A 225332-nucleotide genomic window follows, 5' to 3' on the forward strand; every position below is an offset into this window, starting at 1 on the left:
GATTTTCAAAACTGCGATGGAGGTGACATAGACGAGGCTTGACCATGAAAAAAGACTATGCATTTCTATTTCAGAGATGACAAAAAGGAATGATCGAGATGGCAAGCCTTGATGTCGACGCTGTGCGGACCTTTGTCATGGTGGCCGATTTGCAGAGCTTCACCCGTGCGGCTGCCGCGCTCGGCAGCACCCAGGCGACGATCAGCGTCAAACTGCGCCGGCTCGAAGAAAAGCTCGGCGCGCGTCTGATCGAACGAACCCCGCGCCGCGTGCGGCTGTCGGCAAGGGGAGCGGTTTTCCTCCCGGCAGCCCGCGAATTCCTTGCCGCCCATGAACGCGCCATGGCGGAGTTTTCCGAGGCGCCGTGTCGCCTTGCTCTCGGCTTTGTCGACCACGTCGCGGGGCCCGAGCTCTCGATACTGATAGCCCAGCTTCATGCCCACGATCCGTCGCTTGCCCTCAACATCAGGATCGATACCAGCTCTTTGCTGCAGGAGGCTTTCGATAGGGGCGAACTCGATGCGGTGATCGTGCACCAGGAAGACGACAGTCGCCGGGGCGAAGCCTTGTCGCGCACCCATTATGGCTGGTTCGCGGCCCCTGCCTTCGAATGGCGGCCCGGAACGCCCTTGCGCCTCGCTCTTCTAAGCACCGTCTGCAACTGCCCGGACCGTCTGAGAGCGGTCGAGGCGCTGGATAGAGTAGGCATCGCCTGGAGCGAGGCTTTCGTCGGCGGCGGCGGCGCGGCTGTCAACATCGCGGTATCGGCCGGCTTCGTCGTTTGCGCCCTCGCCCAACGTGTCGCTCCCCCTGGCTTGATCGAGGTGGGTCGCAAGCTCGGCCTGCCGCCCATTCCCTCTTCCGATATCGTCTTGCATTCGCGCGCCTTGGCGCCGCGGGCGCGAGAAGCGCTGCACATGCTCGCCACCGCTTTTCGCGAGTATGATTTGCCAGCGGGATAGGCAAGGATGTTCCCGATCCCGATTCTGTTGATATGGATCGGGTTCCAGATTTCACGGGGATCGAAATGACCGAGATCACTATCCGCCCGCTTGCGCAGTCCGACCATGCCGACTGGCGGCGCCTGTGGACCGACTATCTGACCTTCTACGAAACCAAGCTGCCGGAAGAGGTCTACGCCGTCACCTGGAAGCGGTTGTTCACGGCAGGCGAGTTCGAGCCGAAGGGTTTCATCGCCACGCTCGACAGCAAGGCTGTCGGCCTCACCCACTATCTCTACCACCGCTCCTGCTGGGCGGAACAAAGCAACTGCTATCTGCAGGACCTGTTCGCCGATCCGGACGTGCGCGGCAAGGGCATTGGTGCTGAGCTGATCAAGGCGGTGAAGCTGGAAGCTGCAAAAATCGGTGTCAAGAATGTCTACTGGATGACGCACGAGACCAACGCCACCGCGCGCAAGCTCTACGACTATGTGGCGCGCCGGACCGGCTTCATCGAGTATGATCTGCTGTAGATAGACGATGTTCATCCCTTTCTTCCTCGAACTGAAGGCAGCGCGTGTTCCCGTCTCGCTAAGGGAGTATCTGTCGCTGCTGGAGGGGCTGGAAGCCGGGTTGGTCGACTACGACGTCGAGGGTTTCTACTATCTGGCCCGCACCGCGCTGGTGAAGGACGAACGCCACATCGACCGCTTCGACCAGGTGTTTGCCCATGTCTTCAAGGGCGTTGAGGCGCTGGGTGGGCCGGACGCTGTCGATGTCGCCAATATTCCCGAGGAATGGCTGCGCCGTCTCGCCGAAAAGCACCTGACCGACGAAGAGAAAAAACTGGTCGAGGCGCTCGGCGGTTTCGAAAAGCTGATGGAGACCTTGAAGCAGCGGCTGGAGGAGCAGAAAGGCCGCCACCAGGGCGGCTCGAAATGGATCGGCACCGGCGGCACCTCACCCTTCGGCGCCTATGGCTACAATCCCGAAGGCGTGCGCATCGGCCAGCACGAAAGCCGCAACCGCCGCGCCGTCAAAGTCTGGGACAAACGCGAGTTCAGGAACTTCGATGATGCCGTCGAACTCGGCACCCGCAACATCAAGATCGCGCTGAAGCGCCTGCGCCGCTGGGTGCGCGAGGGCGCCGAGGAGGAGTTCGACCTGCCGGGCACCATCCACGCCACCGCCGAGCATGGCTATCTCGACGTGCAGACGCGGCCCGAACGGCGCAACGCGGTGAAGCTCTTGATGTTCTTCGATGTCGGCGGCTCGATGGACGACCACGTCAAGAGCGTCGAAGAGCTGTTTTCGGCCGCCCGCGCCGAATTCCGCCAGCTCGAATATTTCTATTTTCACAACTGCCTCTATGAGAGTGTGTGGAAGGACAATCGCCGCAGGCATGCCGAGACGATCCCGACCTTCGACCTGATCCATAAATATGGGCCGGACTACAAGGTGATCGTCGTTGGCGACGCCTCGATGAGCCCTTACGAGATCGCCCTACCCGGCGGCTCGGTCGAACACTGGAACCCGGAGGCCGGGACCGTCTGGCTCGGCCGCCTGCTGCAGCAATGGCCAAACGCGGTATGGCTGAACCCCGAGAACGAGAAGAACTGGGGCTATACCCATTCGATTGCCATGATCCGCGACATCTTCGGCGGCCGCATGTTCCCGCTGACGCTGGCCGGGCTCGAAGGCGCGACCAGGCAGCTTTCAAGGAAGCATTGAACAGACAGGAAAAACGATGACCTGCTTTCTCTGCCTGCAATGCGGCGTCCAGTTCGCGGCAACGGAGGCACCGCCGAACCGCTGCCCGATCTGCGAGGACGAGCGGCAATATGTTCGCTGGGAAGGCCAGGCCTGGATCACACCGGAAGAGCTCGCTGACGGACACCGGGTCGTGGTCAAGGACGACGCCGGCGTTCTCGCCTTCGGCATCGAGCCGCGCTTCGCCATCGGCCAGCGCGCGTTGCTGGCGCAGACGCCGCACGGCAATGTGCTGTGGGACTGCATCTCGATGGTCAGCGACGAGGCGGTGGCCGAGATCAACCGCCGCGGCGGCCTGACAGCGATAGCCATCTCGCACTGCCACTATTATTCGGTGATGGTCGAGTGGAGCGAGGCTTTTGGCGGTGTGCCGATCTTTCTCCACGCCGATGACCGCCAATGGATCATGCGGCCGCACAAGGCGATCGTCAGTTGGGAGGGCGAGACGTTGCCTATCAACCCTTCGCTGACACTTGTCCGCTGCGGTGGCCACTTTGCCGGCGGCCAGTTGCTCCATTGGGAACGCGATGGCGGCAACGCCCTGCTGTCCGGCGACATATTGCAGGTAACGCCGACGCGCCGCCATGTCAGCTTCATGTACAGCTATCCCAACTATATCCCGCTCAACGCAGCCGCCGTGCGCCGCATCGCGAAGGCATTGGAGCCGTTCCAGTTCAACCACATCTACGGCGCATGGTGGAACCAGAATGTGATTGGGGACGCAAAAGCGGCATTCGATATATCGGTCGCACGCTATCTTGCAGCCATCGCGTGAAGGCACGATCGAAAATGCGGGCAAATCTCGTAACAAATGCCTATCTTGGTGCGAATATGAGGTTGCAATCAACAACGAGCCGGCAAGGCTGAGGAGATCAAATGGACACCCACACCTACCCCGTCACCCGCACCGACGCCGAATGGCGCGCCCGGCTGACGCCGGAGCAATATGCCGTCATGCGCGGCCACGGTACCGAGCGGCCGGGAAGCTGCGCCTTGCTCTACGAGAAGCGCGCCGGCACGTTTTCCTGCGTCGGCTGCGACCAGCCGCTGTTCGAATCAAAGCTGAAGTTCGAGAGCGGCACCGGCTGGCCGAGCTTCAACGACCCGGTGCCGGGCTCGGTCGAGAACACCGTCGACCGCAGCTACGGCATGGTCCGCACCGAATGCCATTGCGCCCGCTGCGGCAGCCATCTCGGCCATGTCTTCGAGGACGGCCCGCCGCCGACCGGCCTGCGCTATTGCATCAACGGCGTGGCGCTGAAATTCGAGCCGACGGCCTAACCCGATCGTCGGATGAATCGAAAGGGCGGCTGCGGCCGCCCTTTTTCATTGCGCGACAGGTGCCCCGTATCCGCACTGTCAGACCACGACCGACAGGATCAGCCACAATATGGCGCCGAGCGTCATCAGCGAGGCCTTGGCGCCGGTGGCCTTTTCCGTGGTTCGCCATACGGCAAAGGTCAGGAAGATGTTGTAGGGCACCGGCGCGAAATGAACCGCCAGAACCAGCGCGAGCGGCAGCTTCAGTCCGAGCAGGATGAGCGCGGCCACCGAAGATACGACATTGATCGCCGTGCCGACAAGGACGAGGTCGCGCCAGAACAGCCGATCGAGCGGCACCAGGCCTTGCCAGCGTGCGCGGAAGAAGCCCCGGCTGGCCTTGTCGTTCTCGTCTTCGGGGAGCTTTGAAACATTCATCGGCGCAACCCTCGCTTCGGCGTCGGCAGGAACGTCAAACGCAACAAACAGTCAACACCAGGCGACGATGGACATCGTGACCTGACCGGATGTCATCACACGGTCGCGAAACCTTTCTACGCCGCTTCTTTTCGATATACTTTTGCCAAGCGGCGACGTCCCGACGGAATTTGCCGCTCAATCATCCAGTCGCCTGCCAGGGAGGTCTTGAGATGAGCGACAATTTCTACAATGTGCTGTTTCTCTGCAACGCCAATTCGGCACGATCCATCATGGGGGGAAGCCATCCTCAACCGGATCGGCGCCGGCAGGTTCAGAGCCTTTTCCGCCGGCTCTCAACCGAAGGGCACGGTCAATCCCTACGCACTTCAACTGCTCGAAACCCTCAGCTTCGACACCGGCTTCGCCCGCTCGAAAAGCTGGGACGAATTCGCCGCGCCCGACGCACCGGAAATGAACTTCGTCTTCACCGTCTGCGACAGCACCGCGAACGAAGCCTGTCCCATATGGCCCGGCCATCCGATGACGGCACTTTGGGCGATACCGGACCCGGCCAAGGCCCACGGCACCGACGCCGAGATGCACCTCGCCTTCGCCGATGCCTTTCGCATGCTCAGCAATCGCATCTCGCTGTTCGTCAATCTGCCGGTGGGCACGCTCGACCATATGACCCTGCAGCACCATCTGGACGAGATCGGCCGCGATACGGCGAAGGCGAGCTGATCGCAAAAGCCCCGTCTCGCTCATCGGTCGGCGGACGCGAGCTCACGCTCCGACTTCGTCCGCCAGAACCTCGGTGACCGCGCGCTCGATGCGCGAGGCCTCCGTCACCAACCAGTCGGCCATCGCAGGCCAGTTGTCCTCGGCAAAGCAATTCACCCGCCACATCGAATTGATGCCGAGCCCCTGGCAACTCTGTTCGGGCCTGAGCTTCAACTTGCCTTCGATCGCCGGCTGGAACGGCTTCAACCGCGCCCACGCTCCCGTGGCACCGAACTTCTCGTTGCGCCCAAAGAAGACGCCGACATGGTTCTGCGCCGGCGCGACATACATGGAAAGGACCAATGCGAAGTCGGGCAGCCCGCGCTGCCAGAACCAGGGTCCGCGCCTCGCCAACAGAGCCTTTTCCTCCGGATGCCGTTCCTCGAACAGCGTCCAGAAACCGCGCTGGCGGAATTCAGAGGCGCGGCGGGCGCCGAAGTCGAATTCGCTCATGTTTCGAACCGTATCTCCGGCAACCGCATGGGGCGCCGGGCCGGTTAGTCTTACACCATGCCGAGCGCGGCCTTGTACAGGTCGAGGATGGTTTCCTCCTCCTGCCGCTCTGCCTGGTCCTTCTTGCGCAGCCGGATGATCGTACGCATCGCCTTGGTGTCGAAGCCGGTGCCCTTGGCTTCGGCGAACACTTCCTTGATGTCGTCGGAGATGGTCTTCTTCTCTTCCTCGAGCCGCTCGATGCGCTCGATGAAGGCACGCAGTTGGCCGGCGGCAACAGTCTGGCTGGTCTCGGTGATATCGTCGGCCATGTTTTCTCCACATCGTTTCTGCGCCGCGACTCGGGGAACTACGGCGGCAAATTTGAGCCGGTTCGATGCCTGACCGGCGGCGGCGGGTCAAGCTGTTATCGAACAAGCCACAGGGGCATGATCCCGAAAAGTGGGTACCGGTTTTCCCTGGAGTTCATGCCCCAACACAGAGATGGAGCCCCAACCCGATTCCATCGGGATGGAACACGCTCCAGGCTGCCGACAGAAGCCGACAGCCTGCCCGTTCTTTGCCAGCTCTCAATTGAAGGCGATCAGCAGATCCTTGGCATCGATCTGGTCTCCGGCCTTGACCAGCACCTCGGCGACCGTGCCGTCGCGCTCGGCGTGCAACGCCGTCTCCATCTTCATCGCCTCGATGGAAAGCAGCACGTCACCGGCCTTCACGGCCTGGCCAGCGGCAACCGAAAGCGCCGAGACGACGCCAGGCATCGGCGCGCCGACATGCGCCTCGTTGCCCGGCTCGGCCTTGCGGCGGGCTTTGGCGGCGGACGCACCATGCGCCCTGTCGGGCACCTTGACGCGGCGCGGCTGGCCGTTGAGCTCAAAGAACACAGTGACCATGCCCTTGTCGTCGACATCGCCGATGGCCAGACAGCGCACCACCAGCGTCTTGCCCTTCTCGATGTCGACGAAGATCTCGTCCTCTGGCTTCATGCCGTAGAAATAGGTCGGCGTCGGCAGGACGCTGACCGGGCCGTAGGTCTCCTGCGCGCCGGCGAAGTCGGAAAACACTTTCGGATACATCAGCCAAGAGGCGAATTCGAACTCCGAGAGCTTGCGCTCGAGCTTCTCCTCGATCTCCTTGCGGCTGGCCTTGAGATCGGCCGGCTTGAGCAGCGAGCCCGGCCGCACCGTGATCGGCTTGTCGCCCTTCAGCGCCTTCTTCTGCAGCGCTGCCGGCCAACCGCCGGGCGACTGGCCGAGATCGCCGCGCAGCATCGAGACGACCGAATCCGGAAAGGCGATATCCCTGGCCGGATTTTCGACATCGGCGACGGTCAGATCTTGGCTGACCATCATCAATGCCATGTCGCCGACGACCTTGGACGACGGTGTCACCTTGACGATGTCGCCGAACATCAGGTTGACGTCGTGGTAGGTCTGCGCCACCTCGTGCCAGCGTGTCTCGAGCCCGAGCGAGCGCGCCTGTTCCTTGAGATTGGTGAACTGGCCGCCCGGCATTTCATGCAGGTAGACTTCCGAGGCCGGTCCCTTGAGGTCGCTTTCGAAGGCGGCGTACTGGTTGCGCACAGCTTCCCAGTAGAACGAGATCTTGCGAATCCATTGCGGGTCGAGGCCGGGGTCGCGCTCGGTGCCCTTCAGCGCCTCGACGATCGAGCCAAGGCAAGGCTGCGATGTGTTCCCGGAGAAGGCATCCATCGCCGCGTCGATGGCGTCGACGCCGCTCTCCACCGCAGCCAGCACCGTCGCCGCCGACAGACCCGACGTGTCGTGGGTGTGGAAATGGATCGGCAGGTCGGTCGCGTCGCGTAGCGCCTTGAACAGCACGCGTGCGGCGGAAGGCTTCAACAGGCCGGCCATGTCCTTGACGGCGATGATGTGGGCGCCGGCAGCCTGCAATTCGCCGGCCAGGCCGACATAGTATTTGAGATCGTATTTGGCTCGCGCCGGGTCGAGTATGTCGCCGGTGTAACACATCGCCGCTTCAATCAGCTTGCCTTCGGCGCCGACCGCGTCCATGGCGACGCGCATGTTCTCGACCCAGTTCAGGCAGTCGAACACGCGGAACAAGTCGATGCCGCCGCTGGCCGCCTGCTTGACGAAATGCTGCACGACATTGTCGGGATAATTGGTGTAGCCGACGCCATTGGCGCCGCGCAGCAACATCTGCAGCAACAGATTGGGCGCTGCCTCGCGCACTAGCGACAGCCGCTCCCATGGATCTTCGGTGAGGAAGCGCATGGCGACGTCGAAGGTGGCGCCGCCCCAGCATTCGAGCGAAAGAAGCTGCGGCAGGGCGCGCGCATAGGTGCCGGCGATGCCGGCGATGTCATGCGTGCGCACACGGGTGGCCAGCAGCGACTGATGGCCGTCGCGCATCGTCGTGTCGGTAACCAGCACCTCCTTTTGCGCGCGCATCCAGGCGGCGAATTTCTCCGGGCCGAGCACGTCCAGCTTCTGCTTGCTGCCGCCCGGCACATTGCCGTTGAGGTAAGGCACGATGGGTGCGGCCGCGTCGGCCTTCGGCTGTGGCCGGCCCCGCGCCTCGGGATGACCGTTGACTGACACGTCGGCCAGATAGTTGATGAGCTTGGTGGCGCGGTCCTGGCGCTTCACCTGCTGGAACAGTTCCGGCGTCGTGTCGATGAACTTGGTCGTGTAGGAATTGTCGGCGAAGCTCGGGTGGTTGATGATCGCTTCGAGGAAGGTGAGGTTGGTAGCGACGCCGCGGATGCGGAACTCGCGCAGCGCCCGGTTCATGCGGGCGATGGTCTCGGCCGGCGTCGGCGCCCAGGCCGTCACCTTCTCCAGCAGCGGATCGTAGAAGCGGGTGATGACCGCGCCGGAATAGGCGGTGCCGCCGTCGAGGCGGATGCCGAAGCCGGTTGCTCCACGATAGGCGGTGATGCGACCGTAGTCGGGAATGAAATTGTGCTCGGGGTCTTCGGTGGTGATGCGGCACTGCAAGGCATGGCCGTTCAGCCGGATGTCCGTCTGCGCCGGCACGCCCGATTCCGGCGTGCCGATGGCGAAGCCGTCGAGGATGTGGATCTGCGCCTTGACGATGTCGATGCCGGTCACCTGCTCGGTGACGGTGTGCTCGACCTGGATGCGCGGATTGACCTCGATGAAATAGAACTTGGCGGTATCGGCATCCTGCAGGAACTCGACCGTGCCGGCACCTATATAGCTGGTCTCGCGCGCAATCTTCAGCGCGTAGCCGCAAAGCTCCTCGCGTTGCGACATTTCGAGATAGGGGGCCGGCGCCCGCTCGACGACCTTCTGGTTGCGGCGCTGGATCGAGCAGTCGCGCTCGAACAGGTGTACAGCATTGCCATGCGTGTCGCCCAGCACCTGCACCTCGACATGGCGGGCGCGCTCGATCAGCTTTTCGAGATAGACCTCGTCCTTGCCGAAGGCGGCTTTCGCCTCGCGCTTGCCTTCCATGACCTCGCGGGCAAGATCGGCCTCGGAGCGGATGGCGCGCATGCCGCGCCCGCCGCCGCCCCACGATGCCTTCAGCATCACCGGATAGCCAATCTCCTTGGCCAGTTTCTTGACCGCCTCAATGTCGTCCGGCAACGGATCGGTGGCGGGGATCACCGGCACGCCGACCTCGATCGCCAGATTGCGCGCGGCAACCTTGTTGCCAAGCCGGCGCATCGTGTCCGGCTTCGGGCCGATGAAGGTGATGCCGGCGACCGCGCAGGCTTCGGCGAATTCGGGACTTTCCGACAAAAGCCCGTAGCCGGGATGGATGGCATCGGCGCCTGAAAGCCTGGCGACGCGGATCACCTCCTCGATCGACAGGTAGCTTTCGATCGGTCCCATGTCGCGGGTCAGGTGCGGTCCGCGCCCGACCTGGTAGCTCTCGTCGGCCTTGAAGCGATGCAGCGAGTACTTGTCCTCCTCGGCCCAGATCGCCACGGTTTTGAGGCCAAGTTCGTTGGCCGCGCGAAAGACGCGAATGGCGATTTCGGATCGGTTGGCGACGAGGATCTTCGTAATGGCCAAGGACGAACTCCGGACAGTGTCGGGGACGAAACTGGCGTCATGATTAGCGCGAAAATGCTGCAGTGCAAACAAAATTGACGCTGAATTAAATCGATTGAAACGGAATCTTTGCGCCAAAGTCGGTCGCATTCGGTCGAACGCGCAAGAAAGCCCCGGCGCGGCCATTCAAGGCCTGATCTTTTTCCGGCTAAACGCCGGCTTTATCGGCTTGCCGGATCGCCCGGAAGGAGCGGGGCTCAAACGAAAAATGCCCGGCGCAAAGCGCCGGGCATTCCGTAGAGATCAAGGCCGACAGGCTTACATCTTCTGGATGTAGGTGTACTTGCCGTCGTCGCCCTTCTTCCATTCGTACATGACGTAGCCGGGCAACGTCGGGTCGCCCTTGGCGTCATAGGACAGGTCGCCCAGCACGGTCTTGAACGGGCCATTCGCATGCAGCGCCTTAGCAACTTCCTGCGGGTCGTTCGACTTGGCGGCTGCCGCCGCTTCCGAAAGCGCCTGCACTGCAGCGTATGCGTAGAGCGTGTAGGCTTCCGGCTCGAAGCCCTGCGCACGGAACTTCTCGACGAGTTCCTTGTTCGCGGGGATCAGGCGCGGATCCGGGCCGAACGTGTTGAGCGTGCCCGCAACCGCGTCGCCCGCGATCGAAGCCAGTTCGTTCGACACGATGCCGTCACCGGAGACCAGCGTCGCCTTGAGGCCCTGGTCGGCCGCCTGGCGGATGATCAGGCCGGCTTCAGTGTGCAGGCCGCCCCAATAGATGATGGAGACGCCGGCTTCCTTCATCTTGGCGATCAGCGCCGAGAAGTCCTTGTCGCCGACATTGATGCCTTCATACATGACTTCCGTCACGCCCTTGGCGTTCATCGCCTTCTTGGTTTCGTCGGCAAGGCCCTGACCGTAGGTGGTCTTGTCGTGCACGACGGCGATCTTGGCGTCCTTGAAGTTCGCGGCGAGATAAGCGCCGGCAATGCTACCCTGCTGGTCATCGCGTCCGCAGGTGCGGAACACGTTCCACAGGCCGCGCTCGGTGAACTGCGGGTTGGTTGCAGCCGGGGTGATCTCGACGATGTTGTTTTCCGCATAGACTTCGGATGCCGGGATCGAGACGCCCGAGTTGAAGTGGCCGACCACGAACTTGACGCCGTCGCCGACGAACTTGTTGGCGACCGAGATGCCCTGCTTCGGATCGGAGACGTCGTCGCCAACCTCGAGCTTGATCTGCTCGCCATTGATGCCGCCCTTGGCATTGATGTCGGCGACAGCCGCTTCCGCACCCTTCTGAAGCTGTGCGCCGAAGGCTGCGTTCGGACCGGTGATCGGACCGGCAACGCCGATCAGTACATCAGCCCACGCGCTGCCGCCGAACGCGACGAGCGCGGTCAGGGCGACGGCGGACAAAAGTGATTTTTTCATTTAAACGCTCCCATTTACGGAGTGGGCGTGGATGAAGCTTTCATGCGATGCCCACCCTTATCGCAGAAAGCATAGTTTGCCGATTTTCAGGCACTTGTCACGCCGATTCATCCCCGAAGCGGCGTTAATGATGAACCTCAGCCTTTCGGCTTCCAGCTCAAGATTGAAGCTCTTTCGTAGAGCCAATTATACTGCGTCACCATCTGGTTTGTTCGTGTGTATTGATAGCCGACGAAGCCAAGGATCATCAGCACGATGGTGTCGACGATATAGTAGTGCAGCGAGAACATCGTGCCGCCGAACAGCGCGTGATGGATAAAGCGGATGCCGATGCCGAGGCCCAGCATATAGACGAACAGATGGATGAAGCTGCGCCATGTCTGGGCACTGGCCTTGCCCGTCATCCAGGCCGCCCAGCCGCCGAGCAGGCAGGTGACGAAGAAGAACTGCCAGATCGACGGCTCCTCGTAAAGAATGCCCTGCATGGTGAAGTCTCCCTAGCATGACCCCGAAAAGTTGCAGACTTTTCGGACAAGGATCATGCGACAAACAAACAACTTGGAGCGGAATATTGGATGCACACGTTCCGCTCCAAACTCAGTGGTGTCCGCCTTCGAGATAGGCAGCGCGCACTTCCGGATTGGCGAGCAGTTCCTTGCCGGTGCCGCTCATCGTCACATTGCCGTTGACCATGACGTAGCCGCGCGTGGCGAGCTTGAGCGCGCCGAAGGCATTCTGCTCGACAAGGAACACGGTCAGCCCCTGGGTGCGGTTCAATTCACGGATGGCGTCGAAGATCTGCTTGACGATCAGCGGCGCCAGACCCAGCGACGGTTCGTCGAGCAACAACAGCTTCGGCCGCGCCATCAGCGCACGTCCGATCGACAGCATCTGCTGCTCGCCGCCCGACAGCGTGCCGCCGCGCTGGGCGATGCGCTCCTTGAGCCGTGGGAACAGCGTGAACACCTTCTCGACGTCCTCGTCATAGTGCTTGAGGTTGTCGAGGCTGGCGCCCATTTGCAGGTTTTCCATCACCGTCATGCGCGGGAAGATGCGCCGGCCTTCGGGCGATTGGGCGATGCGCATGCGCGCGATTTCGTGCGTCGGCATCTGGGTGATGTCGGTGCCGGCAAAGGTGATGGTGCCGGCCCGCGCACGAGGCGCGCCGAAGATGGTCATCATCAGCGTCGACTTGCCGGCGCCGTTGGCGCCGATCAGCGCCACGATCTCACCCTGGTTGACGGTGACATCGACACCGTTCAGCGCCCGGATGTTACCGTAGTAGGTCTGCACGCCCTTGATATCGAGCAGCGTTGTCCCGGCCATCACTTGCCCCCTCCGCGCTTGCCCGCCACAGGCTTGGCAGCCGCAGTCTTTCCAGAAGCCGCGCTTGCGGTCTTCCCAGAAGCCGCACTTGCCGTCTTTCCAGAAGAATGGCTGGTCGCCACCTTGCCCGCGTCGACGCGGCGCGAGAATTCCGTGTCCTTGCCCTGGCCGAGCAGCTTGGCCTGCTTGACCCATTCCTCACGCGCGATGCGACCATCGAAGGCAAGATAGGCTTCGGCGGCCTCGACGTCGGCCTTCTTCCAGGCGCCGATCTGGTCGAAGTGGAAGATGCCGTGCTCGTTGAGCTTCTTCTCGTTGACCGTGCCGATGCCCTTGATGCGGGTCAGATTGTCGGCCTTGCCGCCGCGCGGTGCCGCCAGCCGGTTGGAGATTTCCCCAACCTTGGCCGCAGGAGCCTTCGCCGTTGGAGCCTTGGCTGCCGGCTTTGCCGGTGCGGGCGCCGCGGTCGACTTCACTGCCGCCCCAGTTGCCGCCTTTGACGCTGATTTCGGAGCAGGCTTTGCCTTTGCCGCTGGAGCGGGCTTCGCCGCCGGTACAGCAGCCAGCGAGGCCCCCTTGTTTGCCGCTGCGATCGATCTTGCGTCGACCTGCGCCGCCTTGGAGGCGCCCTTCGACACGGTGACCCGCTCGCCCTCGCTATGGCCGACCGTGTCGGTAACCGGCCCGGCGAGATACGAGGACGATGTCCCCGGACCGTGCGCGGCATCAGGCCCCGTATCGAGCTGTTCGATGACGTCTTCGTCGCCGACTTCGGTGAGGACCGCCTCGACTTCCTCGTCGTCGACGCCGAGATAGGCGGCGATGACACGCGGATCGGTACGCACCGATTGCGGATTGCCGTCAGAGATCTTGCGGCCATATTCCAACACCACGACGTGGTCGGATATCTGCATGACCACCGACATGTCATGCTCGATCAAAAGGATCGACGTGCCTGATGTGTTCTTGATGTCTATCAGCAGTTCGTTGAGCGACGCCGATTCCTTCGGATTGAGGCCGGCCGCCGGCTCGTCCAGGCACAGAAGCTCGGGACCCGTGCACATGGCGCGGGCGATCTCGAGGCGCCGCTGCGCACCGTATGGCAGGTCGCCGGCCGGATCGTCGGCGCGGTCGACGAGATCGGCCTTCTCCAGCCAGTGCCTAGCAAGCTCGACCGATTCGGCCGAGGCCTTGCGATAGCCGCTGAAGCCGAACAGGCCAAGCACCGTATAGCCCGAGGCCTTCATCAGCTTGTTGTGCTGGGCAACCAAAAGGTTCTCCAGCAGCGTCATGCCCGAGAACAGGCGGATGTTCTGGAACGTGCGCGCCACCTTGGCGCGCGCCGGGATCTCGTGGTTGGGCAGACGTTCGAGCAAATAGCTCGAGCCGTCGTTACGGTTGAGCGTGATCATGCCTTCCGACGGCTTGTAGAAGCCGGTGATGCAGTTGAACACGGTGGTCTTGCCGGCACCGTTGGGTCCGATCAGCGCGGTGATCTCGCCACGCTTGGCGGTGAAGGACAGGTCGCCGATGGCGACCAGGCCGCCGAACTTCATCGACAGGTGCTCGACCTGCAGGATGGCCTCGTTCATGGGTGTGCTCGCATTCATCAGCCGTGGCCCTCCTTGGTGAAGGAACTGGAGACAGCCCTTCGCTCCTTGAGGAAGGCGGTCGGTTCGCGACTGCCGACGAAGCCGCGCGGCTTCCACAGCATGACGATGACCATGGCCATGCCGAACAGAAGCATGCGGTAGAGTTCGGGGGTGAAGTCCGGCCCGAAGATCTGCTTGAGGAAGTCGAGTTCGCGCAGCGCCTCGGTGCCGCCGATCATTACCATTGCGGCAACCGCTATGCCGACCAGCGAACCCATGCCGCCGAGCACGACGATGGCCAGGATGATGGCCGATTCCAGGAAGACGAAGGATTCCGGGCTGACGAAGCCTTGCCGCGCGGCAAAGAACGAGCCGGCGAAGCCGCCGAACATGGCGCCGGTGGCAAAGGCCGTAAGCTTGGTCGTCGTCGTGTTGATGCCCAGGGACCGGCAGGCGATCTCGTCCTCGCGCAGCGCTTCCCAGGCACGGCCGACCGGTAGGCGGCGCAGCCTGATGGTGACGAAGGCGGTGAGCAGGCACAGGCCGAGGATCAGATAATAAAGGAAGATCTTATAGTAGGCACCTGACTGAGCGATGTGCAGCACCTTGGCTATGTAGTTCGAATCCGACACGTTGAAGGACATCAGGCCGAAGAAGCTGACCTTGGGAATGCCGGAAATGCCGGCCGACCCGTTGGTGACCTCACGCCAGTTGATCAGCACCAGGCGGATGATCTCGCCGAAGGCCAGCGTCACGATAGCCAGATAGTCGCCACGCAGGCGCAGCACCGGGAAACCGAGCAGCACGCCCCAGAGGGCGGCCATGGCGCCAGCGGCTGGCAGCAGGATCCAGAACGACAGGCCGTATTCGGTGGCGAGCAGCGCATACGCATAGGCGCCAAGTGCATAAAAGGCGACGTAACCGAGGTCGAGCAGGCCGGCGAGGCCGACAACGATGTTCAGGCCCCAGGCCAGCATCACATAGATCAGGATCTGGATGCCGAAATTATCGACCCATTTCAGCGAGCCCTGCAGCCCTCCGACAATCGACCACGCGTTCAGCGACAAAACCGTGACCACGAGGATCGGGTACAGCACAAGCGCGGCAATGCCGAGCTTGGTGAAGTTGGCGTGGATGAAGGCCCTGAAATAGTAGATCACGCTGGCCAGCACATAGATGATCGCCAGGGCGCGCAGGAATTGCAGATAGCCGGCCGGTTCTGCTCCGACCCATCCGGCGAGCGAGTTGTTAAAAACGAACAGCAACACCGCCGCGATGACGGCCGCGATGAACCACGGCACCTGGAAGAAGCGCGACGCCACGCTGCCCGGCAACAGGCCGGTGGCGACGTCGGCGATCTTCTGGTTGGCCATGAAGGGCTGGCCATAGGCGACATAGAGGAAGCGTCCGACAGCCGTGGCGACCACCACGCCGGCAAGCAAGCCCCAGCGCGTGGTGACGACCAGTTCATTGGAGATGTTCTGGCCGGTCTTCAGGCCAATGAACAGCACGAACAGGCCGAGCGAAATGGCGCCGGCATAGAAGCCTTCCTTAAGGCCGCGTTGGACAGGGCTGGCGACGACGTCGCTTTCCGGAGATACGGTAACCGCCATGATCTCAGACCTTTTCGACTTCTGGCCGGCCCAGAATGCCGGAAGGCAGGAAGATCAGCACGATCGCCAGGATCGAGAACGCCGCGACATCCTTGTAGTCGATCGAGAAATACGCCGACCACATGCTTTCGATGAAGCCGATCATCAGCCCGCCGAGCACCGCGCCCGGCAGCGAACCGATGCCGCCCAGCACCGCCGCCGTGAACGCTTTGACACCCGGCGTGAAGCCGTCCGAGAAGGCAATGACGCCGTAGTACATCAGGAACAAGGTGCCAGCGACTGCGGCGAGCGCCGCACCCATGATGAAGGTGATCGAGATCGTGCGGTCGACGTCGATGCCGAGCAGTGCGGCCATCTTGCGGTCCTGCTCGCACGCTCTTTGCGCTCGACCCAGCGATGTCCTGTTGACCAGGTACCAGAACAGCGCCAGGAGCGCCGCCGTGACGAGCACGATGATGATCTGCTTCAGCGACACGCTGATGCCGTTGATGTTGTAGACCTGGCTGACCATCGGCGGGATCGGCTTGTTGCGCGGTCCTTGCGTCACCTGGACGAAGTTCGACAGCGCGATCGACATGCCGATCGCGGTGATCAGCGGCGCCAGCCGGAACGAACCGCGCAGCGGCCGGTAGGCCACCTTCTCGATCGTCCAGTTGTAGAGGCTGGTGAGCAGCATCGCCACGATCATCATGACCAGCAGCGCGATGACGACGGGCACCGAATAGAACAGTGCACCGAGGACGAGGAAGACGATCAGCGCCGTGAAGGCGCCCACCATGAAGATGTCGCCATGGGCGAAGTTGATCATGCCGATGATGCCGTAGACCATCGTGTAGCCGATCGCGATCAGCCCATAGATCGATCCCAGCGTCAGCCCGTTGATAAGCTGCTGGACAAAGTACTGCATGTGTACGTGGCTCCCCTGGAATGTCGCCCATGCAGACGCATTCCTTTTCGTATTTCCCCTAGTCGTAAAGTTTCGAGCCCGGATTGCAACGTCATTTTTCAACCGTCATGCGTGTTTTGCCGGCACGCCGTTCGATTGCCCGTTTTTCCCATCCGGCCCCTTGGACTATCGCGGACCCTACCATTGGCATAACGCAATGTCTTTGACGATTCGACCACATCATGCGCCCCATTTCGAAGAAATCACCGTCAAAACTAGGTGATGAGAGGAATCGTTGCGTTCCTGACACGATCCGTTTTTCGTTCCGTTGCTTTCCCCTGGGTCAGGATTCCCCTTAGCTGACCACAAAACTATGCGCGAACCGGATCGTGGTCGTCGATGAAGCTGGTGTTCATCCGGTCATCGGCGACCGGCCGCCGATCAAGGCAACGATGGCGCCTCGGGACTCAGTAGGCGGATCCGCCGCTCTCGCTCAGGACATGCCGCTCGGTGCCATCAAGCGGAGGATTGAAGACGCTGACCAGGATCATGTCGCCGGCGGCATCGGCACGCAGATAATGATCGTCATGTTCATCGAGCACATAGATCGTGCCTGGCTCGATACGATGCACTCCACCGGACATGTCTTCGACCTCGCCGGCGCCGGCGATGCAGTAGCAGGCCTCGAAATGCCGTCGATAGTGGAGGCGCGATTCGCTGCCTGCACGCACAACGGTGTGGCAGACGGTGAACCCCATGCCGTCCTTTTGTGTCAGCAGGCGGTGCTGGTGCCATTGCCCCAATCCACGAAGAAGTCAGATTTTTCTACATCAGCCAATTGTCTGGTGAACATGATCGTTTTCCCTGCATATCGTCAAAAGCGCGGAATCTTCGGTTGCATCTGGGCTTGCCCCGAAGTCCGATTGCAGAAATGCCGCAAGGTATGCGCGTCTTCAAATGATTGCTTCTCACCCGATATGTTAGTAAATTTTACATACTACATCCCGCTGAACGCCGTCCGTGCTTTCGAGGCCGCTGCGCGTCATCTCAGTTTCTCCGCTGCCGCAGAGGAGCTGCACGTCACTCACCCGGCCATCAGTCACCAGATAAGGCGACTGGAGGAGTGGTTGGGCGTGCCGCTCTTCCATCGCGATGCGCGCAAGGTACGGCTGACGGATGCCGGGGTTATCCTGCAGGCCTCGGCGAGCGGGGCACTTGCCGAACTCGGCGCCACATGCCGGCGTATCAGGCGCAATGCGGCCGTGGCGACCGTATCGGTAGGCTGCATACCTTCCATTGCCAGCCGTTGGCTCGTGCCCCGCCTGCCTGACTTCACCGCCAGCCATCCCGATATCGGCATGCGGGTGGCCTATGCCCGGGCCGAGGAAAGGCTCGGCGATGGCGAGAACGACGTGCTGATCATGCTTGGGGCTGATTCCACTCCCGGCGTCACCAGCCTCAAGCTGTTTTCACGCCTGAACCGACCGGTGTGCAGCCCCTATTACTTCGCCGGCAAGGACCATCTGCGAACGGCCGCGGGAATAGCGGGCGCGGACCTGCTGCATGACGAGACCCGTCACGGCTGGCGCGAGTGGTTCTCCGAGGCCGGGCTGCCCAATGTCGACATTGGCAACGGACCCGTCTTCGCCGACTTCAACATTCTGGCAACGGCGGTCATCGCCGGCCACGGCGTGGCGCTTTGTCCCGTGGACGTTTTTCGGGACGAACTGAAGCGGGGCGATCTGATTGTTCTGTCACAGCTCGCAACCAACCGCGACAAGGGCTACTTCCTGACGATGTCGGTGGATGCCTCGCCCGCCGCGTTTACCTTCGCCGATTGGTTTCGCCGGGAGGTTTCGGTCGATGCCGAAGCGGATCGGCCTTAGGTCCTGCATGTCGTTCGCCTAAGCCGGCGCCCCCTTTTGGCGACATGCAAATCCTGTCGATATCACTTGACAACGAAGCCATGCGCGAACGGATCGCGGTCGTCGATGAAGATGGTGTTCAAGCCGGTCATCCGCGCCCAGCCGCCGATCGAGGGAATGATGGCCGGTTTGCCGGCAACAGTGACGTCCTTTTCGACCTTGCCCTTGAACAGCGAGCCGATGATCGATTCATGGACGAAGCTGTCGCCGGCCTTGAGTTTGCCCTTGGCATGAAGCTGCGCCATGCGCGCCGAGGTGCCGGTGCCGCACGGTGAGCGATCGATCGCCTTGTCGCCATAGAAGACGGCATTGCGGGCGTCCGCGCCCTCCACGGTCGGCTTGCCGGTCCACAGCATGTGCGACAGCCGGTCGATGCCCGGGTTCTCCGGATGCACGAAGGAATATTTTTCGTTGAGCCGCTGCCGCACCACCGGGCTCCAGGCGATGAAGTCGCCGGCGGAATAGTCTGCCATGTCGCGATAGTTCTTCTGTGGCTCGACGATGGCGTAGAAATTGCCGCCATAGGCGACATCGACGGTGATTTCGCCGAGCTGCGGACACTCGACCGTCAAGCCCTCGGCATGGAGGAAGGACGGCACGTTGGTGATGCGCACCTCCTCGACATAGTCGCCGACCTGTTTGTACTCGGCGATGACCAGGCCGGCCGGCGTGTCGAGCCTCAGCACGCCAGGCGTCTTCGGCTTGATCAGCCCGTGCTCGATCGCCATCGTCACCGTGCCGATGGTGCCATGGCCGCACATCGGCAGGCAGCCCGAGGTTTCGATGAACAGGATGGCGATATCGCAATCCTCGCGCGTCGGCGGATAGAGGATCGAGCCGGACATCACGTCATGACCGCGCGGTTCGAACATCAGCCCGGTGCGGATCCAGTCATACTCGGCAAGGAAGTGCGCGCGCCGCTCCATCATCGTCGACCCCTGCAGCAGCGGGCCGCCGCCGGCGACCAGCCGCACCGGATTGCCGCAGGTGTGGCCGTCTATGCAGAAGAAGGATTTCTTGGCCATGACGCTCCTCGAAAAATCAAAACCCGAAAAAATCAGAATCGTTGTGGACTGAAGGGGCCCAGATCGATCGGCGGAGTCTGCCCCAGGACGAGATCGCGGATCAACCGTCCGGTGGCTGCCGCCTGGGTCAGGCCGAGATGGCCATGGCCGAAGGCATAGACCACCGGCCGGTTTCCCGACACGCGACCAATGACGGGCACCGAATCCGGCAGCGAGGGACGGAACCCCATCCATTCGCGCCCGCCGGTCGGATCGAGCCCCGGCAGGAAGTTTTGCGCCTTCTGCAGCAGCGCCTTCGATCGCGCATAGTTGGGCGGCCGCTCGATGCCGCCGAGTTCGACCGCGCCGCCGACGCGCAGGCCGGTTTCGAGCGGCGTGATGACGAAGCCGTGGCCGGAGAAGATCAGCTGCCGCTTCACGTCGAAGGCAGCCTTCGGCAGCGTGGTGTTGTAACCGCGCTCGGTCTCCAGCGGAATGCGATCGCCGAATTGCCTCGCCAGCAGATGCGACCAGGCGCCGGCGGCGACCACAAGATGTCGGGCTCGCCTGGTCGTTCCGTCGGCCAGCGTCAATGTCGCGCCATCCTCATCCGCCCCGACGCGCTCGATCCGGGCCATTTCAAAGCGCGCGCCCCTGGTCTGCGCGTAGGCCCATACCGCCTTGCCGAGCAGTTTTGGATCGGCGACCGTCTTCCATCCCGGCACGAACGTGCCCTTGACGAAGCGTGGCGAAAGCCCAGGCTGCAGGGCTGCAAGTTCATCGCCCTCGACATGGCGAAAACCAATGTCGAAGCGCTCCCGCGCGGCCCAGCCGGACAGCGAGGCGCGGAACTCGGCCTCGCTCTCGTAGAGTTCGAGCGAGCCGTCCTCGCGAAGCATGCCGCGCGTGCCGGAGCGATCGAGCAAACCCATCCATTCGGCTTCGGCAAGCTTCATCATGCCCGCCTGGGCGGCGAGGCTCGCTTCATATTTTGCCGGTGTGCCGGCACGCCAAAAGCGGAACAGCCAGGGCAGAAGCTTCGGCAGATAGGCGGGCGGGATGCTGAGCGGGCCGAGTGGGTCGGCCAGCCATTTCGGCAGCTGCCGGATCATGCCCTTGTGCGCCATCGGCAGCACGTCGGAAAAGGCAAAAGCAGCGGCGTTGCCGGAACTCGTTTCCTCGCAAATGCCGGTGCGATCGAAGACGGTGACCTTGCGCCCCGCCTCGGCAAGACAGGCGGCGGCGCAGATGCCGATGATGCCGCCACCGATGATGGCTATGTCTTCCCCTTGTCCTCGTTCACGGGGAGAAGATGCCCGAAGGGCGGAGGGGCGGCGCCCCTCTTCTGTCGACTTCGAACTTCCGTGCACGTAGGCGCTGCCTCTCTTCTGGCTGCCGCCATCTTCTCCTCATGAAGGGGAGAAGAAAGCTTTAGAACCGCGGCAGTGTCGGCCGAACCGCCAGCGCGTCCTTGACGATCTTTTCGACTGCTTTGCGGCGCTCGCCCGACAGCGGCTGGCGCGGCATGCGCACGCGGTCATTGGTTTGAATGGCGAACACTTCGGCAAGCTTGATGTTCTGCACCAGATAGGTCGAGACGTCGAGATCGAGCAGCGGCCGGAACCAGCGGTAGATGGCGAGCGCCTCTTCGCGTCGGCCCTGCTTCATCAGCTGGTAGATGGCGACAGTCTCGCGMGGAAACGCGGTGACCAGTCCGGCGACCCAGCCGATGGCGCCGACCGACAGCGCCTCGAAAGCGAGATTGTCGACGCCGGTGAACAGGTCGTAGCGAGTGCCCAAGCGATTGATGATCTCGGTCGAGCGGCGGATGTCGTCGGAGGATTCCTTGATGGCGACGAAGCGCTTGTCCGATGCCAGCTCTTCCATCTGGTCGACAGTGACGTCGACGCGGTAGGCGAGCCGGTTGGAGTAGATCATGACCGGCAAGTCGCCAGCCTCCGCGACAGCGCGCAGCGCCGCGACCGTCTCCTCCGCATTGGTGTGATAGATCGGGCTCGGCACCACCATCAGGCCGTTGGCGCCTTCCTTGGCGGCGCGGCGCGCAATGCTGGCCGCCTCGCGGGTGCCGGCCTCATTGACTGTCAGCAGCACCGGCTTCTTGCCGGCGACCTTCTGCGCGGTCTTCAGCACCTCGATCTTCTCGTCAGGCGACAGCATCGGGCCTTCGCCGAGCGATCCGCAGACGATGATGCCGTCGCAGCCGGCCTCCATCTGCAGGCCAAAGCAGCGCTCCATCTCGGCATGGTCGAGACGATCGTCGGCAGTGAATTTGGTCGTGACGGCGGGGAAAACTCCGGTCCACATGGTCATGTCTCCATCTGATATATCAGCCGTATATCTGCTAGAAAACCATCTGTCAATGCGGAATCTCTTATGATATATCCTGGATATATCAGGAGATCGCCTTTGATATCCATTGACTCAAGCACTGCATTCGAGCCGGCGGCGGCCAAGGCCTACCGTGTGCTCGAGCACATGATCGTCACGCTCGAACTGGCGCCGGCGAGCTTCGTCACCGAGGGCGCCTTGATCGAAAGGCTGGCGCTTGGCCGCACACCGGTGCGCGAGGCAATCCAGCGGCTGGCCTGGGAAGGGCTGCTCGACGTGCGGCCGCGCGCCGGCATCGCAATCGCTCCGCTGCATCCCGGCGACTGGCTGCGCGTGCTCGATGCACGCCGCGGGGTCGAGGTGGTGCTGGCCCGGTCGGCCGCCCGCTTCGTCACCCGCGAAGCCGCCGACATGTTTCACGAAGCAGCCCTGGCCATGCAGAAGGCGGTGATCTCGGGCAACGTGCTTGCCTTCATCCAGGCCGACAAGGCGCTTGACGAAGCGCTGGCGCTGGCCGCCGACAATCCTTTCGCCGCCCGCCTGGCGGCTCCCTTGCAAACCCACAGCCGCCGTTTCTGGTTCCGCTACAAGGCCGACACCGGGCTTGCTGAATCGGCCGAGCATCATGTCGCGCTGATCCGCTCGATCCTCGACGGCGACGAGGAAGCCGCGGCCAAGGATGCCAAGCGGCTGATAACCCTGCTGCGCGGCCACGCCGAGGTGGCCGCTACCCGCCGCTGATCGGGCGGTTCAGATCCCTTGCGCCGTTGCGGTGATGGAGACGGTATTCTCCCATCCGTCACCGGTCGCGAAGATGCAGCTTCGGCCCTGCACGTCGGTCACCAGCATGGTCCATGTCCCACTTGCCGAGACATAGATCTCGACAATGGCAGCTTGCCCGACCACACCGTAGCCGATCTGCTTCTGCTGGAAGGCCTGCGCCAATCCCGCGACAAGGTCGCTGTGGCCGCCGCAGATGAATTGCGCTTGTGCCGACAGCGTCGACAACGCCAGCGCGGCGCCGATCACGGCCATCCTGATCCATAGAAATGAAAATTTGTGTGCCATCTGGCACCTCCTTCGCCTTCACGTTCCGGCAAAGGGAGGCACATGGGCAGCCTCAATATGCCGGAGCGTTCCAGGCCGGGTCCGACGTCTTCATCACGTCACTCCTTCTGGTTTCCGGTCTGTCGTCAGGGAATTCTTATCGCATTCCCTGGATTCGATATGGTGAGGTCCCGATCCGAAAACAAGCAGCATCTCAACCCTGGCGGCGAGCCGTACGGCTTCGATCCGCGTCAGGTTTCCGCGGGGTCGCGAAGCGCCGCCCATTTCAGCAGGGCGTCGAGAGCCGGACATAGCGCCTGCCCCCAGTCGGTCAGGCGGTACTCGACTTTCGGCGGCACCTGATGATGCACGATGCGGCGCACGATCCCGTCGGCTTCCATCTGCCTCAGTTGTTGAATCAGCATCTTCTGCGAGATCGCCGGGATCGCCCGTTCGAGATCGGAAAAGCGCAGCACCTTGCCGCCGAACAGGTGAAACAGGATCACCAGCTTCCAGCGGCCTTCAAGGATGCGCAGCACATTTTCCACGCCGCTCGCTGCCGACACCGGCGTCAGCGCCTCAACCTTGCTTTCGGGTCCAGACTTCCTTTCTGACATGACCTTACTTTCGGGTAAGTACCTTACTTTTTCGTCGGTTCTTGCCATTTTTTCAGCATATCTCATTTTAGGAGCCGGACAAGGCCGCGGACCTTCGCGTCTACGGCAGGACCTGGAACCGGAGATGAAACCATGATCGCGAAACTTCCGCAGCCGCTGACAGACTATTTTGCCGCTAAGAACAGGCACGACATCGACGCGATGCTCGTGCCCTTCTCGTCGGACGCCACGGTCAAGGACGAAGGTGAAACCCATCGGGGTTCGGCCGCCATCCGCGACTGGATGGAAGCAACGACGAGAAAATACCGGGTGACCGTTGAGGTCGTCGACGCGACGGTCAATGGCGATGCATGGCGGATCGCCGGCATCGTGTCAGGCAATTTCCCCGGCAGCCCGGCGACGCTGCACTACAACTTCACACTGGCCGACGGCCGGATAACGCGGCTGGAGATCGGTGCATGACCATCCTGGGAAATTCCCGGTTCAACGATCAGGAATTTGCCAAGTTGCGGAGCTGGTGAGATTCCTTGTTCCGGACCAGTGCCATTCTGACCGTATGATCCAACGCAAAAAGGGCGCGACCAGGCCGCGCCCTTTCCTGTGAAATAGCTGTCGGATTTCAGTTCATCGTCGGGATGACGAACTCGGCCCCGTCCTTGATGCCGGACGGCCAGCGCGAGGTGACCGTCTTGGTCTTGGTGTAGAAGCGGAACGCGTCCGGGCCATGCTGGTTGAGGTCGCCGAAGGAGGACGCCTTCCAGCCGCCGAAGGTGTAGTAGGCGATCGGCACCGGGATCGGCACGTTGACGCCGACCATGCCGACCTGGACCCGCGAGGCGAAGTCGCGCGCCGCATCACCGTCACGGGTGAAGATGGCGACGCCATTGCCCATCTCGTGGTCGTTGGCGAGCTTGATCGCGCTCTCATAGGTCGGCGCCCGCACCACCGAGAGCACCGGTCCAAAGATCTCTTCCTTGTAGATGCGCATGTCCGCGGTGACGTTGTCGAACAGGCAGCCGCCCATGTAGTAGCCATCCTCGTAGCCCTGCATCGAGAAGCCGCGGCCGTCGACGACCAGCTTGGCGCCTTCCTTGACGCCGGTATCGACGTAGCCCTTGACGCGCTCCAGCGCCTGCGCTGTCACCAGCGGGCCGAAATCGGCCGAAGAGTCGGTCGAAGGTCCGACCTTCAGGCTTTCGACACGCGGAACGAGCTTTTCCATCAGCCGGTTGGCGGTGTCGTTGCCGACCGGGACAGCCACCGAGATCGCCATGCAGCGCTCGCCGGCCGAGCCGTAGCCGGCGCCGATCAGCGCGTCGACGGTCTGGTCCATGTCGGCATCGGGCATGATGATCATGTGGTTCTTGGCGCCACCGAAGCACTGCACGCGCTTGCCCGCGGCGGTGCCGCGCGAATAGATGTAGTGGGCGATCGGCGTCGAGCCGACAAAGCCGATGGCCTTGATGTCGGGATCGTCGAGGATGGCATCGACCACATCCTTGTCGCCATTGACGACGTTGAGGATGCCCGCCGGCAGGCCGGCTTCGATGAACAGTTCGGCGATGCGCATCGGCACGCCCGGGTCGCGCTCCGACGGCTTCAGGATGAAGGCATTGCCGCAGGCGATGGCCGGCGCGATCTTCCACAGCGGGATCATCGCCGGGAAGTTGAACGGCGTGATGCCGGCGACGACGCCGAGCGGCTGGCGCATCGAATAGACGTCGATGCCGGGGCCGGCGCCGTCAGTGAATTCGCCCTTCATCATATGCGGTGCGCCGATGCAGACCTCGACCACTTCGAGGCCGCGCTGGATGTCGCCCTTGGCGTCGGCGATCGTCTTGCCATGCTCGCGCGCCAGGATATCGGCCAGTTCGTCATAGTCGCGGGCGACGAGTTCGAGGAACTTCATCAGCACGCGCACGCGGCGCTGCGGGTTGGTTGCCGCCCATTTTGGCTGTGCCGCCTTGGCATTCTCGACCGCCGCGCGCAGTTCAGCCTGCGAAGCCAGCGCCACCGTGCCACGCACGGAACCGTCCATCGGCTGCATGACATCTTGCTTGCGGCCGCTGGTCCCGGCGACATGCTTGCCGCCGATGAAATGACCGTAGTCGATCATGATTTCTCTCCCTGGGTTTGTGATGGCGCATTGTCCGCCTTTGCCCGGCGGATGGCAACGCGAGCCAGAACGCAACCGTTGTGCATGAAATAGACAACGGAGGCCGACTGTGCATTAATTGCCGCAAATATCCGGCACTTCGATCGTTCCAAGGATTGAAAGATTGCATTTCTTCCCACCCCCCTCTGTCCTACCGGACATCTCCCCCGCAAGGGGGGAGATCGGATGTTGCTTTCGTCTTCGGAAACCTTCGACGCCGCAAAGATGCCGCCGGCGGAGCTGCCACTCTCCCCCCTTGCGGGGGAGATGTCCGGCAGGACAGAGGGGGGTGGGCGGGAACGCGGCGTTCACGATTAGATCGGACCATCCCCATGAACTGGGATGACGTCCGCATCTTCCTGGCCGTGGCGCGGGCCGGCCAGATCCTTGGCGCAGCCAGGCGGCTGGAACTCAACCATGCCACCGTCTCGCGCCGCATCGCCGCACTCGAGGATGCGCTGCGGACGAAGCTGTTTCGCCGGCTGACCACCGGCAGCGAACTGACGCCGGCCGGCGAGCGCTTTCTCGACATTGCCGAGCGCATGGAAGGCGACATGATCGCCGCGCGTTCGACCGTCGCCGGCGAGGGCGACGATGTCTCCGGCACGGTCCGCATCGGCGCGCCGGACGGGTTTGGCGTCGCTTTCCTGGCCAAGCGTCTTGGCGCACTGACGGGCCTGCACCGCGAACTGACGATCCAGCTTGTGCCGGTGCCGCGCTCCTTCTCCCTGTCGCGACGCGAGGCGGACATCGCCATCACCGTCGAGCGGCCGACGGAGGGGCGGCTGGTGGCGGGAAAGCTAGTCGACTATTCGCTCGGCCTGTTTGCCTCGCGCGCCTATGCCGAGGCGCATGGCTTGCCCAAGACAGCCGCCGAGCTTGATCAGCACACGCTCATAGGCTACGTGCCGGACCTGATCGTCAGCCCGTCGCTCGACTATGCGGCCGAGTTCAGCCCGGACTGGCGCACCAGCTTCGCCATCTCCTCGGCGCTCGGCCAGGCCGAAGCGGTGCGCTCGGGCGCCGGCATCGGCATCCTGCACACCTTCGTCGCCCGCTCGATGCCGGAACTGGTGTCCGTCGACGTGGTCGCACCCATCCGCCGGGCCTATTGGCTGGTCTATCACGAATCGGTCCGGCCGCTGCGCCGCGTCCAGATCGTCGCCAGCTTCATCACCAAGGCGGTGGAGCAGGAGAGAAGCCTGTTCGTCTAGACACGCCGCCTTTTCCTTGCCACAAAACCGGCCAGTGTGGCATCAGGCGCGCAGGCGCCGCCACGGGCAGACCGCCAGGTGGGAAATCTTTCAGAAAGCTGGCGCGGATAGACATGCGAGCCGTTCTTGCCATCCTGCCGCTGGTCTTCCTTTCCGCATGCGCCAATCCATGGACCAAAGTGCCGGAGGCCGACCTGCCCAAGCCGATCCGCTACGCCATGGCCCGCCCTTCGCCTTTCGTCTTCGGCAATTATTGCGGCCCCGGCACCCGCACCGGCGATCTGTCGGCGCGGCCGGTCGATCGCCTCGACGCAGCCTGCCGGATCCATGATGCCTGCTACATCGCTCGCCACAATCATTGCGATTGCGATGGTGCCCTCGTCGCCTCGGCGAAAACGATACGCGACGACAAGACAGCACCCCGCAAGATGCGCGGCGAGGCGGAGCTGCTGATCGCCACTTTCGCCATCCCCGTCTGCAAGGTGTTCCCGCAGGGCTTCATGCCGCCGCGCGACCCGGCACAACTGAGCGTCCTGAAGGCCGGGGCGACCGGGTGAATCGCCGCGCAGCCATTATCGTGGCCCTGTCCGGGCTGACGTTCGTTGTCCTTGCCGGCTGTGCCGGCTCGCCCGGCCGCAATGCCTGTGACCTGCTGCAGGGCCAAGAGGCCTGCGCTCGCCCCTCGCTGTCGGCCAGGACTCCGGGGCCCCAGGTTGCCGCCGCTCAGTTTTTTGGCGACGCCGGCACAAGCGACTATGAAAAGCGATTCCTGGCGCTGCTCGCCGACCACCAGCTCGGCGCCATGGACCGGGCCAACGGCACCGGCCCTTTCGGCCATGACCGCCATGACATCCGCACCAGCGATTTCCAGGCGACCTACCGGACGCTGCAGCACCTGGCCGGTCCGGTTGCCGAAACGCATCTGCCGCCGGCCGGTGGTGGCAGCGGCGATGGCCATTTCGACGGGCGCTGGCGGGTGTCGCGGCAGACGCTCTACATCGACGCCGCGGCACGGCCTTCGGCGCCCAAGACATTCGATTTTTCCGGCCTGCAGGCGCGCAGCGTCGAGATCGTGCTGCGCCAGGCGGGCAAGCAACCGGCCGAGATCGACGGCTCATGCGATGGCGCGTTGGCGCTGCGCGACGGTGCCGGTTCGCGAACCATTGCCGCGGGCATGGCATTCCGCTTTCGCCTGTCTGGCGAGGACGACACGGTCAGCCTGTTCCCAAGTGACAGCCTGAACCGCTGCACCGCAAGAATCCGCTCCAGCCTTGTCCCGGCCGGCGCGCCCCTCACCATCCGGCGCGAAGAGACCGCCGACCCGGCGCTCGCCGCTTTCGACAGCCGCTACGAGCGTTGCCCGACGCCTGACCCCACGGGCCTCGACCCGCTCAGCCGCGCCTTCTACGCCAGCCGCTGGCTGTCGCAGACCTGCGCCTTGCCGATCGGAGAGCCGCGCCTGCTGCGCAAGTCGCGCGACGGCTTCAACGCCAAGGTCGAGGCGCTGATGGGAACGCCGCTGCCCGACAGCGCCATCGACAGGGGCGACCCGGAGCTGCCGCTCGACTTCTCGAAGGCGCCAAGGCTGAAGCTGATCTATCTGTCCTCGCTCGAATTCAAGGCGGATTTTTCCGGCCGCATCATCGAACGGCTGATCCGCCACCATGCCGCGCTCGGCACCAAGGTGCGCATCATGGTCACAGACGTGCTGGAGCGCGACAAGGACGACGCGCTGCTGCACCGGCTGGCGGCCGAGTTCCCCAATGTCGAGTTGCAGGAGTACCGCTGGCGGGCCGATCGGGGCGCACCGATCGACGAGCAGATCTCACAATTTCACAAGACCCACCACATCAAGATGCTGGCGACGCTGGCTGAGGATCCCGGGCGCTCGCGCGTCATCATCGGCGGCCGCAACATCCATGACGGCTTCCTGTTCCACCAGCCGATCGATCTGTCGCGCTATCCGGATCTGGAGCAATATGGCAGGACCGACGGCTTTTCGTTGAACTACTATTCGAACTGGAGCGACTTCGACATCGAGTTCACCGACCGGACCACGGTCGAGGCGCTCGCCGCGCATCTCTCGACAGTGTGGCTTCGCGACGCCGACACCAACATCGCGCGGCCTTTCTCCATTCCGGTTCGGTCCGACGGCCACCGCCCGTCAGGCACCGCGCGGCACTTCATCTCCGTGCCCTACGCGGATGGCCATGCGCTGGAGGATTATTTCGTCGAGCTGGTCGACGCCGCCCAGCACCATATCCAGATCGTCAATCCCTATCTCAACCTGACGCCGAAACTTAACCACGCGTTCGACCGGGCGCTCGCCCGCGGCGTCAAGATCGACATTGTCGGCCGTATCGATCTCAAAGGCGACATTGGCGGCAGGTTCCTCACCGCGCTCAACAAGCTGTTCGTCGAGAAGTATGGCGACCGCATCGACATTCGCGAGTTCAAGGCGCCCGATGTCGTGCTGCATTCCAAGATCATGATGATCGATGAGAGGTTGGTCGCCATCTCCTCGGTCAATCTCAACAACCGCAGCTTCTTCCACGACTCGGAGAATGGCATGATGGTGCTGGACCCGGCCTTCTACACCAGGATGAAGGCGATCTATGACGACTATCTCGCCCACTCCAACCCGGTTCCCACCAACGTAACGATCCCGTGGGCCTATCGGCTGCTGTTCGACGAAGACTGGGTCAGGCAGGCGTTTTGACGAATTTGGGCGACGTCGCGGCGCCCTATCGCAGATAGCGTTCCTGCGCGAGATCTCGGACATCGATGTCCGGCACCCGGCTGGAGATGATATCGGACAGCACCTTGGCCGAGCCGCAGGCCATGGTCCAGCCGAGCGTGCCGTGGCCGGTGTTGAGATAGAGATTGGAAAGCTCGGTGCGGCCGATCAGCGGCGGACCATCCGGCGTCATCGGCCGCAGCCCACACCAGAACGTCGCGTCCCGCATCGCGCCGGCGCCCGGAAAGAGATCGCCGACCGAGTGTTCCAGCGTGCGCCGTCGTGATTCGTGCAGCCTGAGGTCGAAGCCGGAAATCTCGGCCGTGCCGCCGACCCGGATGCGGTTCCCCAGCCGGGTGATCGCCACCTTGTAGGTCTCGTCCATCACCGTCGACACCGGCGCCACGGCGGCATCCTGGATCGGCACGGTGATCGAATAGCCCTTGACCGGATAGACCGGGATTGGCCGCTTCACCCGACGCATGAAATCCGCCGAATAGCTGCCCATAGCCATGACATAAGCGTCGGCGGTCAGCCAGCCCTTGCTGGTGCTGAGATTGGCGATACGGTTGCGGCTGCGGATAACGCGCCAAACCGTCAGACCATATTCGAATTTGACCCCGCGAGCCACGCACAGCTCGGCCAGGCGGTCGGTGAACATCTTGCAGTCGCCGGTCTCGTCGCGCGACAGCCTGAGGCCGCCGACGAACTTTTCGCGCACTCCGGCCAGGCCTGGCTCCGCCGCGATGCAGCCGTCCTGGTCGAGGATCTCATAGGGCACGCCATATTTCTTCAGCACCTCGACATCGCCACCGGTGCCGTCGAGCTGCTTCTGCGTGCGAAATAGCTGCAGCGTGCCCTGGGCACGCTCGTCATAAGCGATGCCGGTCGCCTCGCGCAGCGCCTTCAGCGTGTCGCGGCTGTATTCGGCCAGCGGCACCATGCGTGCCTTGTTGATCGCATAGCGCTCGGCCGTGCAATTGCGCAGCATCTTGACCAGCCATGTCCACATATGCGGATCGAAGGCCGGCCGCACGACCAGCGGGCCATGCTTCATCAGCAGCCACTTGATCGCCTTCAACGGAATGCCGGGCCCGGCCCAGGGCGAGGCATAGCCGGGCGAAATCTCGCCGGCATTGGCGAAGCTGGTTTCCAGCGCCGGGCCTTTCTGGCGATCGACCACCGTCACCTCGTGGCCGGCCTCGGCGAGATAGTACGCCGTGGTCACCCCGATGACGCCACCGCCCAGCACCATGATTTTCATCGTTCACTCCTTGCCGTGCCGCGTCCTTCCGGACGCCCATAGACGCGGCCGCATTTTCGATTTGCGCATGATCCTTTCCGAAAATCGATTCCGATTTTCGAGACCATGCACTGTTGCCCGTTCACGCCGCCGAGGGACCGGGGTCGTCGTCCTCTGTCTGCCGCATTCCAGCCGTCTCGCCAAGAGGCCGCCTGTCGGCCGCGGCGCTGTAGACCAGGGTGAGCCCATATGGTCGCCTCACCTCGGCCAGGGATTTCTCCTTGACTGCGCGTCGCGCAGCCTCGGGCTGGTAGAGCACCGCCTTGATCAGGATCGACTCCTGCCTGCCGTCGGCCTGTTCGATCATGGCCGTCTGGCCTTGGGCCATGCCAAGCATGCAAAGCCCGCGCCTCGTGGCGATCGACAGACTGGAGCCGACCGGTCCGCGCACCTCGTTTTGCACCAGGGTTCGCGTTTCGGCAGGGCCGGCGTCGATGCGAAACACCACTCTGCTGTTCAGCGTCACGACATCGGGTTCGACCACATCGATCGAGACGAGATCGGCGTTTGCAAGCTTGTGTTCAAGCATATCCACCATCGGGTCCGCGAATGCCCGCCGACGCTCCAGCATGACTTCGAGGACGGCAAAGTCCTTGCTCGTCAAGCAACAATTCGTGCCTGTCATCATCATCTCCACGATCAGGACCGCTGCGGGCCGGAGGCGGGCGTGTCGACGGCTTCGACGGTCACCGACAGTTCCCGGCCGCCACGGCCGCTCCAGCACACCGCCTGCCCGACGGTTGCGCCGATGAGCGCCGTCCCCATCGGCGTCAGCACCGAGATCCTGTTTTCGGTGATATCGGCATCGCCGGGGTAGACCAGCGTGATGCGCTGGGTGTCCCCGTTTTCGCCACGGATCGTCACTGTCGAGCCCATTTGCACCACGCCGGCAGGCATCGCCGCCGCTTCCGTGACGACGGCCCGGTCCATTTCCGAAAGCAGCTCTTCGGCAGTCTCAGGCGTGCGGTCGAGCGACGCTCTCGCCAGGCCTGTCAGCCTGTCATGGTCGGCATCGCTGACCGTGAGCTGGTTCTGTGGGTGCAGTCCTGTTGCATGTTGCATGGCAAACCTCTTGGATTGGCGCATCGAATAGATGCGCGCTTGCCGCCGTACTGACGGCGCCTGATGAAAAGCCGGCAGCCGCGAGGACTGTCAGGCTTGATGGCGGTGTTGGATGTATGGATGCCCCGGTTCGGACGGACGCCAAGAAGGCGGCCGCGCCGGGGCTACGATCCCGCGATCGGGCAGACCCTGAACAAGGTTCTGATATGGGCGAGGTTGCTCATGCACCGACCCTTGCCGACAGGCGCATGCTTGTCAAGCGTGGCCAAACCGCTCAACCGTCGACGTAACGCCGATGAAAGCGGTGGCCGAGGCTAGTCAGGATTTCGTAGCCGATGGTGCCGGCATGGCCGGCCGCGTCGTCGACGCTTTGCGAGGGGCCAAGCAGTTCGACGAGATCGCCCTCGCCCAGCCTGCCGGGTGGCAAAGCGGAAATGTCGAGAATGATCGAATCCATCGACACCCGCCCAAGGAAGGGCAGCCGCACGCCCTCGAACCAGGCCGCGGACGCCGCGCGGCGATGCCAGCCATCGGCATAGCCAAGCGAAATCGTCGCGGCCGTGAGCGGAGCCGTGGTGCGGAAGGTGTGGCCATAGCCGACCCCAACGCCGGCCTCCAGCATGCGTGTCTGCACCACTTTGGCCTGCAGCCGCACCACTGGCAGCATCGGGTTTGGTCGGGCCGGTGTCGGATTGATGCCGTAGAGCGCGGCACCCGGCCGGGCGAGATCATAGTGAAAGCGCTGCCCAAGAAAGATGCCGGATGAATTGGTGAACGAGGCCGGCGCCTCGGGCAACATTGCGCGCAGCCGCTCGAATGCCAGTCGCTGCCGCTCGTTGGCCGGATGCTCCGGCTCGTCGGCGCAGGCCAGATGGCTCATGACAAAACGGACATCGATGCCGTCGAAGGCACGTGGATCTGCGGCAACGCGCTCGACATCCCGGGGCGCCATGCCGAGCCGCGACATGCCGCTATCGACCTGGATCGCCGCCGACAGCCTTCGGCCGGCGCGGCCAGCCGCCGCACGCCAGGCCGCCAGTTGTCCGGGGCTGTTGACGACGGCAGAAAGGTTTGCCGCCACGGCGTCGGGCTCGGCGCCGGGCGGAATGCCGTTCAGCACGAAAATGGCGGAAGCCGGCCCGAGCGAGCGGCGCAAGGCGATGCCTTCGCCCAGAAGCGCGACGAAGAAGATATCGCAACCTTCGTCGACGAGTGCCGCCGCCACCTGGCTCGCGCCGAGGCCGTAGCCGTCGGCCTTGACCACGCCGGCGCAGCGCCCGCTGCCCAGGTGCGCTTTCAGCCGCCGGTAGTTTTCACGGATCGCGCCAAGGTCGATGGTCAGAATGGCGCCAGCCACCGCTTCGCTTGTGGCAGCGATGTCCTCGGGCAGCGACCTCTTGGGGGCGTCGTTCATGGCGACCCTTCTCGTGGCGGATAGTGCATGTCGCCCAAAAGTGGTCCCGGTATTGGGAGAACGACATGCATAAAACAAAAGCCTGAAGCGCGTCGCTTGAATCCGTTCAAACGCGACGCGCATTAGACATCAATAGGTCCGCCAGGCCGGCGCGGCAACTGCGGTCGTTTCGTGTCGAGGCTATTGCGCCAGATGCCGGAACGCCGCCACTACTTCCTCGTAGACATGGCGCTTGAACGGCACGATCAGGTCGGGCAGGTCCTGCATCGGCCGCCATGCCCATTTGTCGAATTCGGCGGTGTGTCCGCCCGGCGGCGGATTGATCTGGATCTCGCCGACATCGCCGTGGAAGCGGAAGGCGAACCATTTCTGCGTCTGGCCGCGATACCTGCCCTTGAAGGCGATGCCGACGAGGTGGTCCGGCAAATCGTAATTGATCCAGTCCGGCGCCTCGGCGAGCAGCGAGACGCCGCGCATGCCGGTCTCTTCGTAGAGCTCGCGCTCGGCTGCCTGCAACGGCTCCTCGCCCTTGTCGATGCCGCCCTGTGGCATCTGCCAGAGCTGTGTCGTGCCGGCGAATTCGCTGTCCGGTTCGGCAATGCGATGCCCGACCCAGACCAGGCCGTCGGCGTTGAGGATCATCAGCCCGACACAGGGACGGTAGGGCAGCGTTTCGCGATCAACAGTCTTCTTAGCCATCTTGCCCTCGTTCCGGCCGTTGCTGGAAATTCGATACTTGGGAGGATCGCTAGCCTTTTTGCGGATCGATGGCCACCGCCGAAATCGGCACGATCTCGATGCCGCGCTTCTTGGCCTCGGTGACCCAGGTCGACACGGTGTCGACCGTCAGGTCGAAGGCCGAGCCGATGCCGACGGCAAAGCCTTTGGCGCGCGCGGTGGCTTCCAGCCCGTCGAGTTTCTTCAGGATGGCGCCGCGATCCTGCACGGCATCGATCGCCGTGTCGCCGGAGACGAAGGGCACGCCGTCCTTCAACGCCAAGTCCGGCGCCAGGCTACGTGCCGACGAGCCATCGTCGATATAGGCCAGGCCCCGCTTGCCGAGTTCGGCCATGAACGGCTCCATCGCCGTAGCATCGGCGGAAAAACGCGCGCCCATGTAGTTCATGACACCGGTGTAGTTTGTCGTCCGCGACAGCGCCCAGTGCAGGTTCTTCAAATTCTCATCCGCGCTCGCCGCCACCGTCAGTGTGTTGCGGCCGGGGTTGATGTTCGGATAGTCGAACGGTTCGAGCGGCACCTGCATGACGATCTCGTGGCCGCCCTGCCGCGCCGCCTGCATCCAGCGGCCGATGCTGTTGCCTTGCGGCGCGAAGGCCAGCGTCACCTCCGCCGGCAGCTTGGCGATGGCCGCCTGGGTGCCTGTCTGCGAAACCGCAAGCCCGCCGATGACGATCGCCACCCGTGCACCACGCGCGCCCGACCACGGCCGCGCATAGACGTCGAACGGGCGCCGGCCATCGGCTGCCCGGGCAGGCAATGGCCCGGTCTCGCTGGCTTCGATCAGCGCCTTGTCGGGAATATGGGCGATCTTCAGGTTCTGGCCCATGGTTGACGGGTCGCGAATGACGATCCCCGCCTTGGGCGGGCCGTCGCCCTCCTCCGTCTGCACATGGATGATCTGCGGCCCGTCGGTTTTGGCGGGCGACTCCGGCTTGGCTGCGGCCACCGGGGCCAATGCGGCCGGCGCGGCAGCAGGCTCGGCCGCCGCCGTCACTTTCGGGGTCGAAACGGCGACCTCTTGCGGCTTGCGGAACGGCTTTTCCCTGAGCGCGATCGCACCGGAGACGCCGAACACCGCCAGAACGACCACGGTTGCCGCGATCGCGCCGGCGCTGACCTTGCCGGCCGCGCGCGGCGATCGGACGGTCTGTCCAAGCGGGCGTTCGATGTCCTTGCCTATGTCAGCCAAGCTGCATCCCCGGGCGCATGCTCCGAAGACGAAATCGCTTCGAAAAGACATGCGCGAATTCATCAATCCTGGCGCACCGCTGGCGCCCGCAACCCAGGGCCTCGCCTTGCCCCGAATCGAACTGCCGGAACCTTTCGGTCCCGGCAGCATCGCATTGCTTCCATCAGGCGGCCAGACCCGTCGGCCGCAACCCTTATTGGTTGAGAACGGCCTTTTCCGGATTGGGCGGGAAAGCCGGATCGGTCTTCTGGCCGCGCAGCAGTTGCTCGGCATAGATGAGCTGCAGATCGTCCTTCGGATCCGGCGGCACATAGGCTGCCGAGCCTGAACCGGTCGAGCTCTCGTCGGCGCCCTTGATGTGGCCCTTGAGATCGGATTCGCCGCGCGTCAGGTCCCTGCCCTGCAGTTCTGGCGGCAGCGGTTGGTCGACCTTGATGTCGGGCGTGATGCCCTTGCCCTGGATCGACTTGCCGGACGGCGTGTAATAGAGCGCCGTCGTCAGCCGCAGCGCACCGTTTTCGCCGAGCGGAATGATGGTCTGCACCGAGCCCTTGCCGAAGGACTGCGTGCCGACCACCGTGACGCGGCGCAGATCCTGCAACGCGCCGGCGACGATTTCCGACGCACTGGCCGAGCCACCATTGACCAGCACGATCATCGGCTTGCCATTGATGTCGTCGACCTGCTTGGGCTTGGCGTCGAAACGGGTGACGTCCTTCGGATCGCGACCGCGCGTCGAGACGATCTCGCCGCGGTTGAGGAAGGCATCGGAGACGCTCACCGCCTGGTCGAGCAGGCCGCCCGGATTGAGGCGCAGATCGAGCACATAGCCCTTGAGCTTGTCGTTCGGCACCTGCTTCTTGATGGTGTCGATGGCGTTCTCGAGGTCGTCATAGGTCTTTTCGGTGAAGGAGGTGATCTTCATGTAGCCGATGTCGTTCTCGACCCGGAACTTGACCGCCTTGACCTTGATGATGTCGCGCACGACCGTCAGTTCGATCGGCTTGTCGGCGCCCTGGCGCAGGATGGTGAGCTTGATCGGCGTGTTGACCAGGCCGCGCATCTTCTCGACCGCGTCGTTGAGGGTCAGGCCGCGAACCTCCTCGCCGTCGATCTTGGCGATATAGTCGCCGGCCAGCACGCCTGCCTTGGCGGCCGGGGTGTCGTCGATCGGCGTGATCACCTTGACCAGGTCGTTTTCCATGGTGACCTCGATGCCGAGGCCGCCGAACTCACCCTTGGTCTGCACGCGCATATCCTGCGCCTGCTCGGCATTCATGTAGGAGGAGTGCGGGTCAAGCGAGGCAAGCATGCCGTTGATGGCGTTCTCGACCAGCGACTTGTCGTCGGGCGGCGTCACATATTGCGCCCGCACCCGCTCGAAGATATCGCCGAAGATGGCCAGTTGCTTGTAGGTCTCCGACCCTGCAGCGTTCGCCGCCGAGCCGGGTGTGCCATAAACAAGGCTCATGGCGGACGCGCCCATCAGCGCACCGGCAAACAGAAGCGACAGTTTCCGCATCATTTCACGTCCTTCCAGAAAAACGGTCCGCCCACCATGGGGCCGGATCGACGGGTTTTCCATCCTTGCGGAACTCGACATAGAGTTCCGGTGTGGCATTTACATTCTTCGAAACCGAGGTGCTCGCCACCCGGGCCTCTCCCATCGCGCCGACCGGCTCTCCTGCGAGCACTGATTGGCCAGTCGCGACGCTGATTCTGCTCATCCCCGCCAAAACGACATGATAACCGTCGCCTGCGTTCAGGATCAAGAGTTGACCATACGAGCGAAACGGCCCCGCATAAAGCACATTCCCATCCGCCGGCGCGGTGACGATGGCTCCCGATTGTGTCGCAACCATGTCGCCAAGCATCACCGCCCCGTTACCGTCCTCGGCGCCGAATCGCCGTTTGATGCGGCCGGTCACCGGCAATGCGATCTGCCCCTGCAGTGCAGAAAAGGGTGCCGCTGCGGCAAGTCGATTGCCTTCCGGTACAGGCAGGGACGCCAATTCCGCTGGGGTCTCCGCCGGCGCTGACGTCTTGTCGCCGTCCGCCGTCTTCTGCTCGGCGGCCTTGGCCGCATCGGCCGCCTTGCGGCTCTTGTCGGCTTCGAGCGAGGCGATCAAGTCCTTCAGGCTGCCGGCCTTGGCCGCCAGCGCTTCCGACCGCTGCTTTTCAGCGGCCATTTGCGTTTGCGTGTCGGCTTCGAGTTTCTGCTTGGCCTCCAGCAGCATGCCGAGCCGCTTTTTTTCCGCTGTCTGGTCGCCAACCGCCGCCGTCAACCGCGCCCGCTCGGCCTCGATCGAAGCCGTCACGCGCGACTGCTCCTTGAGATCGGCCAGCAGGCTATCGGTCTGCTGGCGCAGTTCCGGGACCACGGCGCCGAGCAGAATGGCGCTACGCACCGACGACAGCGCGTCCTCGGGCTTGACCAGGATCGCCGGCGGCGGGTTGAGCCCCATGCGCTGCAGTGCTCCCAGCACTTCGGCCAGCACGTCGCGCCGTGCCGCAAGCGAGGTGCGTATCTTCTGTTCCTGGCCCTTCAGCCCTTCCAGCTTGGCGCCGATATCCTCGATGTCCAGCCCGAGTTTCTGCTCGGTCATGGCCGACTGGATCAAGGCGGCGGTGATCGAGGCATGGTCCTTCTTGATCGTCGCGATGTCGGCGGCGAGCTTGGCCAGGCGCTCGGACGACAGCGTGATCTCCTTCGAGACCTGTTCGTATTCGGCGCGGCTCTGGTCCGGATCGGGGGCAAGGTCGAGCGTGTTCTCAGCCCGCACCGCATGCAACGACAGCACGAGCACCGCTGCCGCGATGCCGCAGCGCGCGCGCCATGAGGCCGTCCCTGATGATTTCCCGTCTTCAGACATTGAAGCCCGACTCTATGCGTGGCTTCGTTAACGAACAATCAACCATGTTCGAAAGCCCCCTAAACCATGTGCGAGAGCCCCAATTGGCGCAGTCTGGTGGCGCATTGGGGCGGAAATCCGTATGGTCGCGCCAAACCACCGGTTACGAACGATGATAGGGATGGCCGGAAAGAATGGTCGCGGCCCGGTACAGCTGCTCCCCCAGCATCACGCGGACCAGTTGGTGCGGCCAGGTCAGTAATCCGAACGACATCACCAATTCTGCCTGATCGCGCAGCGGCTGATCGTGCCCGTCGGCGCCGCCGATGGCGATGACCAGCGCCTTGCGGCCGCCATCACGCAGCTGGCCGATGCGCCCTGCAAAGTCTTCGGAGGAAAAATTCTTGCCGCGTTCGTCGAGCAAGATCAGTGCGGTGCCGGGCTGCAACTGCCCCTGCAGCTTCTGGCCTTCGTCGCGCCGGCGCTCGTTGGCAGTCTGCGCGCGCCCCTCGGCGATTTCGGCCACGCCGGCAAATTCGAGCCCCACCGCCGGGCCGCTTTTGGCAAAGCGCTCGAAATAGCGGTCGGCGAGCTGCTTCTCGGGGCCGGCTTTCATCCGGCCCACGGCATGAACTGATACCTTCATCCTCGCCCCTATAAGCCGCCAATGCATGCCATGACATGCATCAAAACAAAGGCGGCTTAGTGGATGGTCTCTTCCTCGAGGTCCGGCGCCTGCCACATCTTTTCGAGATTGTAGAATTCGCGGACTTCGGGACGGAAGACATGGACGATGATGTCGCCTGAATCGATCAGGACCCAGTCGGCGCCTGCCAGCCCCTCGACGCGCGCCGTGCCGAGACCGGCATCCTTGAGCGCCTTGAGCAGGTGATCGGCGACAGCCGAGACATGACGGTGCGATCGGCCCGACGCGACGACCATGTAGTCGCCGAGGCTCGATTTCCCCTGAATGTCGATTGAGACGATATTTTCGGCCTTGGAGTCTTCCAGACTGGCAAGGACTGTCTTGATGGCGCGGGACACGGCGTCGTTTACGCTGATCCCGGCCGGCGAAGGCATGATATCGGCCTTCTTCCGCAGTGCTGTTCTCAGTGTATTTCCTTTCGCAGCAAGAACAACCAAATCACCCCCAAAAGCAGGTGACACCGCTTAAATAGGCAGAGTTCCGTTGCAGTTTCAAGACGGCGCCCTGTCGCGCACGAACGTATTGTCGGTCCCGCGGTTCCACCGCATGCAGAAAAAGATCGGAACCCATGGCGCCTGCGTGGGTTATCGGGTCGCCCACCAACCGGATTTTCCCCATGCCTATCGACCCGCAGAACACCCTTCTCACCGTCCAGGCCGGCCTTGCGCAACTCAGCACGCTGATCGTTTCCTACGCCTTCTCGGCCATCGGCGCCGTCATCCTCCTGGTTGTCGGCTATGTCGTTGCCGGCCTTGCCGAGCGTTCCATCTCCTCTGGTCTCGGCCACATCCACGGTTTCGACGCAACGTTGCGGCATTTCTTCTCCAAGATCGTCCGCTATGCCATCCTGATCCTCGTCACGATTATGGTGCTCGGCCAGTTCGGCGTGCAGACAGCATCGATCATTGCCGCCATCGGCGCCATCGGTCTTGCCATCGGCCTGGCGCTGCAAGGCACGCTGCAGAATATCGCGGCCGGCATCATGCTCCTGGCGCTGCGACCGTTCCGTATCGGCGAATCTGTCGAGGTCGGTTCGATTGCCGGCTCGATCGAGGAGATCGGCCTCTTCGCGACGAGGCTCAGGACCGCCGACGGCGTCTACATCCTGGCGCCCAATTCGACGCTGTGGAACCAGCCGGTGCGCAACTACACGCGCAACGGCGTCCGCCGCGGCGACATCACGCTCTCGATCGGCTCCTGGAACGACATCGACCGCGCCCAGAAGACGCTGCTTGCCATCGCCACCACCGAGCGCCGGGTCAAGCGCGAGCCGGCGCCGATCGCTTTCGTCGCGACATTGGGTGAAAGCACGGTCTCCATCGCCTTGCGCTACTGGACATCGGCCGCGGATTTCTTTGCCACCCAAGCCGATCTCACCAAGCGCGCCAAGCAGGAATTCGACGCGGAAGGCATATCGATCCCGCTCCCGCCACCCGAAGCGCCGGCGCCGGAAGCCCGCCGGCAATAAAGCATGATCCCGACGGCGGCTTTCGGTTTTCGGAAAGGATCAAGTTCTAGTCAGTTGCCCCGGTTCCGGGGCTGCTCGTCCGGTCCGAAGGCGAGTTCGACCGGCAAGGGCGCCTGCGCTGTCATCGGCGCGAAACTGCCGGTTTCGGCGGCGGGAACGGCCCGCGTCGTCACCACGCGCAAAAGCACGAACAGGCAGAAAGCACAGGCGATGACGATCGCCACATAGATGAAGGCCTGCGTCCCGAAGACGGCCGACAGCGCGGTCACGATGCCGGGCACGATGAAGCCCGAAAGCGACCAGGCAAACAACAGCGAGCTGGACAGCGCCACCAGGTCATCCTTGCCGGCGCGGTCGGCGGCATGCGCACTGGCCAGCGAATAGATCGATTCCGAGGCGCCATCCCAGACGATGTAGATCACCACCAGAGCCGCCAGCGCGCCACCATCGAACCCGAGCGCGAGCAGGCCGGCGACCATGGCGAGCGCCGCTGCGGCGATCAGCACATAGCGGCGGTCGGTTCGGTCGGAAATCCAGCCGAGCGGGATCTGCAGGATCAGCGTGCCGACCGGCATCGCCGAAAGCAGCAGGGCGACGTCGGCCTGGCTGTAGCCCTTGGCGGTGGCATGGATCGGCGCGAAGCCGGCGATCGACATCGACAGGCCGCCGACGGCAAGCATGCCGGCGACGCCGACAGGCGAAATCCGCCAGGCCCGACCGAGCGCCACCGAGGCCGCTTGCGGTGGCGGCGGCTGGGCAAGCCTGGTCAACCCCACGGGCAGGATCGACAGTGCCGTGAAGACGATGCCGATCAGCGGCGCGTCCGCGGTTCTGATGTCGACAAAAGCCAGCGTCGCATAGCCAACGCCGAGCCCGGCGACATAGGCAACGTAGAAGAACGCCATCACCCTGCCACGGATGGCATTGGCAACGGCATCGTTCAGCCAGCTCTGCGCGACGATGAACAGGCCGCATATGGCAAAGCCGTAGAGCGCGCGGGCAGCGATCCAGAGCAACGGATGCGGGCCGGCGCCGACCGCGGCATTGGCCAGTGCGATCAGCGCCGACAGCACCATGAAGGCGCGGGCATGGCCGACCCTTCGCACCAGCGGTCCGGTCAGGATGCAGCCGGCGAGGCCGCCGGCCGAGAGTCCGGTGATGATCAGCCCGGCCCAGGTCGGATCGAAGCCCTCGGCGCCAAGCCGGACCGGGATATAGGCAAACATCAGCCCGTTGCCGACGGCGATCAGCGCCATCGATGCGATGACGCTGGCAATCGCGATCAGCGGCGTGGGCTCATGGTCCTGCCCGGCTTCGGTGCGGTGTTTCCTGGGGATCGACATGCCTGCTCAGGATTGCCCATGAAACGGGCAAAGGAAGCGATAAAAGCGACATCGCCGGGTGAGCGGCTCAACCCTTGGCCAGCTTGCGGATCGCGCTCGACGACAGCGACGAGCGCGGGCCGTGGATGAAGGTCCAGGCCGGCGCCTTCATGCGGGCGAGCCTTGGCGCATCCCCTTCGTCGACGCGGGCATAGTCGAAGGTCTTGGCGACGACCGACGACAGGAACGACAGCGTCGCGCCCGGACGGTCGATGACGGCGATCGGGAAGGTCATGACGATCTCGCGCCAGCGCTGCCAGCGATGGAAATCGCGCAAGCTATCGGCGCCCATGATCCAGACGAAGTCGACGCCAGGATTGCGCGCCTTGACCAGCGTCAGCGCGTCGGCGGTGAAGCGAACGTGATGCGCCGCCTCGAACGCAGTGACCTTGATCTTCGGGTTCTTGGCGATCTGCTCCGAGAGCTGCAGCCGCTCGCCGAGCGGCGCCAGTTCACGCGTGCTCTTCAGCGGATTGCCAGGCGTCACCATCCACCACAACTGGTCGAGCGCCAGGCGTCTGAGCGCGATTTCGGCGACCAGGGCATGGCCGGCGTGCGGCGGATTGAACGAGCCGCCGAACAGGCCGACAGCGAGCCCCTTTTCGGCATGCGGCATCTTGAGATAGCGGGAAGAAATAATGGGCTGGGGCAATGACAGCATGGCGCTAGTCGCCCCCCTCTGCCCTGCGGGGGATCTCCCCCTCAAGGGGGGATCCTGCAAGGCCGGCAATGGGCGAAATCATACATGACAGCCAATCTCTCCCCTTGAGGGGGAGATGCCCGGCAGGACAGAGGGGGGTGGCTGGGCGCAAGGGCCTCAGGCTCTAACGACGAAAAGCTTCAAGGCCTCACCTGTCCCGACCCGTGCACGCGGTATTTGAAGGAGGTCAGTTGCTCGACGCCGACCGGCCCGCGCGCATGCATCTTGCCGGTGGCGATGCCGATCTCGGCGCCCATGCCGAACTCGCCGCCATCGGCGAACTGCGTCGAGGCGTTGTGCAACAGGATCGCCGAATCGATCTCGTTGAAGAATTTTTCCACCGCCTGCGCGTCCTCGGCGACGATCGCCTCGGTGTGATGCGAGGAGAAGGTCTCGATGTGGTCGATCGCACCTGCGACGCCATCGACCAGCTTCACCGCGATGATGGCATCGAGATACTCGGTCACCCAGTCGAGATCAGTGGCCGGCTTGGCGTCGGAAAATGCTTTCAGCACCTCGGCATCGGCATGGATTTCGCAGCCGGCGGCGCGCAGGGCGTCGAGGATAGGCACCAGATGCGTGGCGGCGGAAGCGCGGTCGACCAGCAGTGTTTCGGCGGCGCCGCAGACGCCGGTGCGCCGCATCTTGGCGTTGACCGCAATCCGCACCGCCATGTCGAGCTTGGCCGAGCGGTCGATGTAGAGATGGCAGATGCCTTCGAGGTGGGCGAACACCGGCACCCGCGCCTCAGTCTGCACCCGCCCGACAAGGCTCTTTCCGCCGCGCGGAATGATGACGTCGAGAGTGCCGCCGAGCCCTTTGAGCATCTCGCCGACAGCGGCGCGATCGGTGGTCGGCACCAGCTGGATGGCGTCTTGCGGCAGGCCGGCTGCCTTCAGCCCCTCGACCAGGCAGGCATGGATGGCCGCCGACGAATTAAGCGAATCCGAGCCGCCGCGCAGGATCACCGGATTGCCGGCCTTGAGGCAAAGCGCGCCGGCATCGGCCGTGACATTCGGCCGGCTCTCATAGATGACGCCGACGACGCCGAGCGGCGTGCGCACGCGTTCGATATTGAGGCCGTTCGGCCGGTCCCACGCGGCGATGACGTCGCCGACTGGATCACGCAGTTCGGCGATTTCCCTGATGCCATCAGCCATGGCGCGGATGCGCGCCGGATTGAGCTTCAGCCGGTCTATGAACGAAGCGGAAAGCCCGGACTCCTCGCCGTTCGAGACATCGATGGCGTTGGCGTCGAGAATATCCTGCTCGCCGGCGACGATTGCCTCGGCCATGGCGACAAGTGCAGTGTTCTTGGCGGCGGTGGTGGCGATGGCCAGCGGTCGGGCGGCAGCGCGGGCGCAGCGGCCGATATCGGCCATCAGCGCCACCGTGTCGTCCCCGGATTTTTCATGCAGCTTCAGCATGGCTCATCCTCCGCTCGATACTTCGTCACCGGCTCGTAGTTCGTCACTGGCCCGTACTTGGTCGCCAGCCCGTACTTGGTCGCCAGGATGGCTCACCACGAGGTCGTCGCGGTGGATCATCGCCGAACGCGCCTCGTAGCCGAGCACGGTTTCGATCTCGGCCGTCTTCAGCCCTGCGATCCTTACGGCATCGGCGGCATCGTAGGCAACCAGCCCGCGCGCGATCTCGCGGCCCTCGGGCGACAGGATCGCCACGGTGTCGCCGCGCGAGAAATTGCCGCTGACCAGCTTGACGCCGGCCGGCAGCAGCGATTTGCCCGACAGCAGCGCACCGATGGCGCCGGCATCGACCGTCAGCCGGCCGGCCGGTTCGAGCTGGCCGGCGATCCAGGTCTTGTAGCCCTTGACCGGATTGCTGCTCGGCCGGAAGAAGGTGGCGCGCTCGCCGCGTTCGATCGCCATCAGCGGCGACAATCGCGTGCCCGACGTGATGATCATGGCGGTGCCGGCGGCGGTGGCAATCTTGCCGGCATCGAGCTTTGTCCGCATGCCGCCGCGCGACAGTTCCGAAGCGGCGGCTCCCGCCATCGCCTCGATGTCGGGCGTGATGCGATCGACCACCGGGATGAACTTTGCACCGGGGTCCCGCGCCGGCGGCGCCGTGTAGAGCCCGTCGATATCGGAAAGCAGCACCAAAAGGTCGGCGCCCATCATGGTCGCCACGCGCGCGGCCAGCCGGTCATTGTCGCCATAGCGGATTTCAGACGTCGCCACCGTGTCGTTCTCGTTGATGACCGGCACCGCCTTCATCTTCAGCAGTGTCGAGATCGTCGCCCGCGCGTTGAGGTAGCGGCGACGCTCCTCGGTGTCGCCGAGCGTCAGCAGGATCTGCCCTGATTTCAGGCTTCCCTTGCCGAGCGCATCTGACCAGGCGCCGGCCAGCGCGATCTGTCCGACGGCGGCTGCGGCCTGGCTCTCCTCGAGCTTCAAGGCCCGCTTGCCCAGCCCAAGGATGGTGCGGCCAAGCGCGATGGCACCGGAGGAGACGACGAGGATTTCAGCGCCGCCCTGGGCAAGCACGGCAATGTCGTCGGCCAGCGAGGCCAGCCAGTCGCGCTTCAGGCCCGTCGCGCGGTCGACGAGCAGCGCCGAGCCGATCTTCACGGTGATGCGCCGGTATCTCTTCAGCGACTGCATGGCCTTACTTGTCCCAGCGCGTCTCGACCGGGGCCGAGATTTGCGCTCGCGCCTCGGCCACCACCGCCATCAGCGCCCGCAGCACCGCCTCGACGCCTTCGCCGGTGACGGCCGACAACAGCATCGGCGCCCGGCCGGCGGCACGCTTCAGGGAGGCGACCTTCTTCTTGCGCGCATCGGCGTCGAGCGTGTCGACCTGGGAAAGCGCGACGATCTCGACCTTGTCGGTCAGGCCGTTGCCATAGGCGTCGAGTTCGGCGCGCACGGTCTTGTAGGCCTTGCCAGGGTTTTCCTCCTGCGCCGAGACCAGGTGCAGCAGCACGCGCGTGCGCTCGACGTGGCCGAGGAAGCGGTCGCCGATGCCGACACCCTCATGCGCGCCTTCGATCAGGCCGGGAATATCGGCGATGACGAATTCGCGCGCGTCGATGCGGGCGACGCCGAGACCGGGATGCAGCGTCGTAAAGGGATAGTCTGCGATCTTTGGCTTCGCCGCAGTCACCGCAGCGAGGAAAGTCGACTTGCCGGCATTGGGCAGCCCGACCAGCCCGGCATCGGCGATCAGCTTCAGCCGCAACCAGATGTTGAGCTCTTCGCCCGGCAGGCCGGGATTGGCACGGCGCGGCGCCTGGTTGGTCGAGGTCTTGAAATGCTGGTTGCCGAAGCCGCCATTGCCGCCCTTGGCGAGCAGAAAGCGCTGGCCGACCACGGTCAGGTCACAGATCAGCGTCTCGTTGTCTTCCTCGAACACCTGCGTTCCCGCCGGCACTTTCAGCGTGACGTCGGCACCCTTGGCGCCGGTCATGTTGCGGCCCATGCCGTGCACGCCGGTCTTGGCCTTGAAATGCTGTTGGTAGCGATAGTCGATCAGCGTGTTCAACCCGTTGACCGCCTCCAGCCAGACATCGCCGCCACGGCCGCCATCGCCGCCGTCCGGTCCGCCGAACTCGATGAACTTTTCGCGCCGGAACGACACCGAGCCGGCGCCGCCGTCACCGGAGCGTATGTAGACTTTGGCTTGATCGAGAAATTTCATGGGCTGTGCAGTTTCTGCTAGTGGCTTTGCGGCATTGCTCTAAATCTAGCGCCTTGCTCTAAACCAAGGCGCGGCGAAGGGCGAGGCCGTTTTGTGACAATGGCCGCTTGGGACCGGCTGGAGAGATGTCGGAATGAAGCTTGTAACCTACAACATCCAATACGGCATCGGCCTCGATGGGCAGTACGATGTCGGTCGCATCACTGACGCCGTGCGCGGCGCCGACGTGATCGCGCTGCAGGAGGTCACCCGCAACAATCCCCGGAACGGCGGCCGCGACATGGTCGCGGAGATCGGCGAGGCGCTGCCCGACTATTTCGCTGTCTATGGCAGCAATTTCGAGGCCAATATCGGCTCGCGCATCGACAACGGCCGCGCCATCACCACGACCTTCCAGCTTGGCAATATGGTGCTGTCGAAAACGCCCATTCATCTGTCGCGCAACCTGCTTTTGCCGCGCAGCCGCAGCTTCGAGATGATGAATTTCCAGCGCGGCGCGCTGGAAGCGCTGATCGAGACGCCGTTGGGTTTCATCCGCTTCTATTCCATCCATCTCGATCACCGCAGCCCCGTCGAACGCGCCCGCCAGATCCAGTTCCTGCGCCGACGCCTGCTGAACTATGCGCTCGAAGGCGGCGCCTTGTCCGGCGTCGCCGAGATCGGCCTGCCGGAATTGCCGCATCCCGAAGCCTTCGTCGGCATGGGCGATTTCAACATGCTGGCGGGCTCACCCGAATATGTCGAACTCGCCGGCAGGCCGGACCATGAATTCGGCATGCCGCTGACCGCCGACTTTGCCGTCGATGCCGCCATGCGCCTCAACGTCACCGGCGACGACCTGGTCAGCTGGGTCGACCCCAAACAGCCCGCCAACGCCACCCGCCACAAGCGCATCGACTACGTCTTCACCAGCGCTTCGCTGGCCAAATCGCTGAAGCGTCTGTGGGTCGACCGCCAGGCTGTCGGTTCGGACCATCTGCCGGTATGGGTCGAACTGGGCTGACTTTTTCAAACCTATGATTTCCATGCGACGCGAGATGCGTCGAGATTCAGGTCAGGCCGAGCCGAGAATGGTGGCTTCCGAGAACCGGAGCGGAGCGTACTTAAAGTACGTGAGCACCGGAAGCGCAGGAAACCGCCATTCGCAGGCCGGCCTCACCTGAATATCGACGCATCTCAAAAATGCACCCAGTTCCTGAGGCTCGTCCAGGTCTTCCTGTCGAGCCGGTAGCGCTCGACCGGCACCTGGCCGGCGACGATCGAGTTCAACATGCCCTGGCCGGCATACTGGAAGCCGCACTTGTGGATCACGCGGCGCGAGGCCGGGTTGATGACCCGCGTCGAGGCATGCAGCACCTGGATCGACGTCTTCTGGAAGGCGAGGTCGACCAGCGCGTGGGCTGCTTCGGTCGCATAGCCCTTCTTCCAGTGAGGCTCGCCGATCCAGTAGCCGAGTTCCAGCCCGCGATCGGTGGTGTTGAGACCGGCGCATCCGACAAAGGTGTCGGTGCCGGCCAGCGTCAGGGCATAGGCGATGCCGGCGCGGCGCGACTTCGTCATGGCAAGGAAGGCGCGGCCCTCGGCCTCACCATAGGGATGCGGCATGCGGGCCAGCATTTCGGCGACATGGCGGTTGTCGGCAAGTTCGACCAGTTGCGGAATGTCGCCTTCGCGGGGCGCCCGCATCACCAGCCGCTCGGTGACCAGGACCGGGCAGTCTATCGCGTAACTTTCGTCTTCGGTGTCTTCCGCTTCGGCAACCATGTGAAAGTCCTCCAGGCCAAGAAAAAGGGAGATGGAAACCCATCTCCCCTGATCCTTTTCCTGGCTTTGCCAGACACCGGTTCCCGAGATGGGCGCCGGTGTTCTAGTGCGGAACCGGCTACTCCGCGGCTTTGGCAATCGGATTGACCGATACGTAGGTTCGGCCGTTGGCTTTTTTGTTGAACGTCACGGCGCCGGTCTCGAGCGCGAAAAGGGTATGGTCCGTGCCCATGCCGACATTGACGCCGGGATGCCAGGTTGTGCCGCGTTGACGAATGATGATGTTGCCCGGGATGACGGCTTCGCCGCCGAACTTCTTCACGCCCAGACGCTTGGAATGCGAGTCGCGACCGTTGCGCGACGAGCCGCCAGCTTTCTTGTGTGCCATCTAACTAACTCCGTTGCGCCGCAAGGCGCCTAAAAGGCCTTATGAACGCGTTCGCGTTCCGTTTCAAGTCCGATTCCGGCGACCCAGTCGCCAGAAAATTACTTCGCCGCCAATTCCTTGGCCTGCTCGCGCCAGTCCTTGATCTGGTCGGCGCTGAAGGGCATGTGCTCGTCGATCTTGGCGACATCCTTGTCGGTCAGCTTGGCGAGCTGGGCGAAGGTGATGATGCCCTGCTCGGCGAGGTCCTTGGCAGCGACCGGGCCGATGCCCTTGATCACGGTCAGGTCGTCCGGCTCGCCCTTCGGCGCCTTGAACAGCGGCGCTGCCGCGGTCTCGGCGGCCTTGGCCTTGGGCTCCTTCTTCGGCGCGGCTTCCGCCTTCGCTTCGGTAGCGGCCTCTGCCTTGGCTTCCTTCTTCGGCGCCTTGACGGCTGCCGTCTTCGTCGGCTTGGCGCCACCCAGCAGGATCTCCGAGATCCGCACGGTGGTCAAAAGCTGACGATGGCCGATCTTGCGGCGCGAATTCTGCCGGCGACGCTTTTTGAAAGCGATGACGGTGCGGTTCTTGCCCTGCTCGACGACTTCGGCGGTGACCACCGCGCCATCGACGAACGGCGCGCCGAACGTGACATTCTCGCCCTCGCCATGCGCGAGAACGTGGCCGATCTCGACGATATCGCCGACACTGGCTTCGACTTTTTCGATCTTCAGGAGATCGTTGGCGGCAACGCGATACTGCTTGCCACCCGTTTTAATGACTGCGAACATTTTTTGCCTTTCGCTGTTCGGTCGGCCTTGATGAACCGCCTCTGGCGGTCCGGCCGTCTTTTTGTCAGTCTGCGGGTTCAAAAAACAAGCGGCGCGGAAGAACCCTCCACGCCGATTGCGCGCTGTCCCTAACCGAAGGTTGGGTGCAAGTCAAGGCGAAGCCGTTGCCGGGACGGTTATTAGCTCGGCAAGCATCTGGCCATGTCGACACGACCGCACGGCATTGCCGTCGTCGGCACGCGAGGATCCGTCGGGCGGCCGGAAATCCGCGTGGGCTTGACCGCAGACACCAGTGCAAATCCACCGCTTGTCCCGGAAGCCAAATAACTCGCGGATTGGCCTTGTAACCTGCCCGTTCAGCCGTTATCTAGTGCGCCGCGCCGGCAACGGCCGACCATGACCGCGGAGAGGTGGCAGAGTGGTCGAATGCACCGCACTCGAAATGCGGCATGGGTGCAAGCCCATCGGGGGTTCGAATCCCTCCCTCTCCGCCAGTCTCGCAATAGGCCCTCTAACCATCTGAAAAGCCTTCACTTCCTAGGCTCCCGCCAAATGGCGGTGCCGCACGGAAGTTCGACGCGAACCCAACAGAGAGCTCGCCGGCTGTTCAGGGCTGCTCTACGCGCTCATCCCGCGGACAAGCGGGCGCGACGATCACTCCGGCACACCGGAGATGCCCAAGGCCTCGACGTAGCGCTCGGCGAACACCTTGTCCAGCCACGGGTTGATCTGTCTCTGCAGGGTGAGCGTGAAGGTCGGAAACGCTTCCATCAGCCGCCGCGCCGCTGCCTGTGCCTCGTCCAGCCGGTTGAGTTTGACCAGCGCCATGATCACCACCCGGTGCGAGGACCCGTAGTTCGGCATCTCGTGCAGCGCGCGTTCTCCCCATGCCAGCGCTTCCTCGTAGCGCTCGAGCATCAGGTAGCTCATTCCGATGCCGGAGAGCGCGATGCCCTTCTCGGGGTCGACCGGGCTCAGCCGCATTGCCCTGTGAAAGTGCTCGATCGCGACGAGCGGGCGGCTGGCATGTGCGTTCACCCAACCGCTGCCGGTATGGCCCTGCGCCGAATTGGGGTTGAGCAGTAGGGATCGTTCGATTGCGCCCAGCGCCATCTCGTAGTCCTTCGCGCTGTAGGCGATCACCTGCGCGGCGAAGCGCAGGCTCGTGGGGTCGTCGCGCGCTTCCGCAAGTACCTCGCGCGCCATGCGCACGGCGACTCGGACATCGTCGGGCTCGTGCCAGCACTGGCTCACGGACAGGCTGCGGATATAGGCGCCGAGTCCCTTTGCCAAGTTGAAGTCAGGGTCGATGCTGAGCGCCTCGTTGATGAGCCGGCGCACGTCGGCAAAGCCTTCGCGCGTCATGCTGTAGAAGCGCGGCAGCGCGCGTAGGTAGAGGTCGTAGGCGCTGATGTAGTCGGTCGGCTTCATGCGCGCCTGCTTGATCTCCTGCAGCCGGATGCTCGGCTCGACAGCGCCGACGACGCTCTCGGTCACCTTGTCCTGAAGGTCGAAGATGTCGCTCAAGTCGCCCTCGAAGCGGTCGGCCCAGACATGGTGTCCGCTGATCGCGTCCACCAACTGCCCACTGATGCGCACCCGCGATCCTGCTCTGCGGATGCTGCCTTCGAGCACGTAGCGGACGCCCAGTTCGCGCCCGACCTGGCGCAGGTCCACCGCCCGGCCCTTGTAGGTGAAGGACGAGTTGCGGGCGATCACGAAGAAGGAGTTCACCCGGCTCAATCCCGTGATGATGTCCTCCACCAGCCCGTCGGCGAAGTACTCCTGGTCGGGGTCGCCGCTCATGTTGGTGAAAGGCAGAACCGCGATCGAGGGTTTCTCGGGCAGGGCGGGCGGTGCAGCCACCGAGGCGCTGGCGTCTGTCTCGACGCGGTAGGCGCGCACAGGCCGCTCGATATTCTTGAGGCGCAGCTCGCCGAGCGGCGTGAAGCCGCAGTCGAGCTTGCCCTCAAGGTGGTCGTAGGCGGTGCCCGAGACGACCACGGTGCCGGGATCGGCGACGCTTTCGAGGCGGGCGGCGATGTTGACACCGTCCCCGTAGAGGTCGCCGTCCTCCTCGCAGACCACGTCGCCGAGATTGATGCCGATGCGCAAGCGTATCCGCTCTTCCTCGGGCGCCTCCGCCTCGTGTTCTGCCAGGGCCTGCTGGATCGCCATCGCCGAGGTCACCGCGTTAACGACGCTCGCGAACTCGCACAGCATGCCGTCGCCGGTGAGCTTGACGATCCGACCCTGGTGCTCGGAGACCAGCGGTTCGAGGAGGTCCTTACGGTAGATCTTCAACCGCTCGAGCGTGCCGCGCTCGTCGCGCTCCGTCAGCCGCGAATAGCCGACCACGTCGCAAGCCAGGATCGCCGCGAGGTGGCGCTGCGTGGTCATTTCACTGCTCAGCCAGGCGCCTGCACGCGGGCCGCCCCGCATCCATGCCCTGCCAACTTCCAGACGCCTCCCGTGCATGGTATCCATCTCTCCCAGTCTCCGACCGTCGCCGATACAGAACGGAGAACACAGCTTGACCTTGCCTTCACAAGATTTCGCTATCCCGCTTTCAAGGCGTGGAGCGTTCCAGTCGCCGCGCTACAGCCAACCGACGACACGCCCACGCAGTCTCTGGGGACGCTGAAACGCCACTCCTCCCAGAAGGTCGGAGATAATTCCTGCCCTGTGTAACCGGTTGACGCCACCGTGGCGGTGCTTTTGTATCGGGCAGGCATCACAACAGACGTTCGCGCTTAGAATGGCCTGATGACCAGGGCACGGTTTCCAACAGGTGCCGGCGTACGATTTCGCGAGGTCTGCAAGGTTGTCAGGTGCGGCGCAATGGCTTGATCGCCTCGCCCACTTGGCGGGCGATCTCCAGCTCGAGATGCTGACGCCTGCGTAGCTGTGCCCGCTTGTTCGGTTTGTATTCAGCCGGATCACGCTGCGTTTTCGTAAGGGGCAGATCGAACATCGTCAGGTGGACCCGGCTGCCCCCGGATTCGGCCCAGAAGCTGTCGTAGTCTGCGGAAATGCGGTGGCGCAGGGCAAAGTCGTTTCCAAAGACATGGCCCGCGTTCGACGCGGCAACAAGACCCGAAATGTTCAGAGAGCGTGCGAGCACCTGGGCCACCAGCAGCAACAGTGTTTTGGGTCGCAGTCCTTCCATGGCCTTCGTCAGCGTGCGCGCATCATCAAGACCTTGCACTCCAACTGATGCGGACTTGAGCGCACCTATCCAAAGCACTTGTCCCTGCCCGCTGAGCCGCAGGAGCGGTCTATCCACAATCGCAAGGCCCATCTCGGTGATTGGTCGCCCGGCCAGGCGCAGGAGCAGGCGACACTCAGCCTCCCGGTACAACTTGTCCTGGCCGGTCAGTTCTACCGTGACGCTGCCCGCCGTGGTGGAGAGATCCAGCAGCTGTTGGCCGCCAGTGTGGCTCCTGATCAGGGCCGCGTCGGTGAAAAGTTGCGCCGCCGCGACGTAATGACCAACGACGGCGACACGACGATGCCCGCGCCTCAGCCCGGTCGTCAGGTAGGATCGGACGGGCTTCAGGGGAATGTCCGCATATTTCTGAAGGATCGCCGCGAAGGGTTCGGCACCGAGTTTGGACTGGATGGCGGCGATGTCGCGGCCGGAATATCCAACGAAGCGCCGCCCACTTGATCGTGTGGACGCATCGGTTCAGTCCGCGTCGAAAGCCGGAGGTCTGCCGTTTGCGATGAACCCGCGGCGGCGATGGCGACATTGCCCCATTCAAATGCTCACCCTTCGTATTCTCCGTGCCTCATTGTTGGAATCTTTAGCTTATCGGCGCTTCCCCGCGACATTACGGATTTGTAAGGCGGCCACGAAAATGGCCGGCTTACGGATCCGTTGAGCCGGCGGAAAAATCGCAGTGCGCTTGTTCCCGTCGGATGCACGAAGAGTGCGATAATGAGATGCGCTGCCGCCGACGCGTGTCGCCCTCAGCCCTCAGCCACCCGACTGGTGGCCCGCGATTGCGGCAAGAAAAACCTGGCCGAATTCCTTGAGCTTCGCCGCCCCGACGCCATTCACTTCGGCGAAGGCGTCGAGATCGGTTGGCCGGCGCTCGGCCATGTCGATCAGCGTGCGATCGGAAAACACCACATAGGCCGGCACCTGCCGCTCCTTGGCGAGCCGCAGCCGCAGCGTCTTCAGCGCGGCCAGCAGCGAAGCATCCACGCCTTCCATGTCCGCGGCCTGGGCGGACCGCATCTTGCCGCGCAAGGCGGGGCTGCGCACTTCGACGCGGTAGTGGAACGGCATTTCGCCACGGCCAAGCGCATGGCCTTTTTCGACAATGGCGAGGCCGCCATGGCCGCTGGGATCCGGTATCAGGAAACCACCCGCAACGAGTTGCCGGATCAGCGACAGCCAGAAATCCTTCTTGTGCGCCAGTCCGCTGCCGAAGCTTGAGAGGCTCTGGTGGTTCCTGGCCAGCACCTTCTCGGTTTCATGGCCGAGCAGGATGTCGATGACATGGCCCGCACCGAAGCGTTCTCCGCTCTGCGCGACAGCCGACAGGATGATCCGCGCCTCCGCTCCGCCATCGGCGCGTGGCGCCTGGTCGAGGCAGGTGTCGCAATTGCCGCAAGGCGGCGCTTCCTCGCCAAAATAGCCGAGCAGCACCTGGCGGCGGCAGTGCGCCGTCTCGCAATAGCCGATAAGCGTGTCGAGCCGGCCATGCGAGCGCCTCTTGTGCTCGGGCGGCGCATCCTCGTCGTCGATGAACATCCGCCGCATGCGGATATCGCCAAGGCCGAACAGCATATGCGCCTCGGCTGGTCGCCCGTCGCGACCGGCGCGGCCGATTTCCTGATAATAGGCCTCCAGGCTGCCCGGCAGATCGGTGTGGAAGACATAGGCGACATCAGGCTTGTCGATGCCCATGCCGAAGGCGATGGTCGCCACCATGACGACACCGGACAGGGTCATGAAGCTGTTCTGGTTGGCGTCGCGCGCGTCCTTGCTCATGCCGGCATGGTAGGCGAGCGCGGTGACGCCGTTCTTCTCGAGGAAGGCCGCCATCTCTTCCGTCTTCTTGCGCGACAGGCAATAGACGATGCCGCTGCGGCCGGGATGGCGCTCGACGAAGCTCAGCAACTGGCGCTTGCTGTCCTGCTTGGCCGCGATGCCAAGCTTGATGTTCGGCCGGTCGAAGCCCAGCACCAGGGTCTCGACCCGCTCGGCGAACAGCCGCGCCTCGATGTCGGTGCGCGTGCCCTCGTCCGCCGTCGCCGTCAGAGCGATGATCGGCACGTTGGGGAAGATGCCGCGCAGCCTCGACAGATCTTCATATTCGCGCCGGAACGCCGGCCCCCATTGCGAGATGCAATGCGCCTCGTCGACGGCGATCAGGCTGACGTCGAGCCTGGCGAGCGCATCGAGCATCCGCTCGGTCATCAGCCGCTCCGGCGCGAGATAGAGCAGCCGCGTCTGGCCCGCCGCGACGCGACGCCAGGCGGCGACATTGGCTTCTCGGTCGATCGAGGAATTGATCGTATCGGCGGCAACGCCGGCAAGCCGCAAGGCGGCGACCTGATCCTGCATCAACGCCACCAGCGGCGAAACGACGATGGTCAGCCCGCCCAGAACCAGCGCTGGCACCTGGTAACAAAGCGACTTGCCCGCACCCGTCGGCATGACGGCCAACACATGACGCCCGGCCAGCAGCGCATCCATCACATCGGCCTGGCCGGGGCGAAAATCGTCGAAGCCGAACACGTCCTTCAGGACGCGCCGCTTGGGGTCCTCGGCCCGAACGCTCGCTGCCCGTGCCTGCATCAGTAGGATACCGGGCCGGAAACGATTTCTGGTGAATTGGAGAGGATGTGGAAACCGATCAAAACGACTCTCCGCGTGACGCCTTGGAGTAGCGCAGCCGTCATCCAACCACAACGGCCCTTTGCGGGAACCCCGGTTCGTTGACATCGTCGGACTGCATCATGGCGGCGATGGACCCATGTTGGAGACAGAGGCTGTCCCTTCCCCCGCGACACCTGCACCCCGCTGGATTCCCCCACCCGCTGCGATGTAAGCTTGTCCCGACCAAGGCCAGGGAGGGCGCTCTATGCTGCAGACCAGACAAGATGCTCTCGGCGAGCGGTTTCAGCTGCAGCGTACCGCCTTCGAGGCGCAGCCTTTCCCGGACATTGGCGTGCGCAAGGACCGCCTGAAACGCCTGCTGGCGCTGACTGAGCAACATGAGGCCGATATCTGCGCCGCGATCGACGCCGACTTTGGTGGCCGCTCCGCGCACGAGACGCGCCTTGCGGAACTGTTTGTCGTGCGCGCCGGCATCCGCCACGCGCTGTCTCATCTGAAGAGCTGGATGCGCGAACGTCGCGTTGCCACCACCATGCCGTTCCTGCCGGGCAGAAACCGCCTCGTCGCGCAGCCGCTCGGTGTCGTCGGCATCGTCTCGCCCTGGAACTACCCCTTCCAGCTTGCCGTCGCACCGGTAACCGCGGCACTCGCCGCCGGCAATCGCGTGCTCGTCAAGCCGTCCGAACTGACGCCGGCTTTTTCGGCGTTGCTGGGGCAACTGGCCGGCGCGCATTTCGCGCCCGACGAACTCAGCGTCATCACCGGCGATGCGGAGATGGGAAAGGCCTTCGTGTCGATGCCTTTCGATCATCTGCTGTTCACCGGTTCGACCGCGGTCGGCCGCCAGGTTGCGATCGCCGCCGCCGCCAACCTGACCCCGGTTACGCTCGAACTCGGCGGCAAGTCGCCGGCGATCTTCGATCCGTCCTGCGACCTTGATGCGGCGGCAGCCAGCGTCGCCTATGGCAAGCTGTTGAATGCCGGGCAGACCTGTATCGCGCCGGACTATCTGCTGGTGCCGTCAGGGCAGGCAGGCATCGTCGCCGCGAAGCTCGCGACGGCAATAGCGCGGCTCTACCCGACCTTGCGCGACAATCCCGACTATACCGCCATCATCAGTGACCGGCACCACCAGCGCCTGCGCGAGATGATCACTGAGGCCCGCGATACCGGCGCCGATGTCGTCGAAATCAACCCGGCCGGCGAGGAACTCGGCACCGCCAGCCGGAAGTTGCTGCCAACCCTGGTCCGCAATGCCGGCCCGAACCTGCGGCTGATGCGCGAGGAGATTTTCGGGCCGGTGCTGCCGATCGTCGAATACGCCACCGTCGACGAGGCGATCGACCATGTGAACCGCGCGGACCGGCCGCTGGCGCTCTACTGGTTCGGGCGCGACAGCGGCAACCGTCAACGCATCCTGCACGAGACGGTCGCCGGCGGCGTCACCATCAACGACTGCATGCTGCATCTGGTGCAGGAGAACCAGCCCTTCGGCGGCGTCGGCGCCAGCGGCATGGGCGCCTATCACGGCGAATGGGGTTTCCGCACCTTCAGCAAGCAGAAGCCGGTTTTCCTGCAGTCGAGGCTGAGCGCGGGCGGCTTGCTGCGTCCGCCCTATGGCAAGACGTTCGAGCGGATTTTCACCCTGCTCCGGCACATCACCTGAACGAGAACACCCATCGGTTGTACGGCGCGTTAAATCTATGTTCACGATGATACGGCAGGCTCCACATCCTGCGGTCATGTCTTGAGTACCGCGGCGCCAAAAGCGCCCAGGCAACAACCCGCGCCTCTTTGGGGCGCGGGTCATTCCCCGCGCTCGATCACCCGGCCTTGGCCAAGCAAGTCGTGGACTAGGCGAGAAAATCGGCTCGGTGCGGCGTGAAACTGTCGACCAGCCGCCCCGCCTCCAGTGCCTTGACACCGTGCACCAGATTGGACGGCACGATGAAGCTGCCGCCGGCCGCGATGATTTCGGTCCGGCCATCGATGGTCACCTCGAAGCGGCCCTCCGCGACATAGCTTGCCTGGACATGCGGGTGCGAATGCAGGGCACCGACGCCACCCTTGTCGAAGCCGAATTCGACCATCATCAGTTCATCGGTGTGCAGGAGGACGCGCCGCCTGTTGCCGTCCGGCGTCGCCGTCCAGCCGCCCTCGCCGGCATGCGCGAAAATCTTCGGCTCAGCCATCGTCATCTCCTTATCGCGCCAGCCAGCCGCCATCCACCGGCACCACCGCGCCATGCATGTAGTTCGACGCCGGTGCCAAAAGGAAGACGGCGGCGTCGCCAATGTCTTCCGCTACGCCCCAGCGCCCGGCAGGGATACGCGCCAGGATAGCGGCACTGCGGTCGGGATCGGCACGCAGCGCCTGCGTATTGTTTGTCTCGATATACCCGGGCGCGATGGCGTTGACGTTGATGCCTTTTGCCGCCCATTCGCAGGCGAGCAGCCGGGTGATGCCGAGCACGCCGTGTTTCGAGGCGGTGTAGGACGCGACGCGGATGCCGCCCTGAAAACTCAGCACCGAAGCGATGTTGACGATCTTGCCTTGCCGTCCGCCAGCAAGCGCGCGTCTGGCGAAGGATTGGCAGAGCAGGAAGGCCGTCTTCAAATTGACGTCCATGACGTCGTCCCAGTCGGTTTCGCTCAAATCGACGGCATCGGCGCGCCGGATGATACCGGCATTGTTGACCAGCCCGTCAAGCGGGCCGCTTTCGTCCCAGATCCGGTCCAGCATCGGACCGGCGGCTGCCGTGTCGGCAAGGTCGGCGCTTACCGCCTCGAATTGCCCACCGGCTGAGGCAACCTTGCTTGCCGTATCGTCCATCGACGAGCGCCCGACGCCGATCACCGCACCGCCGGCACGCGCGATCGAGACGGCTATGCCTTGACCGATACCGGTGTTGGCGCCGGTGACGAGAATGCGTTTGCCGGCCAGGCTGAAGGCGGAAAGGTCGCTCACCGCAAGTCGTCCACTGCCACCGGGTCGACATCGGTATAGTCGACATTGTCGCCGGCCATCGCCCAGATGAAGGCGTAGTTCGAAGTGCCGGCGCCAGAGTGGATCGACCAGCCCGGCGACAGCACCGCCTCCTCGTTGCCCATGACGATATGACGCGTCTCGTCCGGCTCGCCCATGAAATGGAAAACGCGCGCCGTCTCGGCCAGGTCAAAATAGAGATAGGCTTCCATGCGCCGGTCATGCACATGGCACGGCATGGTATTCCACACCGAGCCCGGCGCCAGCTGGGTCATGCCAACCACCAGCTGGCAGGTTTTTGCACCCTCGGCATGGATGAACTGGAAGATCGAGCGCTCGTTGCAGCTATCCTTGCTGCCGAGGTCGAGACGCTTGGCGTCGCCGATGCGGATCAGCCGGCTCGGCCAGGCTTGATGCGCCGGCGCGCTGAGCAGGTAGAATTTGGCTGGCGCGGCTTTGTCCGCCGAGACGAACGACACATCCTTGCTGCCCATGCCGAGATAGAGCATGTCGCGCGCCTGCAATTCATGAGGTTGGCCGCCGGCCGTGACGACACCGGCGCCACCGATGTTGACGGCGATCAGCTCGCGGCGGTCGAGAAAATCCTTGGTCCCGGTCGGCTTGATCGCCTCCAGTTGAAGCGGTGCCTCAGTCGGCACGGCGCCGCCGACGATCATGCGATCGTAATGGGTGTAGGTCAGGCTGATACGACCGGGCTGGAACAAGTCGTCAATGTGGAAATTGTGCCGCAGTTCGTCTGTTCCCATCGCCGCAGTGGCGACCGGGTCGATGGCGAAGCGTAATGTGTAGTCGGTATGGTTCTGGCTCATTGCAGTCCTGGCTTGAGATGGGTCATTCACCGGCGGCGCCCTTGACCGAACTGGCATAGAAGACCTGCCTTGCGTGCAGCCGCTCGCGATAGCGCTGCTGGCTGGCGCTGAGGTGTGCACGCATCGCCTCGCGCGCGGCTTCGGCGTCGCCTGATGTGATCGCATTGAGGATCACCAGATGCTCGCGCTGTAGCCCGCGCTGATATGCGTCGGATTGCACCAGCTCGGTCGACCAGGGCGAGGTCACATCACATGGAATGGCGCGCCGCCCGAGCACGTCGAGCATCTCGACATAGAAGGGATTGTTGGTGGCGCTGGCGATCGCCCGGTGGAAGGCGAGGTCGGCCGGGCCGGTCGGCTCGCTGGCAAGCAGCAGCCGTTCGAACTCGAAGAAGGCTTCCTGGATCGCCGCCTCCTGCGCGGCGTTGCGGCGGATGGCGGCAAGCCCGGCCGATTCGATTTCGATTGCCAGCCGCACTTCGAGCACGTTGAGCGCGATCGAATCCTTGCTGCCCATATCGGCGGCCAGCGCGCCGAACATCGTGGAGATGTGTTCGGTGACGAAGACGCCGGCGCCCTGGCGCGCTTCGACCAGCCCGTCGGCGGCAAGTTTGGCCAGGGCCTCGCGGATGACGGTGCGGCTGACGCCGAAGGTCTCGGTCAACCGGCCTTCGGTCGGCAATTTGTGGCCCGGCAGGATCTCGCCCGCCTGCAGCTGCTTGCGTATCGCCGCGACGACGGTCTCCGACAGCTTTGGTTTTCTCTCGACCCTGAGGTCGGTTGCGGTATCCGATGCCATGTCGCCCCCCTATTTGAACACGCCGGCAACCAGAGCGAGATGGCCGGAATATAGGTCATAAGCCCGAGAACCACGGCACTCGCGCCGGATCGAGCGCATCGCTTCCCCAGTTCAGAGCCGGTACGCCTTCTTGGCAAGCGTGTAGGCAAGGTCCCGCGCCAGCTCGTGCGCCTCGTCCTCGCGCAGCCGATGCTCGGCGACGAGACGCGCCAGGAACGCGCAGTCGACCCGCCGCGCCACATCGTGGCGCGCCGGTATGGACGGAAAGGCGCGGGTGTCGTCGTTGAAGCCGACGGTGTTGTAGAAACCGGCCGTTTCGGTGGTCATCTCGCGGAAGCGACGCATGCCCTCCGGGCTGTCGTGGAACCACCAGGCCGGCCCGAGCTTCAGCGCCGGATAGGTGCCGGCGAGCGGCGCCAGTTCGCGCGCATAGCTGGTCTCGTCGAGCGTGAAGAGGATGATTGTCAGGTCCCGTTCCAGGCCGACGCAATCAAGCAGTGGCTTCAGCGCCGTGACATAGTCGGTCCGGGTCGGGATATCGAAACCCTTGTCGCGACCGAACTTCTGGAAAATAGACGGCGAATGGTTTCGCCATGAACCGGGATGGATCTGCAGCACAAGCCCGTCATCCCGGCTCATCTTGGCCATTTCGGTCAGCATCTGGGCGCGGAACAGCCGCTTTTCGCGCTCGTCGTCCGAACCATGGCGCACACGGTTGAACAGTTCCTCGGCCGCCGCATCGGAAAGATTGGCGGTCTCGGCCGTCGGATGGCCGTGATCGGACGAGGTCGCACCATAGCTTTTGAAGAAAGCACGTCGCTGACGGTGGGCATCGAGATAGCCGGTCCAGTTGCCGGTGTCGCAGCCGGTGATTTCGCCAAGCTTGTCGAGATTGGCCGAAAACCCTTCGAAGTCCGGATCGACGACGGCGTCCGGCCGGTAGGCTGTGATGACCTTGCCTTCCCAGCCGCTGTCGCGGATCATCTGGTGCCATTTGAGGTCGTCGAGTGCGCCTTCCGTCGTTGCGATGACCTCGATGTTGAAGCGCTCGAACAGCGCGCGCGGGCGGAAATTCTCCCATTGCAGCACCGTCGCGATGGTGTCGTAGTGACGGTCGGCAGTCGCCGCGTTCAGCGGTTCGTCGATGCCGAACAGATGCGCCAGCACATGGTCGAACCACAGCCGGGTCGGCGTGCCGCGGAAGAGGAAGTAGTTGTCGGCAAAACGCCGCCAGATCGCCCTGCCATCGGTTTCCACCGGCGCGCCGTCCAAGGTCGCCACGCCGAGATCCTCGAGGCGAACGCCCTGGCTGAACAGCATGCGGAAGATGTAATGGTCGGGCACGATGAGCAATTGCGCCGGATCCGGGAACGGCTCGTTCAGCGCATACCAGCGCGGATCGGTGTGACCATGCGGGCTGACGATAGGCAGGTCCTTTATCCCGGCATAGAGATCGCGGGCGATGGAGCGCGAATGCGCGTCGGCGGGAAACAGCAAATCCGCATTGGTCAGTGCCACGACGATCCTCCCAAGGCCGCTATCGGTAGGGTCGGCAAGAAATAATGTCAACATACAAAAATTAGATTGTTGTATGATGACTGTTCCTACCATTGTGTGGCAAGAAATCGGATGTTACGTCGCTTGCCGACCCATCTCAGAGGCGATCTCATGCCGTCCAGCCAGACTAGCCGCGCCACGCCAACCAGGCGCCTTTCCGCGATGACGGCACATACTTTGCCGGCGTCGGCCGCGACTCCTTTGTATGATCGCAGCCTCGTCGTCCCCGGTATCGTGCATCTCGGCGTCGGCGCCTTCCATCGCGCCCATCAGGCAGCCTATGTCGACGACTGCCTGGCGGCAGGAGACACGAGTTGGGGTATCGTCGGCGTTTCACTGCGCAGCGCCGACACACGCGATGCGCTCTCGCCGCAGGACGGGCTCTACACGCTGGCGATCAGGAGCAGCGGCGAGGAAAAGCTTCGCGTCATCGGCTCCATCGCGTCGATGCTGGTGGCGCCGGAGGACCCGGGCGCGGTGCTGGCCGCGCTGACCGATCCGCGCACCCGCATCGTGACGCTGACGATCACCGAAAAGGCCTATCTCAGGGCCGCCGGCGGCGGGCTGGACACCGCTCATCCCGATATCGTCCATGATCTGGCAAATCCGCAAATGCCGAAGACAGCGCATGGTTTTCTCGCCGAGGCGCTTGCGCGGCGACGCGCCGCCGGCACGCCGCCCTTCACCGTGCTCTGCTGCGACAACCTGCCAGCCAATGGTGCGACGCTGCACCGGCTGCTGATCGCATTCGCCGAATTGCGCGATGCCAGGCTCGCCCAATCAGGCGATGCCAGGCACGCAGCGAAGGCCGATAGCGGCCTCGCCAGTCACATCGCGGACCAGGTCGCTTTTCCCTCCAGCATGGTCGATCGCATCGTGCCGGCCACCACAGACGCCGACCGGGCGCGGATTGCTACCGAACTCGGCGTCGAGGACGCCTGGCCGGTCATGACCGAGCCGTTCTGCCAATGGGTGATCGAGGACAATTTTCCGGAGGGCCGACCAGCCTGGGAACAGTTCGGCGTCACCATGGTCAGCGATGTCGGCCCCTTCGAGGACATGAAGCTCAGGCTGCTCAACGGCGCGCATTCGGGCATCGCCTATCTCGGCCTGCTCAGCGGTCACGCCACCGTCGATCGCGCCTTCGCCGACCCGGCAATCCGGCAGTTCGTCGATGCATTGTGGGTCGAAGCCATTTCGACGCTGCCGGAGGATGCCGGCCTCGATACATCAGCCTATACGGCCGAGCTTACCGAGCGTTTTTCGAACACCGCTCTTGCCCACCGTACGGCGCAGATAGCCAATGACGGCAGCCAGAAATTGCCGCAACGCATCGTCGCATCGGCCTTGGCGTGCTTGGAAGCCGGCACCGAATTGGTCCATCTCACGCTGGTGGTCGCCGCCTGGATCGCCGCCTGCGCAGCGCGGGGAAAGACCTTGCCGGAGGGCCATTTCACCGACCCACTCGATGCGGCATTAACGGCGCTTTTGAGCCAGCAGCTACCGGCGAATGAGACCGTGACGGCGGTGTTCGACCTCGCCGGCTTCGCCAGCGACCACGCCGAGCGCCAGACGATGATTGAACTCGTGGCTGTCCATCTCGTTCACCTGCGACGGGATGGTCCAACACTGGCCTTCGCCGCGTTGGGCATAGGAAGTGAATAGTCAAGTTGGACCCGATGCGGTCTATTTGGGATCCGAACCGCCCAACGTCTGCCGGGAAGAATAATCCACGCCTTGTGAATTCCAGAACAATCGCACGGCCTTGCCGACAAGGTTTTCGTAGCGGACAAGTCCCATTTGGAAGCGGCTGTCGTTGGAGTTATCGCGATTGTCGCCCAACGTGAAATACTCTCCCGCAGGCACCACAAACTCGCGTGTGTTGTCGCCGACCGAATTGTTGGTCAAGTCGATCACCAAATAGGAAATCCCCTCAGGCAGAGTCTCCCGCTGCAGCTTCGCCGATTGTACCTCGCCTGAGGAATAGTCACCGACAGCCTCAAGCTTCACCGCCACACCGTTGATGTGGAGCACGCCTTCGACCATCTGAATCCTGTCGCCAGGCAAGCCGATGAGTCTCTTGACGTAGTCTATGTCGGGTTGAGATGGCACCCTGAAAATCACGATATCGCCTCGCCTTGGCTTGGCCCCGAATATTCGGCCATCGACGGGCAATAGTCCAAAAGGGACACTGTAGCGGCTGTAGCCATAAGCGAATTTGGAGACGAAGAAATAGTCACCCTTCACCAGCGACGGCGTCATGCTGACGGACGGCATGGAAAACGGCTGGAACAGGAGCGCGCGTATCGCGAATGCAGCCGGATACGTGGTCAGAAGAACGAGGACCAGCACGCAAAGCCCGTGCGAATACCACTTGCCTGGCCTGAAGCGGCGTGTGAAGGGCACAACAAGCGCTGCCCCCAGGATCAACGAACCGATACCTGAAAGATTGGCCAACCAGGCAAGATCGACGCCCGGCAACACCGGAAATCCGATGTAGATCAGTGCAAGGCTGAAGGCGCTGACCACCACCAAGCTGGCGACCGCCAGTCTGCCGCTGCCGATCCAGAGAAACCCCCCGAACGGACCGCCGAAGGCCGATACCAGAGCGGTCGACCATCGGGATCGCGAGGTTGTTTCTCGCGCAGCTGTTTCTTCCGTCATCGGCCACCCCCATGCCCAAGGCAGCCGGACTGTCCGCCAAACAAAAAAGCGAGGCAAGGCCCCGCTTTTCACTAGTCATCTGAAGCGAATCTTACGCCGGCAGGATGGCGCCTTCCAGCGTCGTGAGCTGGCTAAGGAACTGCTCCGCCTTGCTGCGGGCCTCGTCGTCCTTGGCGTCGGCGGCGTCTTCCTTGGCTTCCTGGATGCGGCGGGCGAGATCGGCGCGGTCGACATCATTCACCGCCACAGCCGACTCCGCCAACAGCGTGCAGCCAGCCGGAACGATGTCGGCGAAGCCGCCGAACACGACATAGCGCTCTTCCTCGCCCGACGCGGTCTTAACAGTGACCACACCCGGCTTGATCGTGGTCATGACCGGCGCGTGATGCGCCATCACGGTCATCTCACCTTCCGCACCTGGAATGACGACGGACTCGACCTGCTCGGAAACAAGCAGGCGCTCCGGCGAGACCAGTTCGAACTTGAAAGCTTCGGCCATGATCAATCTAGCAAACGGGGAATAGTGAGTAGCGAGTAGTGAAGAAACTCGCTCGTCTCATAAACCCCTATTCGCTACTCCCTATTCGCTATTCGCTTCTTATGCCGCTTCGGCCGCCAGGCGCTGTGCCTTCTCGACCGCTTCCTCGATGCCGCCGACCATGTAGAAGGCGGCTTCCGGGAGGTGGTCATAGTCGCCGTTGCAGAGGCCCTTGAAGCCCTTGATGGTGTCGGCCAGGTCGACCAGCTTGCCAGGCGAGCCGGTGAACACTTCGGCGACGAAGAAGGGCTGCGACAGGAAGCGCTCGATCTTGCGGGCGCGTGCCACCGTCTGCTTGTCCTCTTCCGACAGCTCGTCCATGCCCAGGATGGCGATGATGTCCTGCAGCGACTTGTAGCGCTGAAGGATCGACTGCACCTGGCGCGCGACGGCATAGTGCTCGTCACCGACGACCAGCGGATCGAGCATGCGCGAAGTCGAATCCAGCGGATCGACGGCCGGGTAGATGCCCTTTTCGGCGATGGCGCGGTTGAGCGTCGTGGTCGCGTCGAGGTGGGCGAACGAGGTCGCCGGCGCCGGGTCGGTCAAGTCGTCGGCGGGCACGTAGATCGCCTGCACCGAGGTGATCGAGCCCTTGGTGGTGGTGGTGATGCGTTCCTGCAACGCGCCCATGTCGGTGGCGAGCGTCGGCTGATAGCCCACGGCCGACGGGATACGGCCGAGCAGAGCCGACACTTCCGAACCCGCCTGCGTGAAACGGAAGATGTTGTCGACGAAGAACAGCACGTCCTGGCCCTGGTCGCGGAAATATTCCGCAACCGTCAGGCCGGTCAGGCCGACGCGGGCGCGGGCGCCCGGCGGCTCGTTCATCTGGCCATACACCAGAGCGGCCTTGGAGCCTTCACCGCCGCCCTTCTTGTTGACGCCAGACTCGATAAACTCGTGATAGAGATCGTTGCCTTCGCGAGTGCGCTCGCCGACGCCGGCGAACACCGAGTAGCCACCATGCGCCTTCGCGATGTTGTTGATCAGCTCCTGGATCAGCACGGTCTTGCCGACGCCGGCGCCGCCGAACAGGCCGATCTTGCCGCCCTTGGCGTAGGGAGCCAGGAGGTCGAGCACCTTGATGCCGGTGATCAGGATCTGTGCTTCCGTCGACTGCTCGACATAGGTCGGAGCCGGCTGGTGGATGGAGCGCATTTCGATCCCGTCGACCGGGCCTTCTTCGTCGACCGGCTCGCCGATGACGTTGATGATGCGGCCGAGCATGCCCGGGCCGACCGGAACGGTGATCGGCGCGCCGGTGTCGCGCACTTCCTGGCCGCGCACCAGACCTTCGGTCGAGTCCATGGCGATGCAGCGCACGGTGTTTTCACCCAGATGCTGGGCCACTTCGAGCACCAGGCGATTGCCGACATTGGTCGTCTCGAGCGCGTTTAGGATCGCCGGCAGGTGATCGCCGAACTGCACGTCGACAACGGCGCCGATGACCTGCCGGACCTTGCCGACAACGCCGGTTGCCTTGGTGGCCACTGCGGATGTCTTGGTCGCTGCGGCCTTGGCCGGTGCTGATGCCGTCTTGGCCGGAGCTGCCTTCGCGGCTGCTGCCGGAGCCTTTGCCGCCTTCGCGGGGGCTGCGGTCTTCGCGGCTGCGGCCTTGGGGGCTGCCGTCTTGGGTGTTACCTTCTGGGGGGTCGCTGCTTTCGCCATCGTCTTTACCCTTTTTCGTCCTTTGTTTCTCACGCGGTCCGCTCGCGGGTCGATGACCCGCAAACCGCGCCTAGAGCGCCTCGGCGCCCGAAATGATTTCGATCAGTTCCTTGGTGATCTGCGCCTGCCGCTGGCGGTTGTAGGTGATCGACAGCTTGTTGATCATCTCGCCGGCATTGCGCGTCGCATTGTCCATGGCGCTCATCTTGGCGCCCATTTCGCCGGCCGCGTTTTCGAGCAGCGCCCGGAAAACCTGCACCGAGATGTTGCGCGGAATGAGATCGGAGAGGATTTCGCCCGGCTCCGGTTCGTATTCATAGACGGCGCTGCCGCCATCCACCGCCTCGGCCGGAGCCGAAGCGATACCGGCTGGAATGATCTGCTGCGCGGTCGGGATCTGGCTGATCACCGACTTGAACTGCGAATAGAACAGAGTGCAGATGTCGAAGCCGCCCTCGTTGAAGAGCTGGACGACTTTCTTGGCGATCGCGTCGGCATTGACGAAGCCGAGCGTCTTGACCTCCCGCAGATCGACACGATCGAGAATCATCGACGCATAGTCGCGGCGCAGGATATCGAAACCCTTCTTGCCGACGCAGATGATCTTGACCTGCTTGCCGTCGGCCAAAAGCTTGCGGATATGGTCGCGGGCAAGGCGGGCGATCTGCGAATTGAAGCCGCCGCACAGGCCGCGCTCAGCGCTGCAGACGACGAGCAGATGCACGTCGTCCTTGCCGGTGCCGGTCATCAGCGCCGGGGCATCGCCGCCGCCGCCGATTGCCTGTGTGATGTTGGCCAGCACGGAACCCATGCGCTCCGAATAGGGGCGCGCCGCTTCCGCAGCCTCTTGCGCACGGCGCAGCTTCGCCGCGGCGACCATCTGCATCGCCTTGGTGATCTTCTGCGTCGCCTTGACCGAGGCGATACGGTTACGAAGGTCTTTTAATGAAGGCATGCTTCAAACCTGATCCCGTCTTGTCTCATCCCGACTGGCGCTTCGCTCAGGCGAAGGTCTTGGCGAAAGCGTCGATCTCGGCCTTCAGCTTGGCGCGCAGACCGTCCGACAGCGCCTTTTCCTTGCGGATGGCATCGAGCACGTCCTTGCCCGCCGCACGCATGTGGCTGAGCAGGCCATGCTCGAACTTGCCGACCTGGTTGACCGGCAGCTTGTCGAGATAGCCGTTGACGCCGGCGAAGATCACCGCGACCTGCTCTTCCGTCTTCAGCGGCGAGAACTGCGGCTGCTTCAGGAGTTCGGTCAGGCGCGATCCGCGGTTGAGCAGGCGCTGCGTGGCGGCGTCGAGATCGGAGCCGAACTGCGCGAACGCCGCCATTTCGCGGTATTGCGCGAGCTCGCCCTTGATCGAGCCGGCAACCTGCTTCATCGCCTTGATCTGCGCGGCCGAGCCGACGCGCGACACCGACAGGCCGACGTTGACGGCCGGACGGATGCCCTGGAAGAACAGGTTGGTTTCGAGGAAGATCTGGCCGTCGGTGATCGAGATCACGTTGGTCGGGATATAGGCCGACACGTCGTTGGCCTGCGTCTCGATGATCGGCAGAGCGGTCAGCGACCCACCGCCCAGATCGTCGTTGAGCTTGGCGGCGCGCTCGAGCAGGCGCGAGTGCAGGTAGAAGACGTCGCCGGGATAGGCTTCGCGGCCCGGCGGGCGGCGCAGCAACAGCGACATCTGGCGGTAGGCGACGGCCTGCTTCGACAGATCGTCATAGCTGATCAACGCATGCATGCCGTTGTCGCGGAAATACTCGCCCATGGTGCAGCCGGCGAACGGCGCCAGGTACTGCATCGGCGCCGGGTCGGACGCGGTGGCGGCGATGATGATCGAATATTCGAGCGCGCCGCGCTCTTCCAGCACCTTGACGAACTGCGCCACGGTCGAGCGCTTCTGGCCGACGGCGACGTAGACGCAGTAGAGCTTTTCCTTCTCAGGGCCGTTGTCGTGCACCGACTTCTGGTTGAGCATCGTATCGAGGATGATGGCGGTCTTGCCGGTCTGGCGGTCGCCGATGACCAGTTCGCGCTGGCCGCGGCCGACCGGGATCAGTGCGTCGATGGCCTTGAGGCCGGTCGACATCGGCTCGTTCACCGACTTGCGCGGGATGATGCCGGGCGCCTTGACGTCGACACGCTTGCGCTCGACTGCCTTGATCGGGCCCTTGCCGTCGATCGGATTGCCGAGCGCGTCGACGACGCGGCCGAGCAGACCCGGACCGACCGGAACGTCGACGATGGCGCCGGTGCGCTTGACGATGTCGCCTTCCTTGATGTCGCGGTCGGCGCCGAAGATGACGACGCCGACATTGTCGGCTTCGAGGTTGAGCGCCATGCCGCGAGTGCCGCCGGGGAATTCGACCATTTCGCCGGCCTGGACATTGTCGAGGCCGTAAACACGGGCGATACCGTCACCGACGGACAGCACCTGTCCAACTTCGGAGACCTCGGCCTCCTTGCCGAAATTCTTGATCTGGTCTTTCAGAATTGCGGAAATTTCCGCGGCGCGGATGTCCATCAGCCGACCTCTTTCAGTGCAAGCTTGAGCGAGTTGAGTTTGGTTTTGAGCGACGTATCGATCTGGCGCGAGCCCATCTTGACCACCAGCCCGCCGAGCAGCGACGGATCGACGGTGATTGAGATGGCCACGTCCTTGCCGGCAACGCCCTTCAGCGCCGCCTTGAGTTCGTTCTGCTGGGCATCGGTCAACTCGTGCGCCGACGTCACTTCAGCAGCGGTCTCGCCACGGTGTTCGGCGGCGATCTGGCGGAACGCCCTGATCATGCCGGGGATGGCGAACAGACGGCGGTTACGGGCCACGACGCGCAGGAAATTGCCGGTGAGGCCGGTGATCCCTGCCTTGTCGGCGATCGCCGCTATGGCCTTGGCCTGGTCCTCGCTGGAAAACACCGGGCTGTTGATCAGCCGGGTAAGGTCGGCACTGCCCGCGAGCATCGCCTCGAAACTGTTGAGGTCTGCCTCGACCTTGGCGACCGAATTTGCCTGCAGGGCGAGTTCGAACAGCGAACCCGCGTAGCGTTCTGCGACACCTGAGATTGGCGATGACGATTGGGCCACGGACCGTCTTTTCTCTTGTCTGACAGGCCGCAGATTGTTGGCGCGAGCAAAAACTCTGGCTAAATCTTTGACCTTACTGCATTTTTCCAAGCACGGAGACGCGGCTTCCCCTATCCCCGGCCGAAAGTCGATTGCCGTCTAGCACAGGCATTTTAAGACCGCAATGCGTCGTTCCGCATGGTTTTCAGGCACTATTGTCGCATCCGGCAAAAGAGTCCCCTCTTCCGCCCTGGAATACCCTTGGATTCAAGGCAGAAAGCCGAAGGCGAAGGCGAGCGGCAATGCCGCCAATGCCAATTCCACCACAATGGACACCCAATTGAAAGGCGTATTAGCGCCATCCGACATCATCGACAGCAGCCGGCCGAAGGCAGTGAACAGCCAGGAGAAGCCAAGAGCCATATAGAGAAAGGGCTGTGGGCCGAGCAGGAGACAGCACAGGCCGACGCCGAGATAGAAGCCCGACATCCTGCCGCGCCCCTCGGCGATCGCCGCCACCTTCTCGGGCCTGACCTGCAAGCGAAGAATCCGGAAGGCCAGGTGGGGCGCCAGAAAAAACAAAAGCCCTTGCAGAACGGTGACGACGGCGCTCGACCACGCCAGCCATTCGCCCTGACTCGTCGGCCATGGAAGCGCAAAATCCATCTTGTCTCGACCCCCCTCACAGTAATTCCGGATGCATTGAATGTCGCCCGCGGAGGAAGTCAAGCGCACCCCCGGAAAGCCGGGGCTCGGCAAGGCCGCCTTGGGATGCCGTCGCCTGATACGAGCTTCACGCTTGGAAGCCGCGGCTCGGAAGCCGATTCGGTTGGCAGGGAAACAATTTCTTGGACAAGAGATACGCGGACAATTTCTTCGATAGTATAGATCGCTGTCTTGCGGCCGCGTAACGCAAGTATTATGCTTCGAATGTTCCTCTCGTCGACTTCTTGTTTATTTTAGAAACTTCACATGTTGTGCGATCACCTGTGAATTCTGCGCGGACGGAAGTGCGGCAGGCAGGATCTCGAAATTCGGAGACGATCATGCCGGATCTTTGTCGGACATTGCATCTGGCCAGCATTTGGATCGCAGCGACCGCCCTTGTCGGGATCGCGCAGGGTGCACGCGCGGACTGTATCGCCGAACGGCCGACGGTCATGGCTCCCGCCGATCCCTCGGTCTGCCATGAACTCGAGGCCACGATCAAGAAGCCTTCGGCGCTGTCCCTGGGCGACTACGAGAACAAGCTCAACCAGTATCTCGGCAGTTACTGTTATCGCAACGAAGCTGCCGGGTGGGTGCACGACAAAGTCGTGCGCCAGGCCGGGCCTCGCATCGCGACCCTGGTCAACGGCGCCTGGCAAGGCAAGGATTTCGGAACCCATGCGCCTGTCATGATCTGGTATTCGCCGGAGATGATGGACTGGCTTCGCAAGAATCGCTCCGCCGAAGGCGAGGTCGATCATCCGCCGCCGGTTCCCGACGGTGCCATCATGGTCAAGGAGATGTTTTCAGAACCGGCGTCGGATTGCCGGACGGTCGATCCTCTCAAACTTTTTCCAACCAGCGGCGCCGCGATCATGATCCGCGATGCCAGCGCCTCTTACGATGGCTGGTTCTGGGGCTGGTACGGCTTTGGCAGCCAGAGCGGCTGGACTCCGGATTGGCCAGCCCTGCCGGCCGACAACAACAGCCTGCCCAACATGGGTTTCGCCCAGTACTGCATGAACTGCCACGCCTCGGCGGCCGACAATCTGACTTTCGCATCGCCCAAGAACATCGCGGGCGAGCCAGGCAAGCCGCTCAACTATCTCGCTCAGGATTTCTTCAAGGGAGCGCCGGCAGAAACGTTGCACCAGACCGTCGTTTTGCCGGTCAATGCCAACCCGCGTCTTGGCCAACCGCTCTACAGTCCCAACGCCGACGTGATCGCCGCGCTGCAGGCCTATGTCCGCGAGATGCCGACCTATGAGACGGTCTCGCGGATGCCTTCCGAAACCTACGACAACACCTGGGTCGGGGCCAAGGGTCCCGATGCGTCCGATACGTTCCTGACCTCAAGCCAATGCCTGGGCTGTCATGATGCCGGCAGCACCGGGTTGCAGTTCGACATGACCAAGCCAAACCCACATGGCGATGGCTTGATTAATCTGTCTCCGCTGGCGACCTGGCGAACCTCGCCGATGGGGCTGGGAGGCCGCGACCCGATATTCTTCGCGCAGCTCGCCAGCGAAACGCAAAGCTTTCACCCCAAAATGTCCGGTGTGGTGCAGGACGTTTGCCTTGGCTGCCACGGCATCGCCGGGGAACGGCAGTTTCACATCGACGAGAAGGCGCGCTCGGGCAAATGCGAGTTGTTCACGCGCGACATGGTCGATGCGACGCCCTGGCCGGCCGACAATCCGAGTGCCGCGCACGCCAATTATGGCATGCTTGCCCGCGATGGCATCACCTGCACATCCTGTCACCGCATGGTGCTCAACAGCAAGGCCAGCGGCCCGCTCGGCGATCAGCCGCAGAACGCCTGCGTCGACGAGCGGCAGGCGCTGCTCAATCCGCACGCGACCGGCTTTGCCAAGACCTTCACCGGCAGCTTCATGGTCGGTTCGCCCGATACGCTCATCGGCCCCTTCGAGAAACCGGAAGTCGGGCCGATGCATACAGCGCTCGGCATCAAACCGGTCCACGACGCCACGATCATGAGTTCCGAGGTCTGCGGGACGTGCCACACGGTTCATTTGCCGGTTCTGCAGGGCACCAACACCCTGGCGCATATCTACGAGCAGACGACCTATCCGGAATGGGCTTTCAGTGCCTATCGAACCGGCAGCACGCCGGACGGACCGCTTCCACTGGGTGCCGGTGCCACGCCGCGCAGCTGTCAGGGTTGTCACATGCCATCGACGGAACAGGACGGATCGCCGACGACGAGCAAGATCGCCAGCATCCAGGAAAATCTCAATTTCCCGCAGACCGAGTCCAGCAACGCGCCGGATCTTTCGGTTCGCGAGGGATTTGCCCGCCACACGCTCGTCGGTCTCAACGTCTTCCTGGTCAAGATGGCGCAGCAGTTTCCCGAAGTTTTCGGCATCCGGACGCGCGATCCGATGATGGGCAAGAAGGCGCTCGATCCTCTCGTCGTCACCGAGCAGGCGATGCTGGACCAGGCCTCGCAGGCAACCGCCGCCGTGGCCGTCAGCGATCTTGCCATGACCGCCGACGCGCTAGATGCCAAGGTGACGGTGAAGAACCTGGCTGGTCACAAGTTTCCCTCCGGGGTGGGTTTCCGGCGTGCGTTCCTCACCTTCAGCGTGCTCGACCAGAATGGCGAACAGCTTTGGGTTTCCGGCCGCACAAATGCTGCCGGTGTGATCGTCGGCGCCGACGGCAAGCCGCTTGATGGTGAGCTCTGGTGGAAGGACGATTGTTCCGGCCGCCTCCATCCTGGCGAACGGCCGCATCAGCCACACTACCAGAAGATCACGCGACAGGATCAGGTTCAGATCTATCAGGAACTGGTCTCCACGCCGCCCGCCAATACGCCCAATCCGGTCTGCAATGCGCAATCCAAGCCTGAAGGCGAACTGACGACCAGCTTCCTGTCGATCTGCACGGAGGTGAAGGACAACCGGATATTGCCGGCGGGCTTCCTCCCGGTCGAAAGCCGGCTCGAAATCGCCAAGGCATTGGGGGCCGATGAGGAACTCGCCGTCGATGTCGGCGGGACCGCCGTCGAGGACGATCCCGACTACGTATCCGGCGGCAGCGACACGCTGAGCTACTCGATACCGCTTGCCGATTTGCCGAAGGGCGCACGCCCTGCCAGCATCGAGGCGGACCTCTACTACCAGGCGACGCCTCCGTCCTATCTGCAGGATCGCTTCTGCACCGCCAAGGGCCCCGACACCGATCGCCTGTATTTCCTGGCCGGGCATCTCAATCTCGCCGGCACGCAGGCAGACGGATGGAAGCTGAAAGTGGTCGGCAGCGGCACTGTCGCCATCCAGCCCTGATCTCTGACTTCCCAAGGGAAATCGCTGCGCGATTTCCTTCGAATTGCTTCAGGGCAGTATGAAGGCCACCGCCGCCTCGGCATGGATGCGCGTCGTGTCGAAGACAGGTATGTCGAAGTCCGGCTGGCCGATCAGCATGGTGATCTCGGTGCAGCCCATGATGACGCTGTCGGCAGCTTCTTCTCGCCTTAAGCGTTCGGTCTCGGCGATGTAGGCCGCTTTCGACGTTTCGGTAACGACGCCCTGGCACAGTTCCTCGTAGATGACGCGATGCACCATGTCGCGGCCGGCGGCATCGGGCACAATGGGCTGCAACCCATGTTTGTCGGCGAGCCGGCCCTTGTAGAAATCCTGTTCCATGGTGAAGCGCGTCGCCAGCAGCGCCGGGCGCTGCATGCCGGCACGCTTGACGGCAAGCGCGGTGGCGTCGGCTATGTGGATCAACGGGATCGATACCGACGCCTGCACCTGGTCGGCCAATTTGTGCATGGTGTTGGTGCACAGAAGCAGGCCCTCCGCGCCGCCCGCCTCGAGCTTGCGTGCCGCGTCAGCCAGAAGCACGCCGGCGCCGTCCCAGTCGCCATGATGTTGCCGCTCGGCGATCTCGGCAAAATCGAACGACCACAGCAGCAGTTTGGCCGAATGCAGCCCGCCGAGCCGCTCGCGCACGATCTCGTTGAGCAGACGGTAGTAGATGGCGGTCGATTCCCAGCTCATGCCGCCCAGAAGGCCAAGGGTTTTCATGTGATCTTCCTGTCTTGCCGGCTTGGAGGCAGCCTAGCGCTGGAATCGCGCCCTTACAAAAAACTCTGCGGGTCGATATCGACCTGTACCCTGACCGAGCCGCGCTGTTTCGGCCCGTTGGCCAACATGGCGCGGATGAAGCCTTGCATGTCGGCGCGCCGTTCGCCCTGGATCAGCAGGCGAAAACGGTGGCGCCCGCCGAGCAATGACAGCGGGGCCTCCGCCGGTCCCAGCACGAACAGGTCGGTCGCCTCGGGCGCGGCGCGGCGCAGGCCGCGTGCGTGGCCTTCGGCTTCGGCCCGCGTCACCGCACTGACGATGACGCCGGCGAGCCGGCCGAACGGCGGCAGGGCCGCCCGTTCGCGCTCGGCGATCTCGCGCTCGTAAAAGGCCTCGGCGTCGCCGGAGACGATCGCCCGCATCACCGGATGGTCGGGTTGAAAAGTCTGCAGCAGGCCGAGGCTCTTCTTGCCGGTTCGGCCGGCGCGGCCGGTCACCTGGCTCAGCAGCTGGAAGGTGCGCTCGGCGGCGCGCGGATCGCCATTGGCGAGGCCGAGATCGGCATCGACGACACCGACCAAAGTCATGTTGGGGAAGTTGTGACCCTTGGCGACAAGCTGCGTTCCGATGACGATGTCTGCCTCGCCATTGGCGATCGCTTCCAGCTCCAGCCGCAAACGCCGCACCCCGCCCATCAGGTCGGACGACAAGACGATGGTGCGCGCGTCCGGGAAATGCGCGACGACCTCTTCGGCAATGCGCTCGACGCCGGGTCCGCAAGCGACCAGATGGTCCAGCGTACCGCATTCCGGACAGGCTTCGGGGCGGCGTTCATTGTGCCCGCAATGATGGCAGACCAGCTGGCCGCGAAACCGGTGCTCGACCAGCCAGGCCGAGCAGACCGGGCAGCCGAAGCGATGGCCGCAGACGCGGCACAGCGTCAACGGCGCATAGCCGCGCCGGTTGAGGAACAGCAGCGATTGCTCCTTCCTTCCCAGCGTCTGGCGCATCTGGTCGAGCAGCACCGGCGACAGGAAGCCGCCACGTGCCGGCGGCGCTCGCCGCATGTCGACCGCCTTGAGATGCGGAAGGGCCGCCTCGGCAAAGCGGGCGGAAAGCACCGCCCTGTTGTAGCGGCCCTGGCTGGCATTGACACGGCTTTCGACCGATGGCGTTGCCGACGCGAGCACCACCGGGAAGCTGCCGATATGGCCGCGCACCACCGCCATGTCGCGCGCATTGTAGAAGACGCGGTCTTCCTGCTTGTAGGCGGGGTCATGCTCCTCGTCGACGACGATCAGGCCAAGCTCCCTGAACGGCAGGAACAGCGCCGAGCGCGCGCCGGCGACGACGCGCACGCCGCCTTCCGCCACTTGCCGCCAAACGCGTTCGCGCATCCGCGGCGGCAGGTCCGAATGCCACTCGCCCGGCTTGGCGCCGAACCGCTGCTGGAAGCGTTCGAGAAAGGCGTGCGTCAGCGCGATTTCCGGCAGCAGGATCAGCACCTGCTTGCCCTGGTCGAGGGCGGCCGCCACCGCTTCGAAATAAACCTCGGTCTTGCCCGACCCGGTGACGCCGTCGAGCAGCGCGACATTGAACACACCGGCCGCGACATTGGCGCGCAGCATCCGCGCCGCGTCGCTCTGGTCCGGCATCAATTCCGGCACGGCGTAGCTTGTGTCGGGCGCGGCCACCACCGGGCGCGGCGGGATCATCACCGTCTCGAACACGCCTTGCGCCCTCAGGCCGTCGATCACCGTCGACGACACGCCGGCCGCGTGTGCGAGGCCGGAGCGCGTCCAGGCAAGTCCGCCTTCGGCCGTCTCCAGCACGCGCTCTCTCGCACCCGTCATCCGGTCGGGCGTCAAGAGGGTGCGCTGCAGCCCCTCGATCCATGGTTCGGGGTCGAACGCTTCCGGCGCCCTGAGCAGCATGCGCGCCACCATGCCGGGCGGCGACAGCGTGTACTGCGCCACCCAGTCGACGAAGCGGCGCATCGCGCGGTCGATCGGCGGGCAATCGAAAACCTGTTCGATCGGGCGCAGCTTTTTCGCGTCGACCGTCTCGACCGCGCCATCCCACACGATGCCGGCGACCTGGCGCGGGCCAAGCGGCACGCGCACGATCGAGCCCGGCACCACGCGCATGCCGGCCGGCACTGCATAGGTGTAGGGGCGTTCGGCGGGCATCGGCACCAGCACGGGTGCGGCTGCGACAAAGGGCGAATCTTCGATCATGAAGCGTGACCTTGCCCCGACTTTGGTCTAGATCAAAGGGCAACGCTGAACGTGCCTTTCCCAGCACGACGAAATCGTCAGGAGACCGCCATGAAATTTTTTGTCGACACCGCAGACGTCAAGGATATCCGTGAGCTCAACGATCTGGGCCTGCTTGACGGCGTCACCACCAACCCGTCACTGATCCTGAAATCCGGCGGCAAGATCGCCGAGGTCACCAAGCAGATCTGCGACATCGTCAAGGGTCCGGTCTCGGCTGAAGTCACCGCCACCGAATATTCCGAGATGATGCAGCAGGCCAAGGTTCTGGCCAAGATCGCCGACAATGTCTGCATCAAGGTGCCGCTGACGCTCGACGGCCTGAAGGCCTGCAAGACGATCCGCACCGAGATGAACCGCCTGGTCAACGTCACGCTGTGCTTCTCGGCCAACCAGGCGCTGCTCGCGGCCAAGGCCGGTGCGTCCTTCATCTCGCCCTTCGTCGGCCGCATCGACGACATGGGCGTCGACGGCATGGAACTGATCCAGGAGATCCGGCAGATCTACGACAATTACGATTTCCAGACCGAGATCCTGGTGGCTTCGGTTCGCACCGTGAACCACGTCAAGCAGGCAGCACTGATCGGCGCCGATGTCGCCACCGTGCCGGCAGCGACGCTGAAGGCACTGGTCAAGCACCCGCTGACCGACAAGGGCCTGGAACAGTTCCTCGCCGACTGGGCAAAGACCGGCCAATCCATTGGCTGAGATGGCGATCGGCTGACATAGCGATCGGCTGAGGTCACACCGCTTCCAATAAAAAAGGCCGGGCAACCGGCCTTTTTTATTGTGCTCCCGAAGACGTCGACAAGGGCGCGCCTGCCGATCAATCGGTGCCGTCATCGTCGGGCGCGCTCATCTGCGGGCGCCGGCCCATGATGATCTCGCGTTTGCCGACATGGTTGGGTGCACCGACCAACCCTTCCTTTTCCATGCGCTCGACCAGCGATGCGGCGCGGTTGTAACCGACACCGAGGCGGCGCTGGATGTAAGACGTCGAGCACTTCTTGTCGCGCACCACGACCTTGACCGCCTCGTCATAGATGGAATCATTGTCTTCGGCTGCAACCGATCCCTTATCGAAGACCGCACCCTGATCGCCTTCGGCTTCTTCCTCATCCTCGTCGGCTGTCACCGTCTCCAGATATTCGGGGCGGCCCTGCGCCTTCAGATGCGCCACGACATGCTCGACTTCCGCGTCGGAAACAAACGGGCCATGCACGCGCGAAATGCGCCCGCCACCCATCATGTGCAGCATGTCGCCCTGGCCAAGCAGCTGTTCGGCGCCCTGTTCGCCCAGGATGGTGCGGCTGTCGATCTTGGATGTCACCTGGAAGGAAATCCGGGTCGGGAAGTTGGCCTTGATCGTGCCGGTGATGACATCGACCGAAGGGCGCTGCGTTGCCATGATCAGGTGGATGCCGGCAGCTCGGGCCATCTGCGCCAGACGCTGGATGGCGCCTTCGATCTCCTTGCCGGCAACCATCATCAGATCGGCCATCTCGTCGACGATGACGACGATATAGGGCATCGGCGCGAGGTCGATTTCCTGCTGTTCGAAGAGCGGCTCGCCGGTGCCCTTTTCGAAGCCGGCCTGCACGGTCATCACGACCGTCTCGCCCTTGTCGCGGGCGGCAGCCGCGCGCTCATTGTAGCCGTCTATGTTTCGCACGCCGAGCCGCGCCATCTTGCGATAGCGGTCCTCCATCTCGCGCACCGCCCATTTGAGCGCGGTGACCGCCTTCTTGGGGTCGGTGACGACCGGGGTCAAAAGATGCGGGATGCCGTCATAGACGGAGAGCTCCAGCATCTTGGGGTCGACCATGATCAGGCGGCACTCTTCCGGCTTCAGCCGGTAGAGCAACGACAGGATCATGGTGTTGATGGCGACCGACTTGCCGGAGCCGGTCGTGCCCGCCACAAGCAGGTGCGGCATCTTCGCCAACTCGGCGATGACAGGCTCGCCGCCGATCGTCTTGCCGAGACAGAGCGCCAGCTTGCAGCTGGTCTTGCGGAAGCCATCCGATTCGATCAGTTCCCGGAAATAGACCGTTTCGCGCATCTCGTTCGGAAGCTCGATGCCGATGACATTGCGGCCAGGCACGACGGCGACGCGCGCCGAAACCGCCGACATGGAGCGGGCGATGTCATCGGCGAGCCCGATGACACGAGAGGATTTGACACCCGGGGCCGGCTCGAACTCATAGAGCGTGACGACCGGGCCTGGGCGAACATGAATGATCTCGCCGCGCACGCCGAAATCTTCGAGCACGCTTTCCAGAAGATCGGCGTTCTGCTCAAGCCGCTCCTGCGACATGTAGAACCCCTGCCCCTCCGGTGGCTGCTGCAACAACTCTTCGGAGGGGAGCTGATAGGAGTCCCCCGCCATTGAAGGCGCGATTTTGCCGGCCAGAGGCAAGCGTGGGGACGCGGCCGCGGCCCGCACGGCGACGTCCCGTCTCGGCACGGTTGGCACGGCAACGGCATCCTTTGCCGCAGCGGGGATTGCGGCGGTCTCTGCCTGCAGAGGCGCATTGCTCGCCGGCACGTGCGGCGGGGCGACAGCTTCGTTCGAGTCGGACGGCTGGACATCAGTTAAAGGCTTCGAGGGCTGGCCCGGAAGCCATTCGATGACACGAAACAGCGAGGTGGTGTCAGCCACCATCGATGAGGTGATACCAATTCGCGCAGCGGCGGCCGGCGCAGGAGTGGCCGGGCTGGCTGGCCGGGCCTGGGACGAGACGTCGACAAGGTAGGGCGCCATGACCTCGAAGAAGGCGTGATCGGAGAGATGGGGCCAGCGCAGTGTCTCGGGGTTGGCTGTCTTGGTCGCGGCGCTGCCTGCAGGGACGGCGGCCATGCGCACGGATGCTCGTCCCGTTGCGGCCGCCGTCGGAGGTACCGACGGCACACGTCGTGCCTTGTCGTTGGCACGCCCCGGCGCAGCAGACGCTGCAGCCAGCGGCGACGTCCTTGATGCGGCCGGTTCGCTGCTGCCCTGCAACCGGGCTGCTTCCAAATTGCGGCTTTTCACCGAAACCGGCAATGCCAGCAGCGAGGGAGCAACTGGTGCCTTGTCAACGATGGGCTGTGTGACGGCCTGCTGCGTTGGGAGCGCGTCTGGAGCGCCTTGTTCGACAATAGGGTCGCTCTGCTGGCGATGCTTCTTGGTCTCGTAGTCAGGCGTGCGCGTAAAACGGACGTTGGGCGCGAGGAAGAAATATTCCTGCCAGGCAGGACTCTCGATGTCGCCGATCTTCGGGGAAGCATGGCTCGTCCCCTGGTCGACCCTCGGCTCCATATAGGGCCGCCTGCTACCGCCAAGATCAACAACCCGTGCGGAATAGCCTGTCTGGTGTATGCCGGACTGCCGGCCGTCCTGTCCCTGGTGAGTTTGGCGATCATGGCCGCCTGTCGCGGCTGAGGGAGCTTGCCGACCGGCCCTGCCACCCGCGCCCTCGAAACGCTCTACCCCGGGGTCATCGGGCGAAGTTGCCTTCAATGAATTGACCCGGGAAAAACGCTTGGATTCCATTCTCACGACTCGCTCTGAAACACCTGCCGAGCAATAGGGAGCGAGTGGTTAACAGTTGCTTCCCGGCGGCGCGATCGTCGACGATCTTGGGACAGCATGTCATCGTACCGGTCGCAACCAGCGACCCGTTGTCAGGCAGCACTCACGCCAGCGCAATCTGATTGCGGGAACCACAAGGCGTGAGGTAGGCCACCTCCACGGAATCTCGGGCGGACTGACTTTGTGCGCGTGATCAACGTCACCATTGCCCGCCCGCATTTTGAGGCGGGGAGCGTTCGAAACGATGATGCGCTAGCCGGCCGTCTTGCCGTACTTGACTAGGTCCTGAGCGATGGACAACTGCAGCGCTTCGGCCAGTTCGCGCGCGGCACGGTTCTCGGCGTCGATCTGCGCCCGGTATGCGGCGAATTCCTGACGCGGCCTGTCGAAGGACGAGGTGATCGAGCGCCTCCCGGACGCGATCTTTGCCCCGGTCTTGGCATCGCTCAGCGTGTAGTTGGCGGTCAGCGTCACGGAACCAGCGGTCGGCTCGTCTTCGTCGGTTCCGACCTGCACGAGTGCCGCGGATTCGACGGCTTCGCCCACGCCGAGAAAGAGCGAATAGGCCGGCGAGGCCGGTTCGCCAGCGCCTCGTCCAAATCCGAAGATCAAATTGTTGCGCACCTGCTGCCCGAAACGCGTGTTGACCGGCTTGATGCCGATCGACGCCAGTTCGGAATTGGCACTGCCAGTCGAGCTGGTCGACAACGGCTCGCTCGAATAGAGCGGCCGCACCGTGCAGGCCGAGGCCAGCGCAAGCGAGCCGAGCAGGCCGGCAAGCGCCACGCGGCGCAGCAAACGGCCCAGCTCTGTCTTTTCCCGATCAGGCAACGACATTGACGATCCTCTGCGGCACGATGATCACCTTGCGCGGAGCCTTACCTTCGAGTGCTTTCTGCACGAAGTCGAGAGACAGTACCGCTTTTTCGACCGCACCTTGGTCCGCGTCGCGGGCAATTGTCAAATCCCCCCGCTTCTTGCCGTTGACCTGTACCGGATAGGTAACTTCGTTGTCGACGACCAGTGCCGGATCGAAGACCGGCCACGGCCGTTCGGCGACCAGATCGGTGCCGCCGAGCGTCTCCCAGCACTCCTCGGCCAGATGCGGCATGACCGGCGCGATCAGATGCACGAGTATCTCCACGGCCTGCCGGCAAGCGCCTTTCAGCGCCGCATCGGCCTTGCCTTCGGCCACATCGTTGAGCGGCGTGGTCAGCGCATTGGCCAGTTCGTAGATGCGGGCGATGGCGCGGTTGAAGGCGAGCTTTTCGATATCCTCGCCGACCGCCTTCAGGATCTTGTGCGCCGCCTTGGAGACGGCTGCCGCCTCGCCGCCATTGGCCGCCACCGGCTCGACGCCCGCCAGCGTCTCGCCGGCCGTCGACACCAGGCGCCAGATGCGCTGGATGAAGCGATGCGCGCCGGCGGCGCCATCGTCGGTCCATTCGACATCGCGCTCGGGCGGCGAATCCGACAGCATGAACCAGCGCGCCGTGTCGGCGCCGTAGCCGTCGGTGATGTCTTCCGGGCTCACCGTGTTCTTCTTCGACTTCGACATCTTTTCGAGCGGGCCGATCGTCACCGCCTCGCCAGTGGCGATGTCGATGGCGCGTCGTTTGCCGTCGACGTCCTCCAGCCGCACTTCCGTAGGCGCCAGCCAGCGACCATTCGATGCCGAGCCGACGCGATAGGTTTCGTGCACCACCATGCCTTGCGTGAACAGGCCCTTGAACGGCTCGGCCAGATCGACATGGCCGGTCTCGCGCATGGCGCGGGTGAAGAAGCGCGAATAGAGCAGATGCAGGATCGCGTGCTCGATGCCGCCAATATACTGGTCGACCGCCAGCCACTCATTGGCTGCCTTGGGATCGGTCGGCTCATACGCCCTGGGCGCCGTGAAGCGTGCGAAATACCACGACGAATCGACGAACGTGTCCATCGTGTCGGTTTCACGACGCGCATCCTTGCCGCATTGCGGGCATTTGACATGGCGCCAGGTCGGATGGCGGTCGAGCGGATTGCCCGGCCGGTCGAAATCGACATCGTCGGGCAGCCTGACCGGCAGGTCGGCCTTCGGCACCGGCACCACGCCGCAATCCTCGCAATGGATCATCGGGATCGGGCAGCCCCAGTAGCGCTGGCGCGAAATGCCCCAGTCGCGCAGGCGGAAATTCACCTTGCGCTCAGCCATCGGCCGGTTGCCGATGGTCTTCTGCTCCAGCAGTTTCGCGACCTCGTCGAACGCCTGATCCGGCTTCATGCCGTCGAGGAAGCGCGAATTGATCATCACGCCGTCGCCGACATAGGCTTCATCGATGATCTGGAAGCTGCCTGGATTCTCGCCTTCCGGCATCACCACCGGGATCACCGGCAGGCCGTATTTGTTGGCGAAGTCGAGGTCGCGCTGGTCGCCGGACGGACAGCCGAAGATGGCGCCGGTGCCGTATTCCATCAGCACGAAATTGGCGACATAGACCGGCAGCGTCCAGCTGTCGTCAAACGGATGAACGACGCGGATGCCGGTGTCGAAGCCCTTCTTCTCAGCCGTCTCCAGCGCCGCCACCGAAGTCCCCATATGGCGGACCTCGTCGATGAACTTGGCCAGCGCCGGATTGGTCTCGGCAGCCTTCCTGGCCAGCGGATGATCAGCGGCGACAGCCATGAAAGAGGCGCCGAAAATGGTGTCGGGCCTTGTCGTATAGACTTCCAGCTCATGCTCGCCGCCGATGGCGTCGGCCAGCGGCCAGCGAATCAGCAGGCCCTCGGAGCGGCCGATCCAGTTCTGCTGCATCAGCTTCACTTTTTCCGGCCATTCGGTGAGGCCGTCGAGCGAATCCAGCAGGTCCTGCGCGAAATCGGTGATCCTGAAGAACCACTGCGTCAGTTCGCGCTGTTCGACCAGCGCCCCCGAACGCCAGCCGCGTCCGTCGATGACCTGCTCGTTGGCGAGCACGGTCATGTCCTCCGGGTCCCAATTGACCTTGGAGGATTTGCGCGTCACCAGGCCCTTCTCGACAAAATCGAGGAACAGCATCTGCTGGCGATGGTAGTAGTCGACATCGCAGGTGGCGAATTCGCGCGCCCAGTCCAGCGACAGGCCCATGACCTTGAGCTGCTCGCGCATGGTGGCGATGTTCTGGTAGGTCCATTCCTTGGGATGGACCTTGTTCTGCATCGCCGCGTTCTCGGCCGGCATGCCGAAGGCGTCCCAGCCCATCGGGTGCAGCACGTTGAAGCCCTTGGCCCGCTTGTAGCGCGCCACCACGTCACCCATCGTGTAGTTGCGGGTGTGGCCGATATGGATGCGCCCCGACGGATAGGGGAACATTTCCAGCACGTAGTATTTCGGGCGCGGATCGTCATTGTGCGCCTCGAAAAGCTTCCTGGCGTCCCAGGCCTTCTGCCATTTGGGCTCTGACGCGCGCGGATTGTATCGTTCGGTTGCCATGGGACGTTTTTCACTTAAAAGCATGCGGACTGCGGGCGACAGCTCGGCAGTTCATTGGATATGGTCCGGGTGTTCACCATGGTTTGGCAAACCCGTCAACCATATGGGTCTCGCGTCGGTCAAAAACGCGGATCAAAACAGCGGGATTTGCATATGGGTGACGCCGTTCAGCAGTTTTTCGCGGTCAAGGCCAAGATCGCCGCCGCCGAGCGCGACGCCGGCCGCGATCCTGGCGCGGTGACTCTGGTCGCGGTTTCCAAGACCTTTGACGCCGCGGACATAAGCCCGGTCATCGAGGCCGGCCAGCACGTCTTCGGCGAAAACCGCGTGCAGGAGGCGCAAGGCAAATGGCCGGCGCTGAAGGAGGCTTTTGCCGACATCGAGCTGCATCTGATCGGTCCGCTGCAGTCGAACAAGGCAAAGGAGGCGGTGGCGCTGTTCGATGTCATCGAGACGGTCGATCGCGACAAGATCGCCGTCGAACTCGTCAGGGAGATCGCCAGGCAGGGCCGCGCGCCGAAGCTCTATGTCCAGGTCAACACCGGCTCCGAGCCGCAGAAGGCCGGCATCGAACCGCGCGATGCGGTCGCCTTCGTCACCCGCTGCCGTGGTGTCCACGGCCTCGCCATCGAAGGCCTGATGTGCATTCCGCCGGCCGACGAGAACCCAGGTCCTCACTTCGCCTTGCTGGAGAAGCTTGCGCATGAGGCCGGCGTCGCCAAACTGTCGATGGGCATGTCTGGCGACTACGAGACGGCGGTCGCCTTCGGCGCCACCAGCGTCCGGGTCGGATCGGCGATCTTCGGCAGCCGCTGACACCGCGGACTTTAGGCCAATCAGGCAGCCTCGTTGTGCCAACACTGGAAACGAAACGTATCGTTCCTATTTGCTTGGTGTCATCACCATTCTCCTGGAGCCTCCACTATGCGTTACAACCAGCTTGGAAATACGGGGATGTTCGTCTCCGAACTCTGCCTCGGCACCATGACCTTCGGCGCCGCCGGCGAAAACGCCCAATGGGGCCTGATCGCCAGCCTCGACCAGAAGGGCGTCAACGAGATCGTTGCGCGCTCGCTCGCCGCCGGCGTCAATTTCTTCGATACGGCCGACGTCTACTCGTTTGGCGAGTCTGAGCGGCTGCTCGGCCAGTCGCTGAGGGATCTCGGCGTCGACAGGCAGAAAGTGGTCATCGCCACCAAGGTGCATGGCGCCATGGGTGACGGTCCTAACCAGCGTGGCTCGTCACGCGGCCACATCATGGACTCGGTCGATGCCAGCCTCGAGAGGCTTCAGCTCGACCATATCGACCTCTATCAGTTGCACGGCACCGACATGGTGACGCCGATCGACGAGACGCTGCGGGCGCTCGACGATCTGGTTGCCAGCGGCAAGGTCCGCTATGTCGGCGTTTCCAACTGGCAGGCCTGGCGCATCGCCAAGGCGCTCGGCATCGCCGACCGCAAGGGCTTTGCCCGTTTCGAGACCATCCAGTCCTATTATTCGATCGCCGGACGCGATCTCGAGCGCGAAATCGTGCCGCTCATCAATGAGGAAAAGCTTGGCCTGATGGTATGGTCGCCGATGGCCGGAGGTCTGCTGTCCGGCAAATACGGCCCCGGCGCGCCCGGCAATGGCGAGGGACGTCGTGCCTCCCTCAACTTTCCGCCGGTCAACGAGGAGCGCGCCTGGGGGGCCGTCGCCGTCATGCGCGAGATCGCTGGGAAGCACGATGTGAGCGTTGCCACGGTGGCGCTCGGCTATGTCCTGGCCAAGCCCTTCGTGATGAGCGTCATCATCGGCGCCAGCCGCATGGAGCAGCTCGAACAGAACCTTGCCGCCACCCAGTTGAAGCTCGACGCCGACGATCTTGTCCGTCTCGATGAGGTCAGCGCCCTGCCGGCCGAATATCCCGGCTGGATGGTGGAGCGCCAGGCCGCCGGCCGCCGCCCGGCTCCGTTCACGCCGAAAGCATAGCCGCCGCCAGCACAGACATCTCGGGAGCCCACGAACTCCCGAGAGCCGTCTCTCCTCAGGTCAGCCGTACGCTCTCTCCCAGAAAATCCAGAAAGGTCCGCACCCGCGCCGGCAGATGCCGGCCCTGGCCGACATAGACGGCGTGGGTGACCTCCTCGTCGCCCGGATTGAAATCCTCGAGCAACCGCACCAGCCGGCCGGCCCCGATATCGGCTGCCACGTGCCAGCGCGCCAGCCGGGCAATGCCCGCGCCCGCCAGCGCCATCAGCCGCATTGCCTCGCCGTCGCTGACCAGCGTGTTGCCGGTGATCGGAACCATGATGGCGTTGCCGGCCGCATCGAGGAATGGCCAGCCGTCGAGATGCCGCACGAAACCGAACCCCAGGCGGTTGTGCCTGTCGAGATCGGCCGGTGTTAGAGGCGTGCCATGCGTCCGGAGGTAGGAAGGTGCTGCAACGACCGCTACCGGGCTTTGCCCGAGCTTGCGCGCCACCAGCCGTGATTCGCCGAGCGGCCCGGCGCGGATGGCGACATCGGCGCGTTCTGCCATCAGGTCGATGACACTGTCGGTCAGCACCAGATCGACCGAGATCTCGGGGTAACGTTCAAGGAAGCGTGGCAGGAGCGGGATCAGCCGGTGCACCCCGAAGGGAACGTAGGAGTTGACGCGCAGCCGTCCGCGTGGCGCCGCCCCTGCCGCGGCTTCCTGCTCGGCCGCCGCCATGTCGGCCAGGATGCGCAGGCCGCTGTCGTAGAACGCGGTGCCTTCCGGTGTCAGTTGCAGTTTTCGCGTCGAACGGCTGACCAGCCGCGCGCCAAGCCGAGCTTCCAGCCGCGCGATCAGCTTGCTGACCGCCGACGGCGTCATGCGCAACGCGCGTGCCGCGGAAGAGAAACTACCTTCCTCGACGACGCGCACGAACACTTCGATCTCGCCGGAGCGATTGATATCAGGCCTGGCCATTTGTGAATCTATTTCACAGAAAATGTGCCCGGCGCAAGTCTGGTTCACAATGCATGGCGACACGATCTTTCGGGTCGGGGCGCGGGACGGCGCTCATCCTCATCGAAGTGGAAATCGCCATGCCTCTTGCTCTTTACGCCCTCGCCGCCGGCGCCTTCGGCATTGGCGTCACCGAATTCGTCATCATGGGTTTGCTGCTCGACGTCAGCAAGGATCTCGGCGTCTCGATCTCGGCCGCCGGCCAGCTCATTTCGGGCTATGCGCTCGGCGTCGTCATCGGCGCGCCCTTGCTGACCATCGCCACCGGCAACTGGCCGCGCAAGACCGTGCTTCTGGCGCTGATGGCGATCTTCACGCTTGGCAATCTCGCCTGTGCGCTAGCGCCCGACTATTGGACGCTGATGGGCGCCCGCGTCATCACCGCCTTTGCCCATGGCACCTTCTTCGGTGTCGGTTCGGTGGTCGCCACCGGGCTGGTCGCGCCCAACAAGAAGGCCTCGGCGATCGCACTGATGTTCACCGGCCTGACCATCGCCAACATCCTCGGCGTGCCCTTCGGCACCTGGCTCGGCCAGGCCTTTGGCTGGCGGGCGACCTTCTGGGCGGTAACCGTGGTTGGCCTGGCGGCCTTCGCCGTCATCTTGGCTCTGGTGCCACGCAGCCAGACGGCGCCCGAAAAGAGCGACCTGCGCGCCGACCTCGCCGTGCTGCGCCGCACGCCCGTGCTGCTCGGCCTCGCCACCACCGTGCTCGGCTATGCCGGCGTCTTCGCCGTCTTCACCTACATTGCTCCGTTGCTGACGCAGATCAGCGGTTTTGGCGAAGCCGCCGTGTCGCCAATCCTGCTCGTCTTCGGCGGCGGTCTCATCGCCGGCAATCTCGCCGGCGGCAAGGTCGCCGATCGCTGGCTGGTGCCGGCCGTGCTGGGCAGCCTCGTGGTGCTGGCCCTGGTGCTCGCAACCATGACCTTCGCCATCCACAGCCAGGTAATGGCCGTGATCTATGTCGGCCTGCTGGGTGCCGCCGCTTTCGGCACCGTGGCGCCGCTGCAGATGTGGGTGCTGGAAAAGGCGCAAGGTGCGGGCCAAAGCCTTGCCTCTTCCTTCAACATCGCCGCCTTCAATCTTGGCAACGCCGCCGGCGCCTGGCTTGGCGGCGCGGTGATCGCCCAGGGCCTCGGCTTGGGTTCGCTCACCTGGATCGCCGCCCTGCTGCCACTCACCGCACTCGCCCTGGCGGGACTGGCACTGCGCCGCGATCGCAGCCCTACGATCGGCGAGCCTGTCTCCGTCCGCTCTTAACGCTGGCAAACCGGATCACTTCTCTACATCCCCTTCCTCACCATCAGGAGCCACGAAAATGGACTATCGACGTCTCGGTGCATCGGGCCTGAAAGTGCCCGCACTCTCATTTGGCGCGGGAACCTTTGGCGGCTCTGGCCCGCTGTTCGGCGCCTGGGGCAACAGCGACGCAAGGGAGGCGCGGCGGCTGGTCGACATCTGCCTCGAAGCCGGCGTCAATCTGTTCGACACCGCCGACGTCTACTCGAACGGCGCGTCGGAAGAAGTGCTTGGCGAAGCGATAAAGGGCCGCCGCGATGCCGTGCTGATCTCGACCAAGACCTCGCTGCCGATGGGCGACGGCCCGGCCGACTACGGCTCGTCGCGTTCGCGACTGATCAAATCCGTGGACGACGCGCTGCGGCGGCTCGGCACCGATTACATCGACCTGCTGCAGCTGCATGCATTCGATGCCGGCACGCCGATCGAGGAGGTTCTGTCGACGCTGGACGAGCTGGTGCGTTCCGGCAAGCTTCGCTATGTCGGCGTCTCCAACTTCTCCGGCTGGCAAGTGATGAAGTCGCTGGCGCAAGCCGACAGGCACGGCTACCCGCGCTATGTCGCGCACCAAGTCTACTATTCGCTGGTTGGCCGCGACTACGAGTGGGAGCTGATGCCGCTTGGCCTCGACCAGGGCGTCGGCGCGCTGGTGTGGAGCCCGCTCGGCTGGGGCCGCCTGACCGGCAAGATCCGCCGGGGAGCAAAACTGCCGGACAAGAGCCGGCTGCACGACACCGCAAGCTTCGGCCCACCGGTCGAGGACGAGCATCTCTACCGGGTCATGGATGCCCTCGACGCAGTGGCCGAAGAAACCGGCAGGACAGTACCGCAGATCGCCATCAACTGGCTGCTGCAGCGCCCGACCGTATCCTCGGTCATCATCGGCGCCCGCAACGAAGAGCAGCTGCGCCAAAATCTCGGCGCCATCGGCTGGACCTTGACGCCGGAGCAGATCGGGAAACTCGACGCGGCCAGCGAAGTCACCGCACCCTACCCATATTTCCCCTATCACCGCCAGGAAGGTTTCGCCCGGCTGAACCCGCCGGCGGTTTAACACATCAACCGTTCGGGATCGGGGTGTGTCGAGATTCAGGTCAGGCCGAGTCGAGAATGGTGGCTTCCGAGAACCGGAGCGGAGCGTACTTAAAGTACGTGAGCACCGGAAGCGCAGGAAACCGCCATTCGCAGGCCGGCCTCACCTGAATATCGGCACACCCTAATGCAGCACGAACTCGCCATCGACTTTACGCCATTCGTTCGGCGCGATCAGCTTCTGATGCGTGTAGACAACCGAATGCAGGGGGCCGTCGAGCCTCGTCTTCCAGAATTCGATGAACCGGATCAGCACCGGAAACTTCGGAGCGATGTCGTAGTCCTGCCAGATGTAGCTCTGCAGCAGATGCGGATGATCGGGAAAATGGTAAAGAATCTTGGCCGTGGTCAGGCCATATCCCCTAAGCATCAGGTCCATTTCGGAATGGTCGTGCATTGCAGTCCCCCTTGGACGGTCCCTTGGTTGAGTCTCCGTTCCTCCCAACGCTGGATTGTGCGCGCCGTTGCTTAACTGTCTATTGATTTTTCCTGATCAAGAACGGGTTTTCCGCGCGAAAACATGCAGTTAGCAGCGGCATCGCCTGAGTGCTGACAGTCGGCGCAAGTCTGTCTGCGGCATCCCGCCGCGCAAACCCAATGTCTAATATTGCCGTAACGGAGGAACTGGTAATAATGCCGCCGAATTCGCGGCCGCGTCGCCGCGATCCCGCCGGCGTTTCAAGCCGGCGGATTGGTTCGGGAGGAAAGTGAAGAATGTCCGAGGTTCATGTCCATCGCGTCCAGCCGGCGTGGAAGAAAAACGCACTGATCGACAATGACACCTACCTGAAATGGTATGCCGACAGCGTCAAGAACCCGGACAAATTCTGGGGCAAGCATGGCAAGCGCATCGACTGGTTCAAGCCCTTCAGCAAGGTCAAGAACACCTCCTTCGATGGCAAGGTCTCGATCAAGTGGTTCGAGGATGGCCTAACCAACGTCTCGTACAACTGCATCGACCGCCACCTGACGAAGCGCGGCGACCAGACAGCCATCATCTGGGAAGGTGACAATCCCTACGACGACAAGAAGATCACCTACAACGAGCTTTACGAGCATGTCTGCCGGCTCGCCAATGTGATGAAGAAGCACGGCGTCAAGAAGGGCGACCGCGTCACCATCTACATGCCGATGATCCCGGAAGCGGCGTATGCGATGCTTGCCTGCACGCGCATCGGCGCCATCCACTCGATCGTCTTCGGCGGCTTTTCGCCCGACGCGCTGGCCGGCCGCATCGTCGACTGCGAATCGACCTTCGTCATCACCGCCGACGAAGGCCTGCGCGGCGGCAAGGCCATCCCGCTGAAGGAGAACACCGACAAGGCGATCGATATCGCCGCCAAGAATTTCGTCATGGTCAACAAGGTTGTCGTCGTGCGCCGCACTGGCGGCAAGGTCGGCTGGGCGCCGGGCCGCGACGTCTGGTACCACGACGAAGTCGCTTCGGTGAAAGCCGAATGCAAGCCTGAGAAGATGAAGGCCGAGGATCCGCTGTTCATCCTCTACACCTCGGGCTCGACCGGCAAGCCGAAGGGCGTGCTGCACACCACCGCCGGCTATCTCGTCTATGCCTCGATGACGCACCAATATGTCTTCGATTACCATGACGGCGACATCTACTGGTGCACCGCCGATGTCGGCTGGGTCACCGGCCACAGCTACATCGTCTACGGGCCGCTCGCCAACGGCGCCACCACGCTGATGTTCGAAGGCGTGCCGAACTATCCGTCGCAGTCCCGCTTCTGGGAAGTCATCGACAAGCACAAGGTCAACATCTTCTACACCGCGCCGACGGCATTGCGCGCGCTGATGGGCGCCGGCGATGCGCATGTCACCCGGACATCGCGCAAGTCACTGCGCGTGCTGGGTTCGGTCGGCGAACCGATCAATCCGGAAGCCTGGGAGTGGTATTTCAACGTCGTCGGCAACGGCAAGGTGCCGATCGTCGACACCTGGTGGCAGACCGAGACCGGCGGCATCCTGATCACCCCGCTGCCCGGCGCCACCGACCTCAAGGCAGGTTCGGCGACGCGGCCTTTCTTCGGCGTCGAGCCGCAGCTGGTCGACGGCGAGGGCAAGGTGCTGGAGGGCGCGGCCGACGGCAATCTGTGCATCACCGATTCCTGGCCGGGCCAGATGCGCACCGTCTATGGCGACCACGAGCGCTTCGTGCAGACCTATTTCTCGACCTACAAGGGCAAGTACTTCACCGGCGACGGCTGCCGCCGCGATGCCGACGGCTATTACTGGATCACCGGCCGCGTCGACGACGTCATCAATGTCTCCGGCCACCGCATGGGCACGGCGGAAGTCGAATCCGCGCTGGTCAGCCACGACAAGGTTTCGGAAGCGGCCGTCGTCGGCTACCCCCACGACATCAAGGGCCAGGGCATCTACTGCTACGTCACGCTGATGGCCGGCGAGCAGCCGGGCGAGGAATTGCGCAAGGAGTTGATCGCCCATGTCCGCAAGGAGATCGGCGCCATCGCTTCGCCCGACAAGATCCAGTTTTCGCCAGGCCTGCCCAAGACGCGCTCGGGCAAGATCATGCGCCGCATCCTGCGCAAGATCGCCGAGGACGATTTTTCGGCACTCGGCGACACCTCGACACTCGCCGATCCGGCCGTCGTCGAGGACCTGATCGCCAACCGGCAGAACAAGAAAAGCTGATGCAATCGACAGTCGCGGTGGGTTCGGTCACCGAGCTTTGGCGCTACCCGGCGAGTTCACTCGCCGGCGAACGCCTGGACGCGATTTTGGTGGATCAGGAAAGCATCGACGGCGACCGCATGTTCGGTCTCGTCGATGCCACCGACAACGAAATCGCGCGGCCCGACCGCGATGCGAAATGGCACAAAGTGCCGCGCATCAAGACCCGGTTGTCGCCAACCGGCGAACTGGAGGTTGCCATTCCGGACGGCGACTGGCTGGCGGCACCGGGAGCCGAAAGCGATCGCGCCGTTTCCGCCTATCTCGGCTTCGCGGCCTCGATCCGGCCGTTTCGGAGGGAACACATGGCGCCCGGCTATTCCGGACCGTTGACCGCCGAGCGTTACCGCAAGGCCCCGATCCACCTTTTGACCACGGCTTCGCTGGCACGGCTGAAGGCGTTGCACCCCGAAGGCGTCCCCGATCCGTGCCGCTTCCGCCCCAACATCGTCGTCGACATGGCGCCCATCGAAGGATCGTTCCCGGAGACGGAATGGATCGGCCGCAAGCTGGCGATCGGCGATCTATTGCTGACCATCTCCGAGCCCTGCCGCCGCTGCGGCTTCACCATCATTGCCCAGGATGGTTTCGACCACGACCCGGCCATCCTGCGCAATCTGGTCCGCTACAACGCACACAATCTCGGCGTCTACTGCACGGTCGATCGACCGGCCCGCGTCGAAATCGGCGCTGCGATGCGATTCGTCTGATCACCGGTAGAGATCCGCTCGCGTCGGCGGCAAGCCGCTCAAGCCCCGCACACGCTTGATGACGACGGTCTGGAAAATCTGCGCCGAGGCGCGTTCGAAGGTGATCGAACAGCCCGTCAGGTAAAGCAGCCACAGGCGCGCCTTGGCTTCGCCGACCTCGGCGATCGCCTCATCGAACCTTGCGTGCAGACGTTCCGCCCACAGCCTGCAGGTGCGGGCATAGTGCTCGCGCAGGTTTTCGACGTCGTGGACGAGAAATCCATGCGCCTCGAGATTGCCGAGCGTCATGCCTATGGTGTCGACCTCACCGCCGGGAAATATGTATTTGATCAGCGCCTTGTATTCCGCGCCCTTGCGCAGCGTCTTCTTCGCGCTGCCCTTGCCGCGCCGGGTGATTGCGTGGTGCAAGTAGATGCCGCCTGGCTTGAGCAAGCGATGGATGGTCGAGAAATAGGTGCCGTGGTTGGCGAGGCCGACGGCCTCGAACATGCCGATCGACGAGATCTTGTCGTAGCTGCCGCTCAGTTCCGTATAGGATTTTATGTCGATGGTGATCCGATCATCGAGACCCTCGGCGTGGATGCGCTCGCGTGCCAGTCGGGTCTGCTCCTCCGACAACGAGACCCCATGGCCGATGGCGCCATAGTGCTTGGCGGCATGGATCAGCATTGCGCCCCAGCCGCAGCCGATGTCGAGCAGCCGGTCGCCGGGTTTCAGCCTGAGTTTGCGGCAGATATGGTCGAGCTTGTCTTGCTGCGCCTGGTCGATGCCGTTGGCGAAATCGGTGAAATAGGCGCAGGTGTAGACCATGCGTTCATCGAGGAAGAGCCGGTAGAACGCGTTCGAAATGTCGTAGTGATGCTCGATCGCCTGCTTGTTCGAACCGCTGACGAAGGGGTTGCGGCCGGCAAGATCGGCCCGGCGCGTCATCTGCTTTCGCGAGAACAGGACGGCGGGCAGATCGCGCAGGATCGCCAGCTTCGGCAATGCCTTCAACCTCAGCTTGCCCTGTGAGGGCAAGGCGTAGAGATCGAACAGCGACCCGTCCTCCACGTCGATCGTCTTGGAAATCCACATCTCGAGCAGTGTCGAAAAATTTGGCCGGCGCGCCAGTTGCCAGACGATGTCCTGGTCGTTGATGGCCAGCACCGGGCCGTCGGCGGGACCGATCCGCTCGCCGGTCCACAATCTGACGGCAAAGCCCGGCTTCAGCGTTTCAACAACCGTTCGAACGATCCGCGCGGCCTTGTCGGTGGCGTCCATGCTTCCTCCCCGAAGCCAGAGCGCCAATGTTGTCCGTTTGCCCCCGGATCGCAAGCCACCCCGTCTGGCAGCCCATCTGGCCAGCCTGTCGGGCCAGCATGTCCGGAAAGACACACACCCGGCTTTTTGAGGGTGACGCCTTGCCATTTGCCAAATCAGACCCCATCATCTCTGTGTGTTCAACAAATCGAAAGGAGGTGATCCGATGTCGAGTGATTTCGTTTTCCAGAACGTGGCCTCAGCGGATTGCACTTTCGGGAAGCAGACTTCCCGTTAAGGCGCGAGATGCGCGGTAGGTGACCTCACGGGTCACCGCCATTGGCCGCGCCACGGACGGAAACACGGAAGGCCGCCGGCTTCGAAAGAAGCGGCGGCCTTTTCCTTTTGGACCAATAACCCGCAGAACTGTCCGCTGCTCAAAGACTCATTTGGTGACGGTGATCTTCTCGATGTTCTGGACGATGTCGTCGAACGCCTGCTTCAATTCCGCCCCTGTCGCTGCCTCGTAGTAGTGCTTAAGCGACGACGTATCCGCCGTGGAGCAGTCCCGGAGCACGCTTTTTGCCTGGTCCCGTTCGGTCGCCGTCATGGTTGGATCGTTCAGATCGAAGCCGATCGTGAAGATCTCGATGCCGACGCGCTTCATCTCGTCGCAAATGCCTTCGGCATTGTCGCGCGACATCTGGCCGGCATTCTGTGATTTTGGCGCACCGTGCTCGCCGGCGAAGGCTGTGTTGAACTGGCCGTCCGTCATCAGGATGGCGACCTTGGCGACTTTCCTCCTATCGAAATTGGCGGGACCCGCACCCAGCCCGGCGTTGACGATGGTCGAGCGCCACGAGGGTGAAAGCATGTAATAGCCCCACTGCGCGGCGATGCCGCCGGCGGTCACGCCAGCCGCGCTGAAATCATCGATCGTGTCGAGCAGTTTGTCTTCGTCGGCCGCCAGCGGGATGAGTTCCGGCGTCGGGCAGGTTCTCATGTGATCGTCCCGATTGATTTTGGCCAGGTACTCCTTGCCGTTGCTGTCCCAGCGCGATGTGGAAGGTCCGTCGGACGAAGTGTCGGCATAGCCATCCTTGTCCTTGCGTTCGGTGGCACATTTGTCGGGCGCTGGTGTCACCGACACCGAAACCGGAGCATCCAAGGGTGGCGGCAGGTCCGGCCCGCCCTTGTCCTCGACGAAGACACTGCCAGCAAGACCGCCCGTGTTCACAGCTTCGGCGTAGGGAACAATCGCCACACGCACACGCGGATTTCTCGGATCGATGTTGTTGTCCAGCAGATCCTTGACAGCCCCGGAAGCGGCAATCTGCAGGTCGCCGATCTTGTTGGTCTTGGCCCAAATGTTCGGCTCCATCGACCCGGTCACATCGAGCATCATCGCCACTTCGATGGTCTTGTCCGAATAGAGCGCCGTTGTGGAAGCGGCGACGCGCTTTATGTCACCCATGTTGAACATCGGGAAATACAGGGCGACATCGACATGGGCGTCCACCTGGACGGTCTTGGCGGTCCTGCTGACAATCAGCCTGTCGAGCACGATCTGGTCGGCCTGCAGGATACCTGCCTGGCTGTTGGCATCGAGAAAGGCCTGCACCGATCTGTTGGCATCGGCTTCCCTGATGACGCCGGTCGTCAGGTCGCGCGCCGTCGACGTGACCGCGGCGTCGACCACGCCCTGCAGGCTCGATCTGGCATTGTAGAGCTGTGTTACGTTGACGGAAAAACCAACGGCCAGCGCCAAGACTGAAGCGGTAAGGCCGAACAGGACTGCGAAATTTCCACCACGATGTCTGGCGAAGACGCCAGCCGCGTGAACAAGACCCCCGAAATTCCGCATCCTGCAGCCTCCACTCGCCTCGGCCTCGTCGCCGCGGGAAGGACAATGCAGGATTCCGACCGGGTGACGCCGCTACGGGACAGAAGGCCAGCCGTTCGCCAACAACCTATTGTTTTTGTTAGGTTGAGAGCTGCGCAAAGGTGAATGACCGGTAAATAGAAAAATACTCTTCCGGCTTCGTTTACCAGTCGCTTACCATGATCAAGCCAAGGGATCACGCAATGCCCGATGACGTCCTGTTGCGGCACAGGGCTCCTGTGCCGAAGCGGACCAGCTGTTAGAAATCGCAGGGCGTCAAACTTGCCGGATCACATGCCCGGCTACCGGGAGATCAGGCCAGCATCTGCGCGCTGACCGTCCTGTCGATGGCATGATAGGGCGGATTGAACAAATTGCCTTCCTGTTCGTAGGTCCACACCTTGAACAGGCTGAGCCGATGCGGGCCGAAGCTGTGCAGCAGCGGCACGTCGGTAGCGTCGCGCCCGCGCGCGATGACGACGCGGCCGACCCTCGGCGTGTTGTGGCGAGGATCGAACGCGTACCATTTGCCGTCGAGGAACACTTCCATCCACGCCGAGAAATCCATCGGCGCCGGATCGGCGGGCACGCCGATGTCGCCGAGATAGCCGTTCACATAGCGCGCCGGAATGTTCATGCAGCGGCAGAGAGTTATCGCCAGATGAGCGAAGTCGCGGCAGACGCCGACGCGCTCCTCATGCGCCTGCGCCGCGGTGCGGGTCGAACGCGCGTAGCCGTAGCCGAACGATAGGCGGTTGTGGACATAGTCGACGATCGCTTGCACCCGCGCCCAACCCGAGGGGACATGGCCGAAAAGCTGCCACGCCAGGCCGCTGAGGTGATCGGTCTCGCAATAGCGGCTGCCGAGGAGATAACCGAGCACCTCGTCGGGCAGTTCCGCCACCGGGACTTCCCTGGCCAGCGTGTTGACCGCATCGGTCTCGCCACTGTCCTCGACGACCGCATCATAAAGGATGCGAAAACCGCCGGCGGGCGCGGTGAAGCGGCGGCAGCCATTGCCATAGAGATCGTGGTAGAGCCTGGTCGACACCGCAGGCGATGTCAGCACCCGTGTCTGCCGTTTGATGTCGGCCTGCCTGTCCTTGTGGATCTCGAGCAGTGAAATCACCGGGGTGGCCGCGGTGCACTCGATAGCGATTTCGTAGCCGAGCCGGATCAGCATCGCAGTCCCCTTCGATCGTCGTGGAAAACAGTTTTGCTCAAACGCGAGAGGACGGACTGTGGTTCCCTGGGACTATCGAAAAGGTGGCCCTCGCGCCTTCCCATACCGACGCCGCGACGTTAGGTTCGGCGACCGCCATAAGCGCTCCCCCAATTCAAGGAAAACCATGTTCGCAGGCAAGAAATTCGCGGCCTTCCTCTTCGATATGGATGGCACGCTGCTCAATTCGACCGCGGCCGCGGAACGCGTCTGGAGCAATTGGGCGATGGGGCACGGCCTCGACGTGGCGACTTTCCTGCCAACGATGCATGGCAGGCGGGCCATCGAGACCGTCCGCCGGCTGGCACTTCCCGGGGTCGACCCACAGCACGAGGCGAACGAGATTACACGGGCCGAAATCGCCGATGTCGAAGGGGTCAATGCCATCGCCGGCGCCGCGGCATTCCTGGGTGAGCTGCCGCCGGATCGCTGGGCCATCGTCACATCATCGCCGCTCGCGCTTGCGCTGGTGCGGATCGAAGCGGCGGGCATCCCGCGTCCGGCGACAATGGTCACGGCGGAAGACGTGGTTCACGGCAAGCCTGCTCCCGACTGCTTCCTGTTGGCGGCCGAACGGCTTGGCTTCGACGCCCACGACTGCGTGGTTTTCGAGGACGCGACGCCGGGCATCCAGGCGGGCGAGGCGGCCGGCGCCACGGTGGTGGTGATCACCGCGACGCATCAGCACAAGATGGAGACGCCGCACGAAACCATTTTTGACTACAGCAACCTGACGGCGGTCACCGACGCCCAGGGCCAGCTTGGTCTGGAGCAGATACGAAGCGCGGCGGCTTCCTAAAGCGCGTCCCGTTGAGACCGATTCAAGCGACGCGCTTTAGGCCTTCTTGTTGTGCATGTCGTTATCGCAAAACCGAGGCCACTTTTGCGCGACATGCATTAGAAATCGCTGGTCAGGCCCTTGACCTCCCAGTCGCCGTAGCGGCCGGGTTCCTTGCCGCCACGGCCGCCGATTTCCTTCGGCGCCGCGGCTTCCTTCTCCAGATATTTCACGCGCCTTGCTTCGGCTTCCGCGAGCGCACGGCTGGCCTCCGGCGTCAGCGCCTTCGGCTGGACGTCATGGCCAAGGTCGGCATCGGTTTTACTGGTCTCGTCGTTCATGCGATATTTCCGGCGGATTGAAACAGGAACTGGCGTTTCCCATCATATAGCGATGACCTCGCAACGATCGACCCCTTTTCACCGCCACAGGGACAGGAGCAGACGATGAACAGACTTCGCACCGCCATGCTGCTTGCCGCGATGACGGCACTGTTCATGGGCGTTGGCTTTCTGATCGGCGGATCGGGCGGCATGATGATCGCGCTGGTCTTTGCCGCCGGCACCAATCTGTTCAGCTACTGGAACGCCGACAAGATGGTGCTGTCGATGAACCGCGCCGTTGAAGTCGACGAAAAGAACGCGCCCGAATATTACGCCATCGTTCAGTCACTGGCCCAACAGGCCGGCCTGCCGATGCCGAAGACCTACCTGATCGACAATCCGCAGCCGAACGCCTTCGCCACCGGTCGCAACCCGCAGAATGCGGCCGTCGCCGCCTCCACTGGACTGCTGCAGAGGCTGAGCCATGAAGAAGTCGCCGCGGTGATGGCGCATGAACTCGCCCATGTGCAGCACCGCGACACGCTGACCATGACCATCGTCGCCACATTTGCCGGGGCCATCTCGATGCTCGGAAATTTCGCCTTCTTCCTTGGCGGCAACCGCGACAACAATCCGTTCGGCTTTGTCGGCGTGCTGGCGGCGATGATCGTAGCGCCCTTTGCGGCGATGATCGTGCAGATGGCGGTCAGCCGCACCCGCGAATACGAGGCCGATCGGCGCGGTGCCGAAATCTGTGGACACCCGCTCTGGCTGGCGTCCGCCCTTGACAAGATCGCTCGCGGCGCCGAACGCATTCCCAACCCCGATGCCGAGCGCAATCCGGCAATGGCGCATCTCTTCATCATCAATCCTCTTTCCGGCGAGCGCATGGACAGTCTGTTTTCCACCCACCCGAGCACCGAAAACCGCATCGCCGCCTTGCAGGCGATGGCGCGCCAGATGGAAGGCAGCGACACTCGAGTCGCACCACGCCAGGCCCCGGCCCCCCGGCAGCCGGACGAACAGCCGCCGTCAGGCCCATGGGGCCAGGCGGCGCGACCTGAACAGCCGGCGGAATCGGCTGAACCGAAGCCCAATCCATGGGGGCGCAACCCGACTGGGCCCAAAGGCCGGTGGTCGTGAGCGTGGCGGGCAGAGGACCTCGACGCACAGTTTCAGGCGATCAGGAACACAAGGACGGCGGCGACTTCGTTGCCGGTCTCGCCGCCCGCAAGGCGGCGGCGCGCCTGCTTGCCGCAGTCATCGACGCCAGGACGCCGCTCGACGGGCTGACCGACCACGAGAACGGCCACCCGCAGTACAGAGCGCTCGACTTGCGCGATCGCGGCCTGGTGCGTGCCATCTTGGTCACCGCACTGCGCTATCGCATGACCATCACCGGGTTGCTGGCGCGCCGGCTGGAAAAGCCACTGCCGCCCAATGCCACCGCCCTGTCGCACATATTGCACGTGGCGGCGGCACAGATCCTGTTCCTCGACATTCCCGACAGCGCCGCCGTCGACTTGGCGGTGACCCACGCCAAATCAGATCCGCGCACGGTGCGCTTTTCCGGTCTGGTCAACGGCGTGCTGCGCACGCTCGCGCGCGCCAAGGAAACGGAGTTGCCTGCCGCCCTTGCCGCCACCGACGAAGCGCCCAAATGGTTCTCCGACCGGCTGAAGGCTGCCTACGGCAATGAAAAGGCCAGGCAGATTCTCGCCGCGCATCGCCACGAAGCGCCGGTCGATTTCTCGGTCAAGGCCGATCCCGAACTGTGGGCCGAGCGGCTCGGCGGCATCGTCCTGCCAACCGGCACAATTCGGGTGGAAAAGCTTGCCGGGCCCGTCACCGAATTGCCCGGCTTTGCCGACGGCGCCTGGTGGGTCCAGGACGCCGCCGCCAGCCTGCCGGCGCGGCTGTTCGGTGATGTCAGGGGGCTGCGCGTCGCCGATCTCTGCGCCGCGCCCGGCGGCAAGACCGCGCAGCTCGTTCTCGCCGGCGCCAAGGTCACCGCCGTCGACACGTCGAAGAACCGGCTGGTGCGGCTGACGCAAAATCTCGACCGCCTCGGTCTGTCCGCCGACATCGTCCAGGCCGACCTCACCAAATACGAGCCGAAGGAATTGTTCGACGCCGTGCTCCTCGACGCGCCCTGCTCGTCGACTGGCACGGTGCGGCGACATCCCGACGTGCCATGGACCAAGACGGCAGCCGATGTTGAAAAACTGGCCGACCTGCAACGCAGGCTGCTCGCCCGCGCCGTCACCCTGGTAAAACCCGGCGGCAGGATCGTCTTTTCCAACTGTTCGCTCGACCCGCTCGAGGGCGAGGAGCTCTATCGCGCGTTTCTGGCCGGCACGGCTGAAATAGCCGACGATCCGCTGCAGCAAGGCGAGATCGCCGGCATCGATCCGTTCCTGACGCCGCAAGGCACATTGCGCACCACGCCCGCCGATCTGGACCTCGGCGCGCCGGAACGCTCGGGCCTCGATGGCTTCTTCGCCGCCCGCATGCGCAGAGCCGGCTAACTATTTAACCGCCGGGATTTACTGGCTATTTTAGCGAAGGTCGAAGGCAAGACCGGGTGAACCGGCGCCGTCCGATGGAATTCGCCTTCGCACGAGTCGTGCAATCATGTAAACTTGCGCCGGGGTAGAGGACGATCAGGAGGGGATTTGGCACTTGCTGCCAGCAACACGACGCGTCTATGGACGCTTGTCGCGAAGGAGTTCTGGCGCAAAACGCGCCGGCGCTTGCGTGCCGGGCCGATCTATCGCTGGCGCTATTCCGGCCGCACGCCCGAACGTGTGCTGATCGCACCGCCGGACCTGCGTCTGGCCGACCCGCAGATCGCGCTCGAGATCTACTACGGCCGTTATCCCCTGTCGGGGCATCTGGTCGAGACCGGCGGCAAATCGCCCTTCCAGATCAACGTGCCCAACCATGGCTGGCAAAAGACGCTGCACGGCTTTCGCTGGCTGCGCCACATGCGCGCCGCCGGCACCGAACTGGCCGCCGCCAACGCCCGCGCGCTGGTCTCCGACTGGATCACCATCCATGGCAGCCATATTTCCGGCATCGCCTGGGAGCCCGGCACGACGGCCAAGCGCATCATCGCATGGCTGCAGCATTCCCCTGTCGTGCTGCAGGGCGCCGAATTCCCCTTCTACCGCGCCTTCCTGAAGACGCTTGCCGTCCAGATCCGCTACCTCAGGTCGATGGCGCGCGAAATGCCGGATGGCAAGGACAGGCTGCGCGCCCGCATCGCGCTGGCCTTCGCCGCCCTGTCCTTGCCGGCGCCGGCATCGGCGCTGCGCGGCGCCACCCGCAACCTCGCCGCGGAGCTCGACCGCCAGATCCTTGCCGATGGCGGTCACATTTCACGCAATCCGATGGTCGTCCTGGAAATCCTCGCCGACCTTTTGCCGCTGCGCCAGACCTATGCCAACCAGGCCGAAACGCCGCCGCAGGCGCTCATCGGCGCCATCGACCGCATGCTGCCGGCGCTGCGCTTCTTCCGCCATCAGGACGGCAGCCTCGCCCGCTTCAACGGCATGGGCGCCACCATTCACGATCGTATCGCCACCATCCTGCGTCACGACGACACCGCCGGTTCGCCGCTGCTGCATGCCCCGCATTCCGGCTACGAGCGCCTGTCGATGGGCGGCGTCACCGTCATCGCCGACACAGGGCTGCCGCCGCCGGTCGACGTGTCCAATGCCGCGCACGCCGGCTGCCTCGCCTTCGAACTGTCGTCCGGCCGCCAGCACTACATCGTCAACGCCGGCATCGACACCTATGGCGTCGCCGAGTTCCGACCGCTGGCGCGCGCTACCGCCGCGCACTCGACCGCCACTATCAACGACACCTCGTCGGCACGCTTCAGCCATTCGTTACGCGTCAACGACCTGCTCGGCTCACCATTGATCGGCGGGCCGCAGCAGGTGCAGTGCAAGCGCACCGACCAGAAAGGAATTCAAGGCTTCATCGCCCGCCATGACGGCTATGTCCCGCGCTTCGGCTTCCTGCATGAGCGCGAACTGAAGCTGTCGCAGAACGGCAACGTGCTGGCCGGCAGGGACCGCTTTCTGCGCCCCGGCAATGCGGCGATCCGCAACAATGGCCGCGACTTCGTCACCATCCGCTTCCACGTCCACCCCGACGTCAACCTGCTGCAGGACGAGCACGATCGACTGGTCCTGGCCGGCGATCAGGCCGACAGCTGGGTGTTCACCTCCAGCGAAGTGGTGCCGGAGGTCGAGGAATCGATCTATTTCGCCGGTCTTGGCGGCCCGCGTCGCAGCCGCCAGATCGTGCTTGCCTTCAAAGCCTCGGACGTCGCCGAAGTCCACTGGCAGCTGACGCGCACCAGCATCGCCGGCTATCCCGAGAACAACTGATCTGGCGCGCGAAAACAGTCGGCTCGCTCAAGCCTGTTGCGAGATACCGAAGGCGTCATAGGTGCTGAGCGATGGCGGGCCGGCGAAGGCGAAGCGGATCTTGTCGACCATCGCCGCCGCTTGGCCGCTGCGGTCATAGCGCTCTGCGTCCTCGACGGTGTTCCATATGGTGATTGCCATGAATGTGTCTCGCGCTTGATGCTGCTGCAGCAGCACTGCGCTGATATTGCCGTTTGCGGCGCGGATAGCGGGGATCGCCTCGGTTTCATAGATCGCCCGCAATTGCTCCGTCATTTCCGGCAACGCTGTGAACTGGCCAATACGGACAAATGCCATCAGTTTCCTCCATTGACGAGAAGAGGAGCCTATATCCGCGCCCGGCAAATTGCATATGAAACCGTCGAATGAAGCGCGACGCTTGATTTCCGGGCCTCATGTGCTACGCGCGGGTACCCACCACACCAGCCGTGAAAGGCCGCCGCCCATGGCCGTCGCCGCCAAGAACATTCCAGCACCTGACCTCGTTCCGGTGCGTCGCGCCCTGCTCTCCGTCTTCGACAAGACCGGGCTGATCGATTTCGCCAGGGCGCTGGCGGCTGCCGGCGTCGAACTGGTCTCGACCGGCGGCACGGCAAAGGCGATCGCCGAGGCGGGCCTGGCAGTGCGTGACGTCTCCGAGCTCACCGGCTTTCCCGAGATCATGGATGGCCGCGTCAAGACCTTGCATCCCAGCGTGCATGGCGCGCTGCTTGGTGTGCGCGACGACCCCGAGCACTCGGCTGCGATGCGCAAATACGGCATCGAGCCGATCGATCTCGTCGTCTCCAATCTCTATCCGTTCGAGGAGGTCCGCCGCTCCGGCGCCGACTATGCCGCGATTGTCGAGAACATCGACATTGGCGGCCCGGCGATGATCCGCGCCTCGGCCAAGAACCATGCCTATGTCGCCATCGTCACCGACCCCGGCGACTACGCCTCGGTGCTGAACGCGCTGGAGATGAACATCGGCTCGCTGTCGCTGGATTTCCGCAAGAAGCTGGCGGCCAAGGCCTTTGCCCGCACCGCCACCTATGACGCGGCGATCTCCGGCTGGTTCGCCGAGGCGCTGGAGATCGAGCATCCCATGTGGCGCGCCTTCGGCGGCAGGCTGGTCGAGGTGATGCGCTACGGCGAGAACCCGCACCAGAGCGCCGGCTTCTACGTCAATGGCGACAAGCGGCCTGGCGTCGCCACGGCGCGCCAGTTGCAGGGCAAGCAGCTCTCCTACAACAACATCAACGACACCGACGCCGCCTTCGAACTGGCCGGCGAATTCGATCCGAACCGCTCCGCTGCCGTCGCCATCATCAAGCACGCCAACCCGTGCGGCGTCGCCGAGGGCGCGTCGCTGAAGGCAGCCTATGCCAAGGCGCTCGCCTGCGATCCGGTCTCGGCCTTCGGCGGCATCGTCGCCATGAATCGCACCCTCGACGCCGAGGCCGCCGAGGAGATCGTGAAAACCTTCACTGAGGTGATCATCGCGCCCGACGCGACCCACGAGGCAGCCGCAATCGTCGCGGCGAAAAAGAACCTGCGCCTGCTGGTCACCGGCGGCCTGCCGGACCCGCGCACCCCAGGCACGACGGTCAAATCCGTCGCCGGTGGCATCCTCGTCCAGGGCAGGGACAATGCCGTGGTCGACGACCTCGAGCTGAAAGTGGTGACCAAGCGCGCACCGACAGCGGCCGAAATGGCCGACCTGAAATTCGCCTTCCGCATCGCCAAGCACGTCAAGTCCAACGCCATCGTCTACGCCAGGGACGGCGCCACCGTCGGCATCGGCGCCGGCCAGATGAGCCGGGTCGATTCCTCGCGCATTGCCGCGCGCAAGGCGCTCGACGCGGCCGAGGCGGCGGGCCTCGCCGAACCGCTGACCAAGGGCTCGGTTGTCGCCTCTGACGCGTTCTTCCCCTTCGCCGACGGATTGCTGTCGGCGATCGAAGCCGGCGCCACCGCCGTCATCCAGCCCGGCGGCTCGATGCGCGACGACGACGTCATCGCCGCCGCCGACGCGCACGGGATCGCCATGGTGTTTACGGGGGTTCGGCACTTCCGGCACTGAAGGGCCTTTACCCTCCCCCTTGTGGGGGTAAGAAGCGGTTCGCGCAGCGAACGAAAAGCCAATTGCTTGGCTTTTCGAGCTTCGAACGCCCTGAGCCTGCGAAGGGCTGGGAATGAATGATCAACAGCCCGGCCGGGTCCCCGCTGCTGCGCAGCGTCCCGGCGTTCGCCGGCCTTTCATCGTGCCACCGGCACGCTGAATTCGCTGCGCGAACCGGGCTGCTCACCCCCACAAGGGGGAGGGTAAATCATTCCACCGGCTGGTCCGCCGGATACGGCGTCCTGATCAGGATCGCCATGCCTATGCCCAGGAACAGGATGATCACCGCCATGCCGAGCCGCGCCGAGCCGCTGACGGCGGTGATGGTCGCCACCAGGAACGGCGCCAGGAAGCTGGTCGCCCGCCCGGCCAGCGCATAGATGCCGAAATAGCGGCCGGATTCCGCCGCCGTGACGCTGCGCGCCATGTAGGAGCGCGACGATGCCTGCACCGGCCCGAAGGCCAGGCCGATCAACAGGCCGTACAGGATGTAGGCCTTTTCGGCCGCGGTGCCGAACAGGCCGCCCGAATCGGCCGTCGACAGCTGTATCAGGCCGAGCAGCGTGAAGCCCGGACCGGTCGAGACGACGCCGACGGTGGCGATAGACAGCATGACCAGCGCAATCATCACCACCACCTTGGAGCCGAGCGCGGTGTCGAGGCGCGCCGCAACCCAGCAGCCCAGGATGGCGACGACATTGAGGATGATGCCGAACATGCCGATCTCGGTGATCGACCAGTGGAACATCGCCGCCGCGAAGGTGCCGCCCAGCGCCAGCAGCGCGTTGACGCCGTCCTGGTAGATCATGCGGGCGACGAGAAAGCGGAAGATGCCGCCACGCTGGCGCACCTCGGCCAGCGTCGATTTCAGCTCTGAAAGGCCTTCGCGCACCGCCGGCCCGATAGGGATGCCCTTGATGGCATCCGGCGTGAAGAAGAACATCGGCAGGATGAACAGGAAGTACCAGCCGGCCGACAGCGGCCCGGTGGCGCGCGCGTCCTCGCCGAGTTTCGGGTCGAGGCCGAACAGCGGGTCGAGGCCGATGATCGTCTTGCCGGTCTCGGGCGAGCCGGCCATGCAGGTAACGACGAAAATCAGCGCTATCATGCCGCCGAGATAACCAAGGCCCCAGGCAATGTTGGAAATGCGGCCGATTTCGCTTTTCGGCACCAGGCGCGGCATCATCGAATCGTTGAACACGGTCGAGAATTCCGCCGCCACCGAAGCCAGCGAGAACAGCGCCACGATGAGGAACAGGTTGGAACCGGGGGCCGCGAACCACAACAGGCAAAGGCTGGTGATCTTGATCGCGGCGAAGAACGCGATCCATGGCTTGCGCGGGCCGGTCTGGTCGGCGATCGAGCCGAGGATCGGCGACAGCACGGCGATGACCAGTCCCGCCGCTGCAATGCCATAGCCCCAGACCGCCTGGCCGGTATTGGGATCGCTCGCCATGCGCGAAACGAAATAGGGGCCGAAGATGAAGGTGGTGACGACAGTGAAGAACGGCTGCGCCGCCCAGTCGAAGAACATCCATCCCCAGATGCCGCGCCCGGACGCACGCTGCACGGTTACCTCGGTCATGTCCCCTCCTCAGCGTCTGCTCCACGCGTCGCGCGCCATGTCTGCATGTTTTTTCGTGATGGTGCAAACGAACAAGCGTGGCGCCGCCCCTCATTGCCCTGCCGGGCATTTCTCCCCGTATAGTGACGGGAGAAAGACGCGGTCATCGACGTTTCGCCAACGGTCAGCGTTGTAGTAAGGCGCCGACGATCGCGACAGGCTCCCTCCTCCCCGTCACTATACGGGGAGAAGGTGGCGGCAGCCGGACGAGGGCAGCACCAGCCTTGTGAAGCGAATGGGTTCACATCCCCGTCAGATCGCTCATCAGCCCCGACGCGACCGACAGCCGCGACACGGTGATGTCGCCGCCTTCGGTGAGCGCCTGAAGCCGCTCGCGGATGCGCGCCACCCGCTCGCCGCCGGCTTCCAGCCAGGCCACCACCGGATCCGCGGCCTTGGCATGACCGGTGAGTGCTGCCACCGCAATGCCGCGCCGCGCTGCCCCGATCGTGTCGGTGGCGCGCGACAGCGCCAGCTGATCGTAGTAGTCGGAGGGCGTGATCGAACGCGCCGCGTCCTCGACACGCGGGATACGGAAGGCATCGCTGACCGCGAAGAACGCCTTGGCCGCGGCAACGATGTCGGCGCCGGCCGTGCGCGCCGTCAGCGCGATGTCGGGGATGAGCTCCGCCACCTCGTTCAGCGCCAATTGCCCGGCCAGCTTTTCCGGCGCGCCACTCTTGAACAGCCCGTGCCGCTTCTCCTCGATACGCTCACGCGAGAAGGCCGGCAGCAGTGAAACGAGCTTGGGTTCCAGTGCCTTGCGCGCTTCCATGAGTTCGCCAATGCGCTGACCAAGTGGTGCGGTGCCGGCATCGTTCTTGAGATACCAGCCGCTGGTCACGTAGATCAGCCGGCTGACCGCCTGGTAGAGATCGAGCTGCACCTGGCCGTCGATCAGATTGTCGAGCGCGTCGATCTCGAGATAGAGCGCCGGCAAGGCAAAACCGTCGCGCACCACAGCAAAAGTGCGCACCACGTCGGCCGCGGTACGTCCGGTCGCTTCCTGCAACCGGTTGACGAAGGACGGGCCGCCGCGATTGACCAGGTCGTTGGCGACGACCCGGGCAATGATCTCGCGGCGCAACCTGTGGTCGTTGATCTCGGCTGCGTATTTCTTCGCCATCCGGTCCGGGAAATAGCCCATCAGGTCGCGATCGAAATGCACGTCGTCCGGCACGTCGCTGGCGACGATATCGGAAAACAGCACGATCTTGGCATAGGCCAGCAACACGCCGAGCTCGGCCCTGGTCAGCGGCTCGCCGCGTGCTTCGCGCTCGGCAAGGGCCGCCGGCGAAGGCAGCGTCTCGACGGCGCGGTCGAGCAGGCCGCGTCCCTCCAGCGCCGTCATGAAGCGGCTTTGGTGCGCGATGTCGGCGAGGCCGCGCTTGCGGGCGATCGAAAGCGCCAGCGTCTGCTCGTAATTGTTGGACAGCACCAGTCCGCCAACCTCGTTGGTCATTTCGGCCAGCAGCTTGTTGCGCGCCGGGCGCGTCAACGACCCCTTGCGCATGGCCGAAGCCAGCGCAATCTTGATGTTGACCTCAACGTCGGAGCAGTTGACGCCGCCCGAATTGTCGATCGCGTCCGAGTTGCAGCGGCCGCCATTCATGCCGAACTCGATGCGGGCCCGCTGCGTCACGCCGAGATTGGCGCCCTCGCCGATCACCTTGGCGCGCACATCGAGCGCGGTGATGCGGACGGCATCATTGGCGCGGTCGCCGACCTCGGCGTTGGTTTCGCCGGATGCCCTCAAATACGTGCCGATGCCGCCGAACCAGAGCAGATCGACCGGCGCCTTGAGGATGGCGCCCATGATCTCGACCGGCGTGGCGGTCGTCTTGGCCAGACCGATCGCCGCCGCCGCCGCCGCCGGCAAGGTGATCGACTTCTGGTTGCGCGACACGATGATGCCGCCTTCCGACAGTTTGGTCTTGTCGTAGTCCTGCCAGCTCGAACGCGGCAGGGCGAACATGCGCTCGCGCTCGGCCATCGAAGCCGCCATGTCGGGATCGGGATCGATGAAGATGTCGCGATGGTCGAAGGCGGCGATCAGCCTGGTCTTCGGCGACAATAGCATGCCGTTGCCGAACACGTCACCCGACATGTCGCCGACACCGACGACGGTGAAGGGCGAGGTCTGGATGTCGCGGTTCATCTCGCGGAAATGCCGCTTGACCGCCTCCCAGGCGCCCTTGGCGGTGATGCCCATCTTCTTGTGGTCGTAGCCGGCCGAACCGCCACTGGCGAAGGCGTCGTCGAGCCAGAAGCCATGCTTCTCGCTGATGGCGTTCGCCGTGTCGGAGAAGGTCGCCGTGCCCTTGTCGGCGGCAACGACGAAATATGGATCGTCCGGGTCGCGGCGCACGACGCCGGCCGGCGGGATGACGCCGTCGAGGCCGATATTGTCGGTGATCGACAGCAGGCTGGAGACAAAGTTCTTGTAGGCCGAGGTGCCGGCCTCGAAGATCGCATCGCGGCTGCCGCCCGCCGGCAGGCGCTTGGGGAAAAAGCCGCCCTTGGCGCCAACCGGCACGATGACGGCGTTCTTGACCTGCTGCGCCTTGACCAGGCCAAGCACTTCGGTGCGGTAGTCCTGGGCGCGGTCCGACCAGCGCAGACCGCCCCGCGCCACAGGCCCGAAGCGCAGATGCAGCCCCTCGACCTCGGAACCGTAGACGAAGATCTCCCGCCACGGCCGCGGCGCCGGCAAGCCGTCGACCGCATGCGAATCGAGTTTGATCGCCAGCGACTGGCCTTTCTCTTTCGTATCGGCAACGAAATGATTGGTGCGCAGCGAGGCTTCGATCAGATTGAGGTAGCGGCGGATGATAGTGTCGTCGTCGATGTTCGGCACATCTTCCAGCGCATCCTTGATCTTGGCCTTGAGGTGCTTTGCCGCTACCACGCCTTCGGCCTCGGCCGTCGGGCCAAGCCGGGAGATGAACAGGGCGTGCAGGCCGCGCGCGATATCGGGATAGCGGTTGAGCGCGGCAGCGATGAAGTCCTGGCTTTGCGGAATGCCGACCTGCTGCAGATAGCGGCCATAGGCGCGCAGGATGGTGATCTCGCCCGACCACAGGCCTGCGGTCTGGGCAAGGCCGTTATAGCCGTCATTATCGACGTCACCGCGCCAGACGGACAGGAATGCGTCCTCGAACAGCGCACCGCCATCGGTAAGGTCGATCGGCTTGCCGTAGCTGTTCTCGAGCTCCATGTCGTGAATGAAGACCATACCGGGCTGGTCGTCACCGACCTCGAAGGTGCGCTCGCTGATGACTCGGAAGCCGATGTTTTCCAGCACCGGCACGCGCCGTGACAACGCCACCGGGCTGCCGTGGTGATAGATCTTTAGCGACGCCTGATGCGGCTTCTGCTCGGCATTGCGATAATAGTCGATGGCGATCGGATTGCTGGCGCTGATCTCGGCGATGCGCCCCGCATCGGCCAGCGCCACCGCTGCGCTGAACGTATCGCGGTAGCTTTCCGGCAGCCGTGCGGCGATGCTCTTCAAAGCCTGGTTGCCACCATTGGCGTCGGCCGCGTCGGAAAGGGCGTCCTCCCAGGTGCGCACGATGTCACGGATCGCCGCCTCGATTGCCGCTTGCTCGACCTTCGGCGTCTTGCCGCCGGAGCGGCCGATGATGAAATGGACACGCGCCAGGCCGCCTTCGGGGAAGGCAGGATAATAGGCCGACAGCCGGCCTTCGAACACGGTCTTGAGATAGCTGCCGATCTTCTCGCGCGCGACACTGTCGTAACGGTCGCGCGGCACGAAGACGAGTATCGAGACGAAACGATCAAACTGGTCGACGCGCACCAGCGCCCTGACCCGCGGCCGCTCGACCAGGCCGAGAATGGCTGCGGCGTGCTTCTTCAGGATCGGCACCGGGACCTGGAACAACTCGTCGCGCGGATAGCTCTCCAGCACGTTGATCAGCGCCTTACCGGAGTGATCGTGCCGGTCAAAGCCGGACTTGGCGATGATGGTTTCGGCCTTCGACCGCAGATACGGGATCTTCATCACGGAGCGCGTGTAGGCGGTCGAGGTGAACAGGCCGACGATGCGCAATTCGCCCGCCAGCGTGCCCTTGGACGTGTAGGTCTTGACGCCGATGTAGTCGAGATAGATGCGGCGGTGCACGGAGGACTTGGCATTGGCCTTGGTGACGATCAGCGGCTCCGGCCCGTGCAGGAAGGCGCGGATTTCCGGTGTCGTCGTCACCGCTTCCGTGCCGCGCCTCAGCACCAGCACGTCCGGATCGGACAGGATGCCGAGACCAGGCTTGTCGGCGCGCTCCAGCGTGCCGCTTTCCTCGCCGCCGGTGTATTTGAACTCGCGCATGCCGAGGAAGGTGAAATTGTCGTCGCGCAGCCACTCCAGGAAGGCGATCGCCTCGGCAACGCTCTTCTTGTCGAGCGGCACCGCCGAATAGCGGAACTCCGAGATCGCCTGATCGAGGCGGGCCAGCATCGGCCGCCAGTCGTGGACCGCTGCATGCACCTGGCCGAGCATCTTGCGCAGCCGCTCGGTCAATCCGCCCGCCTGCTCGGCGGTCAGCCGCGGGATATGGACATGGATGACGCTCAGCCGGTCGTGGCTGCCGTCGTCCTTGGCGAAATTGCCGTCGCCGAGGATTTCTTCCACACCGCCTTTTCCGCGGCGAACGGTGATGACCGGGTGGGTGACCAAGGTCGGTTCGCCGGCGCTTTCGGTGATCTCGCCGAGGATGGAATCGAACAGGAACGGCATGTTGTCGTTGACGACCGTGATCACCGTCACCGGGCGGCCCTGGCGGACGACGCCTGAATCGGCATCGACGGCGACGACGCACTCACTCTTCTTGTGGCCGGCGACCGCCTGGCCGGCAAGATCGGCCGCGCGTTCGAGGTCGGCCACCTCATAGGCGGCGATGTCTTCAGCCGGCGCGCGGGCGAGCAGATAGTCGGCAAGCCTGGTTGGTCGTTCCTCCGTCTTTGCCGCTGGGGTGGTCTTTTTCTTCGACTTCGCTGCGGATTTCACGCTGGCCATGATGCCATTCCTCCCGTCGCATGCTTTTGTGACTATGGTAGCAGATGAGCGCTGTTTGGCGACAAAGGTTTGACGGCTTGMCAAGATTTATCGGAATTCGGCGACAGGACATCGCCCAACGAGGAGAAGCCACCCCATGACCGGCAAAATCACCGCGCTTGACCTTGCTTCGGGAGAGCTGAGCGAGGCGACAAAAGCCTATTTCGCCAAATGCGAGGAGAAGCTCGGGCTCGTCCCCAACGTGCTGCGCGCCTATGCCTTCGACGACAAGAAGCTGCGCGCCTTTACCGACATGTACAACGACCTGATGCTGGGCGAGTCCGGCCTGTCGAAACTGGAACGTGAGATGATCGCGGTTGCCGTCTCCTCGATCAACCATTGCTATTATTGCCTGACCGCGCATGGCGCGGCGGTGCGCCAGTTGTCCGGCGACCCGACGCTCGGCGAGATGATGGTGATGAACTTCCGCGCCGCCGAGCTTTCGCCGAGGCAGACCGCAATGCTCGAGTTCGCCGTCAAGCTAACGGAAGAGCCGGCTAAGATCGTCGAGGCTGATCGAGCCGCACTGCGCAAGGCCGGCTTCACCGATCGCGACATCTGGGACATCGCCTCGACCGCTTCGTTCTTCAACATGTCGAACCGTGTGGCGGCGGCAATCGACATGCGGCCGAACGACGAATACCACGCCATGGCGAGGTAAGCTGCTGGAGCCAGCCGCGCTCTACATTAGCCCTTTCGCATTCTCGTTGCATGTTCGCCGCTTTGGTCCGATGATTGCCAGGCGGCGTGACCGCATGCCGGTTCGATGCCGCTGATCAAGGGAGGAGAACATGGCGAAGTTTCTCTACGTCTATCACGGCTCGGGCAAGATGCCGACCGAGGAGGCCGAACGGCAGGCGGCAATGGACGCCTGGACGCACTGGTATGGCAAGCTCGGCTCGGCCGTGGTCGACGGCGGCAATCCGGTCGGCATGTCGAAGATGGTGCTGCCCGGCGGCAAGGTCGAGAACAATGGCGGCAGCAATCCAACCGCCGGCTATACGATCGTTGAAGCAAAAGACATCGACGATGCCGTCGGCAAGGCCAAGGATTGTCCTATCCTTATGGACCCGGCTTTCAGCGTCGAGATCGCGCCGATCATTGAAGTGATGTGACGCGGCGTTTTAAGCGTGATCCTCCTAACCGAGGGTCTGCGAAGCAGAAAAAGTTCCCGCTTTTCGCTGACGCCGTCCTTCGGTTCGGATTCATGCCCTATCACCGCGCCGCGATCGCTGCGGCGGCACCGGCCATCGTCGTGGCGCTGACGCGGTTGGCGATCTTCATGGCGCGCTTGCTTTTCAACAGCTTGCGCGCCTGCGAGGCGGCGAGCACCCAGGCGAGATTGATGACGATGAGGACCACCGCCATGGTCGCCGTCAATTCGACCCAGCCGAGGATGCTCACCGACGCGAGGTCGATGATCGTCGGCAGCAGCGCCAGGTAGAACATCATGATCTTGGGATTGCCGAGCGTCACCGCCATGCCGGCGAAGAACAGTTTTGCGGGCGAATCCTCGCGCGGCATCTCGCCCTCTTTGGCGTCGACCGGCGCGGTCCACATCTTGAAGGCGAGATAAGCGAGATAGGCGACGCCGATCCATTTCACGACGACGAAGGCGAAGTGAAAACTCTGCGCCACGAGAGCCAGCCCGAACACCGCCAGCGACAGCCAGATACCCTCTCCGATCCACATGGCGAGCAGGAACGGGAACACGTCACGATACCCTTTCGAGATGACCCGCGCGACGAGCGCCGCGATCGACGGGCCCGGCGAACCGGCGGCAACGAACAAGGCGGCGGCGAAGATCAGCAGCGAAGTGAGGTGCATGGTCAGGATCTCTGCTTGAGGTTCGATCCGCCACACTAACCCGACAGCTGTAACGATGGCAAAGGCAAGATAATCGCTGGAGCTTCTCCCTTCTCCTCCATCCCTTACGGGGAGAAGGTGCCGGCAGGCGGATGAAGGGTAGCACCAACGTGAGATAATCAGGTGCCTTGCACCTCTGGCATCTCGCAGCTAGAAGGGCCGCCGCGAAATAATTTCGAGCGTCACTTTGCCTCAGTAACCGCCGGTCTCGTCAACTCCCCCGACACACTGCATGGCGCCGCATTCGCGGTGCCTGTTTTCAATTCATGTGTTCCTCTGGGCGGCGGTTCGAGACCGGTTTGGCACTGCTGAACCGTTGTCGCGCGCTTTCCGCCCGTGACACCTGATTTCCGATCGCCACAGCCTGCCGCCACGCCGCGCCCGCATGGGCATCTCGACATTGCCGACCTGATGAACTTCCCGACGGGAAGGGCTTATCGGCATGTCTGCACTCCTGCGTATCCGCTGGGCGATCGCGCCCAAGACCGCACCTCGACCACTCATCAACTGCAATCGCTGCGGCACCCTGAAGGCCTATCGCTGCAGCGAAAAATTCCGCGTCAACGCCAACGGCAGGCGCATCGACGTCTGGCTGATCTATCGTTGCATCGACTGCGACAATTCCTGGAATTTCGGCATACTGGAGCGCTGCAACCGCCGCGACATCGAACCGGCGCGGCTCGCGGCGCTCGAAAGCAATGATCCGTCACTCGCCCGGCGCCATGCTTTCGACGTCATCGCGCTGCGCAGCCGGGTGGGACGCGTCGAGGAATTTCCCGACGTCGTCGTCCGCAAACAAATGCTCGGCTCCCCTCAAGAGGCCGCAACCATGTTGGAACTCCTGCTCGGGCTCGAAATGCCGACATCGCTGCGGCTTGACCGGCTGCTCGCTAACGAACTCGGCCTCTCGCGATCGCGGCTTCAGACGTTGGAAGAAAGGCGATTGCTAGTCGTCGACCCTGACGGCGCCAAAGCCCTGCGCAAGCCGGCCCGCGCGGGGACCATGATCCGGATCGACCTTGCCGGCGAAACCGACCGGGAGAACATCATCTCGGCCGCCGGCGGGTGAATGAAGAGAGGGGCGAAGCACTTGTGTACTCCGCCCCTCTCAGCTGTAAGAAAAAGAAAATAAGGTTACGCGGCGCCGACTGCCTTGGCCGACTTCTCGAAGCGCTTGCGCTCGTTCGGGTCGAGATAGAGCTTGCGCAGGCGGATGGTCTTCGGCGTCACCTCGACCAGCTCGTCGTCCTGGATCCAGGCTAGTGCGCGTTCCAGCGTCATGCGGATCGGCGGGGTGAGCTTGACCGCCTCGTCCTTGCCGGCGGCGCGGATGTTGGTCAGCTTCTTGCCCTTCAGCACGTTCACTTCGAGGTCGTTGTCGCGGCTATGGATGCCGATGATCATGCCCTGATAGACCTTGACGCCGGGATCGATGACCATCGGGCCGCGATCTTCCAGGTTCCACATGGCATAGGCCACCGCTTCGCCCTGCTCGTTGGAGATCAGCACGCCATTGGTGCGGCCCGGCAATTCTCCCTTGTAGGGCTCGTAGGCATGGAACAGCCGGTTCATCACGGCGGTGCCGCGCGTGTCGGTCAACAGTTCCGACTGGTAGCCGATCAGGCCACGCGTCGGCGCGTGGAAAACGATGCGCTGGCGGTTGCCGCCGGACGGGCGCAGCTCGACCATCTCGGCCTTGCGCTCCGACATCTTCTGCACGACGATGCCGGCATGCTCCTCGTCGACGTCGATGACGACTTCCTCGACCGGCTCCAGCAATTCGCCGCTTTCGCCCTTCTGCATGACGACGCGCGGCCGCGACACGGCGATCTCGAAGCCTTCGCGGCGCATCGTCTCGATCAGCACGGCCAGCTGCAATTCACCGCGGCCGGAGACGAAGAACGAATCCTTGTCCGGCGATTCCTCGATCTTCAGCGCGACATTGCCTTCGGCCTCGCGCAGCAGGCGGTCACGGATGACGCGGCTGGTCACCTTGTCGCCTTCGGTGCCGGCCAGCGGGCTGTCATTGACGAGGAAGGACATGGTCACGGTCGGCGGATCGATCGGCTGCGCATGCAGGGGTTCGGTCACGGACGGGTCGCAGAACGTATCGGCGACAGTGCCCTTCGACAGGCCGGCGATGGCGACGATATCGCCCGCCTGGGCTTCTTCGATCGGCTGGCGCTCGAGTCCGCGGAAGGCGAGGATCTTGGAAATACGGCCGGTCTCGACCAGCGTGCCGTCATGGTGCAGCACCTTGACCGGCTGGTTGGACTTCAGGGTGCCGCTCTCGATGCGGCCGGTGATGATACGGCCAAGGAAAGGATTGGCTTCCAGGATGGTGCCGATCATGCGGAATGGGCCGGGATGAACGGTCGGCGTCGGCACATGCTTGATGACGAGATCGAACAGCGGCGCCAGGCCCTGGTCCTTTGGGCCTTCCGGATTTTCCGAAACCCAGCCATCGCGGCCTGAACCGTAGAGGATCGGGAAATCGAGCTGCTCGTCGGTGGCGTCGAGCGCCGCGAACAGGTCGAACACCTCGTTGACCACCTCGACATGGCGGGCGTCCGGACGGTCGATCTTGTTGATGACGACGATCGGCTTCAGGCCGACCTTGAGCGCCTTGCCAACGACGAACTTGGTCTGCGGCATCGGCCCTTCGGCGGCGTCGACCAGCACGATGGCCGAATCCACCATCGACAGGATGCGCTCGACCTCTCCGCCAAAGTCGGCGTGGCCAGGGGTGTCGACGATGTTGATGCGGGTGTCCTTCCAGTCGACCGAGGTCGCCTTGGCCAGGATGGTGATACCGCGTTCCTTTTCGAGGTCGTTGGAATCCATGGCGCGCTCAGCGACGCGCTGATTGTCGCGGAAGGAGCCGGATTGCCGGAGCAACTGGTCGACGAGGGTGGTTTTTCCATGGTCGACGTGCGCGATGATCGCGATATTACGGATTTTCATGTTCTGGTCTCGGAAGCGTTGCAGGCAGCAGGCCAAAGGCGCTGCCTCTTTCGGTTGCGCGGCTCATACAGGGTTTTTCGCAGTTGCGAAAGAGGACGCGCGACACCAAATACTCATCAAATCTTAAGCATCTGCGTGTGAAATGATTTTGTTAACCAAGGCGGGAACCTTTCGAGGCCCGGACAGTTCGAACGTCATGACCGATAAACTCAACCGATTTTGGCCGCTCATCGCGTCCGCTGCCTTTGCTATCCTGCTGGCGGCCAACGCCGCGCAGTCGGCTGCGACGCAGAAGGAAGCGCGGCCGGCCTTGCCAACCGTTGCGCCATCCGCCGAGCAGGTCTTTGCCGACGCACCCGACGGCGTCGACCCGATGGTGACCGGCCCGGTCAGCGCCGCCTTCAAGCAGAGGCAGGACGCCGCCAACTGCGACACCGCCGTCTGGCCGAACGTCCCGATGGTCTGCTATCCCGACTGACGACCGCCGCCAGCGGTCGTCATTCCAGAGATGACGAAGGTCGGCTTTACGCCGACCGCACCGGGTCGAGCGTGACCTTGTAGAGTTCGTTGTCGTCGCGGTCCATCAGCCGCACCGTCATCTGCTCGCTGGCGCCATTGATATCGACCAGCCCGAAGAATTGAAGGCCGGCTGACGGCGGCAGGTTCTGGCCTTGCTCGGCGGTTGGCGCCTTGATGAATTTCAGCTCCGGACCGAAGGTCATGTCGAAATCGTTCGGGCCGAACGTGCCTGCATGGATCGGGCCCGAGACGAATTCCCAGAACGGATTGAAATCCTGGAACTGCGCCTTGTCGGGATTGTAGTAGTGCGCAGCGGTGTAATGCACGTCGGCGGTCAGCCAGACGGTGTTGCTGATGCCGGCATTCTTGATGAAGCGCAGCAGATCGGCGATCTCGAGCTCGCGTCCCTTGGCCGGGCCGTTGTCGCCATTGCTGACCGCTTCCGCGCCGACCTTCTTGGCGCCATCGTCCCAAACGACGAGGCCGAGCGGCATGTCGGCGGCGATGATTTTCCAGGTTGCCTTCGAATTTGCCAGTTCGCGCTTCAGCCATTTCGTCTGCTGTTCGCCGAGCATGCGCGATTGCGGCGTCATCTCATCTTGCATGTCCGGACCGTTGGGACCGCGATAGGAACGCATGTCGAGGAAGAACACGTCGAGCAGCGGCCCATAGGCAATCTTGCGATAGACGCGGCCCGGCTCGGACGGTTCATAGCGGATCGTCGTCATTTCATGGAACGCACGCGCCGCGCGTGCCGCCAGCACATGGATGGATTTCTCCGTGTACCGGTTGTCGGCGCTGAGATCCTTCGAATCCGACCAGTTGTTCAGCACTTCGTGGTCGTCCCACTGGTAGAAGGTCGGGCAGATGGCGCTGAGGCCCAGCACGTTCTTGTCCATCATGTTGTATTTCCACTGGTCGCGGTATTCGTCCAGCGTCTCGGCGACCTTGCGCTTGCCCTCGATCAGCACGACGTTCTTCCACTTGCCGCCCCCGGGCAGGTCGACCTCGTCCTTCATGGCGCCGTCGGCATAGATGGTGTCGCCCGAATGCAGGAAGAAGTCGGGCGTGTGCTTGCCGATCGTGGCGTAGGTCTTCATGCCGGTCTCGTCGATTCCCCAGCCTTGGCCAGCGGTGTCGCCCGACCAGGCGAACTTGATGTCGCGCCTGGAGGCAGGCGCGGTGCGGAAGCGGCCCGTGATCGGCTCGGAAACCACATTGATGTCGGCGAGATCGGCCGCCGTCATGCGATAGAAGATATCCTGGTCGGAAGCGAGGTCGGTGAGCAGACGCTTGACCGTATAGTCGCTGGCCGGCGAGGTATCGAGCGGCGCCAGGCGGACGGCATCAGTGAAACTTTCGGTCGACGACACTTCGAACATGACGCGCGACGGCCGATCCGTGCGCGCCCACACCATGCCGCTGGTGGCGTCGACATCGCCTGACTGGACGCCATGGGTGAAGGCCGGGCGCTGGCTGGCGCGTGAATAGTATGGCAGCGCCAGGTCGGAGACGCCGACCAGGCCAGCGGCGCTGGCCGAGGTGACGAAAGCACGGCGGGTCATCGAGAGCTTGTTCATGGCTGTCTCCTGGATGGCTTGAACGGTGCCACCAAGGTCCAACCTCAATGTTTCAGGCGCATCTCCAAACCATGAAGGTTTGATAACAACCAACAGGCTGGGCACGTTCTCCCCTTGTCTCCAGGGGGAGAAGGGAGAGCCGCACCCAGTCGCCTTACGCCGCTTGCGGTTCAGGATCGAAGGCCGGTCGGCTGGTGTTGATCAACAGAGAGATACAGGCGGCGGCGATTGCCGTCATGCCGGCGATCATGAAGGCCAGCTCGTAGTTGCCCTGAAGCTCGCGCATCGTGCCGCCGAAGGCTGCGGCAGCAGCTGCGCCGATCTGATGTCCGGCGACGATCCAGCCGAACACGATCGGACCGCTGCGATCGCCGAACGCCTCGTTGGCGAGCCTCAGCGTCGGCGGCACGGTGGCGATCCAGTCGAGGCCGTAAAGCACCGCGAAGATGATCAGGCTGGTTGCCGAGAAGCCGGAATAGGGCAGGTAGATCAGCGACAGGCCACGGATCCCATAATAGACGCCGAGCAGCTTGCGCGGGTCGAAACGGTCGGTGAGCCAGCCCGACAGCGTCGTGCCGATCAGGTCGAAAATGCCCATCATCGACAGCAGGCCGGCCGCCTGCACCTCGCCGATGCCCATGTCGCCGCAGAAGGCGATCAGATGCGTGCCGACCAGACCGTTGGTGGTGAAACCGCAGACGAAGAAGGTGGCGAACAGATACCAGAACACGCGCGTGCCGGCGGCGCGGCGCAGCGTCGAGAACGTGTGGGCGAGGAAATTGCCCTGCGATGCCGGTGACACCGGCGGCACATCGTCGGCCGCGGCACCATAGCGCACCATGCCGATCGAAGCCGGCCGCTCCGGTACCAGCAGCCAGACCAGCGGCACCAGAGCAGCGGTGGCGATCGAAACGGCGATGACAACCGGCTGCCAGCCGCCCGACTGTGCGAGCGAGGCGATCAGCGGCAGGAACACCAGCATGCCTGAGGCACTGGAGGCCGACATCAGCCCCATGACAAGGCCGCGATTGGTCTTGAACCAGCGGTTGACGATGGTGGCGCCGAGCACGCTGGCGACAGCGCCGGAACCAATGCCCGAGAACACGCCCCAGGTGATGAACAGATGCCAGGGCTTGGTCATCAAGAGGCTAAGCGCGGTCGAGCCAGACATCACCACCAGCGAGGCAAGCAGCGTGCGGCGCAGCCCGATCCGCTCCATCAGGGCGGCGGCGAACGGCCCGGTCAGGCCGTAGAGCAGGATGCCGACACCGGCGGCCAGCGAGACGACGTCGCGACGCCAGCCGAAACTGTTCTCCAGCGGCAGCATCATGACGGCGGGCGCCGAGCGCAGGCCGGCCGCGACCAGCAGGCAGAGGAAGATGACGCCAACCACGACGAAAGCGTAGCGCTGGCCAAACGGACGGGATTGAGCTATCATGTTACTGACCGGTACGTTGCAGATGGGAGAAGGTATACGTACCGATCGGTAACATTGTCAATCGAGTTCCATGATGCCAACGGACAAAAATATTGAACTGACCATCAGCGACGGTCATGCGTCGGCGCCACCAAAGGCCGCCAAGAAGATCCTCGACGTGGCCTATGAGCTGTTCTACCGGCGCGGCATCAGGGCGATCGGCGTCGACGAGATCGTCAAGCGCGCCGGCGTCACCAAGCCCAGCCTCTATCGAAGCTTTCCTTCCAAAGACGAATTGGCGGCCTCCTATCTCAGGCAGTACGACCAGGAATACTGGGAGCGTTTCGATGAGGCGGTCGCCGCCCATCCCGGCGACCCGCGTGCGCAGATCAAGGCATTCCTGACCCGCATCGGCAAGCGCACGCAGGTGGCGGACTATCGCGGCTGCGGCATGACCAATGCGGCGGTCGAGTACCCCGAACACAGCCATCCGGCCCGCGTGGTCAGCGAGGCCAACAAGCAGGAATTGCGCCGCCGCCTGCGCGCCATGGCGGTTGCAATGGGTGCGCAGGATCCTGATACGCTGGGCGACGGCCTGCTGCTGCTTATCGAAGGCGCCTATATCAGCGGCCAGCTGTTCGGGCTCGGCGGCCCGGCGCAGTCGGTCGCTCGCAACGCCGATCTGCTGATTGAAGCGAGCTTGAAGAAATAGCATTTGACGCTACGCTGCGATGGCTTGCAACGGAGATTGTCGGCCATGCGCGCTCTTCTGATCCCGTTCGTCTTGGCCGGTTTCTGCCAGGCTGCGCAGGCCAGCGACATTTCAAGCGCCTATATCGATCTCGACTGGAAGAAGGACTGCGTAACCTACGCGCAGGCCGAAGAAGGCGACGGCGACTGGGCCGATCTCGCCTGTTCGGGCTATCGCGGCTACCCCGTCCTGATCGCCTATGACGACGCGCGCGAATCGCTGTTTTATGGCTTTCCGCCCGGCAGCGACATGACATCAGTCTGGGAGAGTTTCTCCGACTTCAATTCGTCCGGCGCCAGGATCGAGTGGCGCATCGAAACCACGGGCGACAAGGCTGTGCCCTTTGCCGCGATCCACCGCCGCTCGATCAGCAACCCGGACGACGAAAAGAAGCCGACCGAGGTGCTGCTCATCGCCAAGGTCGGCCAGATGGACGCCCGCGATGGCTGCACGGTCGGCCTGGTGCTGGCCACCGGCAATCCCGCCGCCAACGATCAGGCGCGCAAACTGGCCGACGAGAAAGCGCGGACGTTCGCCTGCGGCAAGGACAGGCACACCGTCATCGGCGACGTGCCGGCTTTCGGTCGGGTCGATAACTAAGCTCGTCGGATTGGCCGCAGCGTCCGCAACTTCGTCATCCACGGGCGGAGCAAGGAGCGTAGCGACGCGGCGCAGACCCGAGGATCCATGCCGCGAAATCACAACGCCGCAGCGGTGCAGAATTCTGTTCCGCCGCGTCCGCGACAGGCATCACGGCATGGATCCCAGGGTCTGCGCGTCGCTTCGCCCTGGGATGACGAAGCTGAGTTACTTGCTCGCCTTGGCCCGCGCGATTGCGTCGAGGATCATCTTCTTGGCGTATTTGGAATCGTGCCAGCCTTCGATCTTGACCCATTTGCCGGGCTCGAGATCCTTGTAGTGCTCGAAGAAGTGCTGGACCTGCTGGCGCGTGATGTCGGGCAGTTGCGTGTATTCGGTGACGTTCTCGTAGCGCAGCGTCAGTTTGGGTGACGGCACGGCGATGATCTTTTCGTCCTGGCCGGCATTGTCCTCCATGATCAGCACGCCGATCGGCCTGACATTGATGACGCAGCCTGGCACCAGTGCACGGGTGTTGCAGACCAGCACGTCGATCGGATCACCGTCGCCCGACAGCGTGTGCGGCACGAAGCCGTAATTGCCGGGGTAGCGCATCGAGGTGTGCAGGAAGCGGTCGACGAACAGCGTGCCGGCCTCCTTGTCCATCTCGTATTTGATCGGCTCGCCGCCGATCGGCACCTCGATGATGACGTTGACGTCCTCAGGCGGATTCTTTCCGCTGGCTATGGCTTCAATGCGCATGGCTTTGTCCCTCTTATCGATGACAGATCGATAGCGGGCGAGGCGCGGCGGCGCAATGCGGCGAATGGTGCTGGGTAGGGTCAGGTGGACACAGTGGCCGAAAGGCCGGGCCGTCACTCCCAGACGAAAGCGACCTTCTTAAGCGCCTTCTGCTCGAAGATTTCGACACCCTCTGCAACATCACGGCCGCCGGCGCCGGCGTAGAAGGCGAGCGCGTTCTGATTGTCTTCCAGCGCCCACACCACCATGCCCTTCAGCCCGTGATCGGCCAGTCGCGCCTTGGCTGCCGCGAACAAACGGCTGCCGAGCCCGATACCCTGATACTCCGGGCGCAGGTACAGTTCGTAGATTTCGCCTTGCTGCCTGAGTTCCCTGGCCCGGTTCTTGCCGATCGTGGCATAGCCGGCGATCTCGCCGCCGATTTCGACAACCAGCACGGTGGCGGCGCGGCGGATGGCATTCGCCCACCAATCGGCGCCACGGCGGTTGATCATCGATGTCAGCGTGCGGTGTGGAATGATGCCGGAATAGGCGCCGCGCCAGGCCTGCAGGTGCACCTCGGCGATGGCGCCTGCGTCGCTCGGTTCGGCCTTCCTTATGTCGATCGTCAGCGTATTCATGATTTCTTAACCATAAACCCGCATTGCCCGATTGCAAGAGTCCGCGCGGCCCGCCGATCGCTTTCTCACAGACGATCATGGCGTCGGTGACATCGGCGAGAGCCTGTCTGAAAACGCGCTCAGCCGAGAAGGATGGGGTGGTTTTCGAGAACCGAAGCGCAGCGGACTTTCAGGTCCGTGAGCATCGGAAGCGTGGAAAACCGCACCAGGCGTCCGGCTGAGAAGCTTTTACAGGCAGGCTCTCAGATCTCGACAAGATGGTCGTCGAGTTCGTTGGTGTCGCCCGACGTGACCGGGAAATGCTCGGCCAGCACCGCGCCCACCGTTTCGATCGCCTTGACGAAGCCATCAGCAAGCCGGTCGTCGCCGGCATGCGCGGTCAAGTCGCGCACCACGCCATCCCAGACATGCTGGCCGACCTTGGCATCGATGCCCGAATCGGCCACCACCTCGGCATAGCGTTCGGCGATCGAGACGAAGATCAGCACGCCGGTGCGCGCCGCGGTGCGGTGGACGTTGCGGGCGAGGAACTGCTTGATCGCATTGGCGTGCGCCGCCTGATAACGCATCCGCCTCGGCACCAGATGGATGCGCAGGCCGGGCAGCGTCCACAACAAAGACAGCACGCAGGCCAGCGCCAGCAGCTGTGCGATGACGAAATGCGGTAGCCGGATCGACAGCCACCAGGCCTCCAGCCCATAGCCGACGGCAAGGCTGACGATCAGCATGCCTGCCGTCGCCATGAAGGCGGCCGGGAAGAAATAGCCGTCGCTGGCATGCGCCATGACGCAATAGATCTCGCCATCGGTCCTGGCTTCGGCGGCACGGATCGCGGCGGCGATGCGCTCATGATCTTCCGGGCTGATCGGTCGTGTCGCCATGATCTTGTCTCACCAGCTTCCTGAAGAACCGCCACCACCGGATGAGCCACCGCCACCCGAAAACCCGCCGCCGCTGCTTGAGCCGGACGACCACCCGCCACCGGAACTTCCCGACGACCAGCCGCTGCCCGACGACGAACCCGTTGTCCAGCTGCTGCCCGAGGATCCGCTCGGTCCGCGGCCGTAACGAAACGTCATGCCCAGCCATTTGTACACGCCCGGCGACAGCTTTGTGCCGAACGTCGGCGGCAGGAACGCCATCGCCAACCCGCCAAAGAACATCGTGCCCCACAGGATCAGGAACACCGCGACGATGGGGTCGATGGGCATGCTGTTGTGGGCGGGATTGCGCTGACCGCGCGCCTCCAGCTCCTCCGGATTGCCTTCCAGCACCATGACCATGTCGTCGACGGCCTTGCTGATGCCGCCGGAGAAGTCGCCGGCGCGGAAGGCCGGCACCATGTCGTTTTCGATGATCAGCTTGGTGTGCAGGTCGGTCAGCGTGCCTTCCAGCCCATAGCCGACCTCGATGCGCATCTTGTGGTCGTTCTTGGCCACCAGCAAAAGCACGCCATTGTTCTCGCCGGCCTGGCCGAGCCTCCAGAAGCGGAACAGCCGGTTAGCGTAGGGCTCGATCTCCTCGCCGTCGAGACTGTCGATGGTGGCGACGACGATCTGGTCGGAGCCTTTTGTCTCGAAATCGGCAAGCTTCTGCGTCAGCGCCGCCTTGGTGGCGGCGTCGACAATGCCGGCATTGTCGACGACACGGCCCGTCAGCGCCGGCAGTTCGGCGGCAAAGGCCGTGAACCCGACGAACAGCGCCGCCACGGCCACCAGGACTGCCGCGGCGAAGCGGGCGGGTCTCGACAGGCCGACGGTGCGTGTTGTCATGCCATCACCAGCTTCCCGAGGAACCGCCGCCGCCGGACGAACCGCCGCCGCCGGAAAAGCCGCCACCGCTACCGCCTGAAGACCAGCCGCCGCCGGAGCTTCCCGACGACCAGCCGCCACCAGACGACCGCCGGTGTGGCTCGAAGGTCATGCCGAGCCAGCGGTAGCGGCCGGGACCAAGCTTCTGGCCGAAGATCGGCGGCAGGACGGAGACCGCGATGCTGCCGAAGAAGATGATCGCCCAGATGCTGATGAAGACGGCGAAGAACAGGTCGTCGGAATTGAACGGCGCCTGCTGATTGCGCTCGCCACGCGCCACCAACTCCTCCGGATTGCCTTCCAGCACCATGACCATGTCGTCGACGGCCTTGCTGATGCCGCCGGAGAAGTCGCCGGCGCGGAAGGCCGGCACCATGTCGTTTTCGATGATCAGCTTGGTGTGCAGGTCGGTCAGCGTGCCTTCCAGCCCATAGCCGACCTCGATGCGCATCTTGTGGTCGTTCTTGGCCACCAACAGCAGGACGCCGTTGTTTTCCTTCGCCTGGCCGAGTTTCCAGAAACGGAACAGCCGGTTGGCGTAAGGTTCGATCTCCTCGCCGTCGAGACTGCTGATGGTGGCGACGACGATCTGGTCGGAGCCTTTTGTCTCGAAGTCGGCAAGCTTTTGCGTCAGCGCCGCTTTGGTCGCGGCATCAATGATGCCGGCATTGTCGACGACACGGCCGGTCAGGGCGGGCAGGTCGGCGGCGAGGGCGGTGAACGGGAGGAAGAGGAGGCCTAGAATGGCATACAGCAAAGCAAGGTTGGCGACCCGTCGCGCCCCCCTCTGTCCTGCCGGACATCTCCCCCGCAAGGGGGGAGATTGGATGCTTCCCGGATACTGCCTGCCCGGCAACCTTGAAGATTGGCGAAACCCATGGAGACGACCAATCTCCCCCCTTGAGGGGGAGATGTCCGGCAGGACAGAGGGGGGTGTGGACACGCCTACGGTCCGTCTCGTCAGGATTCAGTATCGGAAGGTTTGTTGGCTTAGGCCCCTCACCCGCCCTGCTTGGTGCCGAAATCGACCTTCGGCGTCTGCAGCTTGTCATCGTCGATGGTGAAGTTGGCGAAGGGCTGGTTGCTGCGGAACCAGAAGGTCGCCCACAGCACCGAGGGGAAGGTCTTCAGCGTCAGATTGTAGTCCTTGACCGCCTGGATGTAGTCGCGCCGTGCTACCGCGATGCGGTTTTCGGTGCCTTCGAGCTGTGCCTGCAGCGCCAGGAAATTCTGGTTGGCCTTGAGGTCGGGATAGGCCTCCGATACCGCGATCAGCCGCGACAGCGCGCTGGTCAGCCCCGCCTGGGCATCCTGGAACTTCTTGAGGGCTTCGGGATCCTTCAGCGTTTCCGGCGTCACCGTTATCTGCGTTGCCTTGGCGCGGGCCTCGACCACCGCATCGAGCGTGTCCTTTTCGTGCGAGGCATAGCCCTTGACCGTCTCGACCAGGTTGGGGATGAGGTCGGCGCGGCGCTGATACTGGTTCAGCACCTCGCTCCATGCCGCCTTGGCGTTTTCCTCCGCCGTCGGGATGGTGTTGTAACCGCAGCCGGCCAGCAGCGGCAGTACGATCGCCATCATCAGGAAGGCGGGCAGCGTGCGGAACATAGACGGTGGAGCAATGCGCTGGGCAAACATGATGGGATTCCTCGGTAGAAGTTGCATGCGAAGCATTACCACAATCGGCGGGCAAGAAAACCGCCCGACCGGCGGCCGCTTGCCTGGCACGCCCGGTGCCGTTGCAAGGCCCTGTGATTGGCCGCGCGAACGCGATAAGGTCTTGACGAAACGGGACATCATCATGGCGGACCGCCAGGACAGCGAGAGGGAATCGCGCCGTATCCTCGAGCGCATCGCGCGCGAGACGGATCCGGCCGGCAATTCGTTTGTGGCGCGCAGCACCAAAGGCATGCGCGACCACGTCACCGCAGCCGACGCCGACCGTGCCGACCCGATCGAACTCTGGGGCACGCGCATTGGCCGCACACTCGGCCTGCTGCTGACGCTGGGCCTGATGGTCTGGCTCGTGCTTTACGTCATCCGGGGCAGTTAGGAATCAAAGAACAATGAGCGCCGAAAAAACCGACGCGCCGCGTGCGGTCATCGTCATTTCCAGCCATGTCGCGCGCGGCTCGGTCGGCAACCGCGCGGCTGTCTTCGCGCTGGAAACACTGGGCTTTCCGGTGTGGGCGGTGCCGACAATCATCCTGCCCTGGCATCCCGGCCATGGGCGGGCGACGCGGATCGTGCCACCGCTCGACCAGTTCAAGGCGCTGATGGCCGATCTCGAGCGTGCGCCATGGCTGGGCGAAGTCGGCGCCGTTCTGTCCGGGTATCTCGGCGAGGCCGGCCAGGCCGAGGCCGTCGCCTCGCTGGTCGCCGCGGTCAAGGCAAAGACGCCTGACGCCGTCTATATCTGCGACCCGGTGATGGGCGATTCGGGTGGCCTCTACGTGCCGGAACCGACTGCTGCCGCCATGCGTGATCGGCTGATGCCGATCGCCGACATCGCCACCCCCAACCGGTACGAACTGGAATGGATGGCCGGCGCACCCTTGCCCGACCTCAAATCGGTGATCGCGGCCGCCCTTCACGCCGGGCCATCGACCATGCTTGTCACCTCGGCGCCGTCGCTGATGACCGGTGGCACGGGCAACCTGCTGCTCGACGGCAACCAGGTGCTGCTGGCCGAGCACCGCCTCATCGACAAGCCGCCGAACGGTCTCGGCGACCTTACGGCGGCCGTCTACCTGGCGCGCATCCTGTCCGGCCAGCCGGCGATCAAGGCGCTGCAGTCGACCACGGCGGCGGTCTACGAGATCCTGGCGCGCACCGCCAAGCGCGGCGGCGACGAACTGCAGCTCGAAACCGATGCGCAGAGCCTGTCGAACCCGATGGCGATGGTGCAGCTTCGCCACCTCACGCATCCGGGGAGGGACCGGCGGGCGTGACCCTGGCCACGACCGTCGTGACTGTCGGTGTCGACGGCTGCAAGGCCGGCTGGATCGCCGTACGGCGCGATCCCGGCTCGATCCCTCGTAGCCCCGGCTCGATCCCTCGTAGCCCCGGTTCGACACCCTCTGTCGATGTCTTTGCAAGCTTCACAGCCCTGCTTGCATCACTGCCAGTCGACGCGGTTGTCGCTGTCGACATGCCGATCGGTCTGCCCGAGTTTTCAAGCAGAGGCGGGCGCGGACCGGAAGCGCTGGTGCGGCCATTGCTCGGGCAACGGCAGTCCAGCGTCTTTTCGATCCCGTCCCGCGCCGCGCTCTATGCCGATACGGGCGACTTCACCACCATCGAAGCCTGGTATGCCGCACATCGCCGGGCAAGCGAGGTGGCCATGACCACATCCGACCCGCCGCGCGGCGTTTCGATCCAGGCGTTCGGCATTTTTGCCAAGATCCGCGAGATCGACGCCTTGCTCATCGCCCGACCCGAATTGCGCGGCCGCATCTTCGAATCGCATCCGGAAGTCGCCTTCTGCCGGCTGAATGGCGACCAGGCCATGCAGCTGCCGAAGAAGATCAAGGGCAGCATCAATCCGGCCGGCATGGCGGAACGAAGGGCGCTGCTGAGCCGGCACGGCTATGAGATGGGCTTTCTCGATCAGCCGCCGCCGCGCGGTGCCGCCGCCGATGATTTTCTCGATGCGGCGGCGATGATGCTGATTGCCGGTCGCATTGCCGCGGTGAGGCACGGCCATTTCCCGACCCGCCGGGCCGCGACGGTTTTGGCATCCCCGTCGCCATCTGGGCGTGAACCCAATAGCTCAAGCCATGCGTCTTGCATGGCGATTGGCGGGCAGCCATCTGCAATTCGGCATTGCCCGCAACAGGCTTTTGCCGTTAGAGGCTCTCTGGAGCAATTCTAGGAAAAGAGTGAAGCGGTTTTCCGTTCGGAATTGCGCCAAAGCAAAACAGATAGAGCGGTTCGACGTTTCCGTGAAACGGTGACCCGCTCTAGACCGCAACGAGCTGCCGCATCCAACCCGGAAAGGCTCCAGACGCCGCCCATGCCCCATCTCCCCGACCATCTTCTCGCTGGCTACCGCAGTTTCATGAGCGGCCGCTATCTCACCGAGAGCGGACGTTATCGCGAGCTTGCCCGCGAAGGCCAGGCACCCGAAACCATGATCGTCGCCTGCTGCGACTCCCGCGCGGCCCCCGAAGCGATCTTCGACGCCGGCCCCGGCGAACTCTTCGTGCTGCGCAATGTCGGCAATCTGGTGCCGCCTTACGCGCCGGACGGCGAGTTCCATTCGACCTCTGCCGCACTCGAATTCGCCGTGCAGAGCCTCAAGGTCAAGAACATCGTCGTCATGGGCCATGGTCGCTGCGGCGGCATCCGCGCAGCGCTCGACACCACGTCCGCACCACTGTCTCCCGGCGACTTCATCGGCAAATGGATGAGCCTCATCGCACCAGCGGCCGAGACCGTGTCCTCCAGCACCTTCATGACGGCGTCGGAGCGCCAGACCGCGCTGGAGCGCATTTCGATCCGCTATTCCATCGCCAATCTCAGGACCTTTCCTTGCGTCTCGATCCTCGAAGGCAAGGGGCGGCTGTCGCTGCACGGCGCCTGGTTCGACATTTCGACCGGCGAACTCTGGGTGATGAACAAGGAGACCGGCGATTTCGAACGACCGGAGTTGGCATAGACACATGATCCAGAACCGAAGGAACGCGCCAGCGAAAGGTGACAACCGGCTCTTCGGGTAGCTGATAGCCGATAGGAAGACGGAGGCAGCACATGATGGGAGATCGCCGTTCGATCACTTTCGTCGCGGCAGCGTTGCTGTTTTCGATCATTCCAGTCCATGCCGACGATGGCGCCATCATCAGCCGATGGTATTCGGCCCTCCTGGTCGCCGACCGCACTGAACTGTCCGACCTGCTCGCCGACGACGTCCGCATCAAGCTGGACGACCTCGGCATCGTGCAGAGCAAGCAGGAATTCATCGCCTCGATCGATGAATGGCAAGGCGCCGTCGCGGGTGCGGAGATCCGGCACCGGATCGAAAAAAGCGAAGGCGGCGTCACCACCGTGATCGCCTGCTATGATTTTCCCAACAACGACATGCTGATGCAGGAAACCTTCGCGGTGACCGACAATCGCATCACCGCGAGCTCGCAAGCGGCGATCGCCGAGAATTGCGACGGTTACTGACGAAAACCTGACCGGTGGCACTGTTGCGCGCGGTAAACCTGCGCCCTACATCGGTACCAACTCACCCTGCCCACCGCCTTCACTGGCGCCCGGCCTGCCTTCACCAAGGAAAGATTGTCCATGCATTCCACGAAAGCCGTCGACCTCGCCATCCATCCGCTGACCGCTTGGCAAGGGCCGCTCGGCCTGCCTGATTTCACCCGCATTGGCGACGACGACTTTGCCCCGGCCTTCGACGCGGCGCTGAAGGAGCATGAGGCGGAGATCGAGGCGATCGCCGGCAACAAGGACGCGCCGACCATCGACAACACGCTGCAGGCGCTGGAACTCGGTGGCGAGGCACTCGACCGTGTCTCGTCGATCTTCTGGTGCCGCGCCGGCGCACACACCAATGACACGTTCCAGGCACTGGAGCGCGACATCTCGCCAAAAATGTCCAGACATTTCTCGGCAATCTCGATGAACGAGCGGCTGTTTGCCCGCATCGACGACCTTTACCAGCGCCGGAAAAGCCTGAAGCTCGATGCCGAGACGCTGCGGGTGCTGGAGAAGACCTGGAAGGGGTTTGTACGCTCCGGCGCGAAGCTCAGCGCCGACGGCAAGAAGCGGCTGGCAAAGATCAACGAGGAATTGTCCTCGCTTGGCACGAATTTCGGCCAGAACGTGCTTGCCGACGAGCGCGACTGGGCGCTGTTCCTCGACGCGGTCGACCTTGCCGGCCTGCCGGACTTCCTGAAAAGCTCGATGGCCGAAGCCGCCGAGATGCGCGGCCAGAAGGGCCGCTATGCGGTCACCCTGTCTCGTTCGATCTACGAGCCGTTCACGACCTTCTCGGAACGCCGCGACCTGCGCGAGATCGCCTTCCGCGCCTTCACCATGCGCGGCCAGAATGGCGGCGCCACCGACAACACAATCGTCGTGCGCGACATGCTGAAGCTGCGCGCCGAAAAGGCAAAGCTGCTCGGCTACGGCTCGTTTGCCGCGCTGAAGCTCGACGACACCATGGCCAAGACGCCGAAGGCAGTGCATGCGCTGCTCGATCCGGTCTGGGAGAAGGCAGTGGAAAGGGCCGCCGCCGACCAGAGCGAACTGCAGCGGCTGGCGACGGGGGCCGGCAGCAACGAGACATTCGCCGCCTGGGACTGGCGGTTCTACCAGGAGAAGCTGCGCGCCGAAAAGTTCGCCTTCGATGAGGCCGAACTAAAACCCTATCTGCAGCTAGACCGCGTCATCGACGCCTGCTTCGACGTGGCGACAAGGCTGTTCGGCATCACCTTCGAGGAAAAGCAAGGCATTGCCGTATGGCATCCGGATGCGCGCGTCTTCGTGGTGAAAAATGCCGATGGCAGCGAACGCGGCCTGTTCCTCGCCGACTATTTCGCGCGGCCGTCAAAGCGCTCCGGCGCCTGGATGAGCGCGCTCAAGTCCGGGTACAAGCTTGGCCACGGGTCGAAACCGGTGATCTACAACATCATGAACTTCGCCAAGCCGCCGGCCGGCGAGCCGGCCCTGCTGTCGGTCGACGAGGCGAGAACGTTGTTCCATGAATTTGGCCACGCACTGCACGGCATGCTGACCGATGTCACCTGGCCGTCGGTTTCCGGCACCTCGGTCAGCCGCGATTTCGTCGAATTGCCCTCGCAGCTCTACGAACACTGGCTGACCGTGCCGGCGGTTCTGGAAAAGCACGCGCTGCATGTGAAGACCGGCAAGCCGATGCCGAAGGCGCTGCTCGACAAGATGCTGGCAGCGCGCACCTTTGGCGCCGGCTTCGCCACGGTCGAATTCACCTCTTCGGCGCTGATCGACATGGCCTATCACGCGCGGCCGGATGCGCCAGAAGCGCCACTTCGTTTCGAAGCCGAAACGCTTGATAAGCTCGACATGCCGGACACCATCGCGATGCGTCATCGCACTCCACATTTCGGCCATGTGTTTTCCGGCGACGGCTATTCGGCCGGCTATTACTCCTACATGTGGTCTGAAGTTCTCGACGCCGATGCCTTCGCCGCCTTCGAGGAGACCGGCGATCCCTTCAACCCGGGTCTCGCCGAGAAGCTGAGAAAGAACATCTACGCCGCCGGCGGCTCGAAGGACCCCGAAGAGCTCTACACGGCGTTTCGCGGCAAGATGCCGTCGCCCCATGCGATGATGGTCAAGCGCGGGCTGGTGTAGGATTAGCCAGTAGCGCCCGCCCACGGGTCCGCCACCCTAGGCCACACCGGCCGCGTCAGTTTCTTGTAATCGGTCACCGCCGGATTGCTCGGATACGAACTCGGCGCCGAGACATAGATGATCTCGGCGGCGATCGGCTCGAAGCCGGCGTAGAAATGATTGGTCGACTTGATCAGCAGGATGTCCTTGGCCATCGGATCGACACCGATGTTGGAAAAAATATCCGGCTCGAAGGCCTGCGTGCGATTGGTGTTGAGGATGATGTCGACCTCGGTGCCTTCGATGCGCACCAGCGCCGTCGGCCCGAGCGTCACCCGGCTTGGCCCGAAACTCTGCCAGCCCTCCGGAACGGCCTTCAGCACCCGCACCCGCGCGTCGATCGGCTCGCCGGCCTGCGGGCCGGCCTTGCCGCCGAAACGCAGGTCGATGACGGCACCCTCGCCTGCCGCCAGGCAGAAGGTCACCGCGATCGGATCCCAGATTGTAGCAACGCCGACATTGCTCAGGCCGCGCGACAGCATCTGACGCAGCACGACGGTGCCGTCGCCGGGCACACCGCCGCCGGGATTGTCCCAGATGTCGGCGATGACCACCGGCTTGCCCGGGTTTTCAGTGCGCGCGGCCAGCGCCCGATCGATGCCGTCGGCGGCGCTCAGCATCGTCATCGCCGTCTCTTCGCGCAGCGCGTAGAGTTCTCGCCCCAGCCGTTCCGCCAGCGCATCGCCCTTGGCCTTGTCGTTGTCGGTGACGACCAGGATGCGCGTGCCCATTTCGGCCACGTCGGCCGCCATGAAGCCGTGGACGATCGAAATCGACAGCACGCCATCTCTGCCGTGCAGCGCCTTGATGCGATCGACGAAGGAGCGCATAGGCTCGCGGCTGGTCGGCAGCACCTGGATCATGCGGCAGTCGAAGGTCGAGATGACAGGCCTGATCTCACCACGCGCCGCGGCGAGGCCAAGCTCGACGACATGTTCGCCACGCTCATAGAAATCGGTGTGCGGGAACTCTAGGAAGTAGGTCATGATGTCTGACGCGGCGACACGCTTGGGTGTCAGATGGCTATGCGGATCGAACTCAGAGGCGATCACCACCTTCGGACCCACCATCTCGCGGATGCGCTCGAGCAGGTCGCCTTCGCAATCGTCATAGCCTTGCGCCACCATGGCACCATGCAGGCCGAGAATGACGGCATCGACCGGCAGTGCCGCCTTGAGCTGGCCGAGGATCTCGTCGCGCAGCGCCTCGTAGGTCTGTCGCTGCACCAGGCCCCCGGGCTCCGCCCAGGTGGCGGTGCCCTCGATGACGGTCAGGCCTTCGGCCGCCGCGCGCCGGCGCAGCGCGACCAGCGGCGAGGAACACAGCGTCGGCGTCTCCGGATGCTTGCCGGGTCCGGCATAGAACGCCATCTCGAACGAGGCCCGATCTGTCGGCACCGGCGAGAAGGTGTTGGTTTCCGTCGCCAGCGAGGCGGTGAAGATGCGCATGAGAACTCCGTGGATGCTGCAGCAATTCCAGGAAAAGTGTGAAACGGTTTTCCATCCGGAATTGTGTCAAGACAAAGAGATAGAGCGGTTCTGCGTTTCGGTGAAACGATGAACCGCTCTAGCGGCTATTTGACCGCCCCGAGCGCCAGCCCCCTGACGAGGTAGCGCTGCAGCCAGATGAACAGGATCGCCACCGGCAAGGTCGCCAGCAACGTGGCGGCCATGACGTGGTGCCATTCGATGGTGTAGCGGCCGGCGACCAGCGAAAACACCTGGATCGGCAGCGTGTAGCTTTCCTGGCTGCGCAGCATCGTGAGCGCCACGACGAATTCGTTCCAGGCGTTGATGAAGGTGAAGATGGCGGTCACCGCGATCGCCGGCAGGCAGAGCGGCAGGAACACCTTGCGCAGGGTCAACCAGCGGCCGGCACCCTCCATCCAGGCCGCTTCCTCGAGATCGCGCGGGATGGTGTCGAAATAGCTTTGCAGCATCCACACCGTGAAGGCGACGTTGAAGGCCATGTAGATGAAGCCGAGCGCAGTGGTGCTTTCGACCAGGCCCCAGGCCGCCATCAGCCGGAACAGGCCGAGCACCAGCACGATCGGCGAGATCATCTGCGAGATCAGCAGGAACTGGCGCAAGGCGCCGTAGCCGGAAAAGCGGAAGCGCGACATCGCATAGGCCGCCGGAACCGAGATCAGGATGGCGCCGACGGTGGCGATAACAGACACGTAGAGCGAATTGAGCAGCGCCTGGCCGAAGCCGGTCGCCACCCACATGTCGGAGAAATTCGACCAGCGGAATTCGCTCGGCCACCAGGTCGGCGACAGCACTTCCTGTCTTGGCTTGACCGCGGTCAGGAACATCACCGCAAAGGGAAAGATCGTCACCACGATCAGCGGCGCCAGCAGCAGCCAGGCAATGATCGAACGCTTCAGCTTACTCGTCATCCGCGTTGCTCCCGCATCGCCAGCCGCACATAGATCATGGTGAAGACCAGCAATATGGCGAACATCACCAGCGAGACCGCGGAAGCTTCGCCCAGTTTGCCGATGCGGAAGGCCAGCTTGTAGAGATGCGTGACCAGGATGTCGGTCGAATTGGCCGGCCCGCCCTGCGTCATCACCCAGATGATCGGGAATGAATTGAAGACGTAGATGGTGTTGAGCACGATGGCGATGTTGATGAACGGTTTCAGCAGCGGAAAGGTGATCTCGCGGAACTGCTGCAGCGGTGTCGCGCCTTCGAGTGCTGCCGCCTCGTAGAGGTCGTCGGGGATCGACGACAGGCCGCCGAGGAAGATCGTCGTCGTGAACGGCACCGTCACCAGGATGCCGATCAGCACCTGCATCGGAAAGGCGGTCTCCGCGCTCGCCAGCCACTGGATGTTGTGGTCGATGAGGCCAAGGCCGATCAGTGCCGAATTCAGCATGCCGCTTTCGCCGCTCAGCGCCCAGCGCCAGACCACGGCGGTCATGGTCAGCGACACCGCCCAGGGCAGCATGATGATGACGCGGGCGATGCCGCGACCATAGAAATCGGTGTTGAGAATCATCGCCACCGGGATCGACAGCAGCAGCGCACCACCGACGACCAGCACCGTCCACTGTCCGGTGCGCCAGAGCGCGGCCATGAAATCGGGGTCGGCAGCGAGCGCCGCGAAATTGGCGAAGTCGTTGAATTCGCGAAGCTGGCCGAAGCGGCTGACTTCATGCGTCGAGATCTGGATCAGGTCCCACACCGGCCAGAAGATGACGACAGCCGCCAGGAACAGGCTGGGCAAGGTCAGGAGATAGGGCAAGAAGCGATTTTGCATCGGCTGACCTAGACCAATTCCAGGAAAAATGTGGAGCGGTTTCCGTCCTGGATTGCGTTGAAAACGGAGAGATAGAGCTGTCAGGCGTTTTCTGTTGAACGATGACCCGCTCCGCGGCGAATTCGAAATTCGCCTCGGAAAAGTGTGGCGCGCCCGATCGTCGGGCGCGCCACGGGCGCGGGAGAGACGCCCTATTTGCTCAGCACTATTTCTTCAGCACTGCATTGGCCTTGGCCGCGGCGTCCTTCAGCGCCGCCTCGGGCTCGGCGCTGCCGAGATAGATCTTCTGCATGGCGTCCGACGTGATCTGGGCGACTTCTTCCCAGCCAGGGATGATCGGTGCGAAGCGGGCGTCGGGCAGCAGGGCGGTGAACGCTGCCAGATCGGCATTGTTCACATAATAGTCCATTTTGGCTTCTTCCTTGTTCACCGGCAGGAAGCCTTCGCCTTGCGTGAACTTGGCGCGCTGCTCGGTGGTGAACAGGAAATCGAGCAGCTTCCAGGCCTCGTCTTTGTTCTTGGAGTTCTTGAACATGATGATGGAATCGGTCACGCCATAGGTGCCGCGCGCACCGGTCGGTCCGGCCGGAATGGCCGCCACGCCATATTTCAGCTTTGGCGCCTCGTCCTTGATCTGGTTGGACAGGAAGGGGGCGGTGATCATCATGCCGACCTTGCCCTGCTTGAACAGGTTTTGCACATCCTCGCGGTTGTTGGAGGTGACGCCCGGCTCGGTCAGGCCTTCGTCGATCATCGCCTTGTAGAGCTTGGCGGCTTCGAGCGCGCCCGGCGTGCCAAGGCCGGAAGTGCCATCCTTGTTGAGGATTTCGGTGCCTTGGGACCACATCGCATAGTAGTAATAGACGTCGGTCTCGATCTCCTTGCCCTGCAGGCCGAAACCGAAGGTGCCGGAACCGAGCGCCTTGATCTTGCGCGCGTCTTCCTGCAGCTCGGTCCAGGTTGCAGGCGGATTGGCGATGCCGGCTTTCTCGAACAGCTCCTTGTTGTAGTACAGCGCGCGCGCCGAGGCCGCGATCGGCAGGCCGTAGGTCTTGCCGTCCATGATCGAAGGCGACAGGAAGGTGTCGATGAAGCGGCCCTTGAAGTCGGGCGTGATGTAGCTGTCGAGCGGCGCGGCGACATCCTGCTGGACGAAATCGATCAGCCAGCGCGTGCCGATGATCGACAGATCCGCATTGGTGCCGGCGGTGATGTCGGTGGTCAGCTTCTGCAGCAGCACTTCCCACGGCACCACTTCGAACTTGACGGTGATGCCGGGGTTTGCCGCCTCGAATTCCTTCTTGACGCTGTCGAAATAAGGGCCAGTCTTGGCGCTGTACTCGGCAACGGTGACGCGCACCTCGCCCGCGTTCGCCTGCGCCGCAAATGCCAGCATGCTCATTCCGGCCATCAGGCCGACAGTCCATTTTGCAAGGCTCATTTGATGTCTCCCGTTTTGATTTTGCGCCTGCGCGCCTCTTCGCGACCGGCGCAGAAGATTTATGTTACTTTCCTACATTATCGATGATTTCAGGCCTTGCAAGCGGATTATTCTGTTGCTTAATTACATTTCGTGGACTAGGCCGGATACGATTGTCAGAGCTCCCAGAGGATGATGCACGGTGGTTTCGCAAGCCGAATTCGAAGGCAGGGCCAAGTTCGAAAGCAGGGCCGAGTTCGAAGGCAAGACTGTCGTGGTGACCGGTGCTGGCGGCGGCCTCGGCACCGCCATCGTGGCGCTGATGGCGCAACGGGGCGCCAGGGTCATCGGTTGCGACCAGTCCAGCGAAGCGTTGAACAGCCCGCACCTTGCCTCCCGCCATGTCTTCGACCTTCTCGACCGGGCTTCGATGGACGCGGCGATCGCCGCGATCCTCGACCGGGATGGCGTGCCGGACATTCTCATCAACAATGCCGGCTGGACGCGTGCCGAGACCCTTTCCACCCTCACCTCCGACAAGATCGAGCAGGAACTCGACCTCAACCTGACCGGCGTCATGATGTTCGCCGATCCTCTGATCAAGGCGATGACTACCCAAGGCTCCGGCAGCATCGTCTTCATCTCATCGGTCAATGCGATCGCGCATTTCGGCAATCCCGCCTATGCGGCGGCCAAGGCCGGGATCAACGCCTATGCCAAGGCGATTGCCGTCGAGCTCGGCCGCAGCGGCCTGCGCGCCAATGTGGTTTGCCCCGGATCGATCCGCACTGCCGCCTGGGACCATCGCCTTGCCAAGGATCCTGAAATCCTCGGCAAGCTGCAGCGGCTCTATCCGCTCGGCCGCATCGTCAACGCTTGGGAAGTGGCCGAAGCCGCCGCCTTCCTTGCCTCCGATCGCGCATCGGGCGTAACTGGGGTGGTGATGCCGGTGGACGCTGGCCTGACGGCCGGTTGCCTGCCATTCATCGACGACATTTTGGGAGCGTGATCATGACCGACGTCGAGTTCCGCGACCTGTCGAAATCCTTCGGGCAGCACAAGATCCTTGAAAACGTCAGCCTCGACATCAAGAGCGGCGAGTTCGTCGTGCTGGTCGGGCCATCCGGCTGCGGCAAGTCGACTCTGCTGCGCATGCTGGCCGGGCTGGAGACGATCACCTCCGGCGACCTGTTGATCGGCGGCGTGCGCGCCAACGCGCTGCCGCCGCAGCAGCGCAACATCGCGATGGTGTTCCAGTCCTATGCGCTGTTTCCGCATCTGAAGGCATCGGACAATATCGGCTTTGGCCCGAAGATCCGCGGCGAGGCGCGCGCCACCGTCGACGCAAAGGTCAAGAAGGCGTCAGGCGTCCTCAATCTCTTCTCCTATCTCGACCGCTACCCCCGCCAACTGTCCGGCGGCCAGCGCCAGCGCGTCGCCATGGGCCGCGCCATCGTGCGCGAACCGTCGGTGTTCCTGTTCGACGAGCCCTTGTCCAACCTCGACGCGCAATTGCGCGTGCAGATGCGCGTCGAGATCAAGGCGCTGCACCAGCGGCTGAAATCGACGATCGTCTATGTCACTCACGACCAGATCGAGGCCATGACCATGGCCGACCGCATCGTCGTGATGGACCGCGGCAGGATCCAGCAGGTCGGCGCGCCGCTGGAGCTCTATGACCGACCGGCCAACAAATTCGTCGCCAGCTTCCTCGGCTCGCCTTCGATGAGTTTCGTTTCCGGTTCTCTCAAGACAACGCCTGGGCAAACCTGGTTCGAGTCGACAGGTGGCGGGCGGCTCGCGCTTGCCGGCAAGCAGGTGTCGGCGGGTAGTGCGGTGGAGGCCGGCATCCGGCCCGAACATTTTGTCATCGGCGAGGCTGTCGACGCGATGGCGATCAAGGTGGATGTCGTCGAGCCGACCGGCTCCGAAACCCATGTCTATGGCGCCATCGGCACCGATACGGTGCGCGCCGTGTTCCGCGACAGGGTGCCGGTCAGGCCGGGCGACGTGCTGCCGGTGAGCGTCGATCCCGGCAACATCCACCTGTTCGACAAGGCGACGGGTCTGCCCGTATGAAAACACGAATATGAAGACGCCGGCCGACATCATCACACGCCTGCAACTGATGTTGCAGGACGGCACGAAGTCGGATCGCAAGCTGGCCGCCTTCGTGCTTGCCGACCTCGATCTGGTCTCCAAGGCGGCCATCTCGGAAATTGCCGCCCGCGTTGGCGTCAGCGAGCCGACGGTGACCCGGTTCTGCCGCAACCTCGGTTGCGAGGGCCTGCGCGACTTCAAATTCTATCTGGCGCAAGCCATCGCCATCGGCGGCCAGTATCTGTCGCCGGAGCCGTTGAGCCGCGACGCCCGCGAACAGCGCATCGCTTCCGCCATCACCGAGGCGGCGATATCAGCCATCCAGCGCGCCAGCGAAAACCTCGACATGACGACGCTGGTCGCCGTCGCCGCGCGCATCGCCGTCTCCGGCAACGTTCTGTGTATCGGGTCGGGCGGCATTTCCTCGATGATGGCGACCGAGATGCAGAACCGGCTGTTCAGGCTGGGCGTTTCGGTGCTAGCGCAGATCGACGGGCAACTGCAGCGCATGTACGCGGCCGTTGCCACGCCCGATACCACGCTGATCGCCTTTTCGGTTTCCGGCTATGCCCGATCGGTCATCGATGCGGTGCAGGTCGCCCAGCAGTATGGCGCCACCACCATCGCCATCACGCCGCCTGACTCGGCACTCGCCAAAGTCGCCGACACGGTCATCCATTTCCAGTCGCTCGAGGACGGCAACATCTACAAGCCGACATCGTCGCGCTATGCACTGCTGTCGATCGTCGACATGATCGTCACATCCGTCGCAGAGACGCGCGGACCAAAGGTTTTGGAAAACCTGCGCCGCATCAAGCAGAGCGTGAACACGTTGAAAGTCGACGATCCGCGTCTGCCGCTGGGGGATTGAACCGCTAGGGCATCAGGACTGCTGGCCGAGCGCCTCGATGCCTTTCGCCAGCGTCGCTGGGTCGCCTGCAATGCGCACGGTCTTCAGCCGGGCGGTGCCGCCGGCGACAATCGAGACGGCGGACGCCGACACCCCCAGTGCCTTGGCGATCAACTTTTCGAGCGCTTTGTTGGCGGCACCGTTTTCTGGCACGGCGCGGACGCGGGCCTTCAGGTGGCTTCGCCCATCCGCCAAGGTCTCGATGCCTTCAAGCCTGTCCAGCGCCGCTTTTGGCGTCAGCCGGACGAACAGGTCGATACCGTCATCGCGCAGGCGGAACGGCGTGCTCATGCAGTCATGGGTTCACAAGACCAGAGGCGCCACTGTGGTGAGCAGGAACTGCCGGAGGAAGAACAGGATCAGCAGGAGGATGATCGGCGAAATGTCGATGCCGCCGAGGTCCGGTATGAAGCGGCGGATCGGTCGCAACGCCGGCTCCGTCAGCCGGAAGAGCATGTTGCCGATGCTGCCGACGAACTGGTTGCGCGAGTTGACGACGTTGAAGGCGTAGAGCCAGGAAAAGATCGCCGAGGCGATGATGACCCACCAATAGAGGTCTAGCGCCATGACGATTGTTTGAATGAGGGCGAGCATGCCGGTCTCCAATTGTTGCCGACATGTAGCCATTGCAGGCGAAACCGGCAAGGGCCGCCGTCCTCCGCGTGCTGCCTGACGCCCGGCAGCCGCGGATTTCGGCAAAACGCCGCCTTGACAGGAAAGCGCGGCGCCCGATAAATGCGCCCATCCGCTGGACGGGGCTGTAGCTCAGCTGGGAGAGCGCGTCGTTCGCAATGACGAGGTCAGGAGTTCGATCCTCCTCAGCTCCACCAGCGGATTTTGGCGAACCTTTGGCCACAGTACCTGCTCGGAAAAGCCTCGTGTTGTCCGAGGCTTACACCCTTTGCTCTTTGGTTCGGCCGTGACTGAGTCCAGATCTCGAGGCCTTCTGCAGGTGTATTTGCTTCCCGTCTCCCCGGGTCCATTTCCGTGCTCACAATTTTCCAAGGAAGATGCGAAGCAGACCTTTCGACAATCCCCGCAGGCTGCCGGTCATCTCAGTCGAAACTTTTCCTAAACTGGTCCTTTGAATTTGAATCTTGGATCGACCGTCCGCAAGCTTCCTCGCTGTTTCATTCCTGGTCGTCATCCATAAGGATTCGCTCGGCCGCCCCGTCGAGATCGTCATACTGTCCTGAACGCAGCGCCCACATGAAGGCCGCGAGCCCTGCAAGGCCCATCAGAATTGCGATCGGCACGAGAACGGACAGGTAGCTCATGATCCTGTAGCCATCGCCTGAATGTTGGCGTGAGTCGATGCGGCTTGCCAGCGGGGCGGTTTTCGACATGGGCGATTGCTGAGACGAAGAGCGTTGGACACAACGACAATCGAAGACAGCGACATCGCGACCGCTGCCACAAGTGGAGTCACGTGGCCGAGGATGGCGACTGGTACCGCGATGATGTTGTAGCCGATCGCCAGCGTGAAATTCTGGCGAATCAGGATTCCTGCATTGCGCGAGATTTCGAGAGCGTCCGTTACAGCCGAAAGACTCGGGTGCAAGAAGACGAAGTCCGCTGCGTTGCGGCCGACATCGGCTGCCGTCGCGGGCGCCATAGACACGTGCGCGGCCGCAAGCGCTGGAGCATCGTTCAGGCCGTCGCCGACCATCAGAATCGTGCTTCCGGCCTTGCGCAGTTCGGCGATGCGCGCAACTTTTCCGGATGGAAGCAGTTCCGGCATGAAGCTGTCGATCCGGAGAGATGACGCAAGTTCTTCGACGACAAGTCGTCGGTCCCCAGAGAGGATTCCGACAGCAAGGCCTTGCCGCTGCAACCGGCTCACCGTCTCTCGAACATCAGGACGATTGCCGTCCTCGAATACGAAGCTGGCCAACGGCGCGCCGTCTTTCACGAGGAGCGAAACGGAGAAAGCGCGCTCATCGGAAATTGCGGCTTTGCGGCCAAGCGCCCAGTCCGGTCGGCCGATGCGATAGATATTGTTTCCCGCTCGCGCTTCCACTCCACAGCCCGGATGTTCTGAAATCCGGTCGAACTCGGGAAATGCCTGACCGTTTTGTACAGCGTCCGAGATCGCCGCGGACATTGGATGCCTGGAACGGGCGACGATCGCCGCCGCGATTCCCAGGGCATACGGTTCGATGTCGCTGGCGTTGACGAGGCGCGGCTTTCCAAGTGTCAGGGTTCCCGTCTTGTCGAAAAGCACGGTGTCGACTTCCGCAAGCCGCTCCAGCGCCGAGCCGTCCTTGACCATGATACCTTTCTCGAAGAGGCGGCGCGCGGCCACGACCTGGACGATCGGCACGGCAAGGCCCAGCGCGCAGGGGCAGGTGATGATCAGGACGGCTATCGCGATCGTGACCGATGCGTGCCAATCGCCGGTAGCCGATATCCAGCCGAGGAACGACAGCAGGGCCATCACGTGCACCACCGGAGAATAGAGGGCGGCGGCCCGGTCGGCCAGCCGGCGGTAACGCGCCCGTCCGCCCTCGGCTGCCTCCATCATGCGGACCATTTCGGCAATGAATGAGCTGTCCGCACGCGCAATGGTCCTGACCGTCAACGGACCCGTAAGGTTCGTCAACCCTGCCTGGATCATGGTCCCTGGTCCGGCGTGCTTGGGTGCGGCCTCGCCCGAAACCAGCGAGCAATCGAGTTCGGAAGCGCCTTCCGTCACCACCCCGTCGAGCGGGATTCGATCACCAGCGGCAACGAGTAGGGACGCTCCGGGCTCGATCTCGCCAACCGGGACGTAGCGCCGCTGGCCATCGGCTTCGATGATCGTTGCGCCTGCAGGCGCCAGCCTGGCCAGGCCAGCCACCGCCGAGCGGGCCTTTTCACGCATCAAATGGTCGAGTGTACGGCCGATCAGCAGGAAGAACAGAAGCGAAGTCGCAGCATCGAAATATGCATGAGTGGCGTTGTGGACCGTGTCGTAGAGGCTAAGCGCGAAGGCAAGCGTCACACCGACCGAAATCGGCACGTCCATGTTGGTCCGTCGCTGGCGAAGCGCAGACCACGCAGAGGCATGGAAAATCCGCCCCGAGTAGATCAAGGCAGGCAGCGCAAGCACCGCCGATATCAAGTGGAAGGCTTGACGTGTGCCCGCATCGGCGCCCGACCACACAGACACGGACAGAATCATGATGTTCATTGCCGAGAACCCGGCAACTGCGAGCGCCCGGATGAGCCGCGAATACTCAGGATCGCGCGGATCGAATTCGATCGAGAACACATGTGCATCGTAGCCGGCGGCGCGCAGAGCCCCGATCAGATCGGGCGAGCTGATTTCCGCCGCGCGCCAATTCACCGTGACGCGCTTCATGGAGAGGTTCACGCGGGCAAATTCCACACCGGGCAATGTCAACAGGGTACTTTCGACCTTTGCGATGCAGGCCGCGCAATGAATACCGGGAACCGAAAGAGCGGATTGGCGGGCGCCGTTACCGAGATCACGACTGGCCAGCCGGATTTCCTCCGCCGGGTTCGACCCGGCATCAATCCCGGCGATCGACAATGCGGCCTCCGCACCGGGCGCGCAACAGGTCATGGGTCAGCAGCCTTTTGCGGCCTGAGCATAGCCGACGTCATTTGATTGCCTTGTAGGCGTGCCAGGTAGCGTGCCCGAGCAGTGGAAAGACGACGATCAGGCCGATCATTGCTGTCAGCAGGCCGACCGCGGTCAGCGCAAGCACAATCGCTCCCCAAGCGATCATGACAGGCCGATTGTTCCAGACGCGGGAAATGCTCATGCCCATTGCCGTAAAAGCGTCCGTCCGCTCGTCGAGGAGCATCGGTACCGAGAAAACGCTGATCGCAAAGGAAAACGCCGCGAAAACCCCGCCGACGACGGTGCCCGTGGCGAGCATGGCCCATCCGATGCCCGTGGTGAATAGCATCGAAGCAACATGGTCGAGGCCTGGAAACGGCCGCAAACCGAAGAACAGCGCATAGAGAATGACTGCGGCTCGCATCCACAGCAAGGCCAGCCCCAGCATGATGAAGCCGGTGAACAGGACCTGGGCGCCGGAGGCCGGCCTGACGAAGATCATGCGCCGCAGCGAAACCGGCTCGCCGGCCTCAATCAGCCGGCTCTTCTCGTAGAGACCGATGGCGACAAGCGGACCGACGACCATGAAGGCAGCGATGGCGGGAAACAGGATGTAGTCGAGACCGAGGAAGAAAAGTCCTCCGACCATCGCGACTGAAACGATGAACACAGCGAGGCCGTAGGCGAGGCTGGAACTCGGCTCTGCCATGAGGTCACGCCAACCGGCGCGCAGCCAGCCGAGGGCGGCGCCGGCTGGAAGATGGCGATTGCGGGCCCCCACGTAGGTAGGGCCATCCGCTGTCAAATCGACATTGCCCATTGTGATGTTCCTTCCTGCCCTGCCTGGTTCATTGCCGTGTTCGCAAGGCCCTAGCAAGCCGGATCGGCGGCTTGGTAGAGGCCTCCCGGAATGGCGGCTCGTGACACCTTGCTGTGTGGAACGCAGTCCGGCTGCGACATGAATGCCACGTAGAGGAAATGCGCGTTTGCAACGGTGAATGTGGCAAGTCCAGCGGCAACCAAGGCGACCGCCAAGGCCTTGCCGCGCGAGAATGCCCGTGGAGCGATCTCTGCTTCTGTTTTTTCAGCGGCGACCGTCACGATCTTTTCTCCGAAAGTGACAGGACATAAAGTGCGAGGATCTTGCGCTGGGTCGTCGAAAGGCGCTGCTCCCAGGACGGCATCTGTCCTTGGTGCCCCGAATAGATCGACGTGTGGATCGACTGGCTATCTCCCCCATAGATCCAACTGGCATCGGTGAGATCAGGAGCGCCTACGTCTTGTTTGCCTTTGGCATCCTCTCCATGACAGGCAACACAGTTCGCGACAAAGACTTCCTTTCCGCGAGAAACGGCCTCAGGCGAAGCGACGGTGGGTTCGGTCGACCCGCCGAGAGACTGAACGTAGGCACGCACATCGTTGATCTGCGCTAGGTTGAGGATTCCGTCACGGCCGAAGGCGAGCATCTGCGAGGTCCGTGTTTCGTGATGCGCTGAATTGATCCCAACGCGCAGCGTTTCGACGATGGTCTCTGGATTACCGCCCCAGAGCCATGCGGCTGCCGTCAGGTCGGGGAAACCCTTACCTCCTGTGCCACGAGCTCCGTGGCACGCCGCGCAATTGTCCTTAAAGAGCGTCGCTCCGGCTTCGCGTACGGTTTCCATCAGCGCGGGGTCGGCCCTGATCGCCGGGAAATCCATCTCGTCAATCCGCCTCGTCCATACCGTGCGTTCGGCGGTGGCCTCTTCGACCTGACGTTCGACCGTCGTTTTCTGATCGACCCCAAGCAGGCCCTTCGTGTAGGTCCGCCCCAAGGGCCAAGCAGGCATAAGGATCCAGTATCCCACCGCGAACAGGGTCGTGAGGACGAGAAACAAGATCACGACCCGCGGTACCGGAGTGTAGAGCTCCTTTATGCCGTTCCATTCATGACCCGTCGTCAGCTGCCCGGTGACGGGATCGCGTTCGCCTACTTCCATGGCTTGTCGTCCTCATCGAGGATGTTCTTCTTGGCCGCGTGGAACCGCGCTAAGTTCGAAGGCCAGAAAACATAGATCAGGACGCCAACTGCCATAGCGATCAGGTAGAACAGCCCCCAGCTCTTCGTGAAGCCGACGACGGTGTCATGGTCGAAGTTCATTTTGCAGACTCCGCGGCTGCCGCCTGTTTGTAGGCAGCGTCGGTGAGATGGCCCATGATCTGGAGATAGGCGACCAGCGCATCCATTTCCGTGATGGTTCCCGGATCGCCGTCAAAAGCCCTGACCTGCGTTGCCTGCCCGTAGCGCTTGACAACGCCGGCGGCGAAATCACCGTCCGGAGCGGCCTGGCCGAGAGCATCCTGGGTCGCGTTGGCAATCATGTCGTCCGTGTAGGGAACGCCGACGTCCCTGAGAGCGGCCAAATGCTCGCCGAGGTCGTCGATGCGCAGGGCGTTGCGCTGCAGCCAGCCATATTTCGGCATGACGGATTCCGGCACGACGTCGCGGGGATTGATCAGGTGGGCGACCTGCCAGGCGTCAGAATATTTGCCGCCGATGCGGGCCAGATCCGGTCCCGTGCGCTTTGATCCCCACAACATCGGATGATCGTATTTAGATTCTACGGCGAGCGAATAAGGACCGTAGCGTTCGACTTCGTCGCGCAGTGTTCGGATCATTTGAGAATGGCAGGCGTAGCAACCTTCGCGCGTGTAGATGTCGCGCCCAGCCTGCTCCAGCGGGGTGTAGAGCCGCATGTCCTGCACGTTCTCGACCGTGTCGTCGATCGTGAACAGTGGAGCGATCTCGACAAAGCCGCCAATGCTGGCGACGACGACGATGGCCAGAACGAAGCCCATGGCGTTGCGTTCAATCTTGCGATGAAATTCGGCCATGTCCTACTCCCCCGGCGCGGACGCGAGCCTGGGCTCGGGGAGGTCTGCGGACTCAGAGGCGACCTCCGCCTCGCCACGGATCGTCATCCAGATGTTGTAGGAACCGACGATAGCGCCCATAAGGAACAGAAGACCGCCAAAGGCGCGCGCGATGTAGTAGGGATGCATGGCGACCATGGACTCCACAAAGGAGTAGGTCAGCGTTCCGTTCTCGTTGTAGGTCCGCCACATCAGGCCTTGGATGATGCCCGAATTCCACATCGCGAAGACGTAGATAACCGTTCCGATAATGGCCAACCAGAAATGGACTTCGACCAGCCGCGCTGAATACATACGCTCGCGCTTCCAGAGCCACGGAACAATACAGTAGATCGAGCCGAATGTTATCAACGCGACCCACCCAAGCGCGCCGGCGTGTACATGTCCGACGGTCCAGTCAGTGTAGTGGGATAGCGAGTTGACCGGGCGAATGGCCAGGAACGACCCCTCGAACGTGGTCAGTCCGTAAAAGACCGCCGCGGCCATCATGAAGCGCAGGGTCGCATCGTCGCGGACCTTGTGCCAGGCGCCGTTGAGCGTGGCGAGTGCGTTTCCGGCCGAAGCCCAGGAAGGTACCAGCAGGATCAGCGAGAAGGTCATGCCCAGCGTCTGAACCCATTGTGGCAACGCCGTGTAAAGCAGGTGGTGGGAACCCGCCCACATGTACATGAAGGTGATGCCCCAGAAACTGATGATGGAAAGCCTGTAGGAATAGATAGGCCGCCCGGCCCTCTTTGGCAGGTAGTAATACATCATGCCGAGAAAGCCGGCCGTAAGGAAGAACGCGACGGCGTTATGGCCGTACCACCATTGAACCATCGCATCCTGGACACCTGAAAAGACGGAATAGCTCTTGGCGTGTCCGAACGATACCGGGACGGCAAGATTGTTCACGATGTGGAGGATCGCAACAACCAGGATGAAGGCCATATAGTACCAATTGGCGACATAGATGTGCGGTTCCTTCCGCCGCGCCAGCGTGCGGATGTAGATGGCAAAATACGTTACCCAGACGACGACCAGCCAGATATCAGCATACCATTCAGGCTCGGCGTATTCCTTCGATTGTGTCACGCCCATGAAGTAGCCGGTCGCCGCGACCACGCAGAACAGATTGTAGCCGATGAGCACGAACCATGGGCTGAACTGGTCCGGCAGCCGCGCCCGGGACGTGCGCTGGAGAACGTGGAAGGAGGTGGCGATCAGCGCGTTGCCGCCAAACCCGAAGATGACGGCGCTGGTATGGGCGGGGCGCAGGCGGCCGAAGCTCGCCCACGCTGCATCGAAGGTCAGATCCGGCCACGCGAGCAGGCTTGCGACCCAAACGCCGAGGAACATGCCGACCACCGCCCAGGCCATCGTCAGCACAATGCCGACCTTGCTGGGGTCGTCATAGTAATGCTCCAGCCGTTCTGGAGACGGCTCCGGTGCGTAATACGCGCCGAGCACCACAAAAATGAGACCACAGCAAATTGCCAAAACGATGAAGCCATGCACGCCGATTGGGTCTGCGCGCCCGGCGGCAGCCATGGCCAGCCCTAGGAGGGCGACAAGCGAGAGAACAACGATCGCAAGCTGGCGTTCGCCTGTTGTGAGCTGTGCAACCATATCAAGTGTCCCCCACTTGGTTGAACACAAATACGCCTACGTGCATTTCATATGATCCCCTTGTTACCGCATTGTCCAGAATAGTTTCGGCTGCCCGGCACCACTGGATCGCCCGCCCGTCAAGCTGCCGCTGCCTCATCCGCTTTCATTTGAAGGCGGACCGCACTGCCAACTGATTAGAGCCCAGGACGGTGCGTAATTGAGCGCCCTTCCTTGCCGAGGAGTTACGCGCTATGTTGAGAACCCATAACTGACATCAACAAGGTCGCTCGATTAACGAGCGCTGGCAAAGCGGCGTGAGAACTCCCTCGGTCGTTGCAGTCCAACGCCTCGATGTGGTCGCAGGTCTGACGGCCGCAGCCGTCGTCCTGCCTAAGGCGATGGCCTACGCGACGGTTGCGGGCCTGCCGGTAAGTATCGGGCTTTACACGGCGTTCGTGCCGATGATCGTCTATGCGCTGCTAGGCACATCGCGTGTCCTGAGTGTAAGCTCTACGACCACCCTTGCGATCCTCGCCGGGACACAGCTCGGGCTCGCAGTTCCGGACGGTGATCCGGGCAGGCTGATCACCGCGACTGCGACGCTCACCGCGCTGACCGGAGCCCTGCTGATCGGGGCCTCCGTGCTTCGCCTCGGGTTCATCGCCAATTTCATCTCGTCTCCCGTTCTAACCGGCTTCAAGGCCGGCATCGGCCTTGTGATCGTACTCGATCAGGTGCCGAAGCTGCTTGGCGTGCACATTGCGAAGGAAGGCTTCCTGCGCGACATTTTGAGTGTGGCGCACCATTTGCACGACATGTCGGTGCTCACTCTGATCATCGCCATCGCGGCAATACTCGCGCTGTTGGCCATGGAGCGGCTTTGGCCCCATTCGCCAGCTCCCCTCGTTGTGGTGAGCGCCGGAATCGGGCTTTCATGGTTCCTCGGTTTGGATTCCGTGGGCGTCGCCACCGTGGGGTTCATTCCACAGTCGCTCCCGTCGGTCACCTTGCCCAGTCTCAGCCTTGTCCAGCAACTCTTGCCCGGCGCTCTCGGCATCGCATTGATGAGCTTCACCGAAACGATCGCCGCCGGCCGAGCCTTTGCCGACCCCGCCGAGCCACCCATCAAGCCCGACCGCGAGCTTCTTGCAACTGGCGCCGCCAACCTGGCAGGCGCTTTGTTCGGCGCCATGCCGGCGGGGGGTGGTACCTCCCAGACCGCCGTGGTCCGCGCGGTCGGCGGACACACGCAGATGGCGTCGCTCGTCACGGCCGCCGCCGCAGCGGCCACCATGCTGCTGCTTGCCCCTCTGCTCAGCCTGTTGCCCCAGGCTGTGCTGGCGGCAATCGTGATCGTCTACTCGATTGGACTAATTCAACCGGCCGAGTTCATCTCCATCCGCAAGGTCCGGCGCATGGAGTTTCGATGGGCGCTGGCGGCCTTCCTTGGCGTGCTTGCCTTCGGCACGCTTCAGGGCATCGTCGTGGCGATTGTCCTGTCGCTGGCGGGCTTGGCCAGTCAGGCGGCGAACCCAAACGTCTACGTTATCGGCCGCAAACGGGGAGCCGACGTACTCCGGCCGTTGTCGTCCGAGCACCCGGACGACGAGACATTCGAGGGCCTGTTGATCCTTCGGCCTGAGGGACGGCTCTTCTTCGCCAATGCTCAACGGGTCGCGGATCGGATCCAGACCCTGGTCGCCGAGCATAAGCCGCGTGTCCTCGCGCTCGACATGAGCCGGGTTTTCGACATCGAGTATTCAGCCCTCCAGATGTTGATGGAGGGTGAACGCCGCATGACTGCGCAAGGCGTGACGTGTTGGCTGTTAGGGCTGAACCCCAGCGTACTTGAATACATCCGGGCCTCAGGCTTCGCCAATCGGCTGGGACCCGAGCGCCTATTTTCCAATGTACGGGCGGCCATTCAGCATTATACGACGCGTTTCAACCAAGACTAATTAGGCACCCATTGGCGCTTGTGTCAGACATGTCGGTCGCGGTGCCGAGTTACTTCCAGAAGGGGCGGATCTCATCCAGGTTTTCCCACAAGGTTTTTGCGCCGGCCCAGCCGAATTCGGCACGCGCCTGGCTCGCCCCGATCACCCATCCGATGGCGCGTTGCGCGGTCGGATCGCCGGCGCCGTGCGCTTCCGCCCCCGTCAACATGGCTCTGACCATCGCCGCGTCGTTCAGGTCGCCGCAGACCGCCTGAAGTTTCTTCAATTGCTTCAGGAACTGTTCAACACGTTTCGCCGGGTACAAGGGAGAGAAGAACTCAACCGTATAGCGCAGCGTCTTCAGCTCTTTCCGCAGGTCGTGGCGTTGCTCAACCGTCAAGGCCTCAAGTCCGTGCGCGCGCTTGCTAACCTTTTTCCAGCGCTTGCTGAGTGCCTTGCCGGCCAACTCGACGACCGGCGCTGCAAGCCGCTCGGTCTGGCCGAAATCCTGAGGAACGAGCCAGCCTCGCGCCTCCACGAACCGCGCCAGGTCGATCAGGAACGCCTGCACGCGCGCCTCGGGGAGAAGCTTGCGAAGGTGATCACGCTGCCGCCCCGCCTGCTGCGAGAGAGCATCGGCCAGGGGCGGCAAACCCGGTTCATCCACGTGGGCCTCGGCCTCCCGTCGCACGATGTCGTTCGCCACCACGTCGATATCCCTAAGACGCCCGACCTCCTGACCAAGCCAGCGGGCTTCCATGTTGAGCCGCGTCATTTCCGGGCTCTTCAGAACGGAAACGCAGGCAGAGAACGCGCTTCGCAATCGGCGCAGGCCGATCCGCAACTGATGCGGCCCTTCGGGATCGTCCAGCTTCCGGATGACCACGACATTCGTGGCGATCTGCTCGAGGCACTCGCGAAGGACGTCGCGTGCCGCCTGCTCGGCGATCTGAGCCCGATCGAGCGCAACGTCCTCGGCATTGCGGGGCGCGAGCGGCGGGTCGATCCATCCCTGTTCCGCGAGGAGATAGCCGCGCGCCGCCTTGGAAAGGCAGGAGAACCTCAGGCCCCCGTCAGGAAACAGTAGATGCGCGATATCGAACAGTCCGCCCAGGCTGCCCTCGATGAGTTCGATCTCGAGTTCACGCAACTCGGCCGAGCGCTCGCCCGCGTGGATTTCGCCGATGTCTATTGCCAGTTCCGCACGCGTGCCGTCCTCAAGGGACAGCTCGCTGACGGAACGCCTGATCACGGTCTCGCAGACGGGCTCAAGCGGCGCGCCGTTCACGCGGCGAATGACCTCCTCCCGGACCGCTGCGTCGGGAATCGCTTCGAGACATGGCCGTCCGCCCGGAGCCGGATTCTCCACCTCGCCAACCTGCGACAAGCCGCCATGCAGCTCTGGCTTGGTCTTGACGGTCTGTATCCAACGTCGCCCGTCGCGCCGAAGTCTGAGCGCGACTCCTGCCTTCTTCAGCGCATGACCAGGGGTGTCGAGATAGATGCTTCTGAGCGTCCTGGTTTTCGGGTGGCCGGTAGCCAGCTTAAGCGCCTTCACGCGCGCGCTCAGTTGGGTCGACGTCGGTTCGTCGAGGAGAAATTTTAGCTCGATCTCGCTCATGGCTGATTGTTGTCAGGCCTTTTACAAATCTGTAGACTTAGTTTACGCTAATAAAATTACTATGCCAGCTAAGGATTCAACCCGGTGGGCGTGCGCCTTCCCGTGCCTGCAAGCCTTTCCGGCTATCAACTGGGCTGGCTGCGAAGCGATGTTTCCGCCGGGCTTGCAGTTGCCGCGGTTGGGCTTCCCAGTGCCATCGCCTACCCCGCGATAGCGGGCCTGCCGCCAGAGACCGGCATCTACGCGAGTATCGCGCCGCTGGTGGCCTACGCGATCTTTGGCCCCTCGCGTCAGCTCATAGTCGGCCCGGACGCGGCTACGATGACGGTGCTCGCGGCGGTTTTAGTTGCCGTTACAGCGAGCGTGCCAGTCGGGCTCGAAGTGGACCGAACAGCGGTCGCAGCAGTCCTTGCGCTTGGCGTTGGGCTGTTGTGCCTGGCGGCGTGGGTGCTTCGGCTCGGCGTTCTTGCGACCTTCCTCTCGCGCCCCATTCTGACGGGGTTCTTCATCGGTATTTCGTTTTCGATCCTGATCGGGCAAATCGGTCGCTTCACCGGAGTCAAGATCGAGGCGGAAGGCCTGCTCGGACCGGTCCTCGAACTTCTGCGCAAGGCCGGATCGATACATTGGCAGTCTCTCCTGCTGGCCATGGGGATGTTCGGTTTGTTGCAGATCGTACGGATCATGCGTTTTCCGGTTCCCGGGCCAGTGCTGGTTGTAGTCCTCGCCGTAGTGCTTTCAGCCGTCTTCGACTTTGAAGGACGCGGCATTGCCGTAGTCGGCGATATTCCGACAGGGTTGCCCTCGTTGTCGTTGCCAGCGATTGCTGGCCTTCCGATCCAGACGCTGGTCCTCGGCGCTGCGGCGATCTTCGTCGTGAGCTACGGCGCCGGCATCATTACAGCCCGCAGCTTTGGGGCAATAGGCGGCTACCCGGTCGATCCAAATCGCGAGCTCATCGGATTTGGCGCTGCGAACATAGGCGCGAGCCTTTTCGGCGCCTTCCCGGTTACGGCCTCCGACTCGCGCACAGCGGTTAACTTGTCCGTTGGCGGACGCTCGCAAGTTTCGAGCATCGTGGCTGCCGCGGCCCTGATCGCGACACTGCTGTTTCTCGGGCAGACCCTAAGGATTATCCCGATCCCTGCGCTCGGGGCGATTCTTGCGGCTACTGCAATCAGCCTGATCGATCTCGCGGCCCTTAGGCAGATTTGGCGCATCAGCCGCATGGAGTTCGTCTTCGCGCTGATCGCGATGTGGGGTCCGATCGGTCTGGGCGTGCTCAACGGGGTCGTCATCGCGATCGGTGCGACGCTCGTCTATGTTCTGCGCAAGCTGATGTTTCCCCGCGACGCCATGCTCGGCCGTGTTCCAGGCCATGACGGCTTCTACAAACTGCATCGAACGCCCGAGGCCCGTCAGGTGCCCGGCCTTGCTGTTTGCCTTGTCCAGGGCAGCCTGCTGTTCTTCAACACCGATTACGTCGCATCGCGGCTGCGGTCCATTGCCGAGGAATTGCCGATCGACACCCGCTGGCTGCTGATCGATGCAAGTGCAATTTCCCAGATCGACAGCTCGGCAGCGGCAATGCTGGAGGAGCTATTTGACGAATTGCGCAATCGCGGGATCAGGTTTGGCCTAGCGGACCTTCATGCCGAAGCGCGGGACATCCTTGTTCGGGCCGGCGTGATCGAGCACATCGGCTCAGACATGGTTTTCGACATTCTCGAAGACGCGTATCATGCGTTCGAGGCCCGCGCATGATAGTTCAAGGAATTTGCACCGTGTGAGTTGTGTTGAAGGGAGGAACCCATGGGTAAGAAGAAGAACAAGTCGGCCGTCGTATCTGAGCATGTGGAGGAAAAATCGGAAGGGAAAAATTATGCGAAAGAACTCGCCCGGTTGCATGTTGAGCTTGCTCACCTTCAGGCTTGGGTGAAGAAGACTGGCGCCCGCATCGCAATCGTTTTCGAGGGCCGTGACGCCGCCGGGAAAGGGGGAGTGATCAAGCGCCTGACCGAGCGGGTCAGCCCGCGGGTGTTCCGGGTCGTCGCGCTGCCGGCGCCGACCGATCGGGAGAAGACCCAACTCTATATGCAGCGCTACTTCGCGCACTTTCCTGCGGCAGGCGAGGTCGTCATATTCGACCGCTCCTGGTACAACCGTCCCGGCGTCGAACGCGTCATGGGTTTCTGCAGCGACAAGCAGGCACGACGCTTTCTCGAACAGGTGCCGACTCTTGAGGCCGCCATTGTAGAAGGCGGCGTAACGTTGCTCAAATACTTCCTCGATGTGAGTGAGGAAGAGCAGGAACGGCGTTTCCGGCAGCGTGCCGACGACCCCCTTCGGCAGTGGAAACTGAGCCCGATGGATGTTGAGTCATACAATCGTTGGTGGGAGTACACCCACGCCTACAACGAAATGATCCGTGCAACAGACACAAGGCATGCGCCTTGGTGGATCGTGCCGTCGAACGACAAGAAGAGCGCGCGCATCAACTGCATCTCGCACATTCTGAGCTCAATCCCCTATGAGCACGTCGAGTTCGAAAAACCGAACTTCAGCAAACGCCAAAAGCGACCCGACGACTTCGTGGACGATGCAACTCCGCGCAACGTGGTACCGGACGTGTCCTGACCAGCCACTTCAGAAACCACCACTGGTTTTTATTTGCGTTCCGGCGCCCAATTGAGGAAGAGGCCGATGTCACCAGGAACTCCGCCCGGGAAGTTAATAACCATGGCTTTGAGCTTGTAACCTTGCGGCTTCCCAATGTCCAGGTAGCGCTGGTAGAATTGCTTGGCTTTACCCTGGAGGGTTTCCGTCCATTGCGGATCAGAGCTGTTGATGGCTCGGCCGCTGTCGGTACACAGGTCCGAAGGGAAGCTGTATACTAGTGCTTCGTACTTGCCATTCTTGACAGCGTTCATCACCAGGCGGCGGACCATTGCGATTTCATCGTCGTTCACTTGGTCCTTCAGGAAACTGTTCGTAAACTTCGTGAGTTCCTCATTCTCTCTCGCTCGCAGTTTTTCCTGCTTGTCTACCTCTGCCATCTGCTCCTTCAGAAGAGCCAATCGCAGTTGCTCAGCACTTGGCGGGGCTGCACTTGTGTCTACGTCTTTGGCCATTTGCTCCCTCCACCGAACCGTCCGAGAATTGAACACCAAAGCCGTCGTCGGCCTCGTTCGTTGGGCTCAATTCATGTCACCCAACCGCAAGACGCAAATCAGCATGGGTAGTCGACTAAGGCAGGCTGCCAGCCGCGCGTTTAAGGGGATCGGCCGCCGCGGCAAGAAGTCTTGTCTTCGCAATCAGCTACCATTCCATAATGGCATCTGGGGACATCAAGGTCAATTCGCGACAGGCGGCAGACTGTGCCGCGACAGAGATGCCGCTACGACCGGTCGCTTGATCGTCGACGCGGTGCGCTACGCCATCGAGGTGCAGGCCGCCATGCTCGAACGCAATGCAGGTGTTACGATCGAGCGCCCTATTGAGTTTCGCATCGGAATCCACACAGGAGACGTCGTTGAGGAGAGCGACGGCGACCTCATGGTGACGGCGTCAACATCGCGGCGCGCCTAGAAGGCGTCGTTACCGCGGTTCGAACGCTACCTGCAAGCACAGACCGTTCCTAACAAGGCCGCCGCCAAGCTGATATGCGACTACTTCCGGGTCGATGGAGCTGAACTGTACCGGGATCCCGGTGTCCCCGAGCCCAGGGGGCGTGGCCTGCCGCCAATTTCCGAGAGCCTGTTCCCTCAGATGCTCCCAGTCCATCGATCGCGGGAGGCACCTATTTCGTCTATTTTTTCGATTCCGCACCGCCCCGACCCGTTGATGCGATCGGTGACCTTCGTGCGGCGCGAAGCCGAAACTGGTCACCTTCAGAGGGGTCACCGGACGGTCGGAACGGCGGGGATCGGCATGGGCACAGGCGCGCGGCAACCACCATGGGGAGGCGAACTTGCGTCTGAACTGGATCTATTTCAGCGGCATCAACCGCCGCCAGACTGGCGAGCCGTCGCTGATCTCCGTGCAATAGGCCCCCATCTCCGAACCGACGCTGACGGGCAAGGCCATGCTTCTGACCGAGGCTTGGCCGGCATTCGTGTCCGTCATCATGCGGCGCGACATATCCAACATCCGCCCGAGGCACGCCATCAGCATGGAAAATGTCGTCAGGCTCGGCCATTCGAGCGTCGACCAGCTGGTGGTCAGCCTCACCCGGGACGGGCTAAGCCCTCCCGGCCACGCTGTTTACGCTAAATAAGAATAAAAATGCACCAAAAGAGCGCATGCCAACGATTGTCAAACTCTGCATCTGAACAAAATCGATATTTTACACTTAACCGCCAGGAAAGATAAGTCGCAAGACCGCCTTTTGCGCGCTGCTTTACTATAATTTTAACAAATCATTAACTCTTTCGACCTTACCTTTCTTGTCGTGGATCCCCGTTTTTAGGGTCTTTCAACGGGTCCCATGAGGGTCAAGAAGGGATGAAAATGGCCAAGAAAGCGACCCCCGCTCCGAAGCTGACGATTGCCGCCGGCACGCAGACTGTCTTCTTTTCGCAGGCCGGGGATATCGGCCAGAACATGATGCCTGCGGCGACCAATCATGGCCCGTCGGCATGCCCCACCGCCGCGCTCGGTCATTCGGCGATCAACCGCTTGCTTGGTCTCGTTCGCCTCGCCGATGCGCCGATCTATGACCATATCGACACCGCAGACTGCCCACCTCCGGTGGGTCGGTCAATTAATTAGTCGGCTAAATATGTCAGTGACGCGTTCCCTGAGTTCCACCAGATGACAGGAGAAGCACGTGCCAAACCAATCCTTACGTCAGTCGGAGATCGATAGTCTTCAATACATCTCGTCGATGACCAATGAGCTTGTGCAGATGGCTGAAGCAAACCGCTTTCCCATGATCTCCTATCTGCTGGGCATGGCCTATGCCGAAGCCTTCGACGTCCTTCGCGGCGCACGGCCGGCCAGGCATCCGCAGCTCAGCGGCAACCCGCTGCACCCGAAGGCGCAGCCAAAGGACAATCGCGCTCACGCAAGGAGAGCGTAGCCGCATGCAAGCGCCAGCCGCGTGCGCGGCGGCAGGTTCGACCCTCCGGCCAAACCGTTGGGAGACACTGTGCGCGTTGCAAAGCCTGCTGCCGCTGCTGAAAAGAGCCGCCGCAGATCTCGGCAGCGCCGACATGGTCTACTGGTTCGAACAGGCCGATACCGAGGTCGCCAACATCATCAAGGGCAGGCCGTCCGATGCGGCCGCCATTGCGGCCTTGATTGCATTTGCAGGCCGGCCTCATCTGAAAATCAACAGACCTTAGTTGCGCAGGCTGAACACGAACGGTGCCGTGCGGCTTTGGCGCGCGCCAAGTTCCGGCGGCGGTGCCGGCACGGTAGCGCCTTGCAGCACGGCGAGCGCAGCACGGTCCAGATCGGCATCCCCGGAGGAACGGGTGAGCCTAGCAGACAGGACCCGGCCGGACGAGTCGACCGTGAAGGCGACATACGGCTTGCCTTCCACGCCTCGGGCCTTGGCTGAACTGGGATAGCGCGTCTGCCGCTTGATCCAGGCCCCCAGGCGGGAGTCCCATTTGCTGGAATCGCCGGACCGCGATGCCGATTCCGCCGACTTCGGCGCGGCCGTCCTGGCCGCCGGCCTCGCATCGGCACCGGCGATGCTTGCCGTGTTCGGCGGCGCCGCCTTCTCCTTCTTAGGCCGCGGCTTTGGCTTCTCGACAGGCTTTTTCGCCTTGGCCTCGACCGGTTTCTTGTCCTTGGGAGCCTCGACCGGCTTGGGCTGCGGCAATGGAATAGCCACGTCGGGTGCGACGGCCTCGACAATATCGGGGACGACCTCATCCGGCGGCGGCTGGTCGACCTGTTCAGCCATATCGGTCCGGGTGGGTTCGGTCTCGTCGGGCGGGACGACGTGCGGCTGTTCGACAACCGGCTGCGCCTTCTCGGACGCGGGCGTCGGCTCGATCTGATCGGGTGTCACCGCGTCCAGCGCGGCCATCTGTTCCTCGACCGCCGGCATCACCACCATCGGCGCCACCTCGATCACCTGGGCCGGTGGCGGGCCGCCATCGGCTTCGTCGACCATGCTGAAGTTCTGCACGGCATAGGCGACCGCGACATGCGCTCCAAGCACCAGCGCGGCCGCACCCGCCCACAAGCCAAGGTCGCGGCGGCTGAAGCGCGACAACTCGACCAACGGCAAGGCGGCCGCTTGCGTCATGGCACTGCTGCTCTCGTGGTGGCGGGCGCCGGGGCATCGGCCGCGGGACCCGTTTCCAGGCCGACCAGCGCGATCTTCAGATAGCCCGCCCGGCGCAGCAGGTTCATCGCCTCCATCAGGTCGCCATAGGCCACCGCCTTGTCGGCACGCAGGAAGATGCGCGTCTGCTTGTCGCCCTTCGTCCGGCTGTCCAGCCTGGCGGCGAGAGCCGGACGTGGCACGCTGTCGTTGCCGATCGCCAGCGTCAGATCGTCCTTCAGCGTCAGGAACAACGGTGTTTCCGGCCGCGGCGCGGGCGTTGCGGTCGAGCCCGGAAGATCGACATTGACATCCACTGTCGCCAGCGGCGCGGCGACCATGAAGATGATCAACAGCACCAGGATGACATCGATGAACGGGGTGACGTTGATCTCGTGGCTTTCCTCGAAATCGTCGTCCATGGTCTGTCGGGTACTGCTTGCCATGGTCTTGCTCCGCTAGTCCGCCACCATCATTCCGCGGCCATCGCCGTTGCCGGCGCGACACTGCGGAAGTCGAGGTCACGGCTGACCAGCCGTTCGACACCCGCCGAGGCGTCGGCGAGGATCTGCCGGTAGCCGGCTATCGAGCGCGCAAAGACGTTGTAGATGACGACAGCCGGTATGGCAGCGACAAGACCCATCGCCGTGGCCAGCAGCGCTTCGGCGATGCCAGGCGCGACCACGGCGAGATTGGTGGTCCGCGCCTGCGAGATGCCGATAAAGGCGTTCATGATGCCCCAGACGGTACCGAACAACCCGACGAAAGGCGCGGTCGAGCCGATCGTCGCCAGCAGGCCGGTGCCGCGCGACATGCGCCGTGACGCCGCCGCCTCGATGCGCGACAGGCGCGAGGTGACCCGTTCCTTCAGCCCGTCTCCCGAGACATGATCGAGCGCTCCGGCCGAGAGTGCGACCTCCTCTTCCGCCGCCCGAACCAGAAGCGCGCCGGGGCCGCTGCTGCGGTCGAGCGCACGGCTGGCCTGCTTCAAGGTGGCGGCATCGCTGATCGCCCGGACAGCATGACGGATGCGCAGCTTGCCGGCGAAAATCTCCAGCGATTTGGCCAGCCATATCGTCCAGGTAACGAGGGAGGCGAAGGCCAGGCCGGTCATCACCGCCTTGACGATGATATCGGCCGCCATGAACATGCCCCATGGCGACAGATCGTGCGGCAAAGTCAGTTCCATCGCTGTCGAAGGCCCTCCAGTTCGAGCGAAACCGGACCGAGCAGCGTGCGCTCGCCGACGGCAAAGTACACCGCGTCGATGTGGAATGCCGTCTGGGCATCAACTCCAACCACGGTCATGGCTCTTCTCCAGTTCGGCCGCATTTCAGATTCTCGTTTCGGCGGGCCGATGCTCGGTTGATTATGAAACATGACCTTGCTAGTCAACATTGAAGATGAGTGCAACGATCAACAATTGGTCGCGACGGTTGAGCCGGTGTCTGCAGGTGGCTGCATGACGCGCGGCATTCGGTGTCGTCGCGTTGTTGCAAAGTGCTATGGTGCCCGTCCAAAAACCGGGAGCCAAAGATGATCAAGGCTACGCCCTTCGACTTCCCTTATAACGGCAGGCTGGTCGCCGAAAACAGCGCGCTCCTCGTCATCGACCTGCAGCAGGATTTCCTGTCGACGACGGGCTATTTCGCCAGGCAGGGATATGACCCCTCGCCACTGAGGGCGATCCTGCCGAACGTGGGCCGGCTGATCGCCGCCGCCCGCAAGGCCGGTGTCAGGATCATCCACACGAGGCAGGGTTATCGTGCTGACATGGCCGACATGGCGCCTTATGAGAAATGGCGCCGCAAGCGCGCCGGTCTCGAAGGCACCGAGATCCTGCTTCGTTCAGGCCCGGGGTTTCAGATCGTTCCGGAGATCGATGTCGCGCCGCAGGACATCATCGTCGACAAGACCTGCAACAGCGCCTTCACCTATACGGATTTCGAGCTTGTGCTGCGCGCGCAAGGCATCACGCATCTGATGTTTACCGGCTGCACGACGGATGTCTGCGTCCACACCACGCTGCGCGAGGCCTGCGACCGCAACTTTCAGTGCCTGACGATTTCCGACGCCTGTGCCAGCGGCGATCAAAAGGCCCATGAGGCAGCGCTTCATATGGTGACGGTCGAGGACGGCGTCTTCGGCGCGCTGGCGGAGTCTGCCGCCGTCATCGAAGGCCTGTCGCGGCTGAGTGGCGCGACAGGTTGATTCCAAGGGCGCCTGCTCAGCCCGCTGCACGCACCACTTGCGGGACGTGCGGCGCATATGCCCCGGGCTGCGGCATCTCCGCCTCACGACGCGCCACCGAATTGCGCAGCAGGGCGATCGTCTCACAGCCGGCCGTTGCGATCTCGCGCGGCGTGTCGACGCCGACAATCATGAATTCATCGATCCCGAGAGCTGCATAGGCCAGCAGCGACAGGGCCGCCTGGGCCGGCGGCCCGGCAACATCGACCGCCTTGTGGCCGGCGGCGGAAGCGCCCCGGTGAATCCTGACCGGAAGCGCAAAGCGAAGCTTGCCGGCTCGGCCATGTTCGGCTGCGGCGCCGCGCACGCGCTCCATCAGCTGCCGGACCTCATCGATCGAGCCTGGCGCCAGTTCGAAGACATCGGCATGCCGACCGGCCACCTTGAGCGCCGTTCCGGACTGCCCGCCCATGCGGATGACGAGATCGGCGCCGTGCGGACCCTTGCGCGGCACATAACCGCCTTTGATGCTGTAGAACGCGCCTTCATGGTCGAACGGCCGGTCGTTCGACCACAGCCGCTTCAACAGCACCAGATATTCGTCAATGCGCTGCCAGATGACCGTGTGCCCGACCGGCCGCGTTTCGGCATCGTCGTCGTTCAGCGGTTCGCTGATCATCCTGAGCGCCAGCCGTCCGCCGCTCTTCCTGTCGATCGACGCCAGCTGGCGCGCCGCCACCGTCGGTTCGACCACGCCCGCCCAGTGGGTGAGCACGACTTCCAGCGACGACGTCCGGTCCAGCACCTGGGCGGCTAGATCCATATTGGTCAGCAGCCCGGCCGAATCGTCGACGACGATCCTCCTGAAGCCGCCATCCTCGATCAGCCCGAGCTTGGTCGCGGTCTCGGCAAAGTCGTAGAAAAAGGGAACTACTGCGTCGGCGGTCTTGCTGGGAACATGCGTGAACTCGATCGGCATTGCCATCTCCTCCATCTCTGGAATCACTGATGCTGTGAAATTCGAATCCCAGCCGCGCGAAAGCGCACCGAGGATCCGGTTCATTCAACTCCGATTGCCTGAAAGCGTTGGCGGCTAGTCCCGGTCGATCTGACGACTCAGGGAATGAGGCCCAGAACAACTGCCCCGGTGAACACGAACGCAAGGGCAAAGACGATATAGGCGAAAGCACCGGCATAGGCCGGACGAAAGGCCTGGGCGTTGACTAGCCGCTGGCTGCTGCGATCCGTCTGGGCGTTCTGGATATAGGACATATATCGACCTCCGTCTCGCCGGTTAATCTATAAAACTTGTAGACTTTGTCGATTGCTATTTTTCGACCATGGGCAGAATAATTTTCTGATATCTGATCAGGAATTGGTACCGAATTGCTGGGATGGCGTGCTTTTTGCCACAGCTCGACCCATCACGCCGTGCATTGCTCTTGCCCTGAATGAACCTATGGCCTTGTCCTCGCTGCACCCAAATCATGCATTGGCCGCCCGGAGCGCGCACGATAGCATCGCACGATCGGCGAACATGAAATCGTCAGACAGGGGAGCAGGAAAATGGGTGCAAGACTGGCCGGCAAGGTCGCCATCATTTCGGGCGGCGCGACGGGGATGGGCGGAGCGGCTTCGGAGCTGTTCGCCGCGGAAGGTGCCAAGGTGGCGATCATCGACCGCAACGGGGAGGCGGCGGCCGCAACCGCGGCGGCGATCCGCGCGCGGGGACACATAGCCGAACACTGGGTCGCCGACGTGTCCGATGAAGCCCAGGTCGAGGCGGCGGTGAAGGGCGCGACCGAAAAACTCGGCCCGATCACCGTCCTGTTCAACCATGCCGGCACCATCGTCATAAAGCCGCTCCTGGAGACGACGGTGCAGGAATGGGACTGGCTGCATGCCGTCAACGTGCGCTCGATGTTCCTGATGACGCGCGCCGTGCTGCCCGGCATGATATCGGCCGGTGGCGGCTCGATCGTCTGCACCTCGTCGATCTCGGCAGTGGCGGCAACACCGATGGAGGTGCTCTACGACACCACCAAGGGCGCCTGCCACATGTTCGCGCGCGCCATCGCCGTCGAGTTCCGCGACCGCAACATCCGCTGCAACGCGGTCTGCCCCGGCTTCATCCGCACGCCGCACGGCCTGCGCGAGGTTGCCGATCTCGGTCGGCTCGGCATCGATGTCTCAGACGCCGCACTGGCCGCGCAGCAGGGCCGTATCGGCGAGCCGGAAGAGGTGGCCAGGGCCGCGCTTTACCTGGCCAGCGACGAATCCAGCTTCGTCAACGGCACGCATCTGTTCGTCGACAACGGCTTTACCGCCATGTGACCAGCTGGACGCTGACAGCCCTTGGCTGTCAGCGCTCCTCGCGACGAAACGGCTTGAGCAGGGCAGACGGCGCCACCGCGTTGCGCGACATGACAGCCATGGCGACTATGGTGAAGATGAAGGGCAGCATCAGGAACGCCTCGTAGGGGATATGCCCCAGCCCGCTCGCCTGCATGCGCAGTTGCAAGGCATCGACAAAGGCGAACAGCAGCGCAGCCCCTGCCGAACGCCACGGATCCCAGCGGCCGAACACGACCAGCGCGATCGCCACCCAGCCGCGCCCCGACACCACGCCGAAGGTGAAGGCGTTGAACTGCGCCATCGACAGGAAGGCGCCGGCCAGCCCCATAAGCGCACCGCCGAGGACGACCGCCTGGAAACGCGTTGCGATGACGCTGACACCGGCCGAATCGGCGGCGCGCGGATTTTCACCGACCATGCGCACCGACAGACCCCAGGGCGTGCGGTAGAGGACGAAGGCGGCCAGCGGAATGGCAAGGATCGCCATGTAGACCAGCGCAAACTGATTGAACACCGCCAGTCCGAGCACCGGAATGCCGGAGAGAGCCGGGATCGGCAGCGTCTCGAACCCCTTGATGCTTGGCGGCACCGATTGCTGGCCGAAGATCAGCCGGTAGAGGAAATAGGCGAGGCCCGAGGAGAACAGCGTGACACCAATGCCGCAGACATGCTGGCTGAGGCCCAGCGCCACCGTGAACAGCGCATGCAGCGCGCCCATCAGCATGCCGGTCAGCACGGCGACGAGCACGCCGAGCCACAGGCTGCCGCTGAGGCTGGTGGCGGTGAAGCCCGTCATCGCCGACAACAGCATGATGCCTTCGATGCCGAGATTGAGCACGCCGGCACGCTCGGAGAACATTTCGCCGAGCGTCGCAAACGCCAGCGGCGTAGCGATGCGGATGATCGCGGCCAGGAAGCCGACCTGAAATATCTGTTCGAACACCGCGCTCATCGGGCCGCTCCGACGCGGCGGATGCGGTAGGCGGTGAACAGCAGCGCCACCAGCATGGCAAGCAATGCGGTGCCCTGGATGACATCGCTGAGGAAGGCCGGCACGCCGGTCGCACGCGACATCGCCTCGGCGCCGGTCATCACGGCGGCCAGGAAGATCGCCGCCGGCACCACGCCCAACGGATTGAGCCGCGCCAGCATGGCAACGACGATGCCGGAATAGCCGTAGCCCGGCGAGATGTCGCTCATCACCTGGAAATGCACGCCGCCGACCTCGCCGACACCGGCCAACCCGGCCAGCGCCCCGGACAGCAGCGCGGTCGAGATCAGCACCCGCTCGACATGGATGCCGCCATAGCGTGCGGCCTCGGGATTCTCGCCGGTGACCCTGATCCTGAAGCCGAGCGTCGTGCGCACGATCAGGAACCAGATCAAAGGCGCCGCCAGCAGCGCCACGACAACGCCGAGATGCAGCCGCGTGCCTTCGAGCAGCACCGGAAAGTTGGCCGAATCCTCGATCGGCGGCGAGATCGGATAGCCGCTGAAACTGTCTTTCCACGGCCCTTCGATCAGCGCCATCAGCGCATAGTAGATGACCGAGTTGAGCAACAGCGAGCTGACCACGTCATCGACCTTGAATTTGACCCGCAGTGTCGCCGGCACCAAGGCAACCGCCGCGCCGGCGGCGGCACCGGCCGCCGCCATCAACAGCATGGCGAGCGGCCCCGGCATCGGGATCGCGCCGACAAAGCAGCTCGCGACCGCGCCGGCCAGCAATTGTCCCTCGGCGCCAATGTTCCAGAATTTTGCCCGGAAGGCGACGGCCACCGCCAGCCCGGTGAAGATCATCGGCGCGGCACGCACCATCGTTTCGGTGATGGCGTAGCTGTCGCCCAGCGAGGCGGTGAACATCACCCCATAGGCATCGATGACGCCGGCGCCGGCCAACGCGATCAGCCCACTGCACAGGACAAGCGTGGCTGCGATCGCCAGCAGCGGCAGCGCCAGGTTGAACCAGGCGGGCGTCGAGGTGCGGACTTCCAGGCGAAACATCAGCTGTGCCCCTCCGCGCCGGTCATCATCAGCCCAAGCCGGGCCACCGTCGCATCGGCGCTGTCGAGCGTGCCGGCGATTCGGCCCTCATACATCACTGCGATGCGGTCGCAGAGCACCAGCAGTTCCTCGAGATCCTCGCCGATGACGACAATGCCGCAGCCCTTGGCGCGCATGTCGAGAAACTTTTCGTGGATGAAGCGGGCGGCTCCGATGTCGAGGCCGCGCGTCGGCTGCGAGACGATCAGCACCTTCGGATCGAAGGCCAACTCGCGAGCCAGCAGCGCCTTCTGCAGATTGCCGCCCGACAGCGTCCCGGCGCGGGTCATCGGCCCGGGGCAGCGAATGTCATAGGCCTTGATCTGCGCCTCGGCGAAGGCGCGGATCGCATCCGGCTTGAGCAGGCCCCTGCTGCTGAACGCCGCCGTGCCGATGCGCGGCAGCACCATCGAATCGGCGAGCGGCAGGTTGGTGACCAGCCCGGTCGTCATGCGGTCTTCCGGGATGCGGCCGAGACCGAGCGCCTGCACCTCGCGCGGCGAATACCGCGACACCTTTTGGCCGGCGATGGTCATCTGGCCGGCGTCGGGCACGCGCACGCCGGAGATCACTTCCGCCAGGGCGCGCTGACCATTGCCCGAGACACCGGCAATACCGAGGATCTCGCCAGCGCGGACCGAAAGCGACACGTCGCGCAACGCCGTGCCCGAATGCCGCGATGTCGAAATGCCGTCGAGCGTCAGCACCGCTCCACCGGGGGTCGATGGCCCCCTCGCCGGCGGCACGATCTCGTGGCCGCACATCAGCTGCGCCATTGCGGCAGATGTCGTGTTGGCGGGGTCATCGACACGGCCGGCGACGCGGCCATGCCGCAGCACCGTGCAGCGATGGGTCAGCGCCCGCACTTCATTGAGCTTGTGCGAAATGAAGATGATGCCGAGACCCTGTGCCGCCATCGAGCGCAGCGCCGAAAACAGCCCGTCGACCTCCGTTGGCGCCAGCACCGCTGTCGGCTCGTCGAGGATCAACAGCCTGGCACCGCGAAACAGCGCCTTGACGATTTCGAGCCGCTGCTGCTCGCCGACCGACAGCGCCGACACCGGAAGGTCGGGATCAAGCGTCAACCCATGTTGGCGGCCGATCTCCGCCAGCCGCGCCATCCCGCCGGCGCGGTCGATCCGCCCTGATCGGCCTGATATGCCGATGAGCAGGTTTTCCAGCACAGTCAGCCTCGGCGCCAGGTGGAAATGCTGATGCACCATGCCGATGCCGGCGGCCAGCGCATCGGCCGAACTGGCGATCCGCACCGGCTGGCCCTGGATGAGGATCTCACCTGCATCGGGCGCATAGGCGCCGAACAGCACGTTCATCAGCGTCGTCTTGCCGGCGCCATTCTCGCCCAGAAGACCGAGAATCTCGCCCGGCGCGACGCTGAGATCAACGGCCTCGTTCGCCTTGACGGCGCCGAAGCTCTTGGTGATGCCGCGCATTTCGATGAGTGGGGCGGGCAAGATGGCTCCCGGTGAGATGGCGTTGGCGCAGCTCTTCACCCTCCCCCTTGTGGGGGTGAGAAACGGTCCGCGTAGCGGACGAAAAGCCAATTTCTTGGCTTTTCGAGTTTCGAACGCCCTGAGCCTGCGAAGGGCTGGGCTGATAATTGGCAAGCCCCGCCGGGTCCCCGCTGCTTCGCAGCGTCCGGCGTTCGCTAGCCTTCATCGTGCCACTGGCACGATGAATTCGCCTGCGGCGAACCGGCTGCTCACCCCCACAAGGGGGAGGGTGAGAAAAATCAATCCGAAACCGGCGTGTTCTCGTCGACGTCGACGCGGAAATTGCCTTCGAGGATTTCGGCCTTCTTCTTCTCGACCAGTTCCTTAACGTCCGCCGGCAGCGTCTTGTCGAACTTGTGGTAGGGCGCGAGTTGCGAACCGCCCTTGGCCATGCGCGAGAAATCGCCATAGTCCTGCGCGGTGAAGACGCCGGCCTTGACGAGTTTGATCGCCTGCTGGACGGTCGGATACATGTCCCAGACCGGGCCGGTGATGACCGTGTCGGGGCCGAGGCTCGACTGGTCGGACATGTTGGAGATGGCGAGGATCTTCTTGTCCACCGCCGCTTCGATGACGCCGAAACGCTCGGCATAGATCACGTCGACACCGGCGTCGATTTGCGCGACCGCCGCTTCCTTGGCCTTCGGCGGATCGAAGAAGGAACCGATGAAGGCGACCTTCTTCTTGATGTTGGGATTGACCTCCTTGGCGCCGGCGAAGAAGGCGTTGACCAGCCGGTTCACTTCCGGAATGCCCATAGCCGCGACAGCACCGATCGTGCCCGACTTCGACATCTTGCCGGCGATCATGCCGGACAGATAGGCCGGTTCGTGGATCCAGTTGTCGAAGACGCCGAAATTCGGTTCCGCCGGTCCGGCGCCGGAGCCGAACAGGAAGGCGGTCTTCGGGAATTGTTTGGCGGTGCGGCGCGATTCACGCTCGGCTGCGAAGGCGTCGCCCAGCACCAGCTGATAGCCGCCTTGCGCATATTCGCGCATGACGCGGCTGAAATCGGCTGTCTGCACCTTCTCCGACCATTTGTACTCGATACCGAGTTCCTTCTCGGCCTTCTGCAAGGCGACATGGATCTGGTTGTCCCATGGCTCCTCGATCGGCGTGGCGAAGATCGCCGCCACCTTCAGCTTCTTGTCCTTGCCGAAGGCGGCGCCCGGCAACATGGCCGCAGCCAGGCCAAGCGCGCCCAATTCCAGCACATTGCGTCGCGAAAGCCCTTCGCGTTTTATCTGGATTCTATTCTTCCGGTTTTCCATTGCATTCCCCTCTGTTCGACAGCCGTGTCGAGCCGGCCGTTCGTGAAAATGTCAGACAGGGAACTATGGAACGGGTCCGCACTTTTGTCCACATGGTCAAATTTGCGCGCCCGAATCAGCCTCGATCTTAGCCGGCCAAGAAGAGGCCGCCGCTCAGGCCCGTTCGAGCGCGATCGCGATGCCCTGGCCGACGCCGATGCACATCGTCGCCAGCGCATAGCGGCCGCCGCGTTCGCGAAGCTCCAGCGCCGCCGTGCCGGATATGCGGGCGCCCGACATGCCGAGCGGATGGCCGAGCGCGATGGCGCCGCCATTCGGATTGACGTGCTGTGCATCCTCGGCAATGCCGAGTTGGCGCAGCACGGCGATGCCTTGCGAGGCAAAGGCCTCGTTGAGCTCGATAACGTCGAATTGCTGCGGCGTCAGGCCAAGCCGCGCGCACAGTTTTTGCGTCGCCGACGCCGGGCCGATGCCCATGATGCGCGGCGCCACACCGGCGGCGGCGCCACCAAGGATACGGGCAATCGGCGTCAGGCCATATTTCTTGACGGCTGCTTCCGAGGCAACGATCAACGCCGCCGCCCCGTCATTGACGCCGGAGGCATTGCCGGCCGTCACCGTGCCGCCTTGCCGGAACGGCGTCGGCAATTTGGCCAGCGCATCGACCGTCGTGCCAGCACGGGGATGCTCGTCCTTCGAGACGACCACCGCATCGCCCTTGCGCTGCGGGATGGTCACCGGGGCGATTTCCTTCGCCAGCCGGCCATTGGCCTGTGCGGCGACAGCCTTGTCCTGGCTGCGCACGGCAAAGGCGTCCTGGGCCGCGCGGGAGATGGCAAACTCTTCTGCCACATTCTCGCCGGTTTCAGGCATCGAATCGACACCATACTGCTTCCTCATCACCGGGTTGACGAAGCGCCAGCCGATGGTGGTGTCATAAATCTCGGCGTTGCGTGAAAACGCCGTGTCGGCCTTGGGCATGACAAAGGGCGCGCGGCTCATCGATTCGACGCCCCCTGCGATCATCAGTTCGGCCTCGCCGGCCTTGATGGCCCGCGCGGCAATGGTCAGCGCATCCATGCCGGAGCCGCACAGCCGGTTGACGGTCGAGCCCGGGATCTCCTTCGGCAGACCGGCCAGCAGCAACGCCATGCGCGACACGTTGCGGTTGTCCTCGCCGGCCTGGTTGGCGCAGCCATAGACGACGTCGTCGACGGCCTGCCAGTCGATGCCGGGATTGCGCTCGACCAGCGTTCTCAGGGGTATGGCGCCAAGGTCGTCGGCGCGCACCGAGGACAAGGAGCCGCCGAAGCGGCCGATCGGCGTGCGGATGTAGTCGCAGATATAGGCCTCGGCCATGTCATGCAGCCTTTGCTGTTCCGCTTCCCTCATGCGCCGCCTTGGTGCGGGCCTGCAGGTCGCGCAATGTCGTCAGTTCGAGTTCGCTTGGCGCCGGTGTTTCGTCAAGCGCCTCCGCAAACTTTACCATCCAGCCACAGGTGTCCTGCACCTGCTGGCGTGTGACACCCGGATGCAGCGACACGACCGTGAATTCCTTGGTCATCGGGTCCGGCTTCCAGATGGCGAGATCGGTGATCAGCAAGGTCGGGCCCGCGGTGTCGATGCCAAGCCGCTTTCGATGATCGCCGCCCTCGCCATGGCCGAAGGAGGTGAAGAAGTCGATCTTCTCGACCATGCCGCGCCTGGTCTGCGCCATGGTGATGTAGATCTCCTTCGACGACGTCGCGATCTCCGGCGCGCCGCCGCCGCCGGGCAGCCGGGTCTTCGGGTGGAAATAGTCGCCGATGACCGTGGTGTTGATGTTGCCGAACTTGTCGAGCTGGGCAGCACCCAAAAAGCCTATCGAGATGCGGCCGCCCTGCAGCCAGTAGCGGAACATCTCCGGCACCGCGACAGTGGTGACCGCGGTTTCGCACAATTCGCCATCGCCGATCGACAGCGGCAGCACGTCTGGCGCGGTGCCGATCGTGCCGCTCTCGTAGATCAAGGTGATGTCGGGCGCATGCGTCAGCCGCGCCACATTGCAGGCGGCGGACGGCGCGCCGATGCCGACGAAGCAGACATCGTCATTCCGCAGCGCGCGGCTGGCCGCGATCGTCATCATCTCGTTGGGGGTGAAGTCCGGATTGTCGCTCATGCCGCTTTCCTCAGATGCTCGACACGGGCCGCGAAATCGTCGGCGCTCTTCTCGATGACGTTCGCCTGCATCCACTCCTGGAATTTGTCCCGGTCGGCGGCGATCTCGTCCCATTCCAGATAGGCCGCATTGTCGCGCGCGTAGTAGCCATGCGCGTAGGACGGGTGCGAGCCGCCGGGCACGACGGAGATCGCCGCGATCGTCCAGCGCGGCAGCACCGTCAGATTGGGGTGCAGATCGTCGAAAGTGTCGACCACTTCCTCGACCGTCACCACCGCTCGGCTAGCCGCCAGCACCGCTTCCTTCTGGATGCCGACGATGCCTTCGACCAGCACATTGCCTTTCCGGTCGGCCTTCTGCGCATGGATGAAGGTGACATCGGGCCGGATCGAAGGAACGGCTGCCAGCACCTCGCCGGTGAACGGACAGGTCACCAACTTGATGTTCGGATTGACCGTTGCCAGCCCGGCACCGCGATAGCCGCGAAACACCGCGCAGGGCAGGCCGGCAGCACCCGCCTCATAGGCGTTGGCCATGCCGGCATGGCTGTGTTCCTCGATCTCGATCGATCTGGGAAAACCGTTCTCGATGGCGTCGCGGGCGCGCCGCAGCAGGCCGACGCCGGGATTACCCACATAGGAGAAGATGATTTTCTTCGCCATGCCCATGCCGATCATCTGGTCGTAGATCAGGTCCGGTGTCATGCGGATCAGGGTCAGGTCGCGAAGCCCCTGGCGGATCGCCTCATGCGCCGCCGCCGTCGGGATCAGATGGGTGAAGCCCTCGAAGGCGACGGAGTCGCCATTGTTCAGGTTCTCGGCCACAGCCTGTTTGAGCGGCAGGAACTTGACCATCGCATCGGGCTCCCGGGTTCAATAAAGTTCGTATTGCGAACATATGTTTTATATGCGATACTTTCTACGTTGAGTGAGAGGTTGAGTCAATCCTGGCAAGGATATCGTTCTGGGAGGTGAGATGGACGAAGAGGCCGCTTCCCGTGATCATGTCGGCTCGCTCGAGCGCGGCCTTGCCGTTATGGAGATCCTGGCCCGGCATCCCTCTGGCATGACGCTGACGGAAATGGCCGAGGAAGCGGGCCTGACCCGCGCCGGCGCCCGCCGCTTTCTATTGACGCTTGTCGCCACAGGCTACGCCACCCAGGCCGGCCGCGTCTTTTCGCTGTCGCCGCGCCTGCTGACCATCGCCCGCACCTGGCTCGGCGGCGCCTCGCTATGGAGCTTCGCCGCCCCGACCATGCGGGCAGTGGCGGCTGAGTTGAACGAGGCCTGCTCTGCGGCGATCCTGTCGGGCCAGGATGTCGTCTACGTCGCCCGCATTCCCGGCCGCCGCATCCTCAGCGTCTCGCTCGACGTCGGCACTAGGCTGCCCGCCTATTGCACCTCAATGGGGCGCATCCTGCTTGCCGGCCTGACGCCCCAGGAATTGGACGCATTTCTCGGCCAGTCGACGATCGAGAAACGGACGCCGAAGACGATCACCGACATGCGGCTGCTGGCCTATGCCATCGGCAAGGCCAAGGCGGAAGGCTTTGCCGTTGTCGACGAAGAGCTGGAGCTCGGCCTGCGCTCGATCGCCGTGCCGATCCGCGACCGCTCGGAGCGCACGGTCGCGGCCATCAACGTCTCGACCCAGTCCGCGCGTTTCACCGTCGCGGAGATGGAACGGGAAATCCTGCCGGCGCTGCTCGAGGCCAAGCAGCGCATCGAGGATTTTTTCGTCGTCTAGAGAAATCTTTGCGAGCTTAGGAATAAGCCCACATCGTCGGCGCCGCCCCTCATTGCCCTGCCGGGCATTTCTCCCCGTATAGAGACGGGGAGAAAGTAGCTGGCCGCAACGCCGGCGCCTTTCTGCGACGCTGGCGATTGGCGAAGCCATAAATGAAAGCGCCCCTCTCCCCGTCACTATACGGGGAGAGGATGCCGGCAGGCAGGTGAGGGCCGACGCGAACTTCGATGCGTAGCTGCGGCGTACTCACCCTCAATGCTTGATGCGGTCGCGCATCGCATACCACAGCATGCCGAGCACATAGAGCGGTCCGCGCAACGCCGTGCCGCCGGGGAACGGCATGGGCGTGAGCGTCGAGAACAGGTCGAGCCGCGAAGCGTCGCCGGTGATCGCCTCGGCCAAAAGCTTGCCCGACAGCGTCGACAGGATGACGCCTTTGCCGGAATAGCCATGCGCGAAATAGACCTCGCCATAGTGCCCGACATGCGGCAACCGCGACGTCGTCACCGACACCAGCCCGCCCCAGGCGTGATCGATGCGGCAGCCCTGAAGTTGCGGAAAGGTCTTTTCCATGTGCGGCCGCACGAATCCGGCAATGTCGGCCGGCGGCGACGGCGTGTAGCGCTCGCCGCCGCCGAACAGCAGACGCCCATCGGCCGACATGCGGTAGTAGTTGACGACGAAGCGGGTGTCGGACACCGCGACATTGGCCGGGATGACGTTGCGTTTGCCCTCCAGCGGCTCGGTGGCGACAATGTAGTTGCCGACCGGCATGATGCGGCTGTTGACGCGCGGCTCCAGCCCATTGAGCAGCGCATCGCCCGCCAGCACGACGTGTTTTGCACGGACCGACCCCTTGGCCGTAGAGACGCGGATCGATGGCTCGCGCTCCAGCCGCACGGCGACCGAATTCTCATGAATGGTGACACCGGCCGCGACCGCCGCGCGGGCAAGGCCGAGCGTGTAGTTCAGCGGATGCATGTGACCGCCAAGCGGCTCGTACATCGCACCGTGGTAGGGCGTGTCGACCTTGCCGCGGGCTTCCGCCGCCGACAGGATCTCGGCATGCGGGAACTTCATCACCGTGGCAAGGCACTCCGCCTCTTCCTCGAGGTCTTTGAGGTCGGAGCTGTTGACCGCCCCGACAAGATGGCCGGTCAGCCTGAGGTCGCAATCGATGGCGTGGCGCTCGATGATGCCGAGCACCAGCCCGCGCGCCTCGAAGGCGAGGTCGAACAGCACCTTTGCCCGCTCGGTCCCGTAGAGCTTGACCAGTCCCTTGGCACCCTTGCGCAGGCCGGGGATCATCTGGCCGCCATTGCGGCCGGAAGCGCCCCAGCCGATCTTGCCGCCTTCGAGCAGCACCACCTTCAGGCCGCGCTCGGCAGCGTGAAGGGCCGCCGACAGGCCGGTGCAGCCGCCGCCGACGACAACCAGGTCGGCGTCGACATCGCCCTGCAGGGCGGGATGGTCCGGCGACGGATTTGCCGTCGCGACATAGTAGGATTTGCCGATATCCAAACCGGAATTGAAGCCCATCATTACACCTTCAGCAGCAGGTGGTCGCGTTCCCAGCTCGTCACCACGCCCTGGAACAGGTCGAGCTCGACGCTCTTGACGCGCAGATAGGTCTGGAAGAAGTCCTCGCCGAGCAGTTCCCGCACTGGGTCGCAAGCGGTGAAACGATCCAGCGCCTCCTCCATGGTTTTCGGCAGCGTGCTTTTGATCTTGTAGGCATTGCCCGACGCCTCGGCCGACCGCGCCAGCTTCTGCTCGACGCCGAGATAGCCCGCGAGGAGCGAACCGGCGATCGCCAGATAGGGATTGGAATCCGCACCCGGCAACCGGTTCTCCACCCGCCGCGCGGCGCGGCCACCGGCCGGCACCCGCAGGCCACAGGAGCGGTTGTCGTGCGACCATTCGATGTTGGCCGGCGCGCTGTGGTTCGGTCGGATGCGACGGAACGAGTTCACGTTGGGCGCAAACAGCGGCATGATCTCCGGGACATATTTCTGCAGGCCGCCGATGAAATGGCCGAACATTTCGGTGTCGGCATCGTCGCTGCCGGCAAACAGCGTGTTGCCGGCCTCGTCGATGACCGACATGTGCAGATGCATCGAGCTCCCCGCCTGTGCCGCGATCGGCTTGGCCATGAAGGTGGCATGCATGCCGCTCTGTTGGGCGGCCTGGCGCGTCAACCGCTTGAACAGCAGCACCTTGTCGGCCAGCGGCAGCGCGTCGCCATGCAGGAAGTTGATCTCCAGCTGCGCCGTACCCGATTCATGGATCAGCGTGTCGAGCGGCAGTCCGGATGCCGCCGCATAGTCATAGATGCGGCGGACCACCGGCTCGAACTCCTCCAGTGCCGCCATATCGTAGGGATGCTGCACGCTCTCGGCGCGGCCATTGCCGCCGACCGGTGCCGTCAGCGGCCGGTCGGGATCGGGATTGGGCGCGGTCAGGTAGAATTCGAGCTCCGGCGCCACCACCGCCCGCCAACCGCGCTGACGGTAGAGGTCGAGCACGGCTCTCAGCACATGGCGTGGCGAGGCCATCCATGGCCGGTCGTCCATGTGAAAGGCATCGGCGAAGACATAGGCCTTGCCTGCACCGGCGCCGGGCGCCAGGGTGAGCGTCGAAACATCCGGCACCATGCGCATGTCCGGGTCCGAGTAGGCAAAACCCTCGTCGATCGAACCGGTGTAGCGGCCGTCGATGCTGACCAGAAAGGCGCTACTCGGCAGGTAGAGCGCGCGGCCCTCCAGCGCCTTGAGGAACTTGGCTGCCGGCAAGGCCTTGCCGCGCAGGACCCCGTTCATGTCAGGCACCAGGCACTCGACCTCGTTGATGCCGTGCTGGGTCAGCCAGGCCCTGGGATCGTTGCCACTGGAGAGGGAAGTATTCGTGTTCATGTCAGGCATTTCGTTCATGTCCGTATCAGAGAGAGTATGGCTTGCGCGGCCACATCCGTTCCGGGTTTCAGCGCCATATGGGCTGCATTGCCCCTGAGGCGGGCGCGCATTGCGTCATCGGCCAGCAGGCCGAGAATGGCTTTCTCCAATACTCCTTCGGTCCAGGCATCACGGCCGATATGGTCGCCAACGCCGGTTTCCTCGGCGCGTCGGGCATTGTCATGCCCGTCCCAGCAATAGGGCATGATCAGCGACGGCACGCCGAAGCGCAGCGCTTCGCAAAAGCTGTTATTGCCGCCGTGATGGATGAACAGGTCGCACTTCGCAACCACCGACGGCTGCGGAAACCAGGCGTCGAGATAGACATTGTCCGGCACAGCGCGATAGGCGTCGCGCAGGCCGCCGGCATTGACGATGAAGCGGGCCGGCAGCCTGTCGAACACGGCCAGCATGCGCTCGATCAGGCCGACATCCATGGCGCCGAGACTGCCGAAGCTCACATAGACCAGCGGCCCGCCATTGCGCGGGAACACAGGCACTGCGAACGGCCCTTCCGAACGCACGCAGCCTTCCAGATAGACGAAGCGGTCCGGGTCGAGCGGCTCGGCGCGTTCGCGGCGCACGATCGTCGGCGTCAGCAAAAGGTTGAGGTCTGGCGAAGCTTCGAGAAACAGGCCCTTCGGCAGCGGCGCCAGGCCGGCATCCGTGCGGAAGCGGTTGAAGCGGTCATGCGCGGGCGCCGAGGCCTTGAGATAGCGGGCCTCGAACGCCGCGCGTTGCGGGTCGTCGGCGCCAAGCCCCGACAGATAGGGGGGCACCCGAGCGTCCGGAAGCTCGGTCTCGGCGCAGGAGACCACCCGCACCCACGGGCAGCCGGCGGCAGCGATCGCCGGGAACATGATGACATTGTCGAGCACCACCGCGTCCGGCTTCAGCCGCGCCAGCAATTGGCGCAGCGGCGCTTCGGCGTTGACCGCGGTGTCGACGATCGCCTGCCAGGTCGGCGCGACATAGGTTTCGAGCTGGTCGATCGGGCTCAGCCTGAAATGCGGCAGATGCCTGCGCACGAAGGCCTGCCAATAGCTCTGTCGATCGCTGTCGCTCAGCGGCTCGTCGGTCGGCAGCTGGTATTCCAGAAAACCATAGTCGGCAAAGACACCGGAGAAGCCGGCATGACAGATGAAAACAGGCCGGGCGCCCTTCGCCCGCAGCGCCTGCGCGATGCCGACGCAATTCAACGCCGCGCCGAAACTCGCTTCGGGAAACAGCGCGATGGTCGGGCTGGCTCTTCGCGTCAATTAATCCTCGTCATTCCGGCCGGCTGATCATGCCGAACAGGGCGGGCGCCCCGCGGCTGGCCGCTTGCGGTCGCTGGTTGCGGGAGAGCCGCAGGTGAATGCGAAGCAGATCGGCAGCCACCTCATACTGCCGGCTTTCAAGATGGTCGAGTATGTTCAGGTGCTCACGCAGCGATTGCCGCAGCCGGAAGACGTTGACGCCGGCATAGATGCCCGGCAACCGGCGCAGCCTGAGGTGATCGGCCAACGCGTCGGCCACGAACCGATTGGCGGAGCCCTCCGCCAGCATACCGTGAAAATCGATGTCCAGCCGCTGGAACTCGCGTGTGTCGAATGCGGCGTCCGGCAGCGCCGACAGCGCTTCCATGCTCTGGCGCAGGGCCGCTGCGCGTGCGCCGTCAAGCCGGAAGCCGGGGGTCAGGATGGCGGCGGGCTCCAGCAGCAAGCGGTACTCATAGCTTTCGCCCTGCGCCTCCGGGTCGTCAGGCGCGCGGCGGAAGAGCCAGGACTGGCCGGGCGCACGGTCGAGCAGATTCTCTTCCGTTAGTCTGTTAAGCGATTTTAGTACCGTCTTGCGTTCAGCATTGTACCGCCGCATCAACCCGGCGACGGTCACCGTCTGGTCCAGCCGCCGCGCCGACCGGTCGCGCAGAATCGCCTCGGCGAGTTCGTCCTCCTCGGTAGGCGGCAATTCAGCGGCAACGGCCGGCTGGCTCGTGAGGTCGACGGCAAGGTGATAGCCGGAATCCGCCTCCCAACGCACAACGCCCTGTTCCACAAGCAGGCTAAGCGCCGCCCGTACCGGCGTGCGCGACACATTGCACAGCGAGGCGATCTGCTGTTCCGGCAGGCGTGCGCCGGGTTCGAAACCGCGCTGCCGGGCCACATCCAGGATGCGCTGCGCCAGGTCGAGGTGGTTGGTGCGGGGTCGTCGGGCGGCGGCTTGCATGACAAATGCTCGTGAACGGACATGACCTATAAGCTTTGACCGATCGGCCCCACGGACGCAATCGGCCAGATTCCACGGTCGCTTGGCAAATTATGGATTGACGTACTTTTTTCTGCAATAGTACTGTCAGGACAATCGGCACAAAAAAGACCGACGGAACAGGATCGAGGCGGCGGCATGGGTCGCCGCCGCCGAATGAATTCGACGATCAACCAGAATGGGGAACCTGTCATGACCGCCACCACCCTCTTGCGGCACCGTTCGCTGAAGATGCCGTCAATCGCACTTGGCCTGGCCTTGGCGCTGGCCGCACCCGCGGCTGCGGCCGACCTGGTCATTTCCAACTGGGACGGCTACATGGCGCCCGACGCCATGGCTGCCTTCAAGACCGCCACCGGCGTCGCCGGCGAAGTGGTTGTTCATGCCACCAATGAAGAGATCATGGGCAAGCTCATCGCCGCCGGCGGCAAGGGCTATGACGTGGTCTTCGTCTCCTCGCCCTTCGCCGAGGTGCTGAACAAGCTCGGCCTGACCGAGCCGATCGACCACGCCAAGGTGCCCAACCTCGCCAACCTCTACCCTGAAGCGACCAAGCTGCCGCATGATGTCGGCAACGCCTTTTCAGTCCCCTACACCTGGGGCACGACAGGCCTCTGCTACCGCTCCGACCTGGTGAAGGTAGCGCCGACCAGCTGGAGCGACCTTCTCGCCCCCTCCGACGACCTCAAGGGCAAGACCACCATGCTGGCGACCGACCGCTGGCTGCTGGCCGCCGGTCAGCTCGACAAGGGTTTTTCGGTCAACGAGACCGATCCGGCCAAGATGGCCGAGGTCAAGGACCTGCTGATCTCGGCCAAGAAGACCCTGCTCGCCTATGACGACACCACCTTCTATTCGAAGCTGGTTTCCGGGGAGGCGCTGATGGTGCAGGCATGGGACGGCTGGTGCAATTACGGCATCGCCGAGAAACCCGAGATCAAATACGTCATCCCAAAGGAAGGTTCCGACCTGTGGGTCGACACGATGGTGGTGATGAAGGCATCTGAACACAAGGACGCCGCCTTCCAGTTCATCAACTTCATGCTCGACGCCAAGAACCACGCCTGGGCGGCCCAGAACATCGACTACAAGGTGCCGAACAAGCCGGCTATGGAAAGCCTGCCAGCCGATTTCCTGGCCAAGTTCCCCAACATGGCGATGCCGGTGGCCGACCTTGTCAAGTTCGAGCAGTTGCGTGACGTCGGCGACGCCCAGCGCGACTATTCGAAGATCGTCAGCGAGATCAAGGCCGCGCAGTAAGCGGCGTCAAACCAGACATCACGGCTGGCGGAGCTTCTGCTGCCGGCCTTGAGCGGTACCCGAAGAATTGTCCCAGACCCGACTTCGCTCCTCCTTGCTGATGGCCCCGGCGCTGGTCTGGCTGACCGCGCTGATGGTCGTGCCGTGCGCGCTGGTGCTGGCGCTCGCCTTCTTTCGCCGCGGCATCTATGGCGGCATCGAATACACCTTCACGCTGGAGAATTTCGGGCTGGTTTTCGACCCGCTCTATGCCGGCATCTTCCTCAAATCTGCACGCATCGCCGGCACGGCGACGCTGATCGCGGTGGTGATCGGCTATGCCGCCGCCTATGCCATATCAGCCGCACCGCGCCGGCTGCAGCCGGTGCTGCTGTTCTTCGCCGTGCTGCCGTTCTGGTCCAACTATCTGATCCGCACCTATGCCTGGATCGTGCTGCTCAACCGCGAGGGCCTGATCACCCAGCTGCTACGCTGGTTCGGCTACACCGGCGAGCCGCCGTCGATGCTCTACACCGAAGGTGCCGTCATCGCCGGCCTGGTCTACAACTACCTGCCCTTCGTCATCCTCGCCTGCTACGCACCGCTGTCGCGTCTCAACCCAGAACTCGCCGAGGCTTCGCGTGACCTCGGCGCTTCGGCCATCACCACCTTTCGCCGTGTCATCCTGCCGCTGACCGTGCCCGGCATCGCCGCGGGCGCCGTGTTCGTCTTCGTGCTGTCGATCGGCAACTTCGTTACGCCGGCCCTGCTCGGCGGTGGCCGCTTCCAGATGATCGGCAATCTCGTCTACGACCAGTTCCTGACCGCCAATGACTGGCCCTTCGGCGCGGCGCTCGCCATGGTGCTGATCGCCATCATGCTGCTGGTGCTGGTGCTGATGGCGCAGGCGCTGGCCGCCGATCGCGCCTCGGGCCGCGCCGCGCAAGTGAGCGGAGGCGCCGATGGCTGAGCGCTCTCCCGCCACGCGGCGCACGCTCTGGCTCGTACTGAGCCTGATCTTCGCCTTCCTCTACATCCCGATTGCCGTGCTGGTGGCGCTGTCCTTCAACGAGGGCGGCCTTCCGACCGCATGGTCGGGCTTTTCGCTGAAATGGTATGTCTCGCTGGCCGGCAATTCCGCGATCCTCTCCGCCGCGCTCAACACGCTGATCGTGGCGCTGGTGTCGACCGCCATCGCCACGCTGCTCGGCACGCTGCTGGCGATCGGCGTCGAGACGCGCCGGCATTATGGCAAGGGTCTCGAAGCGCTGATCTTTGCGCCGATGATCATTCCCGACATCGTGCTGGCGATCGCGCTGCTGTCGTTCTTCTCCATGCTCAACCTGACCATGGGGCTGCACACCATCATCCTTGCCCATGTCGTGTTCAACCTCGCCTTCGTCTGTTCGGTGGTGCGTGCCCGGCTGAAAAGTTTCGACTGGTCGATTGTCGAGGCGTCCACTGACCTTGGCGCGTCCGCAGTGACCACCTTCCGGCGGGTGACATTGCCGGTCATCCTGCCGGCGGTCATCGCCGGCGCGCTGCTTGCCTTCACGCTGTCGGTCGACGAGTTCATCATCGCTTTCTTCACCGCCGGCGCCGGGCGCGCCTCGACCACGCTGCCGATGCAGATCTACGCGATGATCCGCTTCGGCATCACGCCGGAGATCAACGCGCTGGCGACCATCGTCATGGCGGTCTCGATCACCGCGCTGACCTTGTCGCAGCGGCTCAATCGAGGGGTCATCGGCCAATGAGCGAACCGCGCACGCTGCTGGCCATCGATCATGTGTCGAAGAATTTCGGCCGCGTGACCGCTGTCGACGGCATCTCGCTCGACATCCGCGAGAACGAGTTCTTCGCCCTGCTCGGGCCTTCGGGCTGCGGCAAGACCACGCTGCTGCGCATGCTGGCCGGTTTCGAAACGCCGAATGACGGCCGCATCCTGCTCGACGGCCGCGACATTGCCACGACCCCGCCCAACAAGCGGCCGGTCAATTTGATGTTCCAGTCCTACGCGCTGTTTCCGCATATGAGCGTCAGGGCCAACGTGTCCTACGGCCTGGAGATGGAGCGTTTGCCGGCTAGCGAAATCCGCTCCCGTGTCGATGCCATCCTGGCGACGACAGAACTCGTTCCCTTCGCCGACCGCAAGCCGGAGCAATTGTCGGGCGGTCAGAAGCAGCGTGTCGCGCTCGCCCGGGCCCTGGTCAAGCGACCCCGGCTGCTGCTGCTCGACGAACCGCTTGGCGCGCTCGACAAGAAACTGCGCGGCGCCATGCAATTGGAATTGAAACGCCTGCAGCACGAGGTCGGCATTACCTTCGTCATCGTCACCCACGATCAGGAAGAATCGCTTGTGATGGCCGACCGCATGGCCGTGCTCAAGGACGGCAGGCTGCTGCAATGCGACACCCCGCATGCGGTCTATGAGCATCCGGCCGACCGTTTTGTTGCCGACTTCATCGGCGTGATGAATTTCGTGCCGGGCAAAGCCGTCGCCGATGGCGTGCTGGCCGCCAATTGCGCTCGGATCGCCGGCAAGGTACCCGCCACGCTTCCGCCCGGTGCGTCCGCTGTCGCCTCGGTGCGGCCCGAGCGCATCCGGCTTTTCCCGTCGGTAGAAACCGCCAACCGCACCACCGGCGCGGTCGAGGCATTGGCCTATCAGGGGCTCGACCTGCAACTGCATGTCCGCACCCCCCTGTCGCCAAAACCGTTCCTGGTGCGCGTCACCGCCGATGCCGCGGATCGCCGGCCGGTCTCGTTGGGCGACCAGGTCGAACTCGGCTGGGATGCCGCCGATGTCAGAATTTTCGCAGAGTGAAGGAGAAGCTTGATGGCGCAGAAGACGATCGCGTTTTTTCCAGAAGCGGCCTATGGCCCGGCGCTCAATTCCGTCGGCATCGCCCAGGCCGTCGAAGCGCGTGGACACAAGGCCGTGTTCCTCTCCGATCCCGGCTTCGTCGACGTCTACAAGGGCTACGGCTTCGAAGCCCATCCGGTGAACCTGTCCGAACCGATGCCGCCGGAGCAGATGGCCAAGTTCTGGGAGGACTTCATCAATGGCCACATCCCGAATTTCCGCAAATCGCCTTATGACCAGGTCAACAATTACGTCAAGGATTGCTGGACGGCGATCGTCGACAGCGCCAAATGGGCGCAGAAGGATCTGCCGCGCGTTCTGGCTGACATCAAGCCGGACGTCATCTGCGTCGACAACGTCATCCTGTTCCCGGCAATCAAGCAGTTCGGCAAGCCGTGGGTGCGCGTCATCTCCTGCTCAGAAAACGAGATCGAGGATGAGGACATCCCGCCACATCTTTCCGGCTGCGGCGAGAACGACCATGCCGGCCACCAGCGCTACCGCGACCATTTCAACGCGGTGATCAGGCCGATCCATGACGACTTCAACGCCTTCCTCACCGCCAACAACGAGACGCCCTATCCGATCGGCCAGTTCTTCGAAGCCTCGCCCTACCTGAACCTGCTGCTTTATCCCGAGGCCGCAAAGTTCAAGCGCCGCCATCCGCTCGACCCGGCAAAATTCCAGTATCTCGAAGGCTGCGTGCGACAGGAAAAACCCTACACGGTGCCGACCTTCGCGAAAAACAATGACGGACCGCTGCTCTATGTTTCCTTCGGCAGCCTCGGCGCCGGCGATGTCGACCTGTTGAAGCGCATCATCGCGACGTTGGGCAAGACGCGCTACCGGGCGCTGGTCAATGTCGGCGGCTACAAGGACCAGTACACGGACGTGCCCGGCAACGTCATCGTCGAGAGCTGGTTCCCGCAGCCCTCGGTCATCCCGCAGGTCGATGCGGTGATCCACCATGGCGGCAACAACTCGTTCACCGAGTGCCTCTATTTCGGCAAGCCGGCTATCATCATGCCCTATGTCTGGGACGGCCACGACAACGCCACCCGCGTCGCGGAAACCGGCCACGGCTTCGGCATGCCGCGCTACGACTGGAACGATGCCGAGCTCGTCGCCAAGATCGAAGCCTGCCTGACCGATCCGGCGATGAAGGCCAGGCTGGCAAAGACCTCAGCGCAGATGCACGGGCAGAACGGCCCGGAAAAGGCAGCTGGGTTGCTGGAGGCGCTGCTGTGACCTCCTCCGCACCACACCTCCATCAGGCCTCGACCCGCACCGATCTCGTCGACTGGGGTGCCCAGCCGGATGCGCTGGACGGCGCGTCCCATTCCACCGGCAGGCTGGTGCACAAAGGGCCGAACAACCAGCCGGAATCCGGCATCTGGGTCTGCACGCCTGGCCACTGGCGGCTGGCGATCCCGCGCGATGAATTGTGCCATTTCGTCGCCGGCCGCGCGACCTACAGGTCGAATGTCGGCGAAGTGATAGAAGTCAGTGCTGGAACCGTGGTCATGTTCCCGGCCGGCTGGGCGGGCGAATGCACCGTGCATGAGACCATGCGCAACGTCTACATGCTGGCCTGATCCTCGGAGCTTCACGACATGCCGACACCGCACTGGCAAAACGCCTCGACAGTGGACCTGGACGATTGGGGCGCGGGCACCAACACGCTCGCCGGCTCGCCGCGCGCCTCGGGCAAGATCCTATCGCAGAACCAGGACGGATCGAGCGAATGCGGCCTGTGGTCATGCACATCGGGCACACGAAACGTCACCTTTCCTGCCGACGAGTTCTGCCATTTCCTGTCGGGACGCGGCAGCTATGTCCATGAGAACGGCGAAGAAGTTCCGGTCGAGGCTGGCACGCTTGTGTTCTTCCCCGCCGGCTGGACCGGCATCTCCATCATCACCGAAACGCTGACCAAGGCCTTCATGTGCCGGTGAGCACCAATGCCATCCGAGGGAAAATCGATATGACAACACCGATCATGAAGTCCCCGCTCACTATTACCGACCTCGTCGACTGGGGCGTCATCCCGACGATGATCGAGGGCGAATCCCACACTTCGGGCAAGCTGCTGTACAAGGGGCCTGAAGGCCGTTCCGAATGCGGCCTGTGGGTGTGCACTCCGGGCAAATGGCACTGCCACGTCACCCGCGACGAGTTCTGCCACTTCCTTGAGGGCCGCTGCACCTATGTCCATGAATCCGGCGAGATCATCGAGATCGAGCCGGACACGGCGGCGTTCTTTCCGCAGGACTGGAAAGGCGTCTGCACCGTCCATGAGACGATCAAGAAGGTCTACATGATCCGCTGAGCGGGTCGGAGAGGATATCCATGCATTTCTCCCCTGACCGGCCGACTTTCTTCGTCAATCCCGATTACCGGCAGATGACCGGCGCGACGAAACCGGTAATCGACCCGGCGACGCTGGAAACGGTCGGTGCGATAGCCGCTGTGACAGATGGCGAGATCGACGCCGCGCTGACCGCCGCGACCAAGGCGCAGGCCGCCTGGAAAAGGCTCGACGCCAAGAGCCGCGCCAAGCACCTCCATGCCGTCGCCAATGCCATCGAAGCGGCCGACTTCACGCGTTGCGCCGAGCTGATGGTGCGCGAGATGGGCAAGCCCTATCCGGAAGCCATCGGCGAGATCGCCAACTGCGCGCCGATCTTCCGCTATTATGCCGAGATGGCGCGCGACGATGCCGGCAAGATCGCTGGCACGACGCAGGCCGGGTCGTTCCAGTATGCGCGATACGAGCCCTATGGCGTCTCCATCCACATCATGCCTTACAACTTCCCGATCCTGCTGATGTGCTGGACAGTCGCGGCATCGCTCGCCGCAGGCAATGCCTGCGTCATCAAGCCGGCCGAGGCGACGACCCTGTCGACGCTCGATTACATGACCGTGTTCCGCTCGCTGCCGGAGGGGATGGTCTCCTGCCTGCCCGGCGGCGCTGCCACCGCGCAAGCGCTGATCGTTTCCGACCGCACCCATGCTGTCGCCTTCACCGGCTCGGTCGCCGCCGGCAAGGCGGTGGCGGTGGCCTGTGCCGAACGCATGAAGCCTTGCGTCATCGAAGCCGGCGGCAGCGATCCGCTGATCATCAGCCAACACGCCCCGCTCGATGTCGCCGCGGCCGGCAGCGTCACCGCCGCCTTCCACCTCACCGGCCAGGTCTGCACCTCGGCCGAGCGCTTCTTCGTCGTCGACGCCGTGCATGACCGCTTTGTCGACCTGTTCGCCGAAAGGACACGCGCGCTGCGCATCGGCAACGGCATGGACAAGACCGAGATCGGCCCGCTGGTCAGCGAAGGCGCGCGGGCGAAAGTGATGCGCCTCGTTGACGATGCTATTCGCAACGGTGCCAGGGCGGTCACCGGCGGGCGCATCCCGCCCGCACACAACACAGGCTGGTTCTACGAGCCAACGATCCTGACCGGTGTCACCCCTGATATGGCGATCGTGCGCGAGGAGTGTTTCGGGCCGGTCGCCGCGATCTGCCGTGTCCGGGATTTCGACGAGGCGATCCGGCTTGCCAATGACAGCCCGTTCGGGCTTGGCGCCTCGGTGTTCACCACCGATCTGGCCGAGGCGCATGAGGCCGCCGAGCGGCTCGAGGCCGGCATGGTCTGGGTCAACAACCCGCTGATCGACAATGACGCCTTGCCCTTCGGCGGCTGGAAGGCTTCGGGCCTCGGCCGCGAACTTGGCCGCCAGGGCCTCGACGCCTTCCGCCGCTCGAAGATGGTGATCATCGACCACAAACCGACGATCCAGGACTGGTGGTATCCCTACCCCGACAGCTGGTTCCGCGAGACCGGTGGCCGCAAGCATGTATGAAGGCAGCGGCGCGGCAACACCGCGCCGCCCGATACAAAGATTTACGCCGCGATCGCTTCGACCAACGCATGCGAGACAGCGGCAATGACGGCGTTGCGCTTAGCCAGACTCTGTTTCGTGCCCGTCAGATAGACCGACATCAAAATCGGGTTGCCTGAAGCCGGCCAGATGACGGCCGCGTCATTGGTGCTGCCGCGCGCGCCGGTTCCGGTCTTGTCGCCGCATATCCAGCCTTTCGGCAGTGCCGCCCTTATGCGCTCGTCGCCGGTCTTGTTCGCCACCAGCCAATCGACAAGCTGCGCCCGGCTCTTCTTCGACAGGCTGTTGCCGATCGTCAGCCGTTCGAAATTGTCGGCCATGGCCAGCGCCGAGGTCGTGTCGCGCGCGTCGCCCGGCAGCGACTCGTTCAGCTCCGGTTCGATCCGGTCCAGCCTGGTCACCTTGTCGCCGATCGAACGCAGATAGGCCGTCAGCTGCGCCGGCCCGCCAAAGGACTCCAGCAACAGATTGGCCGCCCCGTTGTCGCTGACTGTCACGGCGGCCTCGCAAAGCTGCGCCACGGTCATCTCGCCGCCGGCATGTTTCTTGGTCGTCGGAGAGTTCGCGATGACGGCGTCGTGCGGGATCTTGATGCTGCGGTCGAGCTGCTCGATGCCGCCATCGACGCGATGCAGGATGAACGCCGCCGCGAGTGCCTTGAAGGTGCTGCACATGGGAAACAGCTCGTCCTCACGATAGCCGAATTGCGCGGTCGTTCCGGAGATCCGGCAGGACACGCCGAGCCGGCCGCCGCTTTTCGCCTCGATCCGCCTTATTTTCGGCAAGACCCCATCAAATTTTGTCGGGCTCGTTGCCGCCTTCGCAATGGCGCCAATCGGGGCCGTCAAAACCACCGCGAGACCACTGATGAAACTGCGTCTGCTTGTCATGTCCACACTCTCTGTCGCCCCGCGAAGCAGAACTGGACCGGATCCGGCGCCATCGCAAACGAGTAAACATCGCCCCCGCCATAAGAAAAATTAGGGCTGGGATGATGAAGCGATCGCACCTCCCGTTGAATGGCTTGCGCGCCTTCGAGGCCTCCGCAAGGCATCTCAGTTTCACCGGCGCCGGCCTCGAACTGCGCGTCACCCAGGCCGCCGTCAGCCATCAGATCAAGGGCCTCGAAGAGATCCTTGGTATCAAGCTTTTTCGCCGATTGCCGCACGGCCTCGCTTTGAGCGAGGAGGGCGAGGCCCTGCTGCCCGTGCTGAGCGATGCGTTCAACAGGATCAGCGTCACGCTTGACCGCTTCGAGGGTGGTCGCTTCAACGACATCGTCACCGTCGGTGTCGTCGGCACCTTTGCGTCGGGATGGCTGATCCCCAGATTGCCGGCATTCCACCAGGCCTATCCGGACATAGAGCTGCGCATCTCGACCAACAACAACCGGGTCAATCTCGCCGCCGACGGTCTCGACTTTGCCATCCGCTTCGGCGATGGCTCCTGGCAGGGCACCGAGAACACACCGTTGCTGCCCGGCGCCTTCTCGCCGGCCTGCACGCCCGACATTGCCGCGGGTCTGCGCGACCCGTCCGACCTCGCGCGCGAAACGCTGCTATGCTCTTACAGGGAAGACGAATGGTTGCGCTGGTTCGAGACGGCAGGGTGCCATTGCCCGCCGATCAAGGGCATCGTCTTCGACTCATCAGTCACCATGGCGAACGCTGCCGTCCAGGGCGCCGGCGTGGCGCTGCTGCCGATTTCGATGTTCAGCCGCGAGCTCTGTTCGGCTGAGCTGGTGCAGCCTTTCGACTGCACGGTCGACGTCGGCCGGTATTGGCTGTCGGCGCGGCGCAGGCGCCAGAACTCGCAGGCAATGACCATCTTCGCCGACTGGTTGAAGGCCGAGACGGCTACTTCAGCCGATGCTTTCGCCACCGTCGATCACCAGCGCCTGGCCGGTCATGAAGGATGAACGGTCGGAAACGAGGAACAGGATCGCCTCGGCGATCTCTTCGACGCTGGCCCAGCGCCCCATCGGGATCTTGGTGCGGACATAGTTTTCGATCGCCTCGCGACCGCCCATCTGGGCGATGAACGGCTCGTTGAACGGCGTGTCGACCCAGCCTGGGCAGAGCGCGTTGACGCGGACATTGTGGCTGGCATAGTCGAGCGACATCTGCCTGGTCATCGCCACCACGGCATGTTTCGACGTGGCGTAGGCGATCATCTCGCGGTCGTAGAACACGCCCGAATTCGAGGCGGTGTTGAGGATGACGCCACCGCCCTGCGCAATCATCGACGGCATGACCAACCTGGCAGCGAGGAACTGCGCCCGGACATTGACCCGCCACGAGGCATCCATGCCGCCGACCTCGACTTCGGTCAGCGTACCGCCGACCTGGATGCCGGCATGATTGTGCAGGATGTCGATACGCCCAAGCCTGTCGAGCGTGCCGGCAATGAGCTGCTCGACCGCCGCGTCATCCGCGACATCGGTGGCGAGCGCCTCGGCCCGACCACCCGCCGCGCGGATGTCGCAAGCCGTCGCCTCGCCGCTGGCCCGGTCCCTGTCGGCGATGACGACCAGCGCGCCTTCCCTGGCCATGATCATGGCGCCGGCGCGCCCGATGCCGGAGCCGGCACCCGTCACCACGGCGATGCGGTCTTTGAGGATCATGGCGCGACTTTCAGTTGGATGGTTTGCGTTGGCGCAGCTGCCATTGGGCAAGCACCACAAGCAGCACGGAGGCGACGAGCACGATCGTCGCGATGGCATTGATTTCCGGCGTCACGCCACGCCGGATCGACGCAAACACATAGATCGGCAGCGTCGTCTGCGCACCGGCGACGAAGAAGGCGACGATGAAATCGTCGAACGAGAAGGTGAAGGCGAGCAGGAAGCCGGCGACCACCGCCGGCATGATCTGCGGAAGGACGATGCTGCGGAACGTCGTCAACGGCGTGGCGTAGAGATCGCTTGAGGCCTCGACCAGGTTGCGGTCGAGGCTGCCGAGACGCGTGCCGACGATCATCGTCACCAGCGCCATCGAAAACAGGCCGTGTGCGGCGATGATCGAGCCATAGCCGAGCGACAGGCGCGGCGGCTGGTCGTCGGGCCAGATCGAGGCGAGGAATGGGTTGACGACGGCGAACAGCTGGACGAGCGCAACCAGCGTCGAGATGCCGATGACGACACCCGGGACGACGATCGCGGCACCCAGAAGTGCATCGAAGACAGCGCGGGTCCGGACGCTGACGCGCGCCAGGCCAAGCGCGGCCGCGGTGCCGCACAGCGCCGCCAGCGAGGCGCTGGTGGTGGCGATGAACAGGCTGTTCTTCAACGCTTCGACCAGGAACGGGTTGGCCAGCGCCTTGCCGTACCATTGCACGGAAAAGCCGGTGAACTCGCTCGCATGGTGACCGGCGTTGAAGGAGAACAGCACCACAAGCGCAATCGGCAGGTAGAGGAAGGCGAAGACGGCAATGACGAAGGCGCGCATCAGATCAGATCCACCCGGCGGGCGCCCGAAACCCGGGTCGAGATGCGGTTGGCGGCAATCAGCACCACCACCGAGACCAGCACCAGTGTGATCGCGATAGCCGATCCGAACGGCCAGTTGCGCGACTGCAGGAACAGGTCGACCAGCGCATTGCCGATGAAGAACACCTTACCGCCGCCAAGCAGCGTCGGGATCAGATACTCGCCGAGCAGCAGGATCATCACCAGCGAGAAGCCGGTCATCACCCCCGGCAGCGACAGTTTCAGCGTCACGCCAAGGAATGTGGAGAGTGGCGTCGCACCGAGATCGGCGGAGGCTTCCAGCAGCCGGCGGTCGAGCCGCTCGAGGCTGACATAGATCGGCAGGATCATCAGCGGCAGATAGCCATAGACGATGCCAAGCAGCACGGCGCCCGGCGTGTTGATCAGCCTGATATCCTCGAAGCCGACATAAGCGAGCAGAGCCGGAATGCCGCGCCCGCCCAGCACATACATCCAGGCATAGGTCCGCATCAGAAGGCTGGTCCAGAACGGGATGACGACGAGCGCGAGCAGGATCAGCCGCCAGCGCTGCGGCGCTTGCAGGGCGAGGTAATAGGCCACCGGATAGGCGACGAGAAGACAGGCGAGCGCGCCCATCGGCGCCAGCATCATGGTGTTCCAGAAGGCGGTCGCCCGCGCCGGAAGGTTGGCATATTGCGCCAGCGTAAAGGCCGCCTGGTAGCCGCCTTCCGGCGCCCGCTCGCCGACGCTGAACACGGCGATGGCGATGAACGGCAGCACCAGGAAGACCACAAGCCACGCCGCCGCCGGGCCGAGCAGCAAGGCGGTCAGCAGATTATGACGAAATTTGTTGCCGTGCATTGAAACCGCCCTGGTGCCGGCGGACATTTGCCCGCCGGTCAATTGTCTGCATCAGGCGGGTCGCTCAGGCCGACTTGAAGCGGGCCATCAGTTCGGCTCGGCCGGGATCGGTCAGTGTAGCCGCTGCGCCGAACTCGAGCGGCGTCAACAGGTCCGCCGCCGGATAGAGGATCGGATTATCGAGCACCTCCTTGGGCAGCAGCTTGTTGACCCGCGCATCGGTCGACGGCGCACCGTTGGCCAAATGCTCCTTGACCGCGACCTGCGGGTTCATCAGGTAGTTGAGAAGAGCGTAGCCGGCGGGCTTGTTCGGCGCGTCCTTTGGAATGGCATAGAAATCAGTCCAGATCTCGCCGCCTTCCTTGCCAAGCACATAGGCGATCTCGGGAATGTCGCGATGCAGCTGCGCACCGTCATTGGTCCAGCACATGGTCATCCAGGCGTCACCGGCGCGCATTCCCGGCTGGTAGTCGGATGAGACCGCGAACAGATGCGGCTTCACCTTCAGCAGCAATTCCTCCGCCTTTGCGAGTTCGTCCTGTTTCAGCGAGTTGAACGAATAGCCGTAATATTTCAGCGCATTGCCGATCGTGGTCAGCTGGTAATCATGCACCATGGTGCGGCCGTCGCCCTCCGCCATGGCTGTGTCCCAGAACTCCTTCCAGCTGGTCATCGGCTTGGCCAGCTTCTTGGTGTTGACGGCAAAGCCGGTGGTGCCCCAGTTCTTCGGCACGGCGTAGGTCGTCCCGTCGATCGTACCCTCCGAGGTGAAGCGCGGATCCTCCTGCGAGCCGTCGAAATTCGGCAGCTTCGCCATATCGAGCGCCTCGATGATGCCGAGCTTCTTGTATGTCGAGATCGTGTAGTTGGTCGGCACGAACAGGCTCCAGCCGGACGCGCCGGCCTGCAGCTTGGCCAGCATCTCCTCGTTGGAGCCGAACACGTTGACCTCGACGGCAACGCCGGTGTCCTTCTTGAAATTCTCGAATGTCGCCGGGTCATGATAGTTCGGCCAAGTGGCGATCGACATGCGATCGCCGAGGCTTTCAGCGGCAAAGGCCGGCGTCGGCATGATGCCGATCTCGCGCGCCATCACTGCCGTCGCAATGCCGAGGCCGGTCAGGCCGAGGAAGTCGCGGCGGCCGATCGAGCCGCGCTTGAGGCGCATCAGCTGGTCGACGAAGTTTTCAGGGCTTATCGGCAGTCCGTCACGATATGATTTCGACATGTTTGGTTACCCTCTGGTTGGTCCCGTTGTTCTTGGGGTCCGGAAACGCCAAGGGCGTTCCGGCGGCAAAGCCGATGGCGACGGGTTCACCCGGCTTGAAGAGATTGCCGTGGCCGATCAGGTGATCGGCCTTGGCGAGCAGCGTTCCGATGCCCTGGACCTCGATCGCGTACTCCGCGGTCGAGCCGAGGAAAATCCGGTTCCGGACAATGCCCTTGAACCGGCCGCTTTCGGGCGCGCCGAGACTGAGCGATTCAGGACGCAGGCTGACCGAGACGGTCTCGCCCTGCCGCAAGGCCGTCCGCTTGCGCGCCGCAATGACGGTGCCGTCGGCAAGCGCGATGTCCACCAACTCGCCCGAATGTCCGGCGACCTTGCCGCTCAGCAAATTGGTCTTGCCAACGAAATCGGCGACGAACAGATCGGCCGGCTCGTCATAGATCTCGCTCGGCTGTCCGAGCTGGACGATGCGGCCACCATTCATGACGCAGACGAAATCGCTCATCGACAGCGCCTCCTCCTGGTCGTGGGTGACCAATACGAAGGTGATGCCGATTTCACGCTGCAGGTTCTGCAACTCGATCTGCATGTCGGTGCGCAGCTTCTTGTCGAGCGCGGCCAGCGGCTCGTCGAGCAACAGCACGGCCGGCTTGTTGACCAGTGCGCGCGCCAGCGCGACACGCTGCTGCTGCCCGCCGGACAGTTCATGGATCTTGCGGCGGCCATAGCCGGCGAGCCGCACCATGGCCAGCGCCTCGCCTGCCCTTGAGGTGATCTCGCGCGACGACAGCCGAGGCCGTGCCTGGCGCAGCCCGTAGGCGACGTTGTCCTCGACATCGAGATGCGGAAACAGCGCGTATTGCTGGAACACCATGTTGACAGGCCGCCGGTAGGGCGGCGTGCCGGCCATGTCCTGGCCGCGAATGAACACCTGGCCTTCGCTCGGCTGCTCGAAGCCGCCGATCATGCGCAGGCAGGTCGTCTTGCCGCAGCCGGACGGTCCGAGCAGGGCGACAAAGGCGGAAGGCGGGACGGCAAGATCGATGCCGCTGACCGCGGTCACCGCGCCATAGCGCTTGGTGACGCCGCGAAACTCGATGTCGGGCACTGCGGTCAAGGCTGCGGGCTCCAGCAACAGGGCAATTTCAGGACGCTACCAGAGCCAATGGCGGCTAGTATATACCTCGCAGGTGGTATATCTGATCTATTTTCTCGTTTAAGGGGGTATGGATTGTCCCGCAGCGACGAATACGGCCAGCTTGCAACGCTTGTCACCGCGACGCGGGAGACGAGCGGCGACCTCTTCGGCAAGGCGATGGTCGATTGGCTGCGCCAACATGTCAGCTTCGACCACTGCGTGATCTTCGGCTATCGCGGTGCCGCACGCCCGCCGCTGCTGTTCGAGACCTTTTCGCCGGCCGAAAGCCATGTCTTCGTCGCGCTCTACCAGGAAGGGCCGTATCTGCTCGACCCGTTCCACCATGCGGCGGTAGAGCGCAAGGAAGGGTTCTGGCGCATGCGCGAACTCGCGCCGGACCGCTTCTATGCCAGCGAATATTTTCGCTCCTACTACAGCCAGACCAGATTGGCCGAGGAGGTCGGCTTCTTCGTGCCTTTGCCGGGAAAGGACGCGCTGGTGTTATCGCTGATGCGGCTGCGTGCGTCGGGTCCGTTCGGCACCGCCGATGCCAGGCTTCTGCGCGACATGGCGCCGGCGGTGATCAGCTTCGCCAGATTGCGCTGGCCTGCCCTCCCGGCCGACGAACCGCCCGAGACAAAGCAGGACGAGACGATTGCTCCGGTCAACGAGTTCGATCGCGCCCATATCTGGCAGAGCCTGTCGCTGACGCCGCGCGAAAAGCATGTCGTCGACCTGGTGCTGCAGGGGCATTCAACCGAATCGATCGCCAGGGCGATGCGCATCGTGCCGGGAACCGTGAAGGTCCATCGCCGCAACATCTACCGCAAGCTCAAGATCAAGTCGCAGGCCGGCCTGTTCGCGCGCTTCGTCGAGATCATCGACGCACGGGTCCGGTAGTTCCTTAGCCCCAGGTTTCCCAGGCGCCGGTTTCGGCCATCCGCCTGAGAAATGGCGCCACCTTGAACACGTCCTTGCCCGTCCGCTGATGCCAATGGTCGAGCCGCTCGATGAGCTTGGCTGGACCTTCGAGGCCGGCCCAGAACATGGGCCCGCCCTTGCCGACGGGAAAGCCATAGCCGTTGGCCCAGACGACATCGATGTCGGAGGCGCGGCTGGCGATGCCTTCTTCCAGGATCTTTGCGCCCTCGTTGACCAGGGGATAGAGCGTGCGTTCGATGATTTCTTCCGCGCCGATAGCGCGCGGTACGATGCCCTTCTCGGCCGCCTTGTCGCGGATCAGCGCCTCGACTTGCGGATCGGTGACCGGCGTGCGCGCGCCGGCCTCGTAGAGATAGAAACCACGGCCGGTCTTCTGGCCGAACCGTCCTTGCTCGCACAGCGTGTCGGCGATCACAGCCGTCTGGCCGCGCGCCTTGCGGTTGCGCCAGCCAATGTCGAGGCCGGCGAGATCGCCCATCTGGAACGGTCCCATCGGCCAGCCGAACTCGGTGAACGCCTGGTCGATCTGCCGTGGCGTTGCGCCCTCCAGCAGAAGCGCCTCGGATTCGGCGCCACGCGCCGCCAGCATGCGGTTTCCGACAAAACCGTGGCAGACGCCGACGACGACAGCCACCTTGCCGATCCGCCGCGCCAGGTCGACGACGGTAGCCAGCGCATCGGGAGCGGTCTTCTCGGCGCGCACGATCTCCAAGAGCTTCATGACATTTGCCGGCGAAAAGAAATGCAGTCCGAGCACATCCTGCGGGCGTGAGGTCGAGGCGGCGATTTCGTTGATGTCGAGATAGGAGGTGTTGGTGGCCAGGATGGCGCCGGGCTTGGCCACCGCGTCGAGCTTGCCGAAGACTTCCTTCTTGACCGCCATGTCTTCGAACACCGCCTCGACGATCAGGTCGCAATCGGCGAGATCGGCATAGTTGGTGGAGCCGGTGAATTGGGCCAGCCGCTGCCGCTTCGCATCTTCGGTCAATGATCCCCGCGTGACGGAGACGGCATAGTTCTTGTCGATGGTGCCCAGTCCGCGTTGCAGCGCCTCCTGGCTGGTCTCCAGCAAGGTGACGGAATAGCCGCCATTGGCGAAAGCCATGGCGATGCCGCCGCCCATGGTGCCGGCGCCGATGACGCCGATACGCGCGATCCTGCGCTTGATGATATTCTTGCCGGGAATCTTTGCCGCCTCACGTTCGGCGAAGAACAGATGGCGCTGCGCGCGCGACTGGTCGCTGGCGACGAGTTCGACGAACAGCGCGCGCTCTGCCGCCAGCGCCTCGTCGAACGGCAGCGTGACGGCATTGCGCACCGCCTGCGCGCAGGCGATCGGCGCTTCGAGGCCGCGCGCTTTTTTGGCAAGGTCCGCCGCCTCGGCGTCGAAAGCCGCCAGGTCGGTTTCCCTAGGCCCATCATTTCGATCGCGCACCGGCGTGAAGGGACCACCCTTGCGGGCTATTTCCCTGGCGAAGTTCACGGCATGCGTGGTCAGATCGCCTTTGAAGACGGCGTCGATCAGACCGTCAGCATGCGCCTCTTCTGCACCGATCGGCGAACCGGAAACGATCATCTTGAGCGCCTTCACCGCGCCGACCAGGCGCGGCAGCCGCACCGTGCCGCCGCCGCCCGGCAAGAGACCGAGCTTGACTTCCGGCAGGCCGAGCTTGGCGGCGGCGTCGGCGACACGGAAATGGCAGCCGAGTGCCAGCTCCAGGCCGCCGCCAAGCGCGGTGCCGTGGATGGCGGCGATCGTCGGCTTGGCGATGGTCTCCAGCGTTGCCACGATGGCGCGCAGTTCGGGCTGCTGCACCGGCTTGCCGAATTCGGTGATGTCGGCGCCGGCAACGAACGTTCGGCCGGCACAGGCGATGACGATCGCTGCGACCGACGGATCATCCCGCAACCCAACGAGAGCCTGCATCAGCGGTTCGCGAACATGAAAGCTCAGCGCATTGACCGGCGGATTGTCGACGGTGACGATGGCGACATCGCCGTCGCGGCTGACCTTCAGGAAATCGGACACGCAAACCTCCCAGCATTTGATGAGCGGCTTGCAGCCGCGCGCACGGGATTTACAGCGCCATGACGCTGATGGGAACCGGGTGCCGGCCTGGCACAATGATTACCGGCCTTGACGTACCCCTGATGCCGGCAGCCTCCGCCGCCACCACGCTGAGCGCCAATCGCAACTACCGCAGCGCCTTCTGCCCCCCAGCGGCCGTGATGACACCGACAATGATCAGCCCGGTCAGCAGCAGCCGCACGCCGGCGCTGACGCCGAACGTGTTGAGCATCGTCAAAAGCAGCACCAGGAACAGCGCCGCGCCCCAGACGCCCGGCACATTGGCCTTGCCGCCGGCCACCGAGGTGCCACCGATGACGACGACGGCGATCGAGGCCAGCAGATACTCGTTGCCGATATCGACATTGGCGCCACGGAAATAGCCGGCGAGCAGCGCCCCGTCGATGCCGCCGAGTGCCCCCGACAGCGTGTAGGTGAGGAAGCGTATGCGGCCGACATTGACGCCGGCAAGCCACGCCGCGCGGATGTTCTGGCCGATCGCCAGCACCGAGCGGCCATAGATCATCCGCTGCAGCGCGATGGCCGCACCGATGGTGAACAGCACGGTGAGGATCGCCAGCACCGGAATGCCCAGCACCTGCCAGTTGGCGAAATCGGCGAAGCCGGGCGGCGGCTTGATCTGCAGCCCGCGCCCATAGCTGATGTCGATCGACTGGATGATGAAGCTGGCCGATAGTGTAGCGATGATCGGCGGAATGCGCAGCGCCCAGATCAGCAAATAGTTGGCGGCGCCGATCGCGGCACCCGTGGCGAGCGCCGCCAAAAGCCCGACCACGATCATGGCATCGTTGCCGTCCATCACCTTCATGGCGACGGCGCTGGCCAAGCCGATATTGGCCGGCAGCGACAGATCGACATTACCGGGCCCAAGCGTGATGACGAACATCTGGCCGACACCGACAATGACGGTGAACACCGCCAGCGACAGTGCCGCGGTGACCATGCCGCCGGCGCCATAACCGCCGGTGAAGGCGATCGTCGCCAGCCACACCAGCAAGGCGCCAAGGAACGACCAGATCCAGGGTTTGGCGAGCAGTGGTCTCAACGCGGCCATGGCTACCTCTCCCTGCGGCTGATCAGGACGCGGGCCGCCAGCACGATGATCAGGATGGCGCCATTGGCGGCCACCTGCCAGTCGGGCGGAATGTGCATGAAGGTGAGCAGCGGCGAGGCGGCCAGCGCCAGTGTCAGCGCGCCGATCACCGCGCCGATCGGCGACACCCGGCCGCCGACGAATTCGCCGCCGCCGAGGATGACGCCGGCAATCGCCAGCAGCGTATAGCCATTGCCGATATTGGCATCGGCCGAAGTGGTGATGCCGATTAGTGCCATGCCGGACAGCACGCCGAACAGGCCGGCCAGCGCAAACAGCACGATCTTGGTCTTGAGCAGCGACCAGCCGGCGCGGCCGAGGGCGGCCGGATTGCCGCCGGAACCACGCAGGATCACGCCGTAGGAGGTACGCATCAGCCCGAAATGGACGATGAGGCCGATCAGCAGCGCCGCGATGATCGGGAACGGCACAAAAGGCGGCTTGAATGCCATGAATGCCAGCAGCCAGTCCGGCGCCTTGCCGCCGGGTTTGGGCAGGACGAGGATGGCCAGCCCTTGCCAGACGAAGCTCATGCCAAGCGTCACCACGATCGAAGGCAGGTTGCGCAGATGGATCAGCGCGCCGAGCAAGGCATAGACGCCGATCGAGCCGAGCAGGATGGCGACACCGATCAGCGGCGCGTCCTTCAGCCACGTCGCGGTAACGCAGCCGACGAAACCGACGAAAGTGCCGATCGACAGGTCGAGCTCGTTGCCGGCGATGACGAACATCTGCGCGATGGTCGCCAGGGCGATCGGGATCGCCAGGTTCAGCATCAGGCTGAAGCCGAAATAGCTGATGGCCCGCGGATTGAGCCAAGCGATGGCGAGCAGCACCAGCGCCAGCGACAGCGCCGGCAACAACCCGCGCAACAGGCGGGAACGGGCCAGCGCGCCACGCTCGGCGGAACTCCTGGCAGTGGTGTCGAGGCTGGCGGCCGTCATCTCAGGCCGCATCGCCGAACGAGGACTGGATGATCTTCTCTTCGGTCAATTCGTCGCGACCGAGATTGGCGACGATGCGGCCGTTCTTGAAGACATAGATGTGGTCGCAATTGTCGAGCTCTTCGGTTTCCGTGGTGTACCAAAGGAAGGTGCGGCCGCGGCGGGCCTCTTCCTGTACAAGGTCATAGACCTCCAGTTTGGTGCCTATATCGACGCCGCGCATCGGGTCGTCCATCAGCACGATCTGCGCGTCCGAGCCAAGCGCCCGGGCAAACAGCGCCTTCTGCTGGTTACCACCCGACAGCGAGAAGATGTTGTTGTTCATGTCTGGCGTGCGGATGCCGATCTTCTTTTGCCAGACTGCAGCGAGCTCGGCCTCGCGCTGCGGCGAGATCAACAGCCCGTTGCGCAAACGCGCCAGCGAGCGGATGCCGATATTCTGCGCAATCGACCATTGCGGGAAGATGCCGTCCGACTGGCGGTCGCCGGCCACCAGCGCCACCGGCGCGGTGACCTCGATACCGGCTCGGGCACGCGATGCAGCAGCGAAGATCGCCAGCAACAGGTCGGTCTGACCATGGCCCGCCAGACCGGCCAGGCCGATGATCTCGCCGGCACGGGCGACAAGGTCGGTGCCGTCCTTCTGCACGGCGGGTCGCGCCCGCACCCGCAGCGCGCTGGCCCCTGGTTTGGCGTCGGCGACTTGCGCCGCGATCTTCTGGCGCGCTTCCGCCCCGCCCATCGCCGTCACCAGCCGGTCGCGGTCGAAGGCACCAGCGGCGTCGGCGACAACCACCTTGCCGTCGCGCATCACCACGATGCGGTCGGCGTTCCGCAACACCTCGCCCAGCACATGCGAGATCAGGATGCAGCTTTTGCCGCCGGCGACGAAGCGGCGCACGAAGGCTAGCAACTGTCCTGCCGTGTGCGCGTCGAGCGACGATGTCGGCTCGTCCAGGATGACGAGGTCGAGCCTATCCTGCGTGACCGTGAAGGCGCGCGCCACCTCGACCATCTGGCGCCGGCCGATCGACAGGTCGCCGACGATGTCGGACGCCGAGATGCTGTGACCGGGAAAGATCTCGTCGAGCTTGGCGGCGATCAGTTCGGCCGCCTTACGCCGCCAGCCGAAGCCGCGCAGCGACGCATGGTTGATGCGCGTGTTTTCGGCGACGCTGAGATTGGGACACAATGACAGTTCCTGGAACACGCAGCGTATGCCCAGTTGCTGGGCCCGCGACACCGAGTAACTATCCTCGATGCCGCCATGCACGCCGATCTGGCCGCTGTCGGGCACCAGCGTGCCCGCAACCATGTGCATCAGCGTCGACTTGCCGGCGCCATTGTGGCCGACAAGCCCGACGCATTCGCCGGGGCCAACGTGGAAATCCACGCCGCCCAGCGCGCGAACGGCGCCGAAATGTTTTTCGGCGCCGTTCAGTCTGATGATGTCAGCGTTCCCTGCAACCATGCTCAACGATATCCGCTCGACGATACGGACGGCAACGCTTCTCCGACACTCACTTGATATTGGCTTTGATGGCCGCGATCGCGTCCTCTTGCGTGTATTCGTGGCTGGCAACGCCACCCTTGACGATCTTCGGCAGCTCGGCTTCGAAATCGTCCTGGGTGAAGGCCAGATACGGCACCAAGAGATCGTGCGGGATGTCGGTGCGGCCGTCGAGCACCTGTTGCGCCACCCAGAAAGCGAGCGACGACACACCCGGCGCGATCGACGCCGACCAGGTCTTGTAGCCGTCCTTGTCCTTCTGTTCCTTCCACCACTGCAATTCGTCCTGACGGTTGCCCATGATGATGGTCGGGCGTGGCTTGCCGGCGGCGGCGAAGGCCTGCGCAGCGCCATAGCCGTCACCGCCCTGGTCGACGATGCCGACGACATCGGGCAGCGACGGCAGGATGGTCGCGACCGCCTTCTGCGCCGTGGTCTGGTCCCAATCGCCGGTCACCGAACCGACGATCTTGAACTCGGGATGGGCAGCGACACCTTCAAGGATGCCGGCATGGATGGCATCGTCGATCGAGGTGCCGGCAAGGCCACGGATTTCCAGCAGATTGCCGCCCTTGGGCTGGAACTTGGCCATCTGCTCGACTTCCTGCTTGCCCATGTCCTTGAAGTCGACGACGACGCGATAGGCGCAAGGTTCGGTGACGGTGCCGTCGAAGGAGACGACGGTGATGCCGGCGTCACACGCCTGCTTGATGGCGCCGTTGAGTGCGTCCGGCGAAGCGGAGTTGATGACGATCGCGTCATAGCCCTGCAGGATCAGGTTCTGCACCTGAGCCGCCTGCGTCGGCACTTCCTTGTCGGCGGTCGTAAAGATATCGGCCGCGCCGACGACCTTGTCGGCGACCGCCTTCTTGGTGACGATGCCATAGCTGTCGAGCATCGCCTGCCGCCACGAATTGCCGGCGTAGTTGTTGGAGAAGGCGATCTTCTTGCCACTGGTGTCGGCAAGTGCGGTGCCCGAGGCGAGCATCGCCGCCAGAGCGCCCAAGACAAACAGTTTCTTCATGTCGTAATCCTCCCAGATGTTTACTGCTGCAGTTCCTGCCGGTTTTGACCCCGGCCTCGCTCCCAATCTGATTTGAGCACGGACGGTCCCGAACTCAAAACAGTCTCAATCCCGGCACACGCACCCGGAGCCGGTACAGCGACGTCGATGCGGCGATGTACAGGCTCCTCAGATCGTCGTCGCCGAAGGTGAAATTCGCGCAGTCTTCCGGCGTCCGGATGACCCCCAGAATGGCACCCGACGCGTCGAAGACATGGATGCCGCCGGGGCCGGTGCAGTAGACATTGCCGCGGCTGTCGATCTTCATGCCGTCCGGCGCTCCCGGCCCGTCGCCTTCGGTCACCGCCCACACCGCGCCGCCGTTGAGGTCGCCATCCGCCTCGACGCCGAACACCCTGATATGTCCGCGTTCGGTGTCGTTGATAAACAGCCGCGACTCGTCCAGCGAGAAGCAAAGCCCGTTCGGCTGGACGAAATCGTCGGCCAGCAATGTCAGCCGGGCGCCGTCGCTGTCGATGCGGTAGACGCCCTGGAAAGACAATTCCTGCGGCCGCGGCACGCCGTAGAATTCCACTCGGCCATAGCCCGGATCGGTGAAGTAGATCGAGCCGCCGGTGGCAACGACGATATCGTTCGGGCTGTTGAGCTGCTTGTCCTGGTGGTGTGTGGCAAGCACGGTCATGCTGCCATTGGGTTCGGCGCGGGTCACCCGGCTTGTCGCGTGCTCGCAGGTGACCAGCCGTCCCTGGCGATCCAGCGTATTGCCATTGGCTTTGTGGCTCGGCTCGCGGAACAGTTCGATCTCGCCCGCGGCACTGCGGCGATACATGCGGCTTTCCGGAATGTCGGAGAAAACCAGCCACTTCTCATAGGGATGCCACACCGGCCCTTCGAGGAAACCGAAGCCGCTCGCCAGCGTTTCGATCGTCGCATCGCCGACGACGTCGTCGAAGCCGGAATGGCGAGCTCGCGTCGACACCGACATCACTGATGCCCGGCGGCGCGAACAGCCGTGCGAATCCACATGGCGACGAATGGCATGAGCGCTTCCCGATATGTTTTCTTATTGGGGATCGAAGGTAGTTGCGGCACCGGCGTGGCGATACGGGTCAAAGCGCACGCCCGACTGTGCATTTGCACAGTCGCGCCCAAGCAAAGGAAAAGTGTCAAACGGTTTTCCGAACCGCTCTGGCTGCAATCAGTGATCGGGCGAAGCCTGCGCCAGCCAGGCGTCGAGCCGGTCCTGCTCGCGGCGCAGCGCGTCGATATTGATCAGGCCGCGCGCCATGGCGAGATAGATCGCCCGCGTCCGCGAGTTGAACACGGATGCATCGCCGGCCCCGTCCTCCGCCGGCACGATACCGAGCTTGTCGTACACATGCTTGATGCGGCTCTGCGCGCCGCGGATCGACAGGCCGCGGCGTGCGGCGATCGCCCGGTCGGTCAGGCCAAGCGCGATGTCGATCAGGCTTTCATATTCGCCGTCGGTGATTCCTTCGAACTTGTCCTGGACGCGGTGCTGGATGCCGCGAATCTCGCGGTCGATGATGCAGTGGCCCTCGCGGAAAACGCCGCGCAAGGCCGAACGCATGCCTTCCTCCGTTGCCGATTTGAGCACATAGCCATAGACCGAGCCGGGCGGCACGATGCGCGCCACGCCGCGCACATAGGCCTCGTCGGCGAAATTCGACCAGAACAGGATGTGCGTGCCGGCGCGGCGGTTCCAGATCGCCCTGGCAACCTCGATCCCGGTCGCCTTCGGCATCTGCAGGTCGAGGACGACATGCGGCGGTTCGCGCTCGGCCGCCAGGTTGATGGCGTCCTCGCCGTCGCTCGCTTCGATCACCTCGACGTCGCCGGGCCACAATTGCTCGACGGTGCGCCGCGCGAAGGTGCGGTGCAGCCCGTCATTTTCGGCGATCATCACAAGCATCACATGGCCTCCGACACGGCGAGCTGGCCGGGCGCCGCTGCAGCCGCCGCAACCGGCAGCTCCCGCGATGGCCGGCGGTCGATCTCCACGACGACACGCGTGCCGCCACTCTTGCGGCCGGCCTGCCCGATGCGCAGCCGCGCACCGATCAGCGCGGCGCGCGTATGCATGTGGCCAATGCCGCCATGGGCGGCCGGATCGACAGCGCCGCAGCCCTGGCCGTCATCGGTGACAATCACCCGCAGCACGCTTGCGGTCGACGCCAGCAGCACATCGATGCGGCGCGGCGCGGCGTGGCGGACCGCGTTGTTGATGGCTTCCTGCACGATCCTGTAGAGTGCCGTTCGGACGGGCTCCGGCAGATTGTCGGCGCTGCCATCGCTGGTGTCGGCGATGCGCACGGCGATTGGCGGCTTGGCTCTGGCGACGCTGCGGTTGAGATGCGCTTCGACCGCATCCCGCAGGCCGAACAGTTCGAGCACGCTCGGCCGCATGTCGTCGACGATGTGGCGCAGTTCCGTCAGGCAGCCGGCGACCTCCTGCTCGAGGTCGGCAAGCTGCGCCGCCCGGGCCACGCCCTGGCCGCGCAGGGCCGAAAGCTGGCGTGCGATGCGGGCAAGGTCGGCAAGCGTCTGGTCATGCAGGTCCATGGCCATGCGCCGGCGTTCGCGCTCCATGCCCTCGGTCAGTTGCGAGGCGCCGACCCGCAGCAATTCGACGCGGTTGCGCGCCTCGCTCTCGGCAAGCATGGCGCGGCGCGCCTCCTCGGTCTGGATCAGCGCAAAGATATAAGGCGCGATCAGATCGGCGCATTGCTGGGCGACCGCGACATCGGCAAGCGTGTAGCAGCCGACCTCGTGCCGGCTGATGTTCAGCGCCCCGATGATGCCGCCGCGCGCCCTGAGCGGCACGACGATACGGCTGCGCAGCCTGGCCGCGAAGATCGGTCCATCGATGGCCGTGGCGAAATGGAAGCGCTCGTCGCGTAGCGCGTCGTCGGAGAGCAGATAAGCCACCTCGCCCCACAGCACCGAGCGAATCGGGCTGACTTCGGTCGGCAGCGGATGCTGGGCAAGCTCGCTCCAGCTGGTGTGGAAGCCGGCTTCATAACAGGCATGCCTGCGCCCATCATGCGACAGCACCGCCAGATCCATATGGTCGTGCGGAATAAGCGTGCCAATCTCGATGGCTGTGGCGCGAAACGCCGTGCCGGGATCGATATGGCCGGCAAGCGCCGCCGAAATCGCCAGCAACCGGTCGATCAGGACCAGGGACACCTCCGGCATGGCTTCGCGATCCTCCCGTGCCGGGAATAGTGGACGCTACGCGGCGCCCATGTCAACGAGGGCGCCATTGGCCGTGGCGATCAACTTGCGGTGCAACGATTGAAAAGGGTTCGCGTCCTGGTCTAGGGAAAGGGCCAGGAGATCGCAATCGAATGCCAGTGACGCCAAACGTTGCTCCGGGCGCCCCGGGAATCCCGGCTCGCTGGACGTCAAGCGCCAAGAGTGGCGTTGGAACGTCCCTTTCGCCAAGCGGCCATATCTGGTTCACGATCAGCCATGGCATTCTCAACGAGATTTACTATCCGCACCTCGACAGCGCCTGCACGCGCGACCTCGGCCTGATCGTCACCGGCCCCGACGGCTATTTCTCCGAAGAAAAACGCGATGCTGTGCACGCCATCGAGCCCTTCGAGGACGGCGTGCCGGCCTACAGGCTGGTCAACACCGCGACTGACGGCGCCTACCGGATCGAAAAGCGCATCCTTGCCGACCCGGCGCGGCCCGCTTTGCTGCAGGAAATTACCTTCACAGCGCTCAAGGGTGCCGCCAGCGACCATCGCGTCTACGCCTTGCTGGCGCCGCATCTCGTCAATGCCGGCATGGGCAACACCGCCTGGGTCGGTGACCACAAGGGAAAACCTGTGCTCTTCGCCTCGGGGCGCGGCACCTGCCTGGCGCTGGCCTCGTCACTGCCCTGGCGCACCGGCTCGGCCGGCTATGTCGGCGTCTCCGACGGCTGGCAGCAGCTCCACAATACAGGCGAGCTCGATCCGGCCTGCCAACGGGCCGAGGACGGCAATGTCGCGCTGACGGGCGAGATCGGCTTTACCGCTTCGGAGACAACGGCCTTGCTGGCGTTGGGCTTTGGCGCGACATCGGACGAGGCGGCCGAAAATGCCTTCGCCAGCCTCAAGCAAGGTTTTGAGCCCGCCGCCAACGCCTACGTCGAGAGATGGCGGAAGTGGCAAAAGAGCCTGCTGCCGCTGGACCGGCATGGCGAATCCGGGATCAACTTCTATCGTGTCTCGACCGCGGTTCTGTCGACCCACCGGTCGATCGCCATACCGGGTGCGGCGGTCGCCAGCCTTTCGATTCCGTGGGGCTTCAACAAGGGTGACGACGACCTCGGCGGCTACCATCTGGTCTGGCCGCGCGATCTGGTCGAGACCGCCGGTGGTTTTCTCGCCGCCGGCGATGCCGCGTCGGCCCTGCAAATCCTCGACTTTCTCAGTTCCATCCAGCAACCGGACGGCCACTGGCCGCAGAACGCCTGGCTCGACGGGTCGGCCTATTGGCCAGGCATCCAGATGGATGAATGCGCCTTCCCGTTGCTGCTGGCCGATGCGCTGCACCGCTCCGGGCACCTGCCGCAAGCCAGGCTGCTCGCCTTTCAGTCGATGATCGAGCGCGCCGCCGGCTATGTCGTGCGCAACGGACCCGTCACCGGTGAGGACCGCTGGGAAGAGGATGCCGGTTACAGCCCGTTCACGCTTGCCGTCGAGATCGCGGCACTGCTTGCTGCGGCCGACCTGCTCGACGCCTGCGGCAAGCAGGTCGCCGCGACCTATCTGCGCGAGACCGCCGATGTCTGGAACGACCAGGTCGAGCGTTGGACCTATGTCACCGGCACGGCACTCGGCAGGCAGGCCCGCGTCGACGGCTATTACGTGCGCATCGCGCCACCCGACAGCGCCGAGGCCGGTTCGCCGAAGGATGGCTATGTCCCGATCAAGAACCGTCCGCCCGGCGATTCCGACCAGCCGGCCGAGGCGATCGTCAGCCCGGACGCACTGGCTCTCGTCCGCTTCGGCCTGAGGGCAGCCGACGATCCGCGTATCGTCGACACGGTCACGATCATCGATGCGCAATTGCGCTGCGACCTGCCGCAGGGGCCGCTCTGGTACCGCTACAGTGACGATGGCTATGGCGAGCATGAGGATGGCGCACCCTTCGACGGCACCGGCCAGGGCCGGCCGTGGCCGTTGCTCGCCGGCGAACGCGCCCATTACGAGCTTGCAGCCGGACGCAAGGACAGAGCTGTAGACCTGCTGGCCGCGCTGGAAGGCTCGGCCGGGCTGGGCGGCCTGCTGCCCGAACAGGTCTGGGACGGCGCCGACATGGCGGAGCGCGAACTGCTGCACGGTCGCCCCTCGGGCAGCGCCATGCCGCTGGTCTGGGCGCATTCGGAGCATATCAAGCTGTTGCGCTCGGTGCGCGACGGCACGGTCTTCGACATGCCGCCTCAAGGCGTCAAGCGCTACATCGAGGACAAGACCGTGTCGCCGTTCAGGACATGGCGCTTCAACAACAAGATCCGGACGCTGCCGGCCGGCAAGACGCTGCGCGTCGAGCTCTTGGCTCCGGCGACGGTTCGCTGGAGCAGCGATCACTGGGCGACCGCCGCGGACAGCCAGACGATCGAGAACGCCTTCGGCATCCATCTTGCCGATCTGCCCACCGCCAGCCTCCCCGCCGGAAGCACGCTGATCTTCACTTTTTTCTGGCCCGGAGCCGGCGATTGGGAGAATGTCGACTTCTCCGTCATATCAGGCGATCAGGATAGCCAGTCGATCCTTCCTCGATAAATCCAGTAAATCTTTAGGAAACAGGGACGAAACCATGCAGATCGGAATGATGGGATTGGGCCGGATGGGCGCCAACATGGTCCGGCGCCTGATGCGCGACGGCCACGAATGCGTCGTCTACGACATCAACCCGGCCAGCGTCGCGGCTCTGGTGACCGACGGCGCTTCAGGAACGGCATCCATGGAAGAATTCGTCGGCAAGCTGGTCAAGCCGCGCTGCGTCTGGCTGATGCTGCCGGCGGCGATCACCGGCAAGATCATCGATCAGGTGGCCGCCCTGATGGAACCCGGCGACATCATCATCGACGGCGGCAATTCCTACTATCACGACGCCGTCGACCAGGCCGCGAAACTGGCCGACAAGGGTATCCATCTTGTCGATGTCGGCACTAGCGGCGGTGTCTGGGGCCTTGAGCGTGGCTATTGCCTGATGATCGGCGGTCCCGACGTTGCGGTGCAGCACCTTGATTCGATCTTTGCCACGCTGGCGCCCGGTGCCGATGCCGGCTCCAATCCGCCCAAGGATGCCGGGACCGCACCGTTTGGCTATCTGCATTGCGGGCCCAGCGGTGCCGGCCACTTCGTCAAGATGGTGCACAACGGCATCGAATATGGCGTGATGGCCGCCTATGCAGAAGGCATGAACATCCTGAAGTCGGCCAATGCCGGCAAGCGGCAACGAACGGCGGACGCCGAGACCAGCCCCCTGGAAAACCCGCAATACTACCAGTTCGACGTCGACCTCCCTCAGGTGGCCGAGGTCTGGCGGCATGGCAGCGTCATCGGCTCCTGGTTGCTCGATCTCACCGCGGGCGCGCTTAAGAATGATCCGGGCCTGGCGAATTTCGGCGGCCGCGTCTCGGATTCCGGCGAAGGCCGCTGGACGCTGAAGGCGGCGATCGACACCGGCGTGCCGGCGCCGGTCCTGTCCTCGGCGCTGTTCGACCGCTTCTCCTCGCAAGGCGAATCCGAATTCTCCGACAAGCTGCTCTCGGCAATGCGTTATGCCTTTGGCGGCCATGTCGAGAAGCCGAAGTCCGGCTCGTGACGGCGGCAGGGGAGACACGCCGATGAGCCCGGAACGGTCCGACACGCTGGTGCTCTTCGGAGCCACCGGCGACCTCGCCCACAAGAAGATATTTCCAGCCCTTTACCAGATGGTGGCCAAGGGCACGCTCACCGAACCGGTGATCGGCGTGGCGTTCGACGCCTGGGATCTCAAGCAATTGCAGGCGCGCGCCCGCGACGGCATCGTCAATGCGCTCGGCAAGATCGACGAAAAACTGTTCGCCAAGTTCGCCTCCCTGCTGCGCTATGTCAGTGGCGACTACCGCGATCCGGCGACGTTCGAGAAACTCAAAACCGCGCTCGGCACCGCCCAGCGGCCGCTGCACTACATGGCGGTGCCGCCGACCATGTTCGAGACCGTCGTCCAGGGACTGGAGCAATCGGGCACGGCTCGTGGCGCGCGGCTGATGGTCGAAAAGCCCTTCGGTCACGATCTGCAATCGGCGCGCTGGCTGAACCGGGTCCTGCATCTGGTGTTCGACGAACAGTCGATCTTCCGCATCGACCATTATCTCGGCAAGGAAGCGATCCAGAACCTGCTCTATTTCCGCTTCGCCAATTCCTTTCTGGAGCCGATCTGGAACCGCAACTTCGTCGAGAGCGTGCAGATCACCATGGCCGAGGATTTCGGCGTCGAGGGGCGTGGCCGCTTCTATGACAATGTCGGCTGCATCAGGGACGTCATCGAGAACCATCTGCTCAACATCCTGTTGCTGCTTGCCATGGAGCCACCCGTCGGCCGTTCCGCCGACGATTTGATCGACGAGAAGGTGCAGGTGCTGCGGGCGATCCGCACCTTGGCGAAAGACGATGTCGTGCGCGGTCAGTTCACCGGCTATCTCGCCGAACCCGGCGTGGCGCCTAACTCACCGGTCGAGACCTTTGCCGCGGTGCGCTTTTTCGTTGACACCTGGCGCTGGCAGGACGTGCCGTTCTTCATCCGCGCCGGCAAGAACATGCCGGTGCATGTCACCGAGGTGGTGGTGCGGTTGAAGCGGCCGCCGCTCGACGTCTTCGATCCGATCAAGCCGGCCGACCAGAACTACGTTCGCTTCCGCATCGATCCGCAAGTGGTGATCGCCGTCGGCGCCCAGCGCAAGGCGGCGGGCGACGACATGATCGGCGAACAGGTCGAGCTGACGGCGCTCGACGACAGCAAGAGCGACATGCCGCCCTATGAGCGGCTGATCGGCGATGCCATGAACGGCAACGGCCAGCTGTTCACGCGCCAGGACGCCAGCGAACTCGCCTGGCGCATCGTCGGCCCGGTGCTCGGCGACACCACGCCGCCGCACCTTTATGAACCTCTCACATGGGGTCCGGCGGACGCGATGGCGGGGTTCGGGCCGCCCAATGGCTGGATCGATCCGGTAAAGTGAGTGGAGGTGGCGCAATGGCCAAAGCGGTGAAGCAACCGGCATCGGACGCTGAGAAGATCGTGCTTGCAATCGATATTGGCGGCTCGCATGTCAAGATCCTCAGCAGCGCCGGCGGCGTGGAGCGGCGCGCCGACTCCGGGCCCGGCCTGACGCCGCAGCAGATGACCGATACGGTGAAGAAGCTAGCCGAGGACTTGTCCTACGACGTCATCTCGATGGGCTACCCCGGCCCGGTCACCCACAACAGGCCGCTCACCGACCCTGCCAATCTCGGCAAGGGTTGGGCCGGCTACGATTTCGCCGCGCAATTCGGCAAGCCGGTGAAGGTGGTCAACGACGCGCTGATGCAGGCCATCGGCAGCTATGAAGGCGGCCGCATGCTGTTCATCGGACTGGGAACCGGTCTCGGTGCCGCGATGATCGTCGACAATGTCGCCCAGCCGATGGAACTCGCCCATCTTCCCTACAAGAAGGGCAAGAGCTTCGAGGACTATGTCGGCGAACGCGGCTTGGAAAAGCGCGGCAAGAAGAGATGGCGCAAATATGTCTTCGACGTCGTCGACCGGCTCCGCGCCGCCATGCAGCCTGACTACGTCGTCATTGGCGGCGGCAATGTCGAGAAGCTCGATGAATTGCCCGCCGACAGCCGGCGCGGCGACAACACACGCGCCTTTGAAGGCGGATTTCGTTTGTGGCGCGACAAAGCGCTGATAGTCTGATATTGTTATTGTTTAATATAGTTGTTCAAAATAACGTGTGCCGCGGCATCAAGTCATTGCGCTGCGCAGATTTGCCGACTAGGAATCCCGCGCCACAACAACGCTGCCGTCCCGTGGATGCACAAAGGACGCCGTAGCATTTTGATTTTGCGCATGATCCTTTCCGGGAATCGAATCCGATTTTCAGGTCATTCGCTTTAGACGGAGAAATAGATTGACCGACGATAACGACAGCGCCCGTAAAGACATCGACCTGCTCGAGCTGACCGCTCACATCGTGTCCGCTTACGTCGAGAAGAACCGCCTGCCCGCTTCTGGTCTCGCCGATCTCATCGCCAGCGTCAGCACGTCGATAAGCGGGCTCGGCCAGCCGGTGGTCCCCGTGGCAGCTCCGCTGGTCCCGGCGGTCAACCCCAGGAAATCGGTGACACCGGATTTCATCATCTGCCTCGAGGACGGCAAGAAGTTCAAATCCCTGAAACGTCACCTCGGCGTGCATTTCGGCCTGACGCCGGACGCCTATCGCGCCAAATGGGGCTTGCCGGCTGACTATCCCATGGTCGCCCCCAACTATGCCGCTTCGCGTTCGCTGCTGGCGAAGTCGATCGGCCTCGGCCGCAAGGCCGCCGAAGTCGTGCCCGCCAAGGGCAGGGGCAGGAAGAAGGCCTCGGCCTGAGCAATTCGGTCCTGAGCCAACACTTAGGACGACTGGAACAGAAGCCTGCCGGCGAATCCGCCTTGGCAGGCTTCATGTTTTTGTGGCTTGGATGAACCGAACGGGGTCTTTTGGGGGAAGCCATGAACTACACCAGGATGGTGATCGAGAAAGAGGCGCCGGAAGAGTACGGCTACGACCGGATCCGCTACAATCTTTCCGAAAGTTCGATCGCCGACCAGAAACTCTCCGATATCGGCCTATCCTTGCCCGATCTCACGCTCTTCTACGGCGAGCATCGCGGCGACAAGGAATTGCGCGCGCAGATCGCCGCGCAGGACGCCGGCGTCTCGCCCGATGATGTGCTGGTCACCGCTGGTGCTGCTGGCGCCCTGTTCATCATCTCGACCTCGCTGTTGTCGCAGAGTGATCATCTGGTCGTCATCAGGCCCAACTACGCCACCAACATCGAGACCCCAAGGGCGATCGGCTGCGCCATCAGCTTTGTCGACCTGGCCTTCGAGGACGGCTTCGCCATCGATGTCGGCCAAGTCGCAGCCGCGATACGACCGAACACCAGGCTGATCAGCGTCACCTGCCCGCACAACCCGACCGGCACGATGATGAGCCGCGCCGACCTCGACGCCCTGGTCGCGCTCGCCGAAAGCAGGGACTGCCATCTGCTGGTCGACGAAACCTATCGCGACCTCTCCTATGGCAAGCGCCTGCCGTCCGCGGCATCGCTGAGCCCGAAGGCGATCAGCGTCTCGTCGCTGTCCAAGGCCTTCGGCATTCCCGGCATCCGCATCGGTTGGCTGATCACCAGGGATGCGGAACTTCAGGAGAAATTCCTCGCCGCCAAGGAGCAGATCGGCATCTGCGGCAGCGTCATCGACGAAGGCATCGCGCGCGGCATGCTGGAGCGGCGGGACGTGTTCCTGGCGACGCTGCTGCCAGAAATGGCCAGGCGCCGCGACATCGTCCAGGCCTGGATCGACCGCGAGCCGCTGGTCGACTGGGTGCGCCCTGAAGGCGGTGTCGTCGGCTTCCCGCGCCTGAACGTCGACCCCGACTTCGACCTCGATCGGTTCTATGTGAACCTGCTGGAAAACCATGGCGCCTATGTCGGACCCGGCCATTGGTTCGAAATGCCGAAGCGCTTCTTCCGCGTCGGTTTTGGCTGGCCGACGGAAGCCGAGTTGAGGAGCGGCCTCGACGCCATCTCCGCGGCGCTCAGGCAATAATGTCCCCGTGCAATCAACGGAACAGGGCGAAATTTCGTTGATCCAGCGCTGATTTTGGCGCACATCGCGCTGCGAACTTTGTTAGAAATTCCCTTGGCCGGAACAGCGCCCATCCGGGAAGTGCCCCGCCGGCCATCGCATCGGCCCGAAAATCGGTTCCGATTTTCGGAAAGCACGATGCGAAAACCAAAGTGTTGGAGCGTACTTTGTGCGTCCGATTGGACGCACGTCGCTCCAATGCCATCGCAACGGGGCCTCGATCCATGACTGCCGCACAAACCTCGCCGGACCAGCGCTATGCCGCGTTCCGCCACCGCTCCTTCCTGAGCTATTGGGCGGCGCGTTTCCTCACCACCTTCGCCACCATGATCGTGTCGGTCGCGGTCGGCTGGCAGATGTATGACCTGACGAGGGATCCTCTCGATCTCGGCCTGGTCGGCATCGTCCAGTTCCTGCCGTCGCTGCTGCTGGTGTTGGTCACCGGTGTCGTCGCCGACCGCTTCGGCCGCCGCCTGATCATGGCGCTGGCGGTTGTGATGGAGGCGATCTGCGCGCTGACGCTGCTGTTCCTGACCCTGCATGGCATCAGCGGACCGCTGCCGATCTTCGTCGTGCTTGCCATGTTCGGCGTCGCCCGCGCCTTTTTCGGGCCGGCCTCGGCCTCGCTGTTCGCCAATCTCGTGCCACCTGAGGATTTCGCCAACGCCATCGCCTGGAACTCGTCGGCCTGGCAGACGGCGACCATCGTCGGCCCGGTCGCCGGCGGCCTGCTCTACGGCGTGTCGGCGGAAGTCGCCTATGGCACCGCCGCCGTGCTTATGCTTGCGTCCGGGTTGCTGATCTTCACCATCCCGAAGCCTTCGCAACGCACCGAGACCGAGAAGCCGACGCTGCAGAACCTGTTCGGCGGGTTCAGCTATATCTGGAGCGAGAAGATCGTGCTGGGCGCCATCTCGCTCGATCTGTTCGCCGTGCTTTTGTCGGGCGCCTCGGCACTGCTGCCGATCTATGCGCGCGACATCCTCCAGCTCGGCCCCTGGGGCCTAGGCCTGCTGCGCTCGGCGCCGGGCGTGGGCGCCATCTGCGTCGCCATCTGGCTGGCCGGCCACCCAATCCGCAACCATGCGGGGCTGATCATGCTCGGCTTCGTTGCGGCGTTCGGCGCCTTCACCGTGCTGTTCGGCCTGTCGACCATCACCTGGCTGTCGATCGCAGCGCTCGCCTTCCTTGGCGCTACCGACATGTTCAGCGTCTACATCAGGGAGACCTTGATCCAGCTGTGGACGCCCGACCATGTGCGCGGCCGAGTCAATGCCGTGAACCAGGTCTTCGTCGGCGCCTCCAACGAGGTCGGCGAATTCCGCGCCGGCACGATGGCGGCGTTGATCGGCACGGTTCCGGCCGTCGTGGTCGGCGGCGTCGGCGCGATCGCGGTCGCCGGGCTGTGGATCGTGCTGTTCCCGCAACTGCGCAAGGTGCGCCACCTCAACGGGCGAAACTGACGTCTATCGCAGCGCCGGTTTGCCGAAGATCGTGCGCAGGAATTCATCCAGCCAGCGCTTGAGATGGATGTCCCAGATCAGCCGGCCGCCGAGATGATCGCGGCCGGGCTGCGCCCCGGGCAACTCGAAGCGATGCGCGCCGCGCACCACCCAACGCTGCATCATCGCCCTGGTCAACTCGCCATGGAACTGGATGCCCCAGGCATTGTCGCCATAGCGGAAGGCCTGGTTGGGATAGGTCTCGGCCGTCGCCAGCAGCGTCGCGTCCCTGGGCAGTGAAAAACCCTCGCGGTGGAACTGATAGACCATCTCCGGCCAATGCATCAGGGTCTTGCCGGCTTCGGTCGCCTTCAGCGGATACCAGCCGATCTCGACCAATCCTTCGCCGTGACCTTCGACCTTGCCGCCGAGATGGTTGACCAGCATCTGCGCACCAAGGCAGATGCCTAGGAACGGCTGGTTCTCCTTGAGCGGTACTTCCAGCCAGGCAGTCTCGCGGCGGACGAACTCGTCCTCGTCATTGGCGCTCATAGGTCCACCGAACACCACCGTGCCGGCGTGGCCGTCCAGCGTTTCCGGCAAGGTATCGCCGAGCGGCGGGCGACGGATGTCGAGCTCGAAGCCTTCTTCTAGGAGCATGTGGCCGACACGTCCGGGGCTCGAATTCTCCTGATGCAGCACGATCAGGATTTTTGGCTTCGAACTCGTTTGGCGCGGCATGGGCAGGCGAAATCCGTTTATTCGTCGCTCGATGTTCCGGTGGCGCCCGGTGCCTGCTCCGCCGCCTTGCGACGTGCCTCGATGCGGTCGCGGCGTTCGACGCCGATCAGCTCGGCGACGCGCCAGACCGTGTTGTCCTCCAGCTCGTGCAGCTCGCCATCGGCGTAGACGATCTCCCACATCAGGCCGATGAAGGCCTTGCGCGCCTCAGCATCGAGATGGCGCTTCAAGACACTGGTGAAGGCATAGAGATCGATCGCCTCATTGTCGGCCCGCTCGCCGGCGGCGGCCAGCGCTTCGAGCTCGGCGCCGCTGATCGAGTAGCTCTGGGCCAGCACCGCCTTGAACCGCTCCCACTCGACATCCTGGCGCACGCCATCGGCATTCATGACGTGATAGAGTAGCGCCGAAGCCGCAACGCGCGGATCGTCGCTGCTGGCATGCGTGCCGGCGCCGGCCGGCAAATCCCTCAGAAATGACAGAACGCGTTCAAACATGATCCATTCCTTAGAGCATGATGCCGAAAAGTGTGAAGCGGTTTTCGGACGACATCATGCTGCTTGGTTACAGAGGCCCTCACGGCCGGCCCAACTCAAAACAACCGAAACCGGCGCGGCGATTTTTCCGCTTCCTCGTCCGGATCGACGCCGGGATCATCCGGCAGCCGCGCATGCTCCTCGGCCGGCTCGACCGCTTCCGCGTTGGTCGGCACCTCGGCGAAGGCGGCGGCAGTGATCGGCCGGACATGATCTTCCTCGCGGGCCTCAGTCTCCTTGCCCGCCGAAATCTCGCCGCCGGCGTCATCGATCACCTCGACCGGCCTCTCGCTCACCGGCTTTGCCAGCGCTTCGATGACCGGCACGGGGGCGGCCGCTGCATCATCATGGCTGTCGATCAGCTGGCCGAGACGCTCCATCGGCGCGCGCCACTCGAAGGCGTCGAGCCGGCCGGTGACCGGCGATACCGGCGCCCACCGCTCCGAAACGACGCCATCGGCGACCCAGGCCGGATCGCGCGGCGCCCGCACCGCCCTGGACAGAAGCTGCCGCACCTTGCCCTGGTCGCCGGTGTCGGCCTCCTCGATGTCGGCCAATAGCAGATAGGCGCCCTCGCGGCGGTCCATCCTGATCGCTGCCTCGGCCTCGCGGCGGGCAGTCAAAAAATCCAGCGCGTCGAGCGCTGCGCGCGCCACCGTCATCGACGACTCGGCGTGGTTCTTCTTCATCTCCTGCAGCTTTTTCGCCCGGTTGAGGCGGTCGAGCACCGCATCGCCCGGCCGTGCATGGGTATAGAGCTCGGCGATCTCAGGATGCGGCTCGGCCCTCCACGCCGTCTCGAGGATTTTCGAGCCCTTGCGCACGTCGTTCTGCTTGAACAGCGCGGCAGCGGCGGCAACAGCGGCAGGGGCGAAGTCCGGCCTCAGCCGGTTGGCCTCGATCGCCGCGGTTCTGGCGGCAGTCGGATCGCTACCGGCAAGCGCCTGCGCCTTGGCCGTCAACAGCACTGCGCGACGGCGGTTGGCGGCATCGCGTTCGATCTGCCGTGTCGACTTCTGAGCGTCGACCAGTTTCAAGGCACCGTCCCAGTCGCCGCGCGCGGTCAATTCTTCCAGCGTCGATTCGGCCGCCCAGGCCAGTTGCGGCGCCATCACGGCGGCGCGGCCGGCATAGTGCCTGGCGGCGTTGCGGTCGCCGAGCCGTTCGGCCTCGAGATAGAGCCCGCGCAGGCCGAGCAGCCGCATTTCGGGATCGTCGAGCATGCTCTCGAATTTCTGCCGCGCCCCTTCGTGATCGCCTTCGAGCAGCGACGCCTGCGCCTCGAGCAGATGGATCAGCGGCTCTTGGTCGGAGCGGATCAGCTTGGCCGCTTCCTTGGTTTTCTTGCGAGCCAGCGCGCCGTCACCGGCGCCGGCGGCGATCATGCCTGTCGACAGCGCCTGATAGCCACGGTCGCGGCGGCGCACGCGGAAATAGCGCAAGATGGTGTAGGGGCTGTTCCACAGCGACTTGATCAGCCACCAGAAGATCATCACCGCGGCGACGACGGCAACGACGGCCACTGCCGCCACCATCAGGCTGACCTGGTATTGGTAGCCGCTGAAAGTGACGACCATGTCGCCCGGCCGGTCGGCCAGCCAGGCAAAGCCCAGCCCGAGCGCGAAAACGACGATGAGGAAGGCCAAGAGGCGGATCATGGTGTTGCCCTCATGCCTTCATCGCGCCGGAGATCAGCGCGTCAACCTGTGTTTCGACCTCGATGCGTGCTTTCAGTTTGCCGGCAAAGTCGGCACCGGCCGCCTTCACGGCTTCGGGCAGCGTGTCATACTCGCTGAGCGCCTTGGCATAGTCGCCCTGGTTGACCGCCACTTCTATGCGCGCGACGGTTTCCGGCGCACCGGCACCTTCGACGGCGCCGATCGGCCGGACCTTGACCAGCGATTCGGCGCTCGACAAGAGGTTCTGCAGGAAGCCGGCATTCTCATCGGCAGGCGTCGCGGCGGCAACCATGGCATTGGCCGCAGCATCCGCTTGCGATGCGATCTCGGCGCGGGTCGGCACACCTTTTTCAGCGTAGGTGCGCAGTGTCGCGAGTTGCGGCGCATCCGGCGAAATCGCGGCAAAGGTTTCGAGTTCCGCCGAGAATGGCGCGCCACGGTCGAGCGCGGACTTGAGCGCCGACGCGGCAATGGCGAGCGCGATCTTCGGCTGTCCCGCCGCCGCCTCGACCTTGCCGGAAAGCTGCGACACCGACTGCTCCAACGCGGTGAGCCGGCCATCCAGCGCCGTCGTCGCTTCGCCGGCTGACTTCGCCTGCGCGTCGAGACCAGCCAGTTTTTCGTTGAGCGGGCCGAGATCGACCGGTGCCGTGGCGCCGGCCTTACCTAGGGCGGCGACCGCGGTTTCGATCTGCTTGATCTTGTCGCCAAGCGCTGCGAGCCCGGCAGTGTCGCCCGCTCCACCGGATTCGACCGCCGACTTCAGCGCCGCGACATCGGTCTTGACCTGATCCAGCGCCGACGACAGGCCATCGACCTTGGCCGACGCGTCGGTGTTGCCGCCCGTTTCCTTCAGGCCGGCGATTTCGCGATTCAGCGCGGCGATCTCGCTGTTGACGCCGTCGAGCGATACGCCGGAACTGGACCCCGGCGCGCCGAGCAGCCCGGCATATTGCAGGCCACCCGCGCCGACCAGCGCGATGACGCCGCCTATGATGCCGGCGGCAATGCCATTGAGGCCGCTACGCTTTGCCGGTGGTGTTGGCGCCATTCTGTCGTCCCGTGTCTCGGTTCTCGCCTTGTTGTCGTCGGCCTGGGTGCGCTTCGCCGACGCATCCTCGAAATTGTAGTCGAAGGCTTTGGTCTTGTTGGCCGGCGCCTCGGACGCTCCGGGATAGGCAGGTTCAGCTTCGCTGGCGCCCTTGGCTGCCGCTTCTGCGGCCGTCGCCGCTGGCTGCTCCGATTCGGCCTGGGCGTTCGTATGCTCCCAGGGCTCGAGATCGGTCTGGTCGGCATGCACCGGTTCTTCGGGAATCTCTGCCTGCGAGACGGCCTCCTCCGGCGCCTCTTCGGCGCCGGCCTGGGGCTTGGCGGCGTGCTCGTCGGCGATGCGCGAGACCGCGCCGGGCTCGAGATCGATGGTCACCGGCTCGCGGCGGCCTTTCGAGTGTCGCATCTTCGGCGTCTTGACCATGCTTGGGCTCCGCACAATTCGCTTCGTCTCAACGCCTGGCGGCGCATGATGGTTCAGAAAATGGTCTAGCACATCACCAAGCGGTGAAAAGGGGCGGTGTGATGACGCGGCTCAGGGCCGCGCCCGCAAAAGTGCCAGCAGCGTTTCCTCGTCGGGCCGCACGGCAATGCGGATTCTTTCATTGACGGTATCGTCAAGCGCTGCCGCGATGCGCGCGGAAAGGGCGAAAAACCTTGTCTTTTCAAAGAGCCCTAGCAGAGCGGTCCGCCTGGCCAGGATCTGCATCGCGGCGGCGGCCTTGGCTGAATAAAGCAGCACCGCATCGGCGGGTCGGCCGGACAGGCGCTCGAGGATGGCTTCATCGGAATAACCCACCGCGAGCGTGTCATATGTCTCGACGGCATGGACCTGGACACCTGCCGCCTTCAGCCTCTGTTCGAACACCGGAAAGCGTACGCGTCCGCAGAGATAGACGATGGTCATCCCCGAGAGATGACCGGCAAGACTGGCGGCGAGCGCCTCGGCATCGCCTGGGCCTTCGCTGACCGACAATATCCCTGCTTGGCGCGCGGCTTCCGCCGCCCTTGTTCCCACGGCATGGCAGGGCAGACCGGCAAGCGCCGCGATGAGCTCCCTGGAAGCAAGCCGCACGGCATTGGCGCTGGTGATGGCTACCGCGACGGCACCGCCTGGAAGCAGTCCAGCATCGACCGGCAACGCCGCCGTTTCGGTCAACGGCAGAAGGATCGGCTGGAACCCCGTCTCCTGAAGCCGCTGTGCCGTGCGCGAGGCGCCCGGTTCCGGTCTCGTCACCAGGACGCGAAGCATTTCAGAGCCAGCCGTCGAAGAACTTTTCGCCGGCCTTTGCCCGCACCATCCGGGCGGCTTCCTGGCCGATGCGGCCAGCATCCTGCGCCGGTCCCTGCAGATCGACCGTGTGCGACTGCGTACCGTCGGGCGAGATGATCAACCCGGCAAAAGACAGCTCTCCGGCCTCGATCGCCGCATAGCCGGCGATCGGCGTGCGACAGGAACCATCGAGCGCCGCCAGAAAGGCGCGCTCGCAGGCGAGCGCCTGGCCGGTCGGCGCATCATGGATGGCCGCCAGCATCTTTTCGACGTCGCCATCGCCGATGCGGGTCTCGATGCAGATCGCGCCTTGTCCCGGCGCCGGCGGAAAGATGTCGAGCGGCATCAGGTCGGTGACGACGTGGTCGAGCCCGAGCCGCTTCAGCCCCGCATAGGCCAGGATGGTGCCGGCGGCGACGCCTTCGTCGAGCTTGCGCAGGCGCGTCTGCACATTGCCGCGGAACATCACCACGTCGAGATCCGGCCGCATCCGGCGGATCAGCGCCTGTCGCCGCAGCGATGACGAGCCGACTTTCGCTCCATGCGGCAGTTCGGCTATGGTCTTCGCCGCCTTGCCGATAAAGGCGTCGCGCGCGTCCTCGCGCGGCAGGAAGGCGCTGAGTTCGAGACCTTTCGGCAGTTGCGTCGGCATGTCCTTCGACGAATGCACGGCGATGTCGATCCGGCCCGCCAGCAGTGCCTCCTCGATCTCTTTGGTGAACAGGCCCTTGCCGCCGGCCTCCGACAGCGGCCGGTCCTGGATGCGGTCGCCGCTGGTCGAGATGACGACGATCTCGAACGCTTCCGCCGGCATGCCATGCGCGGCCATCAGCCGCGCCTGCGTTTCATGCGCCTGTGCCAGCGCCAGCGGGCTGCCGCGTGTTCCGATTCTCAAGATTGTTTGCATGGCGTGCGGTCCGTGATAACCCCCGGGCAGACCGAGGCCTTTCCGGGCTTTCTCCTAATGGGGAAAGCGCCGACAGACAATCTCTAGGGACAGCGACGAATTGATCCGCGTTCTGGGCATTGAGACGAGTTGTGACGAGACCGCTGCCAGCGTCGTGGCGCTGGACGGTGACGCTGCGCCAAAAATCCTGTCCAACATCGTGCTCAGCCAGATCGAGGAGCATGCCGCCTTTGGCGGCGTCGTACCGGAGATCGCGGCGCGCGCCCATGTCGAGGCGCTGGACGGTATCGTCGAGGCAGCCCTAGCCGATTCGGGCACGGCACTTGCCGATATCGATGCGATCGCAGCCACTGCCGGCCCCGGTCTGGTCGGCGGGCTGATTGTCGGGCTGATGACCGCCAAGGCGATCGCCGCGGCGGCGAACAAGCCGCTGATCGCCATCAACCACCTCGAAGGCCATGCCTTGACCGCAAGGCTGACCGACGGGCTCGATTTTCCCTATCTGCTGCTCCTGGTCTCCGGTGGCCACACGCAGATCCTCGCCGTGCGCGGCGTCGGCGACTATCAGCGCTGGGCAACCACCATCGACGATGCGCTCGGCGAAGCCTTCGACAAGACCGCCAAGATGCTCGGCCTGCCCTATCCCGGCGGACCCAATGTCGAGAAGGCTGCCCAAACCGGCGATGCCTCGCGCTTTGCCTTTCCGCGTCCGATGAAAGGCTCGGCCCAGCCCGACTTCTCCTTTTCCGGCCTGAAGACCGCCGTGCGCCAGGCGGCGACAGCCATTGCGCCCTTGAGCGACCAGGATGTCGCCGACATCTGCGCCTCGTTCCAGGCAGCGGTGGCCGATGCGTTGGCCGACCGTGTCGCGCGTGCGCTGGCGCGCTTTCGCGAGACGTTTCCCGGCACCAAAAATCCGGCCCTGGTGGTTGCCGGCGGCGTCGCCGCCAACCGCACCATCAAGGCGACGCTGGAGCGGCAGTGCGACGAGGCCGGCTTCACCTTCGTCGCGCCACCGCTGAAACTGTGCACCGACAATGCGGCGATGATCGCCTGGGCCGGCATCGAACGGTTGCGCGAAGGCATGGCGCACGAAAACGGCTTCGACTTCGTGCCGCGCTCGCGCTGGCCGCTGGACAGCATTTCGACGCCGATGGTCGGCTCCGGCCGGCGCGGAGCCAAGGCATGAATGGCCGGGAGATGAACAGCCAAGACAAGGAAAACCCGGGCAAAAGCGGCTGGCGCGTCAGCGTGCTTGGCGGTGGCGCCTGGGGCACAGCGCTGGCGCTGGCCATGCTGCGTGCGGGCCATTCGGTGCGGTTGTTCGCCCGCGACCCCGAAACCGTCGCGGCGATCGATCGCGGCGAGAACCCGCGCTATCTGCCCGGCATCGCCATCGCGCCCGGCATCGACGCGACGAGCGACATCAAGGCGGCACTCACTGGCGCCGATTGCGTGCTGGCGGTGACGCCGGCGCAATCGCTGCGGGCAACGCTGGCGGTCGCGAAAGGCCATGTGCCTGCCGATATCCCGCTCGTCCTCTGCGCCAAGGGCATCGAGCGCGACACCGGCGCCTTGCTGTCGGCGATTGTCGGCGAGATCCTGCCGCAAAATCCGGTCGCCGCTCTATCGGGTCCAAGCTTTGCCACCGATGTCGCCCGGGGCCTGCCGACTGCGGTGGTCGTGGCCGCCCGCGACGAGGCATTGGCCGCGGACCTCGCCGCCCGCTTTTCGGCGGAGAATCTGCGCTGCTATTCGAGCGACGACCTCATCGGCGTCGAGATCGGCGGCGCCTTGAAGAACGTCTTCGCCATTGCCGCAGGTGCTGTCACCGGGGCGGGGCTCGGCGCCAGTGCCCAGGCCGCCATGGTGACGCGCGGCTTCGTCGAACTGCGGCGCATCGGTGCCGCCTTCGGCGCCAGGCCCGAAACGCTGATGGGCCTGTCCGGCCTTGGCGACCTGCTGCTCACCTGCTCGTCGACCCAGTCGCGCAACTTCGCCTATGGGCTGGCGCTGGGGCAAGGCAAGCCGCTTGCCGGATTGCCGCTGGCGGAAGGCGTGCCGACGGCGGCGATCGCCGCCCGCATCGCCACCGAGCGCAACATCGACGCGCCGATCATTGCCGCCGTGGCGGCCATACTGGACGGCACCATCACCATCCGGCAGGCTGTGACAGCCTTGATGACCCGGCCGCTCAAGACCGAAACCAACGATTGATCCCCACGACATCGATCCCACGACCAGGAGAAAGACCATGCTGTTTGCTTTGATTTGCAAGGACAAGCCCGGGAGCCTGCAGGTGCGCCTCGACACGCGTCCCGAGCATATCGCCTTTCTCGAAGGGTTGAACGGCGACAAGAAACTGGCTTTCGCCGGTCCCTTCCTTGACGCCGAAGGCAAGCCCAATGGCAGCCTCGTCGTCGTCGAGGCACCGGACCTGGCAGGGGCACAGGCCTTGTCGGCCGCCGACCCGTACGCCAAGGCCGGACTGTTCGACAGCGTCGAAATCCGCCAGTGGAACTGGACGTTCAACAAGCCGGCGGCTAGTTAATTCCGGTCGCTGGCGGACGCACGCCAAGGAGGAGCAAAAGAAATGAACTACTGGCTGTTCAAATCCGAACCCTCGGTCTTCTCCTTCGAGGCGCTGAAGGCGAAGGGCAAGGCCGGCACGCAATGGGATGGCGTGCGCAACTATGCCGCGCGCAACAACATGAAGGCCATGCAGATCGGCGATCTCGGCTTCTTCTACCATTCCAACGAGGGGCTGAACGTGGTCGGCATCGCCGAAGTCTGCGCGCTTGCCCATCCCGACACCACGACCGACGACCCGCGCTGGGAATGCGTCGACATCCGTGCCTTCAAGGACGTGCCGAACCCGCCGACGCTGGAAGAGGTCAAGGCCAATCCAAAGCTTGCCGAAATGGCGCTGGTGCGGCTCGGGCGGCTTTCCGTGCAGCCGGTGACGCCGGCGGAGTGGAAGGAAGTCTGCCGCATGGGCGGCCTGACACCCGCTCCGTGACGGCGCTCACGCCAGACAGCGCGAAACAATTCATCCTCGACAACACGGCGCTGATGGCGCCGCCGCATGTGCCGGAAATCCTGCTTCATCTTGCCGACGAGGCGCATGATTTGTGGCAGCGGACGGAGGATGAGCTGGTCGAGATCGGCCTGCCGCCGCCCTTCTGGGCCTTCGCCTGGGCCGGCGGCCAGGGCCTTGCCCGCTACATCATCGACAATCCGGCTATGGTGCGGGGAAAGCGTGTGCTCGACTTCGCTTCCGGCTCCGGCCTTGTCGCCATTGCTGCGGCCAAGGCCGGTGCTGCCGGCGTGATCGCAACCGATATCGATCCTTTCTGTGCAACCGCGATCCGCCTCAATGCGCAAGCCAACGATGTCGGCATCGAGTTCCTCGGCACCGATTGCATCGGCACCGATGCCGGCTGGGATGTGATCCTGGCCGGCGACGTTTTCTACGACAATTCCTTCGCCGTCCGGCTGATGCCGTGGTTCGCAACGCTGAAGGCGCGCGGCGCCGAGATCCTCGTCGGCGATCCCGGCCGGTCGTATATGCCGAAGTCGGGACTGGAACCACTGGCGGTCTATGAAGTGGCCGTCACCCGGGCATTGGAGGATTCACTGGTCAAGCGCACCACCGTCTGGCGGTTTGCTTGACGCCTTCGCCGAACAGGCGTTCCATCAGATTTGCATTGGAGGGGGACGCATGGATTTTGAAGCAGTGAACTGGCTGGCGGTGATCGCCGCCGCCGTCGTCGCATGGTTGTTCGGCGCCGCCTGGTACATGGGCCTGAGCAAGCCGTGGCTGAAGGCCGCCAGGCTCGATCCCGCAACAATGAAGAAATCACCGCTGCCCTTCGTCATCAGCTTCATCGCCGAACTGATCATGGCCTACATAATGGCCCTGGTAGTCGGCGCGATGACCGGCGGCGAGCCGACATTGCTCGCCGGACTTGTCTTCGGCTTCGTGCTTTGGCTGGGTTTCGTCGCCACGACGCTCTCGGCCAACCACCGCTACCAGGACTTCGGCTGGGACCTGACCCTCATCGATGGCGGCCACTGGCTCGGCGTGCTGCTGATCATCGGCGTGGTCATCGGCTGGTTCGGCGCGGCGGCAGGCTGAATGAACAGGGAATAGGGCAGTAGGGGAAGCGAAGGCGGTACCGACGCCTATCCTTACTGCCTTACTGCCTTACTGCCTTACTGCCTTACTGCCTTACTGCCTTACTGCCCTATTCCGTGATTCACGTCTTTGCCACTTCCTCGATAATCCATTCGCGAAAGGCGGCGATGCGCGGATCGTCGGCAGTGCTCTCGGGATAAACCAGGAAATAGGCGAATTCGGCTCCCACCCGCAGGCCCAGTTCAAAAGGCTGCACCAGCCTGCCTTCGGAGAGGTCGTTTGCCACCATGGCGAAATCGGCGAGTGCGACGGCATTGCCCTCGATCGCCGCCTGAACGGCATCGGTGGAGTTCCTGAACACGATGGTGCGGCTGTCGTCGAAATCGCTGATGCCGGCCGCCGCCATCCACATCCGCCAGTTCGGCCATGTCACGCCTTGCCGCGCCCATTCGATATGGGCAAGCGTGTGGTTGAAGAGGTCACGCGGCTCGCGCAGCGGCGGACCGGACGTCAGCAGGCCCGGGCTGCACACCGGGATGATGATGTTGTCGAACAGGCGATGGGCGCGGAGGCCCGGGTACTTCCCGACGCCGAACCGGATGCCGACATCGACGTCGTCGAGGTCGAAATCCCGCACTTCGTAGGCGATGTCGAACCTGAGCTCGATATTGGGGTGATGCCTGCGAAAATCGTCGACGCGCCGCATCAGCCATTTTGACGCGAACTGCGCGTCGAGCGTTACCTTCAGCAGTGTCGTGCCACGGGTCAGCTTGCGTGCCCGCGAGACGGCCCGGCCAAGCAGGTCGAGTGCATCGATCGAGGCCTCGAACAGCACCGTGCCCGCCGCCGTCAGCCGGATGGTGCGGCTGGTGCGGGTGAACAGCACGATGCCCAGTTGATCCTCGATTTCCTTGATCTGATGGCTGACCGCTGCCGGCGTCAGGCCGAGCTCGTCGGCGGCACGCGTGAAGTTGAGGTGTCGGGCGGCAGCTTCCAGCGTCCTCAGCGCTCGCGTTCCAGGCAGCAGGCGGGACATGCCATCCTCAAATAAAACTTGACGATCTCAAAAGAACTACTCGTTTCTCATTTAAATTTCAATGCGGCATGATCCAACCATCGCAACACCATCAAACCGGATTTGATATCCGGATGAAACGGATCACGCCATGTCCCACATTGTCTTGAATGCGCCGGTATCCACCCCGGCCTGGCTTAGCGCGGTGCTTGACTGGTTTCGACATGCCAAGGTCGCCATCCGCCTCGCCCGCCACGATATAGCCCACCAGAACGTCGAGAACCTCTCCGATCGCCAGATGCGCGATATCGGCGCCGAGCGCCGTGACGTCGCCCGCGCCGTGGACAGGGAAATGGGTCGGCTGGGCCTGCTCGACATCGGCTGGCAGAAGCCAGGCAGGCGATTAGGGGAGTAAGGAAATAGGGCGGTACGGCAGAAGGGGGAGTTAAGACGGCACCGACACACATGCCCTACTGCCCTACTTACCGCATCACCCTCATCACCGTCCTATCCGACAGCAGCGGCAGCAGCCGCGCCATCGTGCGTGCGGTCACCGCCACACACCCTTGAGTCGGCGTGAAGCCGGGGCGCGCCAGATGGAAGAAGATGGCGCTGCCGCGCCCACGCCGGCGTGGCGCCAGGTTCCAGTCTAGCACCAGGCAGGCGTCATAGAGGCGGTCGTCGCGCCGCATGCGTTCGTGGCTGGCGCCATAGGGGATCTTGACCGGCCTGTTATAGTTGCGGTCGTCAGGCACTTCGCACCAGCCCAGATCAGGCCCGATCGGCGTCATCGCCAAACGGGTCTTGCGGCCGCTGGAGAACTGATCTCCCCGGAAATAGCCCGACAGGATCCGCATCGGACCAAGCGGCGTGGCGCCGTCGCCTTCACGCTTGTCGGCCGAGATGCCGCCCCGCCCCAGCGCACACGCAAACACCGTTCTGCCGGCCTGCAGCAGGCCCTGGCTCGGGTTTCCGGGCCTCGCCCGCACGGTCAGCACGCGCAGCTCTTTTCGCAAAATTGCGCCGGCTGCATTGCGATCGCGTTTTTTCTTGTATGATCGTGCCACGGAACAAATCACTGTGATCGGCTGTTGTGCTGGTCAGCTTCCGCATAAAGAGACAGCGGTCAACTGAATTTTCTTTTCAAAACAACGGATTGATCCATGACTTCACGCACCATTCTAATCGTCGACGACGATGACGACCTGCGCGGCACTCTGGTCGAGCAATTGTCCCTCTACGAGGAATTCGACGTGCTGCAGGAATCGACTGCGGCAAAAGGCGTCGCGACCGCGCGCGGCGGCCTCATCGATCTGCTCATCATGGATGTCGGGCTGCCCGACATGGATGGCCGCGAAGCGGTGAAGATCCTGCGCAAGGGCGGCTACAAGGCGCCCATCATCATGCTGACCGGCCACGACACCGATTCCGATACGATCCTTGGTCTCGAGGCCGGCGCCAACGACTATGTGACGAAGCCGTTCCGCTTCGCCGTGCTGCTGGCGCGCATCCGGGCGCAATTGCGCCAGCATGAGCAGAGCGAGGACGCCACCTTCTCGGTCGGGCCCTACACCTTCAAGCCCAGCCAGAAACTGCTGATCGACCCGCGCGGCGGCAAGGTGCGGCTGACGGAGAAGGAGGCCTCGATCATCAAATATCTCTATCGCGCCGACCAGAAGGTAGTGACACGCGACGTGCTGCTCGAGGAGGTGTGGGGCTACAATTCCGGCGTCACCACGCACACGCTGGAAACCCACGTCTACCGGCTGCGCCAGAAGATCGAGCGCGATCCTTCCAATGCGGAAATTCTTGTGACAGAAAGCGGTGGCTACAAGCTGGTTCCTTAAACATTTCATTATCCAATCAGCGGCCGGGCGGGACCGCATTCGGGTACGATCCAGTTGGAGGGGGTAGTGGATCGTATCGCAGGGGAGGGAATGGACTGACCGTTCGGGGACACAGCTAGATGGCGTTGGATGACGACATTCGCATCCTGTCCGCCGTGAGGCTCTTCGAGGGCTTCACGAAGGAACAGTTGCGTCTGCTCGCCTTCGGCGCCGAGAACACAATACTGCTTGCCAACCACAAGCTTTACCGCGAGGACGACGAGGCGGATTCCGCCTATGTCGTGGTCAGCGGTCGCATCGTGCTCTATCGAGAGCAGAATGGCGAGCGCATCCCGATACGTTCGGTCGGCCCCGGCGCGATCCTGAGCGAACTGGCATTGATCGCCGACAGCAACCGGCTGACCAGCGCGTCGGCCGAAATCGATTCGGAAGTGATACGGCTCAGCCGCAAGATGTTCCGCCGCATCCTCGAAGAATATCCGGAAATCGCGGTGAATCTCCACCAGCGTATCTCCGAGGAATTTCAGACACTGATCCGCCGTATCGAGGAACTGGCGCCCCGCTTCTCTGACTAGCGGCAGCGATGAGCTGGTCATCCCGCTGCCAGGACCTTAGGGGTAAGGTCTGGCCGCGACGTAGCTCTAATCGAGATCGAAGCGCGCTATGACCGGCACATGGTCCGACGGCCGCTCCCAGCCGCGCGCCAGGCGCAAGATCTCGTAGCCGGCAAAATCAGCCACCAGGTTTGGTGACGACCAGACGTGATCGAGCCGCCGGCCACGGTCAGAGGCCTGCCAGTCCTGCGCGCGATAGCTCCACCAGGTGTAGAGTTTCTGCTCCAGCGGAATATTGAGCCGCATCAGGTCGACCCAGTTGCCGGCCAGCCGCATCGCCTCGAAGCTTTCCGTTTCGACCGGCGTGTGGCTGACCACGTTGAGCAACTGCTTGTGCGACCAGACGTCGTGTTCGAGCGGGGCGATGTTGAGGTCGCCGACAAGGACCGAGCCGGACACCTCGTCATGCTCGGCACGGATGGCATTCATCTCGGCGACGAAATCGAGCTTGTGCTTGAACTTCCTGTTGATGACAGGATCCGGTTCGTCGCCACCCGCCGGAACGTAGAAATTATGCAGCAGGATAGCCTTGCCGCCGGCCCGCACCGTCACTGACAGATGCCGGCTGTCCTCGATCTCGCAGAAGCGGCGCCTTTCGACCACCTCGATCGGCCGCCGCGCCACCGTGGCGACGCCGTGGTAGCCCTTCTGGCCGTGGAAGGCGATGTGCTCGTAGCCGAGCTTGCGGAACGCCTTTTCGGGAAACAATTCGTCCGGAACCTTGGTCTCCTGCAGGCAGAGCACATCCGGCGCATGCTCGACAAGCAGGCGTTCGACGATCGGCATGCGCAGACGAACGGAGTTGATGTTCCAGGTGGCAATGGAAAAGGGCATTCGGCAATCCAGGACAGCGTATGGCCAGCCAGAACCGACAGGCCCTGGCGGGCAAGACGCCTTTTGACGGAGTCAGTTCGGGAAACTGCCAGCCGCAAGCCGCAAAGACAAGCCGGCCCCCGCCCGGCGACGCGCTACCCAGGGCTTTCCACAGCTATTGACGCGATTGGTCCTGGGGCGGTTCATCGTTTCACGGAAACGCAGAGCCGCTCTATCTCTTTGTTTTGACGCAATTCGCCAGGGAAAGCACGACGCGCTTTTCCCGGGAAAACCGTTTCACGCATTTCCTGGAATGCTCTACCGCGCCTTGGTGTTGACTTCGCGATTCGCGCTGTAGTCGATGGCGAAGGTGTCGGCGGCGAAGCTGACGCCTTCCTTGACGTTGAAGATCATCACCGTCGTGTCCTTGCCCTGTGCGTCGGTGATCGTCCACTGACGCAGCTCGTAGGATTTGGGATCGAACATCATCGTGATCTTCGAATTGCCGAACACCGATTTGTCGGCGAGCTGGATGGTGGTGAGGTCGTCTTCCTGCTTGACGCTTTTGACGCGGTCGCCAGAGAGATCGATCTTGTCGTCGAGCAGCAGCTTCAGCGGCGTCTTCGACAGCGGATAGAGATCGGAGGTGTTGAGCCTCTTGTTGAGGATGACCACCGACTTGCCGTCTGAAATCACCCGGAAATTTGACGCGCCGTCATAGTTGAAGCGGATCTTGCCCGGCCGTTCGAGGAAGAACTTGCCGCCGGTCTGCTCGCCCTTGGGGCCGAACTGCACGAATTCGCCGCTCATCGACTTGACCGAGGAAAAATGGTCGGCGATCTTCTGTGCGGCCGGCGGCACGGCCGCTTGCGCCGAAGCCAGCAACTGGAAGCCGGGCATCACGTTGAAGGCCGCCGCCCCTGCAAACCCCAGGCCGAGCCCGAGCAACTGGCGCCGGGTGGGAGCAAAACTGCGGAGCGCTGAAGGATCGTTTTTCATGTCGGTCACTCTCATCTGATTCCTGAGTTGCTCTAGTGCTTGAACCCCCAGTTGGGCTGAAGTTTGGCGGGTCAGTCGCGCCTCATTCGCTTCAACGCCCTGAACGGTTCAAGGTTGCGAGACAGGAGATGTCATAAGGATCGCGGTCAGAACTTGTCCTCTTCGGTCGGCACTAGGATCTCACGTTTGCCGGCATGGTTGGCCGGGCCGACGATCCCTTCCTTCTCCATTTTCTCGATGATCGAGGCGGCGCGGTTGTAGCCTATGCCCAGCCGGCGCTGGATGTAGCTGGTGGAAGCCTTGCCGTCGCGCAGCACAACGGAAACCGCCTGATCGTA

General features: G+C 63.6%; 209 protein-coding genes, 2 tRNA genes and 5 pseudogenes (1 of these 216 running past the window's edge). 84 read left to right on the forward strand and 132 right to left on the reverse strand.

Going from position 1 to position 225332, the window contains the following annotated elements:
- Nucleotides 1–98 precede the first annotated feature (98 nt).
- The 5 genes from AC1D2G_RS00295 (at nt 99) to msrB (ending at nt 3992) form a co-directional block, all read left to right on the forward strand.
- Complete coding sequence (locus AC1D2G_RS00295; protein ID WP_477411503.1) at nt 99–962, forward strand: LysR family transcriptional regulator; 864 nt, start codon at nt 99–101, stop codon at nt 960–962.
- Between the two features lie 65 nt (nt 963–1027).
- Nucleotides 1028–1474: an N-acetyltransferase family protein gene (locus AC1D2G_RS00300; RefSeq protein ID WP_477411504.1), complete on the forward strand. Its 447-nt coding sequence runs from the start codon at nt 1028–1030 to the stop codon at nt 1472–1474.
- Between the two features lie 7 nt (nt 1475–1481).
- Nucleotides 1482–2672: a vWA domain-containing protein gene (locus tag AC1D2G_RS00305; RefSeq protein ID WP_477411505.1), complete on the forward strand. Its 1191-nt coding sequence runs from the start codon at nt 1482–1484 to the stop codon at nt 2670–2672.
- A gap of 16 nt (nt 2673–2688) precedes the next feature.
- Nucleotides 2689–3486: an MBL fold metallo-hydrolase gene (locus AC1D2G_RS00310; protein WP_477411506.1), complete on the forward strand. Its 798-nt coding sequence runs from the start codon at nt 2689–2691 to the stop codon at nt 3484–3486.
- Nucleotides 3487–3587: 101 nt separating this feature from the next.
- On the forward strand, nt 3588–3992 hold the full coding sequence (msrB, locus tag AC1D2G_RS00315) for a peptide-methionine (R)-S-oxide reductase MsrB (protein ID WP_023688927.1): 405 nt from the start codon (nt 3588–3590) through the stop codon (nt 3990–3992).
- A 78-nt stretch (nt 3993–4070) separates the two neighbouring features.
- On the opposite strand, the gene AC1D2G_RS00320 is transcribed toward msrB, so the two are convergent.
- The gene (locus AC1D2G_RS00320) at nt 4071–4409 is read right to left on the reverse strand and encodes a hypothetical protein (protein WP_477411507.1); all 339 of its coding nucleotides are present in this window, start codon (nt 4407–4409) and stop codon (nt 4071–4073) included.
- A gap of 212 nt (nt 4410–4621) precedes the next feature.
- On the opposite strand from AC1D2G_RS00320, the pseudogene AC1D2G_RS00325 reads away from it, so the two are divergent.
- A pseudogene (locus AC1D2G_RS00325) lies at nt 4622–5132 on the forward strand (arsenate reductase ArsC).
- A gap of 42 nt (nt 5133–5174) precedes the next feature.
- Here AC1D2G_RS00325 and AC1D2G_RS00330 read toward each other — a convergent pair.
- From AC1D2G_RS00330 to AC1D2G_RS00375, 10 genes and pseudogenes are all read right to left on the reverse strand, one after another.
- A complete protein-coding gene (locus AC1D2G_RS00330) occupies nt 5175–5624 on the reverse strand; it encodes a hypothetical protein (protein WP_095084218.1) in 450 nt (149 codons plus the stop codon).
- Nucleotides 5625–5674: 50 nt separating this feature from the next.
- Entirely contained in the window at nt 5675–5935 is a 261-nt protein-coding gene (locus tag AC1D2G_RS00335; RefSeq protein WP_027027312.1) for a DUF2312 domain-containing protein, read from the reverse strand.
- A 258-nt stretch (nt 5936–6193) separates the two neighbouring features.
- On the reverse strand, nt 6194–9652 hold the full coding sequence (gene pyc, locus AC1D2G_RS00340) for a pyruvate carboxylase (RefSeq protein WP_477411508.1): 3459 nt from the start codon (nt 9650–9652) through the stop codon (nt 6194–6196).
- Between the two features lie 297 nt (nt 9653–9949).
- Nucleotides 9950–11068: a branched-chain amino acid ABC transporter substrate-binding protein gene (locus AC1D2G_RS00345; protein ID WP_095084216.1), complete on the reverse strand. Its 1119-nt coding sequence runs from the start codon at nt 11066–11068 to the stop codon at nt 9950–9952.
- A gap of 137 nt (nt 11069–11205) precedes the next feature.
- Nucleotides 11206–11553, reverse strand: a complete 348-nt coding sequence (locus tag AC1D2G_RS00350) for a DUF6867 family protein (RefSeq protein WP_095084215.1) — start codon at nt 11551–11553, stop codon at nt 11206–11208.
- Nucleotides 11554–11665: 112 nt separating this feature from the next.
- Nucleotides 11666–12394, reverse strand: coding sequence for an ABC transporter ATP-binding protein (locus AC1D2G_RS00355; protein ID WP_184872396.1), 729 nt, complete (start codon nt 12392–12394; stop codon nt 11666–11668).
- On the reverse strand, nt 12394–14004 hold the full coding sequence (locus AC1D2G_RS00360) for an ATP-binding cassette domain-containing protein (protein ID WP_477411509.1): 1611 nt from the start codon (nt 14002–14004) through the stop codon (nt 12394–12396). The genes AC1D2G_RS00355 and AC1D2G_RS00360 overlap by 1 nt, the downstream gene beginning before the upstream one ends.
- On the reverse strand, nt 14004–15599 hold the full coding sequence (livM, locus tag AC1D2G_RS00365) for a high-affinity branched-chain amino acid ABC transporter permease LivM (protein ID WP_457154768.1): 1596 nt from the start codon (nt 15597–15599) through the stop codon (nt 14004–14006). The genes AC1D2G_RS00360 and livM overlap by 1 nt, the downstream gene beginning before the upstream one ends.
- 4 nt (nt 15600–15603) lie before the next feature.
- Entirely contained in the window at nt 15604–16506 is a 903-nt protein-coding gene (locus AC1D2G_RS00370) for a branched-chain amino acid ABC transporter permease (RefSeq protein WP_095084211.1), read from the reverse strand.
- A 446-nt stretch (nt 16507–16952) separates the two neighbouring features.
- Nucleotides 16953–17338: pseudogene (locus tag AC1D2G_RS00375) on the reverse strand (ectoine synthase).
- 124 nt (nt 17339–17462) lie between these two features.
- On the opposite strand from AC1D2G_RS00375, the gene AC1D2G_RS00380 reads away from it, so the two are divergent.
- Nucleotides 17463–18371 (forward strand): LysR family transcriptional regulator, encoded by a 909-nt coding sequence (locus AC1D2G_RS00380; RefSeq protein ID WP_477412402.1) that lies wholly within the window; start codon nt 17463–17465, stop codon nt 18369–18371.
- Nucleotides 18372–18433: 62 nt separating this feature from the next.
- Here the strand turns inward: AC1D2G_RS00380 and AC1D2G_RS00385 are convergent, their stop codons facing one another.
- The 3 genes from AC1D2G_RS00385 to AC1D2G_RS00395 form a co-directional block, all read right to left on the reverse strand.
- Nucleotides 18434–19435 carry a 4-hydroxyproline epimerase gene (locus AC1D2G_RS00385; RefSeq protein WP_477411510.1) on the reverse strand — a complete coding sequence of 334 codons (1002 nt, stop codon included), beginning with the start codon at nt 19433–19435 and terminating at the stop codon, nt 18434–18436.
- A gap of 32 nt (nt 19436–19467) precedes the next feature.
- Nucleotides 19468–20784, reverse strand: a complete 1317-nt coding sequence (locus tag AC1D2G_RS00390) for an NAD(P)/FAD-dependent oxidoreductase (RefSeq protein WP_477411511.1) — start codon at nt 20782–20784, stop codon at nt 19468–19470.
- A gap of 61 nt (nt 20785–20845) precedes the next feature.
- Entirely contained in the window at nt 20846–21739 is an 894-nt protein-coding gene (locus AC1D2G_RS00395; protein WP_095084431.1) for a dihydrodipicolinate synthase family protein, read from the reverse strand.
- 69 nt (nt 21740–21808) lie between these two features.
- Between AC1D2G_RS00395 and AC1D2G_RS00400 the strand changes: the two genes are divergently transcribed.
- Entirely contained in the window at nt 21809–22504 is a 696-nt protein-coding gene (locus AC1D2G_RS00400; RefSeq protein WP_477411512.1) for a GntR family transcriptional regulator, read from the forward strand.
- Between the two features lie 9 nt (nt 22505–22513).
- Here the strand turns inward: AC1D2G_RS00400 and AC1D2G_RS00405 are convergent, their stop codons facing one another.
- Both AC1D2G_RS00405 and AC1D2G_RS00410 read right to left on the reverse strand, forming a co-directional pair.
- Nucleotides 22514–22831: a hypothetical protein gene (locus AC1D2G_RS00405; RefSeq protein ID WP_477411513.1), complete on the reverse strand. Its 318-nt coding sequence runs from the start codon at nt 22829–22831 to the stop codon at nt 22514–22516.
- Between the two features lie 230 nt (nt 22832–23061).
- A complete protein-coding gene (locus AC1D2G_RS00410; RefSeq protein WP_477227659.1) occupies nt 23062–23427 on the reverse strand; it encodes a winged helix-turn-helix transcriptional regulator in 366 nt (121 codons plus the stop codon).
- A 132-nt stretch (nt 23428–23559) separates the two neighbouring features.
- Between AC1D2G_RS00410 and AC1D2G_RS00415 the strand changes: the two genes are divergently transcribed.
- The gene (locus AC1D2G_RS00415) at nt 23560–23889 is read left to right on the forward strand and encodes a nuclear transport factor 2 family protein (protein WP_457153498.1); all 330 of its coding nucleotides are present in this window, start codon (nt 23560–23562) and stop codon (nt 23887–23889) included.
- Between the two features lie 157 nt (nt 23890–24046).
- Here AC1D2G_RS00415 and AC1D2G_RS00420 read toward each other — a convergent pair whose 3' ends face one another.
- Nucleotides 24047–25543 carry a CoA-acylating methylmalonate-semialdehyde dehydrogenase gene (locus tag AC1D2G_RS00420; protein WP_457153499.1) on the reverse strand — a complete coding sequence of 499 codons (1497 nt, stop codon included), beginning with the start codon at nt 25541–25543 and terminating at the stop codon, nt 24047–24049.
- 371 nt (nt 25544–25914) lie between these two features.
- On the opposite strand from AC1D2G_RS00420, the gene AC1D2G_RS00425 reads away from it, so the two are divergent.
- From AC1D2G_RS00425 to AC1D2G_RS00435, 3 genes are all read left to right on the forward strand, one after another.
- Entirely contained in the window at nt 25915–26796 is an 882-nt protein-coding gene (locus AC1D2G_RS00425; protein ID WP_457151031.1) for a LysR family transcriptional regulator, read from the forward strand.
- A gap of 113 nt (nt 26797–26909) precedes the next feature.
- Nucleotides 26910–27353, forward strand: a complete 444-nt coding sequence (locus tag AC1D2G_RS00430) for a hypothetical protein (RefSeq protein WP_477227658.1) — start codon at nt 26910–26912, stop codon at nt 27351–27353.
- Complete coding sequence (locus AC1D2G_RS00435; protein ID WP_477411514.1) at nt 27350–29515, forward strand: phospholipase D-like domain-containing protein; 2166 nt, start codon at nt 27350–27352, stop codon at nt 29513–29515. Before AC1D2G_RS00430 ends, AC1D2G_RS00435 begins: the two co-directional genes overlap by 4 nt.
- 25 nt (nt 29516–29540) lie before the next feature.
- Here the strand turns inward: AC1D2G_RS00435 and AC1D2G_RS00440 are convergent, their stop codons facing one another.
- The 10 genes from AC1D2G_RS00440 to rsfS all read right to left on the reverse strand — a co-directional run bounded on the left by AC1D2G_RS00440 (nt 29541) and on the right by rsfS (nt 39174).
- Entirely contained in the window at nt 29541–30797 is a 1257-nt protein-coding gene (locus AC1D2G_RS00440; RefSeq protein ID WP_477411515.1) for a D-amino acid dehydrogenase, read from the reverse strand.
- Nucleotides 30798–30918: 121 nt separating this feature from the next.
- Entirely contained in the window at nt 30919–31440 is a 522-nt protein-coding gene (locus tag AC1D2G_RS00445) for a GreA/GreB family elongation factor (protein ID WP_477411516.1), read from the reverse strand.
- A gap of 35 nt (nt 31441–31475) precedes the next feature.
- Nucleotides 31476–31898, reverse strand: coding sequence for a nucleoside diphosphate kinase regulator (gene rnk / locus AC1D2G_RS00450; protein ID WP_477411517.1), 423 nt, complete (start codon nt 31896–31898; stop codon nt 31476–31478).
- A 274-nt stretch (nt 31899–32172) separates the two neighbouring features.
- On the reverse strand, nt 32173–33312 hold the full coding sequence (gene alr, locus AC1D2G_RS00455) for an alanine racemase (protein ID WP_477411518.1): 1140 nt from the start codon (nt 33310–33312) through the stop codon (nt 32173–32175).
- A gap of 180 nt (nt 33313–33492) precedes the next feature.
- Complete coding sequence (locus tag AC1D2G_RS00460) at nt 33493–34011, reverse strand: RNA pyrophosphohydrolase (RefSeq protein ID WP_095084199.1); 519 nt, start codon at nt 34009–34011, stop codon at nt 33493–33495.
- 49 nt (nt 34012–34060) lie between these two features.
- Nucleotides 34061–35242, reverse strand: a complete 1182-nt coding sequence (locus tag AC1D2G_RS00465) for a divergent polysaccharide deacetylase family protein (RefSeq protein ID WP_477411519.1) — start codon at nt 35240–35242, stop codon at nt 34061–34063.
- A 193-nt stretch (nt 35243–35435) separates the two neighbouring features.
- Nucleotides 35436–36767, reverse strand: a complete 1332-nt coding sequence (locus AC1D2G_RS00470; RefSeq protein ID WP_167365099.1) for a S41 family peptidase — start codon at nt 36765–36767, stop codon at nt 35436–35438.
- 1 nt (nt 36768) lies between these two features.
- Nucleotides 36769–38115, reverse strand: coding sequence for a murein hydrolase activator EnvC family protein (locus tag AC1D2G_RS00475; protein WP_477411520.1), 1347 nt, complete (start codon nt 38113–38115; stop codon nt 36769–36771).
- A 142-nt stretch (nt 38116–38257) separates the two neighbouring features.
- Nucleotides 38258–38740, reverse strand: coding sequence for a 23S rRNA (pseudouridine(1915)-N(3))-methyltransferase RlmH (rlmH, locus tag AC1D2G_RS00480; protein WP_457151021.1), 483 nt, complete (start codon nt 38738–38740; stop codon nt 38258–38260).
- A gap of 56 nt (nt 38741–38796) precedes the next feature.
- On the reverse strand, nt 38797–39174 hold the full coding sequence (gene rsfS / locus AC1D2G_RS00485; RefSeq protein ID WP_457151020.1) for a ribosome silencing factor: 378 nt from the start codon (nt 39172–39174) through the stop codon (nt 38797–38799).
- 242 nt (nt 39175–39416) lie between these two features.
- On the opposite strand from rsfS, the gene AC1D2G_RS00490 reads away from it, so the two are divergent.
- Nucleotides 39417–40268 carry a mechanosensitive ion channel family protein gene (locus AC1D2G_RS00490; RefSeq protein ID WP_457151019.1) on the forward strand — a complete coding sequence of 284 codons (852 nt, stop codon included), beginning with the start codon at nt 39417–39419 and terminating at the stop codon, nt 40266–40268.
- Nucleotides 40269–40318: 50 nt separating this feature from the next.
- Here AC1D2G_RS00490 and AC1D2G_RS00495 read toward each other — a convergent pair whose 3' ends face one another.
- The 5 genes from AC1D2G_RS00495 to obgE form a co-directional block, all read right to left on the reverse strand.
- A complete protein-coding gene (locus AC1D2G_RS00495; RefSeq protein WP_477411521.1) occupies nt 40319–41611 on the reverse strand; it encodes an MFS transporter in 1293 nt (430 codons plus the stop codon).
- A gap of 67 nt (nt 41612–41678) precedes the next feature.
- Nucleotides 41679–42266: a nicotinate-nucleotide adenylyltransferase gene (locus tag AC1D2G_RS00500; RefSeq protein ID WP_477412404.1), complete on the reverse strand. Its 588-nt coding sequence runs from the start codon at nt 42264–42266 to the stop codon at nt 41679–41681.
- A 224-nt stretch (nt 42267–42490) separates the two neighbouring features.
- Entirely contained in the window at nt 42491–43777 is a 1287-nt protein-coding gene (locus AC1D2G_RS00505) for a glutamate-5-semialdehyde dehydrogenase (protein WP_477411522.1), read from the reverse strand.
- Nucleotides 43778–43780: 3 nt separating this feature from the next.
- The gene (gene proB / locus AC1D2G_RS00510) at nt 43781–44974 is read right to left on the reverse strand and encodes a glutamate 5-kinase (RefSeq protein WP_477411523.1); all 1194 of its coding nucleotides are present in this window, start codon (nt 44972–44974) and stop codon (nt 43781–43783) included.
- Nucleotides 44975–44978: 4 nt separating this feature from the next.
- A complete protein-coding gene (gene obgE, locus AC1D2G_RS00515; protein WP_111548380.1) occupies nt 44979–46010 on the reverse strand; it encodes a GTPase ObgE in 1032 nt (343 codons plus the stop codon).
- A gap of 133 nt (nt 46011–46143) precedes the next feature.
- Here obgE and AC1D2G_RS00520 point away from each other — a divergent pair, with 133 nt between their 5' ends.
- Entirely contained in the window at nt 46144–47013 is an 870-nt protein-coding gene (locus tag AC1D2G_RS00520) for an endonuclease/exonuclease/phosphatase family protein (RefSeq protein WP_477411524.1), read from the forward strand.
- A gap of 173 nt (nt 47014–47186) precedes the next feature.
- Here AC1D2G_RS00520 and AC1D2G_RS00525 read toward each other — a convergent pair whose 3' ends face one another.
- The 3 genes from AC1D2G_RS00525 to AC1D2G_RS00535 form a co-directional block, all read right to left on the reverse strand.
- Nucleotides 47187–47774 (reverse strand): GNAT family N-acetyltransferase, encoded by a 588-nt coding sequence (locus AC1D2G_RS00525; RefSeq protein ID WP_457151829.1) that lies wholly within the window; start codon nt 47772–47774, stop codon nt 47187–47189.
- 118 nt (nt 47775–47892) lie between these two features.
- A complete protein-coding gene (gene rpmA, locus AC1D2G_RS00530; RefSeq protein ID WP_013529063.1) occupies nt 47893–48162 on the reverse strand; it encodes a 50S ribosomal protein L27 in 270 nt (89 codons plus the stop codon).
- Nucleotides 48163–48260: 98 nt separating this feature from the next.
- The gene (locus tag AC1D2G_RS00535; protein WP_095084424.1) at nt 48261–48929 is read right to left on the reverse strand and encodes a 50S ribosomal protein L21; all 669 of its coding nucleotides are present in this window, start codon (nt 48927–48929) and stop codon (nt 48261–48263) included.
- Nucleotides 48930–49333: 404 nt separating this feature from the next.
- Here AC1D2G_RS00535 and AC1D2G_RS00540 point away from each other — a divergent pair.
- A tRNA-Ser gene (locus AC1D2G_RS00540) sits at nt 49334–49423 on the forward strand.
- A 160-nt stretch (nt 49424–49583) separates the two neighbouring features.
- Here AC1D2G_RS00540 and AC1D2G_RS00545 read toward each other — a convergent pair.
- The 3 genes from AC1D2G_RS00545 to recQ all read right to left on the reverse strand — a co-directional run bounded on the left by AC1D2G_RS00545 (nt 49584) and on the right by recQ (nt 54741).
- Nucleotides 49584–51329: an adenylate/guanylate cyclase domain-containing protein gene (locus tag AC1D2G_RS00545; protein WP_477411525.1), complete on the reverse strand. Its 1746-nt coding sequence runs from the start codon at nt 51327–51329 to the stop codon at nt 49584–49586.
- Nucleotides 51330–51756: 427 nt separating this feature from the next.
- Entirely contained in the window at nt 51757–52560 is an 804-nt protein-coding gene (locus AC1D2G_RS00550) for a DUF535 family protein (protein WP_477412406.1), read from the reverse strand.
- A 348-nt stretch (nt 52561–52908) separates the two neighbouring features.
- A complete protein-coding gene (gene recQ / locus AC1D2G_RS00555; protein ID WP_477411526.1) occupies nt 52909–54741 on the reverse strand; it encodes a DNA helicase RecQ in 1833 nt (610 codons plus the stop codon).
- A 286-nt stretch (nt 54742–55027) separates the two neighbouring features.
- Between recQ and AC1D2G_RS00560 the strand changes: the two genes are divergently transcribed.
- Entirely contained in the window at nt 55028–56449 is a 1422-nt protein-coding gene (locus tag AC1D2G_RS00560; RefSeq protein ID WP_477411527.1) for a coniferyl aldehyde dehydrogenase, read from the forward strand.
- A gap of 187 nt (nt 56450–56636) precedes the next feature.
- Here the strand turns inward: AC1D2G_RS00560 and AC1D2G_RS00565 are convergent, their stop codons facing one another.
- The 5 genes from AC1D2G_RS00565 to uxaC all read right to left on the reverse strand — a co-directional run bounded on the left by AC1D2G_RS00565 (nt 56637) and on the right by uxaC (nt 60969).
- Complete coding sequence (locus AC1D2G_RS00565; RefSeq protein ID WP_477227643.1) at nt 56637–56975, reverse strand: cupin domain-containing protein; 339 nt, start codon at nt 56973–56975, stop codon at nt 56637–56639.
- A gap of 10 nt (nt 56976–56985) precedes the next feature.
- Nucleotides 56986–57750 (reverse strand): 2-dehydro-3-deoxy-D-gluconate 5-dehydrogenase KduD, encoded by a 765-nt coding sequence (gene kduD / locus AC1D2G_RS00570; protein ID WP_477411528.1) that lies wholly within the window; start codon nt 57748–57750, stop codon nt 56986–56988.
- On the reverse strand, nt 57747–58598 hold the full coding sequence (gene kduI / locus AC1D2G_RS00575) for a 5-dehydro-4-deoxy-D-glucuronate isomerase (protein WP_477411529.1): 852 nt from the start codon (nt 58596–58598) through the stop codon (nt 57747–57749). Before kduI ends, kduD begins: the two co-directional genes overlap by 4 nt.
- A gap of 22 nt (nt 58599–58620) precedes the next feature.
- Nucleotides 58621–59397, reverse strand: a complete 777-nt coding sequence (locus AC1D2G_RS00580) for a FadR/GntR family transcriptional regulator (protein WP_477411530.1) — start codon at nt 59395–59397, stop codon at nt 58621–58623.
- Nucleotides 59398–59508: 111 nt separating this feature from the next.
- On the reverse strand, nt 59509–60969 hold the full coding sequence (uxaC, locus tag AC1D2G_RS00585; RefSeq protein WP_477227639.1) for a glucuronate isomerase: 1461 nt from the start codon (nt 60967–60969) through the stop codon (nt 59509–59511).
- 96 nt (nt 60970–61065) lie between these two features.
- Between uxaC and AC1D2G_RS00590 the strand changes: the two genes are divergently transcribed.
- The gene (locus AC1D2G_RS00590; RefSeq protein ID WP_477411531.1) at nt 61066–62619 is read left to right on the forward strand and encodes a mannitol dehydrogenase family protein; all 1554 of its coding nucleotides are present in this window, start codon (nt 61066–61068) and stop codon (nt 62617–62619) included.
- A gap of 21 nt (nt 62620–62640) precedes the next feature.
- Here AC1D2G_RS00590 and lepB read toward each other — a convergent pair whose 3' ends face one another.
- The 7 genes from lepB to AC1D2G_RS00625 all read right to left on the reverse strand — a co-directional run bounded on the left by lepB (nt 62641) and on the right by AC1D2G_RS00625 (nt 69563).
- On the reverse strand, nt 62641–63618 hold the full coding sequence (gene lepB / locus AC1D2G_RS00595) for a signal peptidase I (protein ID WP_477411532.1): 978 nt from the start codon (nt 63616–63618) through the stop codon (nt 62641–62643).
- Nucleotides 63619–63709: 91 nt separating this feature from the next.
- On the reverse strand, nt 63710–64117 hold the full coding sequence (locus tag AC1D2G_RS00600) for a F0F1 ATP synthase subunit epsilon (RefSeq protein WP_457153767.1): 408 nt from the start codon (nt 64115–64117) through the stop codon (nt 63710–63712).
- A gap of 99 nt (nt 64118–64216) precedes the next feature.
- Nucleotides 64217–65827 (reverse strand): F0F1 ATP synthase subunit beta, encoded by a 1611-nt coding sequence (gene atpD, locus AC1D2G_RS00605; RefSeq protein WP_167392057.1) that lies wholly within the window; start codon nt 65825–65827, stop codon nt 64217–64219.
- 70 nt (nt 65828–65897) lie between these two features.
- Nucleotides 65898–66782, reverse strand: a complete 885-nt coding sequence (locus tag AC1D2G_RS00610; RefSeq protein WP_477411533.1) for a F0F1 ATP synthase subunit gamma — start codon at nt 66780–66782, stop codon at nt 65898–65900.
- 46 nt (nt 66783–66828) lie between these two features.
- A complete protein-coding gene (gene atpA / locus AC1D2G_RS00615; RefSeq protein WP_457153764.1) occupies nt 66829–68358 on the reverse strand; it encodes a F0F1 ATP synthase subunit alpha in 1530 nt (509 codons plus the stop codon).
- On the reverse strand, nt 68358–68918 hold the full coding sequence (locus tag AC1D2G_RS00620; protein WP_477411534.1) for a F0F1 ATP synthase subunit delta: 561 nt from the start codon (nt 68916–68918) through the stop codon (nt 68358–68360). Before AC1D2G_RS00620 ends, atpA begins: the two co-directional genes overlap by 1 nt.
- A gap of 246 nt (nt 68919–69164) precedes the next feature.
- Nucleotides 69165–69563 (reverse strand): AGROH133_08824 family phage infection protein, encoded by a 399-nt coding sequence (locus AC1D2G_RS00625; protein WP_477227634.1) that lies wholly within the window; start codon nt 69561–69563, stop codon nt 69165–69167.
- 380 nt (nt 69564–69943) lie between these two features.
- On the opposite strand from AC1D2G_RS00625, the gene AC1D2G_RS00630 reads away from it, so the two are divergent.
- Entirely contained in the window at nt 69944–72913 is a 2970-nt protein-coding gene (locus AC1D2G_RS00630) for a hypothetical protein (protein WP_477411535.1), read from the forward strand.
- A 48-nt stretch (nt 72914–72961) separates the two neighbouring features.
- Here AC1D2G_RS00630 and AC1D2G_RS00635 read toward each other — a convergent pair whose 3' ends face one another.
- Nucleotides 72962–73657, reverse strand: coding sequence for an aspartate/glutamate racemase family protein (locus AC1D2G_RS00635; protein WP_477411536.1), 696 nt, complete (start codon nt 73655–73657; stop codon nt 72962–72964).
- Between the two features lie 53 nt (nt 73658–73710).
- Complete coding sequence (locus AC1D2G_RS00640; RefSeq protein ID WP_477411537.1) at nt 73711–75894, reverse strand: primosomal protein N'; 2184 nt, start codon at nt 75892–75894, stop codon at nt 73711–73713.
- A 90-nt stretch (nt 75895–75984) separates the two neighbouring features.
- Here AC1D2G_RS00640 and fsa point away from each other — a divergent pair, with 90 nt between their 5' ends.
- Complete coding sequence (gene fsa, locus AC1D2G_RS00645) at nt 75985–76641, forward strand: fructose-6-phosphate aldolase (RefSeq protein WP_095084171.1); 657 nt, start codon at nt 75985–75987, stop codon at nt 76639–76641.
- Nucleotides 76642–76759: 118 nt separating this feature from the next.
- Here the strand turns inward: fsa and AC1D2G_RS00650 are convergent, their stop codons facing one another.
- From AC1D2G_RS00650 to leuS, 3 genes are all read right to left on the reverse strand, one after another.
- Entirely contained in the window at nt 76760–79468 is a 2709-nt protein-coding gene (locus AC1D2G_RS00650; RefSeq protein ID WP_477411538.1) for a DNA translocase FtsK, read from the reverse strand.
- Nucleotides 79469–79759: 291 nt separating this feature from the next.
- Nucleotides 79760–80344 carry an LPS assembly lipoprotein LptE gene (lptE, locus tag AC1D2G_RS00655; protein ID WP_477411539.1) on the reverse strand — a complete coding sequence of 195 codons (585 nt, stop codon included), beginning with the start codon at nt 80342–80344 and terminating at the stop codon, nt 79760–79762.
- Complete coding sequence (gene leuS, locus AC1D2G_RS00660) at nt 80331–82955, reverse strand: leucine--tRNA ligase (RefSeq protein ID WP_477411540.1); 2625 nt, start codon at nt 82953–82955, stop codon at nt 80331–80333. Before leuS ends, lptE begins: the two co-directional genes overlap by 14 nt.
- 153 nt (nt 82956–83108) lie before the next feature.
- Between leuS and AC1D2G_RS00665 the strand changes: the two genes are divergently transcribed.
- Entirely contained in the window at nt 83109–83771 is a 663-nt protein-coding gene (locus tag AC1D2G_RS00665) for a YggS family pyridoxal phosphate-dependent enzyme (RefSeq protein WP_477411541.1), read from the forward strand.
- Between the two features lie 108 nt (nt 83772–83879).
- Nucleotides 83880–84929, forward strand: a complete 1050-nt coding sequence (locus tag AC1D2G_RS00670; protein WP_477227626.1) for an aldo/keto reductase — start codon at nt 83880–83882, stop codon at nt 84927–84929.
- A 55-nt stretch (nt 84930–84984) separates the two neighbouring features.
- Here AC1D2G_RS00670 and AC1D2G_RS00675 read toward each other — a convergent pair whose 3' ends face one another.
- Complete coding sequence (locus tag AC1D2G_RS00675) at nt 84985–85893, reverse strand: LysR family transcriptional regulator (RefSeq protein ID WP_477411542.1); 909 nt, start codon at nt 85891–85893, stop codon at nt 84985–84987.
- 119 nt (nt 85894–86012) lie between these two features.
- Between AC1D2G_RS00675 and AC1D2G_RS00680 the strand changes: the two genes are divergently transcribed.
- Complete coding sequence (locus AC1D2G_RS00680) at nt 86013–87194, forward strand: MFS transporter (protein ID WP_477411543.1); 1182 nt, start codon at nt 86013–86015, stop codon at nt 87192–87194.
- Between the two features lie 58 nt (nt 87195–87252).
- Nucleotides 87253–88287 (forward strand): aldo/keto reductase, encoded by a 1035-nt coding sequence (locus AC1D2G_RS00685; RefSeq protein ID WP_477411544.1) that lies wholly within the window; start codon nt 87253–87255, stop codon nt 88285–88287.
- 162 nt (nt 88288–88449) lie between these two features.
- On the opposite strand, the gene AC1D2G_RS00690 is transcribed toward AC1D2G_RS00685, so the two are convergent.
- A complete protein-coding gene (locus AC1D2G_RS00690; RefSeq protein ID WP_457150557.1) occupies nt 88450–88722 on the reverse strand; it encodes an usg protein in 273 nt (90 codons plus the stop codon).
- A 317-nt stretch (nt 88723–89039) separates the two neighbouring features.
- On the opposite strand from AC1D2G_RS00690, the gene acs reads away from it, so the two are divergent.
- Nucleotides 89040–90995, forward strand: a complete 1956-nt coding sequence (acs, locus tag AC1D2G_RS00695; protein WP_477411545.1) for an acetate--CoA ligase — start codon at nt 89040–89042, stop codon at nt 90993–90995.
- Complete coding sequence (locus AC1D2G_RS00700) at nt 90995–91744, forward strand: MOSC domain-containing protein (RefSeq protein WP_477411546.1); 750 nt, start codon at nt 90995–90997, stop codon at nt 91742–91744. Before acs ends, AC1D2G_RS00700 begins: the two co-directional genes overlap by 1 nt.
- Here the strand turns inward: AC1D2G_RS00700 and AC1D2G_RS00705 are convergent, their stop codons facing one another.
- From AC1D2G_RS00705 to AC1D2G_RS00715, 3 genes are all read right to left on the reverse strand, one after another.
- Nucleotides 91745–93007, reverse strand: coding sequence for a class I SAM-dependent methyltransferase (locus AC1D2G_RS00705; protein ID WP_477411547.1), 1263 nt, complete (start codon nt 93005–93007; stop codon nt 91745–91747). It abuts the gene before it with no gap.
- 424 nt (nt 93008–93431) lie between these two features.
- The gene (locus AC1D2G_RS00710) at nt 93432–94850 is read right to left on the reverse strand and encodes a TadE/TadG family type IV pilus assembly protein (protein WP_477411548.1); all 1419 of its coding nucleotides are present in this window, start codon (nt 94848–94850) and stop codon (nt 93432–93434) included.
- Nucleotides 94851–95181: 331 nt separating this feature from the next.
- A complete protein-coding gene (locus AC1D2G_RS00715) occupies nt 95182–96051 on the reverse strand; it encodes a transglutaminase-like domain-containing protein (RefSeq protein WP_477411549.1) in 870 nt (289 codons plus the stop codon).
- A gap of 166 nt (nt 96052–96217) precedes the next feature.
- On the opposite strand from AC1D2G_RS00715, the gene AC1D2G_RS00720 reads away from it, so the two are divergent.
- Nucleotides 96218–96889 carry an HAD family hydrolase gene (locus tag AC1D2G_RS00720; protein ID WP_477411550.1) on the forward strand — a complete coding sequence of 224 codons (672 nt, stop codon included), beginning with the start codon at nt 96218–96220 and terminating at the stop codon, nt 96887–96889.
- Nucleotides 96890–96987: 98 nt separating this feature from the next.
- Here the strand turns inward: AC1D2G_RS00720 and AC1D2G_RS00725 are convergent, their stop codons facing one another.
- Complete coding sequence (locus tag AC1D2G_RS00725) at nt 96988–97209, reverse strand: DUF1674 domain-containing protein (RefSeq protein WP_111548414.1); 222 nt, start codon at nt 97207–97209, stop codon at nt 96988–96990.
- 105 nt (nt 97210–97314) lie between these two features.
- Between AC1D2G_RS00725 and htpX the strand changes: the two genes are divergently transcribed.
- The 3 genes from htpX (at nt 97315) to AC1D2G_RS00740 (ending at nt 101591) form a co-directional block, all read left to right on the forward strand.
- Nucleotides 97315–98334, forward strand: coding sequence for a zinc metalloprotease HtpX (gene htpX / locus AC1D2G_RS00730; protein WP_477411551.1), 1020 nt, complete (start codon nt 97315–97317; stop codon nt 98332–98334).
- Nucleotides 98331–99719 (forward strand): RsmB/NOP family class I SAM-dependent RNA methyltransferase, encoded by a 1389-nt coding sequence (locus AC1D2G_RS00735; RefSeq protein WP_477411552.1) that lies wholly within the window; start codon nt 98331–98333, stop codon nt 99717–99719. Before htpX ends, AC1D2G_RS00735 begins: the two co-directional genes overlap by 4 nt.
- 147 nt (nt 99720–99866) lie before the next feature.
- On the forward strand, nt 99867–101591 hold the full coding sequence (locus tag AC1D2G_RS00740; protein ID WP_477411553.1) for a heparinase II/III family protein: 1725 nt from the start codon (nt 99867–99869) through the stop codon (nt 101589–101591).
- Nucleotides 101592–101618: 27 nt separating this feature from the next.
- On the opposite strand, the gene AC1D2G_RS00745 is transcribed toward AC1D2G_RS00740, so the two are convergent.
- The gene (locus AC1D2G_RS00745; protein WP_477300082.1) at nt 101619–101927 is read right to left on the reverse strand and encodes a putative quinol monooxygenase; all 309 of its coding nucleotides are present in this window, start codon (nt 101925–101927) and stop codon (nt 101619–101621) included.
- A gap of 148 nt (nt 101928–102075) precedes the next feature.
- Between AC1D2G_RS00745 and purH the strand changes: the two genes are divergently transcribed.
- Entirely contained in the window at nt 102076–103692 is a 1617-nt protein-coding gene (gene purH, locus AC1D2G_RS00750) for a bifunctional phosphoribosylaminoimidazolecarboxamide formyltransferase/IMP cyclohydrolase (RefSeq protein WP_477411554.1), read from the forward strand.
- A 247-nt stretch (nt 103693–103939) separates the two neighbouring features.
- Here the strand turns inward: purH and AC1D2G_RS00755 are convergent, their stop codons facing one another.
- Both AC1D2G_RS00755 and AC1D2G_RS00760 read right to left on the reverse strand, forming a co-directional pair.
- Nucleotides 103940–105316 (reverse strand): MFS transporter, encoded by a 1377-nt coding sequence (locus tag AC1D2G_RS00755; protein ID WP_477411555.1) that lies wholly within the window; start codon nt 105314–105316, stop codon nt 103940–103942.
- 280 nt (nt 105317–105596) lie between these two features.
- Nucleotides 105597–110387 (reverse strand): NAD-glutamate dehydrogenase, encoded by a 4791-nt coding sequence (locus AC1D2G_RS00760; protein ID WP_477411556.1) that lies wholly within the window; start codon nt 110385–110387, stop codon nt 105597–105599.
- Between the two features lie 136 nt (nt 110388–110523).
- Here AC1D2G_RS00760 and AC1D2G_RS00765 point away from each other — a divergent pair, with 136 nt between their 5' ends.
- Both AC1D2G_RS00765 and AC1D2G_RS00770 read left to right on the forward strand, forming a co-directional pair.
- Nucleotides 110524–111087 (forward strand): peroxidase-related enzyme, encoded by a 564-nt coding sequence (locus AC1D2G_RS00765; protein WP_477300086.1) that lies wholly within the window; start codon nt 110524–110526, stop codon nt 111085–111087.
- 130 nt (nt 111088–111217) lie between these two features.
- Nucleotides 111218–111541, forward strand: coding sequence for a YciI family protein (locus tag AC1D2G_RS00770; protein WP_095084148.1), 324 nt, complete (start codon nt 111218–111220; stop codon nt 111539–111541).
- 100 nt (nt 111542–111641) lie between these two features.
- Here AC1D2G_RS00770 and AC1D2G_RS00775 read toward each other — a convergent pair whose 3' ends face one another.
- Nucleotides 111642–112253 carry a LysE family translocator gene (locus AC1D2G_RS00775; protein ID WP_477411557.1) on the reverse strand — a complete coding sequence of 204 codons (612 nt, stop codon included), beginning with the start codon at nt 112251–112253 and terminating at the stop codon, nt 111642–111644.
- A 481-nt stretch (nt 112254–112734) separates the two neighbouring features.
- Between AC1D2G_RS00775 and AC1D2G_RS00780 the strand changes: the two genes are divergently transcribed.
- Nucleotides 112735–113361, forward strand: a complete 627-nt coding sequence (locus AC1D2G_RS00780; RefSeq protein WP_477411558.1) for a DUF1062 domain-containing protein — start codon at nt 112735–112737, stop codon at nt 113359–113361.
- 65 nt (nt 113362–113426) lie between these two features.
- Here the strand turns inward: AC1D2G_RS00780 and typA are convergent, their stop codons facing one another.
- Entirely contained in the window at nt 113427–115256 is a 1830-nt protein-coding gene (gene typA / locus AC1D2G_RS00785) for a translational GTPase TypA (protein ID WP_095084146.1), read from the reverse strand.
- A 196-nt stretch (nt 115257–115452) separates the two neighbouring features.
- Between typA and AC1D2G_RS00790 the strand changes: the two genes are divergently transcribed.
- Complete coding sequence (locus tag AC1D2G_RS00790) at nt 115453–115734, forward strand: hypothetical protein (RefSeq protein WP_245331066.1); 282 nt, start codon at nt 115453–115455, stop codon at nt 115732–115734.
- Nucleotides 115735–115780: 46 nt separating this feature from the next.
- Here the strand turns inward: AC1D2G_RS00790 and AC1D2G_RS00795 are convergent, their stop codons facing one another.
- Nucleotides 115781–117355: an alkaline phosphatase D family protein gene (locus AC1D2G_RS00795; RefSeq protein WP_477411559.1), complete on the reverse strand. Its 1575-nt coding sequence runs from the start codon at nt 117353–117355 to the stop codon at nt 115781–115783.
- Between the two features lie 154 nt (nt 117356–117509).
- Nucleotides 117510–118793, reverse strand: a complete 1284-nt coding sequence (locus tag AC1D2G_RS00800) for an MFS transporter (RefSeq protein WP_457150612.1) — start codon at nt 118791–118793, stop codon at nt 117510–117512.
- Nucleotides 118794–118866: 73 nt separating this feature from the next.
- On the opposite strand from AC1D2G_RS00800, the gene AC1D2G_RS00805 reads away from it, so the two are divergent.
- Complete coding sequence (locus AC1D2G_RS00805) at nt 118867–119484, forward strand: TetR/AcrR family transcriptional regulator (RefSeq protein WP_095084415.1); 618 nt, start codon at nt 118867–118869, stop codon at nt 119482–119484.
- Between the two features lie 45 nt (nt 119485–119529).
- The gene (locus AC1D2G_RS00810; RefSeq protein ID WP_477411560.1) at nt 119530–120123 is read left to right on the forward strand and encodes a hypothetical protein; all 594 of its coding nucleotides are present in this window, start codon (nt 119530–119532) and stop codon (nt 120121–120123) included.
- 207 nt (nt 120124–120330) lie between these two features.
- Here AC1D2G_RS00810 and ppa read toward each other — a convergent pair whose 3' ends face one another.
- The 6 genes from ppa to AC1D2G_RS00840 form a co-directional block, all read right to left on the reverse strand.
- Entirely contained in the window at nt 120331–120864 is a 534-nt protein-coding gene (gene ppa / locus AC1D2G_RS00815; RefSeq protein WP_095084142.1) for an inorganic diphosphatase, read from the reverse strand.
- A 113-nt stretch (nt 120865–120977) separates the two neighbouring features.
- Entirely contained in the window at nt 120978–121484 is a 507-nt protein-coding gene (locus tag AC1D2G_RS00820) for a GNAT family N-acetyltransferase (RefSeq protein ID WP_184872479.1), read from the reverse strand.
- Nucleotides 121485–121726: 242 nt separating this feature from the next.
- Nucleotides 121727–122365: a TPM domain-containing protein gene (locus AC1D2G_RS00825; RefSeq protein WP_477411561.1), complete on the reverse strand. Its 639-nt coding sequence runs from the start codon at nt 122363–122365 to the stop codon at nt 121727–121729.
- Nucleotides 122366–122374: 9 nt separating this feature from the next.
- Nucleotides 122375–123256: a TPM domain-containing protein gene (locus tag AC1D2G_RS00830; RefSeq protein WP_477411562.1), complete on the reverse strand. Its 882-nt coding sequence runs from the start codon at nt 123254–123256 to the stop codon at nt 122375–122377.
- A 4-nt stretch (nt 123257–123260) separates the two neighbouring features.
- Nucleotides 123261–124109, reverse strand: coding sequence for a TPM domain-containing protein (locus AC1D2G_RS00835; RefSeq protein WP_477411563.1), 849 nt, complete (start codon nt 124107–124109; stop codon nt 123261–123263).
- Between the two features lie 185 nt (nt 124110–124294).
- The gene (locus AC1D2G_RS00840; protein WP_477411564.1) at nt 124295–124933 is read right to left on the reverse strand and encodes a LemA family protein; all 639 of its coding nucleotides are present in this window, start codon (nt 124931–124933) and stop codon (nt 124295–124297) included.
- Nucleotides 124934–125096: 163 nt separating this feature from the next.
- Between AC1D2G_RS00840 and AC1D2G_RS00845 the strand changes: the two genes are divergently transcribed.
- From AC1D2G_RS00845 to AC1D2G_RS00870, 6 genes and pseudogenes are all read left to right on the forward strand, one after another.
- A complete protein-coding gene (locus AC1D2G_RS00845) occupies nt 125097–125348 on the forward strand; it encodes a hypothetical protein (protein ID WP_457150633.1) in 252 nt (83 codons plus the stop codon).
- A gap of 13 nt (nt 125349–125361) precedes the next feature.
- The gene (pdxY, locus tag AC1D2G_RS00850) at nt 125362–126246 is read left to right on the forward strand and encodes a pyridoxal kinase PdxY (protein WP_477411565.1); all 885 of its coding nucleotides are present in this window, start codon (nt 125362–125364) and stop codon (nt 126244–126246) included.
- Between the two features lie 2 nt (nt 126247–126248).
- Nucleotides 126249–127057, forward strand: a pseudogene (locus tag AC1D2G_RS00855) (DUF429 domain-containing protein).
- Nucleotides 127058–127310: 253 nt separating this feature from the next.
- Nucleotides 127311–127955, forward strand: coding sequence for a carbonic anhydrase (locus AC1D2G_RS00860; RefSeq protein WP_457150622.1), 645 nt, complete (start codon nt 127311–127313; stop codon nt 127953–127955).
- A gap of 95 nt (nt 127956–128050) precedes the next feature.
- A complete protein-coding gene (locus AC1D2G_RS00865) occupies nt 128051–128464 on the forward strand; it encodes a nuclear transport factor 2 family protein (protein WP_477227832.1) in 414 nt (137 codons plus the stop codon).
- A 120-nt stretch (nt 128465–128584) separates the two neighbouring features.
- Nucleotides 128585–130639, forward strand: coding sequence for a M3 family metallopeptidase (locus AC1D2G_RS00870; protein WP_477411566.1), 2055 nt, complete (start codon nt 128585–128587; stop codon nt 130637–130639).
- A gap of 2 nt (nt 130640–130641) precedes the next feature.
- On the opposite strand, the gene AC1D2G_RS00875 is transcribed toward AC1D2G_RS00870, so the two are convergent.
- The 4 genes from AC1D2G_RS00875 to AC1D2G_RS00890 all read right to left on the reverse strand — a co-directional run bounded on the left by AC1D2G_RS00875 (nt 130642) and on the right by AC1D2G_RS00890 (nt 135383).
- Nucleotides 130642–132126: a M81 family metallopeptidase gene (locus AC1D2G_RS00875; RefSeq protein ID WP_477411567.1), complete on the reverse strand. Its 1485-nt coding sequence runs from the start codon at nt 132124–132126 to the stop codon at nt 130642–130644.
- A 125-nt stretch (nt 132127–132251) separates the two neighbouring features.
- Complete coding sequence (locus AC1D2G_RS00880) at nt 132252–133076, reverse strand: carbohydrate ABC transporter permease (RefSeq protein WP_477227604.1); 825 nt, start codon at nt 133074–133076, stop codon at nt 132252–132254.
- Nucleotides 133073–133942, reverse strand: a complete 870-nt coding sequence (locus AC1D2G_RS00885; protein WP_477227603.1) for a carbohydrate ABC transporter permease — start codon at nt 133940–133942, stop codon at nt 133073–133075. The genes AC1D2G_RS00880 and AC1D2G_RS00885 overlap by 4 nt, the downstream gene beginning before the upstream one ends.
- Before the next feature lie 205 nt (nt 133943–134147).
- On the reverse strand, nt 134148–135383 hold the full coding sequence (locus tag AC1D2G_RS00890) for an ABC transporter substrate-binding protein (protein WP_477227602.1): 1236 nt from the start codon (nt 135381–135383) through the stop codon (nt 134148–134150).
- A gap of 181 nt (nt 135384–135564) precedes the next feature.
- Here AC1D2G_RS00890 and AC1D2G_RS00895 point away from each other — a divergent pair, with 181 nt between their 5' ends.
- From AC1D2G_RS00895 to AC1D2G_RS00905, 3 genes are read left to right on the forward strand one after another with little or no spacing between them, the layout of a single operon-like run.
- Nucleotides 135565–136371, forward strand: a complete 807-nt coding sequence (locus AC1D2G_RS00895; RefSeq protein ID WP_477411568.1) for an SDR family NAD(P)-dependent oxidoreductase — start codon at nt 135565–135567, stop codon at nt 136369–136371.
- Nucleotides 136372–136373: 2 nt separating this feature from the next.
- Nucleotides 136374–137441, forward strand: a complete 1068-nt coding sequence (locus tag AC1D2G_RS00900) for an ABC transporter ATP-binding protein (RefSeq protein ID WP_477411569.1) — start codon at nt 136374–136376, stop codon at nt 137439–137441.
- Nucleotides 137442–137451: 10 nt separating this feature from the next.
- Nucleotides 137452–138333 (forward strand): MurR/RpiR family transcriptional regulator, encoded by an 882-nt coding sequence (locus AC1D2G_RS00905; RefSeq protein ID WP_457150630.1) that lies wholly within the window; start codon nt 137452–137454, stop codon nt 138331–138333.
- A 12-nt stretch (nt 138334–138345) separates the two neighbouring features.
- Here AC1D2G_RS00905 and AC1D2G_RS00910 read toward each other — a convergent pair whose 3' ends face one another.
- Both AC1D2G_RS00910 and AC1D2G_RS00915 read right to left on the reverse strand, forming a co-directional pair.
- Entirely contained in the window at nt 138346–138663 is a 318-nt protein-coding gene (locus AC1D2G_RS00910; RefSeq protein ID WP_477411570.1) for a DUF167 family protein, read from the reverse strand.
- A 12-nt stretch (nt 138664–138675) separates the two neighbouring features.
- The gene (locus AC1D2G_RS00915; RefSeq protein ID WP_095084411.1) at nt 138676–138966 is read right to left on the reverse strand and encodes a YggT family protein; all 291 of its coding nucleotides are present in this window, start codon (nt 138964–138966) and stop codon (nt 138676–138678) included.
- A 160-nt stretch (nt 138967–139126) separates the two neighbouring features.
- On the opposite strand from AC1D2G_RS00915, the gene AC1D2G_RS00920 reads away from it, so the two are divergent.
- Nucleotides 139127–139202 (forward strand) — tRNA-Ala (locus AC1D2G_RS00920).
- Nucleotides 139203–139502: 300 nt separating this feature from the next.
- Here AC1D2G_RS00920 and ccoS read toward each other — a convergent pair.
- From ccoS to ccoN, 8 genes are read right to left on the reverse strand one after another with little or no spacing between them, the layout of a single operon-like run.
- Nucleotides 139503–139649: a cbb3-type cytochrome oxidase assembly protein CcoS gene (ccoS, locus tag AC1D2G_RS00925; protein WP_095084125.1), complete on the reverse strand. Its 147-nt coding sequence runs from the start codon at nt 139647–139649 to the stop codon at nt 139503–139505.
- Nucleotides 139646–141940, reverse strand: a complete 2295-nt coding sequence (locus AC1D2G_RS00930; RefSeq protein WP_477411571.1) for a cation-translocating P-type ATPase — start codon at nt 141938–141940, stop codon at nt 139646–139648. The genes ccoS and AC1D2G_RS00930 overlap by 4 nt, the downstream gene beginning before the upstream one ends.
- Before the next feature lie 37 nt (nt 141941–141977).
- Nucleotides 141978–142760 carry a DUF2189 domain-containing protein gene (locus tag AC1D2G_RS00935; RefSeq protein WP_477411572.1) on the reverse strand — a complete coding sequence of 261 codons (783 nt, stop codon included), beginning with the start codon at nt 142758–142760 and terminating at the stop codon, nt 141978–141980.
- 50 nt (nt 142761–142810) lie between these two features.
- Nucleotides 142811–143041, reverse strand: a complete 231-nt coding sequence (locus AC1D2G_RS00940) for a hypothetical protein (protein WP_477411573.1) — start codon at nt 143039–143041, stop codon at nt 142811–142813.
- The gene (gene ccoP, locus AC1D2G_RS00945; RefSeq protein WP_477411574.1) at nt 143038–143919 is read right to left on the reverse strand and encodes a cytochrome-c oxidase, cbb3-type subunit III; all 882 of its coding nucleotides are present in this window, start codon (nt 143917–143919) and stop codon (nt 143038–143040) included. The genes AC1D2G_RS00940 and ccoP overlap by 4 nt, the downstream gene beginning before the upstream one ends.
- Complete coding sequence (locus tag AC1D2G_RS00950) at nt 143910–144080, reverse strand: cbb3-type cytochrome c oxidase subunit 3 (protein WP_477411575.1); 171 nt, start codon at nt 144078–144080, stop codon at nt 143910–143912. Before AC1D2G_RS00950 ends, ccoP begins: the two co-directional genes overlap by 10 nt.
- A complete protein-coding gene (ccoO, locus tag AC1D2G_RS00955) occupies nt 144077–144814 on the reverse strand; it encodes a cytochrome-c oxidase, cbb3-type subunit II (RefSeq protein ID WP_477411576.1) in 738 nt (245 codons plus the stop codon). Before ccoO ends, AC1D2G_RS00950 begins: the two co-directional genes overlap by 4 nt.
- Before the next feature lie 3 nt (nt 144815–144817).
- A complete protein-coding gene (gene ccoN, locus AC1D2G_RS00960) occupies nt 144818–146461 on the reverse strand; it encodes a cytochrome-c oxidase, cbb3-type subunit I (protein ID WP_477300110.1) in 1644 nt (547 codons plus the stop codon).
- A gap of 296 nt (nt 146462–146757) precedes the next feature.
- On the opposite strand from ccoN, the gene AC1D2G_RS00965 reads away from it, so the two are divergent.
- The gene (locus AC1D2G_RS00965) at nt 146758–148401 is read left to right on the forward strand and encodes a SulP family inorganic anion transporter (RefSeq protein ID WP_477411577.1); all 1644 of its coding nucleotides are present in this window, start codon (nt 146758–146760) and stop codon (nt 148399–148401) included.
- 49 nt (nt 148402–148450) lie between these two features.
- On the opposite strand, the gene AC1D2G_RS00970 is transcribed toward AC1D2G_RS00965, so the two are convergent.
- A complete protein-coding gene (locus AC1D2G_RS00970) occupies nt 148451–150001 on the reverse strand; it encodes a CYTH and CHAD domain-containing protein (protein WP_477411578.1) in 1551 nt (516 codons plus the stop codon).
- An 84-nt stretch (nt 150002–150085) separates the two neighbouring features.
- Between AC1D2G_RS00970 and AC1D2G_RS00975 the strand changes: the two genes are divergently transcribed.
- Together AC1D2G_RS00975 and ppk2 are read left to right on the forward strand one after the other, a co-directional pair.
- Nucleotides 150086–151765: a SulP family inorganic anion transporter gene (locus AC1D2G_RS00975; RefSeq protein WP_477227596.1), complete on the forward strand. Its 1680-nt coding sequence runs from the start codon at nt 150086–150088 to the stop codon at nt 151763–151765.
- Between the two features lie 48 nt (nt 151766–151813).
- Nucleotides 151814–152638: a polyphosphate kinase 2 gene (gene ppk2 / locus AC1D2G_RS00980; RefSeq protein ID WP_457154169.1), complete on the forward strand. Its 825-nt coding sequence runs from the start codon at nt 151814–151816 to the stop codon at nt 152636–152638.
- A 29-nt stretch (nt 152639–152667) separates the two neighbouring features.
- Here the strand turns inward: ppk2 and AC1D2G_RS00985 are convergent, their stop codons facing one another.
- The gene (locus AC1D2G_RS00985) at nt 152668–153132 is read right to left on the reverse strand and encodes a histidine kinase (RefSeq protein WP_425352276.1); all 465 of its coding nucleotides are present in this window, start codon (nt 153130–153132) and stop codon (nt 152668–152670) included.
- A gap of 277 nt (nt 153133–153409) precedes the next feature.
- Here AC1D2G_RS00985 and AC1D2G_RS00990 point away from each other — a divergent pair.
- The 5 genes and pseudogenes from AC1D2G_RS00990 to AC1D2G_RS01010 all read left to right on the forward strand — a co-directional run.
- Nucleotides 153410–153606, forward strand: a pseudogene (locus AC1D2G_RS00990) (adenylate/guanylate cyclase domain-containing protein); the annotation flags it as partial.
- Nucleotides 153605–154277 (forward strand): annotated as a pseudogene (locus tag AC1D2G_RS00995) (XRE family transcriptional regulator); the annotation flags it as partial. The pseudogenes AC1D2G_RS00990 and AC1D2G_RS00995, both read left to right, overlap by 2 nt.
- 233 nt (nt 154278–154510) lie before the next feature.
- Nucleotides 154511–154771 (forward strand): nitroreductase family protein, encoded by a 261-nt coding sequence (locus AC1D2G_RS01000; protein ID WP_457153732.1) that lies wholly within the window; start codon nt 154511–154513, stop codon nt 154769–154771.
- A 58-nt stretch (nt 154772–154829) separates the two neighbouring features.
- A complete protein-coding gene (locus tag AC1D2G_RS01005; protein ID WP_457153733.1) occupies nt 154830–155081 on the forward strand; it encodes a hypothetical protein in 252 nt (83 codons plus the stop codon).
- A gap of 4 nt (nt 155082–155085) precedes the next feature.
- Nucleotides 155086–155346 (forward strand): hypothetical protein, encoded by a 261-nt coding sequence (locus tag AC1D2G_RS01010; protein WP_477411579.1) that lies wholly within the window; start codon nt 155086–155088, stop codon nt 155344–155346.
- Here AC1D2G_RS01010 and AC1D2G_RS01015 read toward each other — a convergent pair.
- Genes AC1D2G_RS01015 through AC1D2G_RS01030 form a run of 4 tightly spaced genes read right to left on the reverse strand, consistent with a single transcriptional unit; the run spans nt 155343 to nt 157589 of the window.
- On the reverse strand, nt 155343–156263 hold the full coding sequence (locus AC1D2G_RS01015) for a TonB family protein (protein ID WP_477411580.1): 921 nt from the start codon (nt 156261–156263) through the stop codon (nt 155343–155345). The two genes, AC1D2G_RS01010 and AC1D2G_RS01015, sit on opposite strands and share 4 nt — an antisense overlap.
- The gene (exbD, locus tag AC1D2G_RS01020; RefSeq protein WP_477411581.1) at nt 156260–156727 is read right to left on the reverse strand and encodes a TonB system transport protein ExbD; all 468 of its coding nucleotides are present in this window, start codon (nt 156725–156727) and stop codon (nt 156260–156262) included. Before exbD ends, AC1D2G_RS01015 begins: the two co-directional genes overlap by 4 nt.
- 26 nt (nt 156728–156753) lie before the next feature.
- Complete coding sequence (exbB, locus tag AC1D2G_RS01025; protein ID WP_477411582.1) at nt 156754–157470, reverse strand: tonB-system energizer ExbB; 717 nt, start codon at nt 157468–157470, stop codon at nt 156754–156756.
- On the reverse strand, nt 157461–157589 hold the full coding sequence (locus AC1D2G_RS01030) for a hypothetical protein (RefSeq protein WP_477411583.1): 129 nt from the start codon (nt 157587–157589) through the stop codon (nt 157461–157463). Before AC1D2G_RS01030 ends, exbB begins: the two co-directional genes overlap by 10 nt.
- A 228-nt stretch (nt 157590–157817) precedes the next feature.
- On the opposite strand from AC1D2G_RS01030, the gene AC1D2G_RS01035 reads away from it, so the two are divergent.
- Complete coding sequence (locus AC1D2G_RS01035) at nt 157818–158492, forward strand: cysteine hydrolase family protein (protein WP_477411584.1); 675 nt, start codon at nt 157818–157820, stop codon at nt 158490–158492.
- A gap of 16 nt (nt 158493–158508) precedes the next feature.
- On the opposite strand, the gene AC1D2G_RS01040 is transcribed toward AC1D2G_RS01035, so the two are convergent.
- Together AC1D2G_RS01040 and AC1D2G_RS01045 are read right to left on the reverse strand one after the other, a co-directional pair.
- A complete protein-coding gene (locus AC1D2G_RS01040) occupies nt 158509–159450 on the reverse strand; it encodes an LLM class flavin-dependent oxidoreductase (RefSeq protein ID WP_477411585.1) in 942 nt (313 codons plus the stop codon).
- Between the two features lie 137 nt (nt 159451–159587).
- On the reverse strand, nt 159588–159743 hold the full coding sequence (locus AC1D2G_RS01045; RefSeq protein ID WP_095084108.1) for a hypothetical protein: 156 nt from the start codon (nt 159741–159743) through the stop codon (nt 159588–159590).
- A gap of 294 nt (nt 159744–160037) precedes the next feature.
- Here AC1D2G_RS01045 and AC1D2G_RS01050 point away from each other — a divergent pair, with 294 nt between their 5' ends.
- The gene (locus AC1D2G_RS01050; RefSeq protein WP_477411586.1) at nt 160038–160805 is read left to right on the forward strand and encodes an SDR family NAD(P)-dependent oxidoreductase; all 768 of its coding nucleotides are present in this window, start codon (nt 160038–160040) and stop codon (nt 160803–160805) included.
- 28 nt (nt 160806–160833) lie between these two features.
- On the opposite strand, the gene AC1D2G_RS01055 is transcribed toward AC1D2G_RS01050, so the two are convergent.
- The 7 genes from AC1D2G_RS01055 to AC1D2G_RS01085 form a co-directional block, all read right to left on the reverse strand.
- On the reverse strand, nt 160834–161778 hold the full coding sequence (locus tag AC1D2G_RS01055; protein WP_477411587.1) for an ABC transporter permease: 945 nt from the start codon (nt 161776–161778) through the stop codon (nt 160834–160836).
- A complete protein-coding gene (locus AC1D2G_RS01060; protein WP_477411588.1) occupies nt 161775–162830 on the reverse strand; it encodes an ABC transporter permease in 1056 nt (351 codons plus the stop codon). The genes AC1D2G_RS01055 and AC1D2G_RS01060 overlap by 4 nt, the downstream gene beginning before the upstream one ends.
- Nucleotides 162830–164341, reverse strand: a complete 1512-nt coding sequence (locus AC1D2G_RS01065) for an ABC transporter ATP-binding protein (protein ID WP_477411589.1) — start codon at nt 164339–164341, stop codon at nt 162830–162832. Before AC1D2G_RS01065 ends, AC1D2G_RS01060 begins: the two co-directional genes overlap by 1 nt.
- Nucleotides 164342–164619: 278 nt before the next feature.
- The gene (locus AC1D2G_RS01070; RefSeq protein ID WP_095084104.1) at nt 164620–165651 is read right to left on the reverse strand and encodes a BMP family protein; all 1032 of its coding nucleotides are present in this window, start codon (nt 165649–165651) and stop codon (nt 164620–164622) included.
- 153 nt (nt 165652–165804) lie between these two features.
- Nucleotides 165805–167010 carry a 3-oxoadipyl-CoA thiolase gene (gene pcaF / locus AC1D2G_RS01075; RefSeq protein ID WP_477412408.1) on the reverse strand — a complete coding sequence of 402 codons (1206 nt, stop codon included), beginning with the start codon at nt 167008–167010 and terminating at the stop codon, nt 165805–165807.
- A gap of 1 nt (nt 167011) precedes the next feature.
- The gene (locus AC1D2G_RS01080; protein ID WP_477411590.1) at nt 167012–167809 is read right to left on the reverse strand and encodes a CoA-transferase subunit beta; all 798 of its coding nucleotides are present in this window, start codon (nt 167807–167809) and stop codon (nt 167012–167014) included.
- Nucleotides 167806–168663, reverse strand: a complete 858-nt coding sequence (locus AC1D2G_RS01085) for a CoA transferase subunit A (RefSeq protein WP_477411591.1) — start codon at nt 168661–168663, stop codon at nt 167806–167808. Before AC1D2G_RS01085 ends, AC1D2G_RS01080 begins: the two co-directional genes overlap by 4 nt.
- Nucleotides 168664–168784: 121 nt before the next feature.
- On the opposite strand from AC1D2G_RS01085, the gene AC1D2G_RS01090 reads away from it, so the two are divergent.
- Nucleotides 168785–169555 (forward strand): IclR family transcriptional regulator domain-containing protein, encoded by a 771-nt coding sequence (locus AC1D2G_RS01090; protein WP_477411592.1) that lies wholly within the window; start codon nt 168785–168787, stop codon nt 169553–169555.
- 252 nt (nt 169556–169807) lie between these two features.
- On the opposite strand, the gene AC1D2G_RS01095 is transcribed toward AC1D2G_RS01090, so the two are convergent.
- The 4 genes from AC1D2G_RS01095 to AC1D2G_RS01110 are packed head-to-tail and all read right to left on the reverse strand — an operon-like array spanning nt 169808 to nt 174714.
- The gene (locus AC1D2G_RS01095; RefSeq protein WP_477411593.1) at nt 169808–171097 is read right to left on the reverse strand and encodes an NAD(P)/FAD-dependent oxidoreductase; all 1290 of its coding nucleotides are present in this window, start codon (nt 171095–171097) and stop codon (nt 169808–169810) included.
- Nucleotides 171097–172476, reverse strand: a complete 1380-nt coding sequence (locus tag AC1D2G_RS01100; protein WP_477412409.1) for a glutamine synthetase family protein — start codon at nt 172474–172476, stop codon at nt 171097–171099. Before AC1D2G_RS01100 ends, AC1D2G_RS01095 begins: the two co-directional genes overlap by 1 nt.
- A gap of 5 nt (nt 172477–172481) precedes the next feature.
- Entirely contained in the window at nt 172482–173765 is a 1284-nt protein-coding gene (locus AC1D2G_RS01105; protein WP_477411594.1) for a nucleotide disphospho-sugar-binding domain-containing protein, read from the reverse strand.
- Between the two features lie 10 nt (nt 173766–173775).
- Complete coding sequence (locus AC1D2G_RS01110; protein WP_477411595.1) at nt 173776–174714, reverse strand: GntR family transcriptional regulator; 939 nt, start codon at nt 174712–174714, stop codon at nt 173776–173778.
- Between the two features lie 231 nt (nt 174715–174945).
- On the opposite strand from AC1D2G_RS01110, the gene AC1D2G_RS01115 reads away from it, so the two are divergent.
- The 9 genes from AC1D2G_RS01115 to AC1D2G_RS01155 all read left to right on the forward strand — a co-directional run bounded on the left by AC1D2G_RS01115 (nt 174946) and on the right by AC1D2G_RS01155 (nt 182716).
- The gene (locus AC1D2G_RS01115; protein ID WP_477411596.1) at nt 174946–176013 is read left to right on the forward strand and encodes a polyamine ABC transporter substrate-binding protein; all 1068 of its coding nucleotides are present in this window, start codon (nt 174946–174948) and stop codon (nt 176011–176013) included.
- Between the two features lie 100 nt (nt 176014–176113).
- Nucleotides 176114–176962 (forward strand): ABC transporter permease, encoded by an 849-nt coding sequence (locus tag AC1D2G_RS01120; RefSeq protein ID WP_477412411.1) that lies wholly within the window; start codon nt 176114–176116, stop codon nt 176960–176962.
- Entirely contained in the window at nt 176955–177749 is a 795-nt protein-coding gene (locus tag AC1D2G_RS01125; RefSeq protein ID WP_477411597.1) for an ABC transporter permease, read from the forward strand. The genes AC1D2G_RS01120 and AC1D2G_RS01125 overlap by 8 nt, the downstream gene beginning before the upstream one ends.
- On the forward strand, nt 177746–178819 hold the full coding sequence (locus AC1D2G_RS01130; RefSeq protein WP_477411598.1) for an ABC transporter ATP-binding protein: 1074 nt from the start codon (nt 177746–177748) through the stop codon (nt 178817–178819). Before AC1D2G_RS01125 ends, AC1D2G_RS01130 begins: the two co-directional genes overlap by 4 nt.
- A gap of 12 nt (nt 178820–178831) precedes the next feature.
- On the forward strand, nt 178832–180106 hold the full coding sequence (locus AC1D2G_RS01135) for a glycosyltransferase (protein ID WP_477411599.1): 1275 nt from the start codon (nt 178832–178834) through the stop codon (nt 180104–180106).
- Nucleotides 180103–180453: a cupin domain-containing protein gene (locus tag AC1D2G_RS01140; RefSeq protein ID WP_477300136.1), complete on the forward strand. Its 351-nt coding sequence runs from the start codon at nt 180103–180105 to the stop codon at nt 180451–180453. Before AC1D2G_RS01135 ends, AC1D2G_RS01140 begins: the two co-directional genes overlap by 4 nt.
- A gap of 18 nt (nt 180454–180471) precedes the next feature.
- The gene (locus AC1D2G_RS01145; RefSeq protein WP_477300137.1) at nt 180472–180813 is read left to right on the forward strand and encodes a cupin domain-containing protein; all 342 of its coding nucleotides are present in this window, start codon (nt 180472–180474) and stop codon (nt 180811–180813) included.
- Nucleotides 180814–180842: 29 nt separating this feature from the next.
- On the forward strand, nt 180843–181187 hold the full coding sequence (locus AC1D2G_RS01150) for a cupin domain-containing protein (RefSeq protein WP_095084091.1): 345 nt from the start codon (nt 180843–180845) through the stop codon (nt 181185–181187).
- 20 nt (nt 181188–181207) lie between these two features.
- Nucleotides 181208–182716 carry an aldehyde dehydrogenase family protein gene (locus tag AC1D2G_RS01155; protein ID WP_477411600.1) on the forward strand — a complete coding sequence of 503 codons (1509 nt, stop codon included), beginning with the start codon at nt 181208–181210 and terminating at the stop codon, nt 182714–182716.
- 41 nt (nt 182717–182757) lie between these two features.
- Here AC1D2G_RS01155 and bla read toward each other — a convergent pair whose 3' ends face one another.
- Nucleotides 182758–183645: a class A beta-lactamase gene (gene bla, locus AC1D2G_RS01160; protein ID WP_477411601.1), complete on the reverse strand. Its 888-nt coding sequence runs from the start codon at nt 183643–183645 to the stop codon at nt 182758–182760.
- A 104-nt stretch (nt 183646–183749) separates the two neighbouring features.
- Between bla and AC1D2G_RS01165 the strand changes: the two genes are divergently transcribed.
- The gene (locus tag AC1D2G_RS01165; protein WP_477411602.1) at nt 183750–184673 is read left to right on the forward strand and encodes a LysR family transcriptional regulator; all 924 of its coding nucleotides are present in this window, start codon (nt 183750–183752) and stop codon (nt 184671–184673) included.
- On the opposite strand, the gene AC1D2G_RS01170 is transcribed toward AC1D2G_RS01165, so the two are convergent.
- The 5 genes from AC1D2G_RS01170 to AC1D2G_RS01190 form a co-directional block, all read right to left on the reverse strand.
- Nucleotides 184617–185378: an SDR family NAD(P)-dependent oxidoreductase gene (locus AC1D2G_RS01170; RefSeq protein WP_477411603.1), complete on the reverse strand. Its 762-nt coding sequence runs from the start codon at nt 185376–185378 to the stop codon at nt 184617–184619. The two genes, AC1D2G_RS01165 and AC1D2G_RS01170, sit on opposite strands and share 57 nt — an antisense overlap.
- Before the next feature lie 10 nt (nt 185379–185388).
- Nucleotides 185389–186201, reverse strand: coding sequence for an ABC transporter permease (locus AC1D2G_RS01175; protein ID WP_457150211.1), 813 nt, complete (start codon nt 186199–186201; stop codon nt 185389–185391).
- Nucleotides 186201–187064, reverse strand: a complete 864-nt coding sequence (locus tag AC1D2G_RS01180) for an ABC transporter permease (RefSeq protein WP_477227583.1) — start codon at nt 187062–187064, stop codon at nt 186201–186203. Before AC1D2G_RS01180 ends, AC1D2G_RS01175 begins: the two co-directional genes overlap by 1 nt.
- Before the next feature lie 64 nt (nt 187065–187128).
- Complete coding sequence (locus tag AC1D2G_RS01185; protein ID WP_477227582.1) at nt 187129–188292, reverse strand: ABC transporter substrate-binding protein; 1164 nt, start codon at nt 188290–188292, stop codon at nt 187129–187131.
- Nucleotides 188273–189409, reverse strand: a complete 1137-nt coding sequence (locus AC1D2G_RS01190; protein WP_477411604.1) for an ABC transporter ATP-binding protein — start codon at nt 189407–189409, stop codon at nt 188273–188275. The genes AC1D2G_RS01185 and AC1D2G_RS01190 overlap by 20 nt, the downstream gene beginning before the upstream one ends.
- Before the next feature lie 114 nt (nt 189410–189523).
- Between AC1D2G_RS01190 and AC1D2G_RS01195 the strand changes: the two genes are divergently transcribed.
- Nucleotides 189524–190330, forward strand: a complete 807-nt coding sequence (locus AC1D2G_RS01195) for a helix-turn-helix transcriptional regulator (protein WP_477227580.1) — start codon at nt 189524–189526, stop codon at nt 190328–190330.
- Nucleotides 190331–190334: 4 nt separating this feature from the next.
- On the opposite strand, the gene AC1D2G_RS01200 is transcribed toward AC1D2G_RS01195, so the two are convergent.
- The 8 genes from AC1D2G_RS01200 to AC1D2G_RS01235 form a co-directional block, all read right to left on the reverse strand.
- Nucleotides 190335–192401 carry a 3-hydroxyacyl-CoA dehydrogenase NAD-binding domain-containing protein gene (locus tag AC1D2G_RS01200; protein ID WP_477411605.1) on the reverse strand — a complete coding sequence of 689 codons (2067 nt, stop codon included), beginning with the start codon at nt 192399–192401 and terminating at the stop codon, nt 190335–190337.
- Nucleotides 192402–192567: 166 nt separating this feature from the next.
- Nucleotides 192568–193515, reverse strand: a complete 948-nt coding sequence (locus AC1D2G_RS01205) for an ABC transporter permease (protein WP_457150205.1) — start codon at nt 193513–193515, stop codon at nt 192568–192570.
- 2 nt (nt 193516–193517) lie between these two features.
- Complete coding sequence (locus AC1D2G_RS01210; RefSeq protein WP_477411606.1) at nt 193518–194498, reverse strand: ABC transporter permease; 981 nt, start codon at nt 194496–194498, stop codon at nt 193518–193520.
- 1 nt (nt 194499) lies between these two features.
- Entirely contained in the window at nt 194500–195969 is a 1470-nt protein-coding gene (locus tag AC1D2G_RS01215; protein ID WP_477411607.1) for a sugar ABC transporter ATP-binding protein, read from the reverse strand.
- A 49-nt stretch (nt 195970–196018) separates the two neighbouring features.
- Nucleotides 196019–197032: a substrate-binding domain-containing protein gene (locus tag AC1D2G_RS01220; RefSeq protein ID WP_095084081.1), complete on the reverse strand. Its 1014-nt coding sequence runs from the start codon at nt 197030–197032 to the stop codon at nt 196019–196021.
- A 94-nt stretch (nt 197033–197126) separates the two neighbouring features.
- Nucleotides 197127–198017, reverse strand: a complete 891-nt coding sequence (locus AC1D2G_RS01225) for an SMP-30/gluconolactonase/LRE family protein (protein ID WP_477411608.1) — start codon at nt 198015–198017, stop codon at nt 197127–197129.
- Nucleotides 198018–198230: 213 nt separating this feature from the next.
- Entirely contained in the window at nt 198231–198965 is a 735-nt protein-coding gene (locus tag AC1D2G_RS01230; RefSeq protein ID WP_457150201.1) for a response regulator, read from the reverse strand.
- On the reverse strand, nt 198965–200251 hold the full coding sequence (locus AC1D2G_RS01235; RefSeq protein ID WP_477411609.1) for a sensor histidine kinase: 1287 nt from the start codon (nt 200249–200251) through the stop codon (nt 198965–198967). Before AC1D2G_RS01235 ends, AC1D2G_RS01230 begins: the two co-directional genes overlap by 1 nt.
- Before the next feature lie 152 nt (nt 200252–200403).
- Here AC1D2G_RS01235 and AC1D2G_RS01240 point away from each other — a divergent pair, with 152 nt between their 5' ends.
- The 7 genes from AC1D2G_RS01240 to AC1D2G_RS01270 all read left to right on the forward strand — a co-directional run bounded on the left by AC1D2G_RS01240 (nt 200404) and on the right by AC1D2G_RS01270 (nt 209403).
- Nucleotides 200404–202836 carry a glucan 1,4-alpha-glucosidase gene (locus AC1D2G_RS01240; protein ID WP_477411610.1) on the forward strand — a complete coding sequence of 811 codons (2433 nt, stop codon included), beginning with the start codon at nt 200404–200406 and terminating at the stop codon, nt 202834–202836.
- A gap of 34 nt (nt 202837–202870) precedes the next feature.
- The gene (gene gnd / locus AC1D2G_RS01245; RefSeq protein ID WP_477411611.1) at nt 202871–203884 is read left to right on the forward strand and encodes a phosphogluconate dehydrogenase (NAD(+)-dependent, decarboxylating); all 1014 of its coding nucleotides are present in this window, start codon (nt 202871–202873) and stop codon (nt 203882–203884) included.
- Between the two features lie 22 nt (nt 203885–203906).
- Entirely contained in the window at nt 203907–205283 is a 1377-nt protein-coding gene (gene zwf / locus AC1D2G_RS01250) for a glucose-6-phosphate dehydrogenase (RefSeq protein ID WP_477411612.1), read from the forward strand.
- A 14-nt stretch (nt 205284–205297) separates the two neighbouring features.
- The gene (locus tag AC1D2G_RS01255) at nt 205298–206002 is read left to right on the forward strand and encodes an ROK family protein (protein WP_477411613.1); all 705 of its coding nucleotides are present in this window, start codon (nt 205298–205300) and stop codon (nt 206000–206002) included.
- Nucleotides 206003–206216: 214 nt separating this feature from the next.
- Nucleotides 206217–206678, forward strand: a complete 462-nt coding sequence (locus tag AC1D2G_RS01260) for a Ros/MucR family transcriptional regulator (protein ID WP_095084073.1) — start codon at nt 206217–206219, stop codon at nt 206676–206678.
- 122 nt (nt 206679–206800) lie between these two features.
- Nucleotides 206801–207901 carry an aminotransferase class I/II-fold pyridoxal phosphate-dependent enzyme gene (locus AC1D2G_RS01265; RefSeq protein ID WP_477411614.1) on the forward strand — a complete coding sequence of 367 codons (1101 nt, stop codon included), beginning with the start codon at nt 206801–206803 and terminating at the stop codon, nt 207899–207901.
- A 263-nt stretch (nt 207902–208164) separates the two neighbouring features.
- Nucleotides 208165–209403 carry an MFS transporter gene (locus tag AC1D2G_RS01270; RefSeq protein ID WP_457150194.1) on the forward strand — a complete coding sequence of 413 codons (1239 nt, stop codon included), beginning with the start codon at nt 208165–208167 and terminating at the stop codon, nt 209401–209403.
- A gap of 3 nt (nt 209404–209406) precedes the next feature.
- On the opposite strand, the gene AC1D2G_RS01275 is transcribed toward AC1D2G_RS01270, so the two are convergent.
- The 6 genes from AC1D2G_RS01275 to hemC form a co-directional block, all read right to left on the reverse strand.
- Nucleotides 209407–210123, reverse strand: a complete 717-nt coding sequence (locus AC1D2G_RS01275; RefSeq protein WP_477411615.1) for a glutamine amidotransferase — start codon at nt 210121–210123, stop codon at nt 209407–209409.
- Between the two features lie 17 nt (nt 210124–210140).
- Nucleotides 210141–210620 carry a tellurite resistance TerB family protein gene (locus AC1D2G_RS01280; RefSeq protein WP_095084069.1) on the reverse strand — a complete coding sequence of 160 codons (480 nt, stop codon included), beginning with the start codon at nt 210618–210620 and terminating at the stop codon, nt 210141–210143.
- Nucleotides 210621–210715: 95 nt separating this feature from the next.
- Nucleotides 210716–212317: a heme biosynthesis HemY N-terminal domain-containing protein gene (locus AC1D2G_RS01285; protein ID WP_477411616.1), complete on the reverse strand. Its 1602-nt coding sequence runs from the start codon at nt 212315–212317 to the stop codon at nt 210716–210718.
- 10 nt (nt 212318–212327) lie between these two features.
- Complete coding sequence (locus tag AC1D2G_RS01290) at nt 212328–213812, reverse strand: COG4223 family protein (protein WP_477411617.1); 1485 nt, start codon at nt 213810–213812, stop codon at nt 212328–212330.
- Between the two features lie 111 nt (nt 213813–213923).
- Nucleotides 213924–214640 carry a uroporphyrinogen-III synthase gene (locus AC1D2G_RS01295; protein ID WP_477411618.1) on the reverse strand — a complete coding sequence of 239 codons (717 nt, stop codon included), beginning with the start codon at nt 214638–214640 and terminating at the stop codon, nt 213924–213926.
- A 1-nt stretch (nt 214641) separates the two neighbouring features.
- Nucleotides 214642–215568, reverse strand: a complete 927-nt coding sequence (hemC, locus tag AC1D2G_RS01300) for a hydroxymethylbilane synthase (protein ID WP_477411619.1) — start codon at nt 215566–215568, stop codon at nt 214642–214644.
- A 100-nt stretch (nt 215569–215668) separates the two neighbouring features.
- On the opposite strand from hemC, the gene tsaD reads away from it, so the two are divergent.
- Genes tsaD through AC1D2G_RS01330 form a run of 6 tightly spaced genes read left to right on the forward strand, consistent with a single transcriptional unit; the run spans nt 215669 to nt 219706 of the window.
- Entirely contained in the window at nt 215669–216757 is a 1089-nt protein-coding gene (tsaD, locus tag AC1D2G_RS01305; RefSeq protein WP_477411620.1) for a tRNA (adenosine(37)-N6)-threonylcarbamoyltransferase complex transferase subunit TsaD, read from the forward strand.
- Complete coding sequence (locus AC1D2G_RS01310) at nt 216754–217785, forward strand: NAD(P)H-dependent glycerol-3-phosphate dehydrogenase (protein ID WP_477300160.1); 1032 nt, start codon at nt 216754–216756, stop codon at nt 217783–217785. The genes tsaD and AC1D2G_RS01310 overlap by 4 nt, the downstream gene beginning before the upstream one ends.
- A gap of 37 nt (nt 217786–217822) precedes the next feature.
- Nucleotides 217823–218119, forward strand: a complete 297-nt coding sequence (locus AC1D2G_RS01315; protein WP_095084062.1) for a YciI-like protein — start codon at nt 217823–217825, stop codon at nt 218117–218119.
- A gap of 42 nt (nt 218120–218161) precedes the next feature.
- Nucleotides 218162–218587, forward strand: a complete 426-nt coding sequence (locus AC1D2G_RS01320; protein WP_095084061.1) for an EVE domain-containing protein — start codon at nt 218162–218164, stop codon at nt 218585–218587.
- Between the two features lie 53 nt (nt 218588–218640).
- A complete protein-coding gene (locus AC1D2G_RS01325; RefSeq protein WP_477412413.1) occupies nt 218641–219240 on the forward strand; it encodes a class I SAM-dependent methyltransferase in 600 nt (199 codons plus the stop codon).
- Nucleotides 219241–219289: 49 nt separating this feature from the next.
- Nucleotides 219290–219706: a DUF1761 domain-containing protein gene (locus AC1D2G_RS01330; RefSeq protein WP_095084059.1), complete on the forward strand. Its 417-nt coding sequence runs from the start codon at nt 219290–219292 to the stop codon at nt 219704–219706.
- A gap of 121 nt (nt 219707–219827) precedes the next feature.
- Here the strand turns inward: AC1D2G_RS01330 and gcvA are convergent, their stop codons facing one another.
- Nucleotides 219828–220742, reverse strand: a complete 915-nt coding sequence (gene gcvA, locus AC1D2G_RS01335) for a transcriptional regulator GcvA (RefSeq protein WP_477227563.1) — start codon at nt 220740–220742, stop codon at nt 219828–219830.
- Between the two features lie 130 nt (nt 220743–220872).
- On the opposite strand from gcvA, the gene AC1D2G_RS01340 reads away from it, so the two are divergent.
- The gene (locus AC1D2G_RS01340; RefSeq protein WP_477411621.1) at nt 220873–221136 is read left to right on the forward strand and encodes a hypothetical protein; all 264 of its coding nucleotides are present in this window, start codon (nt 220873–220875) and stop codon (nt 221134–221136) included.
- A gap of 67 nt (nt 221137–221203) precedes the next feature.
- Here the strand turns inward: AC1D2G_RS01340 and AC1D2G_RS01345 are convergent, their stop codons facing one another.
- Nucleotides 221204–221719 (reverse strand): L,D-transpeptidase family protein, encoded by a 516-nt coding sequence (locus tag AC1D2G_RS01345; protein ID WP_477411622.1) that lies wholly within the window; start codon nt 221717–221719, stop codon nt 221204–221206.
- 165 nt (nt 221720–221884) lie between these two features.
- Here AC1D2G_RS01345 and AC1D2G_RS01350 point away from each other — a divergent pair, with 165 nt between their 5' ends.
- Entirely contained in the window at nt 221885–222568 is a 684-nt protein-coding gene (locus AC1D2G_RS01350; protein ID WP_023760937.1) for a response regulator transcription factor, read from the forward strand.
- 119 nt (nt 222569–222687) lie between these two features.
- On the forward strand, nt 222688–223143 hold the full coding sequence (locus AC1D2G_RS01355) for a Crp/Fnr family transcriptional regulator (protein WP_477411623.1): 456 nt from the start codon (nt 222688–222690) through the stop codon (nt 223141–223143).
- A gap of 66 nt (nt 223144–223209) precedes the next feature.
- Here AC1D2G_RS01355 and AC1D2G_RS01360 read toward each other — a convergent pair whose 3' ends face one another.
- The 3 genes from AC1D2G_RS01360 to AC1D2G_RS01370 all read right to left on the reverse strand — a co-directional run.
- A complete protein-coding gene (locus AC1D2G_RS01360; RefSeq protein WP_095084054.1) occupies nt 223210–224016 on the reverse strand; it encodes an exodeoxyribonuclease III in 807 nt (268 codons plus the stop codon).
- A gap of 297 nt (nt 224017–224313) precedes the next feature.
- A complete protein-coding gene (locus tag AC1D2G_RS01365) occupies nt 224314–224994 on the reverse strand; it encodes an outer membrane lipoprotein carrier protein LolA (RefSeq protein ID WP_477227826.1) in 681 nt (226 codons plus the stop codon).
- 146 nt (nt 224995–225140) lie between these two features.
- Nucleotides 225141–225332: the end of a DNA translocase FtsK gene (locus AC1D2G_RS01370; RefSeq protein WP_477412415.1), read on the reverse strand. The gene runs 2481 nt beyond the window's last position; the window shows 192 of its 2673 coding nt (coding positions 2482–2673); its start codon lies beyond the right edge, outside the window; the stop codon is at nt 225141–225143.

Source organism: Mesorhizobium sp. P2_C7 (genome assembly GCF_056404515.1).

Excerpts from the sequence above, each read along its gene's own strand:
- AC1D2G_RS00545 (WP_477411525.1), bottom strand. The coding sequence starts at position 51,329 with ATGACCACGCAGCGCCACCTCGCGGCGATCCTGGCTTGCGACGTGGTC.
- purH (WP_477411554.1), top strand. The coding sequence starts at position 102,076 with ATGGCCGTCGCCGCCAAGAACATTCCAGCACCTGACCTCGTTCCGGTG.
- exbB (WP_477411582.1), bottom strand. The coding sequence starts at position 157,470 with ATGGAACTGACTTTGCCGCACGATCTGTCGCCATGGGGCATGTTCATG.
- AC1D2G_RS00430 (WP_477227658.1), top strand. The coding sequence starts at position 26,910 with ATGCGAGCCGTTCTTGCCATCCTGCCGCTGGTCTTCCTTTCCGCATGC.
- AC1D2G_RS00780 (WP_477411558.1), top strand. The coding sequence starts at position 112,735 with ATGTCTGCACTCCTGCGTATCCGCTGGGCGATCGCGCCCAAGACCGCA.
- AC1D2G_RS00790 (WP_245331066.1), top strand. The coding sequence starts at position 115,453 with ATGACCGATAAACTCAACCGATTTTGGCCGCTCATCGCGTCCGCTGCC.
- recQ (WP_477411526.1), bottom strand. The coding sequence starts at position 54,741 with ATGCAGGCACGGGCAGCGAGCGTTCGGGCCGAGGACCCCAAGCGGCGC.
- hemC (WP_477411619.1), bottom strand. The coding sequence starts at position 215,568 with ATGCAAACAATCTTGAGAATCGGAACACGCGGCAGCCCGCTGGCGCTG.
- AC1D2G_RS00700 (WP_477411546.1), top strand. The coding sequence starts at position 90,995 with ATGCAATCGACAGTCGCGGTGGGTTCGGTCACCGAGCTTTGGCGCTAC.
- AC1D2G_RS01225 (WP_477411608.1), bottom strand. The coding sequence starts at position 198,017 with ATGTCGGTGTCGACGCGAGCTCGCCATTCCGGCTTCGACGACGTCGTC.
- AC1D2G_RS01095 (WP_477411593.1), bottom strand. The coding sequence starts at position 171,097 with ATGATGGGCTTCAATTCCGGTTTGGATATCGGCAAATCCTACTATGTC.
- AC1D2G_RS00535 (WP_095084424.1), bottom strand. The coding sequence starts at position 48,929 with ATGTTCGCAGTCATTAAAACGGGTGGCAAGCAGTATCGCGTTGCCGCC.
- AC1D2G_RS00710 (WP_477411548.1), bottom strand. The coding sequence starts at position 94,850 with ATGCGGAATTTCGGGGGTCTTGTTCACGCGGCTGGCGTCTTCGCCAGA.
- AC1D2G_RS01040 (WP_477411585.1), bottom strand. The coding sequence starts at position 159,450 with ATGCCGATCGAGTTCACGCATGTTCCCAGCAAGACCGCCGACGCAGTA.
- AC1D2G_RS01015 (WP_477411580.1), bottom strand. The coding sequence starts at position 156,263 with ATGACGCAAGCGGCCGCCTTGCCGTTGGTCGAGTTGTCGCGCTTCAGC.
- AC1D2G_RS00725 (WP_111548414.1), bottom strand. The coding sequence starts at position 97,209 with ATGAACGACGAGACCAGTAAAACCGATGCCGACCTTGGCCATGACGTC.
- AC1D2G_RS00705 (WP_477411547.1), bottom strand. The coding sequence starts at position 93,007 with ATGGACGCCACCGACAAGGCCGCGCGGATCGTTCGAACGGTTGTTGAA.
- AC1D2G_RS00675 (WP_477411542.1), bottom strand. The coding sequence starts at position 85,893 with ATGGCCAGGCCTGATATCAATCGCTCCGGCGAGATCGAAGTGTTCGTG.
- AC1D2G_RS00310 (WP_477411506.1), top strand. The coding sequence starts at position 2,689 with ATGACCTGCTTTCTCTGCCTGCAATGCGGCGTCCAGTTCGCGGCAACG.
- AC1D2G_RS01210 (WP_477411606.1), bottom strand. The coding sequence starts at position 194,498 with ATGACGGCCGCCAGCCTCGACACCACTGCCAGGAGTTCCGCCGAGCGT.
- AC1D2G_RS00985 (WP_425352276.1), bottom strand. The coding sequence starts at position 153,132 with ATGGCCAAAGACGTAGACACAAGTGCAGCCCCGCCAAGTGCTGAGCAA.
- AC1D2G_RS01125 (WP_477411597.1), top strand. The coding sequence starts at position 176,955 with ATGGCTGAGCGCTCTCCCGCCACGCGGCGCACGCTCTGGCTCGTACTG.
- AC1D2G_RS00890 (WP_477227602.1), bottom strand. The coding sequence starts at position 135,383 with ATGAGCCTTGCAAAATGGACTGTCGGCCTGATGGCCGGAATGAGCATG.
- obgE (WP_111548380.1), bottom strand. The coding sequence starts at position 46,010 with ATGAAATTTCTCGATCAAGCCAAAGTCTACATACGCTCCGGTGACGGC.
- atpA (WP_457153764.1), bottom strand. The coding sequence starts at position 68,358 with ATGGACATCCGCGCCGCGGAAATTTCCGCAATTCTGAAAGACCAGATC.
- AC1D2G_RS00610 (WP_477411533.1), bottom strand. The coding sequence starts at position 66,782 with ATGCCTTCATTAAAAGACCTTCGTAACCGTATCGCCTCGGTCAAGGCG.
- AC1D2G_RS01295 (WP_477411618.1), bottom strand. The coding sequence starts at position 214,640 with ATGCTTCGCGTCCTGGTGACGAGACCGGAACCGGGCGCCTCGCGCACG.
- AC1D2G_RS00625 (WP_477227634.1), bottom strand. The coding sequence starts at position 69,563 with ATGGATTTTGCGCTTCCATGGCCGACGAGTCAGGGCGAATGGCTGGCG.
- AC1D2G_RS01155 (WP_477411600.1), top strand. The coding sequence starts at position 181,208 with ATGCATTTCTCCCCTGACCGGCCGACTTTCTTCGTCAATCCCGATTAC.
- AC1D2G_RS00460 (WP_095084199.1), bottom strand. The coding sequence starts at position 34,011 with ATGGCTAAGAAGACTGTTGATCGCGAAACGCTGCCCTACCGTCCCTGT.
- AC1D2G_RS00420 (WP_457153499.1), bottom strand. The coding sequence starts at position 25,543 with ATGATCGACTACGGTCATTTCATCGGCGGCAAGCATGTCGCCGGGACC.
- AC1D2G_RS00630 (WP_477411535.1), top strand. The coding sequence starts at position 69,944 with ATGCCGGATCTTTGTCGGACATTGCATCTGGCCAGCATTTGGATCGCA.
- AC1D2G_RS01170 (WP_477411603.1), bottom strand. The coding sequence starts at position 185,378 with ATGATCCTCAAAGACCGCATCGCCGTGGTGACGGGTGCCGGCTCCGGC.
- AC1D2G_RS00330 (WP_095084218.1), bottom strand. The coding sequence starts at position 5,624 with ATGAGCGAATTCGACTTCGGCGCCCGCCGCGCCTCTGAATTCCGCCAG.
- AC1D2G_RS00915 (WP_095084411.1), bottom strand. The coding sequence starts at position 138,966 with ATGCTCGCCCTCATTCAAACAATCGTCATGGCGCTAGACCTCTATTGG.
- AC1D2G_RS00670 (WP_477227626.1), top strand. The coding sequence starts at position 83,880 with ATGCGTTACAACCAGCTTGGAAATACGGGGATGTTCGTCTCCGAACTC.
- AC1D2G_RS00765 (WP_477300086.1), top strand. The coding sequence starts at position 110,524 with ATGACCGGCAAAATCACCGCGCTTGACCTTGCTTCGGGAGAGCTGAGC.
- rpmA (WP_013529063.1), bottom strand. The coding sequence starts at position 48,162 with ATGGCACACAAGAAAGCTGGCGGCTCGTCGCGCAACGGTCGCGACTCG.
- AC1D2G_RS01035 (WP_477411584.1), top strand. The coding sequence starts at position 157,818 with ATGATCAAGGCTACGCCCTTCGACTTCCCTTATAACGGCAGGCTGGTC.
- AC1D2G_RS00755 (WP_477411555.1), bottom strand. The coding sequence starts at position 105,316 with ATGACCGAGGTAACCGTGCAGCGTGCGTCCGGGCGCGGCATCTGGGGA.
- AC1D2G_RS01080 (WP_477411590.1), bottom strand. The coding sequence starts at position 167,809 with ATGAGCGACAATCCGGACTTCACCCCCAACGAGATGATGACGATCGCG.
- AC1D2G_RS01290 (WP_477411617.1), bottom strand. The coding sequence starts at position 213,812 with ATGGTCAAGACGCCGAAGATGCGACACTCGAAAGGCCGCCGCGAGCCG.
- AC1D2G_RS00345 (WP_095084216.1), bottom strand. The coding sequence starts at position 11,068 with ATGAAAAAATCACTTTTGTCCGCCGTCGCCCTGACCGCGCTCGTCGCG.
- AC1D2G_RS00415 (WP_457153498.1), top strand. The coding sequence starts at position 23,560 with ATGATCGCGAAACTTCCGCAGCCGCTGACAGACTATTTTGCCGCTAAG.
- AC1D2G_RS01090 (WP_477411592.1), top strand. The coding sequence starts at position 168,785 with ATGGACGAAGAGGCCGCTTCCCGTGATCATGTCGGCTCGCTCGAGCGC.
- lptE (WP_477411539.1), bottom strand. The coding sequence starts at position 80,344 with ATGTCGTTGCCTGATCGGGAAAAGACAGAGCTGGGCCGTTTGCTGCGC.
- proB (WP_477411523.1), bottom strand. The coding sequence starts at position 44,974 with ATGCAGTCGCTGAAGAGATACCGGCGCATCACCGTGAAGATCGGCTCG.
- rsfS (WP_457151020.1), bottom strand. The coding sequence starts at position 39,174 with ATGCCTTCGCCGGCCGGGATCAGCGTAAACGACGCCGTGTCCCGCGCC.
- AC1D2G_RS01165 (WP_477411602.1), top strand. The coding sequence starts at position 183,750 with ATGAAGCGATCGCACCTCCCGTTGAATGGCTTGCGCGCCTTCGAGGCC.
- AC1D2G_RS01060 (WP_477411588.1), bottom strand. The coding sequence starts at position 162,830 with ATGTTTCGCCTGGAAGTCCGCACCTCGACGCCCGCCTGGTTCAACCTG.
- AC1D2G_RS00865 (WP_477227832.1), top strand. The coding sequence starts at position 128,051 with ATGGGAGATCGCCGTTCGATCACTTTCGTCGCGGCAGCGTTGCTGTTT.
- AC1D2G_RS01145 (WP_477300137.1), top strand. The coding sequence starts at position 180,472 with ATGCCGACACCGCACTGGCAAAACGCCTCGACAGTGGACCTGGACGAT.
- AC1D2G_RS00320 (WP_477411507.1), bottom strand. The coding sequence starts at position 4,409 with ATGAATGTTTCAAAGCTCCCCGAAGACGAGAACGACAAGGCCAGCCGG.
- AC1D2G_RS00295 (WP_477411503.1), top strand. The coding sequence starts at position 99 with ATGGCAAGCCTTGATGTCGACGCTGTGCGGACCTTTGTCATGGTGGCC.
- acs (WP_477411545.1), top strand. The coding sequence starts at position 89,040 with ATGTCCGAGGTTCATGTCCATCGCGTCCAGCCGGCGTGGAAGAAAAAC.
- AC1D2G_RS01280 (WP_095084069.1), bottom strand. The coding sequence starts at position 210,620 with ATGTTTGAACGCGTTCTGTCATTTCTGAGGGATTTGCCGGCCGGCGCC.
- AC1D2G_RS00970 (WP_477411578.1), bottom strand. The coding sequence starts at position 150,001 with ATGAGCGAGATCGAGCTAAAATTTCTCCTCGACGAACCGACGTCGACC.
- AC1D2G_RS01275 (WP_477411615.1), bottom strand. The coding sequence starts at position 210,123 with ATGCCGCGCCAAACGAGTTCGAAGCCAAAAATCCTGATCGTGCTGCAT.
- AC1D2G_RS00870 (WP_477411566.1), top strand. The coding sequence starts at position 128,585 with ATGCATTCCACGAAAGCCGTCGACCTCGCCATCCATCCGCTGACCGCT.
- AC1D2G_RS00385 (WP_477411510.1), bottom strand. The coding sequence starts at position 19,435 with ATGGCCAAGAAATCCTTCTTCTGCATAGACGGCCACACCTGCGGCAAT.
- atpD (WP_167392057.1), bottom strand. The coding sequence starts at position 65,827 with ATGGCGAAAGCAGCGACCCCCCAGAAGGTAACACCCAAGACGGCAGCC.
- AC1D2G_RS00720 (WP_477411550.1), top strand. The coding sequence starts at position 96,218 with ATGTTCGCAGGCAAGAAATTCGCGGCCTTCCTCTTCGATATGGATGGC.
- AC1D2G_RS00930 (WP_477411571.1), bottom strand. The coding sequence starts at position 141,940 with ATGACCTGTTGCGCGCCCGGTGCGGAGGCCGCATTGTCGATCGCCGGG.
- AC1D2G_RS01010 (WP_477411579.1), top strand. The coding sequence starts at position 155,086 with ATGCAAGCGCCAGCCGCGTGCGCGGCGGCAGGTTCGACCCTCCGGCCA.
- AC1D2G_RS00840 (WP_477411564.1), bottom strand. The coding sequence starts at position 124,933 with ATGTTTGCCCAGCGCATTGCTCCACCGTCTATGTTCCGCACGCTGCCC.
- AC1D2G_RS01360 (WP_095084054.1), bottom strand. The coding sequence starts at position 224,016 with ATGCCCTTTTCCATTGCCACCTGGAACATCAACTCCGTTCGTCTGCGC.
- AC1D2G_RS01110 (WP_477411595.1), bottom strand. The coding sequence starts at position 174,714 with ATGCAAGCCGCCGCCCGACGACCCCGCACCAACCACCTCGACCTGGCG.
- AC1D2G_RS01255 (WP_477411613.1), top strand. The coding sequence starts at position 205,298 with ATGGCCAAAGCGGTGAAGCAACCGGCATCGGACGCTGAGAAGATCGTG.
- AC1D2G_RS01340 (WP_477411621.1), top strand. The coding sequence starts at position 220,873 with ATGTCCCACATTGTCTTGAATGCGCCGGTATCCACCCCGGCCTGGCTT.
- AC1D2G_RS01085 (WP_477411591.1), bottom strand. The coding sequence starts at position 168,663 with ATGGTCAAGTTCCTGCCGCTCAAACAGGCTGTGGCCGAGAACCTGAAC.
- AC1D2G_RS00830 (WP_477411562.1), bottom strand. The coding sequence starts at position 123,256 with ATGACAACACGCACCGTCGGCCTGTCGAGACCCGCCCGCTTCGCCGCG.
- AC1D2G_RS00795 (WP_477411559.1), bottom strand. The coding sequence starts at position 117,355 with ATGAACAAGCTCTCGATGACCCGCCGTGCTTTCGTCACCTCGGCCAGC.
- AC1D2G_RS00520 (WP_477411524.1), top strand. The coding sequence starts at position 46,144 with ATGAAGCTTGTAACCTACAACATCCAATACGGCATCGGCCTCGATGGG.
- AC1D2G_RS00760 (WP_477411556.1), bottom strand. The coding sequence starts at position 110,387 with ATGGCCAGCGTGAAATCCGCAGCGAAGTCGAAGAAAAAGACCACCCCA.
- pcaF (WP_477412408.1), bottom strand. The coding sequence starts at position 167,010 with ATGGCCGAGGCCTATATCTGCGACTACATCCGCACGCCGATCGGCCGC.
- AC1D2G_RS00880 (WP_477227604.1), bottom strand. The coding sequence starts at position 133,076 with ATGACGAGTAAGCTGAAGCGTTCGATCATTGCCTGGCTGCTGCTGGCG.
- AC1D2G_RS01070 (WP_095084104.1), bottom strand. The coding sequence starts at position 165,651 with ATGGAAAACCGGAAGAATAGAATCCAGATAAAACGCGAAGGGCTTTCG.
- AC1D2G_RS01240 (WP_477411610.1), top strand. The coding sequence starts at position 200,404 with ATGCCAGTGACGCCAAACGTTGCTCCGGGCGCCCCGGGAATCCCGGCT.
- AC1D2G_RS00580 (WP_477411530.1), bottom strand. The coding sequence starts at position 59,397 with ATGGCATCGGATACCGCAACCGACCTCAGGGTCGAGAGAAAACCAAAG.
- AC1D2G_RS00560 (WP_477411527.1), top strand. The coding sequence starts at position 55,028 with ATGCTGCAGACCAGACAAGATGCTCTCGGCGAGCGGTTTCAGCTGCAG.
- AC1D2G_RS00690 (WP_457150557.1), bottom strand. The coding sequence starts at position 88,722 with ATGCACGACCATTCCGAAATGGACCTGATGCTTAGGGGATATGGCCTG.
- gcvA (WP_477227563.1), bottom strand. The coding sequence starts at position 220,742 with ATGTCCCGCCTGCTGCCTGGAACGCGAGCGCTGAGGACGCTGGAAGCT.
- AC1D2G_RS00820 (WP_184872479.1), bottom strand. The coding sequence starts at position 121,484 with ATGAATACGCTGACGATCGACATAAGGAAGGCCGAACCGAGCGACGCA.
- AC1D2G_RS01265 (WP_477411614.1), top strand. The coding sequence starts at position 206,801 with ATGAACTACACCAGGATGGTGATCGAGAAAGAGGCGCCGGAAGAGTAC.
- ccoP (WP_477411574.1), bottom strand. The coding sequence starts at position 143,919 with ATGGAAGTAGGCGAACGCGATCCCGTCACCGGGCAGCTGACGACGGGT.
- ccoO (WP_477411576.1), bottom strand. The coding sequence starts at position 144,814 with ATGGCCGAATTTCATCGCAAGATTGAACGCAACGCCATGGGCTTCGTT.
- AC1D2G_RS00600 (WP_457153767.1), bottom strand. The coding sequence starts at position 64,117 with ATGGCCGAAGCTTTCAAGTTCGAACTGGTCTCGCCGGAGCGCCTGCTT.
- AC1D2G_RS00400 (WP_477411512.1), top strand. The coding sequence starts at position 21,809 with ATGATATATCCTGGATATATCAGGAGATCGCCTTTGATATCCATTGAC.
- AC1D2G_RS01045 (WP_095084108.1), bottom strand. The coding sequence starts at position 159,743 with ATGTCCTATATCCAGAACGCCCAGACGGATCGCAGCAGCCAGCGGCTA.
- AC1D2G_RS01270 (WP_457150194.1), top strand. The coding sequence starts at position 208,165 with ATGACTGCCGCACAAACCTCGCCGGACCAGCGCTATGCCGCGTTCCGC.
- lepB (WP_477411532.1), bottom strand. The coding sequence starts at position 63,618 with ATGACGGAAGAAACAGCTGCGCGAGAAACAACCTCGCGATCCCGATGG.
- AC1D2G_RS00950 (WP_477411575.1), bottom strand. The coding sequence starts at position 144,080 with ATGAACTTCGACCATGACACCGTCGTCGGCTTCACGAAGAGCTGGGGG.
- AC1D2G_RS00910 (WP_477411570.1), bottom strand. The coding sequence starts at position 138,663 with ATGAGCACGCCGTTCCGCCTGCGCGATGACGGTATCGACCTGTTCGTC.
- AC1D2G_RS01230 (WP_457150201.1), bottom strand. The coding sequence starts at position 198,965 with ATGCTTGTGATGATCGCCGAAAATGACGGGCTGCACCGCACCTTCGCG.
- AC1D2G_RS01315 (WP_095084062.1), top strand. The coding sequence starts at position 217,823 with ATGCTGTTTGCTTTGATTTGCAAGGACAAGCCCGGGAGCCTGCAGGTG.
- pdxY (WP_477411565.1), top strand. The coding sequence starts at position 125,362 with ATGAGCGCCGAAAAAACCGACGCGCCGCGTGCGGTCATCGTCATTTCC.
- AC1D2G_RS00885 (WP_477227603.1), bottom strand. The coding sequence starts at position 133,942 with ATGCAAAATCGCTTCTTGCCCTATCTCCTGACCTTGCCCAGCCTGTTC.
- AC1D2G_RS00370 (WP_095084211.1), bottom strand. The coding sequence starts at position 16,506 with ATGCAGTACTTTGTCCAGCAGCTTATCAACGGGCTGACGCTGGGATCG.
- AC1D2G_RS00590 (WP_477411531.1), top strand. The coding sequence starts at position 61,066 with ATGCCGTCCAGCCAGACTAGCCGCGCCACGCCAACCAGGCGCCTTTCC.
- AC1D2G_RS00495 (WP_477411521.1), bottom strand. The coding sequence starts at position 41,611 with ATGTCGATCCCCAGGAAACACCGCACCGAAGCCGGGCAGGACCATGAG.
- AC1D2G_RS01030 (WP_477411583.1), bottom strand. The coding sequence starts at position 157,589 with ATGACCGTGGTTGGAGTTGATGCCCAGACGGCATTCCACATCGACGCG.
- AC1D2G_RS01365 (WP_477227826.1), bottom strand. The coding sequence starts at position 224,994 with ATGAAAAACGATCCTTCAGCGCTCCGCAGTTTTGCTCCCACCCGGCGC.
- ccoS (WP_095084125.1), bottom strand. The coding sequence starts at position 139,649 with ATGAGCTACCTGTCCGTTCTCGTGCCGATCGCAATTCTGATGGGCCTT.
- ppk2 (WP_457154169.1), top strand. The coding sequence starts at position 151,814 with ATGGGTAAGAAGAAGAACAAGTCGGCCGTCGTATCTGAGCATGTGGAG.
- AC1D2G_RS00470 (WP_167365099.1), bottom strand. The coding sequence starts at position 36,767 with ATGATGCGGAAACTGTCGCTTCTGTTTGCCGGTGCGCTGATGGGCGCG.
- AC1D2G_RS00665 (WP_477411541.1), top strand. The coding sequence starts at position 83,109 with ATGGGTGACGCCGTTCAGCAGTTTTTCGCGGTCAAGGCCAAGATCGCC.
- AC1D2G_RS00845 (WP_457150633.1), top strand. The coding sequence starts at position 125,097 with ATGGCGGACCGCCAGGACAGCGAGAGGGAATCGCGCCGTATCCTCGAG.
- typA (WP_095084146.1), bottom strand. The coding sequence starts at position 115,256 with ATGAAAATCCGTAATATCGCGATCATCGCGCACGTCGACCATGGAAAA.
- AC1D2G_RS01350 (WP_023760937.1), top strand. The coding sequence starts at position 221,885 with ATGACTTCACGCACCATTCTAATCGTCGACGACGATGACGACCTGCGC.
- zwf (WP_477411612.1), top strand. The coding sequence starts at position 203,907 with ATGAGCCCGGAACGGTCCGACACGCTGGTGCTCTTCGGAGCCACCGGC.
- AC1D2G_RS01100 (WP_477412409.1), bottom strand. The coding sequence starts at position 172,476 with ATGCCTGACATGAACACGAATACTTCCCTCTCCAGTGGCAACGATCCC.
- AC1D2G_RS01055 (WP_477411587.1), bottom strand. The coding sequence starts at position 161,778 with ATGAGCGCGGTGTTCGAACAGATATTTCAGGTCGGCTTCCTGGCCGCG.
- AC1D2G_RS01310 (WP_477300160.1), top strand. The coding sequence starts at position 216,754 with ATGAATGGCCGGGAGATGAACAGCCAAGACAAGGAAAACCCGGGCAAA.
- AC1D2G_RS00825 (WP_477411561.1), bottom strand. The coding sequence starts at position 122,365 with ATGGCGACACGACCGATCAGCCCGGAAGATCATGAGCGCATCGCCGCC.
- AC1D2G_RS00355 (WP_184872396.1), bottom strand. The coding sequence starts at position 12,394 with ATGGCCGGGACAACGCTGCTCGATATCAAGGGCGTGCAGACCTACTAC.
- AC1D2G_RS00640 (WP_477411537.1), bottom strand. The coding sequence starts at position 75,894 with ATGATCGAAGATTCGCCCTTTGTCGCAGCCGCACCCGTGCTGGTGCCG.
- livM (WP_457154768.1), bottom strand. The coding sequence starts at position 15,599 with ATGGCGGTTACCGTATCTCCGGAAAGCGACGTCGTCGCCAGCCCTGTC.
- AC1D2G_RS00745 (WP_477300082.1), bottom strand. The coding sequence starts at position 101,927 with ATGGCATTTGTCCGTATTGGCCAGTTCACAGCGTTGCCGGAAATGACG.
- AC1D2G_RS00805 (WP_095084415.1), top strand. The coding sequence starts at position 118,867 with ATGCCAACGGACAAAAATATTGAACTGACCATCAGCGACGGTCATGCG.
- AC1D2G_RS00300 (WP_477411504.1), top strand. The coding sequence starts at position 1,028 with ATGACCGAGATCACTATCCGCCCGCTTGCGCAGTCCGACCATGCCGAC.
- AC1D2G_RS01205 (WP_457150205.1), bottom strand. The coding sequence starts at position 193,515 with ATGGCCGCGTTGAGACCACTGCTCGCCAAACCCTGGATCTGGTCGTTC.
- AC1D2G_RS00380 (WP_477412402.1), top strand. The coding sequence starts at position 17,463 with ATGTTAGTAAATTTTACATACTACATCCCGCTGAACGCCGTCCGTGCT.
- AC1D2G_RS01215 (WP_477411607.1), bottom strand. The coding sequence starts at position 195,969 with ATGGTTGCAGGGAACGCTGACATCATCAGACTGAACGGCGCCGAAAAA.
- fsa (WP_095084171.1), top strand. The coding sequence starts at position 75,985 with ATGAAATTTTTTGTCGACACCGCAGACGTCAAGGATATCCGTGAGCTC.
- rnk (WP_477411517.1), bottom strand. The coding sequence starts at position 31,898 with ATGCAACATGCAACAGGACTGCACCCACAGAACCAGCTCACGGTCAGC.
- AC1D2G_RS00500 (WP_477412404.1), bottom strand. The coding sequence starts at position 42,266 with ATGCCGCATGCCGAAAAGGGGCTCGCTGTCGGCCTGTTCGGCGGCTCG.
- AC1D2G_RS00350 (WP_095084215.1), bottom strand. The coding sequence starts at position 11,553 with ATGCAGGGCATTCTTTACGAGGAGCCGTCGATCTGGCAGTTCTTCTTC.
- AC1D2G_RS00565 (WP_477227643.1), bottom strand. The coding sequence starts at position 56,975 with ATGGCTGAGCCGAAGATTTTCGCGCATGCCGGCGAGGGCGGCTGGACG.
- alr (WP_477411518.1), bottom strand. The coding sequence starts at position 33,312 with ATGAACGACGCCCCCAAGAGGTCGCTGCCCGAGGACATCGCTGCCACA.
- AC1D2G_RS00440 (WP_477411515.1), bottom strand. The coding sequence starts at position 30,797 with ATGAAAATCATGGTGCTGGGCGGTGGCGTCATCGGGGTGACCACGGCG.
- AC1D2G_RS00770 (WP_095084148.1), top strand. The coding sequence starts at position 111,218 with ATGGCGAAGTTTCTCTACGTCTATCACGGCTCGGGCAAGATGCCGACC.
- AC1D2G_RS00685 (WP_477411544.1), top strand. The coding sequence starts at position 87,253 with ATGGACTATCGACGTCTCGGTGCATCGGGCCTGAAAGTGCCCGCACTC.
- AC1D2G_RS00650 (WP_477411538.1), bottom strand. The coding sequence starts at position 79,468 with ATGGAATCCAAGCGTTTTTCCCGGGTCAATTCATTGAAGGCAACTTCG.
- AC1D2G_RS00715 (WP_477411549.1), bottom strand. The coding sequence starts at position 96,051 with ATGCTGATCCGGCTCGGCTACGAAATCGCTATCGAGTGCACCGCGGCC.
- AC1D2G_RS01130 (WP_477411598.1), top strand. The coding sequence starts at position 177,746 with ATGAGCGAACCGCGCACGCTGCTGGCCATCGATCATGTGTCGAAGAAT.
- AC1D2G_RS01320 (WP_095084061.1), top strand. The coding sequence starts at position 218,162 with ATGAACTACTGGCTGTTCAAATCCGAACCCTCGGTCTTCTCCTTCGAG.
- ppa (WP_095084142.1), bottom strand. The coding sequence starts at position 120,864 with ATGCGCATTGAAGCCATAGCCAGCGGAAAGAATCCGCCTGAGGACGTC.
- AC1D2G_RS00680 (WP_477411543.1), top strand. The coding sequence starts at position 86,013 with ATGCCTCTTGCTCTTTACGCCCTCGCCGCCGGCGCCTTCGGCATTGGC.
- msrB (WP_023688927.1), top strand. The coding sequence starts at position 3,588 with ATGGACACCCACACCTACCCCGTCACCCGCACCGACGCCGAATGGCGC.
- AC1D2G_RS01135 (WP_477411599.1), top strand. The coding sequence starts at position 178,832 with ATGGCGCAGAAGACGATCGCGTTTTTTCCAGAAGCGGCCTATGGCCCG.
- AC1D2G_RS00405 (WP_477411513.1), bottom strand. The coding sequence starts at position 22,831 with ATGGCACACAAATTTTCATTTCTATGGATCAGGATGGCCGTGATCGGC.
- AC1D2G_RS01000 (WP_457153732.1), top strand. The coding sequence starts at position 154,511 with ATGGCCAAGAAAGCGACCCCCGCTCCGAAGCTGACGATTGCCGCCGGC.
- AC1D2G_RS01120 (WP_477412411.1), top strand. The coding sequence starts at position 176,114 with ATGGCCCCGGCGCTGGTCTGGCTGACCGCGCTGATGGTCGTGCCGTGC.
- AC1D2G_RS00360 (WP_477411509.1), bottom strand. The coding sequence starts at position 14,004 with ATGAATGCGAGCACACCCATGAACGAGGCCATCCTGCAGGTCGAGCAC.
- ccoN (WP_477300110.1), bottom strand. The coding sequence starts at position 146,461 with ATGGTTGCACAGCTCACAACAGGCGAACGCCAGCTTGCGATCGTTGTT.
- AC1D2G_RS00810 (WP_477411560.1), top strand. The coding sequence starts at position 119,530 with ATGCGCGCTCTTCTGATCCCGTTCGTCTTGGCCGGTTTCTGCCAGGCT.
- kduI (WP_477411529.1), bottom strand. The coding sequence starts at position 58,598 with ATGAGCCAGAACCATACCGACTACACATTACGCTTCGCCATCGACCCG.
- exbD (WP_477411581.1), bottom strand. The coding sequence starts at position 156,727 with ATGGCAAGCAGTACCCGACAGACCATGGACGACGATTTCGAGGAAAGC.
- AC1D2G_RS00905 (WP_457150630.1), top strand. The coding sequence starts at position 137,452 with ATGAAGACGCCGGCCGACATCATCACACGCCTGCAACTGATGTTGCAG.
- AC1D2G_RS01330 (WP_095084059.1), top strand. The coding sequence starts at position 219,290 with ATGGATTTTGAAGCAGTGAACTGGCTGGCGGTGATCGCCGCCGCCGTC.
- AC1D2G_RS00335 (WP_027027312.1), bottom strand. The coding sequence starts at position 5,935 with ATGGCCGACGATATCACCGAGACCAGCCAGACTGTTGCCGCCGGCCAA.
- AC1D2G_RS00305 (WP_477411505.1), top strand. The coding sequence starts at position 1,482 with ATGTTCATCCCTTTCTTCCTCGAACTGAAGGCAGCGCGTGTTCCCGTC.
- AC1D2G_RS00425 (WP_457151031.1), top strand. The coding sequence starts at position 25,915 with ATGAACTGGGATGACGTCCGCATCTTCCTGGCCGTGGCGCGGGCCGGC.
- rlmH (WP_457151021.1), bottom strand. The coding sequence starts at position 38,740 with ATGAAGGTATCAGTTCATGCCGTGGGCCGGATGAAAGCCGGCCCCGAG.
- AC1D2G_RS00490 (WP_457151019.1), top strand. The coding sequence starts at position 39,417 with ATGCCTATCGACCCGCAGAACACCCTTCTCACCGTCCAGGCCGGCCTT.
- gnd (WP_477411611.1), top strand. The coding sequence starts at position 202,871 with ATGCAGATCGGAATGATGGGATTGGGCCGGATGGGCGCCAACATGGTC.
- AC1D2G_RS00900 (WP_477411569.1), top strand. The coding sequence starts at position 136,374 with ATGACCGACGTCGAGTTCCGCGACCTGTCGAAATCCTTCGGGCAGCAC.
- AC1D2G_RS00410 (WP_477227659.1), bottom strand. The coding sequence starts at position 23,427 with ATGTCAGAAAGGAAGTCTGGACCCGAAAGCAAGGTTGAGGCGCTGACG.
- AC1D2G_RS01180 (WP_477227583.1), bottom strand. The coding sequence starts at position 187,064 with ATGCACGGCAACAAATTTCGTCATAATCTGCTGACCGCCTTGCTGCTC.
- htpX (WP_477411551.1), top strand. The coding sequence starts at position 97,315 with ATGAACAGACTTCGCACCGCCATGCTGCTTGCCGCGATGACGGCACTG.
- AC1D2G_RS00475 (WP_477411520.1), bottom strand. The coding sequence starts at position 38,115 with ATGTCTGAAGACGGGAAATCATCAGGGACGGCCTCATGGCGCGCGCGC.
- AC1D2G_RS01325 (WP_477412413.1), top strand. The coding sequence starts at position 218,641 with ATGGCGCCGCCGCATGTGCCGGAAATCCTGCTTCATCTTGCCGACGAG.
- AC1D2G_RS01175 (WP_457150211.1), bottom strand. The coding sequence starts at position 186,201 with ATGCGCGCCTTCGTCATTGCCGTCTTCGCCTTCCTCTACCTGCCGATT.
- AC1D2G_RS01050 (WP_477411586.1), top strand. The coding sequence starts at position 160,038 with ATGGGTGCAAGACTGGCCGGCAAGGTCGCCATCATTTCGGGCGGCGCG.
- AC1D2G_RS00935 (WP_477411572.1), bottom strand. The coding sequence starts at position 142,760 with ATGGGCAATGTCGATTTGACAGCGGATGGCCCTACCTACGTGGGGGCC.
- AC1D2G_RS00525 (WP_457151829.1), bottom strand. The coding sequence starts at position 47,774 with ATGGTTGCCGAAGCGGAAGACACCGAAGACGAAAGTTACGCGATAGAC.
- AC1D2G_RS00505 (WP_477411522.1), bottom strand. The coding sequence starts at position 43,777 with ATGCTGAAGCTGCATGAAAAATCCGGGGACGACACGGTGGCGCTGATG.
- AC1D2G_RS01185 (WP_477227582.1), bottom strand. The coding sequence starts at position 188,292 with ATGTCGAAATCATATCGTGACGGACTGCCGATAAGCCCTGAAAACTTC.
- AC1D2G_RS01150 (WP_095084091.1), top strand. The coding sequence starts at position 180,843 with ATGACAACACCGATCATGAAGTCCCCGCTCACTATTACCGACCTCGTC.
- AC1D2G_RS00635 (WP_477411536.1), bottom strand. The coding sequence starts at position 73,657 with ATGAAAACCCTTGGCCTTCTGGGCGGCATGAGCTGGGAATCGACCGCC.
- uxaC (WP_477227639.1), bottom strand. The coding sequence starts at position 60,969 with ATGTTGACATTATTTCTTGCCGACCCTACCGATAGCGGCCTTGGGAGG.
- AC1D2G_RS00875 (WP_477411567.1), bottom strand. The coding sequence starts at position 132,126 with ATGCGCATCTTCACCGCCTCGCTGGCGACGGAAACCAACACCTTCTCG.
- AC1D2G_RS01285 (WP_477411616.1), bottom strand. The coding sequence starts at position 212,317 with ATGATCCGCCTCTTGGCCTTCCTCATCGTCGTTTTCGCGCTCGGGCTG.
- AC1D2G_RS01235 (WP_477411609.1), bottom strand. The coding sequence starts at position 200,251 with ATGCCGGAGGTGTCCCTGGTCCTGATCGACCGGTTGCTGGCGATTTCG.
- leuS (WP_477411540.1), bottom strand. The coding sequence starts at position 82,955 with ATGGCAACCGAACGATACAATCCGCGCGCGTCAGAGCCCAAATGGCAG.
- AC1D2G_RS01220 (WP_095084081.1), bottom strand. The coding sequence starts at position 197,032 with ATGAAGAAACTGTTTGTCTTGGGCGCTCTGGCGGCGATGCTCGCCTCG.
- AC1D2G_RS00800 (WP_457150612.1), bottom strand. The coding sequence starts at position 118,793 with ATGATAGCTCAATCCCGTCCGTTTGGCCAGCGCTACGCTTTCGTCGTG.
- AC1D2G_RS01355 (WP_477411623.1), top strand. The coding sequence starts at position 222,688 with ATGGCGTTGGATGACGACATTCGCATCCTGTCCGCCGTGAGGCTCTTC.
- AC1D2G_RS00775 (WP_477411557.1), bottom strand. The coding sequence starts at position 112,253 with ATGCACCTCACTTCGCTGCTGATCTTCGCCGCCGCCTTGTTCGTTGCC.
- AC1D2G_RS00860 (WP_457150622.1), top strand. The coding sequence starts at position 127,311 with ATGCCCCATCTCCCCGACCATCTTCTCGCTGGCTACCGCAGTTTCATG.
- AC1D2G_RS01115 (WP_477411596.1), top strand. The coding sequence starts at position 174,946 with ATGACCGCCACCACCCTCTTGCGGCACCGTTCGCTGAAGATGCCGTCA.
- bla (WP_477411601.1), bottom strand. The coding sequence starts at position 183,645 with ATGACAAGCAGACGCAGTTTCATCAGTGGTCTCGCGGTGGTTTTGACG.